The following is a 211,500-nucleotide window of genomic DNA, read 5'->3' as shown; positions in this document are numbered from 1 at the left end:
CACCAGGATCATCCGATCCGGACGGCTGATCACTGCACTTCAAGCACTGCGATCAGCGAAGCCCACGACTATACAACACATGCGGAGCAGGGAGCAAGTGGTTCGGTTTTTTTGCGCCGGCGTCGCTCCAGGAGCAATGCGGAAGGACGTCGTCGCGCAGGCCAATCTGACCCTGGAAGCGCAACGACGGCAATTACGGCGTGGGCACTCCTCGCAGATCCAGACCGCAGCTGGACATTCAGGTCAGTCTGGCCTGCGTGCACACGCGCTCCGAGGCGCGGCGCCGCGGTGCCGCGACCTGCGCGGCGACCAGTTGATCGCGACCTCCATCGACAAAGCGACGGCGCGCCCGCACCTGGATGCCACTGCGCGAGGCGTTCCACGCACCAGCGGGCGGAACGGCGCCCAAGCACGCGCTGCGTGCGCAGCGCGCAACACCGACCATTGGCGCTCAAGCGCGCGTGATGCGGGCCTGGCGGTATTCGCCCGGCGCCACGCCGGTCCACTGCTTGAACGCGCGCTGGAAGGTGCTGGATTCCGAGAAGCCCAGGCGTTCGGCGATCTCGGGCAGCGTGAGTTCGGGCCGGGCGAGGTACTCGATGGCAGCATCGCGGCGCAGGCCTTCCTTGATGCCACGGTAGCCCTGGCCTTCCTCGCGCAGCCGGCGACGCAGGGTCTGCGGCGTCATGGCCAGTTCGCGGCCGATATCCGCCAGCGAGGGCAGCTCGCCGGCCAGGTGGCCGCGCAGGATGCGGCGGATGCGCTCGGTGGTGCTCGACGATTCGCGGTAGCGCACCAGCAAATTGGCCGGCGCATGGCGCAGGAATTCGCCCAGGCTGTCTTCGGTCTGCACCACGGGCAGTTCGAGCCAGCGCCCGTCCATGTACCAGCCCGCGCCACCCGGTGTGCCGCGCACGGGTGCGCGCAGCACCTCGCCGGCGTCGGGGAACTCGGCTGCCACGACGGCCGGGTACTCCAAGCCCAGCAGCGGCAAGCGCCGCGCCACGAGCCAGGAGGCCAGGCCGTGGGCGAAGAAGATGAAGGTTCGCTGCGCATAGGCCAGCGCTAGATCCACCGGGACGCGCGGCGCGACGGACAAGTGGGCCGCGCCGTCGTGCACGGTCAGCCGCGGCACCAGGTCGCGCAACAGCAGACGGTAGTGGCGCAGGCCCAGCGCCAGCGCAGCGCCCAGCGTGCGGCCACCCAACATGAGCCGGCAGCCCTGCGTGAAGCTGCCCAGCGGCAAAGGCGTGGGGCACAGGCCCCAGAGCTCGTCGCGCAGCCCACGGCGCAGGCCGGCCAGAAGGCGGGCGTACTGGTCCTGGCTCACCCGCGAGAGCGGCGAGGCCAGCAGCGCGGGCGAGATGCCAGCGCGCGCGAGCAGGCGCTCTACGTCGATCGCACGCCGCCGCGCACCGAGCAGCACGCGGTGCACGTGCACGATGGAGATGGTGTGCTGGGTGAAGCCTGCCGCGGCCATGGCCTCAGGCGCCGGTGAACCGCGGCGCGCGCTTGGCGGCCCAGGCGGCACGGCCTTCCTGCAAGTCCGCCGAATGGGCGGCCCGCGCGATGTCGTGCTGCAGTGCGTCCCTGTCGAGCGCACCGCGCGCGATGCGGTTCAGATGCTTTTTCATGCCCAACAGGGCCAGCGGCGCCATGGCCGCCAGGCGCTGCGTCAGCGCATCGGCTTCGGCCGCCAGCGCCTCGGGCGCGACCAGCTGGGTCAGGAAGCCGATCGCGCGCATCTCATCGGCCCCGATGCGCTCGGCTGTCAGGAACAGGCGCTTGGCCTGGTCCAGGCCGAGCCGGCTCACATAACGCTCCAGCCCGCGTGGATAGAAATGCAGGCCCAGCCGCGCGGCGGGCATGAACATGTCGATGCCCTGCACGCCGAGCCGGAAGTCGCAGGCCAGCGCGAGGTCGGTCGCGCCGCCGTACACACCGCCCTGCAACAGCGCGAGCGTGACCGGGCGCGCATCTTCGAGCGCGTTCGCCAACTCCTCGAAGGCCTGGGGCTTCTGCGGGTCCATCTGGCCGATGTCGAAGCCGCTGCAGAAGTAGCGGCCCGTGGACGCCAGGCGCAGCACCAGCACCTCGGAACGCGCGTTGACGGTGGCGATGTGGGCAGCCAGCATGTCCAGGTCCTGCGGCTCCAGCCGGTTGGCCTGTTCGGGGCGGCGCAGGGTGATGGTGGCGCTGGCGCCGGTGATCTCCAGAAGAGGCGTTTCCATGGGGCGGGCATGTTCGCACACCCCCGGAGGCATCGGCACCCTCTGGCGTCAGGCCGGCATGTGGGCAAGCCGACGAAGAGGTGCGCACCATGTGCAACCCGGCCGCAAGGACATCGCGGCCCAGGTCGCCAGCAGTTTTCCGCGCGTGGCGCGCGTGGGGCATCACGTGCAGCGCCACGGCCGGAAGGCCTTCTTCTGCGGATGCGAGCGCTACGCGCCTTCCGGCTTGATCTGCGCCCGCGCGATCACGGGCTTCCAGCGCGCCTGCTCGCTGCGGATGAAGGCGCCGAACTCGGCCGCGCTGCTGCCCACGGCCAGCGCCGTGTCCGCCGAGAGCTTGTCCTTGACGATGCTGCCCTTGGCCGCGCGGACGGCCTCCGCCTCCAGCTTCGCGACGTTGGCACGCGGCCACTTGGCCGGCGCCAGCAGGCCGTACCACTGCGTCATCTCGAAGCCCGGATAGCCCTGGGCCGCCACGGTGGGCACGTCGGGCAGCTGCGGCAGCCGCTCCGTCGTGCCCGTGGCGATGCAGCGCAGCCGGCCGGCCTTGATGAAGGGCAGCAGCGCAGGCGCGCCGACCGAGGCGGCCTGCAACCGGCCCGACATCAAATCGGTCAGCATCGGCCCGGTGCCGCGGTAGGGCACGTGCACGACGAAGGTGCCGCTCACCATCTTGAGGTATTCGAAGGCCAGGTGGCCGGCGCTGCCGTTGCCGGCCGAGCCGTAGTTGAGCTGGCCCGGCTTGCCCTTGGCATAGGCGACGAACTCCTTCAAGTCCTTGACCGGCAGGTCGGGGTGGACCACGTACAGGCTGGGCACCTTGGACAGCAGCGTGACGGGCACGAAGTCGCGCTCGGCGTCGTAGGGCAGCTTGCTGAAGATGTAGGGATTCACGGCCAGCGTGCCGATGTGGCCCAGGATCAGCGTGTGGCCATCTTCGCTCGCGGCGACCTCCTGCATCGCGATGTTGCCGGCCGCGCCCGGTTTGTTGTCGACGAACACGTTCTGGCCGATGGTCTTGGCCATCTCGCCTGCGACCGAGCGGGCCACGATCTCCGAGCTGCCGCCCGGCGCGAACGGAACGACCAGGCGCAGCGGCTTGCTGGGCCAGGTGGGCTGGGCCCAGCCGGCGCAGGGAAGGGTAGTGCCGAGCGCAAGCAGCTGGCGGCGGGAGAGCGGTGCGGTGTGGGACATGGCGACGGCAAGAACAGTTGGAGCCCAATGGTCGTGTGCGCGACGGCCCTGCGCTTCGGGGTTTTCCTTGCCGTGGCGCTATGGGCGCGTTAGACGAAACCGATTGGCATTGCGAATCGCTCGCATCTACCATCCATTCATCGTCGTTTCTCTCTCCAGGACTACACCATGGCCGCCTTTGCCCGCAACAACCTCCCGACCTTGAAGAAGACCGGCAGCTACTACGTGATGCACATCCTGGTGGCGGCCGCCGTGGCCTATGCGGTCACGGGCAACCTGCTCATGTCGCTCACGCTGAGCCTGCTGGAGCCAACGGTGCAGGCCTTCGCGTTCTTCTTCCACGAAAAGGCCTGGCAACGGCTTTCGCTCAGGAAAGCTGCTCGCGCAGCAGCCGCTTGAGCAGCTTGCCGCCCGCGTTGCGCGGCAGCGGGGTGTCGGACCAGGTGATGGTCTCGGGCACCTTGTAGTCGGTCAGGCGCGCGCGGCAATGGGCGCGCACGGCCTCGTCGTCGCGGGCCAGGTCGGGCGCATACAGGAAGGCGTGCACGCGCTCGCCCAGCACCGGACAGGAGCGCCCGACGATGGCGGCCTCGACCACGCCCGGCAGCGCCACCAGGCAATGCTCGACCTCGACCGAGTAGATCTTGAAGCCGCCGCGGTTGAGCATGTCCTTCTTGCGGTCGAACAGGCGCACGAAGCCGTCGGCGTCGATGCTGCCCAGGTCGCCCGAATGCCAGTAGCCGGCGGTGAAGTTGGCAGCCGTGGCCTCGGGGTTGTCCCAGTAGCCGGGCACGACCATGGGGCCGCCGATCCAGAGCTCGCCGCTTTCGCCGGGCGGCAGCTCGTGGCCCTCGTCGTCCACCACGCGCACATGCGCGCACGGCAGGGGGACGCCCACGCTGTCGGCATGCGCGCGCGTGAGGCCGGCCGGCATCATGGTGGTGGGCGAGGTGGTCTCGGTCGCGCCGTAGGCGTTGATGAGCGTGAGGCCGGGCAGGCGCTCGGCCATGGCGTCGATGGCCGAGACCGGCATGGGCGCACCGCCATAGCCGCCGATGCGCCAGTGGGCCAGCCGCGCGCGGTCGAACGCCGGCTGCAGCAGGCACAGCTGGTACATGGCCGGCACCATCAGCGTGTGCGTCACGCGCTCGGCCTCCAGCAGCTGCAGGAATGCCGGGGCCCTGAATTCCGACAGCATCACCACCGCGCCCCCGATGTGGACCATGGCGGCGATGATGGCGATCAGCCCCGTGACATGGCTGGCCGGCACGGCCAGCGCGGAACGGTCGCCCGGGCGCAGGCCCATGCACAGCTCGTAGTGGCGCACCGAATGCGCGACGTTGAGGTGCGTGAGCATGGCGCCCTTGGGGCGGCCCGTGGTGCCCGAGGTGTACAGGAGCAGGGCGGTGTCCTGCTCGCGGACGGGGGCGGCCTCCTGGACGCTCCCGCGCAGACCGGCCAGCGGCAGGGCGCCGGGCGCCTCGCCCACGACCAGGCGCAGCCGCAGGCCGGGCACCTCGTCGGGCGCGGGGATGCGCTCGGCCAGCGCCTGGTCGAACACGATGGCGCAGGCGCCGCACTGCTGCAGCATATAGGCCAGGCCCGGCCGCTGCTCGCGCTCGCCGATGGGCACGGCGATGGCGCCCAGCCGCTGCACGGCGAACAGCACGGACATGAACTCTGGCTGGTTTCCCATGAACAGCACGACGCGTTCCCCGGCCTGCACGCCCAGTGCGGCCAGGCCGCCCGCAATGCGCGCGACCTCGGCGTCGAGCTGGCGGAAGCTCCAGCGCTGGCCGTGGTGAACCACGGCGTCCTGGTCCGGGTAGCGGGCCAAGGCACGCTCCAGCAGCGCGTGCATGCTGGGCGGGCGTTCGACAAAGCAGCGCACGACGCGGTCGCCGTAGACGGCTTCCTCGCGCGTGGCCGGGAGTTCAACGCTGTGCCATGTCGTCATGCTGCGGCCTCCGCCACCACGTTCGCCCCGCGCTCGATCACCACCTCGCCATCCACGAGCTTGCGCGAATGGTTGAGGTCAGACTGCGCGATCAGCACCGACAGCGACCCGCCACGCAAGCCCGCGATGACCTCGCCCAGGCGCATCGACAGCGCCGGTGCCACGCCCTCGAAGGGCTCGTCGAGCAGCAGCAGCCGCGTGCCCACCCCCAGCGCGCGCGCCAGCGCGACGAGCTTCTGCTGCCCGCCCGAGAGCAGCAGCGCGCGCCGCTCGCGCATCTGCGCGAGTTCGGGCAGCACGCCGTAGATGAACTCCAGCCGCTCGCGCTGGTTGCGCGCGCCCGTGGCCCACAGCGGCACGAGGATGTTCTCCTCCACGCTGAGTTCGGGCACCAGGCCGCGGTCCTCCGGCATGTAGCCGATGCCCATCGCCGCACGCGCATGGCGCGGCACGCTCGCCAGGTCCTGGCCCTCGAACGTGATGCGGCCCTGGCTGGGCGTGAGGTGGCCCATGACGGTGCGCAGCAGCGTGGTCTTGCCCGCGCCGTTGCGGCCGATCAGGCCTACCATGGACTGCGCGGGCACGGCCAGCCGCAGACTGCGCAGCACCTGAACCGTGCCGATGGACACGTGGACGGATTCGACGGTGAGCATCGCTGCCTCCTAATGCAAGGTGCCGGTCACGTAGCGGCGCACGTCGTCGGCGGCCAACGCTACGGCGGGCGTATCGTCGGCGATGATGCGGCCCGCGTAGAAGGCCACCACGCGGTCGGCGTAGCGCGCAACGATGTCCATGTCGTGCTCCACGAACAGCACGGTCATGGCCTCCTGGCCCAGCGCGGTCATGATGATGTCCATCATCGGGAACTTCTCCTCGGCGGCCACGCCGCTCGTGGGCTCGTCGAGCAGCAGCAACCGCGGCTGGCCGGTCAGCGCCATCGCGATGTCCAGCAGCTTGCGCACGCCGCCCGGCAGCTCGGCCACGCGGCGGTCGCGGTGCTCGCTGAGCGTGAAGCGCTGCAGCAACGCATCGGCACGCGCCACAGCCTCGTCGCCGCGCGCGGACTGCCAGAACGACAGGCGCCGGCCATGGCAGGCCGTGGCCACGAGCATGTTCTCCAGCACCGTGAGTTCGGCGAACAGCTGCGGGATCTGGAACGAGCGCGCCACACCCAGGTGCGTGATCGCGCGGGGGTCCAGCCGCGTGATGTCGCGACCGCCCAGTTCGATGCTGCCGGTGTCGGGCTTGAGGTAGCCCGTCACCATGTTGACGAAGGTGGTCTTGCCCGCGCCGTTGCTGCCGATCAGGCTCACGCGCTGGCCGGCGGCGATGTCGATGCTGATGGCGCTGGCAGCGACCACCGCGCCGAAGCGCTTCTCGATGGCGCGGGCGCGCAGCAGGATGTCGTCGCTCATTTCTTCTTCGTCCAGAGTGAGCCGATGCCGCCCGGCAGGAAGCGGATCATCAGCAAGAGGAACAGGCCCAGCGAGAGCTGCCAGGTGTTGGGGAAGTAGAGGTTGGAGAAGGAGCGCACGACCTCCAGCAGCGTGGAGGCCACGAACACGGCCAGCACGCTCTGCGAGCCCGCCAAGATGGCGACGAACACGAACTCGCCCGAGGTGGTCCAGTAGCTGAAGTTGGGGTCGATGTGGCCCAGCGACATCACCGTCAGCGCCCCGCCGCAGCCGCCCGCGAAGGCGGCCATGCCGAAGTTCAGCGCCACGGCCTGGCGCACCGAGCCGCCCAGGTACTCCACGCGCAGCTCGTTCTCGCGCACGGCCTGGGCAATCAGACCGCGCGTGGAGTCGAAGTACACACGGGCCAGCAGCGCGAGCACACCGGACACCGCGATGGTGACCGCGTACAGCGCATAGGCCACGCGCTCGTCCGACAGGCTCTGGCCCAAGAGCGTGGGCCGGCCCATGTTGAACCCGTCCGAGCCGCCCAGGCTGTTGGTCTTGACCAGCACGCCGTAGCAGACCATGGACAGCGCCAGCGTCAGCATCGCGAAGAAGATGCCGCGGTAGCGCGCCAAGAGCGGCGCGAACGGCAGCGCCACCAGCATGGCCGCCAGGCCGCCGAGCAGCGTGAGCACGAGCGCGTCGGTGATGCCCAGGTGGTTGAAGCACAGTGCGCCGGCGTAGCCGCCGACCGCGAACACCAGGCCCTGGCCGAAGGACACGACGCCGCTGCGCATCAGCAGCACGATGCCCAGCGAGACCAGGCCGTGCGAGGCCGCCATGGTCAGCAGGAACACCAGCCAGCGCGGCAGGAAGGCGCCGGCGCCGACCAGCGCCACCATCAGGGCGAGGCCGCCCCAGAGCACGGTGCGGCCGCGCGGGGCGGCGGCCGGGGGTGCGACGGAGGAAATGGGAAGGACTGCGCTCTTCATCAGATCTTCCTTGCCTGGATGCGTTGAAAGAGGCCTTCGGGACGGAACACCAGCACCAGCGCCATGACCACGTAGATCGCGAACAGCTCGACTTGCGGCGCCAGGTGCACGGCGGCCGCGCGGGCCAGGCCGACGATCAGCGCGCCGATGGCCGCGCCCTCGATGCTGCCGAGCCCGCCGATGATGACCACGGCGAACGAGACGATGATCACGCCCACCGAGATGCCGGGCTGCACCGAGATCAGCGGCGCCGTGAAGGCCCCGCCGATGCAGGCCAGGAAGATGCCGACGGCGAACGCCAGCATGTACACGCGCGAGACGTTGACGCCCATGCTGGAGGCCACTTCCTCGCTGTGGATCACGGCCAGCACGATCTTGCCCTGGCGCGTGCGGTTCAGGCCCCACCAGACCGCGATGCCGACCACGGCCGCCAGCCCCATGAGCATGAAGTCGTAGCCCACGTAGATCTGCTCGCCGATCTCGATGTTGCCGAACATGGCGTAGGGCTCGGACACGTAGTAGGGATTGGCGCCCCAGACCAGCTTGGTGATGTCTTCGAGCATCAGGAACAGCGCGTAGGTGACGAGCACGAGCAGCACCTCGTCGCGGCCGTAGAAGAAGCGCAGCAGGCCGCGCTCGGTCAATGGTGCGACCAGCGCGGCCACGGCCACCGCCGCGAACAGCATGGCGACCAGCGACCATTCCGGCGCCAGCTTGAGCGTGGCGAACCAGCCGACGAAGCTGGCGGCCGCGTAGGCGCCCAGCGCATAGAAGCTGCCGTGCGCGATGTTGAGGATCTTGAGCACGCCGAACACGAGCGTGAGCCCGAGCGCGACGATGAACAGCCAGGAGGCATAGCTCAGGCCGTCGACGAGGATGGTGATGGCGGTGGTCATGGCCAGTCCGGTGAAAAGAAGGCGGGCTCCGGCCAGCCGCGCTGGACTGACCGGGGACGTCTGCGGCTAGCGCCGCCGATCACTCACATTTCGCACCGGCCATGCCGCCCTTGATCCAGTCTTCGGACTTCACGCCGGCCGGCGGATTCACGCACTCGGCCGGGAAGCGCTGGATGTCTTCCAGCACCACCATCTTCTTGCCCGCATCGAAACGCGTCTTGCCGATGGCCGTGGGCTGCGTGGCCTGGTGGCCGTCGCCCAGCGTCATGCGGATGCGGCCGCCGGGCGCGTCCCACTCGCTGCCCTTCAGCGCAGCGGCCAGTTGCTCGGGGGTGGGCTTCTTGCCGCCGTTGGCGGCCATGGCCTTCTCGGCCGCCAGCTTGAGGCCCATGAGGGCCTGGGCCATCCGATAGGGCGCCTGGGCGGGGTAGGTGTTGTAGCCCTTCTCGTACAGGCTCCACCACCAGTCGTTGAGCGGGCTCTTGGGCGCCAGCAGGCCGTAGGCGCCGCGCGCGCCGAGGATGGTGCCATCGGGCATCTTGTCGCCCAGCGGCGTGAGCACATGGTCGGCCGCCGACAACACGACCTGCGAGCGCTTGAACAGGCCGCGCGGGCCGGCCTGGAGCACGAAGGCCTGCAGGTCGCCACCCCACAGGCTGGAGTGCGTGATGTCGGCGCGCTTGGAGGTCAGCGCCGAGATCTCGGTGCCGTACTGCCCGGCGCCGAACTTGGGCAGCAGGTCTTCGCCGACCTTGGCCTGCGGGTACAGCTGCGCCATGGCGGCCTTGAAGTCCGCGCGCGAGTCGTGGCCCCAGGCGTAGTCCTGGTTGATGAGGTTGTAACTCTCGGCCTTGATGTTGCGTGCCTTGAGATAGCGGGCCAGCGCCACGTTGTCCATGGTGCCGTGCGAGGCGGTGCGAAAGACGTAGTTGTACTTGCCATCCTCGAACACGCGCGGCGTGCCGCAGTCGTACAGGATCAGGAACTTCTTGAGCTCCTCGGCCACGGGCGCCACGGCCAGGCAGTCGCCCGAGCTCACGTAGCCGACCACGGCATCGACCTTCTCGCGGTCGTACAGGTTGCGCAACTCCTGCACCTGCTTGGTGGCGCCGCCGTTCTCGTCGACGTAGACGGCCTCGATCTTCATGCCGCCGATGCCGGCCTTGTTGTAGGGGGCCGGGGCTTCGCCCTTGTTGAAGGCCTCGACCAGCACCTTGGCACCGTTGACGGCCGGGATGCCGAAACTCTCGGCCGCCTGGCCCGAGAGGAAGCTCACGACGCCGATCTTGAACGTCTCCTGGGCCTGGGCCGCGGCGGCCAGGGCCGTCAGAGCGAACAGGCCGGCCAGGCGGGCGGCGCGCGGGACCATCTTCTTGCGTTGCATGCTTGTCTCCTCTTGTGGTGATGGAACGGGAACGGGGAACGGCTAAGGCGGTGCAGCGATGGGCGCGGCCATGTCCAGGCCGGTCATCTCGAAGCCCTTCTTGAAATCGACCATGTGCTTGCGCGTCCACTCGGCGGCGGCGGCACCGTCACGGCGCTGCAGCGCATCCAGGATGCCCCGGTGCGCGGCCAGGTTGCGCGCCTTGGACTGCGGCAGCCGCTGGTGGATCTGCAGCAGCGTGGGGTTGTAGAGCAGGCTGATGGGCTCGCGCGCCAGCATGAGCGGCCGGTTGCGGCTGGCGCGGCCGACCAGGGCGTGGAACTCCACGTCGAGTTCGACCAGGCGCTGGTCGTCCTCCAGTGTGTTGCGGCCCTCGGCCTGCAGCGCGGCCGTGAGCTCGGTGTTGCGCGCGAGCTCGTCCAGGTCGGCCGGCTCGGCGTTCTGTGCCGCCAGCTGCGAAGCCAGCGGCTCCAGCGTCACGGCCACCTGCCAGAGCTCGGCGAAGGTGGTCTGCTGCAGCATCAGGAGACGCGCCGTGCGCGGCGCCAGGTCGTACAGGCCGGGCAAGGCCACGAACAGGCGGCGGCCCTCGCGGCGCTGCACCAGGCCCTCCTGCTCGACTTGGCGGATGGCCTCGCGCACGGTGGAGCGGTGCACGCCGAAGCGCTCGGCCAGGCTTTGCTCGGTGGGCAGTGGCATGCCGGGACGCAGCTGGCCCGACAGGATGGAGCGCTCGATCTCGGTCGACACCTGCTTGTAGGCCGGCGCCAACTGCAGCCGACTGAACATGGAAGCGTCCTCGCGCGGCCGCGCAGGCGCGCGGCCCCGGATGTCGGACGCTGCGACGGCCCCGCGGCGCGGCGCATCGGTGCTGCCAGTCAAGCCAGGTCTCCTTGCCCCGCACGACGCGGATTGTTTGTCGGACAATCGGATTGTTGGCATTCGCACCGGTGGCAACCAGCGGGTTTTCCCGCGCAATCGGACCTCCGATTCGCTTCCGAAAAGTCACAACTGCGTGACCCGTGCATGCCATTCATGGGCCTTTTTACGAGGTCTACAATCGCGCTCCCCTTGAACACGTCAGGCGGGTTCTGCCGGGCGAAAGAGGTCCGCACAGCTCGCCGCTGAGGAGACGCCAGGATGGCAAACCCTTCGAATCCGGTGAGCACCGAAGACAAACGCGCCGAGCTGCGCCGCGCAGCGCTCGAGTACCACGAGATCCCGACGCCCGGCAAGATCTCGGTCGCCCCGACCAAACAGCTCACCAACCAGCGCGATCTGGCACTGGCTTACTCGCCCGGCGTCGCCGCGCCCTGCGAGGAGATCGTCAAGGACCCCAACGCCGCCTTCAAGTACACCGCCCGCGGCAACCTCGTGGCCGTGATCTCCAACGGGACGGCCGTGCTGGGCTTGGGCGACATCGGCCCGCTGGCCTCCAAGCCGGTCATGGAAGGCAAGGGCGTGCTGTTCAAGAAGTTCGCCGGCGTGGATGTGTTCGACATCGAGATCGACGAGAAGGATCCGCAAAAGCTGGTCGACGTGATCGCCGCGCTGGAGCCGACCTTCGGCGCGATCAACCTGGAAGACATCAAGGCGCCCGACTGCTTCTTCGTCGAGCGCGAGCTGCGCAAGCGCATGAAGATCCCGGTGTTCCACGACGACCAGCACGGCACCGCCATCACGGTGGCGGCGGCCATGCTGAACGGCCTGAAGGTCGTCGGCAAGAACATCGCCGAGGTCAAGCTCGTGGCCTCGGGCGCGGGCGCAGCGGCGCTGGCCTGCCTGAACCTGCTGCTCAAGGTCGGCCTCAAGCGCGAGAACGTGTGGGTGACCGACCTGGCCGGCGTGGTCTACAAGGGCCGCACCGAGCTCATGGACGAGGACAAGGCCCAGTTCGCCCAGGCCACCGAGCTGCGCACGCTGAACGAGGTGATGGACGGGGCCGACGTGTTCCTGGGCCTGTCGGCCGGCGGCGTGCTCAAGCCCGCCATGGTCGCCAAGATGGCGGCCCGGCCCGTGATCTTCGCGCTGGCCAACCCCAACCCCGAGATCACGCCCGAAGATGCACGCTCGGTGCGCGACGACGTGGTCATGGCTACGGGCCGCACGGATTACCCGAACCAGGTCAACAACGTCCTGTGCTTCCCCTACATCTTCCGCGGCGCGCTGGACTGCGGTGCGACCACCATCACCGACGAGATGGAGATCGCCGCGGTGCACGCCATCGCCGACCTGGCCCAGGCCGAGCAGAGCGAGGTGGTGGCGGCGGCCTACGTGGGCGAAAAGCTGAGCTTCGGCCCCGAGTACCTGATCCCCAAGCCCTTCGACCCGCGCCTGATGATGAAGATCGCGCCGGCCGTGGCCCAGGCAGCGGCAGACTGCGGCGTGGCGCTGCGGCCGATCCAGGACATGGACGCCTACCGCGACCGGCTGCAGAGCTTCGTCTACGCCTCGGGCACGACCATGAAGCCCATCTTCACGGCGGCCAAGAACGCCGCCAAGAAGCGCGTGGCCTACTCGGAAGGTGAAGAGGAGCGTGTGCTGCGCGCGGCGCAGATCGTGGTGGACGAGGGCATCGCCCGGCCCACGCTGATCGGCCGCCCGGCCATCATCGCCCAGCGCATCCAGAAGTTCGGCCTGCGCCTGCGCGAGGAACTGGACTACGACATCGTCAACGTCGAGCAGGACCACCGCTACCGCGACTTCTGGCAGACCTACCACCGCATGACCGAACGCCAGGGCGTGACGCAGCAGGTCGCCAAGATCGAGATGCGCCGGCGCCTGACGCTGATCGGCGCGATGCTGGTGCACAAGGGCGAGGTCGATGGCCTGATCTGCGGCACCTGGGGCACGACGCACAACCACCTGCACTACATCGACCAGGTCATCGGCAAGCGCCCGGGCGGCTGCGCGAGCACGCCGCAGGACGTGCCGATCTACGCCTGCATGAACGGGCTGATGCTGCCGGGACGCCAGGTGTTCCTGGTCGACACGCATGTGAACTACGACCCCACGGCCGAGGAACTCGCGGAGATCACGACCATGGCGGCCGAGGAGATGATGCGCTTCGGCCTCAAGCCCAAGGCCGCGCTGCTGTCGCACTCCAACTTCGGCACCAGCCAGCACCCGAGCGCCGTCAAGATGCGCCGCACGTTGGAGCTGCTGCGCACCCAGGCGCCGTGGCTCGAGGTCGACGGCGAAATGCACGGCGACGTGGCACTGGACGGCAAGCAGCGCGCGGGCATCATGCCGCACTCCACCTTGGCCGGTGATGCCAACCTGTTGGTGCTGCCCAACATCGACGCGGCCAACATTTCCTACAACCTGCTCAAGACGGCAGCCGGCGGCAACATCGCCATCGGCCCGGTGCTGCTGGGTGCGGCCAAACCGGTGCACATCCTGACGGCCAGCGCCACCGTGCGCCGCATCGTCAACATGACGGCACTGACCGTCGCCGACGCGAACGCCCAGCGCTGACCCTCGCGGGCCGAGCAAGCACTAACTTGGTGCAACGCCAAGCCCTTGCGGCCCGTGCCTGTTTTTTGGGCATGGGCCTTGCCTTTCCTGGGGCCTTAGTGCACACTAGCGCGCTTCGATCCGGGGGTTAACCCGGAGCCCGCGCACCAATCAGTGCATCTGTGCCGTGCGGTCTGTGCGCCCAGCTTCTTTCCATGTTGTCCACGATCCGTCCCACCTCCAGCCGTTCGCTTTGGCGCGGCCTGCTGGCGGTGGCGCTGGCAGCCTGCACTGTTTCGGTGCAGGCGCGGACCTCGGCAGATGACGCCACCGTGGCGCTGGACGCCCTGCCCCGAGAGGGCCAGGCGACCTACCAGCGGATCCTGCAAGGCGGGCCATTTCCGTACGAGAAGGACGGGACGGTGTTCTTCAACCGGGAGCGCCAATTGCCCGTGGCGAAGCGCGGCTACTACCGCGAATACACCGTGGCCAGGGAAGGTGCACGCAGCCGGGGTGCGCGCCGCATCGTCTGCGGGGGCCTGCGTCCGACGACACCGGATGGTTGCTACTACACCAGCGACCACTATGCGAGTTTTCGCAAGATCGCGCCGTGAAGGGCGGGCGATTCTTGTTTTTGTGAGACCGAGGTATTTTGATGACCAACGTTAAAGCGGAGCTGGACCAGCCTCTGCGTACCGTGCGAACCAACATCGTCCAGTCGATCCGGGCGTTTCGCGTTGCCGACCTGCAAGAGGCCGCCCAGTCCATGGGCCACCATTTCCTCTATGCCAACCTGGCCAACGCCCAGAGCAAGCAGGACGTGCTGGACCTGATCGCGCAGCAGTTCACCTTCCCGACGCACTTCGGCAAGAACTTCGACGCGCTGTACGACTGCATGACGGATCCGCTGCACAAGTCCGGCCCGCAGCCCGGCTTCATCGTCGTGCTGGAACAGATTCCCGCGAACGCCAAGTTCGACAAGGAAGCGCGCGAGCAACTGCTGGACATCTTCCGCGACGCCGCGGATTACTGGGGCGACCGCAAGATCCCGTTCCGGTGTTTCTATTCTTTTCTGTAGCCCGTTCCGCACAAAACAGCCAAGCGGAACGGGCGAACGAGGCTCAGCAGGACGGCGCCGTCACCGGCATCGCCCTCACCGACACGACGACGGAATCGGGCGAGAAGATGCCCACCGACAAACTGGTCGACGTCTCGCCCCTGGCGCTGCGCATGAGCAGCCCCTTCAACGCGGGCTACTGGCTGGCAGCGGCCTGAGACGCACCGCGTCGTCCACAGAGAACGCCCGTCGAACGACGGGCGTTTTTCATTGGAGCGCCTGCGCCAGGGCGAGGTACTCGGGCACGGGCACTTCCTCGCCGCGGCGCTGCAGGTCGAAGCTGCCGCCGAACTGGCGCGCCTCGAGCCAGCGGCCCAGGCTGTGGCGCAGCAGCTTGCGGCGCTGGCTGAAGGCCACCTGCACGAGTTCGCTGAGCAGCGCCACATCCACGTCCGGCGGCTGCGCGAGCGGTTCCATGCGCACCACCGCGCTGTCGACCTTCGGCGGCGGATCGAAGCTCTCGGGCGGCACGAACAGCACGTCCTCCATCGCGTAACGCCACTGCAGCATCACGCTGAGCCGACCGTAGGCGGCCGTCGCCGGCGCGGCGACCATGCGGTCGATGACTTCCTTCTGCAGCATGAAATGCTGGTCGCGCACATGCGCCACGTGCTCCAGCAAGTGGAACAGGATGGGCGTGGAAATGTTGTAGGGCAGGTTGCCGACCACGCGCAGCTTGCGCCCGGCGGCAGCGGCCAGCGCGGCGAAGTCCACCTTGAGCACGTCCGACTCGACCACCGCGAGCTGGGGATGGCTGCGCAGGCGCTCAGCGAGGTCACGGTCGAGCTCGATGACGGTGAGCCGGCCCACGCGCTCGACCAGCGGCTGGGTCAGCGCCGCCAGGCCGGGCCCGATCTCCACCATGGGATCGCCCGGCTGCGGCGCGATGGCGCGCACGATGGCGTCGATGATGCCGGTGTCGGACAGGAAGTGCTGGCCGAAGCGCTTGCGCGCGATGTGCTTCACTGCGGTGCCTGGCGCAGCTCGACGTAGGCGCGGCCGCGCAATTCCTGCAGCCAACTGCGGTAGGCCTCGTCCATCTTGCGTTCACGCACCATGTTGCGCGCCACCTCGCGCTGCTCGCGTGGGTTGAGCTGGTACTGGCGGCGCTCCAGCAACTGGATCAGGTGCACGCCGAAGCGCGAGACGATGGGCTCGGAGATTTCGCCCGGGCGCAGCGCATCGAGCACCTCCTCGAATTCGGGCACGAACTGGCCGGGGTTGGACCAGCCGAGGTCGCCGCCCTGCGCCGCGCTGCCGTCCTGCGAGCTGGCCTGGGCCAGCGCGGCGAAGTCGGCCTGGCCGGCCTCGATGCGCCGGCGCATGGTGGCCAGCCGCTCGCGCGCGTTGGCCTCCGTCTGCTGCGCATCGACGCGCAGCAGGATGTGGCGCGCGTGCTGCTGGGTGATGCTCTGCAGCAGGCCACCCTGGCGCTTGTCGAGCACCTTGAGGATGTGAAAGCCCGCGCCGGAGCGCACCGGCGCCGTGATGCCGCCTGCCGGCAGCTGGGCCGTGGCCTGCAGGAACAGCTCGGGATAGCGGTCGGGGCTGCGCAGGCCCATCTCGCCACCGGAGGCCCGTGCGTCCGGCGCGTCGGAGAAGCTGCGCGCCAGCGCCGCGAAGTCCTCGCCGGCACGCGCGCGCTTTTCCACCTCCTGCGCCCGTGCCTGCCGCTCGGCAACCTGCTCCGCCGTGGCGTTCTCGGGCACGGCCACCAGCACCTGGGCCAGGTTCAGCTCGGTGGGTGCCGCCGGCGTGGCGGCATCCGTCTGCTCGCGCAGGTATTGCTCGACTTCGGCATCGCTCACGCGCACGCGCGAATCGAGCTCGCGGTCGCGCAGGCGCGACATCAGGATCTGGTCGCGCAGGTCGTTGCGGAACTGCGCGGTCGTCATCCCGTCCTGCACGATGCGCCGGCGCAGCTCGGCCACGTCGATCTGGTTCTGCCGCGCCACGTTCTGCTCGGCCAGGTTGATGGCGGCCTCGTCGACCTTCAAGCCCATCTCGCGCGCCTGCTGCAACTGCGCGCGCTCCACGACCAGGCTTTCCAGTGCCTGGCGCGACAGCTCCGCCTGGGAGGGCATGCGCCCGCCCTGCTGGCGCAGTTGCATGTTGAGGCGCGCGACGCGGCGCTGCACCTCCAGGTTGGTGATGGGCTCGGAATTGACCACGGCCACGATGAAGTCGGACGCGCGCGCCGCGCCCTGGGCCTGCGCCGCGCTGGGCAGCGCGGTCCAGCAGGCCGCGGCCAATGCCAGCGCGGTCAGGAAGGTAGCGGGCGCCGTGCGGCGCTTGGACTGTTGCATCACTCGTAGGAGCCGAACCGGCTCGATGTGGTCACCTGCTCGCGCAGGAACTGGTAGCGGGGAATGTTGTCGCGCAGGGTCTTGAGCGGGCTGGAGCCCAGGCGCGCCAGACCGACGAACTCGATCTGGAACATGATCTTGTTGTTGGCCGCGGCGTTGGAGCGCTGGATGCGCTCGACCACGACGCGGCCGATCCAGCAGTCGCCGTCGTACTCCAGGCCCATGATGGAGTCCACGAACTGGCGGTCCTGCAGGCTGTAGGCGAGCCGGCCGACGCTGTACCAGCGGCCCGAACCCAGGCCGCGGCCCGGTCCCAGGTCCTGGCCGCGGTCGCCCCAGAGGTCGTTGAGCGGCCATTGCCAGCCGACGTCGACCTGCTCGCTCTCCGGCAGGCCGCTGCTGGCGCGCTGCATGCGGTAGGCCGTGCTGACGACGCGGTAGTTGCCCGGGCTGTACTTGCCGGACACCGTGAAGCGCTCCGAGCGCCGCGTGTCGGGGTTGTACTGCACCGTGGCGTCGGTCGACCACAGCGGATCCCAATTCACCGAAGCGCCGGCCAGGAAGTCGCTGACGCGGTCGTCGACGACGGCACCGCCCGGCAGGAACACGCGCTGGTCCTTGAAACGCAGGCGCTGCGCCACGCCGAAGCGCGCCACCTGCGCGCCCGTGTCCGGCTGGAGGAAGCGGGTGTCCACGCCCAGCGTGAGCACGTTGCTGTCGGAGATGCGGTCGTTGCCGGTGAAGGCGTTCTCGCTGTAGATCGTCGCGAAATTGAAGTCGGTCGCGCTGGTGTCGTAGATGGGCAGGCTGTTCTGCTCACGGTACGGCGTGTTCACGTAGAACGCGCGCGGCTCCAGCGTCTGGCGCCAGGCCCGGCCGAAGAAATTGGCGTCGCGTTCGAACACCAGGCCGCTGTCGATGCTGAAGGTCGGCACGGTGCGGGTGGCCGTGGTGGCGCCGGTGGCCAGCGGCGCGTCGAACTCGTACTTGGCAGCGTGCACCTGCAGCTTGGGCGTGAAGAACCAGCCCGGCCGCACCCAGGGCCGGCTGATCTGGCCCAGCAGGAAACCGCGCTTGGCATTGGGCTGCAGGGTGTAAGTGCGGTCGGCCGAGAACTGCGTGTAGTCGGCGTCGACCGAGAAGTCGAAACCGCCCACGTCGTAACGGCCATAGCGGCCCGTGATCTGCGGCAACCGATCGTACGGCGGCGTGATGGGAGCGCTGACGTCCTGCAGCGTCTGGTACTTGAGCGCGCGCAGACCGGCCGAGAAGTCGCCCTGCGCCCAGCGCAGGTTGGCGTCGGTGGTGCGCAGGCGCTCGGTCAGCGAGGTCGTGGTGCTCGGGAAATCGCGCCAGTAGTCGTTGTCGCTGACGCGGTTGGCGTCCAGCGAGAAGGCCAGGTTGCCGAGGCCCTTGATGCCGGTCTGGATCACGCCCGAATGCTTGGCCTCGTAGGACCAGCGGTCGCGGTCGCGCAGCTTGTCGCTGGGCATGTAGTCCAGCCGCAGCTGGCCTGCGTAGGTCGGCTCCAGGTAGCGGAACTCGCCGCCCATCATGACGCCGCGTTTGCTCATGACCGAGGGGTAGAGCGTGGCATCGCGGTTGGGTGCGATGTTCCAGTAGTAGGGCACCAGCAGCTCGACGCCGTTGAGGTTGTCCAGCGCCACCGTGGGCGGCAGGAAGCCCGACTTGCGCGCGTCGCTGAGCGGGAAGGTGAAGGTCGGCAGCGCCAGTATCGGCACGTCCATGAAGCGCAGCACGCCGCCCTGGGCTTCGCCCACGTCCTGCTCGGTGTCCAGGTGCATGGTGGTGGCCGTCAGCACCCAATCGGGCAGCCAGCTCGGGCCGGGCTGGCGCTTGCAGGTGGTGTAGGTGGCGTCGTGCAGCACCGAGCGCTTGTCGTCCAGGAAGTCGGCGCGGCTGGCCTGCCCATGCGCGCCGGCACGCAGCAGCTGGTAGCGCGGGCTCTGGAAGAAGCCCTCGAAGGCATCGACCTTGAGTTCCAGTGCCGGGCCTTCGTAGACATCGCCGGCGCGGTTGATGCGCACATGGCCCTGGGCCTTGGCCTGGTCCGAGGCCTGGTCGTATTCGAGCCGGTCGGCCTGGATCATGGTGTCGCCGCGCCGCATCATGGCGTCGCCCTCGATCACGGTCTCCAGGTTGGGCCGGCCCGAGGTGCGCTGGCCGGAAAAGAAGGTCGGCAGCTGGTCGCGCAGTTCGGCCGGCACCTGTTCGGCCAGCCGCTCGCTGGGCTTGAGCTGCAGCGGCGCCGTGTCCGCGGCCGCCTGCGCGCGCGCGCCGTCGGCGGCCAGCAGCAACACCAGCGCAGCCACCGCGCCGGCCGCATGGCACAGGGCGAAACCACCGACAGGAGAACGCTCGGGCAGGACGGTAGGGACGGGAGGCATCGAAGAAGTCAGGGACGGTCCGGGCATCCGGGGCAGTCTAGCGTTGGACGAAGGGGCGGGCCTGAAGCCGCCACCAGCCCCGGGGCTTGCCGGCAAGCCGGTTTGTAGAATCGATTATCCATGAGCCAGAAGACCGAACCAACCGGCGTTCCAGGCCCGCAGACGGCGCCAGCCGTGGCCTGGTCCGACCCGCAGCGCGAAGCTGCGTTCCATGGCTGGCTGGCCGCCATCGCGCCGCGCCACCGCCTCCTCCCCGCCACGCTGCAACCGGCCTCCGCCGACGCGAGCTTTCGCCGTTACCTGCGCATCGCGACCGACGGCGGCGGCAGCCGCATCGTCATGGACGCGCCGCCTGAGAAGGAGAACAGCGAACCCTTCGTGCGCATCGCCGCGCTGATGCGCGAGGCCGGCCTCACCGTGCCCGAGGTGCAGGAATGGGACCAGGCCTCAGGCTTCCTGCTGCTGTCCGACCTCGGCACCCAGACCATGCTGCAGGGCATGGACCAGGCCAGCGCCGCCGCCAATGCGGGCCGCTACCGCCAGGCCATCGACGCGCTGATCGCCTGGCAGCTGGCCTCGCGTCCCGACGTGCTGCCGGCCTACGACGACGCCGTGCTGCGCCGCGAACTCGCGCTGTTTCCCGACTGGTACTTGGCCCGGCACCGCGGCGTGGTGCTGGACGACGCCCAGCGCGCCACGCTGGAGCAGGCCTTCACCGCCATCGTGGCCGAGAACCTCGCCGCGCCCAGCGTCTACGTGCACCGCGACTTCATGCCGCGCAACCTCATGCTGCTGCCCGGCGACGCCACGCGCCTGGGCGTGCTGGACTTCCAGGACGCGTTGTACGGCCCCATCACCTACGACATCGCCTGCCTCATGCGCGATGCCTTCCTGAGCTGGGACGAGGACTTCGTGCTCGACATCACCGTGCGCTACTGGCAGGAGGCGAAGAAGGCCGGTCTGCTGGGCGAGCGCAGCGCCTCGGGCTGGGGCGACGACTTCGGCGCCTTCTACCGCGCCGTGGAATGGATGGGCCTGCAGCGCCACCTCAAGGTGGCCGGCATCTTCGCGCGGCTCACCTTGCGCGACGGCAAGCCGCAGTACCTGGCGGACACGCCGCGCTTCATCGGCTACATCCGCGCGACGGCCGGGCGCTACCGCGAGCTCGCGCCGCTGCTGCGCCTCGTCGACCAGATCGAAGGCACCGAGCCCGTCACGGGCTTCGCCTACGGCCGGATGTAGCCGGCAGCCATGCCGCGCATCCACTGTGCCTGTGCGCTGGCCAGCGGCCTGTCGCTGGCCCTGCCCGCCGGCGCCGCGCGCCACGTGCAGGTGCTGCGCCTGCAGCCCGGCGATGCACTGACGCTGTTCAACGGCGAAGGCGGTGAATTCGAGGCCACCGTCACCCAGATGGGCCGCAGCGAGGTGCAGGTCGCCGTGGGCACCCACCATGCCATCGAGCGGGAGATGCCCCAGGCCGTGCACCTCGCCGTCGTGATGCCGGCCAACGACCGCATGGACTGGCTGGTCGAAAAGGCCGCCGAACTCGGCGCCGCCAGCGTGCAGCCCCTGGTCTCCGCGCGCAGCGTGTTGCGCCTGCAGGGCGAGCGCGCGGCCAAGAAGGCCGCGCACTGGCAGGCCGTGGCCGTGGCGGCCTGCGAGCAATGCGGGCGCAACCGCGTACCGACAGTGCATCCGGTGGCCGAACTGGCGCCCTGGCTCGCGCGTCCACCGGCCGCCGATGCCGGCCAGCGGCTGCTGCTGTCGCTGCGCGACGGTGCGCGCACGCTGCGCCAGCTGGCGCCGGCCGGCGCCGTCACCCTGCTCAACGGGCCCGAAGGCGGCCTCACGGCCGAGGAGGAAGACCTGGCCACCGCCGCCGGCTTCGCCGCGCTGACGCTGGGCCCGCGCGTGCTGCGCGCCGAAACCGCGCCGCTGGCCGCACTCGCGGCATTGCAGGGCTGAAGGGGGGCCGGCCGTGAACCGCAACCTCTGGCTGCTCGCCCTGTGCCAGGCGCTGTTCCTGGTCAACAACGTGACCTTCATCGCCATCAACGGCCTGGTCGGCTGGTCGCTGGCGCCGCTGGGCTGGATGGCGACCCTGCCCGTGATGGGCTACGTGGTCGGCGGCGCGCTGAGCACCGGCCTGGTCGCGCGCACGCAGCGGCGCTGGGGCCGCAAGCGCTCCTTCCTGCTCGGCCTGGCGGTCGCCTGCGCTTCGGCGCTGCTGTGCCTGTACGCGGTGCTGGCGCGCGATTTCTGGCTGCTGTGCGGCGCCACCGTCGTGGCCGGCTACTACAACGCCAACGCCAGCCTGTACCGCTTCGCCGCGGCCGAACTGGCGGCCGCGCCGCAGCGCGAGAAGGCCGTGTCGCTGGTCATGGCCGGTGGCCTGCTGGGCGGCATCGTCGGGCCGAACCTGGCCAATGCCACGCGCGAATGGTTCGCCGTGCCCTTCGCGGGGGCCTATGTGGCGCTGGCCGTGGCGGCCCTGCTGTCGGCCCTGCTGCTGGCCTTCATCCGCTTTCCGCCCGTGCCCGCGGCGCAGCAGGGCGGCGCCGGCGGGCGGCCGCTCGCCGAGATCGTGCGCCAGCCCGTGTTCATCGTCGCGGCGCTGGCCGGCTCGCTGGGCTACGGCGTCATGAACCTGCTGATGGCGGCCACGCCCATCGCCATGCAGCAATGCGGGCTGCCGTTCTCCGCGGCCGCGCTGGTGCTGGAGTGGCATGTCATCGGCATGTTCGCGCCGGGCTTCTTCACGGGCCACCTGATCAAGCGCTTCGGCGCGCTGCCCGTCATGGCCGCGGGCCTGGCGCTGAACCTGGCCTGCATCGCCATGGCGCTGTCGGGGGTGGAACTGCACCATTTCCTGGTCGCGCTGTTCGCGCTCGGCGTGGGCTGGAACTTCCTGTTCACGGGCGCCACGACCTTGTCGCTGCAGGCCTACACCGCCGAGGAGAAGGACAAGGCGCAGGCGGTGCTGAACTTCTGCATGTTCGCCACGCTCGCGCTGACCTCGTTCGCCTCGGGTCTGCTGGTCACCACGCGCGGCTGGACGCTGCTGAACTACGGCTCGCTGGTGCCGGTGGCGCTCACGGCCGCCGGCCTGGTCTGGCTGGCCGCGCGCCGGCGCCCGGCCAGCGTGAAATAGTTGCACATGTATACACGGCACAGCCGCACAATGCCCACCCCTTGTTCACCATCTGCGAGGCAACCATGGGCCTTCTCGATTCCGTGCTCGGTTCCGTCCTGAACGGCGGCCAGTCTTCACCCCAACAGCCCGGTGCGAACACCGAAGGCGGCCTGGGCGGCCTGCTCGGCGCGCTGGCCAGCAATCCTCAGCTGCTGCAGGTCATCATGGGCCTGCTGATGGGCGGCCAGGGCCGCTCGGCCCAGGCCCAGGGCGGCCCGCTGGGCGGGCTGGTCGAGCAGTTCAACCAGGCCGGCCTGGGCGACGTGCTGGGCTCGTGGATCGGCACGGGCCAGAACCGCCCCGTGTCGGCCGACCAGCTGGGCCAGGTGTTCGGCCAGGACCGTCTCTCCGAGCTCGGCGCGCAACTGGGCATGGGTGGCGGCGACCTGGCCAGCCAGCTCTCGCAGATCCTGCCCGGCCTGGTCGATCAGATGACGCCCCAGGGCCAACTGCCGCAAGGCGGCGAGGGCGGCGGCAACGAAGGCCTGTTCGGGATGCTCGAAGCCTTCGGCCAGCGCCGCTGAAGCGGCTTATGCGGCCGGGAAGGCCGCGATCACCTGTGCCACCGCCGCCGTGAGCTTCTTGGCGTAGGGCACATGCAGGAACTCGTTGGGCCCGTGGGCATTGCTCCTGGGGCCCAGCACCCCGCAGACCATCATCTGCGCCGTGGGAAATCCTGCCGACAGCATGTTCATGAGCGGGATCGTGCCGCCCTGGCCGATGTAGCCGCAAGGCGCGCCGAAATGGGCCTGCGAAGCCGCATTCAGCGCGTTCTCGAACCAGGGCGCCGTGGCCGGCGCGTTCCAGCCCGTGGCGCCACCCTCGCCCTGGAAGGTCACGCGGGCCTGGTAGGGTGCGTTGTCTTCGAGCAGCGCCTTGAGTTCCTGCACCGCTGCGGCGGCATCGACCAGCGGCGGCAGCCGCAGCGAGAGCTTGAACGCGGTGTAGGGCCGCAGCACGTTGCCGGCGTTGCGCAGTTCGGGGAAGCCCTCGGCACCCGTCACCGACAGCGTGGGCATCCAGGTGCGGTTGAGCAGCGCCTGCACCGGGTCGGTGGTGGTGGGCAGCGCGGTCTGCACGGCGCCGCCGCAGTCGTAGTGCGCCCAGGGAAAGCGCTTGTAGATCTCGTCGCCCAGGATGGCGGCCGTGGCCTGCGCCTGGGCCAGGCGCTCGGCCGGCACCTCGCAGTGGAAGCTGGCCGGCAGCAGGCGGCCGGTGGCGCTGTCCTCCAGCCGGTCCAGCACCTGGCGCATGATGCGAAAGCTCGAGGGCACGAGGCCCGAGGCGTCGCCCGAATGCACGCCCTCGGTCAGGATCTCGACCTTGAGCACGCCGCTGGCCATGCCGCGCAGGCTGGTCGTGAGCCAGAGCTGGTCGTAGTTGCCGGCGCCCGAATCCAGGCAGACCACGAGCGCCACGTCGCCCAGGCGCGATCGCAGCGCGTCCACGTAGGGCAGGAGGTCGTGCGAGCCGCTTTCCTCGCAGGTCTCGATCAGGCCCACGATGCGCGGGTGCGGCGCGTTCTGCGCCTTGAGCGCCTGCACGGCGGCGATGCTGGCGTAGACCGCGTAGCCGTCGTCGGCACCGCCGCGGCCGTAGAGCTTGCCGTCCTCGTACTTGGGCGTCCAGGGGCCGAGGTCGCGGCGCCAGCCGTTGAACTCGGGCTGCTTGTCCAGGTGGCCGTACATCAGCACGGTCTGTGTGGCGGCCGTTCCGCTGGCCGGGATCTCGAAGAACAGCACCGGCGTGCGGCCTTCCAGGCGCACGATCTCGAGCTGCAGGCCCGGCACCTTCTGCCCCTCGACCCAGGCCGCGGCGTTGCGCAGCACGGTGTCCAGGTGGCCATGCCGGGCCCAGTCCGGGTCGAAGGACGGCGACTTGGCGGGAATGGCGATGTAGTCGGTCAGCTGGCGGACGATGTCATCGTCCCAGGCACGCGTGGCATGGGTCAGCGCGGCGCTGGCATCGAGCACGTTGGCGGGAACACGGGCGTTCATGGCGGGGCACTCCAGGCGCAAAGAGGGCATTGCACCACAAGGCCGGCGCGGTGTCAGGCAGCAGGACTCAGACCCGCGTGAGCCATGCGGCGATGGCCTGGGCACTGCGGAACTCGTCGGCCGCGCGCGCCGGCACGCCGGGGTGGCGCTGGTTCCACAGCCGCGCCAGCGCCTGGCCGGCGCCGATCTCCAGCACGCGGTCGACACCACGCGCCTGCAGGTTGTCCATGCACTCGTCCCAGCGCACCGTGGTGGCGATCTGCGCGGCCAGCGCCTGGCGGGCCTGCGCGGCGCTGGCGACGCGGTCGGCCGCGTTGCTGAACAGCGGCGTGTGCGGGCGCGCCAGCGCCAGGCCCGCCAGATGCTCGGCGAATTCTGCGGCCGCGGGCTGCATGGCCGGCGTGTGCGAGGCCACTGCCACGCGCAACAGCGTGGCGTGCGCGCCAGCCGCCTGGGCCGCCGCCTCGGCCCACGCGAGCGCGGCGGGCGGGCCGCCCAGCACCACGCTGTCGATGCCGTTGCGGATCGCGATGGCCAGGCCGCCCGCAGCCAGCAGCCGCTCCAGCAGGGCCGGTGCGCACTGGCTCAAGCCCAGCAGCCCCCCCGGTGTTGAGGCGGCACAGCGGTCCATCGCGGCAGCCCGCGTCTGCGCCAGGTCCAGCGCCGTGGCGGCATCGAACACGCCGGCTGCGCTGAAGGCCGCCAGCTCGCCCACGCTGTAGCCGGCAATGGCTGCGGGCGCCGGCACCCGCGGCGCCAGCTGTGACCAGGCCGCCAGTGCCAGCCCGGTCAGCAGGCACTGGGCGTGGGCATTGCGTGCGCCCCACGCGGCGTCGGCCAGGGCCGTGCGCCAGTCGGCCACGCCCAGCCGCGCGGCGACGCTGCGCGTGAGCCCGTCCTCGGCCAGCCAGGGCAGCATGCCCGGATGCTGACCGCCCTGGCCCGAGAACACGAGGCCCCAGGCCATGTCAGAGATCGGCCAGGCGCTGCAGCCAGCAGGCCGCGGCCAGCGTGTCGGCCGCGCCGCCGGGCGACAGGCGGCGCGCCACGAAATCGCGGCCGATGGCGGCCGCCCGCGCCAGCGCATCGGGCTGCGCCGCACCGCCCGCGGCCAGGAAGCCGCGCGCCACGGCCTGGGCATGGCGCAGGCCCGCGAGGCCGCCGCGCAGCGCGAGGTTGCTGTCGTCGAGCACGGCGATCACATGGAACAGCGCGTCGAGCCGGGCCAGCCGCGGCGCCAGGCCGCGCGCCTGCGCGGCCACCAGGGCAGGCAGCGCGGTGTCGAACAGCACCGGAAAGCCGGCTGCGGCTTCGTGCGCGGCGCCGCGCAGGCCCAGGCGCCGCGCCACCCGGCCACCGGGCAGTATGGGCGCGCGCTGGGCGCGCAGGGCCAGAGCCGCGCCCCAATGCGCGACCAGGGCCGCACGCACGGCTGCGGGGCGCAGCGGCGCACCCTGTTGCGCCACGGCACCGGCCGCGGCACACAACAGGCCGAGCTGGAAGACCGCGCCGCGGTGCGTGTTGACGCCGCCCGTGGCCGCCAGCATGCGCGCCTCGGCCGCGACGCCGCACTGCTCCAGCGCCGCGAAGCCCGCACCAACCTGACCCAGTGCGGCGATGCGCGGAAAGTAGCCGCGCAGCGCGAACAGGCTGCGCACGAAGCTGCGGGCGTCCATGTCGGCGTGGCTGCCGTTGTCCACCAGTGTCACGAGGCCGGGCTTGGGGCTCAGCGCGAGTTCGTCGTACAGCGCCAGCGTGGCCGCACGCCCGATGGCCTGCGGCGTGGCGCCGGCCCGCACGGCGCACCGGCGCGCCTGCACCGTCATGCCGTCTCCTCGGCCAGCCAGAACGGCGCATCGATCAGCGCCACGCCGTCCAGCCGCTTGACCAGTACCCTGGCCGTGCGGCCCGCGCGCCAGGCCAGCCATTCGCGCCAGGCGACGGCCCGGTCGCCCGCGAAGACCAGTTCACCGTCCAGCCGCAGCCCGTCCGACCAGGACTGCAGCAGCACGGCCACGGCGTCGGCCTGCGCGGGGCCATCGACGGCGATGCACAGGTCGATGTCCGAACCCGGGCGCAGGTGGTCCAAGCCGGTCAGCAACTGCCAGCCGTGGCTGCCGTAGACGCGCGCGGTGACGCCGAGGGCGTTCAGCCCGCCGCACAGCGCGCGCCAAGGCCGGCGTTGGGCGGCGCTGAGCAGCGGAGCCAGTGCACAGGCGGGGGGAAAGGATTCCCGGCGCGCGATGTGCGCCGCCGGTACGGCCAGCGCAATGCGCCGGCGCTCCCAACGGTGCGGCGCGGGCAGGCCCAGGCCGACGGCCCCCCGGGCCTGCGGCCGCTGCCGCGTGACGACCAGCGGCAGCCGCTGCCGTGCCCAGTGCGCAAGACAGTCCTGCGCCTGTGCGTCCCAGGCACCGTCCAGCACGCGCTGCCAACCGGCACCGGTCAGGCGCACGAGCTGGTGGCGGTGCAGCACCGTCATGCCGCGTCCAGCACCTTCTGCACCACGGCCGCGGCCAGCTGGCGCCCGCCGCGCGCTGCGCCGTCCTGCGCACGCAGATCCGCCACCGGCGTCTCGGCCATCGCCGCGCGCAACGCAGCCCGCAGGTCGCCCTGCCAGAGCGCGCGCACCCCGCCCATGGCCACGTAGTTGTCCACGCCGGGCGCGAACACCGGGTTGGCCTTGGAGAGCTCGGTCAGCAGGGCCTCGGGCAGCTTGGTCACGCGCGCCATGGCCGGGATGCGCATGACACGGATCTCGGCCTCGGGCAGCGCATAGCAGGCATCGGCGATCAGGCCCGAGGTGATGAAACCGCCCGACAGCGCCTGGTCGTAGACCAGGCCCAGCACGCGGTGGCCGCGGCGGCGCGCCAGGTCGATCGCCGACCCCAAATGCGCCATCGCGCGGTTGATGCCCAGCAGCTCGTCGCGCCGGCGCAATTGCTGGCCCTGGGTGTCGATCAACAGCAGCAGCGGCCGGCCCGGGTGCCGGGCCATGGTGTCCAGCACCACGCGCGCCTGGGCCAGCGCGAGCGCCACGCCGATGGGCGCGTGGCCCGTTGTGCCGACCACGGTGATCGGCATGCCATCGAACCGCGCCGTGCCGTGCAGGAACTCGCCCTCGGCCTGGATGCCATGGTCGGGGCCGAACAGTTGGGTGGCGAGATCGTTCCAGGCGAGCGGCATGGCGGGCTCCAGATGCAGGGTTCAGTCGAGCTTGATGTTGGCGGCCTTGACGACGCCGGCCCAGCGCGCGATCTCGGCCTGCACGTAGTCGCCGAACTGTGCGGGCGTCAGGTTGCCGAACTGCGCGCCGTTGCTGGCCCACACCGCGCGGATCTCGTCGGCCGCACCGGCCTTTTTGACCTCCTCGACCATGCGCGCCTGGGCTTCGGCCGGCGTGCCCTTGGGCGCCCACAGGCCGTACCAGGTCGTCACCTTGTAGTCGGGCAGCCCGAGCTCGGCCGCGCATGGCACGTCCGGCAGCGAAGCGTTGCGCTGGGCGCCGGCCACCATCAGGGCCTTGATGCGACCGCCCTTGATGTGCGCGGCCGAGGAGCCCAGGCCGTCGAACATCATGTCGACGTTGCCCGAGATCAGGTCCTGCAGCGCCGGGCCCGCGCCGCGGTAGGGGATGTGGGTGATGAAGGTGCCCGTCTGCAGCTTGAACAGCTCGCCCGCCAGGTGGTGCGAGGTGCCGCCGCCGGCCGAGGCGTAGTTGAGCTTGCCGGGGTTCTTCTTGAGTTCCGCGAGGAAGGTCTTGAAGTCCGGCGCCGTCACGCGCTTGGGATTGACCACCAGCACCTGCGGCACCTCGGCCAGCAGCGCCAGCGGCACGAAGTCGCGCTGCAGGTCGTACTCGAGCTTGGGGTAGACCGAGGGCGCGATGGCATGGTGGATCGCGCCCATGAACAGCGTGTAGCCATCGGGCTGGGCGCGCGCGGCGATGGTCGCGCCCAGCGTGCCACCGGCACCGCCGCGGTTGTCCACGATGAGCTGCTTGCCGGTCTGCTTGGCGAATTGGGCCGACAGCGGGCGCGCAAACGCATCCGTGCCGCCGCCGGCCGGGAACGGCACGATCAGCGTGACGGGCTTGGTGGGCCAGCCGGACTGGGCGCGCGCGCCCAGGGCGCTCAGCGCGAGGCCGGCGGCGCCGGCGCGCAGCAGGCTGCGGCGGTCGAGGAAATGGTGCATGGTCTTGTCTCCGGTCGTTGTGAAATCAGGCGGCGGTGGTGCCGTGCAGGGTGCGCAGCGCCAGCAGCGCCGCCACGTCGAGGGCGGGCACGCGCCGCGCATCGGGCACGCCCAGGCGCTCCCACAGCCGGGTGGCGTCGTCGTGCACGCCGTCGTTCCATTGCGCTTCGGGCACGGCGGCCAGGCGCCCGGCCAGCAGCGCATGCTCGTCTTCCAGGGCCTGCAGGCTCACGGGACGTGCCGCGCTCAGCGCCGCGATGGCGGCGGCACGGAAGGCCGCCACGTCGTCCTCCACCAGCACATCGCAGTCGCCGGTCAGCCAGCGGTGCTTGCCGCCGCTCGTGCGCCAGACCAGCGCGCGGTCGCGTGCGTCGTACTCGTCCACGCCATGCGAGGCCTCGATGACCTCCGGCCCGGACATGGCCAGCCGGCCCACGTCGCTCATGACGATCTGGTCGGCACAGCGCGCCACGATGCCCATGCCGCCGAAGCAGCCGTTGGCGCCGCCGATCAGCACCACCACCGGGAGGCCGGCGGCGCGCACGTCGAGCACGGCGCGCATGACCTCGGACACCGCGATCAGCCCGGCGTTGGCTTCGTGCAGGCGCACACCGCCCGATTCGGCCAGCAGCAGCACCGCGGCCGGCCGGTCGCGCAGCGCACGGCGCAGCAGGCCCACGAGCTTGGCGCCATGCACCTCGCCGACACCGCCGCCCATGAACGCGCCCTCCTGCGCGGCGACGAAGACCGTCTGGCCATCGAGCAGGGCGCGGCCGATGGCCACGCCGTCGTCGAAGGCCGAGGGCACGCCCAGCTGCGCCAGGTGCGGGCTGGTCAGGCGCTCGGCCGGCGGCAGCCATTCGTGGAAGCTGCCGGCGTCCAGCAGCAGGTCCAGGCGCTCGCGCGCCGAGCATTCGGCGTAGCTGGTCATGAAACCTCCTTGGGCAGGGCGGCCACGGCCTGGTCCAGCCGCAGGCTCACGACGGCGGGCGTGGCACCCATGTCGTTGATGGACACGCGCACGCCGGCCAGGCCATGCCGCGCCTGGAAATCGTCCACCACGGCCTGCCAGATCGGCGCAAAGCCGCGTGCCGAGGTTTCCACGCGCACGCTGCAGTCGTCGTTGGGCGTGGCCTCCAGCATCACCTCCAGGTTGCCCGAGCCGACCACGCCGACCAGCACCGGGGCGAAGGCACCCGCGGGCCGGCCGCCGGTGTAGGAGAAATCCAGGGTTTCGAGGCCCGCAGGAACGTCGCTCATGGTCTGCCTCTCCCTACCAGTTCCGGAACCGCTTGGGCGGCTGGTACAGCCCACCGGATGCGCGCACCAGGTCGCGCATGCTGCGCGCGGCCAGCAGCTTGCGCGTGGCTTCGCGGGGGTCCAGCCCCAAGTCCTGCGGACGCTGGACGATCTTGCGGTCGCGCAGGTTCTCCACCATGCGCTTGTCGCGGCCCAGGCCCACGGGCGTGTAGCCGGCCACGCCGCGGATGGCCTGTTCACGTTCCTCGTCGCTGCGGCACAGCAGCAGGTTCGCGATGCCTTCCTCGGTCAGCACGTGCGTCACGTCCTCGCCGTAGACCATGATGGGCGGCAGGGCCATGCCGGCCTGCTCCTGCAGCGTCCAGGCGTCCAGGCGGTCGACGAAGGCCGGCTGCATGTGCTCGCGGAAGGTTTCCACCATCTGCACGACCAGCTTCTGCCCGCGCGGCGTGCCGGCCGCGCCGCGCTGGCCCGTGCGCGCCTGCGCCCCGGCCTTCAGCCAGGCCGGGCTGGCATGGCGCCGGCCGCGCGCATCCGCCCCCATGTTGGGCGCGCCGCCGAAGCCCGCGATGCGGCCCAGCGTGGCCGTGGAGCTGTTGCCTTCCAGGTCCATCTGCAGCGTGGAGCCGATGAACAGGTCGCAGGCGTAGTGGCCGGCCGCCTGGCAGAAGGCGCGGTTGCTGCGCAGGCTGCCGTCCGGCCCCGTGAAGAACACGTCGGAGCGGGCACGGATGTAGTCCTCCATGCCCAGCTCGGAGCCGAAGGAGTGCACCGACTGCACCCAGCCTGCCTCGATGGCCGGGATCAGCGCCGGGTGCGGGTTCAGCGCCCAGTGTTGGCAGATCTTGCCCTTCAGGCCCAGCTGCTCGCCGTAGGTGGGCAGCAGCAGCTCGATGGCCGCCGTGTCGAAGCCGATGCCGTGGTTGAGCCGCTGCACGCCGTACTCGGCGTAGATACCCTTGATCGCCATCATGGCCATCAGCACCTGGATCTCGCTGATCTGCGCCGGGTCGCGCGTGAACAGCGGCTCGATGAAGTTGGGCGTGGGCGCCTGCACGACGAAGCCGACCCAGTCGGCCGGGATGTCGATGCGCGGCAATGTCGTCGTCGCGCCGTCGACCAGTTCGTTGACCTGCGCGACCACGATGCCGCCCGAGAAGGCCGTGGCCTCGACGATGGCCGGCGTGTCCTCGGTGTTCGGGCCGGTGTAGAGGTTGCCCTGGGCATCGGCCGCGTGCGCGGCCACCAGCGCCACCTGCGGGGTGAGGTCGACGAAGTAGCGCGCGAACAGTTCCAGGTAGGTGTGGATCGCGCCGATGGCGATGCGCCCGCCGGAGGCCAGCCGCGCCAGCCGCGCGCCCTGCGGGCCCGAGAAGCTGAAGTCGAGCCGGCTGGCGATGCCGTTCTCGAACAGGTCCAGGTGCTCGGGCAGCGCCAGCACCGATTGCACCATGTGCAGGCCGTGCACTTGCGCGGGATCGACCTGTACCAGGGCCTTGGCCAGGAAATCGGCCTGCTTCTGGTTGTTGCCTTCCAGGCAGACCCGGTCGCCGGGCTCCAGCACGGCCTGCAGCAGCGTGGTGACGGCGTCCGCCGCCACCACCTTGCCGCGCAATTGCGGGCCCAGCGCCTGCGCGGCACGCGCCAGGCGGGCGGTGCGCTGCTGCGCGCGGGTGTTCCAGTCGGTGGGTTTCATCGAGCTCTTCCTGCCAGGGTGGAGCGACGGTACGCGCGCACTGCCGGCCCATCAATCAAGCGCGGACCGCGACCGTTACGCACGGAGGAACGGTCGGCGCGCGGTTCATCTCAGGGCGCCGGCAGCAGCGCGGCCGAGACGGCGGCCGCCGCGGCCTTGGCGTTGCCGGCCTCCAGCGCGGTGTAGTAGCCGCCGGCCACGAGCGCGTCGGCCGCGGCACCGAACTTGGCCAGGTAGTCGGCCCGCCCGGCGTACAGCGCCGACAGCGGCGCGCGCGGGTCGCCCGGCGCCCGGGTGGCGGCCGTCACGGCCAGCGGCAGCGCGCTGCCCGAGGAGGCGCAGCTCTCGCCGGCCGCATGGCCCGCGCCGCGCACGTTCCAGCCCGTGTAGGTGGCGAGCGGCACCGCCAGCTCGGGCATGCGCAGGCCACCGACCTCGTTGCCGTTGGCGTCCACCCGCGGCACCAGCACGGCGTAGCCCCTGGCCAGGTCGACCGCGGGTGCAGGCGCGCGGTAGTCGGTCACGAACAGCTGGCTGTGGCGCGCCAGCGGCACTGACAGCGCCAGCGGCGTGGCGGCGGCGCCGTTGGGCACGCTGATGGCCGACAGATCGGGCCAGCCCATGGCCGCAGCGGTGGGCGCCACGGCCGTGCCGGCCGCGACGGTGGGATGGCTGGACGGCGGCGGCGGCGTGTTGCGCAGCACCCAGGCTTCCAGCGCCGGCACCAGCGCCCGCTGCGTCTGGCCCATGGAGACCGGGCTGTTGGCGAAGCGGCAGGTCGCGCCCGCAGCGGGCTGCGTGAGCACGCCCGTGGTAACGCCGGCGCCGCCGCCGTGGCCGGTGCCCAGCACCAGGTAGTAGCGCACGTTGTCGGGCAGCGTGAGGTCGCGGCCCGCGCCATCGGTCACGACCAGCGAGGCCCGACCGCCCCACCACTCGTAGCTGCCGTCCAGCTGCATGATCTTGGGGCAGGTGCTGCTCTGCTGGCAGCGGCGCAGCAGACCGTCGGTCGCGCCGCTGACCGGGTCGGTGGTCACGTTGTAGGCGAACGGGAACTGGTCGCCCACCATGAAGTGGTCTTCATGCTGCTTGGACCAGCGCCCGGGCTGCGCGAAGCGCGCGTTGATCCAGGTGCGCCGGGCGGCCGGGATCAGCGCCATCATGCCGTCGAACACCGGTTGGCCCGCGCTGTCCTTGTTGAAGCCCTGGTACAGGAAGTCGCGCAGGAAGCGGCCCGACTGCGAGAGGCCCTCGCCCAGGGCCAGGTCGAAATGGCCGGAAGGATTGGCCGGGCAGTTGCTGCCGGCCGCACAGGCCGCGGCCTTGAGGTCGGCCACGGGATTGGGGTGGCCCTGCGCATCGGCCGCGTCGTGCCTGAGGAAGCTCACGAGGTCGCGCACCGCCGCGAAGCCGATGCCCAGCACCTTGGGGTCCTTGGCCCGGTAGGTGAAGTTGTAGATGGTGCCGGCATCCGGTGGCTGGCTGCCGCCCTGGGCATCGGGCACGCTGGCCGGCGCGGTGAAGCGCACCGACACCGAGCCGTTGGCGTTCGTCACGTACTCCCAGTCGGTCACGGGCGCAGCGGGTGCATCGTAGGTCTGCTGGCCGGCTGCGTTGTAGTAGGTCTGCCGCGCCGTGAACACCACTTCGGAGCGGTCCGTCAGCGAGGCGGGCGGGTAATTCAGCGGCAGGTTGGGCACGCCCGCGAAGTCGGGCACGTACTCCTCGCGCACCAGGCCGGTGATGGCGCTGCCGTCCGCGTTGCGGGCGGTCGGGAACGCGGTGCCGAGGTCGGCCGCCGCGCCATTGCCCGACTGGGCCAGGTCGCCCTGCCAGCCGCTCCAGACCACGGTGTAGCCCTGGCGCAGCAGCGAGGGGTAGTCCGCGCCCGGCGCGGCGCCGGTGGCCAGCGCGCCGCCGCCGACGAACAGACCCTGCCCCAGCTTGCGGCCACGGTTGACCACGTCGTAGAACAGCACGCGCCGGGCCTGGGCCGCGTTCTTGGGCCGCAGGATGACCACGTCGGTCGTGTAGCGCACCTGGCCGTCGGCCTCGCGCGGCGCCTTGTCCAGGTCGACGATGCCGGCGTTGTCGGGGTGGGTCGGGTCGAGCTTGCCGTGCACGATGCCCGTCACCACGGTGTAGGGACCGGCGGCACCGGCCGGCGTGGCGCCGTTGTAGGCGTCGACGCTGGACACGGTCTCGAAGCGCTCCACCTGCCCGGCGCGCCGGTCCTTGTGGCTGTCGCCACCGCTGGCGCAACCCAGCAACAAGAGCGGCACGGCCGCCAGTCCGATCCATGGTCTCACGGTGGTCTCCTCGTTCTTGGCGCCCGCGGCGCGGCAGCGGGAGTGCGTGCGGCGTCCGGACAGCGCCGACCATAGGCAGCCATGGGACTGCCATCAATCACAAGGCGGAGTCGAAGCTTCCGCCGCGCGGAAGGATCGCGGGTTAACCCGCGCTCAGCGCAGCGAGGCCTTGAGCGTGCGGCTGACCGCGAGCAGCGCCAGCAGGTTCGGATCCCGCTCGCGCGAGCGCAGGAAGTTCAGCGCGATGGTCTGGCGCACGCGAAAGCGCGCCTGCAGCGGCACCAGCCGCACGTTGGCCGGCAGCACGTGGCGCATGCGGCCCGGCAGCAGCGTGCAGCCCACGCCACCGTCCACGAGGTTCATGAGCGAGTAGATGTCGCCCGTCTGCATCGCGATCTGCGGCGCGAAGCCGGCGATGCGGAAGGCCTCGGTGAAGCTGTCGTGCGTGGCGAAGCCCTCGGCCAGGCTCACGAAGCGCTCGTCGGCGCAGGCGCCCAGGTCGACCTCGGTGCGCTGCGCGTGGGGCGACTGCGCCGGCGCGGCGAAGAAGGTCTCGTCCTCGAACAGCGGCTCGGACTCCACGTCGGCCGCGCCGCGCGGCACGGCCATCAGCGCCGCATCGAGCGTGCCTTCGCGCAGCCGCGCCAGCAGGTCGGCGTTGGAGCCCAGCACGAGTTCGGTCTGCACGGCAGGCTTGCGCTGCTTCATGCCCAGCACCAGGGCCGGCACGGCGCGGCTGGTCAGCGAGTACATGGAGCCCATGCGGATGCGGTCGGCCGCGTAGCCGGCGATCTCGCGCGTGGCGCGCACGCCGTCGGCCAGCAGCCGGTCCATGTCGCGCGCCATCTCGGCCAGGCGCTGGGCCGCGGCCGTGGGCACCAGGTTGCGGCCCTCCTGGCGGAACAGCACGCAGCGCAGCGCCTCCTCCAGCGCGTGCAGCGCCCGGTGCACGCTGACGGCGCTGGTCTGCAGCCGCTCGGCCGCGCGCGCGAGGTTGCCGGTTTCCATGAAGGCCAGCAGCACCTGCAGCTGGCGCAGCGTGATCGCCTCGTCGTCGAACGCGGGCATGGGCGCGCGGGCGCCCTACTCGACGACCACGGCCGTGCCGCTGGCCGAGACCATCAGCATGCCGTTGTCCCGCCCCAGCACCTCGTAGTCCAGGTCCACGCCGACCACGGCGTTGGCGCCGGCTTCCTGCGCGCGCTCCTGCAGCTCGCGCATGGCGATGTCGCGCGCGCGTTGCAACTCGCGCTCGTAGGTGGCCGAACGGCCGCCGACCAGATCGCGGATGCCGGCGAACATGTCCTTGAAGACATTGGCGCCGAGGATGGCCTCGCCCGCGACCACGCCGCAGTAGCGGGTGATGCGCTTGCCCTCGATGGCCGGTGTGGTGGTGATCAGCATGGAAGGTCCCGAAGAGCTTGGAGGGCCAATCCTAGCGGCGTTCGCGGTCACCGATGCCGGCTGCGAGGCGCGGCCGCGCAAGCGCCCCCCCGGCGCCCGCGCGCTCAACCGCTGGTCAGCCGGGCTGCCCGGGCCAGCGCCTGCCAGGTGGCAATGTCGTTCCTGACGGTGGCCGCGAACGCGTCGGCGTCCTTGAGCGGTGGCGCGGGCATGTTGAGCTTGGCGAAATGCTCGCGGGCGGCTGGCGTGGCCAGGATGCGGTTGATCTCCGCGTTCAGCCGGCGCACGATCTGGGGCGGCGTTCCGGCCGGCGCGAACAGGCCGTACCAGCCGTCCACATCGAACTTGTACCCCTGCTGCGTGAGCGTGGGCACCTGCGGCAGCGCCGGCCCCCGGCCGGTTCCCGTGACGCCCAGGGCCACCAGCTTGCCACTGTGGACGTGCGGCACCGGCGAGGCGATGTCCAGAAAGCCCACGCTGATGTTGTTGGCCAGCAGATCGTTGAGCTCGGTCGCCGTGCCCTTGTAGGGCACATGCGGCATGTCCAGCCCGTAATGCGCCTTGATGCCCTCCATCGCCAGGTGGCCGGTCGAGCCCGTCCCCCAGGAACCGTAGGACAGCTTGCCGGGGTTGGCGCGCGCATGGCGCACCATGTCGTCCAGGTTCGCGAAGCCGCTGGCCGGGTTGGCGATCAGCAGCACGCCGCTGGCCCCCACCTGCGCCACGGGCAGCAGGTCCTTTTGCGTGTCGTAGGGCATCTTGGGGATCACGAGCGGGCTGATGGCGATCGACGACGATGGCGACAGCAGCAGGGTGTAGCCGTCCGGCGCTGCCTTGGCCACGAAGTCGTTGCCGATGACGCTGTTGGCGCCGACCTTGTTCTCCACGTAGACGGCCTGCTTGAGCACGGTCTGCAACTGCGCCGCGATCATGCGCGCGAAGATGTCCACGCCGTCGCCGGCGGCACCCGGCGCCACCAGGCGGATGGGCTTGCTGGGCCAATCGCCGCTTTGGGCGAGGGCCGGTGCGGCCAGCAGCGCCAGCACGGATGCGGCGGCGGTGCGACGGGACAGGACGGTGTCGGTCATGCAGGTCTCCAGGGGTGATGAGGCAGGAACGCCTGTCGAACGCGGCACGCGCCGCGGCTGTCCGGTGGGGCGCCTACGCACCCACACCGTCGAACACGACCACGCTGCGCGCGACTTCGCCCCGCGCCATCGCGGCAAAGCCTTCGTTGATGTCGTCCAGCCGGATGCGCCGCGACACCATGTCGTCCAGGTTCAAGCGGCCCTGGAGGTACAGCTCCACGAGGCGCGGAATGTCCTCGCGGATGCGCGCCGACCCCAGCGCCGACCCGCGGATCTTCTTCTCCAGGAAGAACTCGCTGCCCTCGATGCTCGCCTTCACCCCCGGGCCGAACAGGCCGACGATGGTGGCCGTGCCGCCCGGTTGCAGCATGCGAAAGCACTGCTCCAAGGTGGCGGGCAGGCCGATGCACTCGAACGAATACTCCACGCCGCCCTGCGTGAGTTCCTGGACCCGCGCCACCACGTCGCCCTCGCTGGCCAGCAGCGTCTCGGTGGCGCCGAAGCGGCGTGCCAGCGCCAGCTTGGCCGGCACGTTGTCGATCGCGACGATGCGCGCGGCGCCGGCGATGGCGGCACCATTGACCGCCGCCAGCCCGACGCCGCCACATCCGACGACCGCGACCGACGCACCGGCCGGGACCTGCGCATTGCGGAACACTGCACCGGTGCCGGTGATGACGGCGCAGCCCAGCAGCGCGGCGCGGTCCAGCGGCATGTCCTTGCGGATGCGGACCAGCGCGTTGCGGTGCACCAGCATCTGCGCGGCAAAACCCGAAAGGTTGAACACCTGGCTCACCGGCCGGCCGCCATGGGCCAGGCGGCGTGCCTGCCCGGGCGGCTGCTTGACCTCGGTGTCCATGCACAGCGCGAAGCGGCCGCCCAGGCACTGGTGGCACATGCCGCAAAAGACCGACAGCGCACCCACCACGTGGTCGCCCGGCTGCAGATCCCTGACCTGCGCACCCACGGCAGCGACCACACCGGAGACCTCATGCCCCAGCACGCCCGGCAGCGGGATCTTGCGCATGCCCTGCATGTAGTGCAGATCGCTGTGGCACAGGCCGACCGCCGCCGTGTGCAGCAGCACCTCGTGCGGTCCCGGGTCGGCGACGGCCAGGTCGCGCAACACCAGCGGCTGGCCGAACTCTTCCAGGACTGCTGCTCTCATTGCCTTTGTCTCCCTCGGTTCTGGTGGCCGTGGCGGCCGGATCGCGGTGCAGTGTAGGAACGCACGCGCCGCCCGGCGCCGCCGTTTCTGCAACGCATCTTTGCGCACGGCGGCGGTTCGCAGGCAGCGGCAGGCCCTAGATTCGGCGCGGCCCGCGGCCAGCGGCATCTGCGCCGCCCGACCGGGCCATGGCGGTCAGGCGCCCAGCCGGTAGGCCTGCCGTGCCGTGCCGCCAAACACGGCGGCCTGGTCCTGCGGCGCCACCCACCGCCGGGCCGCGGCCAGCCACGCGCCATAGCCCCCCGCCAGCTCCAGCACGGGCCAGTCGCTGCCCCACAGGCAGCGCTGCGGGCCGAACGTGGCCAGCAGCCAGCGCGCATGGCGTTCCAGGGCATCCACCGGCGCGCCCCGGGCGGCCTCCGTCCACAGGCCGGAGAGCTTGCAGAAGACGGGGGTCTCGTCGGCGAGCGCCTGCAGGCCTTGGGTCCATTCGGCCCAGCCCGTGGCATCGCCCGGAATCGCAGGCTTGGCGCCATGGTCGACCACGATGCGCAGGTCCGGATGGCGTTCGGCCAGGCGCAGGATGCGCGGCAGGTGCCGGGGTTGGACCAGCGCGTCGAACACCAGGCCGCAACGTGCCATGGCGGCCAACGCGGGCCGCAGCGCGCCTTGCAGGATCCAGTCCGGGTCGGCGAGGTCCTGCAGCATGGGCCGCAGGCCCTTGAGCTTGGGCTGGCGCGCGAGGGCTTCGATGCGCGCGGGCGCCTCCGCTGCCAGCAGGTCGACCCAGCCGACCACGCCCAGCACCTCGGGCGCCTGGGCGGCCTCGTGCAGCAGGAACGCGGTCTCGGCCTCGGTCGGGGCGGCCTGCACGAGCACGCCGCCCTGCACGCCGCAGGGTGCGCTCACGGCGCGCCAGTCGGACAGCTGCACGTCGCGGTGGATGGGGCCCAGCGCGGGTGTGAGCCAGCCGTAGTCGCCGCGGTCCAGCCGCCAGATGTGGAAGTGGGCGTCGATCATGTCAGCAGCGCCCGGCCGCCCGAAGCGGCTGACGCGCCCCCTTGGGGGGCAGCGATACGCGAAGCGATGAGCGTGGGGGCTTCATGATGTGGGGGCCTCGGCCGGCAAGAGGCCCTGGTCCCGCAGCGCCTGCCAGAACGCAGCAGGAATCGGCTGGGCCAGCATGGCGCGGCTGTCCCGCCATTGGGCGACATCCTGTGCACCGGCCACCACGATGTCCACGGCCGGGTGCGCGAGCGGGAACTGCAGCGCCGCCGCGCGCAGCGGCACGCCATGCTCGGCACAGACGCGCTCGATGGCGGCCGTGCGGTCCACCCAGGCCTGCGGCGCGCGCGCGTAGTTGAAGCGCGGCTCGGCACTGCCCAGCACGCCCGTGGCCAGGATGCCGGAGTTGAACGCGCCGCCCAGCGCGATGCGCACGCCGCGCTGCACGCACAGCGGCAGCAGGGCCGCCAGCGCGCTGTGGTCGAGCAGACTGTAGCGGCCGGCCAGCAGCAGCGCGTCGAGCTCGGCCTGCGCCAGCACGTCCAGGCAGACCTGCACGTCGTTGACACCCAGGCCGACCGCACCGACCAGGCCCTCGCGCTGCAGTGCGCGCAGCGTGGGCAGGGTCTCGCCCAGCACCTGGGCCAGCACCTGCGGATGCGCATCGCCGTGCGTGGCGGCGTCGCAGTCGTGCACATAGGCCACGTCCAGCCGCGCCAGGCCCAGGCGCTGCAGGCTGTCCTCCACGCTGCGGCGCGTGCCGGCGGCCGAGTAGTCCCAGCGCTGCGTGAACGGCAGCACGTCCACATAGCCGTTCTGCGCGCGCGCGGCGCCGGCATCGGGCCGCAGCACACGGCCGACCTTGCTCGACAGCACGAAGCGCTCGCGCGGCAGCGCGCGCAGCGCCTGGCCGAAGCGCTGCTCGGACAGGCCGTTGCCGTAGTGCGGCGCGGTGTCGAAGCTGCGGCAGCCGTCGGCCAGCGCGGCGGCCAGCACGGACTGGGCATCGGCCTCGGTCACGGCGCGGAACAGGTTGCCCAGCGGCGCGCCACCCAGGCCCAGGCGCGCGCCGTCGGTGCAGGCGGGAAAGCGCATCGCGCGCTGGTTCGGCATCAATCCGTCTCCTTCGAAAAAATGCCGCTGACCGTATGACTAACATGTCAGTTCGTCAACAGGGCATCTGCCGATGGGAGAAGGCAGGCGCGCTGGGCACCATGCGCGGCCCATGCTCAAGAACCTGTCTCCCCTGCTCTCGCCCGACCTGTTGCACGCGCTGGCGTCCATGGGCCATGGCGACGAGATCGTGCTGGCCGATGGCTTCTTCCCGGCCGCCACGCACGCGCAGCGGCTGATCCGCCTGCCCGGCATCCCGGCCGACGCGGTGCTCGACGCCGTCCTCTCGCTGCTGCCGCTGGACGACTTCGTGCCGCAGCCGGCCTGCACCATGCAGGTGGTGGGCCGGGCCGACGAAGTGCCGCCGGCCGTCGCGCAGTTCACCGAGGTGCTGGCCCGCCATGGCGAGGCCGCGCCGGGCGCGCTGGACCGCTACGCCTTCTACGAGCGCGCGGCCAAGGCCTTCGCCGTGGTGGCGACCGGGGACACGCGCACCTACGCCAACATCCTCCTCAAGAAAGGTGTGTTGAAGTGAGCACGAGCACGAGGCCCCCACGCCCGGCACTGCGTGTCCTTCGCTGCCCCCCGGGGGGGCGCTTCATGCCTTGGGGCGGCCCGGCGGCATGAACGCCGCTTCGCGTCGCCGCCTGGCCGTGGTCGCCCCCGAGGCGACCAGCCAGCGCGCGCGCGCCTACCAGGGCTTCACGCAGCAGATCCTGGAAGGCGGCATCAAGCCCGGCCAGTTCGTCTCGCAGCGCGAACTCATGACGCTGCTGGACATGCCGCTGGGCGCGGTGCGCGAGATGATCCCGCGCCTGGAAGCGGCCGGCCTGGTCAAGACCGTGCCGCAGCGCGGCCTGCAGATCGCGCATGTGGACCTCAAGCTCGTGCGCAACGCCTTCCAGCTGCGCGCGATGATCGAGCGCGAAGCCGTGCGCCACTTCGCGGCCGTGGTCACGGCCGAGGAACTGGCGGCGCTCACCGCCGCGCACCAGGACATCATCGACCGCGCCAGCACCGGCCGCGCCGACGCCGCGCTGCTCGACGACGCCCAGGCCGTGGACTGGGGCCTGCACGACCGCATGGTCGATGCGCTGGGCAACGAGATCCTGTCGGAGATCTACCGCGTGAACAGCCTGCGCATCCGGCTGATCCGGCTGGAGCAGGCGGTCATCACGCCGGCCCGGCTGATCCCCGCGATGCAGGAGCACCTCGCGTTCGTCGCGGCCTTGGCGCGCCGCGACGCCGAGGCCGCCGTGCGCCTGCTCGACGCCCACATGGACAGCGCGCTCCAGCACGCGCTGACCGGCCCCGGCGCCGTGTCGCTGCCTGCCTTCGTTCCCCCCAACAACACCCCGAGGAGACGCACGCGATGACGCATGCCATCACCGGCCTGTGGCCTGCGCTGGCCACGGCCTTCACGGCCAGCGGCGCCGTCGACACCGGCCGCACGCTGGCCCAGGCGCACCGCATGCTGGCCGCCGGCAGCGAGGGCATCACGCTGTTCGGCACCACGGGTGAGGGGCCGGCCCTGACCGTGGCCGAACGCCAGGCGCTGCTCGAAGCCGCGCTGGCCGACGGCATCCGGCCCGAACAGACCATCGTCTGCACCACGGCCTGCGCCCTGGGCGATGCCGTCACGCTGGGCCGCCATGCCGTCGCGCTGGGCTGCACGCGCCAGCTCTACATGCCGGCCTTCTACTTCAACCACCCGCGCGACGCGGGCGTGGTGGAGGCGGTGACGCAGATGGTGCGCGGCATCGGCAGCGACGCGCTGCGCGTGCTGCTGTACCAGTTCCCCGCGCTCAGCAACGTGGGCTTCAGCCATGCGGCCATCGCCACGCTGGCCGATGCGCACCCGGGCGTGGTGGTCGGCATCAAGGACAGCACGGGCGACCGCGCGCATTCTCTGGGCCTGGTCAAGGCCTTCCCGCAACTGGGCACGCTGGTCGGTGCCGAGCCCGATGTCGCGCCGGTGATGCGGGCCGGCGGCGCCGGCTCGGTCAACGGCCTGGCCAACCTGGCACCGCACCTGATGCGCCGCGTGGTGTCGCACCCCGCCGCGGTCTCGGCCGCCGACCAGGCCCTGATGCAGGGCCTGCTGGCCCTGCTGAGTCTGCGGCCCCACATGCCCTTCGTGAGCGCCTACAAGACCGCGCTGGCCGAGCAGACGGGCGACGACGGCTGGCTGCATGTGCGCGCCCCGCTCTCACGCCTGGCGCCCGACGAGGAAGAGGCCGTGCGCGCCGCCTACCGCACGCTGGGCTGCGATTTCGCCACCCTGTAGACACCACCACGGAGACAACAGCCATGCACCACCCCGCCTTCAAGCGCCGCGACCTGCTGCAGGCCGCCGCCGGCGCCACCGCCATCGGCAGCCTGCCTGCCGCCTTCGCCCAGGGCAATTTCGACTGGAAGCGCCACGCCGGCACCAGCATCGAGGTGCACCTGATCAAGAGCCCGCGCGGCGAGCTGCTGCAGCGCCACCAGAAGGAGTTCGAGGAGCTCACCGGCATCAAGGTCGGCGCCGAGCAGATGCCCGAGCAGCAGTCGCGCCAGAAGACCGTGATCGAGTTCAACTCGGGCCGCACGAGCTTCGACGTGGTGCACCTGTCCTACCACGTGCAAAAGCGCCAGTTCGCCAAGGGCAAGTGGATGGAAGACCTGCGCCCGCTGTTCGCCAGCGCCGCGCCGCCGGACTTCGACCAGAAGGATTACTCCGCCGGCGGCATGTTCTACGCCACGCAAAGCGATGGCCGCATCGACAGCCTGCCGCTGAACCTGGACCCCTGGATCCTGTACTACAACAAGGAGCTGTTCGCGGCCAAGGGCGTGGCCTACCCCAAGACCTACGCCGAGATCCTGGAGGCCGCGAAGAAGCTGCACGACCCGGCCAACGGCGTCGCCGGCTTCGTCGGCCGCGGCCTCAAGAACGCCAACGTGCCGCTGTGGACCGGCTTCTTCCTGGGCTGGGGCGGCCAGTTCTTCGACGCCAACGGCAAGCTGGCGACCGAGACGCCCGAGGCCGTCGCCTCGGCCACGCTGTACCGCGACCTGCTCAAGACCACGGGGCCGGCCGGCATCGCGGGCTACAACTGGAACGAGGCGCAGAGCCTGTTCCTGCAGGGCAAGGCCGCGATGTGGATCGACGGCTCGGGCTTCGCACCGCCGCTGGAGGATCCCACCAAGTCCAAGGTGGTCGGCAAGGTCGGCTACGGCGTGATGCCGCCCGGGCCCAAGGCCCAGGTCTCGGCCACCTTCGGCGACGGCATCGGCGTCTCGTCCTTCTCGCAGAAGAAGGGTGCGGCCTTCCTGTACATCGTCTGGGCGACGGGCAAGGCCATGCAGGCGCGCATGCTGGCCACGGGCTCGGGCGCGCCGGTGCGGCTGTCGGCCTACGGCGACAAGGAGGCGATCGCCAACCTCAAGGTGCCTGCCGCCTGGCTCACGGCCGTGGCCGAATCGCTGCGCATCGCCAAGCCCGGCCTGCCCATCATCGAGCCCGTGACCGAGTTCCGCGACGTCTACGGCATCGCGCTCAACAACATGCTGACCGGCGCCGACGTGGCGGCCGAACTCAAGAAGGCCACGGCCGAGTTCGCGCCCGTGCTGGCCAAGTCCGAGAGCTGATGCGCAAGCGCGTCTCGCCCTTCCTGTGGTTCGTGCTGCCGGCCGTGCTGGTGGTGCTGGCCGTGATCGTCTTTCCCTGGATGTTCACGCTGTGGATGAGCCTGTTCGACTGGAAGATCGGCTCCAAGGCGCAGTTCGTGGGCCTCGCGAACTACGCAGAGCTGGCGACGAACACGCGTTTCCTGGTCTCCATCCTGCACACGCTGGTGTTCACGGCGCTGGCGGTCATCGCGCCGCTGGTGCTGGGCACGGCGGCCGCGCTGGTCTTCCACCAGAAGTTCGCGGGCCGCGGCTTTTGGCGCGGCGCCTTCGTGCTGCCCATGATGGCCACGCCGGTGGCCATCGCGCTGGTCTGGGTCATGATGTTCCACCCGCAGCAGGGCGTACTGAACTACCTGCTGTCGCTGGTCGGCATCCCGCCCAGCGAATGGGTCTACTCGCCCATGCTGGCGATTCCCTGCCTGGTGCTGGTCGACATCTGGCAGTGGACGCCGCTCGTGATGCTGATCGTGCTGGGCGGCCTGGCCTCGCTGCCGACCGACCCGTTCGAGGCCGCGCACATGGAAGGCGCCACGCGCTGGCAGACGCTGCGCTACGTGACCTTGCCGCTGCTGATGCCCTTCATCATGGTCGCGGCCGTGGTGCGGCTCATCGACGCGCTCAAGACCTTCGACACCATCTACGTGATCACGCAGGGCGGGCCCGGCACCTCGTCGGAAACCATCAACCTGTATCTGTACCTGCAGGCGTTTTCGTTCTACCAGATCGGCAAGGCCTCGGCCGTGGTCGTGGTGTTCTTCGTGCTCGTGGTGGCCTTGAGCCTGCTGCTGTTCTGGCTCAAGGAACGGTCCCGCTATGACGCGTAAGCTCATCGACAAGGCGCTGCTCGCGCTGTGCGTGTTCCTTCTCGTCTCGCCGGCCATCGGCTTCTTCCTCTGGATGCTGTCGCTGGCTTTCAAGAACGAGGTCGACAACCTGGCCTACCCGCCGGTGTTCATCCCGAGCCCGCCCACTCTGGACAACTTCCGCAAGGTGTTCGACAGCGGGCCCTTCTTCCAGTACTTCCTCAACAGCGTCACGGTCTCCGGCCTGGCCACGCTGGTGGCGCTGTTGATCGGCGTGCCGGCCGGCTACGGCATCGCGCGGCTGAAGGCCAGGAAGCTGCTGCTGACCATCCTCGTCGCGCGCATGACGCCGGCCATCAGCTTTCTGATCCCGCTGTTCACGCTGTTCCAGGCGCTGGGCCTCACGGGCACGCTGGCGCCCGTGGTCATCACGCACCTCGTGATCACGGTGCCCATCATGGTCTACATCGTGGCCGGCTACTTCGAGACGCTGCCGCTCGAACTCGACGAGGCCGCGGTGATGGACGGCTGCTCGCCCTGGCAGCGCTTTCGGCACATCGCGCTGCCGCTGGCGCGGCCCGGCATCACGGTGGCGGCCATCCTGGCCTTCATCTTCTCGTGGAACAACTTCATCTTCGGCGCCGTGCTGGCCGGGCGCGAGACGCGCACCCTGCCCGTCGCCATCTACAACGTGCTGACCTTCGAGCAGATCGCCTGGGGGCCGCTGGCGGCCGCGGCGCTCCTGGTCACGCTGCCGGTGCTGGTGCTCACGCTGGTGATTCAGAAAGAAATTGTCGGCGGCCTGACGGCCGGCGGCGTCAAAGGCGGATAAGAACCATGGCATCGGTCACCCTGTCGAACATCACCAAGAGCTTTGGAGACACGAAGGTCATCAAGGGCGTGGACATCGCCATCGGCGACGGCGAGTTCGCGGTCTTCGTCGGCCCCAGCGGCTGCGGCAAGTCCACGCTGTTGCGCATGATCGCGGGCCTGGACGCACCCAGCACGGGCGAGATCCGCATCGGCGACACCGTGGTCAACGACCTGCCGCCCAAGCAGCGCGAGGTCTCCATGGTGCTCCAGACCTATGCGCTGTACCCGCACATGACGGTGCGCGAGAACATGGGCTTCGGCCTCATGATCGCCGGCACCGCGGCCGATGCGATCGGCAGCAAGGTGGCCGGCGCCGCGCGCATGCTGGGCCTGGATGCCTTGCTGGACCGCCTGCCCAAGCAGCTCTCGGGCGGCCAGCGCCAGCGCGTGGCCATGGGCCGCGCCATGGTGCGCGACCCCAAGGTCTTCCTGTTCGACGAGCCGCTGTCCAACCTGGACGCCAAGCTGCGCGTGCAGATGCGCACCGAGATCCGCGCGCTGCACCAGCGCCTGAAGACCACGTCCATCTACGTCACGCACGACCAGGTCGAGGCCATGACCATGGCCGACCGCATCGTGGTGCTGCGCGATGGGCGGGTCGAGCAGGTCGGCACGCCCGTGGAGCTGTACGACCGGCCCGGCAATGCCTTCGTGGCGACCTTCATCGGCTCGCCTTCGATGAACCTGCTGCCGGCCACGGTGCAGGGCGGCAGCGCCGGCACGCTGGGCGGTGCCGTGCCCTTGCCCGGGCCGCGCCAGGACCTGGAAGGCCGCCAAGTGCTGCTGGGCCTGCGCCCCGAGCACCTGCGCGTGCAGAGCGACGGCACGCCCGGCATCGCCTGCGAGGTCAAGGTCGTGGAGTTCAGCGGCGCCGACACGCTGCTGGCCTGCGCTTCGCACGGCCAGGCCGTGCAGGCCCTGGTGCACGACCGCCTGCTGGTCAAGCCCGGCGACATGATCAGCCTGGCCATCGCGCCAGAGCGCGTGCACCTGTTCGACGCGGAGACGCAGCAGCGGCTCTGATCAGGCGCGCACGGTCCAGCCGACCAGGCGCAGAACCACGGGACGCACCAGCATCACGCTGGCGAAGGCCGCCGGCATGGCCAGCGCATAGGACGCCAGCACGCGCTCGAGGAAGCGCGCGTCCGCGCCGCCATTGGCGGCCACGATCACCATGCTCATGAGGAAGGCCATGATGCCGGCCATGTAGAACGCGAAGGCCACGGGGGCCATGCGCTTGGGAAGCTTCCAGGTGCGGGGAGAAACGTTTTGGGAAGACATGTTCTGAAGGGAGACGACACAGGGGTGGACGCAAGCTTGCGGACCGCACTCTAGGGACTTGCAGCCATCGGCGGTAGACCCGGATCGCCTGTTGCAGTCGATGGCTAGACTATCGAATCGACATGCCCACCCACAGGCCGTTCCCATGCTCCAACTGCGCGGCATCGAAACCTTCCTCAAGGCCGTCGAGGGCGGCAGCATCGCGGCGGCCGCACGCCAGCTCGGCATCACGCCCGCGGCGGCGAGCCAGAACATCGCACGGCTCGAGCAGGCCCTGGGCACACGGCTGCTCACGCGCACGACGCGCTCGCTCGCGCTGACCAACGCGGGCGCGCTGTACCGGGCGCGCGTGGCGCCCGTGCTCGCGCAGCTGGAAATGGCCGAGTCCGACATCGCCGACCTGGAGGGCCAGCCGCAGGGCCGGCTGCGCATCTCCTGCGCGGCCGCCTTCGGCCGCAACATGCTGGCGCCGCTGCTGCCGCCCTTCATCGCGGCCCATCCGCGCGTGGCGGTGGAGCTCGTCATCGCCGACCGGCCCATCGACGCGCTCAAGGAAGACGTGGACATCAGCATCCGCTACCGCAATGCGCTGGAGCCCGGCATGGTGGTGCGGCGCATCGCGGCCGTGCCCATGGTGTTCTGTGCCGCGCCGTCCTACCTGGCGCGCCGCGGGCGGCCCGCCACGCCCGAGGACCTGGCGCAGCACGACTGCCTGCTCTACCGCATGGAGGCGGATGGCAGGGTCATGCCCTGGCCCTACCTGCGCGAGGGCACGCGCGTGGTGCCTGAGCTCAAGGCCGCGGCCGTGGCCAACGACGTCGACACGCTGGCCATGCTGGCCGTGCACGGCGCAGGCATCACGCGGCTGGGTTGGTTCATCGCCAGGCCGCTGGTGGCGCAGGGCCTGCTGGAGCCGCTCTTCGTGCAGGCCCCGCGCGGCAGAAAAGTGCCGCGCATCGCGCCCGAGCCGCTGGAGTTCTTCCTGTGCTACCGCGACCGCCAGCACGTGCCGGCCAAGGTGCGCGTGTTCGCCGACTACCTGGCCGATGCGCTGCGCGCGCACCCGGACCTGCAGGCGCCCCAGCCCGTGCCGCGCTGAGCGCGGGTGGGGATGCGCGATCGAGGAACGGCCGCCGGCGGGAGCGTGCATCGTCTGCCAGGTTTCGGAGGCACGCCCGTGCTCATGCCTTCTTGCCGCATCCTGCCGGACCGGTTGCAGCGGACCAACCCGGGAGGTCGCGCATCCATTTGGCGGGACCATGCAAGGCCAGCGCTGCGATCAGCTGCAGCCCCAGACGCGAGATCTTGTCGACAAGCTGTGCGGACGGCACGGCTAGGCCGTCACGGCTGCAACGGGGCGCCGGAGCGAGAACGGCAGCGCAGGCCCGCGGCCGAAGCGCATCACGATGTCGGGCCGCAAGCCAGGCTCGCCCACCAGCGCCGCCAGCTCCGGGCGCAGCCGCACCACCTCGACGGGCTGGTTCACGAACGCATGCTTCAGCCCGAGTGCGGTCGCCGTCAGCGCAAAGCGTTGGCAGGCGCGGCCGGCCGCGATCCAGTGGGCCTGGTCCTGGTGCTCGGTGAGGAAGACCGCGATCCCAGCCGAGGAATCGATCTGGCGGGCGTATTTGTCGTTTTCGGCCTTAGCGGTGAAGAACAGGTCGAAGGCGCGGCTGCCGACGGCATCGGGCAGCGCAGGATTGCCGCTCGAACCCGAGAACAAGCCGTCACCGGACGCCGTGGCGTGGCGAGGACTGAACCGGAGCCAGTGCTTCAGCTCCGCCATGAAGGCCGGATCGGCCATCTGCGCACCGTTGCCGGCGACGACGAGGTCCCGCAAGCTGTCGATCCGGGAACGCTCCGTCAGGAAAATGACGCGCACCCCAGGCCTTTCGGCCGCCCGCCGCAACATGTCGATGTCCGCCGGTGCGACGGGGCGGCCGTCATAGACGGCGCGGGTGGATTGCCGCCGCGCGATGGCGGCCAGCAGAGGATCGTCCTGTGGCCGGCCCGTCTCGAAGGCGTAGCGGATGCCGCCGTCCGCCCCCACCTCCATCGTGCCGGGCCGCCCGGCGGCCACGCCCGCGATGGCGAGGTTTTCGGCCGCGCAACCAAGGCTGACGAACAGATGGTGCGCATCCGGATCGACGACGGGCGTGGCACGGGACAGGTCAGGAAGGATGTCGATCCAGTTCTGCCCGGCGCGGAACCGCCAGGGCTGGGTGTTGTGGCCGTTGGCGGCGAGGGTCGCATAGCGGATGAGATCCCCGATTCCGGGCGATGCGGGCAGGGGCGCCCGCAGTCGATGGACAAAGGTCTCGTACGCGTCCATCGAACCGGTCGCCTGACGCCAAGCGAATGCGCCAGCCCCGCCAAGCAGGACTGCGCCGCCTGCCCCGATGAGCACATCTCGTCGTTTCATCGCATGCTTCTCTCCTGCACCATGATGTGCCGACGACGCCCCATGGTCATTGAGCGCGGTCAATGCCACGGTGGCAGACGACTCCCGCACGAGGGCGCTGCCTCGCGCCGTGGGCGCACCCGCAGGGCACGAAACAGGGGACCAATGGCGGCTGTGGCGCCCCGCCCAGGTCGGTTCGCACCCGGGGGCCTCATCGTGAAACAGAAAAAGAGAAACCCGCGAAAGCGGGTCAAAGGCAGCCCTGAGGGAGGAGGGGGAGAAGTGCGGGCTGCCGGTGAGAATTCTCCGGCCCCAGACTTAGGGGGAACTTAAGGCCGCGCTGGCGGCCTGCATGCGGTGCCGCGCGGCTCAGCGCCCCGTGCCGCCCTGGCGGCTGCGCACCTGGTTGCCCGAGCCGATCTGCGATTCGCGGTCGTTCCGGCTGGCCGGAGAGCGCTGCGACTGGTGGATCTGCGTGGCGCCGCCCGGCGTGGGCTGGTTGCGGTCGTTGGCGACCTTGCCGTGGGCCTGGGCCTGCGGGTCGCCGTCCATGTCGCTGCGGGTGGGAGAGGGCTTCTTGGACATTGGCTGCTCCTGTGTGTCGTTGGACAAGGCCCCATGCTCGGCCCGGCAGCTCGGCCGGCGGTGTAGGCGCAGGCCGATTCGGGCGCCGGGCCAGGGCCTGCATCGCGTAGGCTGTGGCCTGGGAGACCAGGACATGGGCGGAGAATTCTGGGGACTGGTCGCGGTGCTGGCCGGCATCGCGCTGGCCACCGGGCGCCGCAGCGTGTGACATGCGGCGCTGGCACACTCGGTGCAAGCTGTCTCAGAGGGTGTTTCCGAAATGAATAGGCCCACGCCGGGGTGCCCTGCGGTCATGGGCAAGGCGCGACACGCAGGCCGTGCTGCAGCCCGGCCAAGTGGCGCAACGCAGCCCATGGCCGCAGGGCGCCCCGGCCCGAAGGGTGCGGCCCCAGGGCACGCCCACTCGGCGTTGCAAGGCTTGTGCGGGCAGACAGCCCGCACGGCGCCTTGCGCCTTGATTGGCCGCGCCCTGGGGCCACACGTCGGCCTATTGATTTCGGAAACACCCTCTGAGCCCTCTCTTCGGCCGCTTCCGCCTCCATGCTCCGACGCAAGACCCTGAAGAACCTCACGCGGCTGTTCACGAGCAGTCTGGCGCCCTTGATGCCATCCAGGCCGCGCCGCAGCAAGGCCAGCCCGGCCAAGGCACTCCCCGCAGCCCAGCGCGTGCGCACGCGGGCCAAGACCGCGCCGGCCAGGTCGTCGGGCGGGCGCTGGCTCTGGGGCGTGGCGGTGGCGCCGGCCGGCAAGCGGCGCTACCGGCTGTTCCTGCCGGCGGGCCGCCTGCCGGGCCAGCGCATCCCGGTGGTGGTGATGCTGCACGGCTGCGACCAGAACGCCGCGCGCTTTGCAGCCAGCACGCGCATGCACCTGATCGCCGCGCGCGCCGGCTTCGCCGTGCTCTACCCCGAGCAGGACCGCCTGGCCAACCCCAACGGCTGCTGGAACTGGTACGAAACGCGCACCCAGCGTGCCTTTGCCGAGGCCGCCCTGGTGCTGCAGGCGGTCGAGCAAGTCTGCACGCTGTACGGCGGCGACCGCACGCGCGTGGCCATCGCCGGTCTTTCGGCCGGGGCCGGCATGGCGGCGCTGGTCGCGGCACGCTATCCGGAGCGCTTCCAGGCCGTCGCCATGCATTCGGGGGTGCCGCCGGGAACGGCCCACAGCACGGCCTCGGCCCTGCGCGCCATGGCCGGCCACGGCGCGACGGATGCGCTGGCCGCGACGCCCGACGCCATGCTGGCGCACTGGCCCGCACTGCTCGTGATCCAGGGCGGCCAGGACCGCGTGGTCGCACCGCGCAACGGCGCGGCTGCGGCCCTGGCCTGGGCCCAGGCCGCGCAGGCGCTGCCCGGCGAGGCGCGGGCGGTGCAGCGCGGCAAGCGCCACGCCATGCGGGTGACCGACTACCGCGTGCGCCAGCGCACCATGGCCACGCTGGTGGAGATTCCGGCGCTGGGCCACGCCTGGAGCGGCGGCGCGGCCACGCAGGCCTACGGCGATCCGGACGGGCCGGACGCCTCGCGGCTGGTCTGGGCCTTCGCGCAGCGCCAGTTCGCGCGCCGGCGTTGAGGTTTCAGCGTTCGCAGAACTCGAGGAAAGCGTCGAGTTCGGTGGACTTGTCGAACACCGCATCGGCCCCCAGCGCCAGGCACTGGGCGCGGATGTCGACGTCGGCGTAGTTGGTCAGCACCACGGCGCGCTGGCGCGGATCGCGCGAACGGCAGGCCTGCAGCACGCCCAGGCCCGAACCGTCGCGCAGGAACAGGTCGATCACCGCCAGCTGCCAGCCGTCCGGGTGCTCGCGCAGCCATTCGGCGGCGGCCTCCTCCGATTCGGCCCAGGCCACCACGCGCATGTCCACGAGTTCCTCCAGGGCCACGATGAGGTTGTCGCGGATCAAGGCGTTGTCTTCGACGAGGAAGACGACGAGCGGCGAGGCGGGACGGTTCATCCTGGTATGGTGCGGGCCCGCGCCGGTCAGAGCAGCCGCGCGAGGGCGCAGATGCGCGTAGGACGCCGCCGGACGGCGTTGCGCGTCCTTCAACGGTCGGCCAGCGCTTCGGCGATGGCCAGCGCCAGTGCGGCCTGGTCGAAGGGCTTGGCCAGGCGCACGGTGCGCGGCGGCAGTCCGGCCGGCAGTTCCGCATAGCCCGTGGCCAGCACGACGGGCAGTTGCGGGCGTTCGTGGCGCACGGTGGCGATCAGCTGCGCGCCGGTCATGTGCGGCATCACATGGTCGCTGACCAGCAGCGCGATGGTCGCATCGGCGCGCAGCAGCCGCAGGGCCTCGTCGGCCGTGGCCGCCTGCAGAGCGGTGTGGCCCAGCTCTTCGAGCAGGGCCACGGTGTTGGTGAGGACCAGGGGGTCGTCGTCCACGGCGAGCACGCGCAGCGCCGACGCAGCGGGCGCTGGAACGGCGGCCCGCGCCTGCGCGGTGGCCGGTGCGTCGTCCTGGGCCACCGGCAGCCACAGCGTGGCCGTGGTGCCCTGGCCGGGCTGGCTCTGCAGCATGAAGCCGCCGCCCGACTGCCCCGCCAGGCCATGGACCATGGCCAGGCCCAGGCCCGTGCCCTTGCCGGCCCCCTTGGTGGTGAAAAAGGGCTCGGTCGCGCGCGCCAGCGTGGCCGCGTCCATGCCGCTGCCACTGTCGGCCACGGCCAGCCGCACATAGCGGCCCGGCGCGGCAGGACCGGCCTGTGCCAGCGTCTCCTCTTGCGCGCTGAGCGACAAGCGCCCGCCATCGGGCATGGCGTCGCGGGCGTTGACCGCCAGGTTCAGCAGCGCCAGCTCGAGCTGGTTGGCGTCCACCAGCACCGGGGGCAGGTCCGGCGCGAAGGCGGTCTGCACCTGCACCGTGCTGCCCAGCGTGCGCGTGAGCAGCTCGGCCATGCCCTCGACCAGCGCGGGCAGATGCACCACCGTGGGCTTGAGGTCCTGGCGCCGCGCGAACGCCAGCATGCGCTGCGTCAACGCGGCGCCGCGGCGCGCGCCGTTGAGCGCGTTGTCGATCAGCTGAACCAGCTTGGGATCGTCGGGCAGGCGCCGCCGGGCCAGGCTCAGGCTGGACATCACCACCATCAGCAGGTTGTTGAAATCGTGCGCCACGCCGCCCGTGAGCTGGCCGATGGCGTCCAGCTTCTGCGACTGGAACAAGGCCTCGCGCGCGCGCTCCAGCGCCTGCTGGGCGGCGCGCTGGGCCGTCACGTCGCGCGTGATCTTGGCGAAGCCGACGATGCGGCCGTCGTCGTCGCGGATGGCGTCGATCACCACGTTGGCGCGGAACTCGCTGCCGTCCTTGCGCACGCGCCAACCCTCGGCCTCGAAGCGGCCCTCGCGCGCGGCGGTGGCCAGGGCCTTGGCGGGCTCGTTGCGGGCACGGTCCTCGGCACGGTAGAAGCGCGAGAAATGCGTGCCCACGACCTCCGCCGCGCTGTAGCCCTTGATGCGCTGCGCACCGGCATTCCAGTTGGCGATCAGGCCCTGCGTATCCAGCATGTAGATGGCGTAGTCGGTCACGCCCTGCACGAGCACGCGGAACTGCTGCTCGCTGCGGCGCAGGTTCTCTTCGGCGGCGCGGCGTTCGGTCAGGTCGCGCGTGACCTTGGCATAGCCGACGATGGCACCGTCCTCGCCGCGGATCGGCTCGATCACCACCAGGGCCCAGAAGCGGCTGCCGTCCTTGCGCACGCGCCAGCCCTCGGCCTCGAAGCGGCCCTGCGTGGCCGCCGTCACGAGCGCGCGGGCCGGCAGGCCGGCGAGCCGGTCGGCCTCGGTATAGAAGCTGGAGAAGCTCTGGCCCAGGATCTGCGCGGGCGTGTAGCCCTTGAGCCGCTGTGCGCCCGGGTTCCAGCTCACGACCCGGCCCTCGGCGTCCAGCATGAAGATCGCGTAGTCGGTGACCGCCTCCACCAGCAGGCGGTAGCGCATCTCCTCCCCGAGCTGGGACAACTGCAGTGGTGGGGCGGCCGGGGAAGTCATGGGCAAAGCAGCGACCGACTATAGCCACGGCGCCATGGGCCGTACGCCCCTGGACGGCAGGTCGCGGTCTTGTCTGACAGACGCGGTGCAGCGCCCTGCGCCGCGGACGCTCAGTACCCGCGCGCCGGATCGATGCGGTTGTCCGGCGGCTCGCCGGCCGCCACGCGCAGGATGTTGGCCGCGATCTGCCGGGCCGACGAGGACGGGATCGCCACCGAAGCCAGGTGCGGCGTGACGAGCACCTGGGGCATGGCCCAGAGCGGGTCGTCGGCCGGCAGCGGTTCGCGCGCGAACACGTCCAGCGTGGCGCTGCCGATGTGCCCATCGGCGAGCAGCGCCGTCAGCGCGCCCTGGTCGACCAGCGCGCCCCGGGCCACGTTGACGAACGCGGCGCCCGGCTTCAGCCGCTGCAGCCGCGCGCGGTCGAACAGGCCGTGGGTCTCAGGCGTGAGCGGCAGCATCAGCACCACGATGTCGGCCTGGCCGAGCACGCCGTCCAGCGTCTCTGCGCCCGAGAAGCACGCCACGCCGTCGATCTGGCGCGGGCTGCGCGACCAGCCCAGCGTGCGGAAGCCCTGGCGCTGCACCTCGTGCGCGGCCGTGGCGCCGAGCTGGCCCAGGCCCAGCACGGCCACGGAGGTTTCCTGCGGGGAGCGGGGGTGGCGGTAGGCCCATTCCCCGCGCCGCTGGGCCTGCTCGAAATGCGGAATGTCGCGCGCATGGCGCAGCACGGCGAACAGCACGTAGCCGGCCATCATGCGCGCCATCTGCGGGTCGGTGATGCGCGTGATGGGAACGCCGGCCGGCAGGTCGGCGCGGCCCACCAGCGCGTCGACGCCCGCCCCCAGGTTGACGATGAGGCGCAGGTTCGGCATCTGCTGGAAGAAGCCGGCGGGCGGCTTCCAGGCCATCGCGTAGTGCACGTCTTCGGGCCGCTCCACGGCGCAGGCAGGCAGCACCTGCAGCTGCGGCAGCTGCGCCTGCAGCGCGTCCTTCCAGGTGCCGAAGTCGTCGAAGTCGCTGTAGAAGACCAGGGTGCCGAGGGGCGCTGCCATCGTCAGCTGCCCTGGCGGCTCTTGCGCACCAGGCGCGCCACGGCCTCGATGGCGAATTCGTAGCCGTCGCCACCCAGGCCCGCGATCACGCCATCGGCCGCCTTGGAGATGAAGGAGTGGTGGCGGAAGGGCTCGCGCTTCCAGATGTTGCTCATGTGGGCCTCGATGATCTTGCCCGGGAAGGCCAGCAGCGCGTCGAGGATGGCGATCGAGGTGTAGGTCAGGCCGGCCGCGTTGATGACGATGCCGTCGGCCACGCCGCGGGCCTCCTGGATCCAGTCGATCAACTGGCCCTCGTGGTTGGACTGCAGGAAGCGCAGCTGCACGCCGAGCGACGCGGCCTTGTGCTCGCAGCGCGACTGCAGCTGCGGGAAGCTGTCGCTGCCGTAGGTCTTGTTGGCGTCCAGGCCGTAGAGGTTGGCGTTGGGGCCGTTCAGGAACCAGACCGTGAGGGAGGGCGTGGCGGTGTCGGGCATGGGTGCTTTCAAGCGTCGTGGGGAAGGGTGGCCTGCATGGCCGGCAGTTGCGCGAAGCCGGCGTACCAGCGCGCGGCGGCGGGATGGCCGGCGCGCCAGTCCAGTTCGGGGAAGCGGAAGTCCAGGTAGCCCAGGCCGCAGCCCAGGGCGATCTCGCCGATCGTCGGGCGGGCCGTGGCCAGTGCGGGCGCGATCGCCTCGATGGACTGCAGGCAGGCCGCGACCTTGGTCAGCAGCGACTCGCGCCAGACCGGCCACTGCAGTTCGGCCGGCCGCGCGGTGTGCTCGTAGCGCGCGAGCAGCGCGGCGTCGAGCAGGCCGTCGCCCAGGGCCTGGCGCGTCAGCGCCGTCCAGCGTGCCGGGCCCGCCGCCGGGAAGATGCCGGCGCTGCCCAGGCTGTCGATGTACTCGCAGATGACGCGGCTGTCGTAGAGCGACTGGCCGTCGTCCAGCACCAGGGTCGGCACCTTGGCGAGCGGGTTGTGCGCCGCGATGCGTTCGTCGCGGCGCACCGGGTGGGCGGCACTGTCCAGCCACGCGATGCGCTCGGCCTGGCCGCTCAGGTGGGCGCAGACCATGACCTTGCGCACGAAGGGCGAGGTGGGGGCATATAGAAGCTTCATGTCATGGGCTCGGTTGCTGCGCGCGCCATCCGCACGGCACAGCGTGGGTTGCACGCAAAGGCTCCGAAGACCGCGGAGCAGGTCATGCCAGGGCACCCGCGGGGCCGGCTCTGCCGGACCGCTGGGTGCGCCCCTTGAGGGGTATTGGACTTCCACACGCAGTGAAGAAGTCCAGACGGGGTGGTGTCATGACGGCTCCAACACGAGTTTTCCGAACACCTGGCCGCTTTCCAGCAGCGCATGGGCCTGCGCCGCCTCGGCCAGCGGCAAGCGCGCATGCAGGCGCGGCGCGATGCGCCCGCTGGCCAGCAGCGGCAGCACATGGCGCGCGATCGCCTGCGCCATGCGCGCCTTCTCGGCATGGGTCTGCGGGCGCATGGTCGAAGAATGCAGGCTGAGCTGGCGCTGCATCAGCGTGAGCAGCTCCACCGTCACGGCCGAGCCCTGCAGGAAGGACAGGCTCACATGCCGGCCGCCGAAGGCCAGGGCCTGCAGGTTGCGGCGCACGTAGTCGCCGCCGACCATGTCCAGCACCACGTCCACGCCGCGGCCGCCGGTGAAATCCAGGCAGGCCTGCACGAAGTCGGTGGTGGGCCAGCAGACCACGCGGTCGGCGCCCAGGGCCTGCAGCTCGGCGAAGCGGGCCGTGTCGCTGGCGGTCGCGACCACGCTGCAGCCGGCCGCATGCGCCAGCTGCACGGCCAGCGTGCCGATGCCGCCGGCCGCGCCGTGGATGAGCACGGTCTCGCCCATGGCCAGCCGGCCCAGCTCGAACAGGTTGTGCCAGACCGTGAACAGGCCTTCGGGCAGGGCCGCGGCCTCGGCGTCGGAGAGCCGCTCCGGCACCGCGAACGCGTGCGCGACCGCCGCCACGCACCAGGGCGCGTAGCCGCCACCCGGCACCAGGGCCATGCGGCGCTGGCCCAGCAATGCAGGGGCCACGCCGGGGCCGCAGGCGACGACCTCGCCGCAGACCTCCAGGCCCAGCACGTCGGTGACACCGGGCGCGGGCTTGGCGATGCCCTGGCGCTGCATGATGTCGGGCCGGTTGATGCCGGCGGCCCGCACGCGCAGCAGCACCTCGCCAGCGGCGGGCTCGGGCACGGGCCGCTCGGCCAGCACGAGCACGCTGGCATCGCCCGGGGCGCGGGCGACGATGGCCTGCATGGTGGAGGGCAGCGCTGCGCTCATGGCTGCGGGCTGAAGACGCTCACGCCTTCGTCTGCAAGGGCCAGGCCCGCGACCGCGCCCACGGGCCATTGCTGCATGGCCGCCAGGCCCGGGCTGCGCACGGTGACGATCTGGCGCGCCGTCATCGGCAGGTCCACGTCGACGAAGGTGTTGATGTGGTCGCCCTGGAACACATGGTTCACCACCGTGCCGCTCAGCACCGAGGCCGGGTGCAGGTTCTCAAGCCGCAGGTGCTCGGGCCGCACGTAGACGTCCAGCCGCGCGCCCTCGTGGGAGGCATGCACGAGCCGGTCCTGCGACAGGCTGATGAGGCCCGAGCCCAGGCGCAGCTGCACGTCGCCCGCGCCGCGCCCGTGGTAGTGGGCGGGCAGGATGTTCACGTCGCCCAGGAAGGAGGCGACGAAGGGGTCCTGCGGGTTCTGGTAAAGCTCTGCCGGCGGCGCGATCTGGCGGATCACGCCGCCCGACATCACCGCAATGCGGTCGGACATGGCCAGCGCCTCGCCCTGGTCGTGCGTGACGAACACCGTGGTCAGGCCCAGGCGGCGCTGGATCTCGCGAATCTCCACCTGCATGGAACCGCGCAGGCTCTTGTCCAGGGCCGAGAAGGGCTCGTCGAGCAGCAGCACCTTGGGCTGGATCACGAGCGCGCGGGCCAGCGCCACGCGCTGCTGCTGGCCACCGGACAGCTCGCGCGGCTTGCGGTGGCCCAGGCCGTCCAGCTTGACCATGGCCATCGCGTCGCGGATGCGCCGGTCCGCTTCGGCCGGGGGCACGCCCTGCATGCGCAGGCCGTAGCCGATGTTGCGCTCCACCGTCATGTGCGGGAACAGCGCGTAGTTCTGGAACACCAGGCCGATCCGGCGCCGGTGCGGCGGCTCGCTGGTCACGGGCCGGCCGTCGATGAAGACCTCGCCGCGGTCGGCCTCGGCGAAGCCGGCGATCAGGTTCAGCAGCGTGGTCTTGCCGCAGCCGGACGGGCCCAGCAGGGTCAGGAACTCGCCGCGCCGGATCTTCAGCGAGACCTCGCGCAGCACGGTCTGGTCGCGGTACTTCTTGACCACGCCCTCGAGGCTGACGGCCGTGTCGGCCGCGGCCGGGCCGGGCTCGGATGGGACTGGATGCATGCCGGGGACGATAAGCCAATCGGCCGCCCGCGGGCCTTTGCAGAAATTGAGGCTGCCCCTCGGAAAAAACGAAACGGACGCCTCCCCCCTGGGGCGTGGCGCGCCCCGCGAGCGAGGCCGCGCCGCTTCGCTTTTTCCTAAGCCTTGCGTCTGAAAAACGTGGTTCTCAAACAGGGCCCGCTTCATCAGACTCGGCCCCCATCGGTGTCTGGCAGCGCCGGCTCGCCCGGCCGAAACCACCAGCGTCGATGCTTCTGAGGAATACCAAATGGCAGTGGAGTCAGTGGAGAAAATCAACACGCTGGTGGTAGGCGCAGGCCAGGCCGGCATCGCGATGAGCGAGCACCTGGCCGCCATGGGTGTGCCGCACCTGGTGCTGGAGCGCAAGCGCATCGCGGAGCGCTGGCGCACGGAGCGCTGGGATTCGCTGGTGGCCAACGGCCCGGCCTGGCACGACCGTTTTCCGGGCCTGGCGTTCGAGGGCGTGTCGCCCGAGGCCTTTCCGCCCAAGGAGCGCATGGCCCAGTACTTCGAGGACTACGCGGCCATGCTGAGGGCGCCCGTGCGCACCGGCGTGGAGGTGTTGCAGGTCGAGCGCCACCGCGGCCGCCCGGGCTTCAAGGTGAGCACCTCCGAGGGCGTGATCGAGGCCATGAACGTGGTGGCCGCCACCGGCCCGTTCCAGGTGCCGTCCTATCCCGCCATCGTGCCGGCCGATGCGCCCGTTGCGCAGCTGCATTCCTCGGCCTACAAGAATCCCGGCCAGCTGGCCGACGGCGCGGTGCTGGTCGTGGGCGCGGGCGCCTCGGGCTCGCAGATCGCCGAGGAGCTGCGCCAGGCCGGCCGCAAGGTCTACCTGTCGGTCGGCGAGCACTACCGCCCGCCGCGCTCCTACCGGGGCCGCGACTACTGCTGGTGGCTGGGCGCGCTGGGCCTGTGGGACGAGGTGCGCGTCAAGCCCAAGAAGAAGCACGTGGCCTTCGCCGTGAGCGGCTACGAGGGCGGCAAGACGGTGGACTTCCGGCGCCTGGCGCATGCCGGCATCGAGCTGGTGGGCCTGACCGAGTCCTACGAGAACGGCGTGATGCGCTTCGCCGAGGGCCTGGCCAGGAACGTGGCCGAGGGCGACCAGGCCTACTTCGACGTGCTGCGCGACGCCGATGCCTACATCGCCGAGAACGGCCTGGCGCTGCCGCCCGAGCCCGAGGCCTGGGAGCTGCTGCCCGACCCGCGCTGTTTGACGGAGCCCATCCTGCGCCTGGACCTGCAACAGGCCGGCATCACCACGGTGCTGTGGGCCACGGGCTTTCAGTTCGACTTCAGCTGGCTCAAGGTCAATGCCTTCCACGAGAACGGCGAGCCGTACCACAAGCGCGGCATCTCGGCCGAAAGCGGCATCTACTTCCTGGGGCTGCCGAACCTCGTGAACCGCGCCTCGTCGTTCATCTACGGCGTGTGGCACGACGCCAAGTACATCGCCGACCACATTCTTCTGCAGCAGGGCTACCTGTCCTACGAGAAGAGCTGAGCGCGCGCAGGCGTGCAGCAGCGGCCGCGGGTCCGTGGACCGCAGCATGCTGCGGCCGGGCCGATCAGCGGCAGAGGAAGTCGACAAGCCCGGCCAGCATGCGGTCGCAGGCGTCCAGCTGGGCCAGCTCCACGTACTCGTCGGCCTTGTGCGCCACGGTGATGCTGCCGGGGCCGCAGACCAGCACGGGCGTCTGCTCCCAGCACTGCTTGAACAGGCCGCCCTCGCTGCCGTAGTCGACCCGGGTGGTGGGCGTGCCCTCGGGCAGCAGCGTGCGCAGCAGGCCGACGGCCGGCGCGTCGTCGGGTGTGGACAGGCTGGGGTAGCTGTTGCGCAGCATGATCTCGGGCAGCGGCGCGTCGGCATGCTGGGCCTCGCGCTGCACGCGCGCGGCCAGGTCCTGCAGGATGCGCGCGAGGATCTGTGCGGGTTCGTCCTGCGCCACGTTGCGGATCTCGAAGTCGACCGTGCATTCGCTCGGCACGATGTTGAGCGCGCGGCCGCCCTGGATGGTGCCCACGTGCACGGTGGAGTAGGGCACGCCGTAGCCGTCCTCGCGCGGGCCGCTCTCGGCCAGCGCGCGCTGCACCGCGCGCGCCGAGGCCACGAGGTCGGCGGCCATGTGGATGGCGTTGACGAACTGCGGCGCCAGGCCCGAGTGGCCGGCCTGGCCGCAGCAGACCGCCCGGTAGGCGGCCTTGCCCTTGTGGCCGGTGCCGATGCGCATCAGCGTGGGCTCGCCGACGATGCACAGCTCGGGCGCCGGCAAATGGCCTTCGAGCCGGCGCAGCAGGTGGCGCACGCCGACGCAGCCGATCTCCTCGTCGAAGGACAGCGCGAGCTGCAGCGGGCGCCGCAGCGGCCGGCCGGCCGCCGCCACCATGGCCGTGACCGCGCAGGCGACGAAGCCCTTCATGTCGGCCGCGCCGCGCCCGTAGATGCGGCCGTCCCGGTGCGTGGCCTCGAAGGGCGGCGAGGTCCAGGGCTGGCCGTCCACGGGCACCACGTCGGTGTGGCCGGACAGCAGCACGCCCGGCACGCCCGCGGGGCCGACCGAGGCGAACAGGTTGGTGCGGCGCGGGTCCTCGGGGTCGGGCGCGCGCGTGGAATCGATGCCGGCCCGGGCCAGGATCTCCTGCACCGCGGCGATGAGTCCGTCGTTGGGCCGCAGCGAGACCGAGGGAAAGGCGATCAGCGTCTCCAGCAGGGCGACGCTGGCGGAGCGGGCAGGGGTCATGTGGGTGGTGCCGGTGGCGCCTCGGGCACCACGAGATGGGGGTCGAAGAAACTCGCCGCGCTCATGCCCGGGATGTACTGGTCCGAGATGTAGGCACGGCAGCGGTCCATGAAGGCCCGGGTCAGCCGGGACTGCTTCATGGGCTTGTAGGTGGCCAGGCCCAGCAGCATGGGACGGTGCTTGCCGGCCAGGCGCACGCGCACCAGGCGCTTGCCGTCCAGCGCCAGGTTGGATTTGGGCCGCACGTTGAACAGCGCATAGCCGATGCCGTTGGCGGCCATGGAGCGCACCACCTCCTCCGAGCGCGAGCGCGCCACGATGTTGGGCGTCACGCCGGCACTGGCGAACAGCGAGGTGAAGTACTCGCGGCTCATGGGCAGGTCCAGCAGCACGAAGGGCTGCGGCGCCAGTTCCTCGAAGGTCACGGCCTTCTGCTGCGCCAGCGGGTGCAGCTCGCTCACGAGCACATAGGGCGGCAGCGTGGCCAGGCTCTCGAAGGCGATGTCCTCGTCCAGCCGCAGGTCGTAGGTCAGCGCCAGGTCGATCTCCAGCGCGCGCAGCTTGTTCATGAGGACTTCCTGGTCGCCCTCCACCATCTGCATCTCGACCTTCTCGAACGCGCGGGCGAAGCCGTAGATGACCTCCGGCGCGATCATGGCCGTCAGGGACTGGAAGCTGCCCACGCGCAGCGGGCCCTGCATCACGTCGCCCGCGTCCGATGCGATCTCGTACAGGCGCGAGGAGCGTTCGAGCACGTCCTCGCACTGGTTCAGCACCAGCGTGCCGATGGCCGTCAGCCCGAGCCCCTTGGACGGATGGCGCACGAACAGCTGCACGTTGAGTTCGCTCTCGATGTGGGCGATGGCCGCGGAGATCGAGGGCGAGGAGATGTGGATCTGCGCGGAGGCCGCGGCAATGCTGCCGTGCTTGGCCGTCGCGACGAAGTACTCCATCTGGCGCAGGGAAACGCGGTTGAGCATGTCGGTCAGAAGGGCGCCCGGGCGCGGCGCGAAAAGGCAACGGGCCAGTGTAGCGACGCGCCCTTCAGAGGTCTCCCGGCACGCCGAAACTGGGCGCCGCGCGCGGGTCCAGCGCCCGCGTGACGTAGGCCAGCAGCTGCGGCTCGTAGACCTTCCAGGTGGCGTACAGCGCCTGCACCGGATCGGCCTCGACCCAGTCCAGCCGCAGGTCCACGATGGGCCAGTTCTGCGCCCCGTAGACCAGCAGGCCGGCCGAGTGCAAGGGGCCTTCCTCGCCACCGGCCGCCTGGCCGGCCAGCATGGCCTGCATCAGGCGTTCGGCCAGCGCGCCCTCGGCCTGCTCGAAGGCGGCCAGCATGGCGGCCGGCACGCCGTGGTCGTGCAGCATGTTGCCGGCGCAGGCCGCATGCGTGCCCACCACGCTGGCCAGGGTGCCCAGCGCGTTGGCGCCCGTGAACACCACCGGCGGGTTGTGCGCGTCGATGGCCATGAGCTGGCGGTAGTCGATGAAGGGGCGCTGGCGCAGTTCGGCCACGGCCTGCTCGGGCGTTTTGCCGGCGGCCATCCGATCGAGCAGCAGCGGGCCCAGGTCGGGGTCGGTGATGTTCTGGCTGGCGGCGGCGCCCACGCCCTTGCGGCCGCGCACGCAGCGCGCCGCCACGGCGGGCGAGGACGAGGCCACGGCCGCGCCGAACTGGCCGGTGGCAGGGCAGCGCGCAACGATGGAGAACGTCATCGCGCTCAATCAGGAATGACAGCCGTGGCGTCGATCTCCACCAGCCATTCGGGCCGGGCCAGGACCGAGACCACGATGCCGGTGGACACCGGGAACACACCCTTGAGCCAGCGGCCGACCACGAGGTAGACGGCCTCGCGGTAGCGCGGGTCGGTGAGGTAGATGGTGATCTTGCAGATGTCCTGCAGCTCGCCGCCGGCCTCCTCGAGCAGCATGGCGATGTTGGCCATGGCCTGCTCGGCCTGCCCGCCCGCGTCGCCGATGCACACGCTCTCGGAGGTGTCCAGGTTCTGGCCGATCTGCCCGCGCAGGAAAACGGTGCGGCCGCGGGCGACGACGGCCTGGCAGAGGTCATTGTCCAGCTTCTGTTCCGGATAGGTGACCTTGGTGTTGAAAGGGCGGATGCGGGTGTGCTTCATGGTCGCTGCAGGGCGGGTGGCGGATGACGCCGCGGGCGTCGGGAGCGCCATGGTCATCCGCACCGGCCCGGGACGCCATTTGTTTTTTCCGGGCGACCGTTTAGGAATTTCCGAGCCGGACGGGGCGCCGGCCCCCTCGGAAAATTTGAGGCACCTCTACGTAAAAGGCGACTTGGCCGTGCCGGCCGGGCTTCCCATGATCCGGTCCGTGGTGCGGGGTGGCGCGGCGGCGGCACCCGGGCATGGCCGGTACCGGCAGATCTTTCACTTTCACGATCGAGGTCAATCAATGATTCGCAAGCTTCTGACTCTGTGCGCGCTCTCGGCCACGCTGGGCGGCACCACCGCCTGGGCACAGGACAACGCGCTCGTGGTGAGCACCTGGGGCGGCAGCTTCCGCGACCTCATCGACGAGAACATCGGCAAGGAATTCACGCGCCAGACCGGCGTGCCCGTGAAGTACGTGACGGGCGGCACCATCGACCGCCTGAACAAGGCCAAGCTCGCGACCAAGCCCGAGAGCGACATCACCTTCACGACCTCGCACGTGGGCTGGCTGTACGTGGGCAGCAACCTGTTCGAGCAGATCGACACCGCCAAGCTGCCGAACTACGCGCACCTGGTCGACCGCGCCAAGATCAGCCCCTTCCACATCGGCAGCTGGGCGTACGTCTACTCCATCGGCTACCGCCCGGACCTGGTGCCCGCGAGCATCAAGCTGGAGAGCTGGAACGACCTGTGGAACCCGGCGCTCAAGGGCAAGCTCAGCGCGCCCGACTTCGACCCCAGCCACATCATCGCGGTGTCGGCCATGCTGTCGGGCGGCGATGCCGCGAGCTGGGAGAAGGGCCAGGACAAGCTCAAGGCGCTCAAACCCAACTTCAAGGCCTTCTACACCAACGACGCCAACGCGCAGCAGCTGATCGCCACGGGCGAGACGCCGGTGGAGGTGATCCTGTCGATGAACGCGTACCACATGGCCAGCCAGGGCGTGCCGATCAAGGTCGTGATGCCCAAGGAAGGCGCCGTGCTGGGCGTGGACACCATGGCCATCATGAAGGGCACGACCAAGGCCGACCTGGCCTACAAGTTCCTGAACATCGCGCTGTCGGCCGACGTGCAGTCCCGGATCGTCGCGTCCAAGAAGGCCAGCCCGGTCGTCGGCAACGCCAAGGTGTCGGCCGAGGACGCCAAGCTGCCCGGCGTGTTCACGACCAAGGAGCAGTGGGACACCCAGACCATCGTGATCGACAACAAGCTGCGCGCCGAGAAGACCGCGGAGTGGCGCAAGTGGTTCACCGAAAACATCATGAACTGATCTCCCCGCGACATCGGGCAACTGGGTTTCGAGAAGGGTGGGCATGCGTTCCGATCTACGCGCCTGGCTGGTGTCTCCGGCCGTCATCGTTGCGGCGTGCATCGCCGTGTCCCTGCTGGCCGTGCTGCAGTTCAGCTTCCGGGCCTTCGTGCCGGGCTCGCTGGACGTGGGCGGCTTCACGCTGGAGAACTTCAGCGGGCTGACCAAGTCGATCTACCTCAGCGCGTTCGCCAACACCTTGCTGTTGAGCCTGGAGACGACGGTGTTCTCGCTGCTGGTGGCCTACCCGCTGGCCTATGCGCTGGTGCGCGTGCGCCACCGCGCGCTCAAGTCCTTCATCCTGGTGGTGTCCATCACGCCGCTGTTCCTGGGCGAGATCGTGCGCACCTACTCGTGGATCGCGGTGCTGGGCAGCAACGGTTTCATCAACGGCGTGCTGCGCCATCTCGGCCTGATCGAGTGGCCGCTCGAACTCATGTTCACGCACCTGGGCGTGCTGGTGGCACTCGTGCACGTGACCATTCCGGTGGTGGTGCTGATGCTGGCCACGGCCATCTCGCACATCGACCGCGACTACGAGAAGGCCGCGCAAAGCCTGGGCGCGGGCCCGGTCAAGACCTTCCTCACGGTCACGCTGCCGCTGTCCATGCCCGGCATCCTGGCCAGCATCACCACCGCCTTCGCCTGGACCTTCAGCGCCTTCGCCACGCCGCAGATGATCGGCGGCGGCCGCGTGCCCACCGTGTCCACGCTGGTCTACCAGCTCGGCTTCTCGTCCATGAACTTCCCGCTGGCCGCGAGCCTGAGCGTGGTGGGTCTGCTGCTGACCGCCGCCGCGCTGCTGGCGCTGGCCCAGCTGACCCGGCGCCTGAAGACGATCGGCGGCCACTGACACCATGAAGATCCAGAGCGCCCTGCCGCTGCCGCTGCGCATCGCCGGCCCCGTGCTGATCGCCATCCTGCTGGCCTTCGTGCTGCTGCCGGTGGTGGTGGTCACCATCGCCGCCTTCAACGAGAAGGCCATCCTCGCGTTCCCGCCCAGCGCGTATTCGCTGAAGTGGTTCGGGCGCGTCTTCAGCTACCCGGACTTCCAGCACGGCTTCCGCGCCAGCCTGGTCATCACGGGCTGGTCCTCGTTCCTGGCGCTGGTGATCGGCACCGGGCTGTCGATCGCCGTGAAGCGGCTGGACTTCAAGGGCAAGGCGACGCTGCTGGCCATCCTGCATTCGCCGCTGGTGGTGCCGCACTTCACGCTGGGGCTGGGGCTGCTGATCCTGGTCTCGCAGGCCTCGGTGCAGCGCGGCTACGGCATCGCCATCCTGTGCCACGTCATGCTGGTGCTGCCCTTCGTGATGCGCAGCGTCTACGTGTCCATGGAGAACCTGGATGAACGCCTGGAGCAGGCCGCGGCCAGCCTGGGCGCCTCGCCGCGCAAGGTGCTGCTGACCGTGACGGTGCCGCTGCTGGCACCGGGCCTGTTCGGCGGCTGGCTGTTCGCGGCCATCATGTCGTTCAGCGAGTTCACGGCCTCGCTGTTCGTGACCACGCAGGACACGCAGACGCTGCCGGTGGCCATGTACAACTACGTGCGCGAGTTCGCCGACCCGACGCTGGCCGCGCTCTCGGTGGTCTACATCGCGGTGACGGCCACCGTGCTGGCCTTCGCCCACTACTTCCTGGGCCTCGGGAAGATTCTCAACATCGAGGGGCACTGAGCTGCCTTCGGCCTGTCGCAATCCATGCATCCCAACACAACGCCCCCACCGGTCTTCCGCTACGACGGCTCCGGCCATCTCTGCAGGCTCGGCCTGATCTACATCGCCTCCAGCATCGTCATGGATGCCGAGTGGTCGGCGATGGCGGCGCCCGGCGTCTCCGTGCACACCACGCGCATCAAGCTGCCCAAGGTCACGGTGGAGGGCATCGAGGAGATGATGAATTCGCCGGAGCTGGCGCAGTCGGCCCGGCTGGTGGGCTCGGCGCCGATCGACCTGATGTGCTTCGGCGGGACGAGTGCGTCGTTCCTGCACGGCACGGCCTACGACCACGCGCTGATCGCGAAGATGCAGCAATGGGTGCCCGGCGTGCGCGTCAACACCGCGTCCACCGCGACGCTGGCGGCGCTGAAGGAAGTGGGGGCGGGCAAGGTGGCGCTGGCCTCGCCCTACGTGGATGCCGTGCATGCCAAGGCCATCCGCTTCCTGGAAGAGAACGGGCACCAGGTCGTGCGGCACGCCAACCTGCGCATCGACGAGGACCGTGCGCTGGCGGAGGTGCCGCTCGAGAAGGTCTACGACCTGGTCCGCTCGGTGGACCACCCCGAGGCCAGCGCGATCTTCATCAGCTGCACCAACTTCCGCTCGGTCGGGGCCATCGAGGCGCTCGAGCAGGCGCTGGGCAAGCCCGTCATCTCGGCCGTGCAGGCCTCGTTCTGGCACTGCCTGGAGACGCTGCAGGTCGCCGGCGCGCGGCCCGGCTATGGCCAGCTGTTCGCCAAGCGCCTGGCCGACGGTTCCGCCCTCTGAACACCCCGTTTTTCCAACCGCACCGGAGTTCTGCCATGCCTCTTCTTCGCCGCACCATCGTCTGCGCCGCATGCGTTCTGACCAGCATGGGCGCGCTCGCCCAGAACGCGCTGGACGACATCGTCAAGGCCGGCGTGATCCGCGCCGCGGTGCCGACCGACTATCCGCCCTACGGCTTCGTCGGCGTCGACATGAAGCCCCAGGGCCTGGACGTGGACATGGCCAACTACATCGCCGCCAAGCTGGGCGTGCGCGCCGAGCTGGTGCCGGTGACCAGCACCAACCGCGTGCCCTACCTGCAGACGCGCAAGGTCGACATCGTGGTCTCCACGCTGGCGCGCAATGCCGAGCGCGAGAAGGTCGTGGACTTCACGAGCGCCGCGTACTCGCCCTTCGTCAGCGGCATCTACGCGCCCAAGTCCGTCACGATCACGAGCTTCGCCGACCTCGACGGCAAGTCGGTGGCCGTGACGCGCGGCACGATCGAGGACCAGGAGCTGACCAAGGTCGCGCCCCAGGGCACCACGCTGATGCGCTTCGAGGACCATGCCGCGACCATCGCCGCGCTGGGCTCCGGCCAGGTGCCCGCGGTCGGCAGCAGCCAGCCGGCGGTGTCCCGGCTCATGCAGACGCAGCCGCAGCTCGGGCTGGAGTACAAGCTGCTGCTGAGCCAGAGCCCGAACTTCATCGGAATCCCGAAGGGCGAGGACAAGCTGCGCACCAGGATCAACGACATCGTGACCGAGGCGCGCAAGTCCGGCGAAGCGGACCGCCTCTCCAACAAATGGCTCGGCCGCCCGACCGGCGACATTCCGCTCTGAACGAACGGACGGCGGCTCAGTCCACCGCCGGCATGAGCGCGCGCGCGGCGCCGGCCTGCAGCAGCTGCCGGGCCGCCAGCGCAATGGCTTGGGGCTGCAGCGCCTCCTCGCCCCACAGCCCCAGGTAGGCGCGGCCCGCGGGCACGAAGGCGCGCAGCGATTCGGCCTGCGCGCGCCCGCCTTCGGCGATGCACAGCACGGGGCCGGGCACGCGGGCGATCCAGCTTTCCAGCGGACTGTCCACGCGCTCGCGCAGGCCGCGCCGCCAGTGGGTCTCGCAGGCGATGCTGGCCTCCAGCTGCGCGGCGCCCTCGGCCAGGTCGCGCAGTTCCACCGCGAGCCCGTGTTCGCGCGCGAAGGCCGCGGCGGCCGCCTGCGCGGCGCCCAGCACGCCACGCGCGCAGATCCATTGCATGGCGGGCGGCTGGCGCATGGGCTCAGCCGTTGCGGAAGAGGTAGCTGTAGGCGCTCAGCGCGGGCACGCCGCCCAGGTGGGCGTACAGCACGCGCGAGCCGGACGGGAACTCGCGCTGGCGCACCATCTCGATCATGCCGTGCATGGACTTGCCCTCGTACACCGGGTCGGTCAGCATGCCTTCCTGGCGCGCGCACAGGCGGATGGCCTCCAGCGTGCCTTCGCTGGGCAGGCCGTACTCGGGGCCGCCGAAGCGCGTGTCCAGCACGATGTCCTTGGCGGTGATGTCGCGGCCCAGCTCCACGAGGTGGGCGGTGTTCTTGGCGATGCGCAGGATCTGGTCGAAGGTCTGCTGCGGCTTGGCCGAGGCGTCGATGCCGATCACGCGGTCGGTCCGGCCGTCGGCTGCGAAGCCCACCACCATGCCGGCCTGCGTGCTGCCCGTGACCGAGCAGACGACGATGTAGTCGAACTGGAAGCCCAACTCCTTTTCCTGCTGGCGCACCTCTTCGGCGAAGCCGACGAAGCCCAGGCCGCCCCGGGGATGCTCGGAGCAGCCAGCCGGGATCGGGAAGGGCTTGCCGCCGGCGCGGCGCACGCTGTCCATCGCCTCTTCCCAGCTCTTGCGGATGCCGATGTCGAAGCCCGAGGCGTCCAGCCGCACGTCGGCACCCATGATGCGCGAGAGCTCGATGTTGCCCACGCGGTCGTACACGGCATCGGCGTAGTTGACCCAGTTCTCCTGCACCAGCACGCATTGCATGCCCAGGTGCGCAGCCACGGCGGCGACCTGGCGCGTCTGGTTGGACTGGATGCCGCCGATGGACACCAGCGTGTCGTAGCCGCCCTCGATGGCCTCGGGGATCAGGTACTCGAGCTTGCGCGTCTTGTTGCCGCCGAAGGCCAGGCCGCTGTTGCAGTCCTCGCGCTTGGCGTAGAGCTGCACCTCGCCGCCCAGATGGGCGCTCAGGCGCTGGAGCGGCTGGATGGGGGTGGGGCCGAAGGTCAGCGGGTGGCGGGGAAACTTCTGCAGGTTCATGCGGGCTCCTGGTGGGCGGGTGGTCGATGGCCCAAAGCATAGGAGGCATGCCGCGAAACAGGGTTGCGAAATCAGGCGGTGCGATGCCGTTCGAGTTTCGGCATTGCACGCGCTTTCGGCGTTTGCATGCGCGCCGTAGGCGCGGCACGCAACAAAATTTCAATCCAAGAATGTCAGCCCCTGGCGCTCCTGCTCCTGCCCGCCGGCCGGCCGCTGCCACGCGGCGCGGCCAGCTGCGCGATCAGGAAATCGCGGAACACGCGCACGAGTTCGGGATGCGCGCGCTCGGGCCGCATCTGCACCTCGATGTCGCGCCCGCTCAAGGTGCGGTCGCGGATGGGCACGGCGCAGAGGCCTTCCTCGGCCAGCAGGCCCAGCACCGAGATCTCGCTGGCCAGCGTGACCGCATCGCGCAGCCGCACGAAGCGCAGCAGCGCGCCCACGTAGTTGCTCGTGAACACCGTGTCGACGGACACGCGCTGCTTGATGCAGGCGATGTCGAACAGCTGGCGCAGCGTGGTGTCCGTGCCGGGCAGCGCCATCGGATGGCCTTGCAGCTGCGCCAGCGTGATCTGCTTGTGCTGCGCCAGCGGGTGCCCCGTGCGCATCACGGCCATGCCGGGCGCGGGCTGGCGGTGTGCGACCTTGACGTCGGTGTAGCCCACGCGGCTGTAGCTGAACACGACGCCGATGTCGCAGGCCGCCTGGCGCACGCGCTGCGTGACCTCGGCCGGCGCCGCCACGCCCAGGTGCACGGTGACGCCGCGGTGCCGGGCCAGGAACTCGTCGATCAGCGTGGGCAGGAACTGCAGCGCGAAGCCCTCGGAGCTCGCGACGCGCACATGGCCGCTGCCCAGGCCCTGCAAGGCCTGCATGCTGGCGACGATGCGCTCGGCGTCGGCCCCGGACTTGCGCGCATGCTCGGCCAGCAGCTCGCCGGCCGGGCTCAGCGTCATGCCGCGCGGCCGGCGCTCGAACAGGGCCAGGCCCAGCGCCTGCTCGAGCCCGGCGATCTGCCGGCTCACGGCCGAGCCGGCCACGTTGACGCGCAGCGCGGCCTCGCTGATCGAACCGCAGCGCACCACCTCGAGGAAGTAGCGCAGGGCGGTGCTCTGGAGCCGGTGCGACAAGGCCATGGCGGGTTCCGGGAGTCAGACGGTTTGCCATTTTGGCAAACGGAGCTTCTGAATTTTCTGCTTCTCGCAAGCCAGCGTGCTGCCTACCATGCGCTCGTCCCGGTCCTTCGTCCCCATCCACCGACACCACCAGGAGACTTCCGAATGCGCAGAGAACACGCCCTGGCCGCCGCGGCGGCCCACTTCGACCAGGGGCACTTCTTCAACACTTTGTCGCGCCGCGTGGCGCAGCGCACCGAGAGCCAGAACCCCGCGGGCGGGCCGGCGCTGCACGCCTACCTGGCCGAGGACATCACGCCCGAACTGCAGGCCATGGGCTTCGCCTGCCGCATTCTCGACAACCCCGTGGCCGGCGGCGGCCCCTTCTTGGTCGCCGAGCGCAGCGAGCCCGGCGCGAGCTTTTGCGTGCTGAGCTACGGCCATGCCGACGTGGTGCGCGGCCAGGATGCGCAATGGCGCGAAGGCCTGTCGCCCTGGCGCGTGACGGTGGAGGGCGACCGCTGGTACGGCCGCGGCAGCGCCGACAACAAGGGCCAGCACAGCATCAACCTCGCGGCGCTGGCGCTGGTGCTCCAGGCCCGCGGCGGCCGGCTGGGCTACGACCTCAAGCTCGTGCTGGAGACGGGCGAGGAGATCGGCTCGCCCGGCCTGCGCGCCTTCTGCGCGCTGCACCGCGCAGCGCTGGCGGCCGACCTCTTCATCGCCTCGGACGGGCCGCGCGTGGCGGCGCCGCGGCCCACGCTGTTCCTGGGCTCGCGCGGCTTCTTCAACTTCCGGCTGCGCGTGCGGCTGCGGCCGGGCGGCCACCATTCGGGCAACTGGGGCGGCCTGCTGCGCAATGCCGGCACGCGGCTGGCCCATGCCATCGCGAGCCTGGTCGATGCGCGCGGCCGTGTGCTGGTGCCCGGCCTGCTGCCCGACGCGTTGCCGGCCAACGTGCGCCAGGCGCTGTCGACCATCGAGGTCGGCGGCGGGCCGGCCGACCCGCCGATCGACCCCGACTGGGGCGAGCCGGGCCTGACGCCGACCGAGCGCGTCTACGCCTGGAACACCCTCGAGGTGCTGGCCTTCAAGACCGGCAACCCCGAGGCGCCGGTGGGCGCGATCCCGGGCGAGGCCTTCGCGCTGTGCCAGATCCGCTTCGTGGTCGGCAGCGACAGCGCGCGTTTCGTCGAGCACCTGCGCGCGCACCTTGACCAGCAGGGGTTCGACGATGTGGCCGTCGAGCCCGACGGCGAGGCCATGGGCGCCACGCGGCTGGACCCCGACGACCCCTGGGTGCACTGGGCGCTGGACTCCATGCGCCGCAGCACCGGCAAGGCGCCCGCGCTGCTGCCCAACTTCGGTGGCTCGCTGCCCAACGACGTGTTCGCCGACCTGCTGGGCCTGCCCACGCTGTGGGTGCCGCACTCCTACCCGGCGTGCAGCCAGCACGCGCCCGACGAGCACCTGCTGGGCAGCGTGGCGCGCGAGGGCCTGCAGCTCATGGCTGGCCTGTTCTGGGATCTCGCGGAGCAAGGCCCGGCCATCGCCGCGCAACGGCGCACGGCCGCAGGCGTTGCGGCATGAAGGCCGTGCGCACGCGCAGCCGCAGCGCGCCCGAGGCCGAGGCGCCGGTGGCCGGCATCGACCGCATCGACCGCGCCATCCTGCGCGCGCTGCAGCGCGACGCTTCCATCTCCAACGTGGCGCTGGCGGCCAAGGTCAACCTGAGCGCGCCGGCCTGTCTGCGCCGCGTGGAACGGCTCAAGGCGGAGGGCTTCATCCGGGGCATCGTGGCCCTGCTGGATCCGCGGCCGCTCAACGCGGGCATGCTGGTCATCATCGGCGTGGTGCTGGACCGCTCCACGCCCGAGTCCTTCACCGACTTCGAGAAGGCCGCGCAGAAGGTCTCCGGCTGCCTGGAATGCCATGTGGTCACGGGCGAGTTCGACTACATGATGATGCTGCGCACCAAGGACAACGACAGCTTCAACCGCCTGCACGCCGAGCAACTGCTGTACCTGCCGGGCGTGCGCCAGGTGCGCACGTTCATGGTGCTCAAGCAGGTGCTGTCGACCACGCAGTTGCCGATCTGAGCGAGCCGGCCATGCACTGCAGCGCCCAGCCCCCGCCGCCTTCCTAGCCGCGCGTCCGCCCGGGCCGCCCACCTCTACGCCCTCTGTTCGCCGACCCCGCGGGACCGGCGCGGGGATGCCTGCGCCCTGCGCCGGCGCGATCGCCATTTTTCAACCCCAGCCCCAAGGAGAAAGCATGAAGTACCTCGTTGCAAGCATGGCCCTGGCCACGGCCTTTGCGGCCCCTGCGCCCGGATGGGCGCAGGCCTGGCCGGCCAAGCCGGTCCAGCTCGTGATCCCGTTCCCGCCCGGCGGGGCCGTGGACGTGGTGGGCCGGCTGGTGGCCAAGAGCCTCGGCGAGCGCCTGGGCCAGCCCGTGGTGGCCGACAACCGTGCCGGCGCCGGCACGGTGGTGGGAGCGGTCGCGGCAGCCAACGCCGCGCCCGACGGCTACACGCTGTTGATCAGCTCGGGCTCGACTTTCACGATCAACCCGGCCCTCAATGACAAGCTGCCTTACGACGCGCTCAAGAGCTTCGAGCCGTTGGGCATGACGGCGCGGGTGCCGCTGATCCTGCTGGCCCATCCTGCGGTGCCGGCCAAGGACTTTGGCCAGCTGCTCGCCGCCGTGCGCGCCGCGCCCGACAAGTTCGTCTATGGCAGCTTCGGCAACGGCACGACCGGGCATTTCGCGGGCGAGATGCTGTGGGAGCGCGCCGGCGTCAAGCTCACGCACATCCCCTACAAGGGCAGCGCACCGGCGATGACCGACCTCATCGGCGGCCAGATTCCGCTGAGTGTGGACACCGTGGCGGCTGCGCTGCCCCAGCTCAAGGCCGGCAAGGTCAAGGCCATCGCGGTGCTGGGCGAGAGCCGGGCGCCGCAACTACCCCAGGTGCCGACCATCGCCGAGAGCGGCTACCCCGGTTTTGCAGCGGACTCCTGGCTGGCCGTGGTCGCGCCGCGTGGCTTGCCGGCCGCGGTACGCGGCGCGCTGCACAAGGCGATCGCCGACACCGCCGCTTCGGCCGAACTGCAGAAAGGGCTGGTCAACAACGGCCTGCAGCCGGCCTATGAGCCCGGCGAGGCGGTGGCGGCGCGCATCGAGGAAGAGTTGCCGCGCATGCGCGCCACGGTGCGACGCGCCGGCATGCAGAACTGACACTGCTGCACCCGCCGACCACGCTGGGGGCACCCGTCCTGGATCTACTCCGCCGCTTCCACGCGGTCGTCGTTGGTCGTGCTGCGGCTGCCCTTGAGGTGCAGCTCCACATCGCTGGCGCGGTCGCCGACCTTGTCGACGGCCTCCCGGATCTGGTCGGGGCTGACGTTCAGGCGTTGCGCCCACACGCGCACAGCCTCGTCGGAGCCGGTGTCGATGCGATCGGCGCCCGTTGCATTCGGTGCAAAGCTGATGTCTTCGTTTCCCATTCTTTCGGTCTCCTGGATGGTGAGCGACAAGCCCAGCCTTCAGGCTACGCCGCGCGCGGTGGCGATGGGTGATCGAGGGGCCCGCGCTGGCGTAGGAAGATGCGCTGTGCGCGGGCCTGCAGCGTCGATCAGCCCTTCATGCGCTTGATTTCGGCCTTGGCGGCTTCGTGCTGCGCCTTGGCGTCCTTTTCGCACGCGTCCTTGGCATTGCCGTTCATGTCGTCGCACTTTTCCTTGGCGACTTCGTAGGCCATTTCGGCCTTGGCTTCGGCGACCTTCTTGGCATGGTCGTTCGAGGGCTTGTAGCGCTGCTCGAGCTCGGCCTTGGCCACGTTCTCCGTGCCCTTGGCTTCCTTCTCGCACACGTCCTTGGCGTTGTCCTTGAAGGTGTCGCACTTGGCTTTGGCCACCTTGTAGTCGGCCGAGATCTTCTCCTTGGCGACGTTGTACTCGTCCTTGGTCATCGCGTTCGCGCCAGTCGCGGCGAAGACGCTGCCAGCCAGGGCGATCCAAAGAAGATGCTTTTTCATAGGGTGTCCTTCAGAAGTGAGACGTTGCTGTGTTTGTTGGTCTGCCGGCTGCTGTCCTCATCACATCCACCGGCGAAATGACTTTCGAACATGGCAAGGCCTTGAGCGGTAGGACGCCGCCGCTTGGCCTCATAGGCTGCGCTGTGGTCTGCATGTGGTCGGAGCGCACCCCCGGGGGATGCGGGGGCAGTCGGTCCCCAAGCGGCGCGGCGCCATGTCAGTTCCGAGGCGAAGGCTTCTGCCGGCCCTCCACCTGGGCGGGCCCCAGGCCCTTGTCCAGCGTGCCATGGTCGGCGGCCCGTGCGTCCGAACCCAGGGTCCGCCCTTCACGGTCCATCTGTGTCGCGACGGCGCCGGCTGTCCGGGTCGTGTCGACGTCGTCGATGCTCGGCAGCATGTCGCCTTGTCCCCCCTGGGCACTCGCAGGGTTGATCGCAGCAGGACGGGACTGCTCCGGCTGAGCTTGCAGGTTCGGTTCGTTCTGCGCCTTGGTCATGGTGGCCTCCGGTTGTTCGAGCGGCATGCTCAGGAACAAGGTAGGAAGCCCTGCAACGGGACGCCGTCACCGGACCTGCTGGCCGCGGGTAGGACAGACACCCAGAAGTTCCGGTACGAGAGCCCGCCGTCAGCGGTGCCGGGGCGACTCCTGGAAGCGGACCGTCATGGCGATGCGGCGCTTGTCTGCGTCGTTGCGCACGGCGAAATGGACCATGCGGATCGTCCGTCCGTCCAGCTCCGCATCGATCGGGCCCTCAAGCAAGACCAGGTGGATGGCGTGGATGCAGGCTTCGCTGCCGAACACCTCCACGTGCATGACGCCCGGTTCATCGACAGCAGCGGCGACGCGCACAAAGCCTTCGACGCAGTGGAACATGGGCACATCCAGGGAAACATACACGGGAACACCACACCTTCCTGCAGTCATTTGGTCGCCTCCAGGTTCGCGGGGATGGGGGGCCGGGGCACGTGGTCCATCAGGCCTCCATGCCGTGGGAATACGGGCCGAGCTTCACCGCGCGCGATCGATCCAGGCGGCCGCGGTCGACAGCGCTGCGTTGCTCACGCGCCGACGGCCGTCATCGACGGACCGACTACTGGTACCGGATGGCCGGTTCGGCGGCGGCCCGGCCTGGAAAACTTGCGTTTTGCACAGAAGTTTCCGAGCATGGCGCAGTTCTCTGTCACGATGCCTGACCCCCTCCGCGGTCACCACGCCTTTCACCGGGACGGCGGCCGAGACGGGCCGCCGCTGCGTGTCGCACGCGTGTCCGTCGGCCATGTGGACGGATGTGCCGAATGCATCCTGCAACGGCATGCCTCCTTGGACATCCTCGCCCTGGGCGAGCGGGCGGACCGATGAGCAGGCAGCGCTTGCAGTTCCATGCTCCTGGTGCTTCGCAGGAGGCCGCGGAGCGCGGCCTTGCTGCGGCTTCGTTGTTTCTATCGCGGGCAGGCGTGACACCCGAAGAAGCATTCGCAGGCGATGCCGCGCGGGCGACGTGGGGCGACAGCGGCCTGGCGCCCCTGCACGAGCCAACGCCCACCGAACTCGTCGCGGCAGAGGCGCTCGATGGGGCGCTCGAATCGGCGCTCATGGCCTGTTATCGCGGCCGAAGCGCACCGCTCGATGCCGAGCTGAGACTCGCGCCTTAGAAACCCTTAGAAGCCTTTGCTGAGGCCGCCTGCGCGGCTGCGGCTGCGATCGACGGCACAGCTGCAGTCGACCCGCTTCAGCCGCGCAACTGGCAGCTGCACGCCGTTGTTGAGCGAGCGCTTGCGCCCCGACTGCGTGCTGTCCTACCAGTGGGGGGCCGGCGTGTCCCTACGCTGTGGCTGTTCCAGGCAGCGCCATCCGGCGCAGCGGATCACCATCGAGGACATGAAATGAAAAAGCTTCTTTTGGCAACGGGCATCGTGATCGCACAAGCAGCCTGCATCAGCGCGTTTGCACAGAACACGACGGGCGGAGCGATGGGCACGTCGACCCCGACCGCGCAGGCCAACGGCGAAAAGGGCACGGCACCTGCGGGGCCGAGGCCCGACATGGCCGGTGGCAGCGCTTCGGGCAACAGCAGCGGCACGCCGCGTGCCGGCATGGCGCCTGCCCCGACGACCGAGACCACCGGCGAAAAAGCGCGCATGCCGGCGGAGCGTCGACCTGCGACCGGATCGGCCGACACGTCGGGACGGGCATCGACCGGCGACCGCAAGGGCGCTCCGACGCCCGCTGCAGAAGCCAACGGCGAGAAGGCCGACAAGAAGGGCGGGGTGGGCGAGATGAAGTCCACCGGACCCGCCAAATGATGTGATGGGGTGGCGGAGCTGCTGAAACCGATGGGTTTGCAGCTCCTGCACGGACCAGCTGGGCGGCATTCCCGGCCGGCTGGCTGCCGACGCCGCGATGGCATTTCACGGGCAGACTGAACCGGTGGTGGAGAGGAGGAGGATCGAACTCCCGACCTCCGCATTGCGAACGCGGCGCTCTCCCAGCTGAGCTACCCCCCCACGGCGGGCGGATTCTAGTACGAGTGCGCAGGCCTGTGCCGGCCATGGTGTCCAATCCCCGCCATGGATGCCCAAGACGCCCTTTTGCGGCGGCTCGATGCGCTGGAACTCAAGGCCTGCGAGGCCGAGGACCTGCTGGACGAGCTGAACCTGACCGTGTACCGCCAGCAGCAGCAGATCGATGCGCTGCTGCGCCAGCTCGAGGCACTGCGCGTGCAGCAGTCCGACCCCACGGCCGGTGCCTTCCGCAGCCTGCGCGACGAACTGCCGCCGCATTACTGAGCGCGGGCATGGACCGTGTTCAGGCAATCCTGGAACAGCAACGCCGCGCGCGAGGGCTGGGGTGAGCGCCGCAACAGGCTCACGAACTGGCAGGCGTAGGAAAAGCGCTCAGGCGCCACGGTTTGCATGAGGCCCTGGGCCACGAAGCCGGCCGCGTAGTGGTCGGGCAGGAAACCCAGGAAGCAACCCGACAGCACCAGCGTGGCGATGGCCTCCTGGTCGTAGCCGCTGGCCCGGCGCACCAGCCGCTCCTGGTGGCTCAGTTCCATATTGGGCGAGTGGTAGCCCAGGCCCGCGAACGGGTACTGGCGCAGCCGCGCCCAGCTCAGGCCTGCGTGCGCCGCGCCGAACAGCGCGTGCGTGCGACCGCAGTACAGCAGCATGGTTTCGCCGAACAGCTCGGTGTAGCGCAGGCTGCGCGAGGCGCGGTGCGCGGGGATGATGCCCAGCGCGAAGCGGCCGTCGATCACGCCGCGCTCGATCTCGTTGATCGAGGCCACGTGCAGGCTGGGCTGCACCTCGGGCGCCTGCGCGCAGAACAGCGCGATGGCTTCGGCGATGCGCGCCTGCGGATTGGTGGCGGTCTTGTCGAACACGGCCAGTTCCAGCGCGCCGCCCATGCGGCCGTGGATGTCGTCGATGCCGCTGCGGAACACGTCGACCGAAGCCAGCAGGCGCTGGGTTTCGTCGTAGACGCGCTGGCCTTCTTCGGTCAGCGCGAAGCCGGCCCGGCCGCGCCGGCACAGCACCAGGCCCAGGCGGATCTCCAGGTCCTTGATGTGGCGGCTGATCGTCGAGGTGCCGATGTTGAGCTCGAGTTCCGCTGCCGTCATGCCGCCGCACTGCACCACGCTGCGAAAGACCTTGAGCAGGCGCAGGTCCATGTCGTCGAGCTGGCCCAGCACGGCGCGCGTCTTTACTTTCACAGATCGTCAACTGAAGTTTGATACATCAACATTGTCCAAGAGATGGCGCTGCCGAACAATGCGCGCTTTTCTACCCTTTCCCGGAGCCGCCATGACCGTGCTGTCCGCCCCGCAGACCCAAGCCACCCAACGCGACGCCGCTTGGCTGGACGCGCACTGGATGCCGTTCACCGGCAACCGCAACTTCAAGGCCGACCCGCGCATGGTCGTCAGCGCCAAGGGCGCCTACTTCACCGACGCCGACGGCCGCAAGATCTTCGACGGCCTGTCAGGCCTGTGGTGCACGGGCCTGGGCCATGGCCGCGCGGAGATCAGCGAGGCCGTGGCCCGCCAGGTCGCCCAACTGGACTACGCGCCGGCCTTCCAGTTCGGCCACCCAGGTTCGTTCGCGCTGGCCAACAAGATCCGGGAACTGACGCCCGCGGGCCTGGACTACGTGTTCTTCACGGGCTCGGGCTCGGAAGCCGCCGACACCTCGCTCAAGATGGCGCGCGCCTACTGGCGCACCAAAGGCCAGGCCGGCAAAACGCGCCTGATCGGCCGCGAGAAGGGCTACCACGGCGTGAACTTCGGCGGCATCTCGGTCGGCGGCATCGTGGGCAACCGCAAGACCTTCGGCCAGGGCATCGAGGCCGACCACCTGCCGCACACGCAGCTGGCCGCCAACGCCTTCACGCGCGGCATGCCGGAGAACGGCGCCGAGCTGGCCGACCGGCTGCTGGACATCATCGCCCTGCACGACGCCTCGACCATCGCGGCCGTGATCGTGGAACCGTTCTCGGGTTCGGCCGGCGTGGTGATCCCGCCCAAGGGCTACCTGCAGCGCCTGCGCGACATCTGCACGGCGAACAACATCCTGCTGATCTTCGACGAGGTCATCACCGGTTTCGGCCGCTGCGGCGCGATGACCGGCGCCGAGGCCTTCGGCGTCACGCCGGACATCATGAACGTCGCCAAGCAGGTGACCAACGGCACGCAGCCGCTGGGCGCCGTGGTCGCCAGCAAGGAGATCTACGACACCTTCATGGCGGCCGGCGGCCCCGAGTACATGGTGGAGTTCCCGCACGGCTACACCTACTCCGCGCACCCGGTGGCCTGCGCCGCCGGCCTGGCCGCGCTGGAGCTGCTGCAGGCCGAGGACGGCGTGGGCCGCGTGAAGGCGCTGGCGCCCCACTTCGAGAACGCCGTGCACAGCCTCAAGGGCGCCAGGCACGTGGCCGACATCCGCAACTTCGGCCTGGCCGCGGGCATCACCATCGCCCCGGTGCCGGGCGAGCCGGCCAAGCGGCCCTACGAGATCGCCATGGCGATGTGGAAGAAGGGCTTCTACGTGCGCTACGGCGGCGACACCATCCAGCTGGCCCCGCCCTTCATCAGCGAGAAGGCCGAGATCGACCGTCTCGTCAACGCGGTGTCGGACGCGCTGGGCGAAGTGGCCTGAGCGGCACGCGGCACAGCAGAAAGGGCCTTCGGGCCCTTTTTCTTGGGGCTCAGCCGCGTTCGAAGTGGAACAGGGCGGTGGAGGCCCGCGCGTTCGGGAACGCGCGGATCTCCAGGCCCGCCTGCAGGCCGAAGGCGTCCAGGATCTTCAGGCCGTTCTTGCGCGCCAGCGCCTCGAAGTCCTTGAAGGTACCGACGCGGATGTTGGGCGTGTCGTACCACTGGTAGGGCAGGCGGCGCGTGACCGGCATGCGCCCGCGCAGCACCGACAGCCGGTTCGGCCAGTGGGCGAAGTTGGGGAAGGCGACGATGCCGCGGCGGCCCACGCGCGCGGTCTCGCGCAGCATGGTCTCGGCATTGCGCAGGTGCTGCAGCGTGTCGATCTGCAGCACCACGTCGAAGCTGGCGTCGTCGAACATCGCCAGGCCCTCCTCGAGGTTGAGCTGGATCACGTCGACGCCGCGCTGCACGCAGGCCAGCACGTTGGCGTCGGCGATCTCGATGCCGTAGCCCGTGCAGCCGCGCGTGGCCTGCAGGTGGGCGAGCAGGGCGCCGTCGCCGCAGCCCAGGTCGAGCACGCGCGCGCCCTGCGGCACGAGGCGTGCGATGGTCTCCATGGTGGACTGGTCGCTCATGCGGCGGCTCCTTCGGCGGCGATGCGCGCGAAGTAGGCGCGCACCACGTTCAGGTAGCGCGCATCGTCGAGCAGGAAGGCGTCGTGTCCGTGCGGCGCATCGATCTCCGCGTAGCTCACGGCGCGCTTGTTGTCGAGCAGGGCCTGCACGATCTCGCGGCTGCGCGCGGGCGCGAAGCGCCAGTCGGTCGTGAAGCTCACGAGCAGGAACCTGGCCTGGGTCTGCGCCAGCGCCTGCTGCAGGCTGCCGCCGTGGGCACGGGCCGGGTCGAAGTAGTCGAGCGCACGCGTGATCAGCAGATAGGTGTTGGCGTCGAAGTACTCGCTGAACTTGTCGCCCTGGTAGCGCAGGTAGCTCTCGATCTGGAACTCGACATCCTGCGTGGAGTACTTGTAGGCCCCCACGCTCGGCACCGGCGTGTCCTCACTGCCCCCCGAGGGGGCGCCTTCCGCCTTGGGGCGGCCCGGCGGCGGAACGTTCGGGTCGATGCCCTCGCGCAGCTGCCGTCCGAACTTCTCGTTCATGACGTCGTCGCTGAGGTAGGTGATGTGGCCGATCATGCGCGCGATGCGCAGGCCGCGCTTGGGCACCACGCCGTGGGCGTAGAAGTGGCCGCCGTGGAAATCGGGGTCGGTCACGATGGCGCGGCGTGCCACCTCGTTGAAGGCGATGTTCTCGGCCGTCAGGTTGGGCGCGCTGGCCACCACCACGGCGTGGCGCACGCGCTCGGGGTAGCGCAGACTCCAGCACAGCGCCTGCATGCCGCCCAGGCTGCCGCCCATCACGGCCGCCAGCTGGCGGATGCCCAGCGCGTCGAGCAGCCGGGCCTGGGCGTCGACCCAGTCCTCCACCGTGACGACCGGGAAGTCGGCGCCGTAGACGCGGCCGGTGTCCGGGTTCACGTGCATGGGGCCGGTAGAGCCGAAGCACGAGCCCAGGTTGTTCACGCCGACCACGAAGAAGCGGTCGGTGTCCACGGGCTTGCCCGGGCCGATCATGTTGTCCCACCAGCCTTCGGACCTGGGCTGGCCTTCGTAGACGCCCGCGACATGGTGCGAGGCGTTCAGCGCATGGCAGATCAGCACGGCGTTGCTCTTGTCCGCGTTGAGCTGGCCGTAGGTCTCGTAGCTGAGCGCGTAGTCGCGGATGGCCGCGCCGCTTTGCAACGGCAGCGGCTGGCTGAACGGCATGGACTGGGGATGCGCGATGAGTGGCATGGACGCAAAAACAAAAAACCCGGCTCGCTGAACAACGAAGCCGGGTTGGGGGCGTCCGTGTTTAGCAGCATTTCGGAACTCGGAGGTTCCGGCGCCCGCAATCTGGAACAAATCGGCGCAGGGCGGCCAGTATAGGCCAAGCCGGCGCGGCCTCCCCGGCCGCCGCTGGCATGCAGGCAAGGGCTACTTCTGCTGCGCCGCCGCCAGCTCCATCGCCTTCTTGCTGGTCTTGATGATGGAGCCGCGTGCGGCGATGCCGCCGTCGATGGTCACGATGGTGCCGGTGATGTAGGCCGCGTGCTTGGAGGCCAGGAACAGCATGAGTTCGGCCACTTCCTTGGCCTCGGCCGGGCGGCCGCCCGGGTACTGCAGGAACAGCTCTTCCCAGCGGCCCTCGTCGCCCAGGTTGTCGAGCGCGCGGCGCTTCATGAGCTTGACCATGCGGTCGGTGGCCACCGGACCGGGGTTGACGCCGACCACGCGGATGCCGTCGTCCAGGCTCACGCCGCCCAGCGCCTTGGTGAAGGCCATCACGGCCGCGTTGCCGGTGGAGCCGGCGATGTAGTTGGCGTCCCAGTTCTCGCCCGAGTTGCCGATGTCGTTGACGATCACGCCGTGGCCTTGGCGCTTCATGCGCGCATAGACCAGCTGCGTGAGCTCCATGTAGCCCAGCACCTTGAGCGCGAAGCCGCGGCGCACCACCTCGAAGTCCAGCGACTCGATCGGGCCCGAGGGAATGTCGCCGGCGTTGTTGACGAGGATGTCGACATCGCCCACGGCTTCGTCCAGCTGGCGCATGGCGCCGGGCGCGGCCAGGTCCATCGGGTGGATGGTCACGCGCACGTCGTGCGCGGCCATGATGGCCTCGCGTGCGGCGGCCAGGGCCGCGCCGTCGCGCGCGGCCAGATGCAGGTGGCAGCCGGCTTCGGCAAAGCTGTGCGCGGCGGCCAGGCCGATGCCCTTGGAGGCGCCCGTGATGAGTGCGGTCTGTCCGCTGAGGTCGAGAGTGATCATGAGGTGAAGGGGAACGAGAGAAACGGGAGGCTCACAGGCCGGGGAGGTGCGTGGAAATCGCTGCGATCAGGTCGACCATGTCGTCCTGCAGCAGCGTCACGTGGTCGACGGCCGCGGCGAACGCGGCGTCGGGATCGTTGCGGTCGAGCGCGTCCAGGATGGCCTGGTGCTCGCCGATGGTGGCCGCCATGCGGCCGGGCTGGAAGGTCACGTGCCGGCGGTACACGCCCACGCGCTTGCGCAGGCGGTGCGTCTGCTCGGAGAGATAGCTGGTGTTGGAGGCGTCGTACAGCGCCTCGTGGAACTCGCGGTTGACCTCGTAGAAGCTTTCGTGGTCGCCGATCTCCAGCAGCTCCACCAGGCGCTTGTGGATGGCGACCAGGTTGGCGCGCTGGGCCGGCGTGGCGCGGCGCGCCGCGTACTTGGCGCACAGGCCTTCGCTGACGGCCATCATCTGGAACATCTCGATCAGCACGGGCACCGAGATCGTCGCCACGCACACGCCCTGGTGGCCGCGCATGTCCACGAGGCCATTGCCGGCCAGCGACTTGAGCGCCTCGCGCAGCGGCGTGCGCGAGACCTGGAAGCGCTCGACGAGCTCGGCCTCGTCCAGCCGCGTGCCGGGCTTGAGCGCGCCGCTAACGATCAGGCCCTCCAGCGTTTCCTGCAGTTCGTCGGCCAGCGTGACGGACTTGTCCCGGGCGCGTTCGCGCGGCGTCGAAGCCGGCGCCTTGCGCGCCTTGCCGCGGCTCTTCTTGTCGTTGGTGTCTACGGTCGTCATGTCGTTCTTGGACAGGGGTGGACGGTGGCGCTGGCACCCGCTGCACTGCGGTGGCCATCGACATATACGGTTCCGCAAAAGCAGTATCCATGCCACGCGCAGCACCCCACTGACGCGCCGCTGCACTGCCGATCTTGGTGCTCGTGCAAATCGAAAATACAAAAACGCCGTTTTTGGATGCACCGAATGCCTGCGCTGTGCACCCAAACAGGGAGCGTCGGCGAAAAAAGGGCCACGAATGCATGGCATGGCATCTGCTTTGCCCTCGCCGATGACCGCCAACACCAGCACCACCCCGCGCCCCTTCGAACTGCGCAACGCGTATTTCGACCGGCTTTGCAACACCCCCGGCCTGATGTGGCTGGGCCAGAACACCAACCACTTCGACCCCCATCCCTCGGTGCTCGAGGCCGCCGTCGCCGCGCTGCAGGACGGCAGCTTCCACGCCTACGCGCCGCCTTGCGGCTTCGAGGCGCTGCGCCAGCTCATCGTGGACGACGTGGGCGTGCCGGGCATGTCGGCCTTCGTGACCGACGGCGCCGTGGAAGCGCTCTACAACGTGTGCAGCAACGTCTGCGTACCGGGCACCGACTTCGTCACCACCGACCCGAGCTGGGCCTGGCCCATGCACTTCGCGCGCAAGGCCGGCGCCCGCGTGGTGGAGCTGCCGATCTACGACGCAGCGCAGGGCTACAAGCTCACGCCCGAGCAGCTGCGCGCGGCCGTGACCGACCAGACCCGCGTGGTCTACCTCGTGGACCCGAACAACCCGCTGGGCACCTGCCACACGGCGGCCGAGATCGAGGCCTTCTGCGACATCGCGCGTTCCGTCGGCGCCTACTTCATCCACGACGCCACGTATTCGCAGTTCGCCGAGGGCTTCAGCCCCGCGCTGCGCTACTACCCGGAGAAGGCGATCCTGACCTACAGCTTTTCCAAGTGGCTGGGCCTGGCCGGCATGCGCCTGGGCGCGGTGGTCGCCAACCCGGACATCATCGAATTGCTGGCCACGGCCCCGCCGAACAACCTGGGCAGCAACGTGGTGTCGCAGCGCGCCGCCATTGCCGGCCTGCAAAGCAAGGCCGAATGGTTCCCCGCCGTGCTGGCCCGGCTGCGCGCCAACCAGAAGGCCGTGTACGAGGCGGTGCAGCGCATCCCCGGCCTGCACATCCCGGTCTACCCGTCCAACGCCAACCTGCTCGTGATCGAAACCGTGGACGCCGGCATCCGCCCCGAGGCGCTGGTGGAGGCCTACCAGCAGGAGGGCGTGATGATCCGCCAGGGCACCTACCACACCAAGCGCTTCGGCGACCGCTTCGTCAAGGTCAGCCTGAGCGTGCCCGAGGCCTGGGCCGCGCACTTCTGCGAACTGTTGCCGGCCATGGTCGAGAAGGCCCGCCGCATGCCCGTCTCCACCGCCCTGTTCTAAATGAATCCACCCCGTTTGGATGTCTCACTTCGTGTAGACATCCCATCCCCCTCCAGGGGCGCCGCCAGCGGCCGGGCAGAGCCCGTTCCGCGGCGTCCGCTGGCATGGCCGTCTCCGCGGCCACTTGAACCTTTGCTTGCGACCCGGCCTTGTGTCCTGCAGTTGGTGCGCGGCACGACGAATCGTTGGAGAAAGAGATGCCCATGATCACCACCCGCGACGGCACGCGTCTGCATGTCGAGGAAGCCGGCTCCGGCACGCCCATCGTGTTCGTGCACGAGTTCGGCGGCGACCACCGCAGCTGGGAGCCGCAGATGCGCTACTTCACGCGGCGCTACCGCTGCATCACCTACGGCGCGCGCGGCTACCCGCCATCGGACGTGCCCACCGATGTGGAGCGCTACTCGCAGGCCATCGCCACCGACGACATCGCCGACGTGATGACGGCCCTGGGCATCGCGAAGGCGCACATCGTCGGCCTGTCCATGGGCGGCTTCGCCACGCTGCATTTCGGCCTGCGCTATCCCGAGCGCGCGCTGTCGCTGGTGGTGGCTGGTGCCGGCTACGGCGCCGAGAAGCAGTACGAGGACTACTTCCGCAATGTGTCGCTGGAAGTGGCGCGCAGGTTCGAGGAACTGGGCGCGGTGGAGTTCGCCAAGATCTACTCGACGGCGGCCTCGCGCATCGTGTTCCAGCAGAAGGATCCGCGCGGCTGGCAGGAATTCGCGACCCAGCTCGCCGAGCATTCGGCCGTGGGCTCGGCCCGCACCATGCAGGGCGTGCAGGCGCGCCGACCCTCCATCTACGACCTGGAAGCCGAGCTCAAGCAAATGCAGGTGCCCACGCTGGTCGTGGTCGGCGACGAGGACGACCACTGCCTGCAGCCCGGCCTGTTCCTCAAGCGCACGGTGCCCGCCAGCGGTCTGCTCGTGCTGCCCAAGACCGGCCACACGCTCAACATCGACGAGCCCGCACTGTTCAACCAGTTCGTGTCGGACTTCCTCGCCACGGTGGAGCAGAACAAGTGGCTGCCGCGCGACCCGCGCTCGGTGCCGGCCGAAATCATGAAGACGTCGTGATGGCCGCACCGTCCTCCTTCGTCAGCGCGCAGCGGCTGTGGGACAGCCTGCAGGCCATGGCGCGCTTCGGTGCCACGGCCGCGGGCGGCGTGAACCGCCAGGCCCTGTCCGCCGAAGACACGGCGGCCCAGGCCGAGCTGGTGCGCTGGGGCCAAGCCACCGGCATGCTGGCCAGCCGCGACGCGGCCGGCAACCTGTTCCTGCGCCTGCCTGGCAGCGACGCGAGCGCCTCGCCCGTGCTGAGCGGCTCGCACCTGGACAGCCAACCCACGGGCGGAAAATTCGACGGCGCCTACGGCGTGCTGGCCGCCTTCGAGGCCGCGCGTGCCATCCGTGCGGCCGGTGTGGTGCCGCGCCGCGCCATCGACGTGGTGGCCTGGATGAACGAGGAGGGCTCGCGCTTCGCGCCCGGCATGATGGGCTCGGCCGTGTTCGCGGGCGACCGCCCGCTCGACGCCGTCCTGGCCGCGCAGGACGCGCAGGGCGTGCGCGTGGGCGAGGCCCTGGCCGTGCAGCAGCAAAGCCTGGCCCACGTGCCGCTGCGCCCGTTGGGCGGCGCCGTGCATGCCTTCGTGGAGGCCCACATCGAGCAGGGCCCGGTGCTCGAGCGCGAGGGCTATCCGGTGGGCATCGTGAGCGGCATCCAGGGCAAGCACACCTTCCGCGTGGAGGTGACCGGCGAGGCCGCACATGCCGGCACCTCGCAGCGCAGCGAGCGCAAGGACGCGCTGCTGGCCGCCACCGCCATGGTGCAATCGCTGGCCGCGGCCTTCCACGACGTGGAGGACATCACCAAGTTCACGATCGGCCGCTTCGAGGTGCTGCCCAACGCGCCTTCCGTGGTGGCCGCCAGGGTGGTCTTCTCGATCGATCTGCGCCACCCCGACACGGCCCGGCTGCGCGCCATGAGCGCGCAGGTCGAGCACCTGTGCGCGGCCGCGCGCGGGCCCTGCGCGGTGAACGTGCAACGCCTGTCGGCCGCCGACTCGTTGGAATTTCCCGAGGCGCTGCGCCAGCGCGCACGCGCGGTGGCCGACCGGCTCGCCACGCCCTGGCGCGACCTGCCCTCGGCCGCGGGCCACGACGCGCGCTACCTGCACGCGGTCACGCCCACGGCCATGCTGTTCGTGCCCTGCCACTTGGGGCTCACCCACAACGAAGCCGAGTCGGCCACGCCCTCGGACCTGGCCGCCGGCACCCGCGTGCTGGCCGATCTCTTGCTGGAGCTCGCCAATGACTAGACCGTCCCACATCGACGACGCCGAATGGCAGGCCCGCGTCGACCTTGCCGCGTGCTACCGCCTGGTCGCCCGGCTCGGCCTGGACGACATGGTCTACAACCACATCTCGATGCGCGTGCCGGGCCGGCCAGGGGAGTTCCTGCTGAACCCCTACGGCCTGCTGTTCGAGGAGATCACGGCCTCCAGCCTGGTGCGCATCGACCTGCAAGGCCGCAAGCTGGAAGACACGCCTTATGACGTGAATGCCGCGGCCTTCGTGATCCACGGCGCCATCCACGAGAGCCGGCACGACGCTCTGTGCGTGCTGCACACGCACTCGGACGCCAGCGTGGCGGTGTCGGCCCAGGCCGAGGGCCTGCTGCCGCTGTCGCAGTTCGCGATGCGCTTCTACCAGCGCCAGGCCTTCCATGGCTACGAGGGCGTGGCCATCGACCTGGACGAGCAGACCCGCCTGGTGCGCGACTTCGCCCAGCACCCGGTCATGCTGCTGCGCAACCACGGCCTGCTGACCGTGGGCCGCACGGTGGGCGAGGCCTTCATGCTGCTGTACTACTTCGAGCGTGCCGCGCGCATCCAGCTGCAGATGCAGGCCGCAGCGGCCGGCGGCGCCGGCCCCATCGTCGCGCCCCCGCACGCGGTGTGCGAACACGCGGCGCGCCAGTTCTGGGAGCAGCACGGCGACATCCTGGTCGCGGGCGAACGCGAGTGGCCGGGCCTCATGCGCAAGCTGCGGCGCGACACACCGCCCGGCACGCCGGCCCACGACGACTGAATCTCCCTTTCCATCCCCCCCTTCGTTCCCGAGAGGTTCCCCCATGAAGACGCGTCATTTCCTCCGCACCGTGGCCGCCGCCGTCGCGCTGGCCGCCCTCGCCCCCCTCGCCCAGGCCCAGACCAAAGAGCCCGTGAAGGCCAGCCTGCGCCTGAAGTGGCTCACGCAGACCCAGTTCGCGGGCTTCTACTACGCCCAGGCCAAGGGCTACTACAAGGACGAGGGCATCGACCTCACGATCAACCCGGGCGGGCCCAACCTGCTGACCGAAAACCTGGTGGCCACGGGCGCCGACACCTTCGGCCTGTCCGGTGGCTCGGACAGCGTGATGGCCGGCGTGGACAAGGGCCTGCCCATCGTCTCCATCGGCGTGGCGCACCAGATCACGCCCTTCGTGTTCGTGACCAAGGCCGACAGCCCCATCAAGACGCTCAAGGACTTCGAGGGCAAGAAGGTCACGACCTGGTTCACGGGCGCCAACTACGTGCTGTTCGGCATGCTGGGCCAGGCCGGCATCGACCGCACCAAGGTCGACATCCAGCCGCAGCAGGTCAGCATGACGCCCTTCATCAACGGCGACACCGACGTGGCCACGGCCACGGTCTACAACGAGATGTGGGTCGTGAAGGACAAGCTCGGCGACAAGATCCGCACCTTCCGCGCGGAAGACAGCGGCATCACCTTCCCACGCGACACGCTGATCGTCTCCAAGGACACGGCGCAGAAGAACCCCGAGCTCGTGAAGGCCTTCCTGCGCGCCTCGATCAAGGGCTGGCGCGAGGCCGCGGCCAACCCCAAGGAGGCCGTGGACATCGTCATGAAGGTAGCGCCGACACTGAACCGCGCGCAGCAGGAGTCCATGCTGACCGAGGCCTACAAGCTCATGACGGCCGGCAAGGGCAAGACCGAAGGCCTGTTCACGATCGACCCGACCGCGCTCAAGAGCGCGCACGACTTTCTGCTGGCCAACAAGGTGCTGACCAAGCCGGTGGATGTGGCGGTGGCCTTCGACGACAGCTTCCTGAAGTCGCTGACGGCCGAGCAGCGCAAGCCTTGATGCCGGCCGCCATGCGCATGGCGGCCATGGGGCCGCAACGCCACGCCGCGCCGGCCGATGCGGCGCAGGCGCGCGCGCGCTTCTTCAACTCGGCCAACGCCTTCAACATCCGGTTGCCGCCCGTGCCCGCGCACAGCTTCGCGGCCGAGGCGCGGCGCGCCATGGATCCGCAGGCGCCCACCGGCTGGCAGCCCTGCGACCAATCGCAGGCCATGGGCAGCGGCAACCCTGCCACCACGCCGCTGATGCTGGCGCGCTATGCGCACATCGCGCCGGGCGAGACGCTGGCTTCGCACTTCGTGGCCACGGGCGCCATCTGGTACGTGATCGCCGGCAGCGGCTGCACACAGGAGGGCGCTTGCGCGCTGCTGGCCTGGTCGGCCGGCGACGTGTTCCATGTGCCCGGCACGCGCGATCTGCGCCACACCGCCGGCCCCGAGGGTGCGACGCTGTGGGTCGTGACCGACGAGCCGATGCTGGCCGAAGGGGGCCTCGCGGCGCGCGCGACCGACGAGGGCGTGGTGCACTACCCGGCGGCCGAGATCGCGCGCCAGCTCGCGCTGGTGTACGCGGCCGAGCCCGAGCCCGACACCTCGGGCCGCGCGCTGATCTTCTCGTCCGAGGGCCTCGAGGCCAGCCACAACATCCACCGCACGATGACGCTGTCGCTCAACACGCTGCCGCCCGGCGAGAGCCAGGCCGCGCACCGGCACAACTCGGCCGCCATCACGCTGATCGTGGACGGGGAGGACTGCCACTCCATGGTGGGTGGCGAACGCATTGGCTGGGAGCGCTGGACCACCATGGTCACGCCGCCCGGCGCACCGCATTCGCACCACAACGGCGCTGCCACGCGGCGGGCCCTGTTCCTGATCGTGCAGGACGGGCAGTTTCACTACCGGGCGCGCACCATGGGCTTCGCGCCGGTCTGACACCACGCGACCGCCGGGCTGCGGTCGCCTTCTCTTCGGTTCAGGCCGCCTGCAAGGTCGGGCGGCGCAGGCCCAGCAGCGCGCGCAGCGTGTCGCCCTCGTACGCACGGCGGAACAGCCCGCGCTCCTGCAGCACCGGCACCACCAGGTCGACGAAGTCGTCGAAACCTTCGTGGAAGTACGGAGGCATCACGTTGAAGCCATCGGCCGCGCCGCCCTCGAACCACTGCTGCAAGGTGTCGGCGATGGTTTCGGGCGAACCGCACAGCACCCAGTGGCCGCGCGCGGCCGCCGTCAGGCTGTAGAGGTCGCGCAGGCTCATGTTGTCGCGCCGCGCCTTGGACAGCAGCACGCGCGTGAACGCGTGGTAGGTGTCGGGCAGGGCGAGCTCGGGCACCGGGCCGTCGAGGTCGTACGCCGAGAAGTCGTGGCCGAAGCGTTCGGACAGCACGGCCAGCGCACTGCCGCTGCCGATGAATTCCTGCAGCGCATTGAGCTTGTCGCGCGCCTCGCGGTCGGTGCGGCCGACCACCGGCATCACGCCGGGCAGCACCATCACCTCGCTGGCCGTGCGGCCGAAGCGCGGCAGGCGGTCCTTGAGCGATGCATAGGCGGCGCGCGCCTCGTCGAAGTCCTGCACCACGGAGAACACGACGTCGGCCGTGCGTGCGGCCAGGTCCAGGCCGGGCGCGGAGCCGCCGGCCTGCAGCACCACGGGCCGGCCCTGCGGCGTGCGGCCGATGTTCAGCGGGCCCTGCACCTTGAAGAAGGCACCATCGTGGTTCAGCGCGCGCACCTGCGCCGGGTCGATGTACAGGCCGCTCGCGCGGTCGGCCACGATGGCCTCGTCGGTCCAGCCGTCCCACAGGCCCTTGACCACGTCGACGAACTCGCCGGCCATCTCGTAGCGGCGCGCATGGTCCGGGTGGACCTTGCCGAAGTTGGCGGCGGTGCCCGCGTGCGAGGTGGTGACCGCGTTCCACGCCGCACGGCCGCCGCTGATGTGGTCGAGCGAGGCGAACATGCGCGCCACGGTGTAAGGGTCGCTGTAGGTCGTGGACACCGTGGCCCCCAGCCCGATGTGGCGCGTGGACATGGCCAGCGCCGACAGCATGGTCAGCGGCTCCAGCCGCAGCGTGTACGACGGATGGGCCTTGGGGTCGGCGTACAGGTTGTCGCCCATGAAGATCAGGTCGAAGCAGCCGCGTTCCGCGGTCTGCCCGATCTTCTGGATGGCGGCGAAGTCCTGGAAGCTGTCGACCGCGCCCGGCATGCGCCAGCCGGCGGTGTGGCTGCCCGTTCCCAGCAGGAACAGGCCGAGATGCATCTGTCGTCGTGTCATTTCCAGAAAACCGTCCTGCGTTCGATGAAGCTCACGATGCCGAAGAAGAGCAGGCTGGCGGCCGATGCCACGAAGACCGCGGCCCAGACCTGCACGAAGTCCACCTGCACCACGGCCTGGTAGATCAAGAGGCCCAGCCCGGCCTGCGCACCCAGCATCTCGGTGACCACGGCGATCAGCACGCTGCGCGCGGTGGCCACGCGCAGGCCCGCGAACATGAGCGGCAGCGCCGTAGGCAGCCGCAGCCGCCACAGGATGGCCAGGCGGCTGGCGCCGAAGCTGCGCATGAGGTCCACGCTGCGGCGGTCCACGCGGTCCAGGCCCGACAGCGTGGACAGGAACAGCGTGAACGCGATGGCCAGCGCCACCATGACGTACTTGGACGACATGCCCATGCCGAACCACAGCAGCACGAGTGGCGACCAGGCGATCACGGGCACGGAGTTGAAGGCCGTGGCAGCCGGCAGCACGGCACCGCGCACGCGCGGCACCATGGTGACCCAGATGGCGCCGCCGATGCCGATCAGCGCGCCCAGCGCGTAGCCGACCAGGGCCTCGGTGACGGTGACGCCGGCGGCGCGCGTCAGCACCGTGCGCATGTCCCAGATCGAACCGAAGATCTGGCTGATGGCCGGCAGCGTGTACGCCGGCAGCTGGAAGCCGCGCGCCACGCCCTCCCACAACGCGACCAGCAGCACGGCGCCCAGGATGCCGCGTTGCGCGGCGAGCGGAACCATCGGCCTCATTGCTCGGCTCCCCAGAACACGAGGCGGCGTTCAATGAAGGCCACCACGCCGTAGAACAGCGTGCCCAGCAGCGCGCAGCACAGCAGCGCGGCCCACAGGCCCACCGCGTTCTCGTTGAACATCGCCTGCAGCAGCAGCACCCCGAGGCCCGTGGTGTCGCCGAACCACTCGCCGACGATGGCGCCGACCAGGCTCAGCGAGGCGCCCAGGCGCAAGGCCACGAAGATCTGCGGCAGCGCGGTCGGGAACTGCAGCTGGCGCATGAGCTGGCCGCGGGTGGCGCCGAAGCTGCGCATCAGATCCACCTGGCGTGGGTCCACCGAACGCAGGCCGACCAGCGTGTTGACCGTGACCGGGAAGAAGGTCACGTAGAACGCGATGATGGCCTTGGCCAGCATGGTGTTGCCGAACCAGAGCACGACCAGGGCACCGAAGGCGATGACCGGAATCGTCTGCGACACGATGAACAGCGGGAACACCATGTCGCGCAGCACCGGCGCACGGTAGAACAGGACACCGATGCCGATGCCGAACACGGCGCCGGCCGAAAAGCCCATCAGTGCCTCGCTCAGCGTGCGCACGAAGCCGCTCCAGTACGCGTCGGGCGTGGCGACGATGGCCTGCAGCACGAGGCTCAGGCGCGGCAGGTAGTGCGGTTGGACCGACAGCAGCACGACGGCCGCTTCCCAGACGATGCCGACCGCGAGCAGGGCCAGCGCCACGCGCGCCGCGCGGCGCAAGGCGCCGTTCGTGGCGGGGCGCGGCGGCGCGCTGGCGGCGCGTGCGACGGTCATGCCCGCAGGTGCGGAGAGGGGGGGGCTGGACATCGCGGGCTCAGGCGTGGGCGGGGCGCGCTGCCGTCGCCTGGAAGGACTTCATGCTTTCCTCCTCGATGGCGTCGAGCAGGATGCGCTTTTGGCGGATGAATGCGGGGTCGGTCAGCAGCTCGGGCTTGCGCGGGCGCGGCAGGTCGACCTTCAGCTCGAGCTTGATGCGGCCGGGCCGCGCCGTCATGGCCAGCACGCGGTCGCCCAGGAACAGGGCCTCGTCCACGTCGTGCGTGATGAAAAGGATGGTGCGCTTGTGCTGCTGCCACACGTCCAGCAGCCAGCGCTGCATCATGGTGCGCGTGAGTGCGTCGAGCGCGCCGAAGGGCTCGTCCAGCAGCATCAGGTCGCGCTTGAACATAAAGGTGCGCATCAGCGCCACGCGCTGACGCATGCCGCCGGAGAGCTGGTGCGGGTACTGGTTCTCGAAACCGGCCAGGCCGAACTCCGGCAGCATGCGCAGCGCCAGTGCGCGGGCCTCGGCACGTGGCATGCCTTCGATCTCGATGGCCAGGATGGCGTTGTCGATCACGGTGCGCCAGGGCAGCAGCAGGTCGCGCTGCGGCATGAAGGACACGCGGCCCAGCAGCTCGTGCGCGTGCACCGAGCGGTCCTCGAAGCGCAGCACGCCGCCGGCATCGGGCTCGTCCAGGCCGGCCACCATGTTGAACAGCGTGCTCTTGCCGCAACCGCTGGGGCCGACCACGGTGACCAGTTCGCCTGGCGCGATCGCCACGTCCAGGCCGGCCACGGCCTGCACCGGCCCGAAGGTCTTGTGGATGTTGCGCATCTCGAGCAGGGGGCCCGCAGGGGTGGAAATCGGCCCGCTCATCGCGCTGCTCCGAAGGTGTGACGTGGCTTCATGCCCCGAGAAAAGCAACAGCCATGCCACGTGCACACCAAAGTTCCACTTCTCGGACACGCGTCCCACAGATGGGTATGCAAATTGCTCGAATCTGGATATTTCTCGAAGCCACACCATGCGCATGACCTCCGAAACCACCTTGCCGGCCTCCTGCAGCCCGGCGCCCGAAAGCTCACCTTTGAATGCCCGGGACTTCCGCGACGGCATGGCCCGCATGGGCGGTGCCGTGCACCTGGTGACCAGCGATGGTCCGCAGGGCTGGGCCGGCTTCGCGGCCTCGGCCGTCTGCAGCGTCACCGACGATCCGCCGACGCTGCTGGTGTGCCTGCGGCGCGACTCGTCGGCCCACGCCGCCGTCACCGGCAACGGCGTGCTGTGCGTGAACACACTGGAGGCCGACCACCAGGCCTTGTCGGCCCTCTTCGGAGGCAAGACGCCGATGGACACGCGGCGTGCGGCGGCCGACTGGGCGCAGCTGGCCACCGGTGCGCCGGTGCTGGCAGACGCGCGCGTGGCCTTCGATTGCCGCATCGCGCACAGCCTGGGCATGGGCACGCACGATGTGCTGTTCTGCGAGGTGCTGGCCGTCGCGCACGGGGCCTCGGCGCAGGGCGGCCTCTACTACACGGAACGCCAGTACCGGCGGCTGGCGCCGCTGCCCGCCTGATGGCAGAGACGGGGCGCCGAATCGGGGCGGCGGCGCACGCCGGCAGGGCATGGCGCCCCGCCATGGGTCAGGCGCCGAGCAGCGCGATGAGGCCCAGCACCAGGAAGATCACGGCAGAGACCAGGTGCACCGCGCGCACCGGCACGCGCCGCACCAGCTTGTCGCCCAGCCAGACGGCCGGCGCGTTGGCGAGCATCATGCCCAGCGTGGTGCCGGCGACCACCCAGGCCAGCGCGGCCTCGTAGCGCGCGGCCAGCATGACGGTGGCGATCTGCGTCTTGTCGCCGATCTCGGCCAGGAAGAACAGGACCACCGTGGTGCCGAACACGCCCAGGCGCGGCGCCTTGTCGCCCGCGTCGTCGTCGATCTTGTCGGGGATCAGCATCCAGACGGCCATGGCCAGGAAGGACACACCCAGGACGATGCGCAGGGTGGATGGGCTGACCATGGACTGGATCCAGGCGCCGACGGCGCCTGCCGCGGCGTGGTTGGCCAGCGTGGCCACCAGGATGCCGGCGACGATGGGCCAGGGCTTGCGGAACCGCGCGGCCAGCAGCAGGGCCAGCAACTGCGTCTTGTCGCCCATTTCGGCGAGCGCGACGATGCCGGTGGAGATCAGAAAGGCTTCCAAGAAAACACTCCGGCCGGGATGCGACACCAATGACTGACGACAGCTTTCCCGGCACGAGAAGCTGCGCAGTCAAAGGTCTCGCTGAAACCCCGTGGTCGCTGGCCCGTTGCAGGCCCGCCGTCGGTGGTTCGTTTGCGCCATGTCGGCCGCAGGCGCGGCACGAACAAGTCTGTTGACGCAAACCCCTCTCGCGCGAAGCGAAGGTTGGCTACTCCCCCAAGACGGGCGCGATTGTAGCCTCGGGCCGACCAGGGGCCCGTTTCAGTATTCGCGTTTATCCCTAGCCACACTCGTTCGCAAACCGAACAAGTGCTCGCATAATGGTCAATTCATGCGCCTGCGAGGCGCATGCAGTTGCGGTGTTCGGTCAGTTCGGTCAGCGGGCGGCTCCCCCATCGCGTGCGTTTCGAGATTCGATTTCCAAGGAGTCCTGCGTGGGCAACAGACTGTATGTGGGCAACCTGCCCTATTCCTTCCGCGACGACGACATGCACCAGGCATTCAGCCCGTTCGGCAACATCGCCAGCGCCAAGGTCATGATGGAGCGCGACACCGGTCGCTCCAAGGGCTTCGGTTTCGTCGAGATGTCGAGCGCAGCAGAAGCCCAGGCAGCCATCGAAGGCCTGCACGGCCAGAGCGTCGGCGGCCGGGCCCTGGTGGTCAATGAAGCGCGCCCGCTGGAGCCCCGCCCGCCGCGCAGCGGTGGCTTTGGCGGCGAACGCAGCCGCTACTGAGACGGTTTCGGGGTTCTCACCACGGATTGGTGCTTTTCACGTTGAAAATTTTCACGTGATTGGTGTTTCTTTCCGATCTGAAGGCATATGATGGTAGAGCGTGTGCCCTGCGTACATGCGGCTTGCGGTGTCGGCCAGTTCCGCGTCCTTGAGTTCTGCAGATTGCGTTTTCGGGACTCCATCGCTTTTTCTTTGTGTTTTTGAGGAGTCCCTTCAATGGGCAACAAACTGTACGTTGGCAACCTGCCTTACTCGGTTCGCGACAGCGACCTGGAGCAGTCCTTCAGCCAATTCGGCACCGTGACCAGCGCCAAGGTCATGATGGAGCGCGACACCGGCCGTTCCAAGGGTTTCGGCTTCGTCGAAATGAGCTCTGACGCGGAAGCACAGGCCGCCATCAACGGCATGAACGGTCAGTCGCTGGGCGGCCGCAGCTGTGTCGTCAACGAAGCACGCCCCATGGAAGCGCGTCCCCCGCGCAGCGGCGGCTACGGCGGCGGCGGCGGCTACGGCGGTGGCGGTGGTGGCGGCTACGGTGGTGGTGGCGGCGGCTACGGCGGTGGCCGCAGCGGTGGCGGCGGCTACGGCGGTGGCGGCCGTGGTGGCGACAGCTACGGTGGCGGTGGCCGCGGTGGCGACAGCTACGGCGGTGGTGGCCGCAGCGGCGGCGGTGGTGGCGACGGCGGTTTCCGCAGCCCCTACGGCTCCGGCCCGCGCGGCGGCGGCCGTGGCGGCAACAACAACAACTACTGATCGCTGCACCGGCGACGGCAGAACAAGGCTCCTTCGGGAGCCTTTTTGCTGGGCGCGTGTTGTTGCTGCGGTCTCAGCCGCCTGCGCCCTGGCGCGGCTTGCGCGCACGGCCGACCAGCAGTCTGTCGAACCAGGCATTGGGCAGCGCGCGCATGAGTTTGGCGACCACGCCCATCTGCCAGGGGATCACGCGGTAACTGACCCCGCCCTCGATCGCCGCATAGGCCTTGTCGGCAAAGCGTTCGGCCGTCATCAGGAACGGCATGCCGTAGCGGTTGCGGCGCGTGAGCGGCGTGTCGATGTAGCCCGGTGTGATGGTCACGACCTTCACGCCGGACGGGCGCAGTTCGCCGCGCAGGCTTTCGCAGTAGGAGATGACGCCGGCCTTGCTCGCGCAGTAGCCCCCGTGGCCGGGCAGGCCGCGGATGCCGGCCACGCTGGCGATGCCCACCAGCGTGCCGCTGCCGCGCGCCCGCATGGGCGCGATGAAGGGGTGGAAGGTGGCGGCCATGCCCAGGTTGTTGACGGCCAGGATGCGCGCGAACACCGCCAGGTCTTCCCGCTCGGCCGTGTCCACACCGATGCTGATGCCGGCATTGGCGATCACCACGTCGGGCAGGCCCTGGTGTTGCAGACACAGCTGCGCGGCGGCGATGATGCTGTCGGCCTCGGCCACGTCGGCGCCGTAGACCGCGACGCGCGCTGGATCCAGGCCTTGCTCGCTGCGCCAGCGCTCGATCTCGTCGGTGCGACGTGCCACCAGCGCCAGCGCGTAGCCGGCCTGGTGGTAGCGCAGCGCCAGCGCCTGACCGATGCCGCTGGACGCGCCTGTGATGAAGGCCAGCGGTGCCGCCATGGTGTCAGGGCTTGCGGCCCGTGACGGTGCCGCGCACGCGGCCATCGAGCTGCAGCAAACGGTCCAGGTTGTCGTAGTCCATGCGGTCGGCCGTGAAGCGGTCGCCGTTGCGCAGCAGTTCCACCGGCAGGTGCGAACGCACGCGCTCCACATTGGTGTAGGCGTGCAGGAACTCGCTGCGCAGCTCCAGGCGCGGCAGCATGCGGCCATCGGCGCCCTTGACGGACTCGCGCACCACCACGGCGTCGCCGAACAGCTGCACCTCGGAGCCGTCGGCATTCGAGAGCGCGCGCTTGGCCGTGGACACCGTCACATGGCCTTGCTCGTTGAGCGAGCGGATGTTGGCGTTGGCGATCTCCAGCGTGTCGGTGTCCGGGTAATGCCAGGCCTGCTCGCCGCGGATGTCGCTGCGCAGCCGGCCACTGGCGTCGAAGGTCTTGACCGAGAAATTGCGCATGAAGTAGTCGGGCTCGTGGTTCACGGGCCGGGCCACGGCGGGCTGCGCCAGCGTGGGCGCGTTGCGCACCAGCCAGTAGGTGCCCAGCGCCAGCAGCACCATGAGCACCAGCGGCAGGTAGATGGACAGGCGCTCCCAGGCATCGCGCAGCAGGGCGAACATCTTCATGCCTGGTAGGGCGCCAGCAGCTCGGCGTAGCGGCCGCGCGCCATCAGCAGCAGGTCGCAGAACTCGCGCGCGGCGCCCTGGCCGCCGGCCATGCGCGTGACGTAGTGGGCCGCAGCCAGCACCTCGGGGTGCGCATGCGGCGGGGCGGCCGCCAGCGCGGCGCGGTTGAGCACGGGAAGGTCGGGCCAGTCGTCGCCGATGGCGCCGGCCGCGCTCCATTCCAGGCCCAGTTCGGCCAGGATGGCTTCGGCAGCGGGGCGCTTGTCTTCCGTGCCGAAGCGGGCATGGACCACGCCCAGGGCCTTCAGCCGCGCGCGCAGCGCCACGGAATCGCGCCCCGTCACCACGGCCGGCGTGATGCCGGCGGCCTGCAGCAGCTTGATGCCCATGCCGTCCAGCGTGTGGAAGCGCTTGATGGTCTCGGCCGCGCCGCGCGCGTCGCCATCGGGCAGCTCGGTGAAGTACAGGCTGCCGTCGGTCAGCACGCCGTCGACGTCGAAGAAGGCCACGCGCACGTCCTGGCCGCGCAGCAGCAGCTCGGGCGGATGGCTCAGCACCGGGGCGCGCGCCATCAGATCACCTTGGCCCGCATGAGGTCGCCGATGTGCACCACGCCGACCAGCGTGCCGGCCGCGTCGACCACCAGCACGGCGGTGATGCGGTGCTGCTCCATGAGCTCGACGGCCTCGGCCGCCAGCGCATCGGCGCGGATGGTGCGCGGCTTGGCGTGCATGACCTCGCCGGCACGCACGGCGCGCAGGTCGCTGCCCTTTTCGACCAGGCGGCGCAGGTCGCCGTCGGTGAACACGCCCTGCACGCGCAGTGCGTCGTCGACGATGGCGGCCAGCCCGCCCTTGGCGCTCATCTCGCGCATCATCTCGGCCAGCGGCGTGTCCGCGGCCACGGTGGGCATCTCGGCGCCGCTGCGCATCACGTCGCTGACATGGGTCAGCAGGCGCCGGCCCAGCGCACCGCCGGGGTGCGAGCGCGCGAAGTCTTCGGCCTTGAAGCCGCGCAGCTCGAGCAGGGCCACGGCCAGTGCGTCGCCCATCACCAGCTGGGCCGTGCTGCTGGCCGTGGGTGCCAGGTTGAGCGGACAGGCTTCCTTCTCGACGCCGCTGTCCAGCACCTCGTCGGCATGGCGCGCCAGCGTGGACTGCAGCCCGCCCGTGATGGCCACGAGCGGCACGCCCTGGCGCTTGAGCACGGGCAGGATCAGGTTGAGCTCGGCGCTCTCGCCGCTGTTGGAAATCGCGATGACGAGGTCCTGCGCGGTCACCATGCCCAGGTCGCCATGGCTGGCCTCGCCCGGGTGCACGAACAGCGCGGGCGTGCCCGTGGACGCCAGCGTGGCGGCGATCTTGCGGCCGACGTGGCCGCTCTTGCCCATGCCCATCACGACCACGCGGCCGCTCAGGTGCAGGATGCGCTGCACGGCGCGCACGAAGCTCTCGCCCACGCGGGCCTTGAGCCCCAGCACGGCCGCGGCCTCGATGTCGAAGGTGGTTTGCGCCAGGCCGATGACCTGTGCCGTGTCCAGCGTCTGGACGCGTTCGCGCGGTGATGTCATGGCGCGAATTCTATCGAGCGCCCCCTGTGGCGCCGTCCAGAGCCCGCGGCCTGGCACGGGCAACACGCTAGCATGCGCGCACCATGTCCTCGCTCGAACTCACGCTGGTCTATCTGTTGGCTGCGGTGCTGGGCGTGGTGCTGTTCCGCACGCTGAAGCTGCCGCCCATGCTGGGCTACCTGACGGTGGGCGTGCTGATCGGGCCGAACGCTCTGGCCCTCGCGCAGAACTCGGAGAGCGTGAAGCACCTGGGCGAATTCGGCGTGGTGTTCCTGATGTTCGTGATCGGGCTGGAATTCAACCTGCCCAAGCTGCGCGCCATGCGCCGGCATGTGTTCGGGCTGGGGCTGTGGCAGGTGGTGCTGACCATCCTCGTGGGTACGGGCGCCTCCCTCGCGCTGGCTGCTGCGGCGCCGCGCTGGTGGGGCATGCCCTGGCAGACGGCGGTGGCACTGTCGGGTGCGCTGGCCATGAGCAGCACGGCCATCGTGGTCAAGCTCATGGCCGACCGCATCGAGCTCGAGTCCGAGCACGGCAAGCGCGTGATGGGCGTGCTGCTGTTTCAGGATCTGGCCGTGGTGCCGCTGCTCGTGCTGATCCCCGCGCTGGGCGCCTCGGCGGAGCAGATGCTGTTCGCGCTGGGACTGGCCATGGTCAAGGCGGTGCTGCTGATCACGCTGCTGCTGACGGGCGGGCAGCGCGTGATGCGCTGGTGGCTCACGCTGGTGGCGCGGCGCAAGAGCGAAGACCTGTTCGTGCTGAACCTGCTGCTGATCACGCTGGGCCTGGCCTGGCTGACCGAGCTGGCCGGCCTGTCGCTCGCGCTGGGCGCCTTCATCGCCGGCATGCTGATCTCCGAGACCGAGTTCAAGCACCAGGTGGAGACCGACATCCGGCCCTTCCACGACGTGCTGCTGGGCCTGTTCTTCATCACCATCGGCATGATGCTGGACTGGCGCATCGTGCTGGAGCGCTGGCCTTTGCTGCTGCTGCTGATCTCGTTGCCGGTGCTGTTCAAGCTCGCGCTGATCACGGCGCTGGCGCGCGGCCTGGGCGCTTCGGCCGGGGTCTCGCTGCGCACCGGCCTGTACCTCGCGCAGGCCGGCGAGTTCGGCTTCGTGCTGCTGACCCTGGCCAACAACCGCGGCCTGGTGCCGCCCACGCTGCTCAACCCCATCCTGGCCAGCATGGTGCTCTCGATGCTGGCCACGCCCTTCATGGTGATGTACAGCAACGCCATCGTGACGCGCTTCGTCAGCAGCGACTGGCTGCAGCAGTCGCTGCAGATGACCAGCATCGCGCGGCGCTCCATCAACGCCAACAAGCACGTGATCATCTGCGGCTACGGCCGCTGCGGCCAGAACCTGGCGCGCATGCTGGAGCGCGAGTCCATCCCCTACATGGCGCTGGACCTGGACCCCGACCGCGTGCGCCTGGCCGCCGCGGCCGGCGATTCGGTGGTGTTCGGCGACGCCGCGCGGCTGCAGGCGCTGATGGCCGCAGGCCTGGCGCGGGCCAGCGCCGTGGTGCTGACCTACCTGGACGTGCCCGGCGTGCTGAAGGTGCTGGCGCATGTGCGCGCCCACGCGCCACAGGTGCCCGTGATCGTGCGCACGCAGGACGACCGCGACCTCGAACGCCTGCAGCAGGCCGGCGCGACCGAGGTCGTGCCCGAGGCCATCGAAGGCTCGCTGATGCTGGCCAGCCACGCGCTGGCGCTGGTGGGCGTGCCGATGCGCCGCGTGCTGCGGCTGGTGCAGGACCAGCGCGATGCGCGCTACGACCTGCTGCGCGGCTACTTCCACGGCGCAGACGACGACGGCCAGGACGAGCTGGACCACGAGCGGCTGGCCACGGTGTCGCTGACGCTGGCCTCGCGCTCGCTCGGCAAGCCGCTGGGCCATCTGGCACTGCACGCGCTGGGCGCCCGCGTGGTGCAGCTGCGCCGCATGGGCGGCGCCGCGGTGCCCGTCAACGACGAGGCCGTGCTGCAGGATGGCGACACGGTCGTGCTGTCGGGCCGGGCCGAAGCCCTGGCCCTGGCCGAGGGCCGTCTGCTGCGCGGCTGATCAGCCGCCGGCGGCCGGCGCGGCGGCGCCCGGCTCGGCCGCCGCGGGCCGCCAGTACACGCCCTCGACGACGATGTCGGCCCGCATCTTGGCCGCCACGGCCACCAGGCCCTGCACCGGGCCGGGGTCGGCCTCGCTGGCCTCCAGTGCCGGCGCGAGGTCGACCAGCACCAGGTAGCGCCAGCCATCGGCATCGAGCGCCACCACCTTGAAGCGGTAGCCCTCGGCCGGAAAGCCGCATTGCGCCATGGCCTCGCGCACCACGGCGAACAGCTGTGCGCGGCGGTCCGCGCGTTCCACCTTGCGCACCGCGGCCGGGTCCAGGCCGGCCAGTGCGCTGTCGTCCAACACCGTCATCTCAAGTCACTGCGTCGCGGCGGCGCCGGTTCACCATGCGCCTGGACACCACGGCGCCGGCTGCCATGGCCACGGCCAGCGCGAGTTCCGGCCGGCGGTTGGTCAGTTCGCCGAAGCGCAGCGGCGACAGGCTCCACAGCCGCGCCGGCATGCCGGCCTGCACCGTGGCGCTGCGCGGCGCGCGCGAGAAGAAGCTGCCTTCGCCCACGGCCGAGCCGGCGCTGATGATGGCCAGCCGCACCTCGCCCTGCTCGTCCTCGTAGTGCACGCTCAGGTTGCCGCTCTCGACGAAGTACAGCGTGCGGTCGGCCGCGCCCTGCTTGAACAGCACCTGTCCGGCCGCCAGCGCCAGCGGTTGCAGGTAGGGCGCCAGCACCTCCCATTGCGCGGGCGTCAGCTGCAGCAACAGCTGGTCGTCGACCTTGGCGGCCGCGATGGCCTGGATCAGGTCCTGGATGTCGAAACGGGCGGGGGGCGGCATGGCGTTCATGGCGGGGGGGCGTGCTCCTGCGGCTATTTGCCGATGCAGAACCGGGAGAAGATGACGCCCAGCAGATCGTCCGATCCGAAGGCGCCGGTGATTTCGTTCAGGGCATTTTGCGCCAGCCGCAGTTCCTCGGCCATGAGGTCCAGCGTCCGCCCATCGGCCAGGTGCAGCCCCACGGCGTCGAGGTGTTCCTGCACCCGGCCGAGCGCCTGCACGTGGCGCGCGCGCGCCAGGTACACGCCTTCGGGCAGCGCTTGCCAGCCCGCGATCTGCAGCAGCGCGGCGCGCAGTTCGGCCAGCCCCGCGCCGGTCTTGGCCGACAGGTGCAGGCCCTGCGGCAGCGGACCGTCGCCTGCGGCATCGCGCTTGTTCCAGACCTGCAGCACGGGCACGCCAGCGGGCAGGCGCTGCGCGATGTCCGCATCGGCCTGCTGCGCGACCGGGTCGTCCCGGCGCAGCAGGTCGTGCAGGAACAGCACGGCGTCGGCCTTGGCGATGGCGCCCCAGGCGCGCTCGATGCCGATGCGCTCGACCGGATCGTCGCTGTCGCGCAGGCCGGCCGTATCGACCACGTGCAGCGGCACGCCCTCGATCTGGATGGACTGCTCGACCTTGTCGCGCGTGGTGCCCGCGATCGGCGTGACGATGGCCAGCTCGGCGCCGGCCAGCGCGTTGAGCAGGGACGACTTGCCCGCGTTGGGCTGCCCGGCGATCACCACCGTGATGCCCTCGCGCAGCAGCGCACCCTGGCGCGTGCGCGCGAGCACGGCCTGTAACTGCTGCTGCAGGCCGTCGAGCTGGCCCTGGGCGTCGGCCTTGCGCAGGAAGTCGATGTCTTCCTCGGGGAAGTCCAGCGTCGCTTCGACCAGCATGCGCAGGTGGATCAGGCGTTCGCGCAGTGCGTCCACCTCCTGCGAGAACTCGCCCGCCAGCGAGCGGCTGGCGCTGCGTGCGGCCGCCTCGGTGCTCGCGTCGATGAGGTCGGCCACGGCCTCGGCCTGCGCCAGGTCGAGCTTGTCGTTGAGGAAGGCGCGCTGCGTGAATTCGCCGGGCTCGGCCGCGCGCAGGCCGATGCCGGCACCAGCCTGCAGGCAGCGCGCCAGCAGCAGCTGCATGACCACCGGGCCGCCGTGGGCCTGCAGCTCCAGCACCTCTTCGCCCGTGTAGCTGTGCGGCGCCGGAAAGTGCAGGGCCAGGCCATGGTCGATGGCGCTGCCGTCCGCGTCGCGGAAGGGCAGGTAGGTGGCCTCGCGGGGCCTGAGCGTGCGGCCGCACAGGGCCGCCACGAGCAGCGCGAGGTCGCGGCCCGAGGCGCGCACGATGCCCACCGCGCCGCGGCCGGGTGCGCTGGCGATGGCAACGATGGGGTCGCGGGGCGAGGCGCTCATGGGCTGTGGAATGTACAAAAGACAAGGGCCGCTTGCGCGGCCCCTGGTGGAGATCGTCTGCCGGCTTACTTGAACTTCGGCAGGTTGAACTGCGGCGGCACGCCCATGCGGGTGTTGATGACCCACTGCTGCACGATGGACAGGATGTTGTTCGTGATCCAGTACAGCACCAGGCCGGACGGGAAGAAGAAGAACATCACCGAGAACGCCAGCGGCATGAACCACATCAGCTTGGCCTGCATCGGGTCCGGCGGGGCCGGGTTCAGGGCCGTCTGCAGCAGCGTGGTCAGCGTCATGATGACGGGCAGCAGGAACCACGGATCGGGTGCCGACAAATCCTTGATCCAGCCGATCCAGGGTGCGCCGCGCATTTCCACGCTGGACAGCAGCACCCAGTACAGCGCGATGAACACGGGGATCTGGATCATGATGGGCAGGCAGCCGCCCAAGGGGTTGATCTTCTCCTCCTTGTACATCTTCATCATGGCCTGCTGCATTTCCTGCGGCTTGTCCTTCAGGCGCTCGCGCATCTCCTGGATGCGCGGGTTCACCGCCTTCATCTTGGCCATGCTCGCGTACGCCTTGGCGTTGAGCCAGTAGAACGCGAGCTTGAGCAGGAACACCAGCGCCACGATGGACCAGCCCCAGTTCTGCAGCACGCTGTGCAGCTTGTCCAGCAGCCAGTACAGCGGCTTGGCCAGGATGGTCAGCCAGCCGTAGTCCTTCACCAGCTCCAGGCCCGGCGTCAGCGACTCCAGCATCTTCTCTTCCTGCGGGCCGACGAACAGGCGCGACTCGGCGACCTGGCTGGCACCCGGCGCCACGGCCGGCAGTGTGCTGATCATGCCCACGGCGTACAGGTTGTTGGAGACCTTGCGCGCGAAGATGTCGCGCTCGATGCCGTCGCCCAGTAGCCAGGCGCTGGCAAAGTAGTGCTGCACCATGGCCACGTAGCCGTTGGCGGACTTGGTCTCGAACTTGGCGTCGTTCTTCTCGATGTCCTTGAACTCGACCTTCTGGTACTTCTTGGCTTCGGTGTAGACCGCCGGGCCCGTGAAGGTGGAGTAGAAGCTCGACTCGCCGGGCAGCTTGTTGCCGTCGCGCACGAGCTGCAGGTACACCTGGGGCGTGACCGGCGCCGTGCCGGTGTTGACCACCTCGTGCTTGACCCCGATGGCGTAGGAGCCGCGCGTGAGCGTGTAGGTCTTGACCAGCTTCACGCCGCCGCTCTCGGGCGACTCGAAGCGCACTTCCAGCGTGTTGCTGCCGTCGGCCAGTTGGCGCGGGCCGGGCACGGCCGTCATCACGGTCGTGTGGTTGGGCAGGCCGGGCGCGCCGATCAGGCCGGTCTGGGCCAGGTAGACGCGCTCCGGGCTTTCGTCCAACAGCACGAAGTGGCGGCTGGGGTCGTGCAGGTCGATGTTCTTGAGCAGTTCGGCGCGCACCAGCGAACCGCCGGCCGTGTCGAAGCTGAGCTTGAGCACATCGGTGCTGACCTCCACGCGCTCACGCGCCGGTGCCGGCGCGGCGGGCGTGCCGGGCACCTGGCCCGCGCCAGCCGGCGCCGCGGCCGTGACGGCCGTGGGCACGGCGCTGTCGGGCGCGGATGCGGCCGCCGCCGCGCTGCCCGGCGCCGACGAGGCGGCCGCCGGCGCGGTGGCCGTGGGCGTCGGGAAGAAGGTGGCCTGGCGACCGTTGTGGATCTGCCATTTGTCCCACAGCATCACCAGGGAGAAACCAAGGATCACCCACAGGATGGTTCGGCGGATATCGTTCATGGAAGGCTAGTCGGAGGAAGACGGGAACAGCCGGCCGAAGAGGCGGGGCCGCTGCGCGGGCACCGGGTCGTGTCCGCCATCGCACCAGGGATGGCAACGCGCGAGCCGGCGCAGTGTAAGGTAGCTGCCCATTCCCGCACCGTGCTGCTCCAGCGCGCCGATGGCGTAGGTGGAGCAGCTGGGTTCGAACCGGCAGGCCGAGCCCAGCCAGGGGCTCAGCAGCAGCTTGTAGCCGCGCACCAGCGCGATGAGGGCGCGCTGCATCACGAAGCGGCCCTGCGCACGAGCTGCTCGAGCTCGCCGCGCACCGCCTGCTTGAGCTGCACGGAGGTGGCGCTGATGAACTGCTTGCGGTCGAAGCCGCTGCGCAGCCGCACCACATGGACGGCCTGGGGCAGGGCGGCCGCATGCTCGCCGCAGACCGCATAGATCTGGCGGCGGATGGCGTTGCGCGTGACGGCGCGGCGCGCCCAGCGCTTGGGCAGCACGGCGCCGATCCAGCAGTCAGTGACGGGGAACAGCGGACGCGCGCCGGCCTGCTCGTCCACAGGGGGAGCAGGCAGCGCGATGCGATGCAGGGCGAAGTGGGCTGTCCGCGAGACGGTGGTGCCGGCCATCACGGCCTGGAACTGCGCGCGCGTCTTGAGTCGCTGCACAGCGGCACCGAGAAAGGGGAGACAGCCATGCGGGGAGCCGACGCGAAGCAGGCCACCCGCAAGAGACTCAGACCGCCAGGCGCTTGCGGCCCTTGGCGCGGCGCGCGTTGATGACGGCGCGGCCGCCGCGGGTCTTCATGCGGGCCAGGAAACCGTGGACGCGCGCGCGGCGGATCTTGGAGGGTTGGTAGGTGCGTTTCATGTCACTTCCTTGGAAATCAGTTTCGGCGGGCAGCGCCTTGGCGTTGCCCGCATGCGGACCACAGGTTCGGTGCCGAAACCAGGCCGGCACCAGCATGCGTGCGACATGCACGCGCGATGACCGACCGATCCGCACCCGCGGCACCACGCTGGACGCTCATGGGTGCATGAACACGCCAGACAGGGCCAAACCTCGGGGAACCGGCGATTATCGCCAAAAATCGTTTTGCCACAAGCACGGGCCTGCTTGGCAAGGGTTCAATGCACTTCTGTGTCGGCCGCGCCACATGCCCTTTCAGCTTGTGGACAACTACCCGCACACCTAGAATGCCGGGTGCTTCAAAAAAACATTTATCCACAGGAGCTGGGCGGCGCATGATCGAGGGGAACCATGCCAGCGGTGCCGCCGGCGACAGCCTGTGGCAGGCCTGCATCGAGCAGCTTGCCCAGGAACTTCCAGAACAACAGTTCAACACCTGGATCAAGCCCTTGACGGCCCAGGTGACGGGTGATTTCAGCAAGGTCACGGTGTACGTGGCCAACCGCTTCAAGCTCGACTGGATCCGCGCGCAATACAGTGGCCGTATCACCCAGATGCTGGAGAACCTCTACGGCCAGCCCATCCAGCTCGAGTTAGCCATCACTCCGCGGGAAAACGTTGCCAGGCTTACGCCTTTGCAGCTGGCGCGCGAGATCAGCGCGCAGTCCGAGCCGGCCGATCTGGGCGAGGAAATCTCCCCTGGTCCACCCAAGAACCGCCTCAATTCGGCCCTCACGTTTTCCACCCTGGTGGAGGGCACGGCGAACCGCATGGCGCGCGCGGCGGCCATGCACGTGGCGGGCTCGCCGGGCCAGCTCTACAACCCCTTGTTCATCTACGGCGGCGTGGGCCTGGGCAAGACGCACTTGATGCACGCCGTGGGCAACCGGCTGCTCGAGGAGAAGCCCGGCGCCAAAGTTCTCTACATCCATGCGGAGCAGTTCGTCTCGGATGTGGTCAAGTCCTACCAGCGCAAGACCTTCGACGAGTTCAAGGAGCGCTACCACTCGCTCGATCTGCTGCTGATCGACGACGTGCAGTTCTTCGCCAACAAGGACCGCACGCAGGAAGAGTTCTTCAACGCGTTCGAGGCCCTGCTGGCCAAGAAGAGCCACATCGTGATGACCTCGGACACCTATCCCAAGGGTCTGCCGGACATCCACGAGCGCCTGGTGTCGCGTTTCGACTCCGGCCTCACGGTGGCCATCGAGCCGCCCGAGCTCGAGATGCGCGTGGCCATCCTGATCAACAAGTCGATCTCCGAAGGCACCGAGATGCCCGAGGAAGTGGCCTTCTTCGTCGCCAAGAACGTGCGCTCCAACGTGCGCGAGCTCGAAGGCGCGCTGCGCAAGATCCTGGCCTATTCGCGCTTCAACCAGAAGGAGATCTCGATCCAGCTGGCCCGCGAGGCGCTGCGCGACCTGCTGTCGATCCAGAACCGCCAGATCAGCGTGGAGAACATCCAGAAGACGGTGGCCGACTACTACAAGATCAAGGTCGCCGACATGTACAGCAAGAAGCGCCCGGCCAGCATCGCGCGGCCGCGCCAGATCGCGATGTACCTGGCCAAGGAACTCACGCAGAAGAGCCTGCCCGAGATCGGCGAGCTCTTCGGCGGCCGCGACCACACCACCGTGCTGCATGCCGTGCGCAAGATCGGCGGCGAACGCCAGCAGCTGGCCGAGCTGAACCAGCAACTGCACGTGCTGGAACAGACGCTGAAGGGATGAGGCCCGGCTCCTTGCCACACGCCTGCATGTGCACCACGGCCGTCGCAGATCGCGGCGTGGATTCAGGCGAAAATGCGAAGCTTTTGCACCAGCTCCACAAGAATTTCACCGAGAGGTTGTTGACATGATCGTCCTGAAGACCCCCCAGAGCACCCTGCTTGCGGTTCTGCAATCGGTCTCCGGGATCGTGGAGCGGCGCCACACGCTGCCCATCCTGGCCAACGTGATGCTGCGCAAGAACGGCAACCAGGTGCAGCTGACCACCAGCGACCTGGAGATCCAGATCCGCACCACGGCCGAGCTGGGCGGCGACGACGGCGGCTTCACCACCACCGTGGGCGCGCGCAAGCTCATCGACATCCTGCGCACCATGCCGGCCGACCAGACCGTCTCGCTCGAGTCGAGCCAGAACAAGCTGGTGCTCAAGGGCGGCAAGAGCCGCTTCACGCTGCAGACGCTGCCGGCCGAAGACTTCCCGCTGGTGCAGGAATCGGCCGAGTTCGGCCCCGCCTTCAGCGTGCCGCAGAAGACGCTCAAGGAGCTGCTCGGCCAGGTCGCCTTCGCGATGGCCGTGCACGACATCCGCTACTACCTCAACGGCATCCTGTTCGTGGCCGAAGGCAAGCAGCTGAGCCTGGTGGCCACCGACGGCCACCGCCTGGCCTTCGCCTCGGCCACGCTGGAGGTGGAAGTGCCCAAGCAGGAGGTGATCCTGCCGCGCAAGACCGTGCTGGAGCTGCAGCGCCTGCTCTCCGATGCCGGCGGCGACGAAGCCCCGCAGATCGAGCTGCAGTTCGCCAACAACCAGGCGCGCTTCCGTTTCGGCGGCATGGAGTTCGTCACCAAGCTGGTGGAGGGCAAGTTCCCCGACTACAACCGCGTGATCCCCAAGAACCACAAGAACGCGATCACGCTGGGCCGCCAGGCCCTCTTGGCCAGCCTGCAGCGCACCGCCATCCTGACCAGCGAGAAGTTCAAGGGCGTGCGCCTGAACCTGGAGCCCGGCACCTTGCGCGTGGCCTCCAGCAACGCCGAGCAGGAAGAAGCCCAGGACGAGCTGGACATCGACTACGGCGGCGACAGCATCGAGATCGGCTTCAACGTCACCTACCTCATCGATGCGCTGACCAACATGCAGCAGGACATGGTCAAGATCGAACTGTCCGACGGCAACAGCTCCGCGCTGCTGACCATTCCCGAGAACGCCAGCTTCAAGTACGTCGTGATGCCGATGCGCATCTGAGCGCGCAGCCCTTCCGGCTGCCGCTGCGGCCCGCGTCCACCCGGCGCGGGTTCGCTCTTTTCGAGTTTGTAGAAAGTACGCCATGACCGACCAAAGCCAACCCGTTCCGACGCCCACCAACGGCACGGAGACGCCACGCATCGACGCCCACCAGGCCGGTGCCAGCGAGGGCTATGGCGAAGGCGCCATCCAGATCCTCGAAGGCCTGGAGGCCGTGCGCAAGCGCCCCGGCATGTACATCGGAGACACGTCCGACGGCACCGGCCTGCACCACCTGGTGTTCGAGGTGGTCGACAACTCCATCGACGAAGCGCTGGCCGGCCATTGCGACGAGATCCTCGTCACCATCCACAGCGACAACTCCATCAGCGTCGTCGACAACGGCCGCGGCATTCCCACGGGCGTGAAGATGGACGACAAGCACGAGCCCAAGCGCTCGGCCGCCGAGATCGCGCTGACCGAGCTGCACGCCGGCGGCAAGTTCAACCAGAACAGCTACAAGGTCTCGGGCGGCCTGCACGGCGTGGGCGTCTCGTGCGTGAACGCGCTCTCCAAGTGGCTGCGCCTGACCGTGCGCCGCGAAGGCAAGCAGCATGCGCTGGAGTTCTCGCGCGGCTTCGTGCAGAACCGCATCGTCGAACAGGTCAACGGCGTCGAGATCTCGCCCATGAAGATCGTCGGCGAGACCGAGAAGCGCGGCACCGAGGTGCACTTCCTGCCCGACACCGAGATCTTCAAGGAGAACAACGACTTCCACTACGAGATCCTCTCGAAGCGGCTGCGCGAGCTCTCCTTCCTGAACAACGGCGTCAACATCAAGCTCAAGGACGAGCGCAGCGGCAAGGAAGACGACTTCTCGGGCGCCGGCGGCGTCAAGGGCTTCGTCGACTTCATCAACAAGGGCAAGACCGTCCTGAACCCCAACGTGTTCCACGCCGAGGGCGAGCGCCCGGCCGAGACCTACGGCGGCATCGCCGGCACGCACATCGGCGTGGAAGTCGCCATGCAGTGGAACAGCGGCTACAACGAGCAGGTGCTCTGCTTCACGAACAACATCCCGCAGCGCGACGGCGGCACCCACCTCACGGGCCTGCGCGCGGCGATGACGCGCGTGATCAACAAGTACATCGAAGAGAACGAGCTGGCCAAGAAGGCCAAGGTCGAGGTGACCGGCGACGACATGCGCGAAGGCCTCACCTGCGTGTTGAGCGTGAAGGTGCCCGAGCCCAAGTTCTCCAGCCAGACCAAGGACAAGCTCGTCAGCAGCGAGGTGCGCGCGCCGGTGGAAGACATCGTCGGCCGCCTGCTGACCGACTACCTGCAGGAACGCCCCAACGACGCCAAGATCATCTGCGGCAAGATCGTCGAGGCGGCCAAGGCGCGCGAAGCCGCGCGCAAGGCCCGCGAGATGACGCGCCGCAAGGGCGTGTTGGACGGCATGGGCCTGCCCGGCAAGCTGGCCGACTGCCAGGAGAAGGACCCCGCGCTGTGCGAGATCTACATCGTGGAGGGCGACTCCGCCGGTGGCTCGGCCAAGCAGGGCCGCGACCGCAAGTTCCAGGCGATCCTGCCGCTGCGCGGCAAGATCCTGAACGTGGAGAAGGCGCGCTACGAGAAGCTGCTCACCAGCAATGAAATCCTCACGCTGATCACGGCGCTGGGCACCGGCATCGGCAAGGCCGGCGGCACGGGCGGGGGCGACGACTTCGACGTGGCCAAGCTGCGCTACCACCGCATCATCATCATGACCGACGCGGACGTGGACGGCGCCCACATCCGCACGCTGCTGCTGACCTTCTTCTACCGCCAGATGCCCGAGCTCGTGGAGCGCGGCCACATCTACATCGCGCAGCCGCCGCTGTACAAGGTCAAGGCCGGCAAGGAAGAGCTCTACCTCAAGGACGCCTCGGCGCTCGACGTCTTCCTGCTGCGCATCGCGCTCGTCAACGCCTCGGTCTACACGGGCGGCGAGAACGGCACCACCATCAGCGGCGACACGCTGGCCGAGCTGGCGCGCAAGCACCAGGTGGCCGAATCGGTCATCGCCCGCCTGACCAACTTCATGGACGCCGAGGCCCTGCGCTCCATCGCCGACGGCGTGACGCTGAACCTGGACACCGTGGCCGACGCCGAAGCCTCGGCCGTGGCGCTGCAGGCCAGCCTGCGCGCGCTGGGCAGCGGTGCCGAGGTGGCCGGCGAATTCGATGTGCGCACCGACAAGCCCGTGCTGCGCATCAGCCGCCGCCACCACGGCAACGTGCGCAGCAGCGTGATCACGCAGGACTTCGTGCACGGCGCCGACTACGCCGCGCTGGCCGAAGCCGCCAACACCTTCCGCGGCCTGCTCAGCGAAGGCGCCAAGGTCATGCGCGGCGAGGGCGAGCGCCAGAAGGAAGAAAAGGTCGGCGACTTCCGCCAGGCCATGCGCTGGCTGATCGGTGAAGCCGAACGCGCCACCAGCCGCCAGCGCTACAAGGGGCTGGGCGAGATGAACCCCGAGCAGCTGTGGGAGACCACGATGGACCCCGAGGTGCGGCGCCTGCTGAAGGTTCAGATCGACGATGCGATCGAGGCGGACCGGGTGTTCACGATGCTGATGGGGGATGAGGTGGAGCCGCGGCGGGATTTCATTGAGACGAATGCGCTGCGGGCGGGCAACATCGACGTTTGACGTAGTAGATCACCTGGCTCATCCGCGCTCAAGCTGGGTGCCATCAATGAAAAGCCACGGACGAGTCGTTCATGGCTTTTTTTGTTCGCGCTGATTGGCCCCGAGCAATTCCTAGGACGAACTCAAAGACTCAAATCGGCCATCCGCTGTCGTTGCTTCCATGGTGGCGAACGTCGGGTCGGAACTGAAGGGAAAGCTCAATCGAGTTCCTTCGAATGACTGCTGACAGCATTGGCGGACATCAAATGCCCTGCAAGAAGCGAGCGTCATCGCCCCCACTTTTCGGAGGCCAGCGGTAATTCGTTGAGCTCTTGCCGAGCTTCGCGCCACTGCGGCCAATGCTCAGACAGGATCGTCACGAAGCGATCGTTGTGGCTTGCCTCCAGCAGGTGAACCATCTCGTGGACGATCACGTACTCCAGCAAGTCCTTTGGCTTCTTCACCAGTTCGGTATTGAGCCGGATGTGCCCCGCCTCAGGGTTGCAACTGCCCCACTTGGTCCTCATCCTCTGAAGGAAGTAGCGCTCGACCTTGACGCCGAGCCGCTGTTCCCAGTGGCGCAGCAGCGGTGGCACGACGTGGTGCAGCAGTGACTTGTGCCACTCGTGTATCACCGCCGCGCGTTGACTCTCCTCGTTGCCCGGGCGAACGGTCAAACGAATGCGCTTGTGGTCCAGCGTCACGGCGGGCTTGGCGTCTTGAAAGTCGACGCTCAGCAGATACCGGCGCCCCCACAGGTAGTGGCTCTCGCGCCCGACGAAACGCCGAGGGGCTTCCCGGGCCTGCGCCGTGAGCGTCGATTGCTGAGCTCTGATCCAACCCAGCTTCGAGATTGCATAGGCCCGGGCCACATCGAGCCGTGTGGCAGCGGGCGCCGTGAGCGTCACCCGCCCATTCGGCGGATGCACCGTCAGGTGGACGTTCTTGACGTCCTTGCGGGTCACCCGGATCGACACCTCGCCCAGGCGAATGGTCTCGGTCATTGGTAGCCCGGCTGGTTCTTGACGATCTCGAATACTGCCTCGGTGGCCGTGCGGTCGCGCTCCAGGATGGGGAACAGCGCGTTCACGACTTGCGCCTCGCGGGCGTCGTCGCCATACCAGCCCGCCGGGGCGTTCTCGCGCACGGTCAGGTCGATCTTCAGCGCCAGCGCCGCCTTGTCGTCATCGGCCGTCGGGTACTTGAAGGTGGTCGCTGGCAGCGAGCCCAGGTTGTTGTAGATCACCGCCGCCTCATGCCGGCCATGCAAGGCCGCCGGCACGCCGTCTTCACCGCGCTTCGCGCCCAGCTGCCTCACCAGCGCCTCGGCCTTGCGCAGAAACTCTTCGTAGGCGGCCGCATCGGCCCGGCTCTGCCGGATCAGATCGTCCAGCAGCTTCGACATCTGCTCGTAGAAGCGCGGATCGGTCAGCTGGTCGCGGATGATCGTCTTGCGGACGTTGTTGATGATGCCTTCGGCAATCGCGTTCTTCGACAGCTTGCCCTTCGCGTTGAGCTTTCTCGCGATCGCATCGTGGATGCCTGTCTCGATGATCAGCTCGGTGAGCGACATCTCGCCCAGCTCACCCAGGTCTTCGGCCGCATCGGCCTGGATGTAGGTGTTGATGAGGTGGCGCATGTCCGCCTCGTAGGGCTTGATGTCCAGCTCCTCACCCGAGTGGCGTTTTATGCTGGCCCGCGTGAAGGTGTAGAAGTCCAGCTCGCGCTGCAGCGTGGCCGCTTCGGCTTCCGAGTAGCCCGCTTCGCCCAGGTGCTGCGCCAGTGCGGCAAAGGCGCGCACGAAGACTGCCACGGCCTTGTAGAACGAAATGCGCAGCGCCTCGGTCTTGAGCAAGGCATCGGGCGCGGCCGCATCGCCGCAGAAATAGTGCAGGAACTGTTCCACCTCGCGCGGCAGCGGCACGGGCTCGCACAGGTAGTGCAGGGCCTCGCGGGCCTGGTCGAGCTGGTGCCGCCCTTCGGCCAGCCAGTCTTTCAGGTGCACGTTGTTCTCGCCGCCGCTGCCTTTGTCGATGTCCAGCTCGTCGGAGCTGTAGACCGCGATGGCCTGCTGCACATCACCGAAAAGCTCCTTGAAGTCGACGATGTAGCCGTAGTCCTTGTCATCGCCATCCAGCCGGTTGGTGCGGCAGATGGCCTGGAACAGGTTGTGGTCGCGCAGCTCGTTGTCGAGGTAGATGTAGCTGCAACTCGGTGCGTCGAAGCCGGTGAGCAGCTTGCTCACCACGATCAGCAGCTTCAGGTTGGCCGGCTCCTCCTTGAAGCGGCGCTTCACCTCGTCTTCATACTGCTTCGTGGTCTGGTTCTTCGCCAGCACGTGCCTGGTGTAGGTGTCGAACTTGTAGCGTTCGTCGCTGTCTTTCGGCTCACGCGAGATCGCATTGTGGTTCGGCTCGTACGACGTGACGATGCCGCAGTATTGGCCGAAGGGCTTGGCCTGGAAGATGCGGTAGTAGTGGCAGGCGTCGTAGATGCTGGGGGCCACCAGGATGGCCGTGCCGCGCTCGTTGTTCAGCCGAGGCTTCACGGCGAAGTCGTGGATGATGCTGGCCGCGATGCGCGCTTTGCGCTCTTCGACGCTCATCAGCTCTTCCATCGTGGCCCAGCGCTGCCGCAGCACCGACTTCTGGAAGTTGTTGAGCCCGCGCGTCTTCTGCTCGAACCACTGGTCGATGGCGCGCTGCGAGGTCAGCCGCTGCGGCACGTCGCGGGCTTCGTACTTCAGGTCGAGCACCACCTTGTCGGCCACCGCCTGGTGGAACTTGTAGGTGTGGATGTAGGTGCCGAACACATCGCGCGTCATCAGCTTGTCTTTGCGCAGCAGCGGCGTGCCGGTGAAGCCGATGAAGATGGCGCTGGCCAGCCAGCGCTTCATCTGCTTGTTCATGTCGCCGCCCTGGGTGCGGTGGCATTCGTCCACGAACACGTAGAAGCGGCCCTGTACGGCGGGTGGCTCGCCCTTCAGGTCGGCCGCGTCGAACTTGTGGATCAGCGCGCACAGCAGGCGCGGATTGGCCGTGCCCAGCTTCTGCATGAAGTCGGCGCGCGAGGTGGTGCGGGGCGAGGGCGCGTCAGTGCCGATCACCCCGGCGTTCTTCATCACGCCTTCGATCTGCTTGTCCAGCTCGTCGCGGTCGGTGACGACAAGGATGCGCGCCTGCGCGTCGTGCTCCAGCAGCCACTTGGCCAGCAGCACCATCAGGATGCTCTTGCCGCTGCCCTGGGTGTGCCAGATCACACCGCCTTCCTGCTGTGCGATGCGCGCCTGGGCGGCCTTCACGCCGAAGTACTGGTGCTGGCGTGGCACCTTCTTCTGCCCGCCATCGAAGATCACGAAGTGGCGCATCAGGTCGAGCAGCCGCGCCTTGTGGCACAGCTGGGCCAATGGCCGGTCGAGCAACGCGCCTTCCGCGGCCGCGGCACCGGCTTCGGCGGGCGCCTCGTCCTTCCACTCCACGAAGAACTGCTCCTTCGTGTCGGCGGTGCCGTAACGCAGCCCTTGCGAGTCGCTGCCGGCCAGCACCAGTTGCACGGTGCTGAAGAAACCCTTGTTGAAGATCTCTTCCTGGTTGCTGATGAGCTGGCGCACGCCGTCGGCCACCTCCACCGAGCTGCGCTTCAGCTCGATCACCACGACGGCCAGGCCGTTGAGGTAGAGCACGATGTCGGGTCGCCGTTCGTGACCGCCCTTCAGTGTCACCTCTTCGGCCAGCGCGAAGTCGTTGCGCTCGGGGTGCGCCCAGTCGATCAGGTGCAACGTCTCGTTCGGTTTGCCGGGCGCCACCTGCACCGGCACGCCGTAGCGCAGCAACTGGTAGGTGCGCAGGTTGGCCTGGTAGAGCGTGATGCCGGTGCTGTCCGCGGCGGTTTCCAGCTTCTGCAGCGCGGCGGCGATGTGGGCGGGTGAGTAGCCGCGCGCAGTGAGGTTGTCCCGCAGCAGCGCCGGTTCGATGGGGCGGTTGCGTGTGCTCGCGTCGGGGCGCTTGCTCCAGTCGCCGAGGTGGCGGTAGCCCAGGCCGCCGGCGGCCTCCGGCGTGGTGAACAGCGCGGCCACGCGGTTCTGCGTGCGGCGTTCGGAACGCGGCGATGGAGGCGGCACGGTGGGCATCACGCTTCTCCTGAGGCTTTGTTGTTCAGTGCTCGGCCATTCAGATCAATCGAATTCGGCCGGTGAGCAGCTCTTGCATCATGGCTTGCTTGAGTGCGCGGGTCTTGTCGCGGCGCGAGTGGAGTGCGGCGAGTTCGCTTTCCATGTCGGTCAGCATGGAGGCAATTTCGACCTGCTCATTCGTTGACGGTATCGGTAAGAACACCTTCGCGATGTTCGTCTTGCTGATGCCCGAAACCTTCGTTCCAACAGCGTAGAAAAGAAACTGCTTCCGCACGGCTTCCGTCTGGAAACAGTAGTGCCGGTACTCATGCGTCAAGTCGGCCGTCCGTGGCTTCGCAACTATCGTGTGCAAGCCCGCGATGAACGGGTGCCCCTCTTGATTCGAGACAACAACGTGCTTCGTCGTCCCCTCGTCGTCTTCGGAGGCGTCCACGAACACAACGTCACCGTGGTGAAGAAGAGAGTCGGGCGAGACTTGCTTCAATGAAACGTCCAACCTTGGAATGTCTTGGGCATCCAGGGTTGTATCAATGGACGTTTTCGACGAGCCATGAATGTCTCCGTAGTGAAGATAACGGTGCCCCTCGCTCGACAGCTCATCGCGCGACGCGGCGTAGCCACCGCTGAACTCAAAGAGCTCGCCCAAGCTCATGACTTTCCATTTGCCGGTGAAACCGGGCATGCGAGTTTGGCCTGTGAGGAGTTGCTGCATGGCGGCCTGTTTGAGGTCGCGCTTCTTGGCGATGAGCCGATCCAGCCCAGCCAGCACGGCGTCTACATCGCTCAGTGCTCTAGCAATTGCACGCTGCTCGTCCTCCTTTTTCGGGATCGGGAACGTAAGCCGTCGTACATCTCGAATGTTGATGCCTTTGACTGCTTGACCAATCGTGTGAAGAGCGATCTGTTGTTGAGCTTGTTCGGATTGGAGCGCGAAATAGACGAAGTCACTCGATGTGCCGCCCTTGACTCTGATTCGAGCCGTGTCTTGGGTAATGTTTGCGCCGGCCAACGTGGAGGGCGTAAACGCGACACGCCCTGTAGTTCCTCGAATCGTTATCAACAGATCGCCTGCCGCCAACCGAGATCGCTTGTACGCTCCATCAATCGACGGATGGGTGAAAAGCAAGTCGGATTCGTCTATGCGTCCGTCAAAGATATCTCTCACCTTCACAACAGGCACACCACCGGCACAGTGCTGCCCGGGCATCAGGATGCCATAGCAAATCGGAGCGTTGGGCAGAACGCAGTCGTTCAGCGACGCAACTTCCCATCCTTTTGGAGTCACTGTCCCGCCTCCCGCAACGTCTCCTCCAGTTCCCGCCGCAGCGCCTCCCGATCCGGCAGGTACAGCTGGTACTTCTGCACAAACAGCTGACTGCTCATGCCATAAGTCGCGTACTCCACCAGCAGCTCGTCCTTCTGCCGGCTGAGGATGATGCCGACCGGCGGGTTGTCGCCTTCCACGTTCTCCTCAACGGCGAAGTAGCCCAGGTACAGGTTCATCTGCCCGATGTCGTGGTGCTGCACCTCGCCCAGCTTCAGGTCGATGAGCACGAAGCAGCGCAGGATGCGGTGGTAGAAGACCAGGTCCACCCGGTGGTGCGTGCCGTTGATCGTGACGCGGTATTGCCGGCCGACGAAGGTGAAGCCCTTGCCCAGCTCCAGCAGGAAGGGCTGCAGGTGGTCGCACAGCAGGGTTTCGAGCTGCGTTTCCGACACCTGGTAGGGCTCGGGGATCTTCAGGAACTCGAACACATAGGGCTCGCGCAGCAGGTCGGCCGGTTGTTCGACCACCTGGCCTTGGGCTGCGAGTTGCAGGATGCCCGCCTTGTCCTGGCTGGCGGCCAGGCGCAGGAAGAGCGCGCTGTCTTTCTGGCGCACCAGCTCGCGCACCGACCAGCGCTCGCGCAGCGCCTGCTGCTCATAGAAACCGCGTTCCAGCGGGTCGTCGATCTTCAGCAGCTCGACGATGTGCGACCAGGTCAATTGGTGCGACGGCGTCGCACTTTTCTCGACCAGGGCCGGGTAGGCCAGGTAGAACTGGCGGAAGCGGATGAGGTTGCTGCGGCTGAAACCCTTGCCGTGGCGCAGGCCCAGGTCGGCCGCCAGGGTGTCGATGAGCGCCTTGCCGTACTCGGCGCGCACCTGGCCGGCCTGCTCGAACTCGACGATGTGGCGGCCCACCTGCCAGTAGGTCTGCACGAGCTGGGCGTTGACGGCTTGGACCGCCTGCACCCGCCCCTGGGTGTAGGTGTTGGAAATCTGCTGCACCAGCTGGCGGTAGCCGTCGCTGGCGTTTAGGGGGGCGCTCGGTGTGGTGCTCAGTGCCATGCGAAGCCCATCTTCTTGAGGTGCTCGTCAACGCGGCGAGCCAGGGCTTCGACCTCGTCGGTGAGCTGTGGCAGCGGAGTGGCATAGCGCTCGGCCAGCTCGCGGATGCGGCCGGTCAGCGTTTGCGAGATGCGGTCCAGCTCGCCCTGCACGTCGGCGTGCAGGCGGGCCAGCCACTTGTCGGCTATCACCAGGGCCTTGACCTCGGCTTCTTTCAACTTGGGGTACTTCTGGAAGGCCAGTGTGTCGAGCGCGGCCTCGGCCTCGCGCAGCTGCTTCTTCAGCGCAGCCACCGTGTCGGCGAGGCGCTGCCATTGCTTTAGAACCGCCAACTCGTCGGCGTCGTCACCATCTCCGCCTTCGCTGATTTCCCGGACGCGATCTTTCACTGCCGCGGCGGTGATGCTGTCGAAGCCGGAGAACACAGCGTCCTCACCGCTATGTTCTTCTTCCAGCTCGGTGAGCTGCGCTTGCAGTGCTTCCAGTTCGGCGCGGGTGGCGTCGATGGCGGTCTGCTCCTTGGCGAAATAGCGCGCCACGAGCAAAGCCTTGGGGATCAGGTCGGACTTGAAGCGCCGCTTGCCCTGCAGGTAGTCGTGCGCTTCGGGCCAGACGAGCTTGTTGTCCTTGTTGGGCACCTTGACGATCTCGCGCGGCTGCGCGCCCTTCACCCAGCCGTCGGCGGCCACGAGGTAGGCGTCGTCCTGCATGGTCTCGGCCCAGTAGTCCATCAGATGCTGGTACACGTCATACGCGTCCAGCAGCGGGGCGGCCTGGAAGGCGGCGAGCAGGGTTTCGGACACGGTGTCGATCAAGGCCTTGGGATGATCGCCCCGGTCAAAACCCATCAGTCGTGGCGTGATCGCCTGCTGCCATTTGCCCAACAAGGTATTCACCTTGTTCGTGAACGCGGCGAACTCCGGATGGCCGAGCACGGTGGACTTCACCTCGGTCAGCGGCAGCTTCAGTTGGGCGTAGCCGGGGCGGCCGGCGGACTCTAACAGGGCTTGCCGCACACCGGGCAGCACCTGCCAGTCGGCAGCGAAGGCATCGAGATCGCGCTCGGGGATGCCCCCACGCAGGTGGCCGTCGATGTCCTGCAGGTCTTCGGGTTCGCTGCTGTCGATGTAGCGCGGCAGGTTGAGGTTGAAGTCGTTCTTCGGGTCGGCAATCTCGGCCAGTGGCACCATGCGCGCGTAGCGGGGCGTGTCCACCTGGCGGGTGAAGGTGTCGACGATGCGGTGGATGTCCTGCTCGCGCAGGCGGTTCTTGTTGCCGTCCTTGGTGTAGCCCTTGGAGGCATCGATCATGAACACGCCCCTGCGGGCCGAGGCGTTCTGCTTGTCGAGCACCACGATGCAGGCTGGAATGCCGGTGCCGTAGAACAGGTTGGCCGGCAGGCCAATGATGCCTTTCAGAATGCCAGAGAGAACCAGTTGCTCACGGATCACCGCCTCGGCGTTGCCACGGAAGAGCACACCGTGGGGCAGGATGCAGGCGCCTTTGCCCGTGCTCTTCATCGACCTGATGATGTGCAGCAGGTAGGCATAGTCGCCCTGCTTGGCCGGTGGGTCGCCCCAGCTGAAGCGCTTGTAGGGGTCGTTCTCCTTCAGGGGCGTCACGAGGCCGGTGCTCCAGGCCTTGTCGGAAAACGGCGGGTTGGCCACCACATAGTCGTAGGTGCGCAATTGACCGTCTGTGCCTTTGAACTTCGGTGCGGCCAAGGTGTTCCCCGAGAGGATATTGGCCGTGGGGAAGTCGTGCAGGATCATGTTCATGCGGGCGAGACCCGCGGTGGTCACGTCCTTCTCCTGCCCTTCGAGCGTGATGCGCTTGCCTGCCTGGGCGGCCACCTTCAGAAGCAGCGAGCCCGAGCCGCATGTCGGGTCGTACGCCGTCGTCGAGGCTTTCGCGTTCTCGGGCGAGACGCCGATCACCTGCGCGATGACGCGGCTCACCTCCGACGGGGTATAGAACTGCCCTTTCGACTTGCCAGAATCGGTGGCGAAGTGCCGCATCAGGAACTCGTAGGCATCGCCGAGGATGTCGTCGTGCTCGGCGCGGTTGTTCGAGAAGTCGAGTTCTGGCTTCTGAAAGATGCCGATCAGGTTGGACAAGGTGTCCACCATGTCCTTGCCTTCGCCGAGCTTGTTGGGGTCGTTGAAGTCCGGGAAGTCGGTACGGGCCAAGCGGGTGTTGGCGTCGACCAGCGGCTGGATGATGTCGGTGTTGATCCGGTCGCCGATGTCACTCTTGCCCTTGAGCGCCACCATGTCTCTGAAGCTGGCGCCTTGCGGGATGACGATGGCGGGGCGGAGGTCTGGGCTATCGGCGTACTTGTCTGAAACGTACTTGATGAACAGCATGAACAGGACATAGTCCTTGTACTGGCTGGCATCCATGCCGCCGCGCAGGGCATCACACGATGCCCACAAAGACGAATAGAGGTCGGATTTCTTGATGGCCATGGGCAAGGGAACCGGGTCAGGTAAGCACCCGAAGTGCTCGATTCTGCCCAAGGAGTCGCTGGTGCTCCGCGCGGCAGGGTGAGCTCAAGGGTCGACGATGCGTTGCAAAGCTGTCCCTAGTCTTCGGCTATCGACCGGCCGCAACCGCTGCACTGCTGACGTTCAGCTTTATGGGATCGATGTTGGCGAGGGCGCGGGGCAGCTTTTCAGATCCGCGGGCGCGAGCGTGGCAATCGGCGTTCGGAAATTTCTGGAATTTCAAAGCCGCCGGCACCATCGAATGCAATCCAAACTAGTGTCTCGCGCCTGCAAAGCATTCAGTCCTCATGCCCGACTCCCTCACCTCCCTCCGCCACCAACTCGCCGCCTTCGCCGCCGAACGCGACTGGCAGCAATTCCACGCTCCCAAGAACCTCGCATCCGCCCTCATCGTCGAAGCCGGCGAACTGCTGGAGCAATTCCAGTGGATGACCGAGGAACAAAGCCGCGCGCTGCAGCCTGAGCAGAAGCAGGCCGTGGCTGCCGAGATCGCCGACGTGCTGCTCTACCTCGTGCAGCTGTCCGATGCGCTGGGCATCGACCCCATTGCCGCGGCGCAGGCCAAGATCCAGGTCAACGCGCGCAAGTACCCCGTGGCCACCGCCCGCGGCACCAGCCGCAAGCACGGCGCGCCCTGATGCGCGGCCCGCACGTGTCCCCTCACACCCGCCCCACCTTCCCCCGCTTCTTCTCCTCGTAAGACATCGCATCCGCCTGCGCCGCCAGCTGCTCGAAGCGCTGGCTGCCGTCCGAACACGCGTACCCCACCGAGGCGCCCACCCGCAGCGCCACGCCGTCGAAATCGATCGGCTCGCCCACCGTGCTGCGCACGCGCGCCGCGATGCCCTCCAGCACCTTCACATCCGCCAGGCCCGGCAGCAGGATCACGAACTCGTCGCCGCCCGTGCGCGCCACGGTGTCGCCGTGGCGGGATTGCTGCTGCAGCCGCGCGGCCACGGTGCGCAGCACCTGGTCGCCCGCCGCATGGCCATGGCGGTCGTTGACGGGCTTGAACAGGTCGAGGTCGAAGCTGATCACGGCCATGGGCCGGCCGGCCTGGGCCTGGGCGGCGCGGTCGATGGCGCGGCGGTTGGCCAGGCCGGTGAGCGGGTCCTTCTCGGCGTCGTCGTGCAGGGTCTTGAGCCTGGATTCGCCCAGGCCCACGAGCCGGCCTGCATGCACGATGGCGCCGGCCGTGAACAGCACGAACACCAGGCCGATGGCCGCGCTCCAGCGCTTGACGGACTGAAAGCCCGTCTCCCTGGCGTCGCGCCGCGCCTCCAGCAGCGTGCGTTCCTCGGTGTCCATCACGTCCAGCAGCTCGCGCAGGCGCTGGCTCGCGTCGATGTTCACGCGTGCAGCCAGCGAGGCCTGCAGCGCGGCCGCACCGTCGCGCTGCGCGATCACGCTGGAGCTGCCGTACCAGCCGAGGATCTCGGTGGTCTCCGAATGCACTTCGCGGGCGCGGGTGGTCTGGCTGGGGTTGTCCTGCACGAGCTCCTGCAGGCGCTCGGTGGCATCGCGGGATTCGGCCGATGTCCGGGCCAGTCGTTCCAGGAACTCGGGCCTGGGCGAGATCGCGTAGTTGCGCAGCGCCAGCCCGCCCAGCATGACGCTGGCGCGCACGCGGTCGATCTCTTCCTGCACCTCGTGCGTGTGGTCGACCAGCGCATCGGCGTTGCGGAAGTCGGCGATGTTGCGCCACAGCAGGGCACCGAACACCAGCAGCAGGGCCAGGGCGATGGCCTGCGAGAGTTGCATCATGCGGGCGATGCGGTGCAGGGTGCCGAAGGGAGGGCTGTGGGTGCCGGCGCTCATCGTTGGTGCTTGTCTCGCGGGTGCGCGCTTGTTTGTTCTGTGTCGGCCGCATGCTAAGCCACAACGCCAGGCGCGCGCACCGGTGCGTCCGGCTGGCGATATGCGGTTAGAGTAGCCGCGCCGCCGCAGCCCTGCGGCCCTGCAACGCCCCACCCCAACCCAGGACACCGACATGCCCAAAGCCTATTGGATCTCGACCTACCGCGCGGTCAGCAACCCCGACAAGCTCGCCGCCTACGCCCAGCTGGCCGGCCCGGCCATCACCGCCGGCGGCGGCCGCTTCCTCGCACGCGGCCTGCCCGCCAAGGTCTACGAGGCCGGGCTGGAGCAGCGCACCGTGCTGATCGAGTTCGACAGCGTGGCCCAGGCCGTGGCCACGCACGACAGCGCGGCCTACGGCGCAGCGCTGGATGCGCTGGGCGACGGCGCCGAGCGCGAGATCCGCATCGTCGAAGGCGTCTGAGCCACCCACGGCGCGCCTGGCGCGCGCCGCGCACGCGCACGCGGCCTTGCCTGCCCGTGCGGCTGTGCGCCGTCCTACGCCGCACCCCGCGCCGGCCGCCCACCATGGCGGTTTTCTGAGCAGGGAGTGCACATGGAACAACGCTTCAAGGGCAAGGCCGTCATCGTCACGGGCGCGGCCTCCGGCATCGGCCGTGGCGTGGCCGAACGCTTCGCACAGGAAGGCGCCAACGTGGTGCTGGCCGACATCGAAGCCGCCAAGCTGCAGACGGTGTCCGCCGGCCTGGACGCCGAGCGCACGCTGGTGCAGCGCTGCGACACGGGCGACCACACCCAGGTGCAGGCTTTGGTGCGCGCGGCCGTGGAGCGCTTCGGCCGCCTGGACGTGATGGTCAACAACGCCGGCGTGGCCTCCGAAGGCAAGGCCGGCGACGTGGCGCTGGACGATTGGGACCAGACCATCCGCGTGGACCTCACGGGCGTGTTCTACGGCTGCCGCGCCGCGCTGCCCGAGCTGCTCAAGACGCGCGGCTGCATCGTCAACACGGCCTCGGTCTCGGGCCTGGGCGCGGACTGGGCCATGTGCGCCTACAACGCGGCCAAGGGCGGAGTGGTGAACCTCACGCGGGCGATCGCGCTGGACTACGGCGGCCAGGGCGTGCGCTGCAATGCCGTGTGCCCATCGCTCACGCGCACGGGCATGACCGAGGACATGCTGGCCGACGCAGAGCTCGTGGCCAAGTTCATGGAACGCCTGCCGCTGGGCCGCGTGGCCGAGCCGGCCGACATCGCGGCCGTGGTGGCCTTCCTTGCGAGCGAGGACGCACGCTTCATCAACGGCGTGAACCTGCCGGTGGACGGCGGCGTGACGGCCTCCAACGGCCAGCCGCCGGGCGGTTGAGCGCGGCAGGGCAGGCACCGCGCTTGCTTCGGTCCGCGGGCCCCGGCCAGCGCCGGGTCCAACCAACACATAAGTCCTGGAAAATCAGGCGATGACACCAACCGATTCCGCCGACTTCGAACAGATGTTCGAGTGGGCCCCGATCTCGCTCTGGCTGGAGGACTTCAGCGCGCTCAAGGATCTGTTCGCCAGCTGGCGCGCCGCCGGCGTGACGGACCTGGAGGCGCACCTGCGTGCCGACCCCACGCGCGTGCAGCAGTGCGCGGCGGGCATCCGCATCCTGCAGGTCAACCGGCAGACCTTGGCGCTGTTCGGCGCGGCCAGCCTCGAGGAGTTGCAGCAGCGCCTGCCCGACGTGTTCCGCGGCGACATGTTCACGACCATGCTGCCCGAGATGCTGTCGCTGTGGAACGGCCGGCTCGACTACAGCAACCAGACCGTCAACTACGCGCTGGACGGCCGGCGCATCGACGTGGCGATCCGAGTGCGCGTGCTGCGCGGCCACGAGACCGCTGGGACCGCGTACTGATCTCGCTGGAAGACACCACCGCGGCCGTGCAGACGCGCCGGCAGCTGGCGGCCAGCGAAAGCCATGCGCGCGACCTGTTCCACTACTCGCCGGTGTCACTGTGGGTGGAAGACTTCAGCGGCGTGAAGCAGCTGCTGGAGGAGGTGCGGGCCCAGGGCATCCAGGACTTCCGCGTGTTCCTCTCGGTGCACCCGGAGTTCGTGGGCCGCTGCATGGAGGAGATCCGCGTGCTGGAGGTCAACCGCCAGACGCTCACGATGTTCGGCGCCGCCAGCCAGGAGGAGCTGCTGGGCAACCTGGGCAAGGTGTTCCGCGACGAGATGCACGACACCTTCGCCGAGCAGCTGATCGACCTGTGGAACGGCAAGACCGAGCAGGTGCGCGAGGTCGTCAACTACGGCCTGGGCGGCGCGCTGATCAACATCCACATGCAGTTCGCCGTGCTGCCCGACCACATGGACGACTGGAGCCTGGTGCTGGTCTCGCTGGTGGACATCACGGCGCGCAAGAAGGCCGAGGCCTACCTCGAGTACCTGGGCAAGCACGATTCGCTGACCCGGCTGCGCAACCGCGCCTTCTACGTGGAGGAGCTCAACCGCATCTCGCGCAAAGGCCCGTGGCCGTTGGGCATCCTGGCGATGGACCTGAACGGACTCAAGCGCATCAACGACAGCGAGGGCCACGTGGCCGGCGACGCCTTGCTGCGCCGTGCCGGCGAGGTGCTGGCCAGCGCCAGTGCGGGCCAGCCCGGCTGCATGGCGCGCATCGGCGGCGACGAGTTCGTGGCCCTGCTGCCGGGCGCGGACGAGCGCGCGGCGCAGGAACTCAAGAGCCGCATCGAGTCGATGATCGAGCTCAACAACCAGTTCTATCCCGGGCAGGCGCTGAGCCTGTCGATCGGCATCGCGAGTGCCAGCCGCGCCTCGGAGGTGGAGGACGCACTGCACGCGGCCGACCGGGCCATGTTCGACGCCAAGGCCCGCTTCTACCGCGACGGGCGCCAGGAGCGGCGCCGCGCGTCCGGCTGAGCGAAGGCGTCAGCGGCCTGGCGCAGCGGCGGGCGGGGCGGCTTCCAGGTCGACCTCGAAGTTCTCCAGCAGGCGGCAGACCAGCATGTAGAAGCCGATCGCCATCGTCAGTTCGACGAGCTGGCGGTGCGGCAAACTGGCCGCGACCGCATCGAACAACGAGGCGGGTGCCTTGACCTGCCGCACCACGGCGTCCGTGTAGTGCAGCACCTGCAGCTCGAGCGCGGTGAAGGCCGCCGGCGGGGGGCCGTCCTCGGGCCGCTGCAGCACGGCCTCGATCTTTTCCGGGGAAACACCGGCCTGCGCCGCCACGCGGCGGTGCTGGAACACCTCGTAGTGCGAGCCGCACAGCGCGCCCACGCGCAGGATGACGAGTTCGCGCAGCACTGGGTCGAGTTCCGAGCGCCGCAGGATCGCGTTGCCCAGGGCCAGGAAGCCCTCGGCGCTGGGGCCGCCGTGCGCCACCATGCGGTAGATGTTGAGCGGCGGGCGGGACGCCACCATCTCGCGGATGGTCGGCGAGGCCTGGTCGAGATCGAAGTACGGAATGCGTGCCATGGCTTGGGTCCTGGTCAGTCGAGACGGATGTTGGCGTTGCGGATCACCTCGCGCCACTTGATGGTTTCCTCGCGGGCGTAGCGGGCCAGTTCCTCCGGCGTGCCGCCCTGCGGCTCGGACGCGGTCTCGAACATCACCTCGACGATGCGCGGCTCCCTGAGTGCCAGGTTGATCTCGCGGTTGAGCCGCTCCACGATGGGCCGCGGCGTGCCGGCCGGCGCCCAGATCGCGCCCCAGCCCGCCACCTCGTAGCCGCGCAGGCCCAGTTCGTCGAAGGTGGGCACTTCGGGCAGCTGCGGCAGGCGCTTGCGCGCGGTAACGGCCAGCGGCCGCAGCTTGCCGGCCTTGATGTGCGGCAGCGAGGCCGGCAGGTTGTCCATGATGGCTGGCACCGTGCCGCCCAGCACGTCGTTGAGCGCCGGCGCGCTGCCCTTGTAGGGCACGTGGACGAAGGAGATGCCGGCCATGCTCTTGAGCAGCTCCAGCGCCATGTGCGTGCTGGTGGAGTTGCCGTTGGAGGCCACGTTGATGGCGCCCGGCCTGGCCTTGGCCTGGTCGATGAAGGCCTGCAGCGTCGTGGCGCCGAAGGACGGATGGACGCTGAACACGTTGGAGACCTTGCCCTGCAACACCACCGGCTCGAAATCCTTGACGGGGTCGAACTCCAGCCGGGGGTACAGGCTCACATTCATGGCGTGCGTGGTGTTGGTGCCGTACAGCAGCGTGTAGCCGTCGGGCGCGCTCTTGGCCACGTAGGTCGCGCCGATGTTGCCGGAGGCGCCGGGCCGGTTCTCCACGATGACGGGCTGGCCCATCTGCCGCGCCAACTGGTCGGCCACGCGGCGGGCCGAGGTGTCGGTGGAGCCACCCGGCGGAAAGCCCAGCACGATCTTGATCGGCCGCTTGGGGTAGTCCTCTTGCGGCTGGCCATGGGCTGGCCGGCCCAAGGCCAGCCAGGCGGCCGGACAGGCGAGCAGGGCGGCAGCGCGCCGCCTGCCATGCGAAACCTGGGGCATGGTCGGATCCTCCGGAGCAGGGTTGTCAGGAAGCGGCCAGCGCGATGCCGGCCGCCAGGCCGCCATCGACGAGCAGCGCGTGCGCGTTCACATAGGACGACTCGTGCGAGATGAGGAACAGCGCCGCGTGCGCCACCTCCCAGCCCGTGCCCTGGCGGCCGAAGGGCAGCGGCATGGCCAGGCGGTCCGGCCGCCGGCGGGTGGCGGCGCGGCCCATGGGCGTGTCCATCAATCCGGGCAGCAGGCTGTTGCAGCGGATGCCCCGCGGCTGGCCCGCCATGGCGATGGCCCGCGCCAGTGCCACCTGGGCAGCCTTGGTGGTCTCGTACGCCGGATTGCCCGAACTGTTGCGCAGCGCCGCCAGCGAGGAGACCAGCAAGATGGAGCCGCCCGGCGCCATGTGCTGCAGCGCCTGCTGCGCGAACAACATGTTGCTGCGCACGTTGACGGCGTGCTCATGGTCCCAGTCCTGCGCGGTCTGGCGTGCCAGGGGGAGGCCGCTGGCCACGCCGACCACGAGCACCAAGCCGTCCAGCCCGCCCATCTGCGCATGGGCGCGCTGCACGAGCGGCGCGATCTGCACGGCATCGGCCACGTCGGCGACCTCGGCATGCACGCGGCCGCCTTCGCGCGCCACCTGCTCGCAGGTGGCGCGCAGCGCCGGCTCCGAGCGGTCCACGCAGGTCAGGGCCGCGCCATGGCGGGCGAACAGCAGGCTGATGGCGCGGCCGTTGCCCACCGGCGGGTCCGGGTCGTCGATGCTGCGCTGGCCGGCCCCCACCACGAGCACCTTGCGGCCGTGCAGCCGCAGCGCCGGCTGGTCGGATGGCTGGCCGATGGCCGGTGCGAAGCACTGTCGCTGCGGATCGATCGCGGGTCCCTGTTGCATGGCGTCTCCTGTGGCTGAGGCGCATCCTAGGGTCACCGATGAAACGTTTCAACATGGGGCTAACCCCTAGCCCGTTCGGGGCTTGGCTATCATGCGGCGCAGGTCGTCGGAAGAAAGCGGATCGATGGGCAAAGGCAAGGTGGATATTCGCGACGTCGCGGCATTGGCCGGGGTGTCGGTGGGCAGCGCCTCACGCGTGATCAATGGTGTTGAAAACGTTTCACCAGAAACCCGCGACAAGGTCGAGCGCGCGATCGCCATCCTCGATTACCGGCCCAACCACACGGCCCAGGCACTGCGCTCGCGCTCGAGCAAGACCATCGGCTGCCTGTTCACCGACGTGACCAACCCGCTCTACGCGCGGCTGTTCCGCTCGCTCGAGGAGCGGCTGCGCAAGGACGGCTACATGCTGCTGCTGGCCAATGGCCTGAACGACGCGCAGCGCGAGACCGAAACGCTGGCCCTGTTCGCCCGGCGTGGCATGGACGGCGTGATCGCAGCGCCCGGCAACGAGACCGATGCGCAGGTGCTGGCCGCGCTCCAAGCGCTGGCCATGCCCGTGGTCGTGCTGGACCGCGACATCGCCGCGCCCGGCTGCGACGCGCTGCTGTTCGACCATGCCGCGGGCATGAAGGCCGCCATGGCCGAGCTGTTCGCGCAGGGCCACCAGCGCATCGCTCTGGCCCTGTGGCGCGCCAGCAGCCGGCCCGTGCGCCGGCGCATCGAGGGCTACCGCGCCGCCTACAAGGCCGCCGGGCTGCGCGCGCCCGACATGCTGGTGCAGGCCGCATCGGCCACGGCCTCGGTGTTCGCGGACGTGGATGCGCTGCTCAAGCGGGCGGACCGCCCCACGGCCATCGTCGCGCAGGGCACCTACACGCTGGGCAGCACGCTGCGCGCGATCGAGGCCAACGGCCTGCGCGTGCCGCAGGACATTTCCGTCGTGACCATCGGCGACTCGGATTTCGCACGCGACCATTCGCCCAGCATCTCGCTGCTCAACGTGGACGCCCAGCGCGTGGCCGAAGGCATCGCCATGCTGCTGCACAGCCGTATGACCGACCCCGGCCAGCCGGGGCGCAGCGAGCGCGTGCCGCTGCAGTTCACCGACCGCGGATCGATCGGGCCGGCGCCGCGGCCCTGAAATTCAATCGTCTTCCGTCGGAATCGCCGCGACTTCGTCGATCCACACGCGCGCCTCGGAATCGCTGGGCGCGCGCCAGTCACCGCGCGGCGAGAGCGAACCGCCCGAGCCGACCTTGGGTCCGTTGGGCACGCAGCTGCGCTTGAACTGGCTGGTCTGGAAGAAGCGCCAGACGAAGGTGCGCAGGTGCTTCTTGATGTCGGCCAGGCCGTACTGGTTGCGCGCGCCCTGCAGCGTGTCGGGCCAGGGCCCTTGTTCCCGGTCGTGCCAGGCCGCGTGCGCGAGGAAGGCCACCTTGGCCGGGCCGAAACCGTGGCGCACGGTGTGGTAGAGGTGAAAGTCCTGCAGCTCGTAGGGGCCGACGGTGTCTTCGGTGCGCTGGCCGGGCTGGTCCTTGCCATCCGCGTCGGCGCCGGCCGGCACAAGCTCGGGGCTGACCTCGGTGGCCAGGATCTCGCGCAGCACGGCGCTGCCCGCATCGCCCAGCAGGTTCTGCCCGGCCACCCAGTGCACCATGTGCTTGATCAGCGTCTTGGGAACGCTGGCGTTCACGTTGTAGTGCGACATGTGGTCGCCCACCCCGTAGGTGCACCAGCCCAGCGCCAGTTCGCTGAGGTCGCCGGTACCGGCCACGATCGCGCCGTGGTGGTTGGCCAGGCGGAACAGGTGGCTGGTGCGCTCGCCGGCCTGCACGTTCTCGAAGGTGATGTCGTAGACCGGCTCGCCACGCGCGAACGGGTGGTCCAGGTCGGCCAGCATCTGGCGGCAGCTGGGCCGGATGTCGATCTCCTTGGACGTGCAGCCCACCGTGGCCATGAGCCGGTGCGCCTGGTCCAGCGTGCGCGTGCTGGTGGCAAAGCCCGGCATGGTGTAGGCCAGGATGTGGCTGCGCGGGCGGTTGAGGCGGTCCATGGCCTGGGCCAGCACCAGCAGCGCGTGGGTGGAGTCCAGCCCGCCCGAGACGCCGATCACCACCTTCTCGATGCGCGCGGCCTCCAGCCGCTGCACCAGCGACTGCACCTGGATGTTGAAGACCTCGCGGCAACGCTCGTCGCGCGTGGCGGCATCGGCCGGCACGTAGGGAAAGCGCTCCACCGTGCGGCGCAGCGCGCCGGGCGCCTGCGGCGGCGCCAGGTCGAATTCCACGGTGCGCCAGGCGGCCAGCTGGGCCTTGTGGCGCGCGGCGGAGGTGCCGAAGCTGTTCTGCCGCATGCGCTCGTGCACCAGGCGCTCCAGGTCCACGTCGGCAAAGATGGTGTGCGAGACATTGGAAAAGCGCTCGCTCTCGGCCTGCAACTCGCCGCCTTCGTAGATCAGGGCCTGGCCGTCCCAGGCCAGGTCGGTCGTCGATTCGCCGATGCCGGCCGATGAATAAAGGTAGGCCGCCAGGCAGCGGCCCGACTGCAGGCTGGCCAGCCGGTGCCGGTAGGCGGCCTTGCCGATCGTGATGTTGGAAGCCGACAGGTTCACCAGCACGGTGGCGCCCGCCAGGGCGGCGTAGCTCGAAGGGGGGATGGGGACCCACAGGTCCTCGCAGATCTCGCAGTGCAGGGCCAGCAGAGGCTGCTGCCGGGCCCGGAACACGAGATCGGTACCGAAGGGCACGTCCTGGCCGAACAGCTGCACGCTGGTCGAGACGGCGGCATCGGCGGCCGCGAACTGGCGGCCTTCGTAGAACTCGCCGTAGTTGGGCAGGTAGGTCTTGGACTGCAGGCCCAGCACCTGGCCACCGGCGACGATGGCCGCGCAGTTGAACAGCCGGTGGTCCACGCGCAGCGGCAGGCCGACGATGGCCACGGCATCGCGGCCGCGCGTGGCCTGCGCCACGGCATGCAACGCGTCGATGCAACGGTCGAGCAGCGCAGCCTGGTGGAACAGGTCGTCGCAGGTGTAGGCCGACAGGCCCAGCTCCGGGAAGGCCACGACCGAGGCGCCCTGGTCGGCGGCGTCCTCGTACAGGCGCACGGTCTCGGCGGCGTTGTACACAGGATCGGCCACGCGGTTGCGCGGCACGGCCACGGCCAGGCGCACGAAGCCGTGGCGCCAGGGATGCAGAAAGGGCAGGTGGCTCAGTCGGTTCGGCACGGCGCAGGAGTCCTTTGTTGACGACGCGGGTGGGCCGCGATGCTAACTGGCCGGCCCCGCTGACTCGCGCAGCGTGCCGCAGTTCCAGCACTGCTCGAAGGGCCCTTCCACGATCTCGGCACAACCGGGGCAGCCCCAGCGCCGCTCCGGCGGATGCTGCAACTGCTCGAGCATGGCCAGCGCCCGGTCCAGGTGCCGGTCTTCCTCGACCCAGATCTCGGGCAAGGCCTGGTCCGGTGGGATCTGGCCGGCGATGCTGCTGGCGTAGGCGCGCTGGACCGTGGCGGAGATGCCGTCGCGCCGCAGCATGTCGGCCCACAGGGTGGCGACCATGAGGTTCGGGGCGGTGGCGACGCGTTGCATGGCGGTCCATCCTATGCGGGGATGGGCGCGCCGCTTGTCCCTATCCCTTTTCTATCTTCTCTATCTCTCAATAGTCGTAGTAGTAGAGGGCGCCCGCGGCTGTGGACAACCGTCTTTTTTCCAGCCGTGCCGCGCACTTGCGGCACCGCCGTGGCTGTGGGCGGGCGCGCTTTCGCGCTGTCGCGCGGGCATGAACAAGTCGCGCGCCGGGCGCGCGACTGTGGACAAGCACCGGCTTGTGCCGGAACTATCCACACGGTTGTTAGTTCAGGGGGCGGGATGGCGGGGCAGGGCCGCTTCGGCGACGGGCACGGCCTGCCCGGCGGGGTCGCGCGCCTGCTGCTGCGCCCGCATGGGCTCCGGGCGCGTCTGGGGCGGCGAGGGTGCCGCGGCCGGGATGGACGCGGCCCGGTGCTCGCTGTACTGCACAGCGGCCACCACGAGCGAGAGCAGCAGCAGGTGCAGCGCGATGCCGGCACCTGGGCTTTCCAGGGTCCATCTCTTCATGTGCGTGGAATAATATCCCACGAAATGTCTGCCCCTTCCCGGTCCGCCGTCGTGCTGGCTTCGGTGCTGCGCCTGCTGCGGCCCGCGGTGCGGCTGCTGCTGCGGCATGGCGTGGCCTATCCCAGCTTCGCGGCAGCGCTCAAGCAGGTGTTCCTGCAGGCGGCTCAGGACGAGTTGGCCGCCAGCGGCCAAAAGCCCACCGACAGCGCACTGAGCCTGCTGTCGGGCGTCCACCGCCGTGATGTGCGGCAATTGCGTGCCGCCGCCGGCGAGGCCGCGCCGCACGCGGCCATGAACATGGCCAGCCAGGTGGTGGCGCGCTGGCTCAGCGACGTAGCCTTCGTCGACGACGAGGGCGTGCCGCTGGTGCTGCCGCGCCAGTCCCAAGGCCCCAGCTTCGACGCGCTGGTCGCGGCCATCAGCACCGATGTGCGGCCGCGCGCCGTGCTCGACGAACTGCTGCGCCTGGGCCTGGCCGAGGAGGGCGGGCAGGGCGTGCGCCTGCTTGCGCCGGGCTTCGTGCCGCGCCAGGGTTTCGCCGAGATGGTGCAGCTGCTCGGGGACAACGTGCACGACCACCTGGCGGCGGCCTGCGCCAACGTCGACGGCGGGCAGAACTTCCTGGAGCAGGCCGTGTTCGTGGACGAGCTGACGCCGGCGTCCGCCGCCGAACTGCACGCCCTGGCGGCCGGGGTCTGGCGCCAGGCCTTCCGCCAGGTCATGCGCGAGGCCCAGGCCCGCTTCGACCACGACCAGGCCCATGCCGACCCGGCGCAGCGCACGCAGCGCGTGCGCTTCGGCAGCTACTTCCATGCCGCTGACGACCATGAAACGATTCGCTGAGCTGCTCGCATGCCTCTGGGTCGCCTGCCTTGTGGTGGCCTGTGGCCCCGGCACCGGTGGCACGGGCACGGGCCCGAACGCGGGTGCCGCGCTCGCCGAAGGCACCTACGCCGCCACGCTGGACGCGGCCCTGCAGCCGATGCAGCCCCTGCCTTGCGGCGACCGGTGCACCGGCGCGCTGGTGCTCTCGGTCAGCGCGGCGCGTGTGGAGCTGAGCCTGCCCTGCCAGCGCTTCGTGCACGAAGGCAGCTGGGTCTTCGATGCCGATGGCCAGGCCGAGCTGACGGGCCGCTGGAGCGGGCTCGTCGTGGCGGACGGCCAGACGGTGCTGCGCGAGCAAAGCGCGCGGCTCACGCTCGTCGCCAGCCTGCCGGACGGGCAGGGCCTGCGCCTGCAGCTGACCCTGCGCGATCTTGAGGGCACCACGCTGCTGGGACCTGTGTGGCTGACGCAACAGCCCCCCGCCGCCGCCGCTGTCTCCTGTCTATCTTCTGAATGATCTGAATAGTCGTAGTAGTAGAGGGCGACTTGTTCCTGTGGGCAACCCGGCTTTGTCCAACGCGATCAAGGGCTTGCGCGATGCACAGCCATGTGGGCCGCCGCCCGGGAAATCGCGGTGCTGCGACGAACAACTTCCGCTCCGGCCTGCGCTCTGTGGACAAGCACGAGGTTGTGCTGGAACGATCCACAGGCTTGTGCGCGTGCAGGCGGCGGCTTCCTACAGGCCGGTTTGTCACAGCTGCGTAGCATGTGCAACAAACCCATCACATCGAGAGTTCCCATGCAGCGCTTCCCCACCGCAACCGCCCTGGCTGCCTTGTGCCTGGCGTTCGGCACCGCCGTCCATGCCCAGCAGCGCCAGGGCACCGGCCTGTACCTGGAGGCCGGACAGGCCCGGCACGACGGCGCATCCACCGAGGCCCTGACCCTGGGCCTGCGGCTGCCCACCGATGTGCGCTTCTTCAGCGGCAGGCTGGCCCTGTCCGTGGATGGCTATGCCAGCCGCTGGCATGCGGACGCCCTGCCGGGCGAGCGCGACAAGTTCACCCAGCTGGGCCTGGTGCCCATGCTGCGCTGGCGCTTCGACGAAGGGCGCTCGCCCTGGTTCGTCGAGGGCGGCGTGGGCGTGTCCTACCTCGTGAACGGCTACCGCACACGCACCAAGGAATTCGGCTCGCGCTGGAACTTCAGCGACCACCTGGGTGTGGGCTACAGCTTCGGACGCCACGAGATCGGCGTGTACGTCAAGCACGTCTCCAATGCCGGCTTGAAGGACCCCAACCCGGGCGAGACCTTCTACCAGCTGCGCTACGGCTACACACTTTGACCGGCAGGCCGGTGCCGCAGCTTCCTACAAAAGAGGTCTGGGCGCCGATGACAGGGCCGACATGCAGGGACTTCTAGATTGGTGGCCAGGGACTCGCGAGAGCCCGCCAACCACACAAAGGAGTTTTCCATGCATCTGAACAAGTCTCTGCGCGCCGCCGCCGCCCTGCTTGCCGCCACGGTCTTCGCCGGTGGCGCTGCGATGGCCCAACAGCAGCCGCCTTCCGTGATCGAGGGCATGCCGGTCAAGCCGGCACCCTCGCGCGACGCCACCAGCGAACACACGCGTGGCGAGATCCGCCAGGAGGCGCGCCGCGCCAACGCCACGGGCGAGGCCGACAAGGGTGGCCGGGTGGCGGCCGACCTGGGCGAGCAGAACGACGCGCTGGGCAGCTACATGGCGCGCAATCGCACGCGCGCCGAGGTGCAGGCGCAGGTGCGCGGCCAGACCGACCGCATCGGCGGCGAGGCCGACGACCTGGGCCGCATGTGAGCGCGCCGCAGTGGTGCCACCGCCGAAGGGGCCGCAAGGCCCCTTTTCTTTTGGCTAGAGATCGATGACCGCGGCCAGCGGCGCGTGGTCGGACAGCTTGTTCCAGGGCGAGCCCGGCAGCACGATGGGCGAATGCGCACTGGCATTGCGCACGTAGATGCGGTCCAGCGACAGCACCGGGAACTTGGCCGGAAAGGTCTTGGCCGAGTGCCCCGTGGCATGCACGAAGACCTCGCGCAGCCCGGCCAGCTCTTCCAGGATGTCGTGGGCACGCCGGCGCCAATCGTTGAAGTCGCCGGCCACCACCACGGGCGCACCGGTGGGCACTTCCTTGTTGATCATCTCGGCCAACAGGCGCAGCTGTTCGCGCCGGTGCGACTCGCGCAGTCCCAGGTGCACGCAGAACACATGCAGCTGGTGCTTCTGACCGGGGATGGCCAGCGCGCAATGCAGCAGGCCGCGGCGTTCCGGGCCGGGCAGCGAAACGTCGCGGTTTTCCTGGTGCACGATGGGGAACTTGGACAGCACGGCGTTGCCGTGGTGACCATGCGGGTAGGCCGCGTTCTTGCCGTAGGCGAACTGCGGCCAGATCGAGTCGGCCAGGAATTCGTAGTGCGGCGCTTCGGGGTAGTCGGGATGGCGCGCCGCATGGCGCGCATGCGTGCCCAGCACCTCCTGCAGGAACACCACGTCGGCATGCACATGGCGCACGGCCTCGCGCAGCTCGTGCAGCATGAAGCGGCGGTTGAACGAGGTGAAGCCCTTGTGGATGTTGACCGTCAGGACCTTGAGCTTGGTGACGGTGCCGTCGGCGGGGGTGTTCGACATGGCTGCGGGGGTGACGCGGATACGGGTAGTGGTTGTACCGCAGCCGGCCAGCCCGGCGTTGTAGGACGCCTGCCGGACACCGGGTCTGCGAGACCCGATAGAGCCGGCCGGCGCCCCCGGGTTCCTCAGCCGCGCGGTTCGGGCTTGGGCGGCATGCCGTGCTGGTGCGGACCGTGGTGCGGGCCGTGGCGCGGGCCCATGGCCATGCGCTCGTCGAACACCTTCTGCTGCTCGGGCGTCAACGCGCCATACAGGCGCAGCGTGGCCTCGGCCCGGCGCTCCATCTCGGCCGAGCGCTCGGCGTGCATGGTGCGCATGCGCTCGATGCGCTGCGGCGTGGTCAGCTTGCGCCAGCCCTCGCGGTCCATGCGTTCCTTGGGCGGGCCGGGCGGCAGCATGCTGGCCGTGAACTGGTTCCAGGCGGGTTCCTGTTCGGCCGTGATCTTGAGCTCCTGCTTGAGCCGGGCTTCACGGCGCTCCATGCGCTTGGCCGGGTCGGGGCGCACGTGCTCGCCGGCATGGCGAGCGGGCGCCTCGGCGGGCGGCGGGGAGGCCGGCGGGGTCTGCGCCATGGCGGTGGCGCCCAGGGCGGCCAGGCTGCTGGCCAGCACGATGCGGCGCAAGGAGAAGAGAGAAGAGCGGGTCATCGAGACTTCCTTTCTGTCGGAGAACCACAGCGGCGTGTTGCTCTGCTGTGGGTCCAGTGTCGGACGCGCATGTATCGGCCCCGTGCCGCTTGTCCACTTGTTTGTAAAGTTCTCGCAAGGAAGTTTGCTGCGCGATGCGGTGCCGGCCTGCAACGACAATACGCGGCTTTCCGTGCAACGAGAGCGAACAGTGTTCAAGAACGTGATGGTTTACAAGCTCGGTGGCGACTGGACCGCCACCTGGGAGCAGATCGAGGAGGCGCTCGGCACGCAGCGCTTCGAAGAATGCGGCCCGACGCAGGAACGTTCGGCCGGCTGGGTGCCGCCGCGCGGCGAGGAACACGGCCCGCTGGTCGAGTCCGTGGGCGGCCAGTACCTGCTGCGCCTGATGGTCGAGAGCAAGGCCGTGCCGGCCTCGGTGGTCAAGCGCAAGGCCGAGGAACGCGCCCAGCAGATCGAGGCCACGACCGGCCGCAAGCCCGGCAAGAAGGAGATCCGCGACCTGCGCGAGGAAGCCAAGCAGGCGCTGCTGCCCGTGGCCTTCTCCAAGCGCGGCGCCACCTGGGTCTGGATCGACCCGCAGGCGCGCCGCTTCGTGGTCGACGCGGGCAGCCAGAACCGTGTGGACGAGATCATCAGCCTGCTCGTGAAGGTGCTGGACGGCTTCGTGGTGCAGGAGGTGCACACGGCCACCTCGGCCACGGCCGCGATGTCCGAATGGCTCAGCACGCAGGAGCCGCCGGCCGGTTTCACGATCGACCGCGAATGCGAGCTCAAGGCGACCGACGCGTCCAAGGCTGCGATCCGCTACGCCCACCACCCGCTGGACATCGAGGAGATCCGCCAGCACATCGCCGAGGGCAAGCTGCCGACCAAGCTGGCCATGACCTGGGACGAGCGCGTGTCCTTCGTGCTGACCGAGAGCATGCAGCTGCGCAAGCTGCAGTTCCAGGACGGCGTGTTCGAGAAGACCTCGCAGGAAAAGGAAGACAGCTTCGACGCCGACGCTGCCATCTCCACAGGCGAGATCGGCCGCCTGCTGCCGGGCCTGCTCGAGGCGCTGGGCGGCGAGATCGAGCTCAAGGCCGCGGTGGACACGCCGCTGCCCGCAGCGGCGGCACCGGCCGCGCAGCCGGACACGGAAGACGCGCCGTTCTGAGCGTCAGATCATCGCCAGCGGGGGCTTGCGCGCGGGTGCGGGGTAGCGCTGCGCCAAGCCCGCCTTCACCTCGTCCGTCAGAACGATCTCAGCCGCGGCCAGGTTCTCGCGCAGATGGGCCTCGCCCACGGCCTTGGGGAGTGCATTGACGCCGGGCTGCGCGAGCAACCAGGCCAGTGCGAGTTGCGCCGTGCTGCAGCCCTGCCGTTCGGCCAGGGCCTGCAATGCCGCATCCTCGGCCAGCGCGCCCTGGTCCAGCGGGCTGTAGGCCATCAGCGCCACGCCGTGCGCGCGCAGCCAGGGCAGCAGGCTGTGGGCCGGGCCACGCTCGGTGATCGAGTAGTAGACCTGGTTGGCCGCGCAGGTGTCGCCGCCGGGGACGGACCACAACGCCTGCATGTCGTCCACGTCGAAGTTGCTGACGCCCCAGCGCGCGATGCGGCCGGCCGCGACCAGCGCCTGCAGGGCCTGCACGGTCTCGGCCAGCGGCACGCTGCCGCGCCAGTGCAGCAGGTACAGGTCGAGCCGGTCCACGCCCAGGCGGCGCAGGCTGCGCTCGCAGGCCGCCACCGTGCCCTGGCGGCTCGCGTTGTGCGGATAGACCTTGCTGACGAGGAACAGTTCTTCGCGCCGCAGACCGCCGCGCTGGGCCTCGGCCAGGGCCAGGCCGATCACTTCCTCGGAGCCGCCCTCGCCGTACATCTCGGCCGTGTCGACGAGGCGCCAGCCCATCTCGAGCGCGCTGCGCACGGCCTTGACCTCCAAGGGGCGGCGTACCTTGGATTCGCCGATGCGCCAGGTGCCCAGGCCCAGGGCGGGAAGGGCCGGGCCGGTGCCCGGCAGGGGAATGCTGTGCATGGGGAAGCTCCTTTCGCCCGCATTGTGCGGGCGCACGCTTCACCGGCCCAGCTGCTGCAGTTCCGCCGCCACCTGCTGCCAGGCCACGTCGAAGCCGGGCTGGGCACGCGCACCGGGCTGCGGCTGCAGGCGCAAGGCCATGCGCGTGCCGGCGCCCACGCTGTCGACGAGCGGCACGCCGACCTGGTCCTGGATGGCGGCGGCCACGCCGGCCAGGCCGGCCCCACCGACGATCACGGCCTGCGCGTTCCAGCGCCCGGCGGCTTCCTGGCAGGCCCGCGCCAACAGCGCCCGCGCCCCAGCGGGATCGGCCATGAGCTGCGCGCCCGTGGGGGCCACGGTGTGGATGCCGGCCAGGCTCTGGTGGCCCAGCGCCAGCGCCAGGCGTTCGAGCATGGGCACCCAGCGCGCACCGCCGGTCACGATGGCGAAGCGGCCATGCGCGGCGGCCTCGGCGAACGCGGCCTCGGCCAGGCCCGTGACGGGCACCGGGCTGGCCTCGCGCAGCGCGAACAGGCCAGGGTCGCCGAAGCAGCCGATCAGCACCGCGTCGGGCGCGGCGCCGTCGGGCGCGGCCAGGGCCGCCGCCCAGGCATCGAGCGCGGCGTGCGCGGCGACGGCGTAGCTGGCCTCGCAGGCGATGTAGGGTGCGCCCAGACGCGCCGTGACGCTCCGCACCGCCACGCCGGAACCGGCCTCGCGCTGCACATGCTGCTGCAGCAAGGCCGTGACAGCGGCCGAGGTGTTGGGATTGACGACGAGCAGCTGGCGCATGGTGCTCAGGCAGCGAGCACGGCTGCGAGATCGATCGGCGCGTCCACGGGTGGCGTGAACTCCAGCCGCGCCTCGAGCAGGTCCAGGTGCTTGCGCATGCAGCGGCTGGCCTCGCGCGCATCGCGCAGGCGGATCGCGTCGAGCAGCACGCGGTGCTCGCGGCAGCCGCAGGCCGTGGCTTCTTCGCGCTCCTGCGCATGCAGGCTGCTGAAGGTCATGAGCACGAGCGAGGTGCGCGAGACCAGTTCGCGCAGGATGCGGCCCAGCGTCTGGTGGCCGGCCGCCTGCGCGATGTGCAGGTGGAAGTCGCCGGCCTGGCGGATCGCACGGCGCATGTCGCCGGCGTGGCGCGCGGTTTCCTCGGCCGCGATGCAGTCGGCCAGGCGCTGGATGTCGGCCGGCTGCGCGACCGCGATGAAGCGCTGCACCAGCGTGGGCTCGATCAGGCGGCGCACCTCGAACACCTCGCGCGCCTCCTGCTCGGTGGGCTGGGCCACCGAGGCGCCGCGGTTGGGCGTGAGTGTGACGATCTGCTCGTTGGCCAGGCGCACGAGCACGGGCCGCACGCGCGTGCGCGAGACGCCGAAGGCGCTGGCGATCTTGTCTTCCACGAGCTTGGTGCCGGGCAACAGCTTGTGGTCCAGGATGGCGGAAACCATGCGCTCGTAGATCTCGCTGTCGGAGACTGTGGGCGCCGTGTCGGGGGCAGGCATGGCGCGACTCTATCCCTTGCGCCGGCGTGCCAGCAGCAGGGCCAATCCGATCGCCAGGCCCATCACGAGGAAGGACACGACCGTGGTCACGGTGCCCAGCGCATAGATGGCGGGCGTGGTGACGGTGGAGGTCAGGCCCTGCAGCTCCAGCGGCAGGGTGTTCACGTCGCCGATGGCCTGCGAGGTGCGCGCGATCTCGTCCCACGACAGCGTGAAGCCGAACATGCCGATGCCCACCACCGAGGGCGCGATCAGCGGCAGCACCACCTGGCTGAAGCTCTGCCAGGGCGTGGCACCGAGGTCGCGCGCGGCTTCCTCGTAGCTGGTGTTGAAGCGGTTGAACACGGCGAACATGATCAGCAAACCGAAGGGCAGCGTCCACGTGAGGTGCGCGCCCAGGGCCGAGGTGAACAGGCCCAGCGCCGTGCCGTAGTTCTCCAGCAGGCCTTCCATGCCCAACGCGCCGAGCAACCACTTGATGCCGGTGTCCAGCAGCCGGAACTCCAGGCCGATGCCCAGCGAGACGATGATGGACGGCATGATGAGGCTTGCCACGACGATGTAGAACAGCGCGTTGCCGCCCTTGAGCTTCTTGCGAAAGGCCAGGCCCGCCAGCACCGACAGCACGACGGTGCACACCATCACGGCCGCGCCCAGGCCCAGCGAGCGCCGTAGCGCGGCGCCGATGTCGACCACGCCCAGGCCTTCGGCCAGCTGGCGGAACCAGTGCAGTGAGAGGCCGCGCATCGGGAAGGTGAGGCCGCCCTCGGGGCCCTGGAAGCTCAGCGCCACGATGACGGCCATGGGGCCGTACATGAACAGAACGAACAGGGCGAAGACCGCGGCCAGCGGCCAGAAGCCGGCGGGGCGGGCATCGGAGATTCTTGCCTGCATCACAGTTCCTTGCGGATGTCGACCATGCGCGTCAGCGCCCAGATGATCATGAGCACGGCCGCCAGCAGGATCACCGCGTTGGCCGCGGCCAGCGGGAACTGCAGGTAGGAGGTCTGCACCTGGATGATCTTGCCGACCGAGGCGATCTGCTGGCCGCCCATGACGCCGATGGTCACGAAGTCACCCATCACGATGGTGATGACGAAGATGGAGCCGATGAGGATGCCGGTCTTGCACAGCGGCACGATCACGTTCCACAGCGTCTGCCAGGCGTTGGCGCCGCTGTCGCTGGCGGCCTCCAGCAGGCTGCGGTCGATGCGCATCATGCTGTTGAAGATGGGCACGATCATGAACATTGTGTAGAGGTGCACGAAGGCCAGCGTGACCGAGAAGTCGGAGAACAGCAGCCATTCGAGCGGCTGGTCGATGAGGCCGATGCCCTGCAGGCCCTGGTTGACCAGGCCGTTGCGGCCCAGCAGCGGCACCCACGAGATCATGCGGATCACGTTGCTGGTCCAGAACGGGATGGTGCACAGCACGAACAGCGCCGTCTGCATGCCCGCGCTGCGCACGTGGAAGGCCAGGAAGTACGAGACCGCGAAGCCCAGCACCAGCGTGATGGCCCAGACCAGGAACGAGAATTTGAGCGTGGAGAGGTAGGTCTTGAGCGTGACGCACAGGTCCTCGCTGCCGGCCATGCTGGCCAGGCAGCCCTCGAACACGGTGGCGTAGTTCTTGAAGGTGAAGTCCGGGATCAGCTCGTACTCGTTGAAATCCCACAGGCTGACCATGCCGATCAGCGCCAGCGGGACCAGGAAGAACAGGGCGAAGACCAGCGTGAACGGCGCAGCCTGCCACCAGGCCGCGATCGCGCGGCCTGGCGCCGCCGCGGGGGCACCGTGGGAGGGGGTGGCAGGTGCGCTCATGGGGTCACGCGGCTACGAATTCATTCCACTTCTGGACCATGTAGGTGTTCTCGTCCATGAGCGCGTTCCAGCAGGCGATGCCGCCCATGCGCTGCTCGTAGGAGCCACCGTCGCGCACCGATCCGGCCTTGGCCAGCAGTTCGCCGTTGGGCGCCTTGATGTCCTTCTCGGCTGGCTTGCCTTCCATCCAGTAGGCCCACTCGTAGGCTTCCATCTTGGCCTTGGCGGTGTCGAGCACGGCGCTGTAGTAGCCCTGGCGGTTCAGGTAGGCGCCGGCCCAGCCGTCCAGGAACCAGTTGATGAACTCGTAGGCGCCGTCGAGCTTCCTGCCCGACAGCGTGGACGGCAGGCCGAAGCCGGCGGCCCAGGCGCGGTAGCCTTCCTTGAGCGGCTGGAAGTTGCAGGCGATGCCCTTGGTGCGCACGGCTGTCACGGCGGGACTCCACATGGACTGGATCACCACCTCGCCCGAGGACATCAGGTTGACCGACTCGTTGAAGTCCTTCCACAGCGCGCGGAACTGGCCGGCCTTCTTGGCTTCGATCAAGGTCTTGATCGTGAGGTCGATCTCCTTCTTGGTCATGTTGCCCTTGTCGGGATACTTGTACAGGCCCTTGGCCTCCACCACCATGGCCGCGTCCATGATGCCGATGGAGGGGATGTTCAGGATCGCGGCCTTGCCCTTGAACTCGGGGTTCAGCAGTTCGGCCCAGGAGTCGATCGGGCGCTTGATCAGGTCGGGTCGGATGCCCAGCGTGTCGGCGTTGTAGACCGTGGGGATCAGGCTCATGAACTGCGTGGGGCTCTTGGCGAACACCTTGCTCTTCTCGCCCTCCAGGAAGATCACCTTCTTGGGTGCCGTGCCCTGGTCGCCCACGGCCTTGCCGCCCACGGTGCCGGTGGTGAACAGCGTGGTGATCTTGTCGGCGTTCTTGATCTTCTTGGTGTCGATGCCCTTCAGGTTGCCGGTGGGCACGATCTTCTTGAGCGAGAAGTACTCGGTGTCGATCAGGTCGAAGCTGTTGGGCGCGGTGACGGCGCGCTTGGTCACGTCGTCGGTGGTCACGGCCACGTACTGGATGGTGATGCCGGTGTCGGCCTTGAACTTCTCGGCGATGGCCTTGTCCTGGTTCACGGCCGTGCCCAGGTAGCGCAGCACGATGGGCTCCTGCGCGTGCACGAAGGGCGCGGTGCCCGTGGCCAGGATGCCGGCCGTGCCCTTGAGCAGGGCGCGGCGCTGCAGGCCGCAGGAAGTGGTGTTCTCGGACATGGGTCGTCTCTCCAATCGATGGCGGGGGTGGATGAAAGGGGAATCAGGCGGCGAGTGCGTGCGCGTGCGACGTGGCCCAGGACAGGCGCACGTGTTCGCCCAGGGCGTAGGGGCGGTCGGCGAAGACCGATTCGGGCAGCATCACCGAGACGCCGGTGCGCGCGTCGGCGTTCTCGGCATCCAGGCCCAGCAGCACGTAGGTGCCCTGGTACTCGACATCGGTGACGGTGGCAGCGATGCCCTCGCCATCGACCTCGATGCGCATGTGGTCGTTGCGCACGGCGATCTTGCCGGTCGGCGTCTGCAGCACGTTGTGCCCGCCCATGAAGCGTGCGATGAATTCGGTGGCCGGCTTGTTGTAGACCTCGTGCGGTGAACCGACCTGCTCGATCAGGCCGTGGTTCATGACGACCATGGTGTCGGCCAGCGCCATCGCCTCTTCCTGCGAGTGCGTCACGTGGATGAAGGTCAGGCCCAGCTCCTTCTGCCAGCGGCGCAGCTCGGCGCGCATCTGGATGCGCAGGAAGGGGTCGAGCGCGGAGAGCGGCTCGTCCAGCAGCAGCACCTTGGGCTGGGTGATCAGCGCACGTGCGAGTGCCACACGCTGCTGCTGGCCGCCCGAGAGTTCGCCGGGCTTGCGCTGCGCGAGGTGGCCCATGGCCACGCGTTCCAGCAGGTCCTGCGCCTTGGCCTGGCGCTCGGCCTTGGCCACGCCCTTCATCTTGAGGCTGAAGGCCACGTTGTCCAGCGCCGTGAGGTGCGGGAACAGCGCGAAGCTCTGGAACATCATGGCCGTGCCGCGTGCGGCCGCGGGCAGGTCGGTGATGTTGCGGTCCTCCAGCAGCACGTCGCCGCTGCTCACGGTTTCGTGGCCCGCGATCATGCGCAGCGTGGTGCTCTTGCCGCAGCCCGACGGCCCCAGCAGGCAGCAGTAGCTGCCGCTGGCAATGCGCAGGTCGATGCTGTCCACGGCGGGCTGCCCCTGCGCATAGCGCTTGGTCAGGGCCACGAGTTCCACGGCCACGGGCCGGGGCGCGCTGCTGGGGGAGGGGGCGGCAGGAGGCATGGGCAGGCCGTACGCAAAGCCCATGCCATGTTTGTACGCAAGGACCGGACCGAAATGCGTACAAAGAGCACCCGAAGAAGTGCGTACAAAGCCGCCAGCGCACGCGCGCTTGGTGCGTGCTGTCCGCCTTGGTGCTGCTTTCTTCGGGTTACAGAAGTTGCATGCGTCTTTTGCGGTTTCTCCGGCAGCTTCCCCTAGGATGGAGTTTTGATCGGAGAACGCCCAGTGGCCCTGCAATCCCCCTTTTTCGGCAAGCGTGAGAACGAGCCCCTGAACACCCGGCCGAGCACGTTCAACAACACCTCGGCGTTGCAGCCCTCGTCCTCTTCCACCACTTCGTCCAGCAGCAACATGGCCTCTTCCGCGACCACCCCGTCGGCGCCCGGCAGCAGCGCCAGCGCCCCCGTCAGCGCCGCCACGCAGGAGCCCGGCAGCAAGCTCATCGTCGGCCCCAACATCAAGCTCAAGGGCGTGGAGATCACGGACTGCGACACGCTGGTGGTCGAGGGCACGGTCGAGGCCACGATGGACTCGCGCATGATGCAGATCGCGGAGCAGGGCGCATTCAAGGGCTCGGCCGAGGTCGACCTGGCCGAGATCCGCGGCGCCTTCGACGGTGACCTCGTGGTGCGCGAGAAGCTCGTGGTGTACGCCACGGGCAAGGTCAACGGCAAGATCCGCTACGGCAAGGTCGTGATCGAGGAAGGCGGCCAGATCTCGGGCGAGATCAGCTTCGGCGCGGGCGCTGCCAAGAGCAGCAAGCCGGCACTGGCTGCGGCCTGATCTTCTCGGCCTTCTCCAACGGCAAACGCCGACCCTCGGGTCGGCGTTTTTCGTTGGGCGGTGGCCGCGTCAGGCCGGCAGCGTGGGGTAGTCGGTGTAGCCTTCGGCACCGCCGCCGTACATGGTGGCGCGGTCGGGCACCTGCAGCGGGGCGCGCTCGCGCAGGCGGCGCACCAGGTCGGGGTTGGCGATGAAGGGCCGGCCGAAGGCCACGAGGTCGGCGCCGTCGGCCAGGGCCTCATCGGCGAGATGGCGGTCGTAGCCGTTGTTGACCATCCAGGCGGCCTTGCCGCCTGCAGCCCGGTAGGCGGCCTTGAGCTTGCGGTAGTCGAAGGGCCGGTCGTCGATCTCGCGCGGGCCGCCCGTGGCGCCCTCGATCACGTGGATGTAGGCCAGGCCCAGCGGCGCGAGCTCGGCCAACAGGGCTTCGAACAGCGGTTGCGGATCGGGGTCGGAAATGCCGTTGGCCGGCGTGACGGGCGAGATGCGCAGGCCCACGCGGCCGGCGCCGATCTCGGCCGCCACCGCACGCACCACCTCGAGCGGGAAGCGGATGCGGTTGGCGATGCTGCCGCCGTAGTGGTCGGTGCGGTGGTTGGCACCGAGCTTCATGAACTGGTCGAGCAGGTAGCCGTTGGCACCGTGGATCTCCACGCCGTCGAAGCCGCTGTCCAGGGCAGCGCGCGCGGCCTTGCGGAAGTCATCGACGATGCCGGGCAATTCCTCGGCCGCCAGCGCGCGCGGCGTGGAGGTGGCCTCGAAGCCGCCCTGGCCATTGCGGATCAGGTAGGTCTTGGTGGCGGCGGGGATGGCCGATGGCGCCACGGGCGCCTGGCCGTCGGCCTGCAGTTCGGTGTGCGAGACGCGGCCCACATGCCAGAGCTGCGTGACGATCTTGCCGCCTGCGGCATGCACGGCGGCCGTGACCTTGCGCCAGCCTTCCAACTGCTCGGGCGCGTACAGGCCCGGCACGTCGGCATAGCCCTGGCCCTGCTGGCTGATGGCCGTGCCCTCGCTGACGATCAGGCCGGCGCTGGCGCGCTGGCGGTAGTACTCCACGGCCAGCGGGCCGGGAACGGCGCGCGGGGAACGGTTGCGCGTGAGCGGGGCCATGACGATGCGGTTGGCCAGCGCCAGGCTGCCCGCATGGGTGGGCTCGAACAAGGAAGACATGCACTCTCCGTTGGATTTGATTCTTGGCCACCCCAGAGTGCCGGAGCGGACGAGGCGTGCAGATCGGGGCGGCGCCGCCATCTTCAAGATGGCGGCCGCCCCGTTACATCGACTTACTTGGCCAGGCCTTCGGCCTTGAGCGCTTCCTGCACGGCGGGACGCGCAGCGACGCGGGCCATGAAGGCGGCCACGTTGGGGAAGGCCGAGAGGTCCACACCGGTGGGCTTGGCCCAGTTGGTGACGGTGAACAGGTAGGCGTCGGCGACCGTGAAGTTTTCGCCCGTCAGGTAGTCCTTGCCGGCCAGCTGCTCGTCGACCCACTTGTAGCGGGACACCAGCTTCTCACGCACCGTGGTTTTGTATTCCTCGGGCGTCGTGGGATAGAAGAGCGGGCTGTAGCCCTTGTGCAGTTCGGTGCCGATGAAGGTCAGCAGCGACTGCAGGCGGTAGCGTGCCAGCGTGCCGTTGGCCGGGGCCAGGTTCTTGAGCGGGGCCTGGTCGGCGATGTATTGCACGATGGCCGGGCCTTCGGCCAGGCGCGTGCCGTCGTCCAGCTCCAGCAGCGGCACATAGCCCAGCGGGTTGATGGTGTAGTAATCGGTGCCGTCGTCGAGCTTGTGCGTCTTGGTCGGGGCCTTCACGGCTTCGAACGCGAGGCCGGCTTCGCGCAGCACGATGTGCGGGGACAGCGAGCAGGCACCAGGGGAGTAATACAGCTTCATGGCGTGTTTCCGAAAGGTTTGGAAGCGTTGTGCCGCCAGCACCGGGAGACCGCGTGGCGGCGCCCGAAAAAGGGCCGCGCGATTGTCCTACACCCCCCGTTGACGGAGGCTGATGCAGGCGCAAAGCCCGTGTTTCTACATTGCCTCCAAGCGCGGCGCCGCCGCCATTCGAGGAGAGTCGACATGTTGAAGTGGGCCATCATCTTTGCGCTGATCGCATTGGTTGCCGGGGGCTTGGGTTTCGGTGGTGTGGCTGCGGGTGCGGCCGGCATCGCCAAGGTGCTGTTCGGCCTGTTCCTGATCCTGGCCGTGGTGTTCGTCGTGCTGGCCGCCCTGGGCGTGGGCGCGGCCAAGAAGATCCTGGACTGAGCCGTGCAATCTGTTCCCGAAGGCCTGGGCAACCAGCGCTACGCGCAGCTGCAGCAGTGGCTGCACAGCCCGCTGCAGCGCGTGCAGCGCATCCTGCTCGTGACGGCTGCCGATTGGTGGCCCGACGGGCAGGTGCCGCAGACGCGCAAGGACGCCGGGCGCGCGGCCCGCGCGCACCGTGAACGCGAGCATGCGCGCACGCTGCGCGGCCGCCGCCACGCCTGAGCTTCCCATGCTGTCGTCCATCGACGTCCAGCTCGTCTACGAGGTGGAAGAGCCCACGCATTTGTGCCTGCACCTGCAGGTGGCCGACCATCCCGACCAGCATCTGCGCGAGGAACGCCTGCAGGTGGAGCCTGCGCTGCCCTTGCACGACTACCGCGATCCGGTGAAGGGCAACCGCTTCGTGCGCTTCGATGCGCCCAAGGGGCCTGTGCACGTGCATTACCAGGCCGAGGTCGAGCTGCACTATGCGCTGCCGGCGCCGGACCTGGGCGAGTCCCCTGTGAACCGCATCCCCGACGAGGTGCTGCACTTCCTGTCGCCCACGCGCTATTGCGAATCCGACCTGCTGGGCAATGCCGCGCAGCAGCTGTTCTGCAAGGCGCCGGCGGGCCTCGCGCGCGTGCAGGCCATCAGCGACTGGATCCACGACAACATCGCCTACACGCCGGGCTCCAGCGACGCGACCACCACGGCGCAGCAGATCTTCGTGCAGCGCCAGGGGGTGTGCCGCGATTTCGCCCACCTGGGCGTGACCTTCTGCCGCGCGCTCAACATCCCCGCGCGCCTGGTGGCGGGCTACGTCTACTTCGACGAGCCGCCGCAGGATTTCCACGCCGTCTTCGAGGCCTGGCTGGATGGCCGCTGGGTGCTGTTCGATCCCACGCGCATGGCGCCCGTGGAACGCCTGGTGCGCGTGGGCACGGGCCGCGACGCCAAGGACGTGGCCTTCGCCACGCTGTTCGGAAAGGCCAGCCTCACGCGCAAGGACATCGTCGTGCGCGAGAGTGCCGGGGCCACTGCCGCGCCGACAGGCCAGCCGCTGCTGCGCGCCGTGGCCTGATCAGCCGCCAGCCGCACGCGCGGCCTGGCGGAACGCGCTCGGGCTCATGCCCGCGTGCTCGCGGAACACGCGCGCGAAGTGCGACATGTTCGAGAAGCCCCAGGACAGCGCGATGTCGGTGATCGAACGGCCTGCCGCGGGGCTTTGCCGCAACTCCTGGATGCAGGCCTGCAGCCGCTGCTGCTGGATGTAGCTGGCCAGCGTCTGGTCGCCCTGGGCGAAGGCGTTGTGCAGATGGCGCTTGCTGCAGTTGAGCGCGGCCGCGATCTGCTCGATGGACAGCAGCGGGTCGCGCAGGTGGCGCGCCACATGGTCGCGGATGCGGTCGCGCAGCGCCTCCTTGAGCGTCACGGCCGTGCCCTGGCCTGCGAGTTCGAGCAGCGAGAGCTGCACCAGCTGCATGATGAGTTCGCCCGCGCCGCGCGCGGCCGTCTCGCTCATCGCGGGCAACTCCAGGTAGGTGTTGCGCATGGTCTCCAGCGCCACGCGCGAGATGCCGTGGGCCCCGCCCACATGCCGGGCCATGAGCGGATCGAGCCGCACGCCGCGCTCGGCCATCTGCCGCTTGGGCAGCATCACGATCAGGTGCTCGGTGGGCGCGGGGTTGTCGATGGCGTAGCCGTGCGTGGTGTCGTAGATGATCCAGCCGCCGGCCTGGGCGCGGGCCTTGCGGCCCTGCTGCTCGACCTCGGCGCTGCCCTGCCAGGGGGCGACGATCTTGAGGTAGCCGGCGGCGTCGCGGCGCGCCATCTGCGGTGTGCGCAACACACGGTGCCGGCCGGCCTCCAGCCGCGTGAGCACCACGTCGCCGGCGCGCGAGGCCGACAGCCGGCCGTCGAAATCGCTGTCGCCGTAGAGGTCGGAGTCCAGGCCGCCGAAATGGCGCCAGATCCATTCGCGCCATTGCGGCGCCCGGTCGCGCGGGGCGACCGCGTCGGTGCTCAGCAGCAGGGACGGGGTCATCGGCTTCTCCGGCAAGGGAACGGGCCGCGATGATAGGCGGCGCGGCCCGGCATGCGGGCATGATCCCGGGTTAACCCTGGGGCCCGTGCACGCTGGTGTCAGCATCGCGTGCACGCTGCGCACAGCGCGCGCGGGGGCGTCTTCCTACGATCCGGGGCACCGATCCTGAGGAGACGAGACCATGAGCACACACTCCCGCCGCCGCGTGCTGCAAGGCGCGGCCGCCGCGCTCGCCAGCGCGGCCTTCGCGCCTGCGCTGCGCGCCCAATCCGCGCCCGTGCGCATCGGCTACGCCATGGCCCGCACCGGCCCCTGGGCGCCCGGTGCCCAGGTCAGCCAAGAGCCCAACTACCTGCTGTGGGCCGAGCAGGTGAATGCCGCGGGCGGCCTGGACGTGAAGGGGACCAAGCGCCCGGTCGAGCTGCTGAGCGTGGACGACCGCAGCGACATCGAGACCTGCGTGCGCAGCTACCAGAAGCTCATGGGCAGCGACAAGGTCGACCTGATCCTGCCGCCCTGGGGCAGCAACGCCAACTTCGCGATCGCGCCGCTGGCGCAGCGGTTCGGCTACCCGATGCTGGCGCCCACGGCGCTGTCGCGCAAGCTGATCGACATGAACCTGTCGTTCTTCTTCTCCATCCTGCAGCAGCCCGACCGCATGATGGGCGCGCTGGTGGACATGCTGGTGGCCAGCGGCGTGAAGACCATCGCCATCGTCTACATGGACGACCTGTTCGGGCTGGAGAACTTCGCGGCGCTCAACAACGCGCTCAAGAAGACCTCGATCCAGGTGCTGGAGCGCAAGAGCTACCCGCTGGGCGTGAAGGACCTCTCGCCCGTGCTGCGCGGCATCAAGGAGCAGAACCCCGACGCCTTCATCGGCATCACCTACCCGCCCGACACCATCCTCGCAAGCAAGCAGGCCAAAGAGGTGGGCTTCAACCCGAAGTTCTTCTACGCCTCGGTGGGCACGGCGTTCCAGCTCTACCGCAACGTGATCACGGCGCCGGGGGCCGAGGGCGTGCTGGGCATGGGCTCTTGGAACAGCAAGACCAGCGCGGGCGCCAAGGCCTACTTCGATGCGCACACCAAACGCTTCGAGGGCAAGGAGCCGGACCGCTGGGCCAGCGGCCATTGCTGGGCGGCGCTGGAGATCCTGCAGGCGGCTGTGGCCAAGGCCGGGCTGGACCGCAAGGCCATCCGCGACTACGTGGCCGGCACCACGCACAAGACCATCATCGGCGACGTGAAGTTCACTGGCAGCGAGAACACCGCCACGCCGGGCAGCGTGGGCCAGTGGCAGAACGGCGAGTTCGAGGTGGTGTGGCCGGCGTCCATGGCCACGGCCAAGCTGAATCCGAACAAGCCGGCGTGGAAGTGACGTGTCGTCGACAGCCTGGTTCGAACTGATCGCCAGCGGCCTCATCACGGGCGGCATCTACGCGCTCGTGGGCCTGGGGCTGAACCTGCAGTACGGCCTCATGCGCATCCTGAACATCGCGCATGGCGAGTTCCTGATGCTGGGCGCCTACGCGACCTGGATGGCGCACACGCTCCTGGGCTGGTCGCCGCTGGCCGTGCTGCCGCTGGCCTTCGCGGGCCTGCTGCTGGTGGGCCTGGTGGTGCACGCCCTGACCTTCCGCAAGCTTGCGGCGCAGGCGCCCAACGTGGACGTGTTCGAGGCCCGCGGGCTCATGGTGGCCTTCGGCCTGATGTTCCTGGTGCAGAACTTCGCCAGCTGGGCCTGGGGCGGCGACCTGCGCGGCTACGACTACCTGACCACGCCGGTGGCGATCGGCGGCGCGCAGTTCGCGGCCAACAAGCTCGTGGTGTTCGGCCTGGCTCTCGTGTTCGCGCTGGCGCTGATGGCGCTGCTGCGCTTCACGCTGCTGGGCAAGGGCGTGCGCGCGCTGATGCAGTCGCCCACGGGCGCGCAGCTGGTGGGCATCGACACCCGGCGGCTGCACCCGCTGATGTTCGGCGTGGGCCTGGGGCTGTCGGGCGTGGCGGGTTGCCTGCTGTCCATGGCCTACACGATCACGCCGTCCATGGGCGAACCCTACACGGTGACGGCGCTGATCGTGATCACGCTGGGGGGCTTCGGCAGCATGGGCGGTGCGCTGGCGGGCGGCTTGCTGCTGGGCGTGATCGAGGCCCTGGGCATGCACTTCACGAACCCCTCGCTCAAGTCGCTGCTGTCGTACGGCGTGTTCATCGCCGTGCTGCTCTGGAAACCCAACGGACTGTTTGCAAAACGATGAAGCGCGACTGGATTCTTCTGGCGGGGCTCACGCTGGCCGCGGCGCTGCTGCCCGGCATCGCGAGCGCGTTCCTGCTCTCGCTGGCGCTGACCTGCCTCATGTACGTGGCGCTGGCCTCGAGCTGGAGCCTGTTCTGCGGCAGCACGCGCTACCTCTCGCTGGCGACCGCGGCCTTCTTCGGCATCGGCGCCTACACCAGCGCCCTGGTGCTGGAGAGCCTGCCCTGGCTCGCGGCCGTGGGCCTGGGCGCGCTGGTGGCGGCGGCCATCGCGCTGGTGATGGGCCTGGCCGTGCTGCACCTGCGCGGCACCTACTTCGCAGTGCTGACCTTCGGCATGACCGAGCTGATCCGCCATGCCGTGACCTACTTCGAAAAGCAGGTCACGGGCACGGTGGGCCGCGTGCTGGTGGTGGTGCCCGAGGAGACGACGGTCTACTACACGGTGCTGGGGATCGCCGCCAGCGCCGTGGCCACGGCCATCGTGGTGCGGCGGCGGCGCTTCGGCCTCGCGCTCACGGGCATCGGCTTCGACGAGCAGCGCGCGCAGACGCTGGGCGTGGACACGCGGTTCGTGAAGACGCTGGGCTTCGCGCTGACCGCCGCCTTCGCCGGTGCCATCGGCGCGGCGATGGCCGTGCGCTGGACCTACATCGACCCGGTCACGGTCTTCAACCCCTTCATCGGTTTCCAGACCGTGCTGATCGCGTTGATCGGCGGCGCGGCCACGCTGTGGGGGCCGCTGGTCGCGGCCGTGGTGTTCAGCGTGCTGGCCGAGACGCTGCGGCTGCAGCTGCCGCAGGCCTACATGGTGGCGCTGGGACTGCTGCTGATCCTGTCGGTCATGTACCTGCCCGACGGCCTGGGCAGCCTGCGCTGGGCGCAGGTGCGCGGCTGGTTCCGCCGGGAGCATGTCCATGGCTGAGCGACTGCTGCAGGCCCGCGCCGTCACGGTGCGCTTCGGCGGCCTGACGGCCGTGGACGCGGTGGACGCCACGTTCGACGCGGGAGAGCTGGTCGGCATCATCGGCCCCAACGGCGCGGGCAAGACCACCTTCTTCAACGCGATCTCGGGCGTGCAGCCACCCACCAGTGGCGCGCTGCTGCTGGGTGGGCACGACCTCGCAGGGCAGGGCCCGCACCGCTTCGCGGCCCAGGGTGTGGCGCGCACCTTCCAGACGCCGCGCGTGTTCGGCGGCCTGCGCGTGCGCGAGAACGTGGACTTCGGCCTGCAGTTCGCGGGCCGGGGCCGACATGCCGTGCCGGCCTTGGCCGATGCGTCCAGCATTCTTGCGCTGATCGGCCTGTCGGCCCAGGCGGAGCTGCCCGCTGCGGCCGTCACGCCGGCCCAGCAGCGCTTGCTGGAGATCGGCATGGCCCTGGCCACGCGGCCCCGCCTGCTGCTGCTCGACGAGGTGGCGGCCGGGCTGACCGAGGCCGAGGTCGAGGCCATGGCCCGGCTGATCGGCCGCTTGCGCGGCGAGCTGGGCCTGGCGGTGGTCTGGATCGAGCATGCGGTCACCACGCTGCTGCGCCACGTGGAGCGCGTGCTGGTGCTGCACCAGGGCCGCAAGATCGCGGACGGCACGCCGGCCGAGGTCACGCGCAACGCCGAGGTCATCGAGGCCTACCTGGGCGACGAGGTGGCGGCATGACGGCCTCTCTCAAGATTCAAGGCCTGGGCGCCGGCTACGGCGGCTTCAACGTGCTGCGGTCCATCGACCTGGAAGTCGGCTCCGGCCTCACGGTGATCCTGGGCCCCAACGGCGCCGGCAAGACCACGCTGCTCAAGGCCCTGGCCGGGCTGATCCCGCGCACCGGCACCGTGCTGCTGGACGACACCTTGTTGCCCGTGCGCCAGAGCGGCGTGGCCGTGCGCCGCGGCATGGCGCTGGTGGCCGAGGGGCGCCAGCTGTTCCCGCAGATGACCGTCACCGAGAACCTGGAGCTGGGCGGCTGGCTCAGCACCAAGGCCCAGCGCGCCGAACGCCTGCGCCAGGCCTTGGCCGACTTCCCACGCCTGGCCGAGCGCGCCCAGCAGCTGGCCGGCACCATGAGTGGCGGCGAACAGCAGATGGTGGCCGTGGCGCGGGCCATGATGAGCGCGCCGCGCCTCCTGATGCTGGACGAGCCCTCGCTGGGCCTGGCGCCGCGCATGGTCGACGAGCTGCTGGGCATCGCACGCCGCATCGCCGACGCCGGCACCACGGTGCTGCTGGTCGAGCAGAACGTGAAGAAGGCCCTGGCCGTGGCCGACCGCGCCCATGTGCTGGAGCGCGGTGCGCTCGTGGCCGGCGGGCCGGCCGCCGAGATCGCGCAATCCGACATCGTCCGCCACGCCTACCTCGGTGTGGCCACCGCTTGAGAAAAGGAGAACCCATGTCCGACCTGTTCATGCTCATCAATGGCCAAGCCGTGGCCGCCGAGAACGGCGCCACGTTCGAGCGCCGCAACCCGCTCGACGAGAGCCTGGCCACGCGCGCGCCGGCAGCCACCCCGGCCGATGCCATCCGCGCCGTGGAGGCTGCGGCCGCTGCCTTCCCGGCCTGGAGCCAGACCGGCCCCAACGCGCGCCGCGCGCTGCTGCTCAAGGCCGCCGATGCGCTGGAGGCCAAGACGCCGGACTTCATCGCCACGCTGCCACGCGAGACCGGCGCCACGGCCATGTGGACCGGCTTCAACGTGCACCTGGCAGCCGGCATGCTGCGCGAGGCCGCGGCGCTGACCACCCAGATCGCGGGCGAGGTGATCCCGTCCGACGTGCCGGGCAGCCTGGCCCTGGCCGTGCGCCAGCCGGCCGGTGTGGTGCTGGGCATCGCGCCCTGGAACGCACCCGTGATCCTTGGCGTGCGCGCGATCGCCACGCCGCTGGCCTGCGGCAACACGGTGGTGTTCAAGGGCTCGGAGCTGTGCCCGCACACGCACCAGCTCATCGCGCAGGCCTTCATCGACGCGGGCTTCCCGCCCGGCGTGGTCAACTACATCACCAACGCGCCGGCCGATGCGGCCGCCGTGGTGGACGCGATGATCGCCCACCCGGCCGTGCGCCGCGTGAACTTCACGGGCTCCACGCGCGTGGGCAAGCTGATCGCCGTGCAATGCGCCCAGCACCTGAAGCCCGCGGTGCTGGAGCTGGGCGGCAAGGCCCCCTTCGTGGTGCTGGACGATGCCGACCTCGACGCGGCCGTGGACGGCGCAGCCTTCGGCAGCTTCGCGAACTCGGGCCAAATCTGCATGAGCACCGAACGCATCGTGGTCGACGCGGCCATCGCCGACGCCTTCGTCGCCAAGTTCGCGGCCAAGGCCGGCGCGCTGCCGCTGGGCGACCCGCGCGGCCCCGACCCCGTCGTGCTGGGCAGTGTGGTCGGCATCAGCACCGTGCGCCACTGCAACGCATTGATCGACGACGCGCTGGCCAAAGGCGCCAAGCTGCTGTGCGGCGGCAAGGCCGAGAACACGCTGATGCCGGCCACGCTGCTGGACCATGTGACCCCGGCCATGCGGATCTACGGCGAAGAAACCTTCGGCCCCGTGAAGGCCATCGTGCGCGTCAACGGCGTGGACGAGGCCATCCGCGTGGCCAACGACAACGCCTATGGCCTGTCTGCTGCGGTGTTCGGGCGCGACACGGCGCGCGCGATCACGGTGGCCCAGCGCATCGCGTCCGGCATCTGCCACGTGAACGGCCCCACCGTGCACGACGAGGCGCAGATGCCGTTCGGCGGCGTCAAGGGCAGCGGCTGGGGCCGCTTCGGTGGCAAGGCGGGCATCGCAGAGTTCACCGATCTGCGGTGGGTGACGGTGCAGACCGGGGAGCGCCACTACCCATTCTGATCCGCCTACACCGTTCCGCGGAAAACACGCCTTGCGGTCATGCCGCATGCAGGCGATGCTCGGCGCCCTGAACATGGCGGAAAGGGCGGGCGATGCCGGCTGGGTCCGACGGCACAGGTGTGGTCTTGGTCGCGGTGGCGTTGCTCGTCGCCGTGCTCGGGCTTGGCTGCGCGCTGGTCGTGTTGTGGCTGCACCGGCGCCTGGGGCTGCAGCGTGGGCAACTGCGCAAGGCACTGAGCGCGCTGGCGCACTCGGAGCAGCAGGCCCGCGATGCCAACGAGCTGCTGCTGGCCAAGCAGGGCGTGGAGCAGGCCTTCGCGGAACTCTCCACCTACATGCAGGGCATCGACCAGCATGCGCTGGTGTCGGTGACCGATACCGCCGGCCGCATCCTGCGCGTCAACGACAAGTTCGTGCAGACCAGCGGCCACCGCCGCGAAGAGCTGCTGGGCCAGGACCACAGCCTGCTCAAGTCGGGCTACCACGACCCATCGTTCTTCGAGCGCATGTGGGCCACGATCCAGCGCGGCGAGATCTGGCGCGATGTCGTATGCAACCGCAATGCGGCGGACGAACTGTATTGGGTGGACATGGCCATCGTGCCGCAGAAGGACGCGGCAGGCCAGGTGGAGCGCTACATCGCGGTCTGCGTGGACATCACCGAGCAGCGGCGCCAGGAGGACGCGCTGCACTACCGCGCGACGCACGATGCGCTGACCGAGCTGCCCAACCGCACCCTGTTGCTGGAGCGCATGGCGCGCACCATCGCGCGGGCCCGCAGCCGCCAGCGGCCGGTGGCGGTGTACTTTGTCAACCTCAACCGCTTCAAGCAGCTCAACGACAGCCTGGGCCGCGGCGCAGGGGACCAGGTGTTGTCGGAGATGGCGCGGCGCCTGCAGGACGAGGCGCGTGGCGGCGACACGGTGGCGCGGTTGGCGGGGGACGAGTTCGTCGTGGTCTGCGAGGGGTTGCCGCGCAGCATGGTCGAGCCCTTTGGCGCGCGCCTGCAGACCGCGCTGCAGGCCCCGGTGCTGTTGGCCGGCGAACCGCAGGTGCTGGGTGGCAGCGTGGGCGTGGCACTGTTTCCCGACCATGGAGACGAGCCGGAGACGCTGGTCAAACGGGCCGACCTGGCCATGGTGCAGTCCAAGAACCGCAGCGACGGCGGCGTGAGCATCTTCTCCAGCGAAATGCAGGATGCGATCGACGTGCGCGTGCAGAAGGAGGCGCGCCTGCGCGATGCCATCGCGCGCCGGGAACTGGTGCTGCACTACCAGCCGCAGGTGGACTTCGAGACCGGCGCGCTCGTGAGCCTGGAAGCGCTGGTGCGCTGGGACTCGCCCGACTACGGCTTCCTGATGCCGGGCAAGTTCATCGGCCTGGCGGAGGAGTCGGGCCTGATCGGCGCGATCGACACCTACGTGGTCGACGCCGCTTGCCGCCAGATGCAGCAATGGCACCAGCAGGGCCACGGCTGGATTCGGACGGCCGTGAACCTGGCGGCCACCAAGTTCTCCGACCCGCAGTTCAAGACCGAGTTGCAGGGGGCCATGGCGCGCTACGGCATCCCGCCCGGCGTGCTGGAACTGGAGGTGACCGAGAGCCTGGCGATGCGCGATCCGGACGCGGCGCTGGTGCTTATGCACGAGCTCAAGGCGATTGGCATCCTGCTCTCGGTGGACGACTTCGGCACGGGCTACTCCAACCTGGGCTACCTCAAGCGCTTCCCGGCGGACCGGCTCAAGGTCGACCAGTCCTTCGTGCGCGGCCTGCTCAAGAGCCCGCAGGACCGGGCCATCGTCGCGGCCGTGGTGCGCCTCGCGCACAACCTGAACATGCGCGCCATCGCCGAGGGTGTGGAGAGCGAGGACGAGGCCATCCTGCTCTATGCGCTGGACGTGGACGAGATCCAGGGCTATTGGATGGCGCGTCCGCAGTCGGCCGACGTGGTCGAGAAGATGTTCGACCAACCCTTGCTGCTGGAGCCGGCCATGTTCCTGCAGCGCGAGGCCCTGCCGGTGGTGCTGCTGGTGGAGGACGAGGCGATCACGCGCCAGCTGCTGGAGCACCTGCTGCAGTCCTTCGGTGTGCGCGTGGCCAGCGCCGAGAGTGCGGAAGAGGCGATGGAAATGTTCCACCAGCACGACTACGCCATCGCCCTCGTGGACCACTGGCTGCCGGGCAGCAGCGGCCTGGAGCTGCTGCGCGAGATCCGCAAGCGCATGCCGCACACCGCGCGCGTGCTGATGACGGCCAGCAACGACCCGCAGGTGCTGCGCGATGCCATCAACATCGGCGGCGTTGCGCATTTCCTGGCCAAGCCGGTGGACCCGGCCGTGCTGCGCAACGTGGTGCACGACGCCTGCTGGAACACCGCGGCGCAGCGCCGGCACACACCGGCGCCGCCGGGCGGCTGAGCTGCCTCAGAGGAACATGCCGCCCGAGGCTTCCACGCGCTGGGCGTTGATCCAGCCCGTGCCCGGGGCCAGCAGCGCGGCGATGACGGGGCCGATGTCGTCCGGCTGGCCGACGCGGCCCAGCGCCGTCTGCGAAGCCACGAAGGCGTGGAGTTGGGCGTTGTCGCGCACGGCGCCGCCGCCGAAGTCGGTGGCGATGGCGCCCGGTGCGACCACGTTCACGCGGATGCCGCGCGGGCCCAGTTCCTTGGCCAGGTAGCGCGTGAGCGTCTCCACGCCGCCCTTCATCGTCGCGTAGGCCGCGTAGCCCGGCAGCGCGAAACGGGCCAGGCCCGAGGACACGTTGACGATGCGCCCGCCATCGGCGATCAACGGCAGTAGCGCCTGCGTCAGGAAGAACACGCCCTTGAGGTGGATGTCGACCATCTGGTCGAACTGGTCCTCCGTGGTGTCGGCGAACGGGGTGTGCACGCCGGTGCCCGCGTTGTTGACGAGGAAGTCGAAGCGCTCGCGGCCCCAGGTTTGGCCGAGCGCACTGCGCAGCGCGGCCGCGAAGGCAGCGAAGTTGCGCACCTCGGCGACGTCCAGCTGCAGCGCCACGGCGCGGCGGCCCAGGGCCTGGATGTCGGCCACGGCGCCGGCGGCCTCGTCGGCGTTGCGCTGGTAGGTCAGCACCACGTCCGTGCCCTGGCGGGCCAGGGCCAGCGCGGCGTTGCGGCCCAGGCCGCGGCTGCCGCCGGTGATGAGGGCGATGGGGGTGTCGGTGCGGGTGGTGGTCATGGTGGACTCCGGTTGGTTGCGATGGGCATGACTTTATTGATGTGCTGAAATGAGAAAAAGACGCGCAAAGTGATAGATTTGTTCGTCCAAAACGAACAGTGAGCGCGTCATGGTCCGCCCCGAACTGCTGCTGGTCTTCACCCGCGTGGCCGAGCTGTCCAGCTTCACCCAGGCCGCCGACAGCCTGGGCCTGCCCAAGGCCAGCGTGTCCAAGTCGGTCAAGCAGCTGGAGGAGGCCGTGGGCACGCAGCTGCTGCGCCGCAACACGCGGCGCGTGGTGCTCACGCACGATGGCCAGGCCTGCTATGAGCGCTGCAAGGACATGCTGGCGAGCTTCGACGACCTGCAGGCCATGTTCCGCCAGGGCGAGGCACTGCGCGGCCGCTTGCGCGTGGACATGTCGCTGGGCATGGCGCACCGCGTGGTGCTGCCGCGCCTGCCTGAGTTCCTGATCCTGCACCCGGCGCTGGAGATCGAGCTGTCCAGTTCGGACCGGCGCGTCGACCTCGTGGCCGACGGCTTCGACTGCGTGGTGCGCACGGGGCCGCTGGACGCCTCCGACCTGGTGGCGCGGCCGCTGGGCATGCTGGTGCAACACAACCTGGCCAGCCGCGCGTACCTGGCCGCCCATGGCGTGCCGCAGACGCTGGACGACCTGGCCCGGCACCGGCTCGTGCACTACGCCACGCGGCTGGGTGTGCGCAGCGCGGGCTTCGAGGTGGAGGAGGGCGGTGTGGTGCGGGGCATCCCCATGCAGGGCAGCGTGACCGTCAACAACTCCGAGGCCTATGGTGCGGCCTGCCTCGCGGGGCTGGGCCTGATCCAGGCGCCGACCATCGCGCTGCGGCCCCATGTGGCGTCTGGCGAACTGGTCGAGGTGCTGCCGCAATGGCGCGCGCCCAGCCTGCCGGTGACGGTGCTGTACGCGCACCGGCGCCAGTTGCCGGCACGGCTGCGCGTGTTCATGGACTGGTTGGCCGAGGTGCTGGCGCCCTATGTGGCGCCGCCTGCGTCACCCGATTGAGCCGGGTGCCGTCGCGGTTTCCAGCCGCGTGAGCCAGGCCATCGCGGCCACCGCATCGCGGCCGCACATCTCGTGCGAGGGTTGCAGGCCGGCGCAGACCGCCGGCCGTTCGGGCGAGCCGAAGATGCGGCAGCGTTGGTCCGCGTCGAGCTGCACGCAGGGCACGCCGGCCGGTTTGCCGGCGGGCATGCCCGGGATGGGTGAGCTGATCGAAGGTGCCGTGCAGCAGGCGCCGCAGCCGCTGCGGCAAGAGGGTGGGGCGTCCGGGTGCGGCATGCGGGGATTGTCGGCCACGGTCGGCGCGGTCTGGCCCCGGCCGATAAAATGTACAGATTCTTGAGAGTTGTACAGATGCAGATCCTGCCCTTGAGTGAATTCCGCGCCAACGCCTCTGCCATGCTCGACCTGGTCGAGCAGGGCGAGACCGTGCGCATCCTGCGCCATGGCAAACCTGTGGCCGACCTGGTGCCGGTGCGTCCCGACACCCCGAGCCAGGTGCCGCACTGGAAACAGCGCATCACGCCGCGCAAGGTGGTGAGGGCGGATGGCAAGACCATCGCCCAGCTCATCATCGAAGAACGTGAGCAGGCGAGGTACTGATGCGACTCCTGTTCGACACCTCGGCCATCGCCAAGCGCTACCGCGACGAGCAGGGCCATGAGCAGGTGCAGCAGTGGCTGGAGCGTGCCGATGCGGTCGTGATGGCCGCCCATGCGCGCGTGGAGGTGGCCTCCAGCCTGTGCCGCGACCTGTACGACGGCGCGACGACGCGCCCCGAATTCGATGCCGACCTGCAGACCCTGGCACTGGATTTCGAAGGCTTCGAAGTCCTGGCGCTGGACGAGCGCATCGAGGCGCTGTCGATCCAGGCGATGGCGGCCTCGCGTCTGCGCGCCATGGATGCGCTGCACATCGCGACCGCCCAGGCCGCTGGTGTCGACATGTTCGTGACGGCCGACAAGCGCCAGGCCCAGGCTGCGCAAGCCTTGGCCATCCCCACCTTCCTCGTGCAGGTCAATTGAGATGAACGCCCCCTACACCCACCCCCAGGAATTCGACGTCATCGTCGTCGGCGGCGGCCATGCCGGCACCGAGGCGGCGCTGGCCGCGGCCCGCATGGGCTGCAAGACCCTGCTGCTGACCCACAACATCGAGACGCTGGGGCAGATGAGCTGCAACCCATCCATCGGCGGGATCGGCAAGGGCCACCTCGTCAAGGAGGTCGATGCGCTCGGCGGCGCCATGGCGCTGGCCACCGACGAGGGCGGCATCCAGTTCCGCATCCTCAACTCCAGCAAGGGCCCGGCCGTGCGCGCCACGCGTGCCCAGGCCGACCGCGTGCTGTACAAGGCCGCGATCCGCCGCATGCTGGAGAACCAGCCCAACCTGTGGCTGTTCCAGCAGGCCGTGGACGACCTCATGGTGCAGGGCGACCGCGTGGTCGGTGCCGTGACCCAGGTCGGCATCGCGTTCCGCAGCCGCGCCGTGGTGCTGACGGCCGGCACCTTCCTGGACGGCAAGATCCATGTAGGCCTGAACAACTACGCGGCCGGCCGCGCGGGCGATCCGCCGGCCCAGTCGCTGAGCGCGCGCCTGAAGGAATTGAAGTTGCCACAGGGCCGGCTCAAGACCGGCACGCCGCCGCGGCTGGACGGGCGCAGCATCGACTTCTCCAAGTGCACCGAGCAGCCGGGCGACGGCATGCCGGGTGGCGAGCGCGCGGCCATGCCCGTGTTCAGCTTTCTGGGCCGGGCCGACATGCACCCGCGCCAGATGCCTTGCTGGGTTACGCAAACGAACGCGCGCACGCACGAGATCATCCGCTCCGGATTCGACCGCAGCCCCATGTTCACGGGCAAGATCGAAGGGGTGGGGCCGCGCTACTGCCCCAGCGTGGAAGACAAGATCAACCGCTTCGCCGACAAGGACAGCCACCAGATCTTCCTGGAGCCCGAAGGCCTGACGACGAACGAGTTCTATCCCAACGGCATCTCGACCAGCCTGCCGTTCGACATCCAGTACGAACTCGTGCGCTCCATGCCCGGTCTGGAGAATGCCCACATCCTGCGGCCCGGCTACGCCATCGAGTACGACTACTTCGACCCGCGCGCGCTGAAGAGCAGCTTCGAAACGCGCGCCATCCAGGGGCTGTTCTTCGCGGGCCAAATCAACGGCACGACAGGCTACGAGGAGGCGGCAGCCCAGGGCCTGTTCGCCGGTGCCAATGCCGCGCTGCAATGCCTGGGCCGCGCGCCCTGGTTGCCCGCGCGCGACCAGGCCTATCTGGGCGTGCTGGTGGACGACCTCGTGACCCAGGGCGTGAGCGAGCCCTACCGCATGTTCACGAGCCGGGCCGAGTTCCGACTGCAACTCCGCGAGGACAACGCCGACATGCGGTTGACCGAGATCGGCCGCCAGATGGGCCTGGTGGACGATGCGCGCTGGGATGCCTTCAGCCGCAAGCGCGATGCTGTTTCACGTGAAACACAGCGGCTGCGTTCGCTCTGGGTGAACCCGCGCAACCTGCCGACCGCCGAGGCCGAGCGCGTGCTGGGCAAGGCCATCGAGCACGAATACAACCTGGCCGACCTGCTGCGCCGCCCCGGTGTGGATTACGCCGGCCTGATGTCCTTGGACGGCGGCCGCTTCCTGCCCGAGCAGCCGCTAGGCGAGGGCGAGGTGGAGCAGATCGAGATCGCCGCCAAGTACGCCGGCTACATCGGCAAGCAGAAGGAGGAGGTCGAGCGCGCTGCACACCTCGAGACGCTGCGCGTGCCCGAAGACTTCGACTACATGGCGGTGCCGGCCCTGTCCATCGAGGTACGGCAGAAGCTCGCGAAGCAGCGGCCCGAGACGCTGGGCCAGGCCTCGCGCATCTCCGGCGTGACGCCGGCCGCGATCTCGCTGCTGCTGGTGCACCTCAAGAAGCGCGGCCGCGCCGTCAGCGCGTGAAGGGCCGCTTGATCGACGCGGCGCAGGCACTGGGCCTGGCGCTGTCGGATGCCGAGCTGGAGGCCTTGCTGGCCTACCAGGGTCTGATCGCCAAGTGGAACAAGGTCTACAACCTGACGGCCGTGCGCCACCCGGAACAGATGCTCACGCAGCACCTGGTCGACTGCCTGGCGGCCGTGCCGCCGCTGCGGCGGGTGCTGAAAGAGCAGGGCGCTGACGCGCCTGCGCTGCTCGATGTCGGCGCCGGTGCCGGTCTGCCTGGGGTGGTTTTCGCCATCCTGCACCCGCAACTGCAGGTGCACTGCGTGGACACCGTGGCCAAGAAGGCCGCCTTCGTGCAACAGGTGGCGGTGGAGTTGAAGCTGCCTAACCTGCGCGGACTGCATGCGCGCGTGGAAAGCCTGGGGCAGGGCTACGACATCGTTTCCAGCCGGGCTTTCGCCTCGTTGGTCGACTTCACGACCTGGTCGCGCGCAGCGCTCAAACCGGGCGCAGTGTGGCTGGCGATGAAAGGCAAGGAGCCCCTGGAGGAGATCGCCGCGCTGCCACCGCAGGTGCAGGTGTTTCACGTGGAACATCTGCAGGTTCCCGGCCTCGGCGCCGAGCGCTGCATCGTCTGGATGCGACCCGCTGCCGCTTAAACTCGCGGCCTGCTTCCCCTAGGAGATCCCGTGTTCGGCATTGCTGACTACGGCGCATTCGTCGCCGCCATCGTCGTGTTTCTGATGATTCCCGGACCGGGCAACCTGGCGCTGATCACCTCGACCAGCAAGGGTGGCCTGCGCGGCGGCCTGGCCTGCGCCGCTGGCATCATCCTGGGCGACCAGATCCTGCTGTGGCTGGCGCTGGCTGGTGTGGCCGCTGTCCTGGCCGCCTATCCCGCCGCCTTCCATGCCGTGCAATGGCTCGGTGCGGCGTATCTGGCCTGGATGGGGGTGCGCATGCTGCGCGCCAAGCCGGGCGATGCACCTGTGCTGCAGATGCAGCCGCGCCACTTCCTGCGCCAGGCGCTCACGATCACCTTGCTGAACCCCAAGGCCATCGTCTTTTACATGGCCTTCTTCCCGCTGTTCATCGACCCGGCGCGGCACCAGGGCCTGCTGACCTTTGGCGTGATGGCGGCCACGATTGCCGTGTTGGGCTTCACCTACAGCCTGATCGCAGTGCTGTTGACGCACCGCCTGGCCGAGCGCCTGCGCGCCAACCGCCGCATCTCCAGCGCACTCGAGAAGATCGCCGGGATGTTCCTGGTCGGCTTCGGCATCAAGCTGGCGGTGCAGTGATGGCGCGTGTTTTCTGCATTGCCAACCAAAAGGGCGGGGTCGGCAAGACCACGACCACCGTCAACCTGGCCGCCGGCCTCGTGCGCGCCGACCAGCGCGTGCTGCTGATCGATCTGGACCCGCAAGGCAACGCCACCATGGGTTCCGGCGTGGACAAGCGCGCGCTGGAGCTCTCGGTCTACGACGTGCTGCTGGAGTCCGCCAGCATCGCCGAGGCCCGCGTGAAGTCCGAGAAGTGCGGCTACGACGTGCTCGGTGCCAGCCGCGAACTCGCTGGTGCCGAGGTCGAGATGGTCAGCGTCGAGCGGCGCGAACGCCGGCTCAAACAGGCCCTGGAAGCGGTGCAGGGCGATTACGACTTCGTGCTGATCGACTGCCCGCCGTCGCTGTCGATGCTGACCTTGAACGGCTTGTGCGCCGCACACGGCGTGGTCGTTCCCATGCAATGCGAGTACTTCGCGCTGGAGGGGCTGACGGACCTCGTCAACACCATCAAGCAGGTGCATGCCAACCTCAACAAGGACCTCAAGATCATCGGCTTGCTGCGCGTCATGTTCGATCCGCGCATCACGCTGCAGCAGCAGGTCAGCGACCAGCTCAAGGGCCATTTCGGCGACAAGGTGTTCGACACCGTGATTCCGCGCAATGTGCGCCTGGCCGAGGCCCCGAGCTACGGCCTGCCGGGCGTGGTGTTCGACCCGGCCGCGCGCGGCAGCCAGGCCTACCTGAGCTTCGCGCGCGAGATGGTGGCGCGCGCACGATGAGCGTACAGGTGCTCACGCTGCCGGGCTGGCAGAGCTCCGGCCCCTGCCACTGGCAGACCCTCTGGGAGCAGCGTTACGGCGACCGCCGCGTCGAACAGCACGACTGGATGCGGCCGCTGCGCGGCGACTGGCTGGCGCGCCTGGACGAGGTGCTGCTCGGCTTGCCGGCGGACCAGCCCGTGGTGCTGGCCGCCCACAGCCTGGGCTGCATCCAGGTCGCGGCCTGGGCGGACCATAGCCGCCTGACGGCGCGCGTGCGCGGAGCGCTGCTGGTGGCGCCCGGTGACGTCGAGCGCGAAGACCTGCGCGTGCTGCTGCCCGGCTGGGCACCCATCGTGCGCCGGCGGCTGCCGTTTCCCAGTGTGCTGCTGGGCAGCCGCAACGACCCCTTTTGCAGCGAGGAGCGCGCCCGGACCATGGCCGAGGACTGGGGCTCCACCTACCACGACATGGGGGCCGGCGGCCACCTGAACGCCGAGTCCGGCCTGGGCGACTGGCCCGTGGCACGGGCGCTGCTCGAAGAACTCAAGAAGGACTGATTCCTATGGTCACCAAACGCCCCAAGGGCCTGGGCCGCGGGCTCGAAGCCCTGCTGGGCCCCACCGTCGCCGACACCCCGGTGAGCGAGGCCGGCGCCGCGGCCGACGGCAAGCCCAGCACGCTGAGCCTGGACGCCATGGTGCCGGGCCAGTACCAGCCGCGCACGCGCATGGACGAGGGCGCGCTCTACGAGCTGGCGGAGAGCATCAAGGCCCAGGGCATCATGCAGCCCATCCTCGTGCGCCAGCTGACCGCGGGAGAGCAGGCCGGCAAGTACGAGATCATCGCGGGCGAGCGCCGCTTCCGCGCCGCGCGCCTGGCCGGCCTGGACCAGGTGCCCGTGCTCGTGCGCGACGTTCCCGACGAGTCCGCGGCCGCGATGTCGCTGATCGAGAACATCCAGCGCGAGGACCTCAACCCACTCGAAGAGGCCCAGGGCCTGCAGCGCCTGGTGCGCGAGTTCGGCATGACGCACGAGCAGGCGGCCCAGGCCGTCGGCCGTTCGCGCAGTGCTGCCAGCAACCTGCTGCGCCTGCTGCAGCTGGCCGAGCCCGTGCAGACCATGCTCATGGCGGGCGACCTCGACATGGGCCATGCGCGCGCGCTCCTGTCGCTGGACCGGGCGACGCAGATCACGGCCGGCAACCAGATCTCGGCCAAGAAGCTGTCCGTCCGTGAGGCCGAAAGCCTGGCCAAGAAGCTCTCGGCCGAGTTCACGCTGACCTCTCCCAACAAGCCCAAGAAGGAAAAGTCGCGCGATTTGAAGCGGGTGGAAGAGGAGCTGTCCGACCTGTTCGCCGCCGACGTCGAGATCCGCATCAAGAAGCGGGTCAAGCGCGGCGGCCGTGTGCTGGAGGCCGGTGAACTCAGCATCCAGTTCGGCTCGCTCGAAGAGCTCAACGGCCTGATCGAGAAGCTGTCGCCCACGGTCGCGCGCTGATGCCGCGCCTGCCCTGGCCGCTGCCCGCCGTGCTGGCCTGGGCGCTGGCTTGGGTCCTGTTCCGTGCGCTGCTGGGCGCGGGCCTGGCGCCGGTGCCCGCGCTGCTCTCGGCCAGCGCCGCGGGCGCCCTGGCCAGCGTGCTGGGCAGCACACGGTGGCGCCGGGCACTGATCGCGCTGGGTTTTCCGCTGGCCTTGCTGCTGAGCCAGACAGCCCACTGGCCGGCCTGGGCCTGGCTGCTGCCGCTGGCCTTGCTGGCCATGGTCTATCCTCTGAACGCCTGGCGCGATGCGCCGTTGTTCCCGACGCCGGTCGCCGCATTGAACGGCTTGGCCGCTGCCGCGCCACTTTCTGCCGGCGCCCGGGTGCTGGACGCGGGCTGCGGCCTGGGCCATGGCCTGCAGGCACTTCGCTGGACATATCCACAGGTTCAGCTCCACGGCGTGGAGTGGAGCTGGCCTCTGCGTCTGGTCTGCGCGCTGCGCTGCCCCTGGGCCCGCGTTCGCCAAGGTGACATGTGGCGCGCCGATTGGCGCCCCTACGCGCTGGTCTACCTGTTCCAACGCCCCGAAAGCATGGCGCGCGCCGTCGCCAAGGCCGAGGCCGAGCTCGCGCCGGGCGCCTGGCTGGTCAGCCTGGAATTCGAGGCCACGGCGCTGCGCCCCACGGCCCGGCTGCAGGGCGCAGATGGCCGGCCGGTCTGGCTGTACCAGATGCCGTTCCACAAGGCATGAAAAAACCGCCCGAAGGCGGTTCCTCCCAGGCGCAGTGCCGGCTTACTGGCCGACCTTGAGCACGCCGCCGCGGCCCAGGCCGCCCTTGACTTCCTGCGCCTTGTAGTTGCGCAGCGAGACGACCATGGAGTTCCAGGCGTCGATGAAAGCCGCCACCGTGGCCTTGCCCTCGGGCGTGCGCGAGAAGCCGCCCAGGCCGGCTGCCGCACCGCCGCCGAAGGCCCCCAGGGCGGCACCGAAGTTGGTGGCCGTGGCATTGCCTTCGGAGATGCCGATCTGCACGCCCGAGCGGATGTCGAACAGCGTCATGGTCACGACCGAGGCCTTGCTCTCCATGCTGCCGGCCAGCGCGCCGAAGCCACCGGGCAGGAAAGCGCCCAGGCCGGCCGCCACTTTGCCGGTGGAGTCGTTGTCGATGATGATGGCCGGCTCCAGGAAGTAGTCGGCCGCCACGCGCTGGCCCTTCTCCTGCTTGGAGCCCGCACGGAACTCGCCCGAGTTGCGCTGCTTGTCGGTGATGGCCGACAGCTTGCTCTCGGTGCGGTTGTTGCCGATCGAGGTGATCACGAAGCAGTTGGACTGCTGCACGGCCAGGCGCAGCAGCGGCTCGATGGAGGTGACCTTGGTGGCCGCGCCGAAGCTGGCGTACCACTCCTTGCCCCGGCCGTCGTCCACGGCCAGCGTGCCTAGCGGTGCATCGCAGCGCTCCAGGTTGGGGTTGGCACCCGCGCTGGTGCCGCCGGCCGCGCCGCCGGTCACGGCGGTGGGGGCGCTGCCGGTCGTGATCTTGCCGCCGCCGGGCGTTTCACAGCCGGCCAGGGCCAGCACGGAGGCGGCCAGCACGGCGGGGCGCAGGAAGGAGGAGGTGTTCATGGCTTGGCTTTCTGCAGAAGGATGGAAAGGGAAAGAAATGCGGGGCGCTCAATAGCGTGACGACCAGCCGGTCGGTTGCCAGACCCAGTAGTAGGTGTAGCGGGTCTGCCAGGACTCGAGCTCGATCTGGCGCTTCAGGTCCAGCCAGGCCTTGTACTCGTCCTGGTTCTTCTTCCTGGCAGCGGAGGCCTCGGCCAGCAACTTGCCGGCCTCCTTGTCGCCACGGCCGGCGGCCATCGACAACCACCGCTCGGCCTCGGCCGGATCGGCGCCCATTTCCTGCAGGCCCGACAGGTACAAGCGGCCCAGCGCGAGCTGGGCCTGCGCATGGCCGCGCTCGCCCGCGCTGCGCATCCATTGCAGCGCCTGGTAGCTGTTCTGCGGCACGCCGTCGCCGCGGAAGTAGCGCAGCCCCAGGTCGTAGGCGGCACGCGGATCCTTTTCGGCAAGCGCGGTCAGCGCGGCGATGCGGCGGGTCTGTTCGGGATTGGTGTCGCGCGTGGCGTCGAAGCTGGCGCTGTTGCGCGGGCGGTCGGAGCATCCCTTGTCGTCGCAGATGCGGACCATGGGCACTTGGTCGGACTGTGTGGCCGGCGGCGCCTGCACGCAGGCGGCCAGCGCAAGGGCTGCAAGGGGCAAAAGCGATCGGACCATGGCAATCTCATCGAAAAGGAGGCGACTTTAGGTCGGGCTTTGCAATAAATCCACACATGTCAAGTCGGAGGGTAACCAATTCTGACGAAATCTCCGAGCCCGCCCAGCGCCCCGCGGCGCCGGCTGCACCTCCTACAGCGCAAAGATCTTGCCGGGATTCATGATGTTCTGCGGATCCAGCGCCCGCTTGATCGTGCGCATCATCTCCACCGCGCCGGCGCCGGTTTCGTCGACCAGGAAGCCCATCTTGTGCAGCCCCACGCCATGCTCGCCCGTGCAGGTGCCTTCCAGCCGCAGCGCGCGCGCCACGAGGTCGTGGTTGAGCTGCTCGGCCTTCACGCGCTCTTCGGGCAGGTTCGGGTCGAGCAGGTAGCCGAAGTGGAAGTTGCCGTCGCCCACGTGGCCGACCAGGAAGTAGGGGATGCCGCTGGCGTCGGCCTCGGCCACGGAGTCGAGCAGGCAGTCCGCCAGGCGGGAAATCGGCACGCAGGTGTCGGTGGAGATCACCTTGCAGCCCGGGCGCGACTGCACGGCCGCGAAGTAGGCGTTGTGCCGCGCCGTCCACAGCCGCGTGCGCTCCTCGGGCGTGCTGGCCCACTCGAAGGCGTTGCCGCCGAATTCGGCCGCGATCTCCTGCACCGTCTCGGCCTGCTCCTTCACGCTGGCCGGGGAACCGTGGAACTCCATGAGCAGCATGGGCTCCTCGCGCAGCGTGAGCTTGGCGTAGGCGTTGACCATGCGCACGGTGTTCGCATCGATCAGTTCCACGCGCGCGATCGGCACGCCGAGCTGCACGGTCTGGATGACCGTGCGCACGGCCGCCTCGATGCTGGGAAACGAACAGATCGCGGCCGACACCGCCTCGGGCAGCGGATAGATGCGCAGCGTCACCTCGGTGATCACGCCCAGCGTGCCCTCGCTGCCCACGAACAACCGCGTGAGGTCGTAGCCGGCCGATGACTTCTTGGCCCGCGTGCCCGTGCGGATGGCCTCGCCCGCGGCCGTGACCACTTCCAGCGCCAACACGTTCTCGCGCATGGTGCCGTAGCGCACGGCGTTGGTGCCGCTCGCGCGCGTGGCCGCCATGCCGCCGATGGAGGCGTCCGCACCCGGGTCGATCGGGAAGAACAGGCCGGTGCTCTTGATCTCCTCGTTGAGCTGCTTGCGCGTGACGCCGGGCTGCACGGTCACCGTGAGGTCTTCGGCGTTGACCGAGAGCACCTTGTTCATGCGCGACACGTCGACGCTGATGCCGCCTTGGACGGCCAGCAGATGGCCTTCGAGCGAGGAGCCCACGCCGAACGGGATCACCGGCACCGCGTGCGCCGCGGCCAGGCGCACGGCCTCGGCCACGTCCTCGGTGCTTTCGGCGAACACCACGGCCGCCGGCGGCGGCACCGTGAACGAGGACTCGTCGCGCCCATGCTGCTCGCGCACCACGAGCGCCGTGGAACACTTCTCGCCGAAGCGCGCCTTGAGCGCTTCGATCAGCACCGCGGGCACCTCGCGCGGGTGGAATTCGGGAATCAGCTGGGCGGTGCTGGCGGGAGCGTTCATGGGTGTGTCTCCGAGAGGGAGCGCCATTCTAGAAGTGGCCCGAACACCCCGTTCACCAAATACGGATGGCGCCAGCCGGCCCCGGGCGGCATGCTTGCGGCCGTTCGAAACCCGATGCGAGACAAGCCCCTCCCATGACCACCATCCTCCCACCCGATGCGGCGGGCGGCGTCCAGGCGCGCCACCAGGCCGCATTGAAGGAAGGCCGCTTCCTGATCCAGCGCTGCGACGACTGCAGCCAGCACGTCTACTACCCGCGCGAACTCTGCCCGCACTGCGGCAGCGGCGCGCTGCAGTTCGTCGCGCCGGCCGGCACCGGCACCGTCTATTCCGTGACCACGGTGCGGCGCAAACCCGAGGCCGGCGGCGACCTCAACGTCTCGCTGATCGACCTGGACGAGGGCGTGCGCCTGATGGGCCGTGTCGAAGGCATGCCAACCAGCGACGTGCGCATCGGCCAGCGCGTGCAGGCGCGCGTGCTGCAGCGCGAGGGCGCGGACGCGCTCGTGGTGTTCGATGCGGTGCAGGGGTGAGGCGATGAGCGATTGGAAACAACTGCGCGGCCGTGCCGCGATCGCCGGCGTGGCCACCTTCGGCTGCGGCGAAGCGCCGGGCTACACCGACATGGAGCTGCTGGCCATCTCGGCCCGCCAGGCCGTGGCCGATGCCGGCCTGAAAATGGGCGACATCGATGGCCTGTGCACGGCCAGTGCCGCCGCCACCATGTGGGCCATGCCCGTCATCGAGCACCTGGGCATCCGGCCTTCGTACATCGACTCCACGATGATCGGTGGCTCCAGCTTCATCGCCCATCTGTTGCCGGCCATGCACGCGCTCGAATCGGGCCAGTGCAACGCGGTGCTGGTCTGCTACGGCAGCACGCAGCGCACCGCCACCTTCGGCCGCAAGGAGGTCGTGGCCAGCCGCAGGTTCCTGGACCCGCAGCCCTACGAGATGCCCTACGAGCCCATGATGCCGCTGTCGGCCTATGCGCTCGCCGCGGCGCGCCACATGCACCAGTACGGCACCACGCGGCGCCAGCTGGCCGAGGTCGCCGTGGCCGCGCGCCAGTGGGCGCAGAAGAACCCCGAGGCCTTCCTGCGCGACCCGCTCACGATCGAGGACGTGCTGAAGGCCCGCATGGTCAGCGATCCGCTGTCGGTGCGCGACGCCTGCCTGGTCACCGACGGCGGCGGCGCCTACGTGCTGGTGCGTGCCGAGCGCGCGAAGGACCTGCCGAACAAGCCCGTCTACGTGCTGGGCAACGGCACGGCCTGCTGGAACCGCCAGATCTCGTCCATGCACGACGTGACCGTGACGGCGGCCAAGGACTCGGGCGCTGCCGCCTTCGCGATGGCGGGCCTGGCGCCCAAGGACATCGACGTGCTCGCGCTGTACGACGCCTTCACGATCAACGTGCTGCTGTTCCTGGAGGACCTGGGCTTTTGCAAGAAGGGCGAGGGCGGTCCTTTCGTGGAGAACGGCGCCATCGCCCCGGGCGGGCGCCTGGCCGTCAACACCAACGGCGGCGGCCTCTCGTGCGTGCACCCCGGCATGTATGGCATCTTCGCGCTGATCGAAGGCGTGCGGCAACTGCGCGGCAACTGCGGCGACCGCCAGATCGCGGGTGCCAAGACGGCACTCGCGCATGGCAACGGCGGCACGCTGTCCAGCCAGGCCACCGCCATCCTCGGCCTGGCCGAAACCCTGTGAGAACCCTGCCATGAGCACCACCCAAGACAAGTACCAGGACATCCGCGACGCCGTGCGCGCCCTGTGCGCCGAGTACCCCGACGAGTACTTCCGCAAGGTCGACGAGAAGCGCGCCTACCCCGAAGAATTCGTCGATGCGTTGACCAAGGCCGGCTGGATGGCCGCGCTGATCCCGCAGGAGTACGGCGGCTCCGGCCTGGGCCTGACCGAGGCCTCGGTGATCATGGAGGAGGTCAACCGCGCCGGCGGCAACTCCGGCGCCTGCCACGGCCAGATGTACAACATGAACACGCTGCTGCGCCATGGCTCCAAGGCGCAGAAGGAGTTCTACCTGCCCAAGATCGCCAGCGGCGAATGGCGGCTGCAGTCCATGGGCGTGACCGAACCCACCACGGGCACGGACACCACCAAGATCAAGACCACGGCGGTGAAGAAGGGCGACCGCTACGTCGTCAACGGCCAGAAGGTCTGGATCAGCCGCATCCAGCACTCCGACTTCATGATCCTGCTGGCGCGCACCACGCCGCTGGCGGACGTGAAGAAGAAGAGCGAAGGCCTGTCCATCTTCATGGTCGACCTGCGCCAGGCCGAGAAGAGCGGCATGACCGTGCGGCCCATCCTCAACATGGTCAACCACGAGACCAACGAGCTGTTCTTCGAGAACCTGGAGATCCCGGCCGAGAACCTGATCGGCGAGGAAGGCCAGGGCTTCAAGTACATCCTGGACGGCCTGAACGCCGAGCGCACGCTGATCGCGGCCGAGTGCATCGGCGACGGCTACTGGTTCATCGACCGCGTCTCCAAGTACGTGAAGGACCGCATCGTGTTCGGCCGCCCGATCGGCCAGAACCAGGGCGTGCAGTTCCCCATCGCCGAGGCCTACATCGAGGTCGAGGCCGCCAGCCTCATGCGCTGGAAGGCCTGCGAGCTGTTCGACGCGCACCAGCCCTGCGGCGCGCAGGCCAACATGGCCAAGTACCTGGCGGCCAAGGCCAGTTGGGAGGCGGCCAACGCCTGCATCCAGTTCCACGGCGGCTTCGGCTTCGCCTGCGAATACGACGTGGAACGCAAGTTCCGCGAGACGCGGCTGTACCAGGTCGCGCCGATCTCCACCAACCTGATCCTCTCCTACGTGGCCGAGCACATCCTCGGCCTGCCGCGCTCGTTCTGAGGGAGCCAGCCATGAGTGACCATCCCAGCAAGGAACTGGCCGCCTTCGCCGCCGGCCTGCAGTTCGAAGATATCCCCGCGCCCGTGCTGCGCCGCACCGAGGACCTCTTCCTCGACTGGTTCGGTTCGGTGCTGGCCGGCAAGGGCTCGCGCGCGGTCGAGTCCATCGCCACTGTCGCGCGCGCCATGGGGCCGAGCGACGGCGCAAGCGAGGTGCTGATCTCGCGCACGCGCTCCAGCCCGCTGTTCGCCGCCATGGTCAACGCCGCGGCCTCGCACGTGGCCGAGCAGGACGACGTGCACAACGGCTCGGTGTTCCACCCCGCGGCCGTGGTGTTCCCGCCCGCGCTGGCCGTGGCCCAGGCCATCGGCGCCTCGGGCCGCGACCTGCTCGTGGCCTCGGTGGCCGGCTACGAGATCGGCATCCGCGTCGGGGAGTTCCTGGGCCGCTCGCACTACCGCATCTTCCACACCACGGCCACGGCCGGCACCGTGGCGGCCGCGGCCGCCGTGGGCCGCCTGCTGGGCCTGGACGCGGGGAAGATGCTGCACGCCTTCGGCTCGGCCGGCACCCAGGCCGCCGGCCTGTGGGAGTTCCTGCGCGACGCGGCCGACAGCAAGCAACTGCACACGGCCAAGGCCGCCAGCGACGGCCTGCTGGCCGCCTACCTGGCGCAGGACGGTTTCACGGGTGCGCAGCGCATCCTCGAAGGCCCGCAGGGCATGGGCGCTGGCATGTCCACCGACGCCGACCCGGCCAAGCTGACCGATGGCCTGGGCACGCGCTGGACGCTGGCCGAGACCTCGTTCAAGTACCACGCCTCGTGCCGCCATACGCACCCCGCGGCCGACGCGCTGCAGCAGGTGGTGCGCGCGCATGGCCTCAAGCCCGCCGACATCGCCCAGGTCACGACCCACGTGCACCAGGGCGCCATCGACGTGCTGGGCCCCGTGACCGACCCGCGCACGGTGCACCAGAGCAAGTTCTCCATGGGCACGGTGCTGGGCCTGATCGGCGCGTTCGACCGCGCGGGCCTGGCCGAGTTCGATGCGCATTTCCGCAGCCCCGAGGTGGTCGCGCTGCGCGACAAAGTCACCATGGTGCTCGACCCCGAGGTCGACGGCGCCTACCCTCGGCGCTGGATCGGCAAGGTCACGGTGCGGACCACCGATGGCCGCACGCTGCACGGCCGCGTGGACGAGCCCAAGGGCGACCCCGGCAACACGCTGAGCCGCGCCGAGATCGAAGCCAAGGCGCTGCAGCTGGCGGCCTATGCGAACGGCGCCACGGCGGACGAAACGCGCGGCGTGGCCGAACGCGTGTGGCGCATGGCCGAGTGGCCGCGCGTCACCGCGCTGCTGTGAACATGGATTTCCAAGACGAAGGAGCACACAAGATGAGCGAGCAAACTTTGATGGCCGGCAAGGTCGTGGTCGTGACGGGCGCGGGCGGCGGCATCGGCCGCGACATCGCGCTGGCGCTGGCCCGATCCGGCGCACGCGTGGTGGTCAACGACATCGGCGCGTCTGTGAGCGGCGAAGGCAACGACGCCGGCCCCGCGCAGAAGGTCGTGGACGAGATCAAGGCGCTGGGCGGCGAGGCCGTGGCCAACACCGACAGCGTGTCCGATGCACGCGGCGGCGCGCGCATCGTGACCTCGGCGCTGGACAGCTTCGGCCGCATCGACGGCGTCGTGAACAACGCCGGCATCCTGCGTGACCGCTTCTTCCACAAGATGAGCGACGAGGAATGGGACGCCGTCATCAAGGTCCACCTGTACGGCAGCTACCACGTGAGCCGCGCGGCCGCCACGCACTTCAAGGAGCAGAACTCCGGCGTGTTCGTGCACATGACCAGCACTTCGGGCCTGATCGGCAACTTCGGCCAGGCCAACTACGCGGCCGCCAAGCTGGGCCTGGCCGCGCTGTCCAAGTCCATCGCGCTGGACATGCAGAAGTTCAACGTGCGCAGCAACTGCATCGCGCCGTTCGCCTGGAGCCGCATGATCGGCTCCATCCCGACCGAGACCGAGGCCGAGAAGGCGCGTGTGGAACGCATCAAGCAGATGACGCCGGCCAAGATCGCCCCGCTGGCCGTGGCGCTGTGCAGCGATGCGTCCAAGGACACCAACGGCCAGATCTTCGCCGTGCGCAACAACGAGATCTTCCTGATCAGCCAGCCGCGTCCGGTGCGCTCGGTGCACCGCTCCGAAGGCTGGACGCCCGAGTCCGTGCTGAGCCACGCGCTGCCGGCCATGAAGGCCAGCTACTTCGACCTGGACCGCTCGGGCGACGTGTTCACCTGGGATCCGGTCTGAGCTTCGATGCCGCGCCGGCCCGGCGTGGCAGCCCATGAAAAGAGGCCGCGGTCACGCACAGTCACCGCGGCCTTGACGCTTGTGGGGCGCTGACTACTTCAGGCTCTCCACTTTCCCGATCGGCTCCAGGTCCACCCCGTTGTAGCGCACCGGCTGCATGGCGGCCACGGCATGCAGGTCCTCGGCGCTGTTGGCGATCGTCACGCCGGGCAGCAGCAGCTCCACCTTGGGGTTCTGGAGGTTGCTCGCGATGCGGCGGATGTTCTCGCGCGTGAGCTTGTCGCCGCACTCGCGCAGCACGTGGGCCATGAGCTGGGCTGCCACGTAGCCCGTCACGCCCGAGCTGTTGAGCGGGTCCACGCCGGGCGCGTAGGTCTTGAGCAGGTCCTTGTAGGCCTTCATCTCGGGGTCGTTGTCCCAGGCCTTGGAGCCGGGGTCCTTGGTGTAGGCCAGCGTGATCGCGCCCTTGGCCTTGTCGGCACCGGCCGGCTCCATGGCCATCTTGACCGAGGCGCCGGCGATGTTCACGTAGCGCTCGGGTGTCCAGCCGATCTCGGCCGCCTTGCGCAGGGCCTGGGCCGTGGTGCGCGCCGTGGACGCCAGCACCAGCACGTCGGCGCCTGAGGCCTTGAGCTGCACGATCTGCGAGTCCACCGTGGGGTCGGTCACCTCGAAGGTGGCCTGCGCCACCAGGCTCGCATTCTTGCCGGCCAGACCTTCCTGCAGGCCCTTCAGGATCTCGCGGCCCAGGTCGTCGTTCTGCATCAGGATCGCGACCTTGGCGCCGGGCTTGTTGGCCGCGATGTGGCTGGCGAACACCTTGCCCTCGCCACGGTAGCTGCCCAGCATGGGCGTGGTCCAGGGGTACTGCTTGGCGTTGTCGAACTGGCTGGCGCCGCTTTGCAGGAACAGCTGCGGCACCTTCTTGGCGTTCATGTAGCGCTGGATCGCCATGTTGCTGGCCGTTCCCAGGCTGCTGAACCAGGCCAGGATCTGCTCCTGCTCGACCAGGCGGCGCGCCACCTCCACGGTCTTGGGCGGCGAGTACTGGTCGTCGACCATGAGCAGCTTGACCTTGCGGCCGTGGATGCCGCCCTGCGCATTGACCCGCGCGAAATAGGCCTCGGCCACCTTGCCGATGATGGAGTAGCCCGACACCGGGCCCGACAGCGGCATCGGGATGCCGAGCAGGATCTCGGTGTCGCTGGCACCGGGGTCGTACTGCTTCTGGGCGAAGGCGAGGGGGGCCAGCAAGCTGCCGGCCAGGGCGGTGGTGGACAGCGCCAGCGTGCGGCGGGTGATGCGCATGGAGTCTCCGGGTTTGGAATGGTTTTGGCGCGCCCTGCGGCGCGGGCGAACGCGGACTATGGCCGGCGGCCGGCCCCGGCACCATGGCCGAAGCGATCACGCGCATTGGCGCAATCGATCCTCAGTCGCCTGCGCGCTCGCCCGCCACCCGGCGCACCAGATCCCAGGCCAGCTGGGCAACCGGCGCCAGCGCGCGGTGCCTGCGCCGCACCAGCACCACGCGGCGTTCCACGCGCGGCAGCAGCGGCCGCGCCACTAGGCCCGGCAACCCGCCCGGCGGCAGCGCAAGCAGGGGCACGACCGAGATGCCCAGCCCGGCGTCCAGCATGCGGAAGATAGTCGTGGGGTGGCCGACCTCCTGCGCCACGGGCGCCTGCACGCCGTGCGCGCGCAGCGCCTCGTCGATGAGCCGGCGGCTGCCTGAGGCATGGTCCAGCAGCACCAGCGGCTCGCCGGCCAGCGCGGTCCAGCGCACGCTGCGGCGCCGTGCCAGCAGGTGATCGGCAGGGCAGACCAGGCAGAAGGGCTCGGTCAGGATGGTCTCGGCCTGCAGGTCGGCGCTCTGCACGGGGTCGATCACCACACCGAAGTCCACCTCGCCCGCGAGCACGCTGGCCAGCGCGTCGTGCTGGATGCGGTCCAGCAGCACCAGCTCCAGGCCGGGGTGTTCGAGGCGACAGCGCGCGATGCAGGCGGGCAGCAGGTTGGCCGACAGCGTGGGGCTGCTGGCCACGCGCACGCGGCCCTGGCGCTGCGTGGCCAGGCCGCGCACGTCCAGCAGCATGGTGTCGAGTTCGTCCAGCACGCGCTCCAGCCGCGCGGCCAGGCTGCGGCCGGCTTCGGTCAGCACCACCTCGCGCGTGGTGCGGTCCAGCAGCTTCAGGCCCAGCTGCTGCTCCAGCTCCGTCACGCAGCGGCTCACGGCCGGCTGGGTCAGGCCGATCTGGTCGCCGGCACGCGTGAAGCTGGCCTGCGCCGCCACGGCCTGGAACACACGCAACTGGCGCAGGCTCACATTCATGCGGCGGAATCATAGATCCATCAGATCAATCCATTTCTCTTTGGCCGCCCGGCGCGGTCCAATCACGGCATTCCCGTTTCCTGTCTTCCTCTCATGGCCCGCTCCCGCCTGCTGCCCGACAACTTCACGCTCTACCTCGTCGCCACGGTCATCCTGGCCAGCCTGCTGCCGGCCTCCGGCCGCCTGGCCCAGGTGCTGGAGGTGGTCACCACCGCGGCCGTGAGCCTGCTGTTCTTCCTGCACGGTGCCAAGCTCTCGCGCCAGGCCATCTTCGCGGGCATCGGCCATTGGCGGCTGCACTTGGTGGTGGTGGCCGCCACCTTCGTGCTGTTCCCGCTGCTGGGCTGGGCACTCAAGCCGCTGCTGCAGCCGCTGGTCACGCCCGAGCTGTACACCGGCATCCTGTTCCTGTGCGCGCTGCCGGCCACGGTGCAGTCGGCCATTGCCTTCGTGTCGATGGCGCGCGGCAACATCCCGGCGGCCGTGTGCAGCGCCTCGGCTTCCACGCTGCTGGGGGTGGCCTTCACGCCGCTCGTGGTCGGCGTGCTGCTGTCGCAGAACGCCGGCATGGGCGACCCGCTGGACGCCATGGGCCGCATCGGCCTGCAGCTGCTCGTGCCCTTCATCGCGGGCCATCTGCTGCGCCCCTGGCTGGCCGGCTTCCTGCAGCGCCGCGCGTCCGTCATGAAGGTGGTGGACCAGGGCTCCATCCTGCTCGTGGTCTATGCGGCCTTCAGCCATGCGGTGATCGATGGCCTGTGGTCGCAGGTGCCGCTCAGCGCACTGGCCGGCCTGCTGGTGTGCTGTGCCGTGCTGCTGGGCCTGGTGCTCGTGACCACGACCTGGACCGCGCGCCGCCTGGGCTTTTCCAAGGAGGACGAGATCACCATCGTCTTCTGCGGCTCCAAGAAGAGCCTGGTCAGCGGCGTGCCCATGGCCAAGGTGCTGTTCGCGGCCAACGTGGCCGGCGCCATCGTGCTGCCGCTCATGCTGTTCCACCAGATGCAGCTGATGGTCTGCGCGGTGCTGGCACAGCGCTATGCGAAGCGCGTGCAGGCGCCGGTCGAGGTGCCGGCAGGCGTGGCGGCTGGCCCGCAACGCTGAGCGCGTAGCCGGCTGGCTGCTAGGATCATCAACATGACCCGTACCGTTGGCCAGCGTGACCGCTCCGAGCTGATCCTCGATCCGGCGGAGGCACTGCGGCGTGGCCGCAGTCTCGATGCGATGTTGGGCAGTCTGCGCGTCCCGCGCCCACCCGGCGTCACGCGCGCCACGCACCGCGCCATGAACGCCGCCGACGACGCGCGCCAACTGGCCACGGCGCGCCTGCTGAACGCCCGACGCTGAGCGAACCATGGACGCCGATGGCCTGCTCGATCTGCTGCGCCGCTTGCAGGCCGAGGGGGTGCAGTACATCCTCGTCGGCGGGCAGGCCGTGCGGCTGAACGGCTTCGTCCGGGCGACCGAAGACATCGACCTGCTGCTGCCTTCCTCCATCGACAACGGCCACCGTGTGATCCGTGCCTTGTCCTTCCTGCCGTCCAGCCAGGAGCTGGACCCCCAGTGGTTCGAGGTGCCGCCGGACGAGCCCGAGAACATCCGGGTGGCCGACACCTTGCTGATCGACCTGCTGTTCGCAGCGAACGGCCAGACCTACGAAAGCCTGCAGCCCCACGTGCGCACCGTGACGGTGGACGGCGTGGACATCCGCACGCTGGACATCGAAGGCCTGCTCAAGACCAAGACCGACTACCGCGACAAGGACCGCATCGACCGGGACGTGCTGCAGCGCCTCAAGTCCCAGCTGTAGGCACGCGGGCTACAGCAGCCGGTCCGCGAAGCTGAAATTCGCCAGGTGCCGCACCAGCTCCGCCGCCAGCCGCGGCAGCGGCTGGCCGGCACGGTTGACGATTTTGGTTTCGCGCTGGGCCCAGGCGTCGGTGAGCGGCACCAGGGCCAGCTTCATGGTGCGCGCGTGGCGCGCGGCCGAGGAGCGCGGCAGGATGCCGATGCCCACGCCGGCCTCCACCAGCAGGCAGATCGACTCGAAGCTGGACACCTGGATGCGGAACTCCAGGTTGCGGCCGATGCTTCGGGCCAGCGGCGGCAGGAAGTTGGCCAGCGCGCTGCCCTCGGCCAGCGAGATGTGCGGCTCGTCCAGCGTCTGCACGAAGTCGATCTGCGCCAAGGTGGCCATGGCATGCCGGGCCGGCACCACGACCACGAGTTCGTCGGCCACGAAGTCGCGCACCTCCAGGCCCTGGGTGTCCACGTTGCCGGCCACCAGGCCGATGTCGGCATGGGCCTCGTGGATCGCGATCACGATCTCGTGGCTGAGCCGCTCGCGCAGGTCGATGCTGACGTCCTTGTGCTGGGCCAGGAAGCTGGCCAGCGCGGAGGGCAGGGCGCTCGTGATCGAGGTGGTGTTGGCCAGCACGCGCACGTGTCCTTTGGCACCCTGGGCATAGTCGCGCAGGTCGATCTTCAAGTGGTCCACCTGCTGCAGCACCTTGCGCGCGTGGTGCAGCAGGGCCTCGCCCGCCGGGTTCAGTTCCACGCCCTGGGGCTTGCGGTAGAACAGCTTGGCGCCGATGTTGTCTTCCAGCTGCTTGATGCGTGTGCTGGCCGCCGCCAGCGAGATGCAGGCGCGCTCGGCCCCGCGCCGCAGGTTGGATTCCTCGGCGACGTAGACGAACAGGCGAAGGTCGAACAGGTCGAAGTGCATGGCGTGGGGCCGCGAGCGTACCGCAAGCCGCTGAACACCCCCTTTGCCAAAAACTGATGGCTGCGGCAGCGGCACGGTGCCATCCTCGCCGCTCGGGCACAGACCCACCACACAACCATCAGGAGACCCCCATGCTGCCGACCCTTCACCGTTCCGTCCGCCGAGGCGTGCTGGCCAGCCTGCTCGGCCTGCTGTGTGCCGCCGCACCCGCCTGGGCCCAGCAGCCCGTGCGCCTGGTCGTGGGCTATGCGGCCGGCGGCCCGGTGGACACGGCGGCGCGCCAGTTCGCCCAGGTGTTCGGCCGCGAGCTGGGCCGCACGGTGATCGTGGAGAACCGGCCCGGCGTGGCCGGCGCGCTGGGCGGCGAGGCCGTGGCGCGCTCGGCACCGGACGGCAGCACGCTGTACTTCGGCGCCAGCCCCACGCTCACGATCACGCCGCACGTGATCAAGAGCATGCCCTTCGACACGGTGAAGGATCTGACGCCGCTGGCCCCCGTGCTGAGCTACGCCAACGCGTTGGTCATCAACAAGGACCTGCCGATCAAGACCCTCAAGGAGCTGATCGCCTACGCCAAGGCCAACCCGGGCAAGGTGTCCTACGGCTCGGCCGGCATGGGTGCGTCCAACCACCTGTCGGGCGAGCTGTTCGCCAAGCAGAGCGGCATCACGCTCACGCACGTGCCCTACAAGGGCAACGCGCCGGCCATGGCCGACGTGATCGGCGGCCAGCTGACCATGATGTTCGACATCGTGAGCACGGCGCGCAACTACATCCAGACCCAGCGCGTGCGCCCGCTGGTCGTGACCTCGCGCGAGCGCAACGCCTCGCTGCCCGACGTGCCGACCATGCGCGAGGCCGGCCTGCCCGGCTACGAGGTGATCGGCTGGTACGGCGTCTACGGACCGGCCCAGATGAAGACCGAGCAGGTGGCCCTGGTCAACACCGCCGTCAACCGCACGCTGGCCGACGAAGGCCTGCGCAAGCTCTGGGCCGAGCAGGGCTACGACATGTGGAGCGGCGCGCCCGCCGTGCTGGCCGAGCAGCAGCGCAAGGATCTGGAGATGTGGCGCGGCGTCACCCAGGGCATGAAGTTCGAGTGAGGGCCGCGATGTCCAAGCACGTCGTCTCCTGGATCGCCGCGCTGGCGCTCGCCGCACCCGCCTTCGCGCAGGACGCCTGGCCGACCAAGCCCGTCACCATCATCGTGCCGGCCGCGCCGGGCGGCACCACCGACATCGTCACGCGGCTACTGGCCGACGGCCTCGCGCGGGCCTGGGGCCAGAGCGTGGTGGTCGACAACAAGGCCGGCGCCGCGGGCATCATCGGCACACAGCAGCTGGTGCGCTCGGCGCCCGACGGCCACACGCTGATCATGGGCAACATCGGCCCCAACGCGATCAATTACAGCCTGTACAAGAAGCTGCCGTACAAGGCGAGCGACTTCGCGCCTGTGACGCTGGCCGTCTCGGTGCCCAACGTGCTCGTGGTCCACGCTGGGTCGGGCATTACGAGCGCCAAGGAGCTGGTCGCCAAGCTCAAGGCAGAGCCCGCCAAGCATGCCTTCGGCTCCTCGGGCAAGGGCCAGTCGCCGCACCTGTCGGGCGAGATGTTCCTGCAGCGCACCGGCACGCGTGCAGAGCACGTGGCCTACAAGGGCGCCGGTCCGGCCGTGGCCGCGCTGCTGGCCAACCAGTATCTGTTCATGGTGGACAACCTGCCGAGCTCGATCGCGCAGATCCAGGGCGGCAAGTTCCGCGCCCTGGCGGTGACCGGCGCCACACGCAGCCCGCAGCTGCCCGAAGTGCCCACCATGGCCGAAGCCGGCGTGCCCGACATGGTGGTCACGGCCTGGTTCGGCCTCATGGCCCCGGCCGGCACGCCGCCGGCCATCGTGAACAAGATCCAGCAGAGCGCCCGCCAGGTGCTGGTGGCACCCGAGAACGCCGAGCGCCTGCGCGCCCTGGGCGCCGAACCCGGGGGCAACACACCTGCGGAGTTCGGCCGCTTCATCGACGCCGAGCGCCAGCGCTGGAACAAGACCGTCGAGGCCGCCGGTCTCTCGATGGACGAATGAGTTTCAACCGACCCTTGATGGACCCGACATGATCCGCGACCCCGAAATCACCCAGGCCTTCCTCGACAGCGTGCGCAGCTTCGTCAACGAGCGCCTGATCCCGGCCGAGAACACCGTGGCCGAGACCGACCAGATCCCCGAGGACATCGTCCAGGAGATGAAGGCCATGGGCCTGTTCGGCCTGACCGTGCCCGAGGAGTACGGCGGCCTGGGCGTCACCATGGAGGAAGAGTCGCTGATCATGTTCGAGATGGGCCGCACCTCCCCGGCCTTCCGCTCGCTGTTCGGCACCACCGTGGGCATCGGCTCGCAGGGCATCCTGATCGACGGCACGCAGGCGCAGAAGGACTACTGGCTGCCCAAGCTGGCCAGCGGCGAGCTGACCGCCAGCTTCGCGCTGACCGAGCCCGAGGCCGGTTCCGACGCGGCCTCGCTGCGCACCACGGCGCGTCGGGAGGGCGACCACTACCTCGTCAACGGCAGCAAGCGCTTCATCACCAACGCGCCCACGGCCGGCATCTTCACGCTGATGGCGCGCACCGACCCGAACAACAAGGGCGCGGGCGGCGTCTCCTCCTTCATCGTCGACGCCAAGTCGCCCGGCATCACGGTCGGCAAGCCCGACAAGAAGATGGGCCAGCGCGGCGCGCACACGGCCGACGTGACCTTCGACAACGTGCGCGTGCCGGCCGAGAACATCATCGGCGGCAAGGAAGGCCAGGGCTTCAAGACCGCGATGAAGGTGCTGGAGAAAGGCCGCATCCACATCGCCGCGATCTGCGTGGGCGCGGCCGAGCGCATGCTGGACGACGCACTGCGCTACGCCATGGAGCGCCGCCAGTTCGGCCAGCCCATCGCCGAGTTCCAGCTCGTGCAGGCCATGCTGGCCGACAGCAAGATGGAGGCCTATGCCGCGCGCTGCATGGTCATCGACGCCGCGCGCCGGCGCGACAACGGCGAGAACGTCTCCACAGAAGCCTCGTGCTGCAAGCTGTTCGCGTCCGAGATCTGCGGCAAGGTGGCCGACCGCGCGGTGCAGATCTTCGGTGGCTCGGGCTACGTGGCCGACCACGGCATCGAGCGCTTCTACCGCGACGTGCGCCTGTTCCGCCTGTACGAGGGAACGAGCCAGATCCAGCAGCTGGTGATCGCGCGGAACATGATCAAAGCCGCGAGCTGATCCCAGCCGCCGGACCACAACAACAGCGGAGACAAGAGATGAACCATGCGCTGCGCGCGCTGTTCGGCGAGCGGCTGCGCCTGCCGCTGATCGCCGCCCCGATGTTCCGCGTGTCGGGGCTGGACCTGACCTTGGCCGCCTGCCGCGCCGGCGTGGTCGGCTCCTTCCCCACGGTCAACTGCCGCGGCATCGCCGAGCTCGACCACTGGCTCACGCGCCTTTCGGAGGAACTGGGCCCGCAGGACGCGCCGTTCTGCCCTAACCTCATCATGCGGCGCGAGAACCTGCGCGAGGAGCTGGCCTGCCTGCTGCGCCACCGCGTGGAACTGGTCATCACGAGCGTGGGCGCACCCGACCCCGTGGTGGCGCCGCTGCACGACATCGGCTGCAAGGTGTTCGCGGACGTGGCCTCGGTGCGCCATGCCGGGAAGGCCATCGCGGCAGGCGTGGACGGCCTGGTGCTGCTGACGGCAGGCGCGGGCGGGCAGACCGGCTGGGCCAACGGCCTGGCCTTCGTGCGCGCCGTGCGTGCCTTCTACGACGGGCCCATCGTGCTGGCCGGCGGCGTGTCCGACGGCGCGGCGCTGCTGGCCGCGCAGGTGGCGGGCTGCGACCTGGGCTACATGGGCACCAAGTTCATCGCCACCGACGAGAGCATGGCCGAGGACGGCCACAAGCAGATGCTGGTGGACAGCCGGCTCGACGACGTGCTGCTCTCGCGCGCCTTCACGGGGCTGGAGACCAACACGCTGATCCCGTCCATCGTCGCCGCTGGGCTGGACCCCAAGGCGCTGCCGACCGACATGACGGCCGAGCGCGCGAACGCGCTGTACGGCAGCGGCGGCGAGAGCAGCATCCGGCGCTGGCGCGACATCTGGAGCGCGGGTCACAGCGTCTCGGGCGTGGACCGGCGCGGCAGCGTCGCCGCACTCGTGGAACAGACGGCCACTGAGTACCGGGCGGCTGCGCAGGCCGCCCTGGCCTGGCTGCCGGCGGTTGCGGGGGTGACGCGATGAACGCGGCCCACCAGCACCCCACCTACTGCGGCCTCGTGCTGCGCGCGCTCGCGCGCTTTCCGGAGCGCGTGGCCTTCCAGACCGCCGAGCGCCCCGTGCGCTATGCCGAGGCCGCGGACTTCATCGGCCGCGCCCAGGCCGTGCTGCAGACCGCCGGCCTGCAACGCGGCCAGCGCGTGGCCCTGCTCAGCGCCAACCGCTGGGACAGCTGGTGCGCGGGCGTCGCGGCCCAGGCCCTGGGCGCGGTCGTCACCTCGCTGCACCCGCTCGGCGCGCTCGACGCCCACCTCTACCAGCTGGCCGATGCCGAAGCCAGCCTGCTCATCGTCGACGCCCATGGCTTCGGCGCGCGCGGCGGCGAACTGGCCGCGCGCTGCCCCGGTCTGCAGGTGCTCACGCTGGGGCCGGCCGACTATGGCCGGGACCTGCTGCGTCTGGCCGAAGCGCACGGCACGGCCCGTGCGCTGGACCTCTCGCAGGCCAGCGGCATCGCCACGCTGAACTACACGGGCGGCACCACGGGCCAGCCCAAGGGTGTGGTCAAGACCTCGGCCGCCAATGCGCTGATGTCGCTGACCGTGATGGCCGAGTTCGAGCTGCCGCGCCGGCCGAGCTTTTTGGCCGTGGCGCCGATCAGCCACGTGACCGGCACCAACGTGCTGCCCGTGCTCTGCAAGGGCGGCACCGTGCACCTGCTGGACCGCTTCGACCCCGAGCGGCTGCTCGCCACCATCGCGCGCGAACGCATCAACTTCGCGCTCATGGTGCCCACCATGGTCTACGTGCTGCTGGACCATCCGGGCCTGGGCAAGCACGACCTCTCGTCGCTGGAGCTCGTGCTGTACGGCGCCTCGCCCATGTCGCCCGCGCGCCTGGGCGAGGCGCTGGAGCGCATCGGCCCCGTGTTCTCGCAGCTGTACGGGCAGTCCGAGTGCTACCCGATTGCCGCACTGCCCAAGGCCGACCACGACCCCGCGCGCCCGCACCTGCTGGCCGCTTGCGGCTTCGCGAGTGCGGCCTGCGAGGTCGCGCTGCTCGACGACCAGCTGCAGCCCGTGCCGCAAGGCGAGGCCGGCGAGATCTGCGTGCGCGGCGGCATGGTCATGGCCGAGTACTGGCGCCAGCCCGAGCGCACGGCCGAAGCCCTGGCCGGCGGCTGGCTGCACACGGGCGACGTGGCGCGCCGCGACGAAGAGGGGCGCCTGTACATCGTGGACCGCAAGAAGGACATGGTGGTCTCGGGCGGCTTCAACGTCTACCCGCGCGAGGTGGAGGACGTGCTGAGCAGCCACCCGGCCGTGGCCCAGGCCGCCGTGATCGGCGTGCCTGACGCCAAGTGGGGCGAGGCGGTCAAGGCCGTGGTCGTGCTGCGGCCGGGCCAGCAGGTCGAGGCCGAGACGCTGATGGCGCTGGTGCGCGAACGCAAGGGTGCGCTGCATGCGCCCAAGCAGCTCGTGTTCGCCGAAGCGCTGCCGCAGACGGCGCTGGGCAAGATCGACAAGAAGGCGCTGCGCGCGCAGGAATGGGCCGGCAGCGGCCGCAACGTGGCCTGAGCCACGCACGACCACAACCGGAGACGACATGGCAAAACCTTCTTTCGCGCGTCGCACGCTGTGCGCCGCGCTGGCATGCGGCTGGGCATTCGCCAGCGCACAGACCGCCGACCCCGCTCCCGATTTCCCCAGCAAGCCCGTGCGCATCATCGTGAACTCGGGCCCCGGCGTGTCCACCGACATCCTCGCGCGCCAGATCGGCGCGCGCCTGGCCGAGCAGTGGAAGCAGCCCGTGGTCGTGGAGAACAAGCCCGGTGCCAGCGGCACGCTGGGCGCGGACTTCGTGGCCAAGAGCCCGGCCGACGGCCACACCCTGCTGATCGGCGTGACCAACCTCGTGCAGACGCAGTTCCTGATGCGGTCGCTGCCCTACCACTTCTCGCGCGACCTGCAGCCTGTGGCGCTGCTCGCGCGCGGCCCCAATGCGCTCGTGGTGGCCGCGAACGCGCCCGTCAACACGCTTTCCGAATACATCGCACTCGTGAAGTCGCAGCCCGGCAAACATGCGTATGGCACGTAGAACGTGCTGACGCCCTATTCGGGGTCGCGTTGGGGCGCAATCGGGATGAGTTCGAAGCGTGGGCGCGCCGCATGGGCTCATGCCCATGCAAGCGATCGCGCGAAGAAATCGCCCGATTTCGCCCCAACCCTTCGGGCAAGCGTCTTTGCGGGCGGTCTGCGGCGTTGCAGCGCTTGCCAATAGCGAGGCTATTGGCGGCGCGCTGCGCCTTGCATCCCATCCCGCAAAGGCGCTTGCGCGACCCCGAATAGGGCGTCAGCACGTTCTCCCGGCAACGGCACCACGGCCCACATCTGGGGCGAGACCTTCCGCCGTCAGACGGGGCTGGACACCGTGCACGCGCCGTTCAAGAGTTCGGCCCAGATGCTGACCGATGTGACGGGCGGCCAGATCGGCGCGGCCTGGCCCGACCTGGCCTCGGCCATGGGCCTGGTGCAGGGCGGCAAGCTCAAGGTGCTGGCCGTCACGGGCCGCCAGCGCCACCCCAGCCTGCCCCAGGTGCCGACCTTCGCGGAAAGCGGCATCCAGGGCCTGGAGCCCTATGGCTGGTACGGCATCTTCGCGCCGGCCGGAACGCCCGAGAAGGTCGTGCGCAAGCTCTCGGCCGCCTGGGTCGATGCCGTGCGCGCCGCGCCCATCCACGCGCGCATGCTGGAGATGGGCCTGGTGCCCGCGGGCGATCCCTACGACGCCTTCGCCGCCATGCTGCGCACCGACACACCCATCTGGGGCAAGGCCATCCAGGACGGTGGCATCACGCTGGATTGAGGCTGCGAACATGGCGGGTCACGCAACCAAGGAAGCCGCCATGTCCAGCACCATCGACTACTTCGCCCCGGTCCGCGCCAAGACGCCGCCGCTGTCCTCCGCCACGCGCGTGGGCAACCTCGTCTTTGTCTCGGGAACGCCGGGCTACCACGACGACGGCCGCATCGACGAGGACGATTTCGCGGCCCAGTTCGACCAGGCCCTCGTGAACCTGCGTGCCATCCTGGCCGAGGCCGGCAGCAGCCTGCGCGGCATCGCCAAGGCCAACGTGCTGCTCACGCGCGCGCAGGACGTGGCCGAGATGAACGTGCGCTATGCCCTTGCCTTCGGCCCGGCGCCGTTCCCCGCGCGCACCACCTGCGTGGTCGCCGCGCTGCCCGACCCGCGCATGCTGATCGAGATCGAATGCGTGGCCGTGGTCGAGGCGCCCGTCTAGCGGTAAAAACCCATGAAGCTGGTGATGATCACCGCGTTGAAGAAGTCGATGAACAGCGAACCCACCAGCGGGATCACGAAGAAGGCCTTGAACGAGGGCCCGTTGGCGCGCGCGAAGGCCTGCATGTTGGCCATAGCGTTGGGCGTGGCGCCCATGCCGAAGCCGCAGTGGCCGGCGGCCATCACGGCCGCGTCGTAGTCGCGCCCCATGACGCGGAAGGTGACGAAGTAGGCGAAGGCGAACATGATCGCCGTCTGCACCAGCAGGATCACCAGCAGCGGCCCGGCCACGGCCGCCAGCTCCCAGAGCTTCATCGCCATCAGCGCCATGGTCAGGAAGAATGCCAGCGAGACATTGCCGACCACCTCGAACTGGCGGCGCGGCAGCTGCCAGTTGCGCCAGTCGATAAGGTTGCGCATGACGGCGGCCACCAGCATCGGCCCCAGGTAGGCCGGCAGCGTCATGCCCAGGGCCTTGAGCCAGTTCACGAACACCGTGCCCAGGCCGATCGCCACCATCAGCAGGATGGTGGCGCGCAGGATGGTGTCGTCGTTGGTCTCGCTGGTCTCGGTCGCAGTCATGACCGCCACTGCCGCCGCGCCGGCCGGGTCGGTGTCGCGCGGACCGCGCAGGCCGCGGCGACGCATCAGCAGCGTGCCCACGGGGCCGCCGATCACACAGCCCGCCACCAGGCCGTAGGTGGACGCGGCAATGGCCGCGGGCAGCGCTCCGACGGCGCCGGCCTGCTCCAGCAGCGGGCCGAACGCGGCCGAAGTGCCGTGGCCGCCGGTCAGCGAGATCGACCCCGCGGCCAGGCCGATCAGCGGATGCGCGCCCATGGCTTGCGCCAACACCACACCCACCCCATTCTGGATGCAGACCAGCAGCACCGCGCAAAACAGGAACAGCGCGACGCCCACGCCACCTTTCTTGAGCAACTCGAAGCTGGCCGAGAAACCAATGGTCGTGAAGAACACCAGCAGCAGGAAGCTGCGGAAGTTCTCGTAGAACTGGAAGCCGAAGGTGCCGGTCTGATGGCCGACAAGGGCCACGATGGAGAAGACCAGGCCGCCGATGATGGGCGCGGGGATGAAGTACCGCGAGAACAGCGGCACGCGGTTCTTGATGAATTCGCCCAGGGCTAGCAGCACGGCGGCCACGGCCACGGTCTGCGCGATGTCGAGCTGGATCACGGTCATGCGGGATACCTTTCGTTCGGTGGATCCCCGCGGCCGGCCGCGCGGCCGGGGGAGGTGCGGCACCAGTGCCGCCCCGGACGATGGTATGCGATGGGCCGCGCCCCCGCGGATGGTATGCGACGGACCGCGTGACGCGGCGTGCGATCGCGCCCGCGCGGCTTTAGTGGCCGATGCCCTGGTGGAACTCGTCGCGCGAGAGGAAGCGGTCGCGGTCGCTGTCGATCTCGTCGAAGCGTTCGGCCACGGCCGGCAGGCGTTGCGCCTCCTGGCGGCTGAGCCGGCCGTCGGCGTCGGCATCGGCGCGGTCGAAAGCCGCGTTCGCGCGCTGGTGCGCTTCGTCGCGCGCGGCGCGCGGTGCAGGTTGCTGCAACTGTGCCTGCACCAGGCTGCCGTGTTCGCGCGCGTGGACGGCGGCACCCGAGCCGCCCATCACCAGGGCGGCGAACAGGGCCAGGCTGTGTTCTTCGAAGCGGGCGAGGGTGCGGGACTTGCGCATGCGGGACAAGGTCGGTGGAGTGGCAGGGTGGCCATTGCAGCAAACGCGCGTGCGCCGCGCCAGCACTCTTTCGCCCTGTTGCCGGGCTCACATCTGGCCGCGCGACTTCACATTTGGAAGCGGCACAATGCCCGGCTTTGACCCCCAGGAGGACCACCGCATGGGCAAGCGCCTCACGCAGATCGCCACGCGCACGGGCGACGACGGCACCACCGGTCTGGGCGACAACACGCGCGTCGCCAAGGACAGCCTGCGCATCACCGCCATCGGCGAAGTCGACGAGCTCAACTCGCACCTGGGCCTGCTGCTGTGCGAGCCGCTGCCGGCCGCCGTGCGCGCGCTGCTTGTGAACGTGCAGCACCAGCTGTTCAACCTGGGCGGCGAGCTGTCGATCCCGGGTTACGCGCTGCTCAAGGCCGAGGCCGTGCTGCAGCTCGACCAGGCCCTGGCCGACCACAACGCCGAGCTGCCGCGCCTTGCCGAGTTCATCCTGCCGGCCGGCACGCGCGCCGCGGCGCAGGCCCATGTCTGCCGCACCGTGGCACGCCGCGCCGAGCGTGCCGTGGTCGCACTGGGCCGCGCCGAGGCCGTGCGCGAGGCACCGCGCCACTACCTGAACCGGTTGTCGGACCTGCTGTTCGTGCTGGCGCGTGTGCTCAACCGCATGGACGGCGGCGACGACGTGTACTGGAAGAGCGAGCGCATGGCGCGCGCCGAGGGCGACAGCGCCGACTGAAGGCGGGCTGCTGCCCGCAGGGCGGCGTTGCGACGGGGCTGTCGCGACGGTTTTGTATCGATCGATCTAGAATTCGTTCTTCATCGACCACCGGATGCCGCACAGCCCCATGCCCGCACGCAACGAACCCACGCACCCGTGGCTGACGGGCTTGCTCTGGGCTGGCCTTACCGTGGCCATCTTCGCCGGCTGGTTCGTCGTCACGCGCTTCAGCGTGACGCGCGAACTGCGCCTGTGGGATGTCACCGCATTGCGCTTCGGCGTCGGCGCACTGCTGCTGTCGCCGGCCTTGCTGCGCCGCGGCCACCGGCTGCCGGCCGCGCGCTGGGGCGAAGGCCTGCTGTATGCCTGCCTGTGGGGCTTGCCCTTCGTGCTGCTGGTGGCGTTCGGCCTGCAGCGCACCTCGGCCGGCCAGGCTGCCGCCATCGCGCCGACGCTGATGCCGGTGTTCGCCGGGCTGTTCGCCTGGGTGGTGCTCAAGGAGCTCCAGGGCCGGCTGCGCTGGCTGGGCCACGGGATCATCGTGGCAGGCATCGTGTGCATGGTCGCCGCCGGGGCCGCGGCACACGGCATGGCCGACCCGCTGGGGCTGGCGGCGCTGGCGTGCGGATCGTCCATGTGGGCGGTCTACACGTTGCTGTTCCGCCGCAGCAGCCTCACGCCCGTGCAGTCGGCCGCGCTGATCTGCGTGTGGTCGGCGCTGCTGTTCCTGCCGGTCTACGTGCTGGGCGGGTTGAGCCGGCTGGGCCAGGCCTCGGGCGCCGAAATCGCGCTGCAGGTGCTGTACCAGGGCGTGCTCATGAGCGGCGTGGCGATCGTCTCGTTCAACCGGGCCGTGGCGCTGCTGGGGCCCGCGGCGGCCTCGGCCATCATCGCGCTGATCCCGGCCGTGGCCGCGCTGGCCGCCATTCCCGTGCTCGGCGAATGGCCCGCCCCGGCCGAGGCCGTGGCACTGGCCTGCGTGGTGGGCGGCGTGCTGCTGTCGGCCCGCCGGGCCCCTTCCATCCCCACCACCCACGGAGACCGCACACCATGATCCGCTTCTACTTCCACCCGACGCCCAATCCGGCCAAGGTCGCGCTGTTCCTCGAGGAAACCGGCCTGGCCTGCGAAACCGTGCCGGTCGACACGAGCAAGGGCGAGCAGCACACGGCGGCGTTCCGCGCGGTCAACCCGAACGGCAAGGTGCCGGCCATCATCGACACCGAAGGCCCGAGCGGGCGCGAGGTGCGCGTGTTCGACTCGACCGCCATCCTGCTGTACCTGGGCGAGAAGACCGGGCAGCTGATGGGCCTGCCTGCCGACCGGCCCGAGCTGCTGTCCTGGCTGATGTTCATCGCCTCGGGCCTGGGGCCGTTCTCGGGCCAGTCGGTGCACTTCCAGCATGCCGCGCCGCCCGGGCTGGACTACGCCGTCACGCGCTACCGGCGCGAGGCCGAGCGCCATTACCAGGTGCTGGACCAGCACCTGCAGGGCCGCGACTTCATCGTGGGCGACCAATACACCATCGCCGACATTTCGGCCTGGGGGTGGATCGACCGGGCTGCGCGCGTGCGCAAGGGCGAGGCCGAGCCGCTGGCGCCGTTCCCCGCGCTGCAGCGCTGGTTCGCCGCCGTGGATGCGCGCCCGGCCACGGCGCGTGCCCGCGCCATGCTGAAGAGCCACGCCTTCAAGAGCGTCAACGACGACGAAACCAAGCGCGCGCTGTTCCCCACCAACTACGCCCCCATCGTCTGACCGCAGGAGCTGCCATGGAACTGAACGCCAAACGGGTCTTGATCACGGGCGGGACCAGCGGCATCGGTCTGGCGCTGGCCCAGGCCGCTGCAGATGCGCGGTGCGCGCGTGTTCATCACGGGGCGGCGCCAGCCGGCGCTCCATGCGGCGCTGCACACGCTGGGCGCGGCCGCGGGCGCGGGCGCCTGCGCCGACGTGGCCACGCCCGCTGGCAGGCAGGCCCCGCTGGCGCGGGCGCAGATGATCGTGCTCAACCGCGCCGATCCGCTGGCCGTGGACGCTCGCTTCCTGGCCCTCAAGCCCGCGCTCGAACAATCGGTGCAGGACCACAGCGCGCTGTGAGCTCGCGGTCGGCAAGAAAGGTGGGCAGGCATGGCAAGGCCGCGGCAATTCGATGAGGCCAGCGCCCTGGCGGCGGCGATCCGCTGCTTCTGGTCGCGCGGCTACGAGGCCACCTCGGTGCGCGACCTGGCCGACGCCATGGGCATCACCGGCCCCAGCCTGTACAACGCCTTCGGCGACAAGCGCGCTCTGTACCTGAGGGCCATCGACCACTATGTGGAGAACGGCTTTTGCGACCGTGTGCGCCGGTTCGAGAACCAGCTGGCGCCGCTGGCCGCCATCGCCGCGTTCTTCGATGAGATCGTGGCACTCTCACTGGCCGACACCGAGCACAAGGGCTGCCTGGTCGTGAACGCGGCGCTGGAAACCGCGCCGCACGATGCGGAGTTCCAGGCGGCGCTGGCCGCCGTGCTCGGCGACATGGAATCGTTCTTCCTGCGTTGCGTGCAGGCCGGCCAGGCCGCCGGCAGCGTGAACCCCACGCAGCCGGCGGCCGACCTCGCGCGCACCTTGCTGGGCTTGCTGATGGGCTTGCGCGTGCTGGCGCGCGCCCGGCCTGAGCCCGCGCTGCTGCGCGGCATGGTGCGGCCGGTGCTGGCGCTGCTGGACGCAGGGACTACCGCGGCGCCAGGATCGCCATCGTGATGCGCGACACGCAGGTCAGCTCGCCGGCCTCGTTGGCCAGGTCGATCTGCCAGACATGGGTGCTGCGGCCCATGTGCACGGGCCGCGCCGTGCCGATCACCCAGCCGCTGGTGGCGCCGCGCAGGTGGTTGGCGTTGATGTCCAGGCCCACGGCGCGCCAGTCCTCGGGTACGGCATAGGCCGCACCGCAGGAACCCAGCGTCTCGGCCAGCACCACGCTCACGCCGCCGTGCAGCAGGCCGTAGGGCTGGCGCGTGCGCGCATCCACCGGCACACGGCCGCGGATGAAGTCCTCGCCGACCTCCAGGAACTCGATGCCCAGGTGTTCCACGGCCGTGCCGCGGCTGCCCGCGGTGAGGATGTCGACGGAAACGGGCTTCTTCCAGATGGGCATGGCGGCACGGGCTGAGATGGCGGTCCACCACTATACGGGCCGCCCCGCGGTGCCGCTGGCCCACAGGCGACATGCGCCTACGCGCGCATGCGGCGCGCCGGCTTGTGGCGGCGCGCGCCAGTGGCGCACACTGCGCGCCATGCGCAAGACCTTGCTCGCTCTGGCTGTTGCCGTGCCCGCCGCGGCGGCGCTGGCGGCATGGTGGTGGCTGCCGTCCAGGCAGGAGCTGGCCGCGCGGCTCGCCCAGCAGGCCGAGGCCGCGCTCGGCGTGGGCGTGCACATCGGCGCGCTCGACTGGCGGCTGCTGCCGCGCCCGGCGCTGGAACTGCGCGATCTCGCCACCGAACAGCAGCGCCCGCTGGAACTGCGCCGGGTGGTGGTGCAGCCCCGCCTGCTGCCGCTGCTGGCCGGCCGCGTGGAACTGCACCGCCTGGAGCTCGATGGCGGCACCATCGTGCAACGCACGCTGCGCGAACTGGGGCGCGGCACATCCCAGCAGAAGAAGCCGACGGCCCCACTTGCCATCGAACTGGACGGTCTGGCGATCCGCGACCTGACCTGGGTGTCGCACAGCGGCGTGGCCGTGGTCTACGCTGGCGATCTGGCCTTCGATGCCGGCCTGCAACTGCGCGAAGCCCGGTTCTGGCGGCCGGGCCTGGAGCCCGTGGCCGAGCTGCAGGTCACGCGCCAGGCGCCGGCGCCGGATGCTTCCACGCAGCGTTTCAGCCTGCGTGCGCGACTGGCCGGCGGCAGCGCCGAGGGCGAAGCCACGCTGCACACCGCGGCCGACGGCGGGCTGCGCTTGCAGGGCGCGCTGGCGCCACGCGGGGTGGAGCTGCAGCAGGCGCTGGCCGCTTTCAACCGGACATCGCCCGTGGGCGGCAAGGCCGATGGCCAGACCCGGCTGTCCGCCAGCGGCGAGAACCCGCTGGCGCTGGCCCAGAGCCTGCGCACGTCCACGCGCTTCACGGTGCGCCCTGCCACGCTGCTGCGCTTCGACCTGCAGCGCGCGGTCGATACGCTGGGCCGCGAACACCAAGGCCAGACGCGGCTGGACCTGCTTGAGGGCCAGGTGGAAACGCAGAACACACCGGGCCAGGGCATGGAGATCCGCTTCACCGACATCCGTGCCCACGCCGGCGCCCTCACGGCCTCGGGCTCGGCCCGGCTGCACGAGCGCCGGCTGCAGGCCAAGGCCGCGGTCGACGTGGTCGACGGCGTGGTCGGCCTGCCGATGACGGTGCAGGGGACGCTCGGCGAACTGCAGGTGCAGGTCTCCAAGGCCCCGGCCATCGGTGCCGCCGCAGGCACCATGGTGCTGCCCGGCATAGGCACGGCCATCGGTGCCGCGATCGGGCGCATGCTGGGCGGTGACGGGGACGCACCCGAAGCGCCGGCGGCCGCGCCGCGGCGCTGAAACGGGCGGCCTGGGCGCCAGCCCTGGGAACGGCCCACTGCGCTACGCTGCCGGTCCTGCAAACAGGAGGACCGCATGCCGCTGGAGTGGAAATACGACGCCGAAGGCGTCGACTGGGACGCCTTGTCCGCGCTGTACCGCGCCGCGCCGCTGGGCGAGAAGAGCCCGCAGCTGCTGCGGACTGTGTTCGGCAACAGCATGTTCAAGTGCTTCGTCCACGACGGCGCGCGGCTTGTCGCGGCGGGCCGGGTGCTGGCCGACGGCGCCGACTGCGCCTATGTCTGCGACATCGCCGTGCTGCCCGCGCACCAGGGCACGGGCCTGGGCAAGCAGGTCGTGCAGCACCTGGTGGATGCCGCGCGCGGGCACAGGAAGATCCTGCTCTACGCCGTGCCGGGCAAGGAGCCGTTCTACCGCCGCTTCGGTTTCCTGCGCATGAAGACGGCCATGGCGATCTTCGAGAACCAGGAGGCGCAGCTGGCGCGCGGCTACCTCAGCGAGGACTGACGGGCTGCCTATCATGCAGGCCGCAGGCGCCACGCACGGCGCCGCCAGGAGGAGATACCAGCCCATGCGACCCGACCCGACAGAGCGCATCCCGCACATCACCCATTACCGCGACTGGCTGCAGCGCACGCGCGGCCTGGACTTCGCCGACTACGACGCGCTGTGGCGCTGGTCCACCACCGACCTGGAGGGCTTCTGGCAAAGCATCTGGGACCACTTCGCCATGCAGTCGCCCACGCCGCACCGTGCCGTGCTGGCCAACGACAGCATGCCGGGTGCCGAGTGGTTCCCCGGCGCCCAGACCAATTACGCGCGCCAGGTGCTGCGCCATGTGGACGCGGCCCACGCCGCGGGCTGCCCGGCCATCGTGAGCGACAACGAGCGCGGCCAGCGCCGCGAACTGTCCTGGCCCGACCTGCGCCGCCAGGTGGCGGCCCTGGCCCTGCACTTGCGCGCCCAGGGCGTGCAGCGCGGCGACCGCGTGGCCGCCTACCTGCCCAACATTCCCGAGACCATGGTGGCCTTCCTGGCCGTGGCCAGCATCGGCGCGGTCTGGAGCGTCTGCGCGCCCGACATGGGCCAGGCCGCCGTGCTCGACCGCTTCCGCCAGATCGAGCCCGTGGTGCTGATCGCCTGCGACGGCGTGACCTACGGCGGCCGCGACCTGGACCGCACCCAGACCGTGGCCGAGCTGCGCGCGGCCCTGCCCAGCGTGCGCCACCTGCTGGTGCTGGACAACCTGGGCGGCCGGCCGCCGGTGGCCGGCAGCCATCCGCTGGCCGCGGTGCTGGCGCGCGACGATGCCGCCACAGCGGCCTTCGAGCCCGACTGGCTGCCCTTCGACCACCCGCTGTGGATCGTCTACTCCAGCGGCACCACGGGCCTGCCCAAGCCCATCGTGCATGGCCATGGCGGCATCGTCGTGGTGGCCCTGGCGCTGTCCACGCTGCACAACGACATCGGCTGCAGCTACGAGGGCCCGGGCAAGGGCGAGCGCTTCCTCTGGTACAGCACCACGGGCTGGATCATGTGGAACTGCCAGGTCGCGGGCCTGTTGGCCGGCACCACCTGCTGCATCTTCGACGGCAGCCCGGGCGGCAGCCGCGAGCAGCCGGACTGGGAGGTGCTGTGGCGTTTCGCCGAAAGCACGGGCGTGACCTTCTTCGGCGCCGGTGCCGCCTACTTCGCCAACTGCATGAAGGCCGGCGTGGACCTGGCGCGCTACCCGGGGCTGGCGCGTGTGCGCGCGCTGGGGACCACGGGCTCGCCGCTCGCCGAGGATGTGCAGCGCTGGGGCACGGCGCAGTTCCGCAAGCTGGGCGTGGACGACATCTGGTGGTGCAACATCTCGGGCGGCACCGACTTCGCGGGCGGCTTCATCGGCGGGCTGCGCACGCTGCCGCTGGTGCCCGGCAAGATGCAGTGCCGCATGCTGGGCTCGGCCGTCGAGGCCTGGAGCGACGAAGGCAAGCCGCTCATCGGCGAGGTCGGCGAACTGGTCTGCACGCGGCCCATCCCCTCGATGCCGCTGTACTTCTGGAACGACGCGGGCGACGCGCGCTACCTGGCCAGCTACTTCGACACGTACCCCGGCGTGTGGCGCCACGGCGACTGGCTGCGCATCGATGCCGACGGCAGCTGCGTGATCTTCGGCCGCAGCGACGCCACCATCAACCGCCACGGCCTGCGCATGGGCACGAGCGAGATCTACAGCGCGATCGAGTCGCTGCCCGAGGTGCTGGACTCCCTGGTGGTCGATCTCGAGTACCTGGGCCGCCCGAGCTGGATGCCGCTGTTCGTGGTGCTGCGCGAGGGCGTGGTGCTGGACGACGCGCTCAAGGGCCGGCTCAACGAGGCCGTGCGCCGCGCGCTGTCGCCGCGCTTCGTGCCCGATGCCATCTACCAGGTGCCCGAGATTCCGCGCACCCTGTCGGGCAAGAAGCAGGAGCTGCCGATCAAGAAGCTGCTGCTGGGCCAGAGCGCCGACAAGGTGCTCAACCGCGGCACCATGGCCAACCCGGCCTGCCTGGCCTGGTACGAGGACTTCGCGCGCCAACACGCGGCGCGGGGTTGAGGGCTTGCAGGACCGGCTGTTTCCCGAGGCCGAGGCGCTGCCGCCCGCAGCGGCACCGCCCGCCGTGGCCGCGCCGCGCTCCCGCTTGCGCCAGGTCAGGCCCGCGCCCTGGCCGGCCGCGTTGGCCGACCTCGCGGCGCGTTTGCCCGCGCGGCTGCATCTGGGCACCTCGTCCTGGTCCTTCCCGGGCTGGGACGGGCTGGTCTGGGAGGGCGAGTACACCGAATCCATGCTCGCGCGGCGCGGCCTGGCGACCTACGCGCAGCACCCGCTGATGCGCGCCGTCTCGTTGGACCGGGCCTTCTACCAGCCCTTGACCGTCGCCCAGTACGCGGCCTATGCGGAGCAGGTGCCGGCCGACTTCCGCTTCGTTGTCAAGGCGCCCAGCGTGGTCGCCGACGCGCTGGTGCGGCGCGAGGACGGGCAGGGCATGCGCGCCAACACCGGCTTCCTCGATCCGGGCCTGGCCTGGTCGGCCTTCGTCGAACCGGCGCTGCAAGGCCTGGGCGCCAAGGCTGGCGCGCTGGTGTTCCAGCTGAGCCCGCTGGCACCGGCCATGCTCGGCCGCATGTCGCACTGGATCGAACGCCTGCAGGCCATGCTGGCCGCGCTGCCGCCCTTGGCCCAGCTGCGCGCCCAGGCGCCGGATCTCGTGATCGCGGTGGAGGTGCGCAACGCCGAGTGGTTGACGCCGGCCTTCGCCCAGGCCCTGCGCGAGGGCGGGGCCACCTATTGCCTGGGCGGCCATGCCAAGCTGCCGCCGATGGCCGAACAGCTGCCCGTGCTGCGCGCACTGTGGCCGGGCCCCATGGTCTGCCGCTGGAACCTGAACCGCCTGCACGGCGCCTATGGCTACGAGGACGCCAAGGCCTTGTACCTGCCCTTCGACAAGCTGGTCGACCCGGACCTGGAGACGCGGGAGGTGCTGGCCCGCGTGGCGCGCGCGACCACGGCGGCGGGCCACCACGCCTACCTCACGGTCGGCAACAAGGCCGAGGGCTCGGCGCCTTTGAGCGTGGAGGCCATGGCGCGGCTGCTGGCGCAGCCGTGATCAGCGCTGTCCGTCGTGGACGGACACGTTTTCCTTGAGCAGGCCGCCCAGGCGCGAGTGCACGCGCCCGCCCGTGCCCATCACGAGGGCGAACAGGATCTCCTTGGGCCTGGGGGCATCCTGGATGCCGACCTCGATGCTGTTGAAGTGGCTGCGCACGTAGCAGGCGTGGATGTAGTGCACGGGCACCATGAGCCGGTAGCCCGCGCCGGCCACGGCCTTGGCCGCCGGCACGATGGCCTTGGGCTCGCCCAGCACCGTGCGCATGGCCCAGCCGCCGGCCTCGTGCCAGACGGCGCCGTGTTCCATCTCGCCGTCCACGCCGACGATGGCGGCCTTGCTGTAGACCTCCACCTTGTCGCGGCCCAGCGTGTCCACGAGTTCCTGCGCGAGCAGCGTGCCGAGGCTGCGCAGCTCGGCCATGAAGGGCATCAGGTCGGGTTCGTAGCGGCCCGCGTAGGGGTTGCGGATCACGGCGCAGGCCGCGGCCAGCTTGAGCGGCGTCTCCACCGGCGGACCACCCTCGTGGTAGGTGGTCTCGATGGTCAGGCTGCGCTTGCGGATCTCGATCAGGGACATGGGGCTTCCTTGCAGGGGAGGAAAGGGGCGATCATCGCCGAAGCGGCGCGCGGTTGACCAGCCAGATGCCGGCCGCCACGAGCGCCATGGCGCCCAGCAGGCTGGGCGTCAGCGGCTCGTGCAGCGCCAGCGCGCCGAACGCCAGCGCACACAGCGGCGTCAGAAAGATGAAGGCCGACAGCCGCGTGGCCGGGTAGCGGCCCAGCAGCCACATCCAGGCCAGGTAGCTCGCGAAGGCGCCGACCACGGTCTGCAGCAGCAGAGAGGTCACGACGAACGGCGTGAGCTGCAGGTCCCAGCGCTCGCCCAGGGCCAGCGACAGCGGCGGGAACAGCAGCGCGCAGACCACCAGCTGGTAGAACAGCAGCTTCTCGGGCGCCAGCCGCGTGAGGCCGGTGGCGCGGATCAGCACGGTGGTCAGCCCCCACAGCAGCGCCGCCAGCAGCGACAGCAGGTCGCCGCGCCAGCTGTCTAGCCCGGTGCCGAAGCCCTCGCGCAGCGCGAAGGCCACGGCCACGAAAGCGAAGGCCAGGCCGGTCCACTGCGCCGGCCGCAGCCGCTCGCTGGGCACCCACCAGGGCAGCAGCAGCGCCACCCAGAACGGCGAGGTGTACAGGAACACCGTGGCGCGCGAGGCCGTGGTGTGCACCAGGCCCAGGTACAGGCAGACGAATTCGCCGAAGAACAGCAGGCCCGCAGCCAGGCCCGCCGCGAGCGAGCCGTCGCGCCCGAACAGCGCAATGCCGCGCCAGCGGCACCAGCCCATCAGCAACAGTGTGGCCGCGACGAAGCGCAGCGCGCCCTGCAGCACCGGCGGCACGTGGGCGATGGTGGCCTTGACCAGCACCTGCTGGCCGCCCCAGAGCACGCAGCAGACCAGCAGCAGGACCACCGCCAGGCCGTCCAGGTGGTCCTTGCGCTGCGCCGGCATGCTCACAGGGGATGCTCGGTGTAGAAGCGCCCGCCGTGGAACAGCAGCGGCGAGGCGCCCGGCCGGTGCGCGCAATGCTCCACCTCGCCGACGAAGATGACATGGTCGCCCTCCTCGTAGCGGCTGCGGTTGAAGCACTCGAAGACGGCGGCCGCGCCGTCCAGCAGCGGCGCGCCGGCCACGCCCTCGCGCCAGGCCACGCCGCTCCAGCGGTCGGCGCCGCGCTGGGCGAAGCGCTCGGCCAGTGCCTTCTGGTCCGAGGCCAGGATGTTGATGGCGTAGTGCGAGCCGGCGCTCAGCGCGGCCATGGAGGAGGCCGCCTGTGCCAGGCTCCATAGCACCAGCGGCGGGTTCAGCGACACGGAGTTGAAGGAATTGGCGGTCAGGCCGATCAGCTGGCCATCGGCCCGGCGCGCGGTGACGATGGTCACGCCGGTGGCGAACATGGACAGGCCCTGGCGGAACTCGGCGGCGGAAAAACTCGGTGCGCGCGCTTGCGGCGGCACGGCGGGAGCAGGCATGGACGGGGAATCTACCCGAACTGCTGCGCAGCCCCGTGTCGCGGGCGGATTTGGCGGACCTGGTGCGAGGGTCAAGGGTGGCGCGGGCGTCCTACGGCAGTTCTGGCTGCTCTCCGACACCGCCGGCGCGGCGGGGACCGCAGAGTCTGCAGATTGCCCATTGCCGCCCGGTTCGCCTGGTGGCCAGGAGAACACCACCATGGCAGCCAACGACAGGCCCCCCGGCTCTTCCAAGCCCCGCGTCAACTACCTGCGCCGCCGCCCCCGGCCCGGGGCACTGGTGCGGCCGGCCGACGACCTGGCCCTGCCGCACGAGCGCGACCAGAGCGAGCAGGACATGACCGACGGGCGAGTGCCACCCGAAGGCCGGCAGGCCCATGGCGACCTGCAGCGCGGCGTGCAGGACACCAGCAAGTCGCCCGAGATGGACCGGACCTACCGTCACCAGAAGGACTGAACCGCGGTCGCGCAGGCGCCGCGCCCTTGCCCGATTTCTGTTAATTTCCGACGCTGCTCCGCTCCATGGCCATCCGGGCCATGGAGTGCCCGATGGACCCCGATCCCCGAAAGGCGCAGCTTTGGACACCCTCGCTTCCCCCACCCGTTTTGGCAGCGGCCAGGCGGTTCGCCGGCTCGAAGACGACGCTTTGCTGGCCGGCCGTGGCCAGTTCACCGACGACGTGGTGCCGCTGGGCCAGCTGCGCGCGGTGTTCGTGCGCTCGCCTTACCCGCATGCCAGCATCGTGTCGGTGGATGCCGAGAGCGCGCGCGGCATGGCGGGCGTGGTGGCCGTCTACACCGGGGCCGACCTCGTGGCCGCGGGCGTCAAGCCGCTGCCCGGCACGGCCGGCTTCAAGCGTGCCGACGGCGGACCGGGCGTCACGCCGCCGCTGCATGCGCTGGCGCACGAGCGTGTGCGCTTCGTCGGCGAGCCGGTCGCCCTGGTCGTGGCCGAGACGCTGCAGCAGGCACGCGACGCGGCCGAGGCGGTGTTCGTGGACTATGCCGAGCTGCCCGCCGTGACCACGCTGGCGCAGGCGCTGTCTCCGGGTGCACCGGTGCTGACCGAGGCCGCGCCCGACAACATCGCCGCCGAGATGCGCCATGGCAACGCCCAGGCCACGGCCGAGGCCTTCGCGCGCGCGCACCACCGTGTCGCGCTGGACATCACGCACCAACGCCTGGTGGCGCTGACGCTGGAGCCGCGCACGGTGCTGGCCGGTGTCGACGCGGCGGATGGCCGGCTGACCATCCGCATGTCCACGCAGATGCCTTCGGGCGTGCGCAATACCGTGGCCGACGCGCTGGGCCTGGCCCGCGAGCAGGCGCGCGTGGTGGTGGGCGACGTGGGCGGCGGCTTCGGCATGAAGACCGGCGCCTACCTGGAGGACGTGGCGCTCGCGCATGCCGCGCACCAGCTGCGCCGCAGCGTGAAGTGGGTGGCCGACCGCAGCGAGGAGTTCCTGTCGACCTACCACGGCCGCGACGTGCAGGCGCGTGCCGAGCTGGCGCTGGACGACAAGGGCAGGATCCTCGCGCTGCGCATCGCCTCGCAGGCCAACGTGGGCGCCTACGCCACGGGCACCGGCGTGGCCATCCAGCTGCTGATCGGCCCCTGGGTGCAGACCAGCGTCTACGACATCCAGACCATCGACTTCCGCTTCCAGGCCGTGCTGACCAACCAGGCGCCCACCGGCGCCTACCGCGGCGCTGGCCGGCCCGAGGCGATCTTCAACATCGAGCGCCTCATGGACGAGGCCGCGCGCCAGACCGGCATCGACCGCATCGCGCTGCGCCGGGCCAACTTCATCCGCCCCGCGCAGATGCCGTACAAGAACCCGATGGCGCAGACCTACGACACGGGCGCCTTCGAGCAGCAGATGGACCAGGCGCTGGCGCTGGCCGACTGGAGCGGCTTCGACGCGCGCGCCAAGGCCTCGGCCGCCCAGGGCAAATGGCGCGGCCAGGGCATCGCCACCTTCCTCGAATGGACCGGCGGCAACGTGTTCGAGGAGCGCGTGACGGTGGAGGTGCAGGCCGACGGCATGATCGAGGTGTTCTCGGCCGTCAACGCCATGGGCCAGGGCATCGCCACTTCGCTGGCGCAGCTGGTCGTCGACGCCTTCGGCGTGCCACCCGAGAAGGTGCGCGTGGTGCTGGGCGACACCGACCGCGGCGATGGCTTCGGCAGCGCCGGCTCGCGCTCCATCTTCACGGGCGGCTCGGCCGTGCGCATCGGCAGCGAGCGCACCATAGCCAAGGCGCGCGAACTGGCGGCCAAGGAACTCGAGGCCGCGGCCGAGGACATCCGCTACGAAGGCGGCGCCTTCACCGTGGCCGGCACCGACGTCTCGATCGGCCTGTTCGAGCTGGCCGCGCGCCAGCCCGAGCGCCGCATCTTCATGGACTCCACGAGCAGCGTGGCCGGCCCGACCTGGCCCAACGGCTGCCACATCAGCGAGATCGAGCTCGACCCGCAGACCGGCGCCGTGGAAGTCGTGGCCTACGCCTCGATGAACGACGTGGGCCGCGTGATCAACCCGCTGATCGTGACTGGCCAGCTCGACGGCGGTGCCGTGCAAGGCATCGGCCAGGCGCTGTGCGAGGAGGTGGTGTACGACAGCGAGACCGGCCAGCCCGTGGCCGGCAGCCTGATGGACTACGCCGTGCCGCGCGCCGACATCCTGCGCGCCGACTTCGTCACGCGCATGGACCAGAGCGTGCCTTGCAAGAACAACCCGCTGGGCGTGAAGGGCGTGGGCGAGCTCGGCACCATCGGCGCCACGCCGACCATCGTCAACGCCGTGGCCGATGCGCTGGCGCGCAACGGGCTGGCAGGCAAGACGACGCAGCTGCAGATGCCGTTGACGGCGGCGCGGCTGTGGACGCTGATGCACGGCTGACGAACGGCCGGCGGCACGCGCGGCGGCGCCGTGCCGGCGAATATATGGTTCATATACGTTCCATATAGAATTAGCGCATGGGCATCGTCAAGATTTCAGACCTCATGCACGAGAACCTGCGCGTGGCCGGCAACGCGCTGAGCCGTTCCATCAACGCGCAGGCCGAGCACTGGATGCGCATCGGCATGCTCAGCGAGATGTACCCCGGACTGGACCACCGCGACATCTGCCAGATGCTGGTGCGGGCCGAGCTGGCCGGCGGCTTCGACATCGCGGCGGTCGCGGCGCCGCCGCCCAGTGGCAAGCCACGCGCCGCGGCGAAGGCCAGGCACTGAGCCATGCTGATGCCCCGCACCGTCGGCATCAAGTCGCCCGAGGAGATCGCCAAGGCGCGCGCGGCCGGCCGCCTGGCGGCCGAGGTCCTCAGCGTCGTTGCGCCGCATGTGGTGCCGGGTGTCAGCACCGAAGAGCTCGACCGCATCTGCCACGCCCACATCGTGCAGGTGCAGCGCGCCACGCCCGCCAACATCGGCTACCAGGGCTATCCCAAGACCGTGCTGACCTCGGTCAACCACGTCGTGTGCCATGGCATTCCTTCGCCGGACAAGATCCTCAGGAAGGGCGACATCGTCAACATCGACGTGGCCGTGGTCCACGACGGCTGGTTCGGCGACACCAGCCGCATGTTCTGCGTCGGCCGCCCGAGCCCGCTGGCGCGCCGCCTGGTCGACACCACCTACGAGGCCATGTGCGCCGGCATCCGGCAGGTGCGGCCCGGCGCCACGCTGGGCGACATCGGCCACGCCATCCAGACCGTGGCGCAGCGCGCGCACTTCAGCGTGGTGCGCGATTACTGCGGCCATGGCATCGGGCGCAACTACCACGAGGCGCCCGACGTGCTGCACTACGGCCGGCGCGGCGAGGGGCTGCGGCTCGAAGCCGGCATGGTCTTCACCATCGAGCCCATGCTCAATGCCGGCAAGGCCGCCACGCGGGAACTGGCCGATGGCTGGACGGTGGTGACCCAGGACCATTCGCTGTCGGCCCAGTGGGAGCACATGGTCGCCGTGACGCCGGACGGCTACGAGGTGCTGACGGTCTGGCCGGACGGCACCGGGGACTACGCGCCGGTGTGAGCCGTCGCGTGGTTTGCACCAACACCGAGGAACAGCATGAAAGTCGAAGGCCAATGCCACTGTGGCGCGATCGCGTTCGAGGCGCAGGTGGAACCAGGCACCACCACGGTCTGCCATTGCACGGACTGCCAGACGCATTCAGGTTCGGCCTTCCGGGCCAACATCTCCGCGCCCGCGGCCAGCTTCCGTCTGCTGCGCGGCGAGCCGCGCACCTACGTCAAGACGGCGGCGAGCGGCGCCAAGCGGGTGCTCGCGTTCTGCGGCAACTGCGGCAGCCCGCTCTACGCCTGCGCCGTGGAGAACCCTTCGTCGTATTCGCTGCGCACCGGCGTGCTGCAGCAGCGCCATGCGCTGGGTGCACCGCGGCGGGAAATCTGGACCCGTCGGCGCCTGCCCTGGGTCCGGCTGGCCGGCGTGGCCGAGACCTGCGACGGCCAGCCGTGACGGCCCGGCTCAGGCCGCCGCGGCGGCCTGGCGCATGGCCCCGACCAGCGTGGCCGGCTCCTGTGCGCCCGACACCGCGAGCTTGCGGTTGAAGATGAAGAAGGGCACGCCGCTCACGCCCATCTGGCGTGCCTGTCGGTCGGCCTCGTCGATCACGGCCAGCGCCTCGGGATTGTCCAGGTGCGCGCGTGCTGCGCCAGCGTCCAGCCCGGCTTCGGCGGCGATGGCGGCCAGCACCTCGGCATCGCCGATGAAGCGGTTCTCGATGAAGTAGGCGCGCAGCAGGCGCTCCTTCACGTCGCTGGCGTCGGCGCCGCTGCGCTGCGCGAAGTCGATCAGCGCATGCGCCAGGCGTGTGTTGGGCTGGCGCGTGATGCCGTCGATGTGGAGCTCCAGCCCGGCCGTGCGGCCCGCGGCGCGCACGCGCTCGTAGATGGCGGTGGCGCGTTCGGCCCCGCCGAACTTCTCTTCGAGGTAGGCCTTGCGGGCGATGCCTTCGGCCGGCAGGTCGGGGTTGAGCTGGAACGGGTGCCAGGTGATCCGCACGGACGGCAGGCCGGCGGCCTCGGGGCTGGCCAGCGCGGCCTCGAGCCGGCGCTTGCCGATGTAGCACCAGGGGCAGACCACGTCGGAGACGATGTCGATCTGAAGCGTAGCGCTCATGCTTTCTCCTCGCGGCGGTGCCAGCCGATGAATTGGGGGGCGATGCGCGCGACCACGGGACCGTCGAAGTCCCAGGACATGCAGCCGCCCATGAAAAAGGGTGGGGTGGTGCGCACCGGCTCGGGCTCGCCGCGCTGCTGGCGCAGGTGGTCGCGGTAGGCGCCCAGGGTCTGGAATGCGGCCGTGGCGGTGCCGAACAGCAGCTCGCGCAAATGGGTGCAGCCGCGCGTGCCGCCGATGGCCTCGTCCAGCGCGCGGCGCCAGCCGCGGCCCAGCGTGGCGCCGATCAACTGGCGCACGGGCGGCTCGGCGCGCGGGCATTCCTCGAACGGCGTGGTCAGCATGGCGGCGTGGATGTCGACGATGGTCATCTGGTCGTCGATGGTCACGCGCACTTCCATGTCGTGCACAGGCGCACCGGCGGCGCGTTCGCGGCCCCGGACGGTTTTGTCGTAGGGCTTGGTGTCGCGCAGGTGGCCTTCGATGTCCCACAGGCCGTCCTCGCGGTGGAAGCCGCGGTAGACGATGTGGCGGTCGTGGGCGGGCGCGCGGGGGGCTGGCGGCGGAAGAGGCATGGCGCTGGCGGATCGGCTGGCAATGCGAAATTTTAGGAGGCCGGTCCCGACCCTGCCTGCGGCCCGCACCATGCCCGCGACGCCTGGGGGACAGGCTCAGGCGGGCTTGCGTGCGAGCAGGAACAGCAGCGAGCCGCTGGCCGCCAGCAGGGCCAGCACCGTGAAGCCGGCGCGGTAGTTGCCCGTCAGGTCGACCAGCACGCCGGCCACCAGCGGCCCTGCGACCTGGCCCACCGCGATGATCAGCGTGGACAGGCCCAGGATCATGCCGATCGCATTGCGGCCGAAGTAGTCGGCGCGGATGGCCTGCATGAGCGGGCCGCGCAGGCCCCAGGCCGCGCCGTGCAGCACCGCGAAGGCCGCCACCATGGCCGTGGCATGGTGGCCATAGGTCAGCAGCAGCAGCGCCACGCCATGGGCCAGCATGCAGCCGGCCGAGAGGTAGCGCTTGTCGTAGCGGTCGCCGATCAGCCAGCCCAGCAGCACGCCGCCGATCTGCGCGCCGGTCAACAGCGTGACCACCAGCGCGGCCTGCGCCACGCTGTAGCCCAGCCCTTCCTTCATGTGGCTGATGGCGTGCACGTTGACGGCCGTGACGACGAGCAGCGCGAAGCCGTGGCCCAGGCCCAGCAGCCAGAAGGCGCGCGTGCGCAGCGCCTCGCGTGCGGTGAACTCGCGCTGCGGCGCCACGGCGGGCGTGGCCGGCCCGCCTGCGGTCGGCGCTGGCGGAGCGGGGTCGCCATCGACGGTGGCGCCGTGGTCCTCGGGCCGGCTGCGGAACATCGAGGCCAGCGGCCAGCCGAGCACGATGGCCAGCACGCCCGAGGCGAAGGCCGTGCCGCGCCAGCCGTTGGCCACGAGGGACCAGGCCACGATGGGCACGAACAGCCCGCCCATGGCCATCCCCAGGTTCATGGCGGAGAGGGCCCGCGCGCGCTTGCGCGCGAACCAGCGGATCACCGCGACGTTGATCGGGAAGTAGCCCGACAGGCTGGTGCCGATGGCGATCACGGCGACGGCCATGTAGAAGCCGGCCACGCTGTCGATGCGGCTGAGCAGCATGAAGCCCAGGCCGAAGGCCAGCACGCCGGCGCGGATCATGGCGCGCGGGCCAATCCGGTCCACCAGCCAGCCCAGCGCCGGGCCCAGCAGCGCCGACTCGGCCGACTGCATGGCCGCAGCGCCCGACAGCGTGGTCTTGCTCCAGCCGCGCTCTTCGGCCAGCACGGCGACATAGGCACCGAAGGCCTGCTGCAGCAGCATGGCCTGCAGGAATTGCAGGCCGCCGCCCGCGCCGACCATGCGCCAGCCGTAGAAGATCTTCATCGGTGTGGCGCGGCGCGCCGTCTCCTCTTGTGGTGGCGCTGACCATACCATCGCGCCCATGCACATGTTCGATCCCGATGCGCTGGAATGCCTGGCCGCCATCGTCGAGGAAGGCGGCTTCGAGCGTGCCGCGCAGCGCCTGCACATCACGCAGTCGGCGGTCTCGCAACGCCTGCAGGCGCTGGAGGCACAGGCCGGCACCGTGCTGCTGGTGCGGCGCCCGCTCAAGGCCACGCCGGCCGGGCAGCTGCTGCTCAAGCACACGCGCCAGCTGCGCCTGCTGCGCGCGGACCTGGACCGCGACATGCGCGCCTTCGCGCCGCAGGCCGGCGGCCGGCTGCGCGAGCAGGAACGCGTGGCCGTGGCGGTGAATGCGGACAGCATCGCCACCTGGGTGCTGCCGGCGCTACAGGAGCCTGTGGCGCAGGGCCTGCCGCTCGAAATCATCGCGGACGACCAGGACTTCACGCAGGAATGGCTGCGCGAGGGCCAGGTGCTGGGCTGCGTGACCACGCTGGACCAGGCCTTGCGCGGATGCCGCATGGTGCCGCTGGGCGCGATGCGCTACGTGGCCGTGGCCGCGCCGGCGTTTGCGCGGCAGCGCCTGGGTGGCGAACTGACGCCGCACAACTTCCACCAGGTGCCCTTCGTGGCCTTCAACCGCAAGGACGACATGCAGCGCGAGTTCGTCTCGCGCCGGCTGGGCCTGCCGCGGCTGGCGCTGAACCAGCTCTTCGTGCCCAGTTCGGAAGGCCAGGTGCGCGCCGTGCTGGCCGGCTGGGGTGCCAGCGTGGTGCCCGAGCTGCTGGTGCGCGGGCTGCTGGCGGCGGGCGAGCTGGTCGACATCGCGCCAGGCCACGCCGAGCGCGTGGCGCTGTACTGGCATTGCTGGAATCTGGAGTCCGAGGTGCTGGACGGACTCAGCGCGGCGCTGACGAACGCCGCGCGCGCGGTGCTGGACTGACTTACTCGTCCAGCGTGGCGCGCAGCGCACGCGCCTTCTCGGGGTGGAACGGGCCTTCGACGCGGGCCAGCACTTCGCCGCGGCGGTTCAGCACCACCACATGCGGCTGCTCCACGCCCGACAGGCCGGTCGAACGTGCGAAGGCGTTGCGGTCGGTGAACACCGGCACCACGGCCGCCTTCTCCTGGGCGTAGCGCTCGCGCAGCCGGTTCTCGATCAGGCTGCGCTCGGCGGCGTCGCCGGGGTCGTTGAGGACCACCATGCGCAGCCAGCGCACGGAGGCATCGCCACTGAGCTGCAGGCCCTGGATCCAGCTGTCGACGGCGGGACGCTGGTCGCGGTGGAAGCTGATGAAGGCCAGCGTGCGTTCGGCGCCCAGGCCTTCGGGCAGGGCCAATGGCTGCTGGTCGAGCTGGCGCGCCTGCAGGCTCGGCAGACGGCCCATCACGCTGGATTCCGTGGGTGCCGCCACGGCGAGCAGCACAGCCGCCACGACAGCAAGACACCATGCCAGGGTAGGGGACCAGACGCTTTTCATACGGTGGCTCCTGTGCGCGACGAGGGGGGTGACCGCAAGATAACGTCCGCGCGACAACCCTGGCTGTGCCGGGTGATTTCCAAACGTAAGCGGTTGCGTCGGATTGCTTCGCGTTGTCAGACTTCCACCAGCAGGTGGGGACGAAAACCCGCCTGCTCGCCGTTCTTCGCATAGCCCAGCGGATTGGCGACGACGCGGCAGCCCCGGTGCACATAGTCGCTGGGCGCATGCAGGTGCCCGTGCAGCCAGAGCCGGGCGTGGGGCAGCAGCGCGTCCAGCGCGTTGCAAAAGCCCGCGGTGCCGGGCGTGAGGCCGTAACGCGGGTCGGCGCTGTGCAGGCTGGGGGCGAAATGGGTGACCACCACGGTGGTGCCGTCGAAGGGCGTGGCCAGCGCGGCGCGCAGCCATTGCTGGCAGGCCAGGCCCTCCTCGCGCATCTCGGCCGCCAGCCAGGGCTGGCCGTGGCGCGTGGTGCCCGTCCGGCGCAGGTAGTGGTCGGCAGCGCGGAAGGCCTTGTGCCGGGCCTTCAACTGCTCCGCCAGCGAGAACTCTCCGCCGCGCCCGGCCGGGCCGATCGCGTCGTAGTCGGTCCACAGCGTGGTGCCGACCAGGCGCAGTGCGCTGCCGTCGGCGGCCGCGCCGGGCAACTCGATCACGGTCCGGTCGAGCCAGCGCAGGCCCAGGCGCTCGCAGGTCTCGCGCAGGCGCAGGGCCGTGGCGTCCACGTCCAGCATGTCGTACTCGTGGTTGCCCGGCACGTAGTACACCGGCACCGGCCAGTCGGCGAACAGACGCAGGCCGAAGTCCGCATCGGCCATGCGCGAACCAGTCTGGTAGGAGCCGACGTCGCCTGCGAGGATCAGCGCATCGGCACCCGCCACAGGCTCGGGCACGAAGTCAGTGTGCACTTCGAGGTGCAGGTCGGAAAGCAGCTGGAATTTCATGGAATCTGGATCCGTGCGGTGCCATGCAAGGGTTATGCGTGAACTGCATGGGCCTGCTCTTGCAACCCTAGGGATAACCCTTATTCTTCACTCACCCTGAACTTTGGACCGCCACAAGCGGTGTTTGTATGTTGATCGTTTCCTGGTTCGCCCGCGTTTACCAAGGGTGGACCGCTTCCGCCGCAGCCTCTGCCCACCAGGGCGCCCGTGATGGCGCCGCCCGCGAAGTCGCCTTCGCGCTGCTGGAGAGCGCGGACAACCTCGCCGGGCACGACCCGCACGAGGCACGCCGCCTGCGCAGCGCCGCGCAGGCCTGGCTCAGCGTGGTGCGCTGACGCGCCGGCTTCACAGCGCAAAAGCCTGTTCGGCCGCGCGCACGACGGCCTGGCGCAGCCACTGGTGGTGGCTCTGCAGGTCGGTGCGGCGGTGCCATAGCGCGGCCACGTGCACGGCCGCCACATCGAACGGCAGATCCTGGTGCACGAGCTGCTCGGCGATGCCCGTGGCGTCGACGAAGTGCCGCGGCAACACCGTCAGCAGGTTGGAGTTGGCCACCACGCGGCCGGCCGTGAAGAACTGGTTGACCGTCAGCACCACGCGGCGTTCGCGCTTGAGCAATGCCAGCGATTCGTCGATGAAGCCATAGGGCCGGCCCGAGAAGCTGACCAGCAGATGGCGCGCGGCGCAGAACTGGTTCAGCGTGAGCGGGCCGCCGGCCAGCGGATGGTCGCGCCGCATCACGCACACGTATTCGCTGTCGTACAGGCGCTGGTGCTCGAAGGGCACGGCCTTGCCGACCTGGGCCCGCGCCGTCAGGTCGGCCAGCACGGCCGGGAAGAAGCCCACGGCCAGATCGGCCGTCTCGTCGTCCAGCAACCGGCGCGGGTCGCGCGTGGTCAGCGGCACCACGCGCAGCGAGATGCCGGGCGCCTCTTCTTCGAGGATGTCCACCAGCCCGGGCACCAGCATGGCGGCGGTCGCGTCGGCCATCGCCAACACGAAAGTGTTGTCAGCCGACAACGGGTCGAAGTTGCTGGGTGCCAGCGAGGCCTGCAACTGCCGCAAGGCTTCGCGCACGGCCGGCCACAACGCCATGGCGCGCGGCGTGGGCTCGATGCCCTGGCCGCTGCGCTGCACCAGTTCGTCGCCTAGTGCGTCGCGCAGCCGCTGGATGGCGTTGCTCACGGCGGGCTGCGTCAGAGAGAGATTGCGCGCCGCACGCGTGAGGCTGCGCTCGGCCAGCACCTCGTCGAATACACGCAACAGGTTCAGATCCAGCGTGCGGAAATTCGGTGGTGCCATGGGCCTTGGGCGTGCAAAAAGTCGGCATGCGACTCTATTCATCACCGAGGTGAATGTCCAGCATCATCAATATAAAGTTGAAGATCACTAGGGCAAACCCTAGTATTCACACCATGACACGCCCACCACGCGGCGTCGAAAGGAAAAACACCATGACCAGCTTCGTTCACATCGACCATCCCCAACAACACCCCGGCGTCGCCCGCGCCGAAGCGGTGATCGAGGCCGCAAGCCGCCTGCGCCAGGGTTTCGACGGCACCCGCGGCATCGCCGCGCTTCTGCTGGCCGCCGTGGTGTCCGCACTGCTCGTGCTGGCCGACCGCATGGTCGACAGCTGGGCCGGCGGCCGCCTGATGGCTGCCTGGGTCGTGCTGTGGCTGGTGGCCTTCGCCGCACTGGCCCTGTTCGCCACCCCGGCCCGTCGCCTGGCCACCGCACTGGTGCAGCGCCTGGACGCGTGGTCGCAACGCGTGGCCCGTGAGCGCGCCGACGAACGCCTGTGGGCCACCGCCCAGACCGATGCCCGCGTGATGGCCGACCTGAAGGCCGCCGTGTCGCGCAGCGAACTGGCCGCCCCGCGCATCGCCGCCGCCCTGCGTGCCGCCGAGGCCCCGGCCCGCATCAGCCTGCGTGAAGTCGTGCAGGGCTGGTACCGCGACGTGCAGAAGGCGCGCGCCGACGTGGCCTTCCTGGCCGCAGCCCATGAAGACCCGCGCATGCTGGCCGAGCTGCGGGCCGCCGCCACCCGCGCCGAGTCGGTGCCCGCCCAGACGCAGACCCTGTTGCGCGGCGACAGCGCCAGCAACGCGTTGCGCGACGCTGCCCACGCGATGGGCGCCCGTCGCAGCTACTACTTCTGAGCCAGCGCGCCCGCCCCGGCCGCGCCGGGAAACCTTTCGAAGCCACCCTCGCGGTGGCTTTTTTCATGAACGGTCGCCGCACAATCGGCTGAATCATGGACTCGACCAAGCTACCGTATGACGC

General features: G+C 69.6%; 221 protein-coding genes, 1 tRNA gene and 1 pseudogene. 107 read left to right on the top strand and 116 right to left on the bottom strand.

The window, feature by feature from the left end:
* Positions 1–451: 451 nt before the first annotated feature.
* The 3 genes from IE209_RS13455 to IE209_RS13445 form a co-directional block, all read right to left on the bottom strand.
* The gene (locus IE209_RS13455; protein WP_189687452.1) at positions 452–1,480 is read right to left on the bottom strand and encodes an AraC family transcriptional regulator; all 1,029 of its coding nucleotides are present in this window, start codon (positions 1,478–1,480) and stop codon (positions 452–454) included.
* 4 nt (positions 1,481–1,484) lie between these two features.
* Positions 1,485–2,231 carry an enoyl-CoA hydratase/isomerase family protein gene (locus IE209_RS13450; protein ID WP_189687451.1) on the bottom strand — a complete coding sequence of 249 codons (747 nt, stop codon included), beginning with the start codon at positions 2,229–2,231 and terminating at the stop codon, positions 1,485–1,487.
* A 210-nt stretch (positions 2,232–2,441) separates the two neighbouring features.
* Entirely contained in the window at positions 2,442–3,425 is a 984-nt protein-coding gene (locus tag IE209_RS13445; protein ID WP_189687450.1) for a Bug family tripartite tricarboxylate transporter substrate binding protein, read from the bottom strand.
* A gap of 168 nt (positions 3,426–3,593) precedes the next feature.
* Here IE209_RS13445 and IE209_RS13440 point away from each other — a divergent pair, with 168 nt between their 5' ends.
* Positions 3,594–3,824, top strand: a complete 231-nt coding sequence (locus IE209_RS13440) for a DUF2061 domain-containing protein (RefSeq protein ID WP_189687449.1) — start codon at positions 3,594–3,596, stop codon at positions 3,822–3,824.
* Here the strand turns inward: IE209_RS13440 and IE209_RS13435 are convergent.
* From IE209_RS13435 to IE209_RS13405, 7 genes are all read right to left on the bottom strand, one after another.
* Entirely contained in the window at positions 3,793–5,382 is a 1,590-nt protein-coding gene (locus IE209_RS13435; protein WP_189687448.1) for a class I adenylate-forming enzyme family protein, read from the bottom strand. The two genes, IE209_RS13440 and IE209_RS13435, sit on opposite strands and share 32 nt — an antisense overlap.
* Positions 5,379–6,035 (bottom strand): ABC transporter ATP-binding protein, encoded by a 657-nt coding sequence (locus IE209_RS13430; RefSeq protein ID WP_189687447.1) that lies wholly within the window; start codon positions 6,033–6,035, stop codon positions 5,379–5,381. The genes IE209_RS13435 and IE209_RS13430 overlap by 4 nt, the downstream gene beginning before the upstream one ends.
* A gap of 9 nt (positions 6,036–6,044) precedes the next feature.
* Complete coding sequence (locus IE209_RS13425) at positions 6,045–6,797, bottom strand: ABC transporter ATP-binding protein (protein ID WP_189687446.1); 753 nt, start codon at positions 6,795–6,797, stop codon at positions 6,045–6,047.
* On the bottom strand, positions 6,794–7,774 hold the full coding sequence (locus IE209_RS13420; protein ID WP_189687445.1) for a branched-chain amino acid ABC transporter permease: 981 nt from the start codon (positions 7,772–7,774) through the stop codon (positions 6,794–6,796). Before IE209_RS13420 ends, IE209_RS13425 begins: the two co-directional genes overlap by 4 nt.
* Positions 7,774–8,670 (bottom strand): branched-chain amino acid ABC transporter permease, encoded by an 897-nt coding sequence (locus tag IE209_RS13415; protein WP_189687444.1) that lies wholly within the window; start codon positions 8,668–8,670, stop codon positions 7,774–7,776. Before IE209_RS13415 ends, IE209_RS13420 begins: the two co-directional genes overlap by 1 nt.
* A gap of 79 nt (positions 8,671–8,749) precedes the next feature.
* On the bottom strand, positions 8,750–10,054 hold the full coding sequence (locus tag IE209_RS13410; RefSeq protein ID WP_189687443.1) for an ABC transporter substrate-binding protein: 1,305 nt from the start codon (positions 10,052–10,054) through the stop codon (positions 8,750–8,752).
* 42 nt (positions 10,055–10,096) lie between these two features.
* A complete protein-coding gene (locus IE209_RS13405) occupies positions 10,097–10,936 on the bottom strand; it encodes a FadR/GntR family transcriptional regulator (protein WP_189687442.1) in 840 nt (279 codons plus the stop codon).
* A 258-nt stretch (positions 10,937–11,194) separates the two neighbouring features.
* Between IE209_RS13405 and IE209_RS13400 the strand changes: the two genes are divergently transcribed.
* From IE209_RS13400 to IE209_RS13385, 4 genes are all read left to right on the top strand, one after another.
* A complete protein-coding gene (locus IE209_RS13400) occupies positions 11,195–13,531 on the top strand; it encodes an NADP-dependent malic enzyme (protein ID WP_189687441.1) in 2,337 nt (778 codons plus the stop codon).
* A gap of 194 nt (positions 13,532–13,725) precedes the next feature.
* The gene (locus tag IE209_RS13395; RefSeq protein ID WP_189687440.1) at positions 13,726–14,124 is read left to right on the top strand and encodes a guanyl-specific ribonuclease; all 399 of its coding nucleotides are present in this window, start codon (positions 13,726–13,728) and stop codon (positions 14,122–14,124) included.
* Positions 14,125–14,165: 41 nt separating this feature from the next.
* Positions 14,166–14,588, top strand: a complete 423-nt coding sequence (locus tag IE209_RS13390; protein ID WP_369802150.1) for a barstar family protein — start codon at positions 14,166–14,168, stop codon at positions 14,586–14,588.
* Positions 14,567–14,785, top strand: coding sequence for a hypothetical protein (locus tag IE209_RS13385; protein WP_189687439.1), 219 nt, complete (start codon positions 14,567–14,569; stop codon positions 14,783–14,785). The genes IE209_RS13390 and IE209_RS13385 overlap by 22 nt, the downstream gene beginning before the upstream one ends.
* A gap of 49 nt (positions 14,786–14,834) precedes the next feature.
* Here IE209_RS13385 and rsmA read toward each other — a convergent pair whose 3' ends face one another.
* The 3 genes from rsmA to IE209_RS13370 are packed head-to-tail and all read right to left on the bottom strand — an operon-like array spanning position 14,835 to position 19,341.
* Positions 14,835–15,593, bottom strand: coding sequence for a 16S rRNA (adenine(1518)-N(6)/adenine(1519)-N(6))-dimethyltransferase RsmA (rsmA, locus tag IE209_RS13380; RefSeq protein WP_189687438.1), 759 nt, complete (start codon positions 15,591–15,593; stop codon positions 14,835–14,837).
* Positions 15,590–16,933: a peptidylprolyl isomerase gene (locus IE209_RS13375; RefSeq protein WP_189687437.1), complete on the bottom strand. Its 1,344-nt coding sequence runs from the start codon at positions 16,931–16,933 to the stop codon at positions 15,590–15,592. Before IE209_RS13375 ends, rsmA begins: the two co-directional genes overlap by 4 nt.
* Positions 16,933–19,341, bottom strand: coding sequence for an LPS-assembly protein LptD (locus IE209_RS13370; RefSeq protein WP_189687436.1), 2,409 nt, complete (start codon positions 19,339–19,341; stop codon positions 16,933–16,935). Before IE209_RS13370 ends, IE209_RS13375 begins: the two co-directional genes overlap by 1 nt.
* 120 nt (positions 19,342–19,461) lie before the next feature.
* On the opposite strand from IE209_RS13370, the gene IE209_RS13365 reads away from it, so the two are divergent.
* From IE209_RS13365 to IE209_RS13350, 4 genes are all read left to right on the top strand, one after another.
* Positions 19,462–20,583 carry an aminoglycoside phosphotransferase family protein gene (locus IE209_RS13365; RefSeq protein ID WP_189687435.1) on the top strand — a complete coding sequence of 374 codons (1,122 nt, stop codon included), beginning with the start codon at positions 19,462–19,464 and terminating at the stop codon, positions 20,581–20,583.
* Positions 20,584–20,592: 9 nt separating this feature from the next.
* The gene (locus IE209_RS13360) at positions 20,593–21,306 is read left to right on the top strand and encodes a 16S rRNA (uracil(1498)-N(3))-methyltransferase (protein ID WP_189687434.1); all 714 of its coding nucleotides are present in this window, start codon (positions 20,593–20,595) and stop codon (positions 21,304–21,306) included.
* A 13-nt stretch (positions 21,307–21,319) separates the two neighbouring features.
* Positions 21,320–22,492: an MFS transporter gene (locus tag IE209_RS13355; protein ID WP_189687433.1), complete on the top strand. Its 1,173-nt coding sequence runs from the start codon at positions 21,320–21,322 to the stop codon at positions 22,490–22,492.
* 65 nt (positions 22,493–22,557) lie between these two features.
* Positions 22,558–23,058 carry a YidB family protein gene (locus IE209_RS13350; RefSeq protein WP_189687432.1) on the top strand — a complete coding sequence of 167 codons (501 nt, stop codon included), beginning with the start codon at positions 22,558–22,560 and terminating at the stop codon, positions 23,056–23,058.
* A 6-nt stretch (positions 23,059–23,064) separates the two neighbouring features.
* Here IE209_RS13350 and IE209_RS13345 read toward each other — a convergent pair whose 3' ends face one another.
* The 16 genes from IE209_RS13345 to IE209_RS13270 form a co-directional block, all read right to left on the bottom strand.
* Positions 23,065–24,531 carry a M20 family metallopeptidase gene (locus tag IE209_RS13345; RefSeq protein ID WP_189687431.1) on the bottom strand — a complete coding sequence of 489 codons (1,467 nt, stop codon included), beginning with the start codon at positions 24,529–24,531 and terminating at the stop codon, positions 23,065–23,067.
* Between the two features lie 67 nt (positions 24,532–24,598).
* Positions 24,599–25,498 (bottom strand): ACP S-malonyltransferase, encoded by a 900-nt coding sequence (locus IE209_RS13340; RefSeq protein WP_189687430.1) that lies wholly within the window; start codon positions 25,496–25,498, stop codon positions 24,599–24,601.
* 1 nt (position 25,499) lies between these two features.
* Positions 25,500–26,357, bottom strand: a complete 858-nt coding sequence (locus tag IE209_RS13335; RefSeq protein WP_189687429.1) for a triphosphoribosyl-dephospho-CoA synthase — start codon at positions 26,355–26,357, stop codon at positions 25,500–25,502.
* Positions 26,354–27,013 carry a malonate decarboxylase holo-[acyl-carrier-protein] synthase gene (mdcG, locus tag IE209_RS13330; protein WP_189687428.1) on the bottom strand — a complete coding sequence of 220 codons (660 nt, stop codon included), beginning with the start codon at positions 27,011–27,013 and terminating at the stop codon, positions 26,354–26,356. Before mdcG ends, IE209_RS13335 begins: the two co-directional genes overlap by 4 nt.
* A complete protein-coding gene (locus tag IE209_RS13325; protein ID WP_189687427.1) occupies positions 27,010–27,717 on the bottom strand; it encodes a biotin-independent malonate decarboxylase subunit gamma in 708 nt (235 codons plus the stop codon). The genes mdcG and IE209_RS13325 overlap by 4 nt, the downstream gene beginning before the upstream one ends.
* A gap of 21 nt (positions 27,718–27,738) precedes the next feature.
* Positions 27,739–28,725, bottom strand: a complete 987-nt coding sequence (locus IE209_RS13320; RefSeq protein WP_189687426.1) for a Bug family tripartite tricarboxylate transporter substrate binding protein — start codon at positions 28,723–28,725, stop codon at positions 27,739–27,741.
* A gap of 25 nt (positions 28,726–28,750) precedes the next feature.
* On the bottom strand, positions 28,751–29,656 hold the full coding sequence (locus tag IE209_RS13315) for a biotin-independent malonate decarboxylase subunit beta (protein WP_189687425.1): 906 nt from the start codon (positions 29,654–29,656) through the stop codon (positions 28,751–28,753).
* Positions 29,653–29,985 (bottom strand): malonate decarboxylase acyl carrier protein, encoded by a 333-nt coding sequence (gene mdcC, locus IE209_RS13310; protein WP_189687424.1) that lies wholly within the window; start codon positions 29,983–29,985, stop codon positions 29,653–29,655. The genes IE209_RS13315 and mdcC overlap by 4 nt, the downstream gene beginning before the upstream one ends.
* A gap of 13 nt (positions 29,986–29,998) precedes the next feature.
* On the bottom strand, positions 29,999–31,681 hold the full coding sequence (gene mdcA, locus IE209_RS13305) for a malonate decarboxylase subunit alpha (RefSeq protein WP_189687423.1): 1,683 nt from the start codon (positions 31,679–31,681) through the stop codon (positions 29,999–30,001).
* A gap of 110 nt (positions 31,682–31,791) precedes the next feature.
* Positions 31,792–33,990: an alpha/beta hydrolase domain-containing protein gene (locus IE209_RS13300; protein WP_189687422.1), complete on the bottom strand. Its 2,199-nt coding sequence runs from the start codon at positions 33,988–33,990 to the stop codon at positions 31,792–31,794.
* Between the two features lie 153 nt (positions 33,991–34,143).
* Complete coding sequence (locus IE209_RS13295) at positions 34,144–35,058, bottom strand: LysR family transcriptional regulator (protein ID WP_189687421.1); 915 nt, start codon at positions 35,056–35,058, stop codon at positions 34,144–34,146.
* A 15-nt stretch (positions 35,059–35,073) separates the two neighbouring features.
* Positions 35,074–35,394: a heavy metal-binding domain-containing protein gene (locus tag IE209_RS13290; RefSeq protein ID WP_189687420.1), complete on the bottom strand. Its 321-nt coding sequence runs from the start codon at positions 35,392–35,394 to the stop codon at positions 35,074–35,076.
* 104 nt (positions 35,395–35,498) lie between these two features.
* Positions 35,499–36,482 carry a Bug family tripartite tricarboxylate transporter substrate binding protein gene (locus IE209_RS13285; RefSeq protein ID WP_189687419.1) on the bottom strand — a complete coding sequence of 328 codons (984 nt, stop codon included), beginning with the start codon at positions 36,480–36,482 and terminating at the stop codon, positions 35,499–35,501.
* Between the two features lie 73 nt (positions 36,483–36,555).
* Positions 36,556–37,650 carry a zinc-binding dehydrogenase gene (locus tag IE209_RS13280; RefSeq protein WP_189687418.1) on the bottom strand — a complete coding sequence of 365 codons (1,095 nt, stop codon included), beginning with the start codon at positions 37,648–37,650 and terminating at the stop codon, positions 36,556–36,558.
* 195 nt (positions 37,651–37,845) lie between these two features.
* The gene (locus IE209_RS13275; protein WP_189687417.1) at positions 37,846–38,670 is read right to left on the bottom strand and encodes an amidohydrolase family protein; all 825 of its coding nucleotides are present in this window, start codon (positions 38,668–38,670) and stop codon (positions 37,846–37,848) included.
* An 81-nt stretch (positions 38,671–38,751) separates the two neighbouring features.
* On the bottom strand, positions 38,752–39,768 hold the full coding sequence (locus IE209_RS13270; protein ID WP_229882833.1) for an aldo/keto reductase: 1,017 nt from the start codon (positions 39,766–39,768) through the stop codon (positions 38,752–38,754).
* A 112-nt stretch (positions 39,769–39,880) separates the two neighbouring features.
* On the opposite strand from IE209_RS13270, the gene IE209_RS13265 reads away from it, so the two are divergent.
* From IE209_RS13265 to IE209_RS13235, 7 genes are all read left to right on the top strand, one after another.
* Complete coding sequence (locus IE209_RS13265) at positions 39,881–40,303, top strand: RbsD/FucU family protein (RefSeq protein WP_189687416.1); 423 nt, start codon at positions 39,881–39,883, stop codon at positions 40,301–40,303.
* A gap of 88 nt (positions 40,304–40,391) precedes the next feature.
* Entirely contained in the window at positions 40,392–41,144 is a 753-nt protein-coding gene (locus IE209_RS13260) for a GntR family transcriptional regulator (RefSeq protein ID WP_189687415.1), read from the top strand.
* Positions 41,141–42,055, top strand: a complete 915-nt coding sequence (locus IE209_RS13255; protein WP_189687414.1) for a dihydrodipicolinate synthase family protein — start codon at positions 41,141–41,143, stop codon at positions 42,053–42,055. Before IE209_RS13260 ends, IE209_RS13255 begins: the two co-directional genes overlap by 4 nt.
* Positions 42,056–42,078: 23 nt before the next feature.
* Positions 42,079–43,398 carry an ABC transporter substrate-binding protein gene (locus tag IE209_RS13250; protein ID WP_189687413.1) on the top strand — a complete coding sequence of 440 codons (1,320 nt, stop codon included), beginning with the start codon at positions 42,079–42,081 and terminating at the stop codon, positions 43,396–43,398.
* Positions 43,398–44,264, top strand: coding sequence for a carbohydrate ABC transporter permease (locus tag IE209_RS13245; RefSeq protein ID WP_189687412.1), 867 nt, complete (start codon positions 43,398–43,400; stop codon positions 44,262–44,264). The genes IE209_RS13250 and IE209_RS13245 overlap by 1 nt, the downstream gene beginning before the upstream one ends.
* Complete coding sequence (locus tag IE209_RS13240) at positions 44,254–45,075, top strand: carbohydrate ABC transporter permease (RefSeq protein ID WP_189687411.1); 822 nt, start codon at positions 44,254–44,256, stop codon at positions 45,073–45,075. Before IE209_RS13245 ends, IE209_RS13240 begins: the two co-directional genes overlap by 11 nt.
* A gap of 5 nt (positions 45,076–45,080) precedes the next feature.
* Complete coding sequence (locus IE209_RS13235) at positions 45,081–46,139, top strand: ABC transporter ATP-binding protein (protein ID WP_189687410.1); 1,059 nt, start codon at positions 45,081–45,083, stop codon at positions 46,137–46,139.
* On the opposite strand, the gene IE209_RS13230 is transcribed toward IE209_RS13235, so the two are convergent.
* Entirely contained in the window at positions 46,140–46,397 is a 258-nt protein-coding gene (locus IE209_RS13230; RefSeq protein ID WP_189687409.1) for a DUF2798 domain-containing protein, read from the bottom strand.
* Between the two features lie 145 nt (positions 46,398–46,542).
* Here IE209_RS13230 and IE209_RS13225 point away from each other — a divergent pair, with 145 nt between their 5' ends.
* Positions 46,543–47,496 carry a LysR family transcriptional regulator gene (locus IE209_RS13225; RefSeq protein ID WP_189687408.1) on the top strand — a complete coding sequence of 318 codons (954 nt, stop codon included), beginning with the start codon at positions 46,543–46,545 and terminating at the stop codon, positions 47,494–47,496.
* Positions 47,497–47,730: 234 nt separating this feature from the next.
* Here IE209_RS13225 and IE209_RS13220 read toward each other — a convergent pair whose 3' ends face one another.
* Positions 47,731–48,819: an Acg family FMN-binding oxidoreductase gene (locus IE209_RS13220; protein ID WP_189687407.1), complete on the bottom strand. Its 1,089-nt coding sequence runs from the start codon at positions 48,817–48,819 to the stop codon at positions 47,731–47,733.
* 348 nt (positions 48,820–49,167) lie between these two features.
* Positions 49,168–49,383 carry a hypothetical protein gene (locus tag IE209_RS13215; protein ID WP_229882832.1) on the bottom strand — a complete coding sequence of 72 codons (216 nt, stop codon included), beginning with the start codon at positions 49,381–49,383 and terminating at the stop codon, positions 49,168–49,170.
* A gap of 540 nt (positions 49,384–49,923) precedes the next feature.
* On the opposite strand from IE209_RS13215, the gene IE209_RS13210 reads away from it, so the two are divergent.
* On the top strand, positions 49,924–50,955 hold the full coding sequence (locus tag IE209_RS13210) for an extracellular catalytic domain type 1 short-chain-length polyhydroxyalkanoate depolymerase (RefSeq protein WP_189687406.1): 1,032 nt from the start codon (positions 49,924–49,926) through the stop codon (positions 50,953–50,955).
* Between the two features lie 4 nt (positions 50,956–50,959).
* Here IE209_RS13210 and IE209_RS13205 read toward each other — a convergent pair whose 3' ends face one another.
* The 7 genes from IE209_RS13205 to IE209_RS13175 form a co-directional block, all read right to left on the bottom strand.
* On the bottom strand, positions 50,960–51,337 hold the full coding sequence (locus tag IE209_RS13205; protein ID WP_189687405.1) for a response regulator: 378 nt from the start codon (positions 51,335–51,337) through the stop codon (positions 50,960–50,962).
* Between the two features lie 89 nt (positions 51,338–51,426).
* A complete protein-coding gene (locus IE209_RS13200; RefSeq protein WP_189687404.1) occupies positions 51,427–53,364 on the bottom strand; it encodes a hybrid sensor histidine kinase/response regulator in 1,938 nt (645 codons plus the stop codon).
* Positions 53,365–53,474: 110 nt separating this feature from the next.
* A complete protein-coding gene (locus tag IE209_RS13195) occupies positions 53,475–54,419 on the bottom strand; it encodes a 2-hydroxyacid dehydrogenase (protein WP_189687403.1) in 945 nt (314 codons plus the stop codon).
* 2 nt (positions 54,420–54,421) lie between these two features.
* Positions 54,422–54,895: a type II 3-dehydroquinate dehydratase gene (locus tag IE209_RS13190; RefSeq protein ID WP_189687402.1), complete on the bottom strand. Its 474-nt coding sequence runs from the start codon at positions 54,893–54,895 to the stop codon at positions 54,422–54,424.
* Positions 54,896–54,903: 8 nt separating this feature from the next.
* Positions 54,904–55,518 (bottom strand): glutathione S-transferase, encoded by a 615-nt coding sequence (locus tag IE209_RS13185; protein WP_189687401.1) that lies wholly within the window; start codon positions 55,516–55,518, stop codon positions 54,904–54,906.
* Between the two features lie 186 nt (positions 55,519–55,704).
* Entirely contained in the window at positions 55,705–56,709 is a 1,005-nt protein-coding gene (locus IE209_RS13180) for an NAD(P)H-quinone oxidoreductase (protein WP_373305337.1), read from the bottom strand.
* Complete coding sequence (locus IE209_RS13175; protein ID WP_189687400.1) at positions 56,706–57,836, bottom strand: ABC transporter ATP-binding protein; 1,131 nt, start codon at positions 57,834–57,836, stop codon at positions 56,706–56,708. Before IE209_RS13175 ends, IE209_RS13180 begins: the two co-directional genes overlap by 4 nt.
* A 268-nt stretch (positions 57,837–58,104) precedes the next feature.
* On the opposite strand from IE209_RS13175, the gene IE209_RS13170 reads away from it, so the two are divergent.
* Complete coding sequence (locus IE209_RS13170) at positions 58,105–59,364, top strand: flavin-containing monooxygenase (protein ID WP_189687399.1); 1,260 nt, start codon at positions 58,105–58,107, stop codon at positions 59,362–59,364.
* Positions 59,365–59,428: 64 nt separating this feature from the next.
* Here the strand turns inward: IE209_RS13170 and argE are convergent, their stop codons facing one another.
* The 4 genes from argE to IE209_RS13150 form a co-directional block, all read right to left on the bottom strand.
* Positions 59,429–60,601 carry an acetylornithine deacetylase gene (gene argE / locus IE209_RS13165; RefSeq protein ID WP_189687398.1) on the bottom strand — a complete coding sequence of 391 codons (1,173 nt, stop codon included), beginning with the start codon at positions 60,599–60,601 and terminating at the stop codon, positions 59,429–59,431.
* On the bottom strand, positions 60,598–61,581 hold the full coding sequence (locus IE209_RS13160) for a LysR substrate-binding domain-containing protein (RefSeq protein WP_189687397.1): 984 nt from the start codon (positions 61,579–61,581) through the stop codon (positions 60,598–60,600). Before IE209_RS13160 ends, argE begins: the two co-directional genes overlap by 4 nt.
* 64 nt (positions 61,582–61,645) lie before the next feature.
* Complete coding sequence (locus tag IE209_RS13155) at positions 61,646–62,317, bottom strand: DUF1028 domain-containing protein (RefSeq protein WP_189687396.1); 672 nt, start codon at positions 62,315–62,317, stop codon at positions 61,646–61,648.
* A gap of 5 nt (positions 62,318–62,322) precedes the next feature.
* Positions 62,323–62,736, bottom strand: coding sequence for a RidA family protein (locus IE209_RS13150; protein WP_189687395.1), 414 nt, complete (start codon positions 62,734–62,736; stop codon positions 62,323–62,325).
* Between the two features lie 289 nt (positions 62,737–63,025).
* Here IE209_RS13150 and IE209_RS13145 point away from each other — a divergent pair, with 289 nt between their 5' ends.
* The 5 genes from IE209_RS13145 to IE209_RS13125 are packed head-to-tail and all read left to right on the top strand — an operon-like array spanning position 63,026 to position 67,400.
* Positions 63,026–64,054 (top strand): ABC transporter substrate-binding protein, encoded by a 1,029-nt coding sequence (locus IE209_RS13145; RefSeq protein WP_189687394.1) that lies wholly within the window; start codon positions 63,026–63,028, stop codon positions 64,052–64,054.
* 43 nt (positions 64,055–64,097) lie between these two features.
* Positions 64,098–64,946, top strand: a complete 849-nt coding sequence (locus IE209_RS13140; RefSeq protein ID WP_189687393.1) for an ABC transporter permease — start codon at positions 64,098–64,100, stop codon at positions 64,944–64,946.
* Positions 64,947–64,950: 4 nt separating this feature from the next.
* Positions 64,951–65,769, top strand: coding sequence for an ABC transporter permease (locus tag IE209_RS13135; RefSeq protein WP_189687392.1), 819 nt, complete (start codon positions 64,951–64,953; stop codon positions 65,767–65,769).
* Between the two features lie 24 nt (positions 65,770–65,793).
* Positions 65,794–66,579 (top strand): maleate cis-trans isomerase family protein, encoded by a 786-nt coding sequence (locus tag IE209_RS13130; protein WP_189687391.1) that lies wholly within the window; start codon positions 65,794–65,796, stop codon positions 66,577–66,579.
* 35 nt (positions 66,580–66,614) lie between these two features.
* Positions 66,615–67,400 carry a transporter substrate-binding domain-containing protein gene (locus IE209_RS13125; protein WP_189687390.1) on the top strand — a complete coding sequence of 262 codons (786 nt, stop codon included), beginning with the start codon at positions 66,615–66,617 and terminating at the stop codon, positions 67,398–67,400.
* Between the two features lie 16 nt (positions 67,401–67,416).
* Here the strand turns inward: IE209_RS13125 and IE209_RS13120 are convergent, their stop codons facing one another.
* The 3 genes from IE209_RS13120 to IE209_RS13110 form a co-directional block, all read right to left on the bottom strand.
* Positions 67,417–67,833, bottom strand: a complete 417-nt coding sequence (locus IE209_RS13120; protein ID WP_189687389.1) for a hypothetical protein — start codon at positions 67,831–67,833, stop codon at positions 67,417–67,419.
* Between the two features lie 4 nt (positions 67,834–67,837).
* Positions 67,838–68,854: a 1-aminocyclopropane-1-carboxylate deaminase gene (locus tag IE209_RS13115; RefSeq protein ID WP_189687388.1), complete on the bottom strand. Its 1,017-nt coding sequence runs from the start codon at positions 68,852–68,854 to the stop codon at positions 67,838–67,840.
* 173 nt (positions 68,855–69,027) lie between these two features.
* Positions 69,028–69,990 (bottom strand): LysR family transcriptional regulator, encoded by a 963-nt coding sequence (locus IE209_RS13110; RefSeq protein ID WP_189687387.1) that lies wholly within the window; start codon positions 69,988–69,990, stop codon positions 69,028–69,030.
* A 144-nt stretch (positions 69,991–70,134) separates the two neighbouring features.
* Between IE209_RS13110 and IE209_RS13105 the strand changes: the two genes are divergently transcribed.
* From IE209_RS13105 to IE209_RS13095, 3 genes are all read left to right on the top strand, one after another.
* A complete protein-coding gene (locus IE209_RS13105) occupies positions 70,135–71,559 on the top strand; it encodes a M20 family metallopeptidase (protein ID WP_189687386.1) in 1,425 nt (474 codons plus the stop codon).
* Positions 71,556–72,068 (top strand): Lrp/AsnC family transcriptional regulator, encoded by a 513-nt coding sequence (locus IE209_RS13100; RefSeq protein ID WP_373305335.1) that lies wholly within the window; start codon positions 71,556–71,558, stop codon positions 72,066–72,068. The genes IE209_RS13105 and IE209_RS13100 overlap by 4 nt, the downstream gene beginning before the upstream one ends.
* Before the next feature lie 175 nt (positions 72,069–72,243).
* Positions 72,244–73,209: a Bug family tripartite tricarboxylate transporter substrate binding protein gene (locus IE209_RS13095; RefSeq protein ID WP_189687385.1), complete on the top strand. Its 966-nt coding sequence runs from the start codon at positions 72,244–72,246 to the stop codon at positions 73,207–73,209.
* 44 nt (positions 73,210–73,253) lie between these two features.
* On the opposite strand, the gene IE209_RS13090 is transcribed toward IE209_RS13095, so the two are convergent.
* The 4 genes from IE209_RS13090 to IE209_RS13075 form a co-directional block, all read right to left on the bottom strand.
* Positions 73,254–73,508 carry a DUF3606 domain-containing protein gene (locus IE209_RS13090; RefSeq protein WP_229882831.1) on the bottom strand — a complete coding sequence of 85 codons (255 nt, stop codon included), beginning with the start codon at positions 73,506–73,508 and terminating at the stop codon, positions 73,254–73,256.
* 98 nt (positions 73,509–73,606) lie between these two features.
* Complete coding sequence (locus IE209_RS13085) at positions 73,607–74,008, bottom strand: hypothetical protein (protein ID WP_189687384.1); 402 nt, start codon at positions 74,006–74,008, stop codon at positions 73,607–73,609.
* A gap of 217 nt (positions 74,009–74,225) precedes the next feature.
* A complete protein-coding gene (locus IE209_RS13080; RefSeq protein ID WP_189687383.1) occupies positions 74,226–74,504 on the bottom strand; it encodes a hypothetical protein in 279 nt (92 codons plus the stop codon).
* A gap of 129 nt (positions 74,505–74,633) precedes the next feature.
* The gene (locus tag IE209_RS13075; protein ID WP_189687382.1) at positions 74,634–74,882 is read right to left on the bottom strand and encodes a hypothetical protein; all 249 of its coding nucleotides are present in this window, start codon (positions 74,880–74,882) and stop codon (positions 74,634–74,636) included.
* A 1,010-nt stretch (positions 74,883–75,892) separates the two neighbouring features.
* On the opposite strand from IE209_RS13075, the gene IE209_RS13070 reads away from it, so the two are divergent.
* Positions 75,893–76,312, top strand: coding sequence for a hypothetical protein (locus IE209_RS13070; RefSeq protein ID WP_189687381.1), 420 nt, complete (start codon positions 75,893–75,895; stop codon positions 76,310–76,312).
* 125 nt (positions 76,313–76,437) lie between these two features.
* Here IE209_RS13070 and IE209_RS13065 read toward each other — a convergent pair.
* Positions 76,438–76,513: transfer RNA gene (locus tag IE209_RS13065), tRNA-Ala, on the bottom strand.
* Positions 76,514–76,576: 63 nt separating this feature from the next.
* Here IE209_RS13065 and IE209_RS13060 point away from each other — a divergent pair.
* Positions 76,577–76,795, top strand: a complete 219-nt coding sequence (locus IE209_RS13060) for a SlyX family protein (protein WP_189687380.1) — start codon at positions 76,577–76,579, stop codon at positions 76,793–76,795.
* On the opposite strand, the gene IE209_RS13055 is transcribed toward IE209_RS13060, so the two are convergent.
* A complete protein-coding gene (locus IE209_RS13055; protein WP_189687466.1) occupies positions 76,789–77,679 on the bottom strand; it encodes a LysR family transcriptional regulator in 891 nt (296 codons plus the stop codon). The two genes, IE209_RS13060 and IE209_RS13055, sit on opposite strands and share 7 nt — an antisense overlap.
* Before the next feature lie 133 nt (positions 77,680–77,812).
* On the opposite strand from IE209_RS13055, the gene aptA reads away from it, so the two are divergent.
* A complete protein-coding gene (gene aptA, locus IE209_RS13050; protein WP_189687379.1) occupies positions 77,813–79,162 on the top strand; it encodes an omega-aminotransferase AptA in 1,350 nt (449 codons plus the stop codon).
* A 49-nt stretch (positions 79,163–79,211) separates the two neighbouring features.
* On the opposite strand, the gene metW is transcribed toward aptA, so the two are convergent.
* The 4 genes from metW to IE209_RS13030 all read right to left on the bottom strand — a co-directional run bounded on the left by metW (position 79,212) and on the right by IE209_RS13030 (position 82,808).
* Complete coding sequence (gene metW / locus IE209_RS13045; protein WP_114471235.1) at positions 79,212–79,796, bottom strand: methionine biosynthesis protein MetW; 585 nt, start codon at positions 79,794–79,796, stop codon at positions 79,212–79,214.
* On the bottom strand, positions 79,793–81,013 hold the full coding sequence (gene metX, locus IE209_RS13040; RefSeq protein WP_189687378.1) for a homoserine O-acetyltransferase MetX: 1,221 nt from the start codon (positions 81,011–81,013) through the stop codon (positions 79,793–79,795). Before metX ends, metW begins: the two co-directional genes overlap by 4 nt.
* Before the next feature lie 183 nt (positions 81,014–81,196).
* Positions 81,197–82,024 carry an SDR family oxidoreductase gene (locus tag IE209_RS13035; protein WP_189687465.1) on the bottom strand — a complete coding sequence of 276 codons (828 nt, stop codon included), beginning with the start codon at positions 82,022–82,024 and terminating at the stop codon, positions 81,197–81,199.
* Positions 82,025–82,058: 34 nt separating this feature from the next.
* Positions 82,059–82,808 carry a GntR family transcriptional regulator gene (locus tag IE209_RS13030; protein ID WP_189687377.1) on the bottom strand — a complete coding sequence of 250 codons (750 nt, stop codon included), beginning with the start codon at positions 82,806–82,808 and terminating at the stop codon, positions 82,059–82,061.
* A 247-nt stretch (positions 82,809–83,055) separates the two neighbouring features.
* Here IE209_RS13030 and IE209_RS13025 point away from each other — a divergent pair, with 247 nt between their 5' ends.
* The 6 genes from IE209_RS13025 to IE209_RS13000 all read left to right on the top strand — a co-directional run bounded on the left by IE209_RS13025 (position 83,056) and on the right by IE209_RS13000 (position 89,318).
* Positions 83,056–84,237 carry a pyridoxal phosphate-dependent aminotransferase gene (locus tag IE209_RS13025; RefSeq protein ID WP_189687376.1) on the top strand — a complete coding sequence of 394 codons (1,182 nt, stop codon included), beginning with the start codon at positions 83,056–83,058 and terminating at the stop codon, positions 84,235–84,237.
* A gap of 197 nt (positions 84,238–84,434) precedes the next feature.
* Positions 84,435–85,316 carry an alpha/beta fold hydrolase gene (locus IE209_RS13020; protein WP_189687375.1) on the top strand — a complete coding sequence of 294 codons (882 nt, stop codon included), beginning with the start codon at positions 84,435–84,437 and terminating at the stop codon, positions 85,314–85,316.
* Positions 85,316–86,557, top strand: a complete 1,242-nt coding sequence (locus tag IE209_RS13015) for a hydantoinase/carbamoylase family amidase (protein WP_189687374.1) — start codon at positions 85,316–85,318, stop codon at positions 86,555–86,557. The genes IE209_RS13020 and IE209_RS13015 overlap by 1 nt, the downstream gene beginning before the upstream one ends.
* Entirely contained in the window at positions 86,550–87,329 is a 780-nt protein-coding gene (locus IE209_RS13010; RefSeq protein WP_189687373.1) for a class II aldolase/adducin family protein, read from the top strand. Before IE209_RS13015 ends, IE209_RS13010 begins: the two co-directional genes overlap by 8 nt.
* A gap of 43 nt (positions 87,330–87,372) precedes the next feature.
* Positions 87,373–88,386, top strand: a complete 1,014-nt coding sequence (locus IE209_RS13005; protein ID WP_189687372.1) for an ABC transporter substrate-binding protein — start codon at positions 87,373–87,375, stop codon at positions 88,384–88,386.
* Positions 88,386–89,318, top strand: a complete 933-nt coding sequence (locus IE209_RS13000) for a cupin domain-containing protein (protein ID WP_189687371.1) — start codon at positions 88,386–88,388, stop codon at positions 89,316–89,318. Before IE209_RS13005 ends, IE209_RS13000 begins: the two co-directional genes overlap by 1 nt.
* Before the next feature lie 40 nt (positions 89,319–89,358).
* Here the strand turns inward: IE209_RS13000 and IE209_RS12995 are convergent, their stop codons facing one another.
* Genes IE209_RS12995 through IE209_RS12980 form a run of 4 tightly spaced genes read right to left on the bottom strand, consistent with a single transcriptional unit; the run spans position 89,359 to position 93,065 of the window.
* Positions 89,359–90,645, bottom strand: coding sequence for an LLM class flavin-dependent oxidoreductase (locus tag IE209_RS12995; RefSeq protein ID WP_229882830.1), 1,287 nt, complete (start codon positions 90,643–90,645; stop codon positions 89,359–89,361).
* Positions 90,646–90,656: 11 nt separating this feature from the next.
* Positions 90,657–91,397 carry an ABC transporter permease gene (locus IE209_RS12990; protein WP_229882829.1) on the bottom strand — a complete coding sequence of 247 codons (741 nt, stop codon included), beginning with the start codon at positions 91,395–91,397 and terminating at the stop codon, positions 90,657–90,659.
* Positions 91,398–91,402: 5 nt separating this feature from the next.
* Positions 91,403–92,233 (bottom strand): ABC transporter permease, encoded by an 831-nt coding sequence (locus IE209_RS12985; RefSeq protein ID WP_229882828.1) that lies wholly within the window; start codon positions 92,231–92,233, stop codon positions 91,403–91,405.
* Between the two features lie 7 nt (positions 92,234–92,240).
* The gene (locus IE209_RS12980; RefSeq protein ID WP_189687368.1) at positions 92,241–93,065 is read right to left on the bottom strand and encodes an ABC transporter ATP-binding protein; all 825 of its coding nucleotides are present in this window, start codon (positions 93,063–93,065) and stop codon (positions 92,241–92,243) included.
* Between the two features lie 148 nt (positions 93,066–93,213).
* Here IE209_RS12980 and IE209_RS12975 point away from each other — a divergent pair, with 148 nt between their 5' ends.
* A complete protein-coding gene (locus IE209_RS12975; RefSeq protein WP_229882827.1) occupies positions 93,214–93,765 on the top strand; it encodes a flavin reductase in 552 nt (183 codons plus the stop codon).
* A gap of 67 nt (positions 93,766–93,832) precedes the next feature.
* Here IE209_RS12975 and IE209_RS12970 read toward each other — a convergent pair whose 3' ends face one another.
* Positions 93,833–94,396, bottom strand: coding sequence for a TMEM165/GDT1 family protein (locus IE209_RS12970; RefSeq protein ID WP_189687367.1), 564 nt, complete (start codon positions 94,394–94,396; stop codon positions 93,833–93,835).
* 434 nt (positions 94,397–94,830) lie between these two features.
* On the opposite strand from IE209_RS12970, the gene rbp (IE209_RS12965) reads away from it, so the two are divergent.
* Both rbp (IE209_RS12965) and rbp (IE209_RS12960) read left to right on the top strand, forming a co-directional pair.
* Positions 94,831–95,130, top strand: coding sequence for an RNA-binding regulator (gene rbp, locus IE209_RS12965; protein WP_145549781.1), 300 nt, complete (start codon positions 94,831–94,833; stop codon positions 95,128–95,130).
* Between the two features lie 216 nt (positions 95,131–95,346).
* Complete coding sequence (gene rbp / locus IE209_RS12960) at positions 95,347–95,883, top strand: RNA-binding regulator (protein ID WP_189687366.1); 537 nt, start codon at positions 95,347–95,349, stop codon at positions 95,881–95,883.
* A 73-nt stretch (positions 95,884–95,956) separates the two neighbouring features.
* On the opposite strand, the gene IE209_RS12955 is transcribed toward rbp (IE209_RS12960), so the two are convergent.
* The 4 genes from IE209_RS12955 to IE209_RS12940 are packed head-to-tail and all read right to left on the bottom strand — an operon-like array spanning position 95,957 to position 98,934.
* Positions 95,957–96,739 carry an SDR family oxidoreductase gene (locus IE209_RS12955; protein WP_189687365.1) on the bottom strand — a complete coding sequence of 261 codons (783 nt, stop codon included), beginning with the start codon at positions 96,737–96,739 and terminating at the stop codon, positions 95,957–95,959.
* Between the two features lie 4 nt (positions 96,740–96,743).
* Positions 96,744–97,358, bottom strand: a complete 615-nt coding sequence (gene lptC / locus IE209_RS12950; protein WP_189687462.1) for an LPS export ABC transporter periplasmic protein LptC — start codon at positions 97,356–97,358, stop codon at positions 96,744–96,746.
* A gap of 2 nt (positions 97,359–97,360) precedes the next feature.
* Positions 97,361–97,936, bottom strand: a complete 576-nt coding sequence (locus IE209_RS12945) for a KdsC family phosphatase (protein ID WP_189687364.1) — start codon at positions 97,934–97,936, stop codon at positions 97,361–97,363.
* On the bottom strand, positions 97,936–98,934 hold the full coding sequence (locus IE209_RS12940) for a KpsF/GutQ family sugar-phosphate isomerase (RefSeq protein ID WP_189687363.1): 999 nt from the start codon (positions 98,932–98,934) through the stop codon (positions 97,936–97,938). The genes IE209_RS12945 and IE209_RS12940 overlap by 1 nt, the downstream gene beginning before the upstream one ends.
* A gap of 83 nt (positions 98,935–99,017) precedes the next feature.
* Here IE209_RS12940 and IE209_RS12935 point away from each other — a divergent pair, with 83 nt between their 5' ends.
* Positions 99,018–101,003: a monovalent cation:proton antiporter family protein gene (locus tag IE209_RS12935; protein ID WP_189687362.1), complete on the top strand. Its 1,986-nt coding sequence runs from the start codon at positions 99,018–99,020 to the stop codon at positions 101,001–101,003.
* Here IE209_RS12935 and IE209_RS12930 read toward each other — a convergent pair whose 3' ends face one another.
* From IE209_RS12930 to rpmH, 7 genes are all read right to left on the bottom strand, one after another.
* Positions 101,004–101,360 (bottom strand): hypothetical protein, encoded by a 357-nt coding sequence (locus tag IE209_RS12930; RefSeq protein WP_189687361.1) that lies wholly within the window; start codon positions 101,358–101,360, stop codon positions 101,004–101,006. It lies immediately after the preceding gene.
* Position 101,361: 1 nt separating this feature from the next.
* Positions 101,362–101,850: a Crp/Fnr family transcriptional regulator gene (locus IE209_RS12925; protein ID WP_189687360.1), complete on the bottom strand. Its 489-nt coding sequence runs from the start codon at positions 101,848–101,850 to the stop codon at positions 101,362–101,364.
* 23 nt (positions 101,851–101,873) lie between these two features.
* Positions 101,874–103,235, bottom strand: a complete 1,362-nt coding sequence (gene mnmE, locus IE209_RS12920) for a tRNA uridine-5-carboxymethylaminomethyl(34) synthesis GTPase MnmE (RefSeq protein WP_189687359.1) — start codon at positions 103,233–103,235, stop codon at positions 101,874–101,876.
* A gap of 65 nt (positions 103,236–103,300) precedes the next feature.
* Positions 103,301–105,013, bottom strand: coding sequence for a membrane protein insertase YidC (gene yidC, locus IE209_RS12915; RefSeq protein ID WP_189687358.1), 1,713 nt, complete (start codon positions 105,011–105,013; stop codon positions 103,301–103,303).
* Positions 105,014–105,019: 6 nt separating this feature from the next.
* The gene (yidD, locus tag IE209_RS12910) at positions 105,020–105,280 is read right to left on the bottom strand and encodes a membrane protein insertion efficiency factor YidD (protein ID WP_189687357.1); all 261 of its coding nucleotides are present in this window, start codon (positions 105,278–105,280) and stop codon (positions 105,020–105,022) included.
* Complete coding sequence (locus IE209_RS12905) at positions 105,277–105,669, bottom strand: ribonuclease P protein component (protein ID WP_189687356.1); 393 nt, start codon at positions 105,667–105,669, stop codon at positions 105,277–105,279. The genes yidD and IE209_RS12905 overlap by 4 nt, the downstream gene beginning before the upstream one ends.
* A 67-nt stretch (positions 105,670–105,736) precedes the next feature.
* Positions 105,737–105,871: a 50S ribosomal protein L34 gene (rpmH, locus tag IE209_RS12900; protein WP_056665202.1), complete on the bottom strand. Its 135-nt coding sequence runs from the start codon at positions 105,869–105,871 to the stop codon at positions 105,737–105,739.
* A 374-nt stretch (positions 105,872–106,245) separates the two neighbouring features.
* Between rpmH and dnaA the strand changes: the two genes are divergently transcribed.
* The 3 genes from dnaA to gyrB all read left to right on the top strand — a co-directional run bounded on the left by dnaA (position 106,246) and on the right by gyrB (position 111,554).
* Complete coding sequence (gene dnaA, locus IE209_RS12895; protein ID WP_189687355.1) at positions 106,246–107,640, top strand: chromosomal replication initiator protein DnaA; 1,395 nt, start codon at positions 106,246–106,248, stop codon at positions 107,638–107,640.
* Positions 107,641–107,764: 124 nt separating this feature from the next.
* Complete coding sequence (dnaN, locus tag IE209_RS12890) at positions 107,765–108,883, top strand: DNA polymerase III subunit beta (RefSeq protein ID WP_189687354.1); 1,119 nt, start codon at positions 107,765–107,767, stop codon at positions 108,881–108,883.
* Between the two features lie 82 nt (positions 108,884–108,965).
* Positions 108,966–111,554 (top strand): DNA topoisomerase (ATP-hydrolyzing) subunit B, encoded by a 2,589-nt coding sequence (gyrB, locus tag IE209_RS12885; RefSeq protein WP_189687353.1) that lies wholly within the window; start codon positions 108,966–108,968, stop codon positions 111,552–111,554.
* Positions 111,555–111,820: 266 nt separating this feature from the next.
* Here gyrB and IE209_RS12880 read toward each other — a convergent pair whose 3' ends face one another.
* The 5 genes from IE209_RS12880 to IE209_RS12860 form a co-directional block, all read right to left on the bottom strand.
* Complete coding sequence (locus IE209_RS12880; RefSeq protein WP_189687352.1) at positions 111,821–112,537, bottom strand: M48 family metallopeptidase; 717 nt, start codon at positions 112,535–112,537, stop codon at positions 111,821–111,823.
* The gene (locus IE209_RS12875) at positions 112,534–115,662 is read right to left on the bottom strand and encodes a type I restriction endonuclease subunit R (RefSeq protein ID WP_189687351.1); all 3,129 of its coding nucleotides are present in this window, start codon (positions 115,660–115,662) and stop codon (positions 112,534–112,536) included. Before IE209_RS12875 ends, IE209_RS12880 begins: the two co-directional genes overlap by 4 nt.
* A gap of 40 nt (positions 115,663–115,702) precedes the next feature.
* Positions 115,703–116,872: a restriction endonuclease subunit S gene (locus IE209_RS12870; protein WP_189687350.1), complete on the bottom strand. Its 1,170-nt coding sequence runs from the start codon at positions 116,870–116,872 to the stop codon at positions 115,703–115,705.
* A 74-nt stretch (positions 116,873–116,946) separates the two neighbouring features.
* A complete protein-coding gene (locus tag IE209_RS12865; protein ID WP_189687349.1) occupies positions 116,947–117,996 on the bottom strand; it encodes a PDDEXK nuclease domain-containing protein in 1,050 nt (349 codons plus the stop codon).
* A complete protein-coding gene (locus tag IE209_RS12860; protein ID WP_189687348.1) occupies positions 117,987–120,464 on the bottom strand; it encodes a type I restriction-modification system subunit M in 2,478 nt (825 codons plus the stop codon). Before IE209_RS12860 ends, IE209_RS12865 begins: the two co-directional genes overlap by 10 nt.
* A 326-nt stretch (positions 120,465–120,790) precedes the next feature.
* On the opposite strand from IE209_RS12860, the gene IE209_RS12855 reads away from it, so the two are divergent.
* Complete coding sequence (locus tag IE209_RS12855) at positions 120,791–121,141, top strand: nucleotide pyrophosphohydrolase (RefSeq protein WP_189687347.1); 351 nt, start codon at positions 120,791–120,793, stop codon at positions 121,139–121,141.
* A gap of 22 nt (positions 121,142–121,163) precedes the next feature.
* Here the strand turns inward: IE209_RS12855 and IE209_RS34320 are convergent, their stop codons facing one another.
* Positions 121,164–122,321 (bottom strand): diguanylate cyclase domain-containing protein, encoded by a 1,158-nt coding sequence (locus tag IE209_RS34320; RefSeq protein ID WP_308433173.1) that lies wholly within the window; start codon positions 122,319–122,321, stop codon positions 121,164–121,166.
* A 172-nt stretch (positions 122,322–122,493) separates the two neighbouring features.
* Here IE209_RS34320 and IE209_RS12845 point away from each other — a divergent pair, with 172 nt between their 5' ends.
* The 3 genes and pseudogenes from IE209_RS12845 to IE209_RS12835 all read left to right on the top strand — a co-directional run bounded on the left by IE209_RS12845 (position 122,494) and on the right by IE209_RS12835 (position 125,241).
* Positions 122,494–122,784 (top strand): DUF1330 domain-containing protein, encoded by a 291-nt coding sequence (locus tag IE209_RS12845; RefSeq protein WP_189687346.1) that lies wholly within the window; start codon positions 122,494–122,496, stop codon positions 122,782–122,784.
* Between the two features lie 132 nt (positions 122,785–122,916).
* Positions 122,917–123,684 carry a meso-2,3-butanediol dehydrogenase gene (gene budC / locus IE209_RS12840; protein WP_189687345.1) on the top strand — a complete coding sequence of 256 codons (768 nt, stop codon included), beginning with the start codon at positions 122,917–122,919 and terminating at the stop codon, positions 123,682–123,684.
* A 91-nt stretch (positions 123,685–123,775) separates the two neighbouring features.
* Positions 123,776–125,241: pseudogene (locus IE209_RS12835) on the top strand (sensor domain-containing diguanylate cyclase).
* 9 nt (positions 125,242–125,250) lie between these two features.
* On the opposite strand, the gene IE209_RS12830 reads toward IE209_RS12835, so the two are convergent.
* From IE209_RS12830 to IE209_RS12820, 3 genes are read right to left on the bottom strand one after another with little or no spacing between them, the layout of a single operon-like run.
* Positions 125,251–125,799, bottom strand: coding sequence for a carboxymuconolactone decarboxylase family protein (locus IE209_RS12830; protein ID WP_189687344.1), 549 nt, complete (start codon positions 125,797–125,799; stop codon positions 125,251–125,253).
* A 14-nt stretch (positions 125,800–125,813) separates the two neighbouring features.
* The gene (locus IE209_RS12825; RefSeq protein WP_189687343.1) at positions 125,814–126,815 is read right to left on the bottom strand and encodes a Bug family tripartite tricarboxylate transporter substrate binding protein; all 1,002 of its coding nucleotides are present in this window, start codon (positions 126,813–126,815) and stop codon (positions 125,814–125,816) included.
* 25 nt (positions 126,816–126,840) lie between these two features.
* On the bottom strand, positions 126,841–127,704 hold the full coding sequence (locus IE209_RS12820; protein WP_189687342.1) for an SDR family NAD(P)-dependent oxidoreductase: 864 nt from the start codon (positions 127,702–127,704) through the stop codon (positions 126,841–126,843).
* A 124-nt stretch (positions 127,705–127,828) separates the two neighbouring features.
* Here IE209_RS12820 and IE209_RS12815 point away from each other — a divergent pair, with 124 nt between their 5' ends.
* Positions 127,829–128,848, top strand: coding sequence for a LacI family DNA-binding transcriptional regulator (locus IE209_RS12815; protein WP_189687341.1), 1,020 nt, complete (start codon positions 127,829–127,831; stop codon positions 128,846–128,848).
* A gap of 3 nt (positions 128,849–128,851) precedes the next feature.
* On the opposite strand, the gene IE209_RS12810 is transcribed toward IE209_RS12815, so the two are convergent.
* The 3 genes from IE209_RS12810 to IE209_RS12800 all read right to left on the bottom strand — a co-directional run bounded on the left by IE209_RS12810 (position 128,852) and on the right by IE209_RS12800 (position 131,803).
* Positions 128,852–130,933: an NAD(+) synthase gene (locus IE209_RS12810; RefSeq protein WP_229882826.1), complete on the bottom strand. Its 2,082-nt coding sequence runs from the start codon at positions 130,931–130,933 to the stop codon at positions 128,852–128,854.
* A 42-nt stretch (positions 130,934–130,975) separates the two neighbouring features.
* Positions 130,976–131,296, bottom strand: coding sequence for a putative signal transducing protein (locus tag IE209_RS12805; RefSeq protein WP_189687340.1), 321 nt, complete (start codon positions 131,294–131,296; stop codon positions 130,976–130,978).
* Between the two features lie 267 nt (positions 131,297–131,563).
* Positions 131,564–131,803: a hypothetical protein gene (locus IE209_RS12800; protein WP_189687339.1), complete on the bottom strand. Its 240-nt coding sequence runs from the start codon at positions 131,801–131,803 to the stop codon at positions 131,564–131,566.
* Positions 131,804–131,827: 24 nt separating this feature from the next.
* On the opposite strand from IE209_RS12800, the gene IE209_RS12795 reads away from it, so the two are divergent.
* The 4 genes from IE209_RS12795 to IE209_RS12780 all read left to right on the top strand — a co-directional run bounded on the left by IE209_RS12795 (position 131,828) and on the right by IE209_RS12780 (position 134,465).
* Positions 131,828–132,646 carry a DUF6502 family protein gene (locus IE209_RS12795; protein WP_189687338.1) on the top strand — a complete coding sequence of 273 codons (819 nt, stop codon included), beginning with the start codon at positions 131,828–131,830 and terminating at the stop codon, positions 132,644–132,646.
* Positions 132,630–133,145, top strand: a complete 516-nt coding sequence (locus IE209_RS12790; RefSeq protein WP_189687337.1) for a hypothetical protein — start codon at positions 132,630–132,632, stop codon at positions 133,143–133,145. Before IE209_RS12795 ends, IE209_RS12790 begins: the two co-directional genes overlap by 17 nt.
* A 282-nt stretch (positions 133,146–133,427) precedes the next feature.
* Entirely contained in the window at positions 133,428–133,973 is a 546-nt protein-coding gene (locus IE209_RS12785) for an acyloxyacyl hydrolase (protein ID WP_189687336.1), read from the top strand.
* Positions 133,974–134,102: 129 nt separating this feature from the next.
* On the top strand, positions 134,103–134,465 hold the full coding sequence (locus tag IE209_RS12780) for a hypothetical protein (protein WP_189687335.1): 363 nt from the start codon (positions 134,103–134,105) through the stop codon (positions 134,463–134,465).
* Positions 134,466–134,519: 54 nt separating this feature from the next.
* Here IE209_RS12780 and IE209_RS12775 read toward each other — a convergent pair whose 3' ends face one another.
* Positions 134,520–135,293 (bottom strand): endonuclease/exonuclease/phosphatase family protein, encoded by a 774-nt coding sequence (locus tag IE209_RS12775; RefSeq protein WP_189687334.1) that lies wholly within the window; start codon positions 135,291–135,293, stop codon positions 134,520–134,522.
* A 125-nt stretch (positions 135,294–135,418) separates the two neighbouring features.
* A complete protein-coding gene (locus tag IE209_RS12770; RefSeq protein ID WP_189687333.1) occupies positions 135,419–135,940 on the bottom strand; it encodes a Spy/CpxP family protein refolding chaperone in 522 nt (173 codons plus the stop codon).
* Positions 135,941–136,130: 190 nt separating this feature from the next.
* Between IE209_RS12770 and IE209_RS12765 the strand changes: the two genes are divergently transcribed.
* Entirely contained in the window at positions 136,131–137,099 is a 969-nt protein-coding gene (locus IE209_RS12765; RefSeq protein WP_189687332.1) for a recombination-associated protein RdgC, read from the top strand.
* A gap of 3 nt (positions 137,100–137,102) precedes the next feature.
* Here the strand turns inward: IE209_RS12765 and IE209_RS12760 are convergent, their stop codons facing one another.
* Genes IE209_RS12760 through IE209_RS12730 form a run of 7 tightly spaced genes read right to left on the bottom strand, consistent with a single transcriptional unit; the run spans position 137,103 to position 143,600 of the window.
* Entirely contained in the window at positions 137,103–137,957 is an 855-nt protein-coding gene (locus IE209_RS12760) for an aldo/keto reductase (protein ID WP_189687331.1), read from the bottom strand.
* 39 nt (positions 137,958–137,996) lie between these two features.
* Positions 137,997–138,731 carry an aspartate/glutamate racemase family protein gene (locus IE209_RS12755; RefSeq protein ID WP_189687330.1) on the bottom strand — a complete coding sequence of 245 codons (735 nt, stop codon included), beginning with the start codon at positions 138,729–138,731 and terminating at the stop codon, positions 137,997–137,999.
* Between the two features lie 5 nt (positions 138,732–138,736).
* On the bottom strand, positions 138,737–139,444 hold the full coding sequence (locus tag IE209_RS12750; RefSeq protein ID WP_189687329.1) for a GntR family transcriptional regulator: 708 nt from the start codon (positions 139,442–139,444) through the stop codon (positions 138,737–138,739).
* 9 nt (positions 139,445–139,453) lie between these two features.
* Positions 139,454–140,338 carry an ABC transporter permease gene (locus tag IE209_RS12745; protein WP_189687328.1) on the bottom strand — a complete coding sequence of 295 codons (885 nt, stop codon included), beginning with the start codon at positions 140,336–140,338 and terminating at the stop codon, positions 139,454–139,456.
* Positions 140,338–141,264 (bottom strand): ABC transporter permease, encoded by a 927-nt coding sequence (locus IE209_RS12740; protein ID WP_189687327.1) that lies wholly within the window; start codon positions 141,262–141,264, stop codon positions 140,338–140,340. The genes IE209_RS12745 and IE209_RS12740 overlap by 1 nt, the downstream gene beginning before the upstream one ends.
* Positions 141,265–141,268: 4 nt before the next feature.
* Entirely contained in the window at positions 141,269–142,534 is a 1,266-nt protein-coding gene (locus IE209_RS12735; RefSeq protein ID WP_189687326.1) for an ABC transporter substrate-binding protein, read from the bottom strand.
* A gap of 43 nt (positions 142,535–142,577) precedes the next feature.
* Positions 142,578–143,600: an ABC transporter ATP-binding protein gene (locus IE209_RS12730; protein ID WP_189687325.1), complete on the bottom strand. Its 1,023-nt coding sequence runs from the start codon at positions 143,598–143,600 to the stop codon at positions 142,578–142,580.
* A 225-nt stretch (positions 143,601–143,825) separates the two neighbouring features.
* Here IE209_RS12730 and IE209_RS12725 point away from each other — a divergent pair, with 225 nt between their 5' ends.
* Positions 143,826–144,383 carry a bactofilin family protein gene (locus IE209_RS12725; RefSeq protein ID WP_189687324.1) on the top strand — a complete coding sequence of 186 codons (558 nt, stop codon included), beginning with the start codon at positions 143,826–143,828 and terminating at the stop codon, positions 144,381–144,383.
* Positions 144,384–144,452: 69 nt separating this feature from the next.
* On the opposite strand, the gene IE209_RS12720 is transcribed toward IE209_RS12725, so the two are convergent.
* Together IE209_RS12720 and gstA are read right to left on the bottom strand one after the other, a co-directional pair.
* Complete coding sequence (locus IE209_RS12720; protein WP_189687323.1) at positions 144,453–145,556, bottom strand: alkene reductase; 1,104 nt, start codon at positions 145,554–145,556, stop codon at positions 144,453–144,455.
* A 113-nt stretch (positions 145,557–145,669) separates the two neighbouring features.
* Positions 145,670–146,278, bottom strand: coding sequence for a glutathione transferase GstA (gene gstA, locus IE209_RS12715; protein WP_189687322.1), 609 nt, complete (start codon positions 146,276–146,278; stop codon positions 145,670–145,672).
* 183 nt (positions 146,279–146,461) lie between these two features.
* On the opposite strand from gstA, the gene IE209_RS12710 reads away from it, so the two are divergent.
* From IE209_RS12710 to IE209_RS12700, 3 genes are read left to right on the top strand one after another with little or no spacing between them, the layout of a single operon-like run.
* Positions 146,462–146,647 carry a DUF1328 family protein gene (locus tag IE209_RS12710; RefSeq protein ID WP_056663631.1) on the top strand — a complete coding sequence of 62 codons (186 nt, stop codon included), beginning with the start codon at positions 146,462–146,464 and terminating at the stop codon, positions 146,645–146,647.
* Positions 146,648–146,650: 3 nt separating this feature from the next.
* Positions 146,651–146,872: a hypothetical protein gene (locus tag IE209_RS12705; protein WP_189687321.1), complete on the top strand. Its 222-nt coding sequence runs from the start codon at positions 146,651–146,653 to the stop codon at positions 146,870–146,872.
* 7 nt (positions 146,873–146,879) lie between these two features.
* Positions 146,880–147,713 carry a transglutaminase-like domain-containing protein gene (locus tag IE209_RS12700; RefSeq protein WP_189687320.1) on the top strand — a complete coding sequence of 278 codons (834 nt, stop codon included), beginning with the start codon at positions 146,880–146,882 and terminating at the stop codon, positions 147,711–147,713.
* Here IE209_RS12700 and IE209_RS12695 read toward each other — a convergent pair whose 3' ends face one another.
* Positions 147,714–148,676, bottom strand: coding sequence for an AraC-like ligand-binding domain-containing protein (locus tag IE209_RS12695; RefSeq protein WP_189687319.1), 963 nt, complete (start codon positions 148,674–148,676; stop codon positions 147,714–147,716).
* Between the two features lie 181 nt (positions 148,677–148,857).
* Between IE209_RS12695 and IE209_RS12690 the strand changes: the two genes are divergently transcribed.
* The 7 genes from IE209_RS12690 (at position 148,858) to IE209_RS12660 (ending at position 157,186) form a co-directional block, all read left to right on the top strand.
* A complete protein-coding gene (locus IE209_RS12690) occupies positions 148,858–150,057 on the top strand; it encodes an amino acid ABC transporter substrate-binding protein (protein WP_189687318.1) in 1,200 nt (399 codons plus the stop codon).
* A gap of 1 nt (position 150,058) precedes the next feature.
* Positions 150,059–150,937 (top strand): branched-chain amino acid ABC transporter permease, encoded by an 879-nt coding sequence (locus IE209_RS12685; protein WP_189687317.1) that lies wholly within the window; start codon positions 150,059–150,061, stop codon positions 150,935–150,937.
* On the top strand, positions 150,934–151,860 hold the full coding sequence (locus tag IE209_RS12680) for a branched-chain amino acid ABC transporter permease (RefSeq protein ID WP_189687316.1): 927 nt from the start codon (positions 150,934–150,936) through the stop codon (positions 151,858–151,860). The genes IE209_RS12685 and IE209_RS12680 overlap by 4 nt, the downstream gene beginning before the upstream one ends.
* A complete protein-coding gene (locus IE209_RS12675; protein WP_189687315.1) occupies positions 151,853–152,590 on the top strand; it encodes an ABC transporter ATP-binding protein in 738 nt (245 codons plus the stop codon). Before IE209_RS12680 ends, IE209_RS12675 begins: the two co-directional genes overlap by 8 nt.
* Positions 152,587–153,300: an ABC transporter ATP-binding protein gene (locus IE209_RS12670; protein WP_189687314.1), complete on the top strand. Its 714-nt coding sequence runs from the start codon at positions 152,587–152,589 to the stop codon at positions 153,298–153,300. Before IE209_RS12675 ends, IE209_RS12670 begins: the two co-directional genes overlap by 4 nt.
* A 14-nt stretch (positions 153,301–153,314) precedes the next feature.
* Complete coding sequence (locus IE209_RS12665) at positions 153,315–154,769, top strand: aldehyde dehydrogenase (RefSeq protein ID WP_189687313.1); 1,455 nt, start codon at positions 153,315–153,317, stop codon at positions 154,767–154,769.
* 119 nt (positions 154,770–154,888) lie between these two features.
* A complete protein-coding gene (locus tag IE209_RS12660) occupies positions 154,889–157,186 on the top strand; it encodes an EAL domain-containing protein (protein ID WP_189687312.1) in 2,298 nt (765 codons plus the stop codon).
* A 6-nt stretch (positions 157,187–157,192) separates the two neighbouring features.
* Here IE209_RS12660 and IE209_RS12655 read toward each other — a convergent pair whose 3' ends face one another.
* Complete coding sequence (locus tag IE209_RS12655) at positions 157,193–157,966, bottom strand: SDR family NAD(P)-dependent oxidoreductase (RefSeq protein WP_189687311.1); 774 nt, start codon at positions 157,964–157,966, stop codon at positions 157,193–157,195.
* Between the two features lie 109 nt (positions 157,967–158,075).
* On the opposite strand from IE209_RS12655, the gene IE209_RS12650 reads away from it, so the two are divergent.
* Positions 158,076–158,990: a LysR family transcriptional regulator gene (locus IE209_RS12650; RefSeq protein ID WP_189687310.1), complete on the top strand. Its 915-nt coding sequence runs from the start codon at positions 158,076–158,078 to the stop codon at positions 158,988–158,990.
* Here IE209_RS12650 and IE209_RS12645 read toward each other — a convergent pair.
* Positions 158,979–159,266 (bottom strand): YkgJ family cysteine cluster protein, encoded by a 288-nt coding sequence (locus IE209_RS12645; RefSeq protein ID WP_189687309.1) that lies wholly within the window; start codon positions 159,264–159,266, stop codon positions 158,979–158,981. The two genes, IE209_RS12650 and IE209_RS12645, sit on opposite strands and share 12 nt — an antisense overlap.
* A gap of 75 nt (positions 159,267–159,341) precedes the next feature.
* Between IE209_RS12645 and IE209_RS12640 the strand changes: the two genes are divergently transcribed.
* Genes IE209_RS12640 through IE209_RS12600 form a run of 9 tightly spaced genes read left to right on the top strand, consistent with a single transcriptional unit; the run spans position 159,342 to position 166,203 of the window.
* Complete coding sequence (locus tag IE209_RS12640; RefSeq protein ID WP_229882825.1) at positions 159,342–159,590, top strand: type II toxin-antitoxin system Phd/YefM family antitoxin; 249 nt, start codon at positions 159,342–159,344, stop codon at positions 159,588–159,590.
* The gene (locus IE209_RS12635) at positions 159,590–160,012 is read left to right on the top strand and encodes a type II toxin-antitoxin system VapC family toxin (protein WP_189687307.1); all 423 of its coding nucleotides are present in this window, start codon (positions 159,590–159,592) and stop codon (positions 160,010–160,012) included. Before IE209_RS12640 ends, IE209_RS12635 begins: the two co-directional genes overlap by 1 nt.
* 1 nt (position 160,013) lies before the next feature.
* A complete protein-coding gene (gene mnmG / locus IE209_RS12630; protein WP_189687306.1) occupies positions 160,014–161,942 on the top strand; it encodes a tRNA uridine-5-carboxymethylaminomethyl(34) synthesis enzyme MnmG in 1,929 nt (642 codons plus the stop codon).
* A complete protein-coding gene (gene rsmG / locus IE209_RS12625) occupies positions 161,939–162,583 on the top strand; it encodes a 16S rRNA (guanine(527)-N(7))-methyltransferase RsmG (RefSeq protein WP_189687305.1) in 645 nt (214 codons plus the stop codon). The genes mnmG and rsmG overlap by 4 nt, the downstream gene beginning before the upstream one ends.
* Before the next feature lie 30 nt (positions 162,584–162,613).
* On the top strand, positions 162,614–163,225 hold the full coding sequence (locus IE209_RS12620) for a LysE family transporter (RefSeq protein ID WP_189687304.1): 612 nt from the start codon (positions 162,614–162,616) through the stop codon (positions 163,223–163,225).
* Entirely contained in the window at positions 163,225–163,989 is a 765-nt protein-coding gene (locus tag IE209_RS12615) for a ParA family protein (protein WP_189687303.1), read from the top strand. The genes IE209_RS12620 and IE209_RS12615 overlap by 1 nt, the downstream gene beginning before the upstream one ends.
* On the top strand, positions 163,986–164,528 hold the full coding sequence (locus tag IE209_RS12610) for an RBBP9/YdeN family alpha/beta hydrolase (RefSeq protein ID WP_189687302.1): 543 nt from the start codon (positions 163,986–163,988) through the stop codon (positions 164,526–164,528). Before IE209_RS12615 ends, IE209_RS12610 begins: the two co-directional genes overlap by 4 nt.
* A gap of 5 nt (positions 164,529–164,533) precedes the next feature.
* Entirely contained in the window at positions 164,534–165,469 is a 936-nt protein-coding gene (locus tag IE209_RS12605; RefSeq protein ID WP_189687301.1) for a ParB/RepB/Spo0J family partition protein, read from the top strand.
* Positions 165,469–166,203, top strand: a complete 735-nt coding sequence (locus IE209_RS12600; protein WP_189687300.1) for a class I SAM-dependent methyltransferase — start codon at positions 165,469–165,471, stop codon at positions 166,201–166,203. The genes IE209_RS12605 and IE209_RS12600 overlap by 1 nt, the downstream gene beginning before the upstream one ends.
* 42 nt (positions 166,204–166,245) lie before the next feature.
* On the opposite strand, the gene IE209_RS12595 is transcribed toward IE209_RS12600, so the two are convergent.
* The 3 genes from IE209_RS12595 to IE209_RS12585 all read right to left on the bottom strand — a co-directional run bounded on the left by IE209_RS12595 (position 166,246) and on the right by IE209_RS12585 (position 169,287).
* Positions 166,246–167,076: a hypothetical protein gene (locus tag IE209_RS12595; protein ID WP_189687299.1), complete on the bottom strand. Its 831-nt coding sequence runs from the start codon at positions 167,074–167,076 to the stop codon at positions 166,246–166,248.
* A gap of 48 nt (positions 167,077–167,124) precedes the next feature.
* On the bottom strand, positions 167,125–167,730 hold the full coding sequence (locus IE209_RS12590) for a tetratricopeptide repeat protein (RefSeq protein WP_189687298.1): 606 nt from the start codon (positions 167,728–167,730) through the stop codon (positions 167,125–167,127).
* 132 nt (positions 167,731–167,862) lie between these two features.
* Complete coding sequence (locus IE209_RS12585) at positions 167,863–169,287, bottom strand: FAD-binding oxidoreductase (RefSeq protein ID WP_189687297.1); 1,425 nt, start codon at positions 169,285–169,287, stop codon at positions 167,863–167,865.
* A gap of 134 nt (positions 169,288–169,421) precedes the next feature.
* Here IE209_RS12585 and IE209_RS12580 point away from each other — a divergent pair, with 134 nt between their 5' ends.
* Genes IE209_RS12580 through IE209_RS12560 form a run of 5 tightly spaced genes read left to right on the top strand, consistent with a single transcriptional unit; the run spans position 169,422 to position 174,488 of the window.
* A complete protein-coding gene (locus IE209_RS12580) occupies positions 169,422–169,820 on the top strand; it encodes a Zn-ribbon domain-containing OB-fold protein (protein ID WP_189687296.1) in 399 nt (132 codons plus the stop codon).
* A gap of 4 nt (positions 169,821–169,824) precedes the next feature.
* Positions 169,825–171,000, top strand: coding sequence for a thiolase family protein (locus IE209_RS12575; RefSeq protein ID WP_189687295.1), 1,176 nt, complete (start codon positions 169,825–169,827; stop codon positions 170,998–171,000).
* A gap of 10 nt (positions 171,001–171,010) precedes the next feature.
* Positions 171,011–172,171 carry an acyl-CoA dehydrogenase family protein gene (locus IE209_RS12570; RefSeq protein ID WP_189687294.1) on the top strand — a complete coding sequence of 387 codons (1,161 nt, stop codon included), beginning with the start codon at positions 171,011–171,013 and terminating at the stop codon, positions 172,169–172,171.
* Positions 172,172–172,182: 11 nt separating this feature from the next.
* Positions 172,183–173,535: an MmgE/PrpD family protein gene (locus tag IE209_RS12565; RefSeq protein WP_189687293.1), complete on the top strand. Its 1,353-nt coding sequence runs from the start codon at positions 172,183–172,185 to the stop codon at positions 173,533–173,535.
* 32 nt (positions 173,536–173,567) lie between these two features.
* Positions 173,568–174,488 carry an SDR family NAD(P)-dependent oxidoreductase gene (locus IE209_RS12560; RefSeq protein WP_189687292.1) on the top strand — a complete coding sequence of 307 codons (921 nt, stop codon included), beginning with the start codon at positions 173,568–173,570 and terminating at the stop codon, positions 174,486–174,488.
* A gap of 93 nt (positions 174,489–174,581) precedes the next feature.
* Here IE209_RS12560 and IE209_RS12555 read toward each other — a convergent pair whose 3' ends face one another.
* Positions 174,582–175,796, bottom strand: coding sequence for an ABC transporter substrate-binding protein (locus IE209_RS12555; protein ID WP_189687291.1), 1,215 nt, complete (start codon positions 175,794–175,796; stop codon positions 174,582–174,584).
* A gap of 121 nt (positions 175,797–175,917) precedes the next feature.
* Positions 175,918–176,817 (bottom strand): LysR family transcriptional regulator, encoded by a 900-nt coding sequence (locus IE209_RS12550; RefSeq protein ID WP_189687290.1) that lies wholly within the window; start codon positions 176,815–176,817, stop codon positions 175,918–175,920.
* A gap of 93 nt (positions 176,818–176,910) precedes the next feature.
* Here IE209_RS12550 and IE209_RS12545 point away from each other — a divergent pair, with 93 nt between their 5' ends.
* The 3 genes from IE209_RS12545 to IE209_RS12535 are packed head-to-tail and all read left to right on the top strand — an operon-like array spanning position 176,911 to position 178,627.
* A complete protein-coding gene (locus IE209_RS12545) occupies positions 176,911–177,921 on the top strand; it encodes a bile acid:sodium symporter family protein (protein WP_189687289.1) in 1,011 nt (336 codons plus the stop codon).
* A gap of 33 nt (positions 177,922–177,954) precedes the next feature.
* Positions 177,955–178,164: a hypothetical protein gene (locus IE209_RS12540; protein ID WP_189687288.1), complete on the top strand. Its 210-nt coding sequence runs from the start codon at positions 177,955–177,957 to the stop codon at positions 178,162–178,164.
* Between the two features lie 7 nt (positions 178,165–178,171).
* Positions 178,172–178,627: a hypothetical protein gene (locus tag IE209_RS12535; protein WP_189687287.1), complete on the top strand. Its 456-nt coding sequence runs from the start codon at positions 178,172–178,174 to the stop codon at positions 178,625–178,627.
* A gap of 9 nt (positions 178,628–178,636) precedes the next feature.
* Here the strand turns inward: IE209_RS12535 and IE209_RS12530 are convergent, their stop codons facing one another.
* Positions 178,637–179,542 (bottom strand): LysR family transcriptional regulator, encoded by a 906-nt coding sequence (locus IE209_RS12530; protein ID WP_189687286.1) that lies wholly within the window; start codon positions 179,540–179,542, stop codon positions 178,637–178,639.
* 131 nt (positions 179,543–179,673) lie between these two features.
* On the opposite strand from IE209_RS12530, the gene IE209_RS12525 reads away from it, so the two are divergent.
* From IE209_RS12525 to IE209_RS12490, 8 genes are all read left to right on the top strand, one after another.
* Positions 179,674–180,645 carry a Bug family tripartite tricarboxylate transporter substrate binding protein gene (locus IE209_RS12525; RefSeq protein ID WP_189687285.1) on the top strand — a complete coding sequence of 324 codons (972 nt, stop codon included), beginning with the start codon at positions 179,674–179,676 and terminating at the stop codon, positions 180,643–180,645.
* An 8-nt stretch (positions 180,646–180,653) separates the two neighbouring features.
* Entirely contained in the window at positions 180,654–181,619 is a 966-nt protein-coding gene (locus IE209_RS12520; protein ID WP_189687284.1) for a Bug family tripartite tricarboxylate transporter substrate binding protein, read from the top strand.
* A gap of 28 nt (positions 181,620–181,647) precedes the next feature.
* Complete coding sequence (locus IE209_RS12515) at positions 181,648–182,799, top strand: acyl-CoA dehydrogenase family protein (RefSeq protein WP_189687283.1); 1,152 nt, start codon at positions 181,648–181,650, stop codon at positions 182,797–182,799.
* A 38-nt stretch (positions 182,800–182,837) separates the two neighbouring features.
* On the top strand, positions 182,838–183,815 hold the full coding sequence (locus IE209_RS12510; RefSeq protein WP_189687282.1) for an NAD(P)H-dependent flavin oxidoreductase: 978 nt from the start codon (positions 182,838–182,840) through the stop codon (positions 183,813–183,815).
* Complete coding sequence (locus IE209_RS12505) at positions 183,812–185,368, top strand: AMP-binding protein (protein ID WP_189687281.1); 1,557 nt, start codon at positions 183,812–183,814, stop codon at positions 185,366–185,368. Before IE209_RS12510 ends, IE209_RS12505 begins: the two co-directional genes overlap by 4 nt.
* A gap of 28 nt (positions 185,369–185,396) precedes the next feature.
* Positions 185,397–185,888: a Bug family tripartite tricarboxylate transporter substrate binding protein gene (locus IE209_RS12500; RefSeq protein WP_189687280.1), complete on the top strand. Its 492-nt coding sequence runs from the start codon at positions 185,397–185,399 to the stop codon at positions 185,886–185,888.
* A 213-nt stretch (positions 185,889–186,101) separates the two neighbouring features.
* On the top strand, positions 186,102–186,656 hold the full coding sequence (locus IE209_RS12495) for a tripartite tricarboxylate transporter substrate binding protein (RefSeq protein ID WP_189687459.1): 555 nt from the start codon (positions 186,102–186,104) through the stop codon (positions 186,654–186,656).
* A 40-nt stretch (positions 186,657–186,696) separates the two neighbouring features.
* Entirely contained in the window at positions 186,697–187,092 is a 396-nt protein-coding gene (locus IE209_RS12490; RefSeq protein ID WP_189687279.1) for a RidA family protein, read from the top strand.
* Here the strand turns inward: IE209_RS12490 and gltS are convergent.
* Together gltS and IE209_RS12480 are read right to left on the bottom strand one after the other, a co-directional pair.
* Positions 187,089–188,291, bottom strand: a complete 1,203-nt coding sequence (gene gltS / locus IE209_RS12485) for a sodium/glutamate symporter (protein ID WP_189687278.1) — start codon at positions 188,289–188,291, stop codon at positions 187,089–187,091. The genes IE209_RS12490 and gltS overlap by 4 nt on opposite strands.
* 160 nt (positions 188,292–188,451) lie before the next feature.
* Positions 188,452–188,787: an EF-hand domain-containing protein gene (locus IE209_RS12480; protein WP_189687277.1), complete on the bottom strand. Its 336-nt coding sequence runs from the start codon at positions 188,785–188,787 to the stop codon at positions 188,452–188,454.
* Between the two features lie 160 nt (positions 188,788–188,947).
* On the opposite strand from IE209_RS12480, the gene IE209_RS12475 reads away from it, so the two are divergent.
* The 5 genes from IE209_RS12475 to IE209_RS12455 all read left to right on the top strand — a co-directional run bounded on the left by IE209_RS12475 (position 188,948) and on the right by IE209_RS12455 (position 192,247).
* Positions 188,948–189,523 carry a cob(I)yrinic acid a,c-diamide adenosyltransferase gene (locus tag IE209_RS12475; protein ID WP_189687276.1) on the top strand — a complete coding sequence of 192 codons (576 nt, stop codon included), beginning with the start codon at positions 188,948–188,950 and terminating at the stop codon, positions 189,521–189,523.
* A 109-nt stretch (positions 189,524–189,632) separates the two neighbouring features.
* Entirely contained in the window at positions 189,633–190,559 is a 927-nt protein-coding gene (locus IE209_RS12470; protein WP_229882824.1) for a DMT family transporter, read from the top strand.
* A complete protein-coding gene (locus IE209_RS12465) occupies positions 190,556–191,260 on the top strand; it encodes a glutathione S-transferase family protein (protein ID WP_189687274.1) in 705 nt (234 codons plus the stop codon). The genes IE209_RS12470 and IE209_RS12465 overlap by 4 nt, the downstream gene beginning before the upstream one ends.
* A gap of 93 nt (positions 191,261–191,353) precedes the next feature.
* Positions 191,354–191,602, top strand: a complete 249-nt coding sequence (locus tag IE209_RS12460; protein WP_189687273.1) for a hypothetical protein — start codon at positions 191,354–191,356, stop codon at positions 191,600–191,602.
* Positions 191,603–191,632: 30 nt separating this feature from the next.
* On the top strand, positions 191,633–192,247 hold the full coding sequence (locus tag IE209_RS12455) for a TetR/AcrR family transcriptional regulator (protein ID WP_189687272.1): 615 nt from the start codon (positions 191,633–191,635) through the stop codon (positions 192,245–192,247).
* Here IE209_RS12455 and IE209_RS12450 read toward each other — a convergent pair.
* A complete protein-coding gene (locus tag IE209_RS12450) occupies positions 192,219–192,641 on the bottom strand; it encodes a hotdog fold thioesterase (RefSeq protein WP_189687271.1) in 423 nt (140 codons plus the stop codon). The two genes, IE209_RS12455 and IE209_RS12450, sit on opposite strands and share 29 nt — an antisense overlap.
* A 139-nt stretch (positions 192,642–192,780) precedes the next feature.
* Here IE209_RS12450 and IE209_RS12445 point away from each other — a divergent pair, with 139 nt between their 5' ends.
* The 4 genes from IE209_RS12445 (at position 192,781) to IE209_RS12430 (ending at position 197,690) form a co-directional block, all read left to right on the top strand.
* Positions 192,781–194,058, top strand: coding sequence for an AsmA family protein (locus IE209_RS12445; protein ID WP_189687270.1), 1,278 nt, complete (start codon positions 192,781–192,783; stop codon positions 194,056–194,058).
* 75 nt (positions 194,059–194,133) lie between these two features.
* Positions 194,134–194,565, top strand: coding sequence for a GNAT family N-acetyltransferase (locus IE209_RS12440; RefSeq protein WP_189687269.1), 432 nt, complete (start codon positions 194,134–194,136; stop codon positions 194,563–194,565).
* Between the two features lie 64 nt (positions 194,566–194,629).
* Positions 194,630–196,639 carry an acetoacetate--CoA ligase gene (locus IE209_RS12435; RefSeq protein ID WP_189687268.1) on the top strand — a complete coding sequence of 670 codons (2,010 nt, stop codon included), beginning with the start codon at positions 194,630–194,632 and terminating at the stop codon, positions 196,637–196,639.
* A gap of 4 nt (positions 196,640–196,643) precedes the next feature.
* On the top strand, positions 196,644–197,690 hold the full coding sequence (locus tag IE209_RS12430; protein ID WP_189687267.1) for a DUF72 domain-containing protein: 1,047 nt from the start codon (positions 196,644–196,646) through the stop codon (positions 197,688–197,690).
* On the opposite strand, the gene IE209_RS12425 is transcribed toward IE209_RS12430, so the two are convergent.
* From IE209_RS12425 to IE209_RS12415, 3 genes are read right to left on the bottom strand one after another with little or no spacing between them, the layout of a single operon-like run.
* Positions 197,691–198,269 carry an amino acid synthesis family protein gene (locus IE209_RS12425; RefSeq protein ID WP_056663472.1) on the bottom strand — a complete coding sequence of 193 codons (579 nt, stop codon included), beginning with the start codon at positions 198,267–198,269 and terminating at the stop codon, positions 197,691–197,693.
* Between the two features lie 31 nt (positions 198,270–198,300).
* Entirely contained in the window at positions 198,301–199,200 is a 900-nt protein-coding gene (locus tag IE209_RS12420; protein ID WP_189687458.1) for a DMT family transporter, read from the bottom strand.
* Between the two features lie 2 nt (positions 199,201–199,202).
* Positions 199,203–199,721, bottom strand: a complete 519-nt coding sequence (locus IE209_RS12415) for a flavin reductase family protein (RefSeq protein WP_189687266.1) — start codon at positions 199,719–199,721, stop codon at positions 199,203–199,205.
* 199 nt (positions 199,722–199,920) lie between these two features.
* Between IE209_RS12415 and IE209_RS12410 the strand changes: the two genes are divergently transcribed.
* The 5 genes from IE209_RS12410 (at position 199,921) to IE209_RS12390 (ending at position 204,204) form a co-directional block, all read left to right on the top strand.
* The gene (locus IE209_RS12410) at positions 199,921–200,178 is read left to right on the top strand and encodes a hypothetical protein (RefSeq protein ID WP_189687265.1); all 258 of its coding nucleotides are present in this window, start codon (positions 199,921–199,923) and stop codon (positions 200,176–200,178) included.
* A 121-nt stretch (positions 200,179–200,299) separates the two neighbouring features.
* Positions 200,300–202,624 (top strand): xanthine dehydrogenase family protein molybdopterin-binding subunit, encoded by a 2,325-nt coding sequence (locus IE209_RS12405; protein ID WP_189687264.1) that lies wholly within the window; start codon positions 200,300–200,302, stop codon positions 202,622–202,624.
* 77 nt (positions 202,625–202,701) lie between these two features.
* Positions 202,702–202,959 (top strand): ParD-like family protein, encoded by a 258-nt coding sequence (locus tag IE209_RS12400; RefSeq protein ID WP_189687263.1) that lies wholly within the window; start codon positions 202,702–202,704, stop codon positions 202,957–202,959.
* Between the two features lie 9 nt (positions 202,960–202,968).
* On the top strand, positions 202,969–203,760 hold the full coding sequence (gene map / locus IE209_RS12395) for a type I methionyl aminopeptidase (RefSeq protein WP_189687457.1): 792 nt from the start codon (positions 202,969–202,971) through the stop codon (positions 203,758–203,760).
* 36 nt (positions 203,761–203,796) lie between these two features.
* The gene (locus IE209_RS12390; protein WP_189687262.1) at positions 203,797–204,204 is read left to right on the top strand and encodes a GFA family protein; all 408 of its coding nucleotides are present in this window, start codon (positions 203,797–203,799) and stop codon (positions 204,202–204,204) included.
* Between the two features lie 9 nt (positions 204,205–204,213).
* Here the strand turns inward: IE209_RS12390 and IE209_RS12385 are convergent, their stop codons facing one another.
* From IE209_RS12385 to IE209_RS12375, 3 genes are all read right to left on the bottom strand, one after another.
* Positions 204,214–204,867: a DsbA family oxidoreductase gene (locus IE209_RS12385; RefSeq protein ID WP_189687261.1), complete on the bottom strand. Its 654-nt coding sequence runs from the start codon at positions 204,865–204,867 to the stop codon at positions 204,214–204,216.
* Positions 204,864–205,442, bottom strand: a complete 579-nt coding sequence (locus tag IE209_RS12380) for a DUF2889 domain-containing protein (RefSeq protein WP_189687260.1) — start codon at positions 205,440–205,442, stop codon at positions 204,864–204,866. Before IE209_RS12380 ends, IE209_RS12385 begins: the two co-directional genes overlap by 4 nt.
* A gap of 96 nt (positions 205,443–205,538) precedes the next feature.
* The gene (locus tag IE209_RS12375) at positions 205,539–206,768 is read right to left on the bottom strand and encodes an MFS transporter (RefSeq protein ID WP_189687259.1); all 1,230 of its coding nucleotides are present in this window, start codon (positions 206,766–206,768) and stop codon (positions 205,539–205,541) included.
* A gap of 58 nt (positions 206,769–206,826) precedes the next feature.
* Here IE209_RS12375 and IE209_RS12370 point away from each other — a divergent pair, with 58 nt between their 5' ends.
* On the top strand, positions 206,827–207,732 hold the full coding sequence (locus IE209_RS12370) for a LysR family transcriptional regulator ArgP (protein ID WP_189687258.1): 906 nt from the start codon (positions 206,827–206,829) through the stop codon (positions 207,730–207,732).
* Between the two features lies 1 nt (position 207,733).
* Here the strand turns inward: IE209_RS12370 and IE209_RS12365 are convergent, their stop codons facing one another.
* Entirely contained in the window at positions 207,734–208,270 is a 537-nt protein-coding gene (locus IE209_RS12365; RefSeq protein ID WP_189687257.1) for a hypothetical protein, read from the bottom strand.
* 116 nt (positions 208,271–208,386) lie between these two features.
* The gene (locus IE209_RS12360) at positions 208,387–209,214 is read right to left on the bottom strand and encodes a metallophosphoesterase (RefSeq protein WP_189687256.1); all 828 of its coding nucleotides are present in this window, start codon (positions 209,212–209,214) and stop codon (positions 208,387–208,389) included.
* Between the two features lie 128 nt (positions 209,215–209,342).
* On the opposite strand from IE209_RS12360, the gene IE209_RS12355 reads away from it, so the two are divergent.
* Positions 209,343–209,549, top strand: a complete 207-nt coding sequence (locus IE209_RS12355; RefSeq protein WP_056671030.1) for a hypothetical protein — start codon at positions 209,343–209,345, stop codon at positions 209,547–209,549.
* Positions 209,550–209,559: 10 nt separating this feature from the next.
* Here the strand turns inward: IE209_RS12355 and IE209_RS12350 are convergent, their stop codons facing one another.
* Positions 209,560–210,516 carry a LysR family transcriptional regulator gene (locus IE209_RS12350; RefSeq protein ID WP_189687255.1) on the bottom strand — a complete coding sequence of 319 codons (957 nt, stop codon included), beginning with the start codon at positions 210,514–210,516 and terminating at the stop codon, positions 209,560–209,562.
* 152 nt (positions 210,517–210,668) lie between these two features.
* On the opposite strand from IE209_RS12350, the gene IE209_RS34315 reads away from it, so the two are divergent.
* Positions 210,669–211,376: a hypothetical protein gene (locus tag IE209_RS34315; protein WP_308433172.1), complete on the top strand. Its 708-nt coding sequence runs from the start codon at positions 210,669–210,671 to the stop codon at positions 211,374–211,376.
* The last annotated feature ends 124 nt before the right edge of the window (positions 211,377–211,500 follow it).

This window comes from Pseudorhodoferax aquiterrae (assembly GCF_014652235.1).
Taxonomy (GTDB): Bacteria; Pseudomonadota; Gammaproteobacteria; order Burkholderiales; family Burkholderiaceae_C; genus Pseudorhodoferax; species Pseudorhodoferax aquiterrae.
Note: the sequence above shows the minus strand (reverse complement) of the source record. Positions and strands in the feature narration are given on the sequence as shown.

Bases quoted from the DNA above. Each gene is read 5' to 3' on its own strand.
- IE209_RS12845 (WP_189687346.1), top strand. From the start codon at position 122,494: ATGCCCAAAGCCTATTGGATCTCGACCTACCGCGCGGTCAGCAACCCC.
- IE209_RS12555 (WP_189687291.1), bottom strand. From the start codon at position 175,796: ATGCGCATCACCCGCCGCACGCTGGCGCTGTCCACCACCGCCCTGGCC.
- IE209_RS12770 (WP_189687333.1), bottom strand. From the start codon at position 135,940: ATGACCCGCTCTTCTCTCTTCTCCTTGCGCCGCATCGTGCTGGCCAGC.
- IE209_RS12735 (WP_189687326.1), bottom strand. From the start codon at position 142,534: ATGTCCGAGAACACCACTTCCTGCGGCCTGCAGCGCCGCGCCCTGCTC.
- IE209_RS13155 (WP_189687396.1), bottom strand. From the start codon at position 62,317: ATGACGTTCTCCATCGTTGCGCGCTGCCCTGCCACCGGCCAGTTCGGC.
- IE209_RS12590 (WP_189687298.1), bottom strand. From the start codon at position 167,730: ATGGTCCGATCGCTTTTGCCCCTTGCAGCCCTTGCGCTGGCCGCCTGC.
- IE209_RS13265 (WP_189687416.1), top strand. From the start codon at position 39,881: ATGCTCAAGAACCTGTCTCCCCTGCTCTCGCCCGACCTGTTGCACGCG.
- IE209_RS13400 (WP_189687441.1), top strand. From the start codon at position 11,195: ATGGCAAACCCTTCGAATCCGGTGAGCACCGAAGACAAACGCGCCGAG.
- IE209_RS13430 (WP_189687447.1), bottom strand. From the start codon at position 6,035: ATGCTCACCGTCGAATCCGTCCACGTGTCCATCGGCACGGTTCAGGTG.
- IE209_RS13435 (WP_189687448.1), bottom strand. From the start codon at position 5,382: ATGACGACATGGCACAGCGTTGAACTCCCGGCCACGCGCGAGGAAGCC.
- IE209_RS12650 (WP_189687310.1), top strand. From the start codon at position 158,076: ATGGTCCGCCCCGAACTGCTGCTGGTCTTCACCCGCGTGGCCGAGCTG.
- IE209_RS12520 (WP_189687284.1), top strand. From the start codon at position 180,654: ATGTCCAAGCACGTCGTCTCCTGGATCGCCGCGCTGGCGCTCGCCGCA.
- IE209_RS13410 (WP_189687443.1), bottom strand. From the start codon at position 10,054: ATGCAACGCAAGAAGATGGTCCCGCGCGCCGCCCGCCTGGCCGGCCTG.
- IE209_RS12515 (WP_189687283.1), top strand. From the start codon at position 181,648: ATGATCCGCGACCCCGAAATCACCCAGGCCTTCCTCGACAGCGTGCGC.
- IE209_RS12980 (WP_189687368.1), bottom strand. From the start codon at position 93,065: ATGAGCGGGCCGATTTCCACCCCTGCGGGCCCCCTGCTCGAGATGCGC.
- IE209_RS12830 (WP_189687344.1), bottom strand. From the start codon at position 125,799: ATGGCACGCATTCCGTACTTCGATCTCGACCAGGCCTCGCCGACCATC.
- IE209_RS12720 (WP_189687323.1), bottom strand. From the start codon at position 145,556: ATGTCTTCCTTGTTCGAGCCCACCCATGCGGGCAGCCTGGCGCTGGCC.
- IE209_RS12460 (WP_189687273.1), top strand. From the start codon at position 191,354: ATGCGCGGTGCGCGCGTGTTCATCACGGGGCGGCGCCAGCCGGCGCTC.
- IE209_RS12510 (WP_189687282.1), top strand. From the start codon at position 182,838: ATGAACCATGCGCTGCGCGCGCTGTTCGGCGAGCGGCTGCGCCTGCCG.
- metX (WP_189687378.1), bottom strand. From the start codon at position 81,013: ATGCCACTCATCGCGCATCCCCAGTCCATGCCGTTCAGCCAGCCGCTG.
- IE209_RS12870 (WP_189687350.1), bottom strand. From the start codon at position 116,872: ATGCCCGGGCAGCACTGTGCCGGTGGTGTGCCTGTTGTGAAGGTGAGA.
- IE209_RS13005 (WP_189687372.1), top strand. From the start codon at position 87,373: ATGAAGACGCGTCATTTCCTCCGCACCGTGGCCGCCGCCGTCGCGCTG.
- IE209_RS13000 (WP_189687371.1), top strand. From the start codon at position 88,386: ATGCCGGCCGCCATGCGCATGGCGGCCATGGGGCCGCAACGCCACGCC.
- rbp (WP_189687366.1), top strand. From the start codon at position 95,347: ATGGGCAACAAACTGTACGTTGGCAACCTGCCTTACTCGGTTCGCGAC.
- IE209_RS12360 (WP_189687256.1), bottom strand. From the start codon at position 209,214: ATGAAATTCCAGCTGCTTTCCGACCTGCACCTCGAAGTGCACACTGAC.
- IE209_RS12365 (WP_189687257.1), bottom strand. From the start codon at position 208,270: ATGAAAAGCGTCTGGTCCCCTACCCTGGCATGGTGTCTTGCTGTCGTG.
- IE209_RS12610 (WP_189687302.1), top strand. From the start codon at position 163,986: ATGAGCGTACAGGTGCTCACGCTGCCGGGCTGGCAGAGCTCCGGCCCC.
- IE209_RS12670 (WP_189687314.1), top strand. From the start codon at position 152,587: ATGACGGCCTCTCTCAAGATTCAAGGCCTGGGCGCCGGCTACGGCGGC.
- IE209_RS12675 (WP_189687315.1), top strand. From the start codon at position 151,853: ATGGCTGAGCGACTGCTGCAGGCCCGCGCCGTCACGGTGCGCTTCGGC.
- IE209_RS13345 (WP_189687431.1), bottom strand. From the start codon at position 24,531: ATGAACGCCCGTGTTCCCGCCAACGTGCTCGATGCCAGCGCCGCGCTG.
- map (WP_189687457.1), top strand. From the start codon at position 202,969: ATGCCCCGCACCGTCGGCATCAAGTCGCCCGAGGAGATCGCCAAGGCG.
- IE209_RS13125 (WP_189687390.1), top strand. From the start codon at position 66,615: ATGCCTCTTCTTCGCCGCACCATCGTCTGCGCCGCATGCGTTCTGACC.
- IE209_RS13145 (WP_189687394.1), top strand. From the start codon at position 63,026: ATGATTCGCAAGCTTCTGACTCTGTGCGCGCTCTCGGCCACGCTGGGC.
- IE209_RS13150 (WP_189687395.1), bottom strand. From the start codon at position 62,736: ATGAAGCACACCCGCATCCGCCCTTTCAACACCAAGGTCACCTATCCG.
- mdcA (WP_189687423.1), bottom strand. From the start codon at position 31,681: ATGAAACCCACCGACTGGAACACCCGCGCGCAGCAGCGCACCGCCCGC.
- IE209_RS12690 (WP_189687318.1), top strand. From the start codon at position 148,858: ATGAGCACACACTCCCGCCGCCGCGTGCTGCAAGGCGCGGCCGCCGCG.
- IE209_RS12415 (WP_189687266.1), bottom strand. From the start codon at position 199,721: ATGCCTGCTCCCGCCGTGCCGCCGCAAGCGCGCGCACCGAGTTTTTCC.
- IE209_RS12420 (WP_189687458.1), bottom strand. From the start codon at position 199,200: ATGCCGGCGCAGCGCAAGGACCACCTGGACGGCCTGGCGGTGGTCCTG.
- IE209_RS12550 (WP_189687290.1), bottom strand. From the start codon at position 176,817: ATGAATGTGAGCCTGCGCCAGTTGCGTGTGTTCCAGGCCGTGGCGGCG.
- IE209_RS13275 (WP_189687417.1), bottom strand. From the start codon at position 38,670: ATGATCGACGCCCACTTCCACATCTGGCGGCTGGACCGCGGCGACTAC.
- IE209_RS13110 (WP_189687387.1), bottom strand. From the start codon at position 69,990: ATGGCCTTGTCGCACCGGCTCCAGAGCACCGCCCTGCGCTACTTCCTC.
- IE209_RS13390 (WP_369802150.1), top strand. From the start codon at position 14,166: ATGACCAACGTTAAAGCGGAGCTGGACCAGCCTCTGCGTACCGTGCGA.
- IE209_RS12490 (WP_189687279.1), top strand. From the start codon at position 186,697: ATGTCCAGCACCATCGACTACTTCGCCCCGGTCCGCGCCAAGACGCCG.
- gyrB (WP_189687353.1), top strand. From the start codon at position 108,966: ATGACCGACCAAAGCCAACCCGTTCCGACGCCCACCAACGGCACGGAG.
- IE209_RS12640 (WP_229882825.1), top strand. From the start codon at position 159,342: ATGCAGATCCTGCCCTTGAGTGAATTCCGCGCCAACGCCTCTGCCATG.
- IE209_RS12435 (WP_189687268.1), top strand. From the start codon at position 194,630: ATGCGACCCGACCCGACAGAGCGCATCCCGCACATCACCCATTACCGC.
- IE209_RS13200 (WP_189687404.1), bottom strand. From the start codon at position 53,364: ATGACTTCCCCGGCCGCCCCACCACTGCAGTTGTCCCAGCTCGGGGAG.
- IE209_RS13170 (WP_189687399.1), top strand. From the start codon at position 58,105: ATGGCAGTGGAGTCAGTGGAGAAAATCAACACGCTGGTGGTAGGCGCA.
- IE209_RS12750 (WP_189687329.1), bottom strand. From the start codon at position 139,444: ATGCCTGCCCCCGACACGGCGCCCACAGTCTCCGACAGCGAGATCTAC.
- metW (WP_114471235.1), bottom strand. From the start codon at position 79,796: ATGAGCGACCAGTCCACCATGGAGACCATCGCACGCCTCGTGCCGCAG.
- IE209_RS13115 (WP_189687388.1), bottom strand. From the start codon at position 68,854: ATGAACCTGCAGAAGTTTCCCCGCCACCCGCTGACCTTCGGCCCCACC.
- IE209_RS12400 (WP_189687263.1), top strand. From the start codon at position 202,702: ATGGGCATCGTCAAGATTTCAGACCTCATGCACGAGAACCTGCGCGTG.
- IE209_RS12655 (WP_189687311.1), bottom strand. From the start codon at position 157,966: ATGACCACCACCCGCACCGACACCCCCATCGCCCTCATCACCGGCGGC.
- IE209_RS12445 (WP_189687270.1), top strand. From the start codon at position 192,781: ATGCGCAAGACCTTGCTCGCTCTGGCTGTTGCCGTGCCCGCCGCGGCG.
- IE209_RS13395 (WP_189687440.1), top strand. From the start codon at position 13,726: ATGTTGTCCACGATCCGTCCCACCTCCAGCCGTTCGCTTTGGCGCGGC.
- IE209_RS13010 (WP_189687373.1), top strand. From the start codon at position 86,550: ATGACTAGACCGTCCCACATCGACGACGCCGAATGGCAGGCCCGCGTC.
- IE209_RS13025 (WP_189687376.1), top strand. From the start codon at position 83,056: ATGGCATCTGCTTTGCCCTCGCCGATGACCGCCAACACCAGCACCACC.
- IE209_RS13245 (WP_189687412.1), top strand. From the start codon at position 43,398: ATGCGCAAGCGCGTCTCGCCCTTCCTGTGGTTCGTGCTGCCGGCCGTG.
- IE209_RS12440 (WP_189687269.1), top strand. From the start codon at position 194,134: ATGCCGCTGGAGTGGAAATACGACGCCGAAGGCGTCGACTGGGACGCC.
- IE209_RS13015 (WP_189687374.1), top strand. From the start codon at position 85,316: ATGGCCGCACCGTCCTCCTTCGTCAGCGCGCAGCGGCTGTGGGACAGC.
- IE209_RS12380 (WP_189687260.1), bottom strand. From the start codon at position 205,442: ATGCCTCTTCCGCCGCCAGCCCCCCGCGCGCCCGCCCACGACCGCCAC.
- rpmH (WP_056665202.1), bottom strand. From the start codon at position 105,871: ATGAAACGCACCTACCAACCCTCCAAGATCCGCCGCGCGCGCGTCCAC.
- IE209_RS13020 (WP_189687375.1), top strand. From the start codon at position 84,435: ATGCCCATGATCACCACCCGCGACGGCACGCGTCTGCATGTCGAGGAA.
- IE209_RS12880 (WP_189687352.1), bottom strand. From the start codon at position 112,537: ATGACCGAGACCATTCGCCTGGGCGAGGTGTCGATCCGGGTGACCCGC.
- IE209_RS12745 (WP_189687328.1), bottom strand. From the start codon at position 140,338: ATGCAGGCAAGAATCTCCGATGCCCGCCCCGCCGGCTTCTGGCCGCTG.
- IE209_RS12665 (WP_189687313.1), top strand. From the start codon at position 153,315: ATGTCCGACCTGTTCATGCTCATCAATGGCCAAGCCGTGGCCGCCGAG.
- gstA (WP_189687322.1), bottom strand. From the start codon at position 146,278: ATGAAGCTGTATTACTCCCCTGGTGCCTGCTCGCTGTCCCCGCACATC.
- IE209_RS12710 (WP_056663631.1), top strand. From the start codon at position 146,462: ATGTTGAAGTGGGCCATCATCTTTGCGCTGATCGCATTGGTTGCCGGG.
- IE209_RS13185 (WP_189687401.1), bottom strand. From the start codon at position 55,518: ATGAAGCTTCTATATGCCCCCACCTCGCCCTTCGTGCGCAAGGTCATG.
- IE209_RS13370 (WP_189687436.1), bottom strand. From the start codon at position 19,341: ATGCCTCCCGTCCCTACCGTCCTGCCCGAGCGTTCTCCTGTCGGTGGT.
- IE209_RS13375 (WP_189687437.1), bottom strand. From the start codon at position 16,933: ATGCAACAGTCCAAGCGCCGCACGGCGCCCGCTACCTTCCTGACCGCG.
- IE209_RS12985 (WP_229882828.1), bottom strand. From the start codon at position 92,233: ATGTCCAGCCCCCCCCTCTCCGCACCTGCGGGCATGACCGTCGCACGC.
- IE209_RS13135 (WP_189687392.1), top strand. From the start codon at position 64,951: ATGAAGATCCAGAGCGCCCTGCCGCTGCCGCTGCGCATCGCCGGCCCC.
- IE209_RS12940 (WP_189687363.1), bottom strand. From the start codon at position 98,934: ATGACATCACCGCGCGAACGCGTCCAGACGCTGGACACGGCACAGGTC.
- IE209_RS13425 (WP_189687446.1), bottom strand. From the start codon at position 6,797: ATGAGCGACGACATCCTGCTGCGCGCCCGCGCCATCGAGAAGCGCTTC.
- IE209_RS12475 (WP_189687276.1), top strand. From the start codon at position 188,948: ATGGGCAAGCGCCTCACGCAGATCGCCACGCGCACGGGCGACGACGGC.
- IE209_RS13415 (WP_189687444.1), bottom strand. From the start codon at position 8,670: ATGACCACCGCCATCACCATCCTCGTCGACGGCCTGAGCTATGCCTCC.
- IE209_RS13215 (WP_229882832.1), bottom strand. From the start codon at position 49,383: ATGTCCAAGAAGCCCTCTCCCACCCGCAGCGACATGGACGGCGACCCG.
- IE209_RS12695 (WP_189687319.1), bottom strand. From the start codon at position 148,676: ATGACCCCGTCCCTGCTGCTGAGCACCGACGCGGTCGCCCCGCGCGAC.
- IE209_RS13175 (WP_189687400.1), bottom strand. From the start codon at position 57,836: ATGCATCCAGTCCCATCCGAGCCCGGCCCGGCCGCGGCCGACACGGCC.
- IE209_RS12820 (WP_189687342.1), bottom strand. From the start codon at position 127,704: ATGCAACAGGGACCCGCGATCGATCCGCAGCGACAGTGCTTCGCACCG.
- IE209_RS13325 (WP_189687427.1), bottom strand. From the start codon at position 27,717: ATGCCGCTCGCCTGGAACGATCTCGCCACCCAACTGTTCGGCCCCGAC.
- IE209_RS13120 (WP_189687389.1), bottom strand. From the start codon at position 67,833: ATGCGCCAGCCGCCCGCCATGCAATGGATCTGCGCGCGTGGCGTGCTG.
- IE209_RS13205 (WP_189687405.1), bottom strand. From the start codon at position 51,337: ATGAACCGTCCCGCCTCGCCGCTCGTCGTCTTCCTCGTCGAAGACAAC.
- IE209_RS12370 (WP_189687258.1), top strand. From the start codon at position 206,827: ATGCACATGTTCGATCCCGATGCGCTGGAATGCCTGGCCGCCATCGTC.
- IE209_RS12525 (WP_189687285.1), top strand. From the start codon at position 179,674: ATGCTGCCGACCCTTCACCGTTCCGTCCGCCGAGGCGTGCTGGCCAGC.
- IE209_RS12385 (WP_189687261.1), bottom strand. From the start codon at position 204,867: ATGAGCGCTACGCTTCAGATCGACATCGTCTCCGACGTGGTCTGCCCC.
- IE209_RS13250 (WP_189687413.1), top strand. From the start codon at position 42,079: ATGCACCACCCCGCCTTCAAGCGCCGCGACCTGCTGCAGGCCGCCGCC.
- dnaN (WP_189687354.1), top strand. From the start codon at position 107,765: ATGATCGTCCTGAAGACCCCCCAGAGCACCCTGCTTGCGGTTCTGCAA.
- IE209_RS12375 (WP_189687259.1), bottom strand. From the start codon at position 206,768: ATGAAGATCTTCTACGGCTGGCGCATGGTCGGCGCGGGCGGCGGCCTG.
- IE209_RS12925 (WP_189687360.1), bottom strand. From the start codon at position 101,850: ATGAACGCCATGCCGCCCCCCGCCCGTTTCGACATCCAGGACCTGATC.
- IE209_RS12760 (WP_189687331.1), bottom strand. From the start codon at position 137,957: ATGCACAGCATTCCCCTGCCGGGCACCGGCCCGGCCCTTCCCGCCCTG.
- IE209_RS13190 (WP_189687402.1), bottom strand. From the start codon at position 54,895: ATGCCCGACACCGCCACGCCCTCCCTCACGGTCTGGTTCCTGAACGGC.
- IE209_RS13105 (WP_189687386.1), top strand. From the start codon at position 70,135: ATGCGCAGAGAACACGCCCTGGCCGCCGCGGCGGCCCACTTCGACCAG.
- IE209_RS13280 (WP_189687418.1), bottom strand. From the start codon at position 37,650: ATGAGAGCAGCAGTCCTGGAAGAGTTCGGCCAGCCGCTGGTGTTGCGC.
- IE209_RS13085 (WP_189687384.1), bottom strand. From the start codon at position 74,008: ATGAAAAAGCATCTTCTTTGGATCGCCCTGGCTGGCAGCGTCTTCGCC.
- IE209_RS13180 (WP_373305337.1), bottom strand. From the start codon at position 56,709: ATGAGCGCAGCGCTGCCCTCCACCATGCAGGCCATCGTCGCCCGCGCC.
- IE209_RS13365 (WP_189687435.1), top strand. From the start codon at position 19,462: ATGAGCCAGAAGACCGAACCAACCGGCGTTCCAGGCCCGCAGACGGCG.
- IE209_RS12775 (WP_189687334.1), bottom strand. From the start codon at position 135,293: ATGTCGAACACCCCCGCCGACGGCACCGTCACCAAGCTCAAGGTCCTG.
- IE209_RS12700 (WP_189687320.1), top strand. From the start codon at position 146,880: ATGCTGTCGTCCATCGACGTCCAGCTCGTCTACGAGGTGGAAGAGCCC.
- budC (WP_189687345.1), top strand. From the start codon at position 122,917: ATGGAACAACGCTTCAAGGGCAAGGCCGTCATCGTCACGGGCGCGGCC.
- IE209_RS13440 (WP_189687449.1), top strand. From the start codon at position 3,594: ATGGCCGCCTTTGCCCGCAACAACCTCCCGACCTTGAAGAAGACCGGC.
- IE209_RS13235 (WP_189687410.1), top strand. From the start codon at position 45,081: ATGGCATCGGTCACCCTGTCGAACATCACCAAGAGCTTTGGAGACACG.
- IE209_RS12540 (WP_189687288.1), top strand. From the start codon at position 177,955: ATGACCCGTACCGTTGGCCAGCGTGACCGCTCCGAGCTGATCCTCGAT.
- IE209_RS12575 (WP_189687295.1), top strand. From the start codon at position 169,825: ATGAGCGATTGGAAACAACTGCGCGGCCGTGCCGCGATCGCCGGCGTG.
- IE209_RS13335 (WP_189687429.1), bottom strand. From the start codon at position 26,357: ATGACGGTGCAGGCGCGCCGGTGCGCCGTGCGGGCCGGCGCCACGCCG.
- IE209_RS12645 (WP_189687309.1), bottom strand. From the start codon at position 159,266: ATGCCGCACCCGGACGCCCCACCCTCTTGCCGCAGCGGCTGCGGCGCC.
- mnmG (WP_189687306.1), top strand. From the start codon at position 160,014: ATGAACGCCCCCTACACCCACCCCCAGGAATTCGACGTCATCGTCGTC.
- IE209_RS12825 (WP_189687343.1), bottom strand. From the start codon at position 126,815: ATGCCCCAGGTTTCGCATGGCAGGCGGCGCGCTGCCGCCCTGCTCGCC.
- IE209_RS12600 (WP_189687300.1), top strand. From the start codon at position 165,469: ATGCCGCGCCTGCCCTGGCCGCTGCCCGCCGTGCTGGCCTGGGCGCTG.
- IE209_RS13360 (WP_189687434.1), top strand. From the start codon at position 20,593: ATGCCGCGCATCCACTGTGCCTGTGCGCTGGCCAGCGGCCTGTCGCTG.
- IE209_RS12355 (WP_056671030.1), top strand. From the start codon at position 209,343: ATGTTGATCGTTTCCTGGTTCGCCCGCGTTTACCAAGGGTGGACCGCT.
- IE209_RS12410 (WP_189687265.1), top strand. From the start codon at position 199,921: ATGGCAGCCAACGACAGGCCCCCCGGCTCTTCCAAGCCCCGCGTCAAC.
- IE209_RS12530 (WP_189687286.1), bottom strand. From the start codon at position 179,542: ATGCACTTCGACCTGTTCGACCTTCGCCTGTTCGTCTACGTCGCCGAG.
- IE209_RS12470 (WP_229882824.1), top strand. From the start codon at position 189,633: ATGCCCGCACGCAACGAACCCACGCACCCGTGGCTGACGGGCTTGCTC.
- IE209_RS34315 (WP_308433172.1), top strand. From the start codon at position 210,669: ATGACCAGCTTCGTTCACATCGACCATCCCCAACAACACCCCGGCGTC.
- IE209_RS12865 (WP_189687349.1), bottom strand. From the start codon at position 117,996: ATGGCACTGAGCACCACACCGAGCGCCCCCCTAAACGCCAGCGACGGC.
- IE209_RS12935 (WP_189687362.1), top strand. From the start codon at position 99,018: ATGTCCTCGCTCGAACTCACGCTGGTCTATCTGTTGGCTGCGGTGCTG.
- IE209_RS12500 (WP_189687280.1), top strand. From the start codon at position 185,397: ATGGCAAAACCTTCTTTCGCGCGTCGCACGCTGTGCGCCGCGCTGGCA.
- IE209_RS12580 (WP_189687296.1), top strand. From the start codon at position 169,422: ATGACCACCATCCTCCCACCCGATGCGGCGGGCGGCGTCCAGGCGCGC.
- IE209_RS12945 (WP_189687364.1), bottom strand. From the start codon at position 97,936: ATGGCGCGCGCCCCGGTGCTGAGCCATCCGCCCGAGCTGCTGCTGCGC.
- IE209_RS12805 (WP_189687340.1), bottom strand. From the start codon at position 131,296: ATGCAACGCGTCGCCACCGCCCCGAACCTCATGGTCGCCACCCTGTGG.
- yidC (WP_189687358.1), bottom strand. From the start codon at position 105,013: ATGAACGATATCCGCCGAACCATCCTGTGGGTGATCCTTGGTTTCTCC.
- IE209_RS13210 (WP_189687406.1), top strand. From the start codon at position 49,924: ATGCTCCGACGCAAGACCCTGAAGAACCTCACGCGGCTGTTCACGAGC.
- IE209_RS12535 (WP_189687287.1), top strand. From the start codon at position 178,172: ATGGACGCCGATGGCCTGCTCGATCTGCTGCGCCGCTTGCAGGCCGAG.
- IE209_RS12605 (WP_189687301.1), top strand. From the start codon at position 164,534: ATGGTCACCAAACGCCCCAAGGGCCTGGGCCGCGGGCTCGAAGCCCTG.
- IE209_RS12740 (WP_189687327.1), bottom strand. From the start codon at position 141,264: ATGAGCGCACCTGCCACCCCCTCCCACGGTGCCCCCGCGGCGGCGCCA.
- gltS (WP_189687278.1), bottom strand. From the start codon at position 188,291: ATGACCGTGATCCAGCTCGACATCGCGCAGACCGTGGCCGTGGCCGCC.
- IE209_RS12860 (WP_189687348.1), bottom strand. From the start codon at position 120,464: ATGGCCATCAAGAAATCCGACCTCTATTCGTCTTTGTGGGCATCGTGT.
- IE209_RS12450 (WP_189687271.1), bottom strand. From the start codon at position 192,641: ATGCCCATCTGGAAGAAGCCCGTTTCCGTCGACATCCTCACCGCGGGC.
- IE209_RS13195 (WP_189687403.1), bottom strand. From the start codon at position 54,419: ATGGCAGCGCCCCTCGGCACCCTGGTCTTCTACAGCGACTTCGACGAC.
- IE209_RS13445 (WP_189687450.1), bottom strand. From the start codon at position 3,425: ATGTCCCACACCGCACCGCTCTCCCGCCGCCAGCTGCTTGCGCTCGGC.
- IE209_RS12480 (WP_189687277.1), bottom strand. From the start codon at position 188,787: ATGCGCAAGTCCCGCACCCTCGCCCGCTTCGAAGAACACAGCCTGGCC.
- IE209_RS12390 (WP_189687262.1), top strand. From the start codon at position 203,797: ATGAAAGTCGAAGGCCAATGCCACTGTGGCGCGATCGCGTTCGAGGCG.
- IE209_RS13285 (WP_189687419.1), bottom strand. From the start codon at position 36,482: ATGACCGACACCGTCCTGTCCCGTCGCACCGCCGCCGCATCCGTGCTG.
- mdcG (WP_189687428.1), bottom strand. From the start codon at position 27,013: ATGACGGTGCTGCACCGCCACCAGCTCGTGCGCCTGACCGGTGCCGGT.
- IE209_RS13255 (WP_189687414.1), top strand. From the start codon at position 41,141: ATGACGCATGCCATCACCGGCCTGTGGCCTGCGCTGGCCACGGCCTTC.
- IE209_RS13060 (WP_189687380.1), top strand. From the start codon at position 76,577: ATGGATGCCCAAGACGCCCTTTTGCGGCGGCTCGATGCGCTGGAACTC.
- IE209_RS13455 (WP_189687452.1), bottom strand. From the start codon at position 1,480: ATGGCCGCGGCAGGCTTCACCCAGCACACCATCTCCATCGTGCACGTG.
- IE209_RS12780 (WP_189687335.1), top strand. From the start codon at position 134,103: ATGCATCTGAACAAGTCTCTGCGCGCCGCCGCCGCCCTGCTTGCCGCC.
- IE209_RS12800 (WP_189687339.1), bottom strand. From the start codon at position 131,803: ATGAAGAGATGGACCCTGGAAAGCCCAGGTGCCGGCATCGCGCTGCAC.
- IE209_RS13340 (WP_189687430.1), bottom strand. From the start codon at position 25,498: ATGGCCTGGGGCCTCGTGTTCTCGGGCCAGGGCGGTCAGCATCCGGGC.
- aptA (WP_189687379.1), top strand. From the start codon at position 77,813: ATGACCGTGCTGTCCGCCCCGCAGACCCAAGCCACCCAACGCGACGCC.
- IE209_RS13080 (WP_189687383.1), bottom strand. From the start codon at position 74,504: ATGACCAAGGCGCAGAACGAACCGAACCTGCAAGCTCAGCCGGAGCAG.
- IE209_RS13220 (WP_189687407.1), bottom strand. From the start codon at position 48,819: ATGAAACGACGAGATGTGCTCATCGGGGCAGGCGGCGCAGTCCTGCTT.
- IE209_RS13320 (WP_189687426.1), bottom strand. From the start codon at position 28,725: ATGCACCATTTCCTCGACCGCCGCAGCCTGCTGCGCGCCGGCGCCGCC.
- IE209_RS12755 (WP_189687330.1), bottom strand. From the start codon at position 138,731: ATGCGCCAGCTGCTCGTCGTCAATCCCAACACCTCGGCCGCTGTCACG.
- IE209_RS12855 (WP_189687347.1), top strand. From the start codon at position 120,791: ATGCCCGACTCCCTCACCTCCCTCCGCCACCAACTCGCCGCCTTCGCC.
- IE209_RS13030 (WP_189687377.1), bottom strand. From the start codon at position 82,808: ATGACGACCGTAGACACCAACGACAAGAAGAGCCGCGGCAAGGCGCGC.
- IE209_RS12595 (WP_189687299.1), bottom strand. From the start codon at position 167,076: ATGAACACCTCCTCCTTCCTGCGCCCCGCCGTGCTGGCCGCCTCCGTG.
- IE209_RS12350 (WP_189687255.1), bottom strand. From the start codon at position 210,516: ATGGCACCACCGAATTTCCGCACGCTGGATCTGAACCTGTTGCGTGTA.
- IE209_RS12875 (WP_189687351.1), bottom strand. From the start codon at position 115,662: ATGCCCACCGTGCCGCCTCCATCGCCGCGTTCCGAACGCCGCACGCAG.
- mdcC (WP_189687424.1), bottom strand. From the start codon at position 29,985: ATGAGCGACGTTCCTGCGGGCCTCGAAACCCTGGATTTCTCCTACACC.
- IE209_RS12465 (WP_189687274.1), top strand. From the start codon at position 190,556: ATGATCCGCTTCTACTTCCACCCGACGCCCAATCCGGCCAAGGTCGCG.
- IE209_RS12565 (WP_189687293.1), top strand. From the start codon at position 172,183: ATGAGTGACCATCCCAGCAAGGAACTGGCCGCCTTCGCCGCCGGCCTG.
- dnaA (WP_189687355.1), top strand. From the start codon at position 106,246: ATGATCGAGGGGAACCATGCCAGCGGTGCCGCCGGCGACAGCCTGTGG.
- IE209_RS13350 (WP_189687432.1), top strand. From the start codon at position 22,558: ATGGGCCTTCTCGATTCCGTGCTCGGTTCCGTCCTGAACGGCGGCCAG.
- IE209_RS13240 (WP_189687411.1), top strand. From the start codon at position 44,254: ATGACGCGTAAGCTCATCGACAAGGCGCTGCTCGCGCTGTGCGTGTTC.
- IE209_RS12930 (WP_189687361.1), bottom strand. From the start codon at position 101,360: ATGACGGTGTTGGACGACAGCGCACTGGCCGGCCTGGACCCGGCCGCG.
- IE209_RS12680 (WP_189687316.1), top strand. From the start codon at position 150,934: ATGAAGCGCGACTGGATTCTTCTGGCGGGGCTCACGCTGGCCGCGGCG.
- IE209_RS13140 (WP_189687393.1), top strand. From the start codon at position 64,098: ATGCGTTCCGATCTACGCGCCTGGCTGGTGTCTCCGGCCGTCATCGTT.
- IE209_RS13095 (WP_189687385.1), top strand. From the start codon at position 72,244: ATGAAGTACCTCGTTGCAAGCATGGCCCTGGCCACGGCCTTTGCGGCC.
- IE209_RS12975 (WP_229882827.1), top strand. From the start codon at position 93,214: ATGCGCATGACCTCCGAAACCACCTTGCCGGCCTCCTGCAGCCCGGCG.
- IE209_RS13055 (WP_189687466.1), bottom strand. From the start codon at position 77,679: ATGGACCTGCGCCTGCTCAAGGTCTTTCGCAGCGTGGTGCAGTGCGGC.
- IE209_RS13100 (WP_373305335.1), top strand. From the start codon at position 71,556: ATGAAGGCCGTGCGCACGCGCAGCCGCAGCGCGCCCGAGGCCGAGGCG.
- mnmE (WP_189687359.1), bottom strand. From the start codon at position 103,235: ATGAGCGCCTCGCCCCGCGACCCCATCGTTGCCATCGCCAGCGCACCC.
- IE209_RS13270 (WP_229882833.1), bottom strand. From the start codon at position 39,768: ATGCCGAACCAGCGCGCGATGCGCTTTCCCGCCTGCACCGACGGCGCG.
- IE209_RS12505 (WP_189687281.1), top strand. From the start codon at position 183,812: ATGAACGCGGCCCACCAGCACCCCACCTACTGCGGCCTCGTGCTGCGC.
- IE209_RS12785 (WP_189687336.1), top strand. From the start codon at position 133,428: ATGCAGCGCTTCCCCACCGCAACCGCCCTGGCTGCCTTGTGCCTGGCG.
- IE209_RS12615 (WP_189687303.1), top strand. From the start codon at position 163,225: ATGGCGCGTGTTTTCTGCATTGCCAACCAAAAGGGCGGGGTCGGCAAG.
- IE209_RS12790 (WP_189687337.1), top strand. From the start codon at position 132,630: ATGAAACGATTCGCTGAGCTGCTCGCATGCCTCTGGGTCGCCTGCCTT.
- IE209_RS12730 (WP_189687325.1), bottom strand. From the start codon at position 143,600: ATGCCTCCTGCCGCCCCCTCCCCCAGCAGCGCGCCCCGGCCCGTGGCC.
- IE209_RS12815 (WP_189687341.1), top strand. From the start codon at position 127,829: ATGGGCAAAGGCAAGGTGGATATTCGCGACGTCGCGGCATTGGCCGGG.
- IE209_RS12455 (WP_189687272.1), top strand. From the start codon at position 191,633: ATGGCAAGGCCGCGGCAATTCGATGAGGCCAGCGCCCTGGCGGCGGCG.
- IE209_RS13420 (WP_189687445.1), bottom strand. From the start codon at position 7,774: ATGAAGAGCGCAGTCCTTCCCATTTCCTCCGTCGCACCCCCGGCCGCC.
- IE209_RS12795 (WP_189687338.1), top strand. From the start codon at position 131,828: ATGTCTGCCCCTTCCCGGTCCGCCGTCGTGCTGGCTTCGGTGCTGCGC.
- IE209_RS12990 (WP_229882829.1), bottom strand. From the start codon at position 91,397: ATGGTTCCGCTCGCCGCGCAACGCGGCATCCTGGGCGCCGTGCTGCTG.
- IE209_RS13290 (WP_189687420.1), bottom strand. From the start codon at position 35,394: ATGCTGATCACCACCACACCGGCCATCGAGGGCAAGCGCATCACCCGC.
- IE209_RS12545 (WP_189687289.1), top strand. From the start codon at position 176,911: ATGGCCCGCTCCCGCCTGCTGCCCGACAACTTCACGCTCTACCTCGTC.
- IE209_RS13230 (WP_189687409.1), bottom strand. From the start codon at position 46,397: ATGTCTTCCCAAAACGTTTCTCCCCGCACCTGGAAGCTTCCCAAGCGC.
- IE209_RS13260 (WP_189687415.1), top strand. From the start codon at position 40,392: ATGAACGCCGCTTCGCGTCGCCGCCTGGCCGTGGTCGCCCCCGAGGCG.
- argE (WP_189687398.1), bottom strand. From the start codon at position 60,601: ATGACCCCTGCCCGCTCCGCCAGCGTCGCCCTGCTGGAGACGCTGATC.
- IE209_RS12570 (WP_189687294.1), top strand. From the start codon at position 171,011: ATGAGCACCACCCAAGACAAGTACCAGGACATCCGCGACGCCGTGCGC.
- IE209_RS13450 (WP_189687451.1), bottom strand. From the start codon at position 2,231: ATGGAAACGCCTCTTCTGGAGATCACCGGCGCCAGCGCCACCATCACC.
- IE209_RS13075 (WP_189687382.1), bottom strand. From the start codon at position 74,882: ATGTTCCACTGCGTCGAAGGCTTTGTGCGCGTCGCCGCTGCTGTCGAT.
- IE209_RS12425 (WP_056663472.1), bottom strand. From the start codon at position 198,269: ATGTCCCTGATCGAGATCCGCAAGCGCAGCCTGACCATCGAGACCACC.
- IE209_RS13295 (WP_189687421.1), bottom strand. From the start codon at position 35,058: ATGCCCGCGTTCGACGACGAGGCGATCACGCTGCGCCAGCTGCAGGTG.
- IE209_RS12560 (WP_189687292.1), top strand. From the start codon at position 173,568: ATGAGCGAGCAAACTTTGATGGCCGGCAAGGTCGTGGTCGTGACGGGC.
- IE209_RS13070 (WP_189687381.1), top strand. From the start codon at position 75,893: ATGAAAAAGCTTCTTTTGGCAACGGGCATCGTGATCGCACAAGCAGCC.
- lptC (WP_189687462.1), bottom strand. From the start codon at position 97,358: ATGTTCGCCCTGCTGCGCGATGCCTGGGAGCGCCTGTCCATCTACCTG.
- IE209_RS12585 (WP_189687297.1), bottom strand. From the start codon at position 169,287: ATGAACGCTCCCGCCAGCACCGCCCAGCTGATTCCCGAATTCCACCCG.
- IE209_RS13160 (WP_189687397.1), bottom strand. From the start codon at position 61,581: ATGCTCAACCGCGTTTCCCTGCGCCAGATGGAGTACTTCGTCGCGACG.
- IE209_RS13315 (WP_189687425.1), bottom strand. From the start codon at position 29,656: ATGACCAGCTACGCCGAATGCTCGGCGCGCGAGCGCCTGGACCTGCTG.
- IE209_RS12955 (WP_189687365.1), bottom strand. From the start codon at position 96,739: ATGGCGGCACCGCTGGCCTTCATCACAGGCGCGTCCAGCGGCATCGGT.
- IE209_RS13225 (WP_189687408.1), top strand. From the start codon at position 46,543: ATGCTCCAACTGCGCGGCATCGAAACCTTCCTCAAGGCCGTCGAGGGC.
- IE209_RS12635 (WP_189687307.1), top strand. From the start codon at position 159,590: ATGCGACTCCTGTTCGACACCTCGGCCATCGCCAAGCGCTACCGCGAC.
- IE209_RS13130 (WP_189687391.1), top strand. From the start codon at position 65,794: ATGCATCCCAACACAACGCCCCCACCGGTCTTCCGCTACGACGGCTCC.
- IE209_RS12995 (WP_229882830.1), bottom strand. From the start codon at position 90,645: ATGCATCTCGGCCTGTTCCTGCTGGGAACGGGCAGCCACACCGCCGGC.
- IE209_RS34320 (WP_308433173.1), bottom strand. From the start codon at position 122,321: ATGAGCGCCGGCACCCACAGCCCTCCCTTCGGCACCCTGCACCGCATC.